This is a genomic window from Pseudooceanicola sp. DL12, from assembly GCF_056270665.1.
Genome location: NZ_CM149884.1, coordinates 3867190 through 4092318, shown reverse-complemented (window position 1 = coordinate 4092318; position 225129 = coordinate 3867190). Strand labels below are relative to the sequence as shown.

General features: G+C 66.7%; 199 protein-coding genes, 1 tRNA gene, 1 pseudogene and 1 riboswitch (1 of these 202 only partly in view). Of the genes and pseudogenes, 109 read left to right on the top strand and 92 right to left on the bottom strand.

Annotated features, from left to right (window positions below):
• Positions 1-147: 147 nt before the first annotated feature.
• On the top strand, positions 148-1407 hold the full coding sequence (locus AC0WR5_RS19160; RefSeq protein WP_475865404.1) for a glycosyltransferase: 1260 nt from the start codon (positions 148-150) through the stop codon (positions 1405-1407).
• A gap of 104 nt (positions 1408-1511) precedes the next feature.
• Here the strand turns inward: AC0WR5_RS19160 and AC0WR5_RS19155 are convergent, their stop codons facing one another.
• A complete protein-coding gene (locus AC0WR5_RS19155) occupies positions 1512-1994 on the bottom strand; it encodes a DUF3576 domain-containing protein (RefSeq protein ID WP_475865403.1) in 483 nt (160 codons plus the stop codon).
• A 541-nt stretch (positions 1995-2535) separates the two neighbouring features.
• Between AC0WR5_RS19155 and AC0WR5_RS19150 the strand changes: the two genes are divergently transcribed.
• A complete protein-coding gene (locus tag AC0WR5_RS19150) occupies positions 2536-3453 on the top strand; it encodes a porin (RefSeq protein WP_475865402.1) in 918 nt (305 codons plus the stop codon).
• Positions 3454-3664: 211 nt separating this feature from the next.
• Positions 3665-4318 (top strand): YggS family pyridoxal phosphate-dependent enzyme, encoded by a 654-nt coding sequence (locus AC0WR5_RS19145; RefSeq protein ID WP_475865401.1) that lies wholly within the window; start codon positions 3665-3667, stop codon positions 4316-4318.
• Between the two features lie 89 nt (positions 4319-4407).
• Here the strand turns inward: AC0WR5_RS19145 and AC0WR5_RS19140 are convergent, their stop codons facing one another.
• Complete coding sequence (locus tag AC0WR5_RS19140) at positions 4408-4890, bottom strand: L,D-transpeptidase family protein (RefSeq protein WP_475865400.1); 483 nt, start codon at positions 4888-4890, stop codon at positions 4408-4410.
• The gene (ribA, locus tag AC0WR5_RS19135; protein ID WP_475865399.1) at positions 4887-5978 is read right to left on the bottom strand and encodes a GTP cyclohydrolase II; all 1092 of its coding nucleotides are present in this window, start codon (positions 5976-5978) and stop codon (positions 4887-4889) included. The genes AC0WR5_RS19140 and ribA overlap by 4 nt, the downstream gene beginning before the upstream one ends.
• A gap of 179 nt (positions 5979-6157) precedes the next feature.
• On the opposite strand from ribA, the gene AC0WR5_RS19130 reads away from it, so the two are divergent.
• Positions 6158-6844 (top strand): response regulator transcription factor, encoded by a 687-nt coding sequence (locus AC0WR5_RS19130; protein WP_475865398.1) that lies wholly within the window; start codon positions 6158-6160, stop codon positions 6842-6844.
• Positions 6845-7033: 189 nt separating this feature from the next.
• On the opposite strand, the gene AC0WR5_RS19125 is transcribed toward AC0WR5_RS19130, so the two are convergent.
• Positions 7034-8668, bottom strand: a complete 1635-nt coding sequence (locus AC0WR5_RS19125) for a methyl-accepting chemotaxis protein (RefSeq protein ID WP_475865397.1) — start codon at positions 8666-8668, stop codon at positions 7034-7036.
• Positions 8665-8964: a hypothetical protein gene (locus AC0WR5_RS19120; RefSeq protein WP_475865396.1), complete on the bottom strand. Its 300-nt coding sequence runs from the start codon at positions 8962-8964 to the stop codon at positions 8665-8667. The genes AC0WR5_RS19125 and AC0WR5_RS19120 overlap by 4 nt, the downstream gene beginning before the upstream one ends.
• A gap of 199 nt (positions 8965-9163) precedes the next feature.
• Between AC0WR5_RS19120 and AC0WR5_RS19115 the strand changes: the two genes are divergently transcribed.
• Positions 9164-9952, top strand: a complete 789-nt coding sequence (locus AC0WR5_RS19115) for an exodeoxyribonuclease III (RefSeq protein WP_475865395.1) — start codon at positions 9164-9166, stop codon at positions 9950-9952.
• 9 nt (positions 9953-9961) lie between these two features.
• Here AC0WR5_RS19115 and AC0WR5_RS19110 read toward each other — a convergent pair whose 3' ends face one another.
• Complete coding sequence (locus AC0WR5_RS19110; protein WP_475865394.1) at positions 9962-10888, bottom strand: DMT family transporter; 927 nt, start codon at positions 10886-10888, stop codon at positions 9962-9964.
• Positions 10889-11012: 124 nt separating this feature from the next.
• On the opposite strand from AC0WR5_RS19110, the gene AC0WR5_RS19105 reads away from it, so the two are divergent.
• Positions 11013-11516, top strand: a complete 504-nt coding sequence (locus AC0WR5_RS19105; RefSeq protein WP_475865393.1) for an Lrp/AsnC family transcriptional regulator — start codon at positions 11013-11015, stop codon at positions 11514-11516.
• Positions 11517-11540: 24 nt separating this feature from the next.
• On the opposite strand, the gene AC0WR5_RS19100 is transcribed toward AC0WR5_RS19105, so the two are convergent.
• Both AC0WR5_RS19100 and AC0WR5_RS19095 read right to left on the bottom strand, forming a co-directional pair.
• Positions 11541-13172: an AMP-binding protein gene (locus AC0WR5_RS19100; RefSeq protein WP_475865392.1), complete on the bottom strand. Its 1632-nt coding sequence runs from the start codon at positions 13170-13172 to the stop codon at positions 11541-11543.
• 101 nt (positions 13173-13273) lie between these two features.
• Positions 13274-14695 (bottom strand): hypothetical protein, encoded by a 1422-nt coding sequence (locus AC0WR5_RS19095; RefSeq protein WP_475865391.1) that lies wholly within the window; start codon positions 14693-14695, stop codon positions 13274-13276.
• Between the two features lie 249 nt (positions 14696-14944).
• On the opposite strand from AC0WR5_RS19095, the gene trxA reads away from it, so the two are divergent.
• From trxA to AC0WR5_RS19080, 3 genes are read left to right on the top strand one after another with little or no spacing between them, the layout of a single operon-like run.
• Positions 14945-15859, top strand: coding sequence for a thioredoxin (gene trxA, locus AC0WR5_RS19090; protein ID WP_475865390.1), 915 nt, complete (start codon positions 14945-14947; stop codon positions 15857-15859).
• A gap of 43 nt (positions 15860-15902) precedes the next feature.
• Entirely contained in the window at positions 15903-16547 is a 645-nt protein-coding gene (locus AC0WR5_RS19085; RefSeq protein WP_475865389.1) for an LON peptidase substrate-binding domain-containing protein, read from the top strand.
• Positions 16548-16576: 29 nt separating this feature from the next.
• Positions 16577-16774, top strand: a complete 198-nt coding sequence (locus AC0WR5_RS19080) for a Trm112 family protein (RefSeq protein WP_475869068.1) — start codon at positions 16577-16579, stop codon at positions 16772-16774.
• Positions 16775-16911: 137 nt separating this feature from the next.
• On the opposite strand, the gene AC0WR5_RS19075 is transcribed toward AC0WR5_RS19080, so the two are convergent.
• A complete protein-coding gene (locus tag AC0WR5_RS19075) occupies positions 16912-18126 on the bottom strand; it encodes an FAD-dependent monooxygenase (protein WP_475865388.1) in 1215 nt (404 codons plus the stop codon).
• Positions 18127-18273: 147 nt separating this feature from the next.
• On the opposite strand from AC0WR5_RS19075, the gene AC0WR5_RS19070 reads away from it, so the two are divergent.
• The 4 genes from AC0WR5_RS19070 to AC0WR5_RS19055 all read left to right on the top strand — a co-directional run bounded on the left by AC0WR5_RS19070 (position 18274) and on the right by AC0WR5_RS19055 (position 25337).
• Positions 18274-19617, top strand: coding sequence for an amidase (locus tag AC0WR5_RS19070; protein ID WP_475865387.1), 1344 nt, complete (start codon positions 18274-18276; stop codon positions 19615-19617).
• A gap of 148 nt (positions 19618-19765) precedes the next feature.
• Positions 19766-20944 carry an aminotransferase class I/II-fold pyridoxal phosphate-dependent enzyme gene (locus tag AC0WR5_RS19065; protein WP_475865386.1) on the top strand — a complete coding sequence of 393 codons (1179 nt, stop codon included), beginning with the start codon at positions 19766-19768 and terminating at the stop codon, positions 20942-20944.
• Between the two features lie 12 nt (positions 20945-20956).
• Positions 20957-24514 (top strand): DNA translocase FtsK, encoded by a 3558-nt coding sequence (locus AC0WR5_RS19060; RefSeq protein WP_475865385.1) that lies wholly within the window; start codon positions 20957-20959, stop codon positions 24512-24514.
• Between the two features lie 208 nt (positions 24515-24722).
• Positions 24723-25337: a LolA family protein gene (locus AC0WR5_RS19055; protein ID WP_475869067.1), complete on the top strand. Its 615-nt coding sequence runs from the start codon at positions 24723-24725 to the stop codon at positions 25335-25337.
• Positions 25338-25414: 77 nt separating this feature from the next.
• Here the strand turns inward: AC0WR5_RS19055 and AC0WR5_RS19050 are convergent, their stop codons facing one another.
• Both AC0WR5_RS19050 and AC0WR5_RS19045 read right to left on the bottom strand, forming a co-directional pair.
• Positions 25415-25993 carry a transglycosylase SLT domain-containing protein gene (locus AC0WR5_RS19050; RefSeq protein ID WP_475865384.1) on the bottom strand — a complete coding sequence of 193 codons (579 nt, stop codon included), beginning with the start codon at positions 25991-25993 and terminating at the stop codon, positions 25415-25417.
• Positions 25994-26078: 85 nt separating this feature from the next.
• Positions 26079-26960 (bottom strand): AEC family transporter, encoded by an 882-nt coding sequence (locus AC0WR5_RS19045; RefSeq protein WP_475865383.1) that lies wholly within the window; start codon positions 26958-26960, stop codon positions 26079-26081.
• 84 nt (positions 26961-27044) lie between these two features.
• On the opposite strand from AC0WR5_RS19045, the gene hspQ reads away from it, so the two are divergent.
• Positions 27045-27371, top strand: coding sequence for a heat shock protein HspQ (gene hspQ / locus AC0WR5_RS19040; RefSeq protein WP_475865382.1), 327 nt, complete (start codon positions 27045-27047; stop codon positions 27369-27371).
• Positions 27372-27418: 47 nt separating this feature from the next.
• On the opposite strand, the gene AC0WR5_RS19035 is transcribed toward hspQ, so the two are convergent.
• The 3 genes from AC0WR5_RS19035 to AC0WR5_RS19025 all read right to left on the bottom strand — a co-directional run bounded on the left by AC0WR5_RS19035 (position 27419) and on the right by AC0WR5_RS19025 (position 30229).
• A complete protein-coding gene (locus AC0WR5_RS19035; RefSeq protein WP_475865381.1) occupies positions 27419-28993 on the bottom strand; it encodes a gamma-glutamyltransferase family protein in 1575 nt (524 codons plus the stop codon).
• A gap of 416 nt (positions 28994-29409) precedes the next feature.
• On the bottom strand, positions 29410-29901 hold the full coding sequence (locus AC0WR5_RS19030) for an ATP-binding protein (RefSeq protein ID WP_475865380.1): 492 nt from the start codon (positions 29899-29901) through the stop codon (positions 29410-29412).
• Complete coding sequence (locus tag AC0WR5_RS19025; protein WP_475865379.1) at positions 29891-30229, bottom strand: STAS domain-containing protein; 339 nt, start codon at positions 30227-30229, stop codon at positions 29891-29893. Before AC0WR5_RS19025 ends, AC0WR5_RS19030 begins: the two co-directional genes overlap by 11 nt.
• A 143-nt stretch (positions 30230-30372) precedes the next feature.
• Here AC0WR5_RS19025 and AC0WR5_RS19020 point away from each other — a divergent pair, with 143 nt between their 5' ends.
• The 3 genes from AC0WR5_RS19020 (at position 30373) to AC0WR5_RS19010 (ending at position 33025) form a co-directional block, all read left to right on the top strand.
• Entirely contained in the window at positions 30373-30825 is a 453-nt protein-coding gene (locus tag AC0WR5_RS19020) for a GAF domain-containing protein (protein WP_475865378.1), read from the top strand.
• A 52-nt stretch (positions 30826-30877) separates the two neighbouring features.
• Positions 30878-31528 (top strand): RluA family pseudouridine synthase, encoded by a 651-nt coding sequence (locus AC0WR5_RS19015; protein ID WP_475865377.1) that lies wholly within the window; start codon positions 30878-30880, stop codon positions 31526-31528.
• Positions 31529-32005: 477 nt separating this feature from the next.
• Positions 32006-33025 carry an LLM class flavin-dependent oxidoreductase gene (locus AC0WR5_RS19010; protein WP_475865376.1) on the top strand — a complete coding sequence of 340 codons (1020 nt, stop codon included), beginning with the start codon at positions 32006-32008 and terminating at the stop codon, positions 33023-33025.
• A gap of 62 nt (positions 33026-33087) precedes the next feature.
• On the opposite strand, the gene AC0WR5_RS19005 is transcribed toward AC0WR5_RS19010, so the two are convergent.
• Both AC0WR5_RS19005 and AC0WR5_RS19000 read right to left on the bottom strand, forming a co-directional pair.
• Positions 33088-34128 carry a serine/threonine protein kinase gene (locus AC0WR5_RS19005; RefSeq protein WP_475865375.1) on the bottom strand — a complete coding sequence of 347 codons (1041 nt, stop codon included), beginning with the start codon at positions 34126-34128 and terminating at the stop codon, positions 33088-33090.
• 111 nt (positions 34129-34239) lie between these two features.
• On the bottom strand, positions 34240-34899 hold the full coding sequence (locus AC0WR5_RS19000) for a hypothetical protein (RefSeq protein WP_475865374.1): 660 nt from the start codon (positions 34897-34899) through the stop codon (positions 34240-34242).
• A gap of 300 nt (positions 34900-35199) precedes the next feature.
• Here AC0WR5_RS19000 and AC0WR5_RS18995 point away from each other — a divergent pair, with 300 nt between their 5' ends.
• The 3 genes from AC0WR5_RS18995 to AC0WR5_RS18985 all read left to right on the top strand — a co-directional run bounded on the left by AC0WR5_RS18995 (position 35200) and on the right by AC0WR5_RS18985 (position 37400).
• On the top strand, positions 35200-35595 hold the full coding sequence (locus AC0WR5_RS18995; protein WP_475865373.1) for a VOC family protein: 396 nt from the start codon (positions 35200-35202) through the stop codon (positions 35593-35595).
• 263 nt (positions 35596-35858) lie between these two features.
• On the top strand, positions 35859-37106 hold the full coding sequence (gene zigA / locus AC0WR5_RS18990) for a zinc metallochaperone GTPase ZigA (protein ID WP_475865372.1): 1248 nt from the start codon (positions 35859-35861) through the stop codon (positions 37104-37106).
• Positions 37107-37109: 3 nt separating this feature from the next.
• Positions 37110-37400 carry a DUF6525 family protein gene (locus AC0WR5_RS18985; RefSeq protein WP_475865371.1) on the top strand — a complete coding sequence of 97 codons (291 nt, stop codon included), beginning with the start codon at positions 37110-37112 and terminating at the stop codon, positions 37398-37400.
• A 187-nt stretch (positions 37401-37587) separates the two neighbouring features.
• Here AC0WR5_RS18985 and AC0WR5_RS18980 read toward each other — a convergent pair whose 3' ends face one another.
• Positions 37588-39033, bottom strand: coding sequence for an aldehyde dehydrogenase family protein (locus tag AC0WR5_RS18980; RefSeq protein WP_475865370.1), 1446 nt, complete (start codon positions 39031-39033; stop codon positions 37588-37590).
• A gap of 326 nt (positions 39034-39359) precedes the next feature.
• On the opposite strand from AC0WR5_RS18980, the gene AC0WR5_RS18975 reads away from it, so the two are divergent.
• Positions 39360-40013 (top strand): peroxiredoxin, encoded by a 654-nt coding sequence (locus tag AC0WR5_RS18975; protein ID WP_475865369.1) that lies wholly within the window; start codon positions 39360-39362, stop codon positions 40011-40013.
• 337 nt (positions 40014-40350) lie between these two features.
• Here AC0WR5_RS18975 and AC0WR5_RS18970 read toward each other — a convergent pair whose 3' ends face one another.
• A complete protein-coding gene (locus AC0WR5_RS18970; RefSeq protein WP_475865368.1) occupies positions 40351-41508 on the bottom strand; it encodes a hypothetical protein in 1158 nt (385 codons plus the stop codon).
• Positions 41509-43935: 2427 nt separating this feature from the next.
• Here AC0WR5_RS18970 and AC0WR5_RS18965 point away from each other — a divergent pair.
• A complete protein-coding gene (locus AC0WR5_RS18965) occupies positions 43936-44397 on the top strand; it encodes a hypothetical protein (protein WP_475865367.1) in 462 nt (153 codons plus the stop codon).
• A gap of 60 nt (positions 44398-44457) precedes the next feature.
• Here AC0WR5_RS18965 and AC0WR5_RS18960 read toward each other — a convergent pair.
• The 3 genes and pseudogenes from AC0WR5_RS18960 to dapB form a co-directional block, all read right to left on the bottom strand.
• Positions 44458-45611 (bottom strand): annotated as a pseudogene (locus AC0WR5_RS18960) (IS3 family transposase).
• A 49-nt stretch (positions 45612-45660) separates the two neighbouring features.
• Positions 45661-46413, bottom strand: coding sequence for a glycosyltransferase family 25 protein (locus AC0WR5_RS18955; protein WP_475865366.1), 753 nt, complete (start codon positions 46411-46413; stop codon positions 45661-45663).
• Between the two features lie 169 nt (positions 46414-46582).
• Complete coding sequence (dapB, locus tag AC0WR5_RS18950; RefSeq protein WP_475865365.1) at positions 46583-47398, bottom strand: 4-hydroxy-tetrahydrodipicolinate reductase; 816 nt, start codon at positions 47396-47398, stop codon at positions 46583-46585.
• A 194-nt stretch (positions 47399-47592) separates the two neighbouring features.
• On the opposite strand from dapB, the gene rbfA reads away from it, so the two are divergent.
• Together rbfA and AC0WR5_RS18940 are read left to right on the top strand one after the other, a co-directional pair.
• On the top strand, positions 47593-48018 hold the full coding sequence (rbfA, locus tag AC0WR5_RS18945) for a 30S ribosome-binding factor RbfA (RefSeq protein ID WP_475865364.1): 426 nt from the start codon (positions 47593-47595) through the stop codon (positions 48016-48018).
• Between the two features lie 155 nt (positions 48019-48173).
• The gene (locus AC0WR5_RS18940; protein ID WP_475865363.1) at positions 48174-48977 is read left to right on the top strand and encodes a phosphodiester glycosidase family protein; all 804 of its coding nucleotides are present in this window, start codon (positions 48174-48176) and stop codon (positions 48975-48977) included.
• Here AC0WR5_RS18940 and AC0WR5_RS18935 read toward each other — a convergent pair.
• The 3 genes from AC0WR5_RS18935 to AC0WR5_RS18925 form a co-directional block, all read right to left on the bottom strand.
• Positions 48974-49915 (bottom strand): FUSC family protein, encoded by a 942-nt coding sequence (locus AC0WR5_RS18935; protein WP_475865362.1) that lies wholly within the window; start codon positions 49913-49915, stop codon positions 48974-48976. The genes AC0WR5_RS18940 and AC0WR5_RS18935 overlap by 4 nt on opposite strands.
• A 109-nt stretch (positions 49916-50024) precedes the next feature.
• Positions 50025-51047 (bottom strand): cytochrome d ubiquinol oxidase subunit II, encoded by a 1023-nt coding sequence (gene cydB / locus AC0WR5_RS18930; protein ID WP_475865361.1) that lies wholly within the window; start codon positions 51045-51047, stop codon positions 50025-50027.
• 2 nt (positions 51048-51049) lie between these two features.
• The gene (locus AC0WR5_RS18925; protein WP_475865360.1) at positions 51050-52474 is read right to left on the bottom strand and encodes a cytochrome ubiquinol oxidase subunit I; all 1425 of its coding nucleotides are present in this window, start codon (positions 52472-52474) and stop codon (positions 51050-51052) included.
• Positions 52475-52888: 414 nt separating this feature from the next.
• Between AC0WR5_RS18925 and map the strand changes: the two genes are divergently transcribed.
• From map to AC0WR5_RS18900, 5 genes are all read left to right on the top strand, one after another.
• The gene (map, locus tag AC0WR5_RS18920; protein ID WP_475865359.1) at positions 52889-53641 is read left to right on the top strand and encodes a type I methionyl aminopeptidase; all 753 of its coding nucleotides are present in this window, start codon (positions 52889-52891) and stop codon (positions 53639-53641) included.
• A 108-nt stretch (positions 53642-53749) separates the two neighbouring features.
• Positions 53750-54655: a tRNA pseudouridine(55) synthase TruB gene (gene truB, locus AC0WR5_RS18915; RefSeq protein ID WP_475865358.1), complete on the top strand. Its 906-nt coding sequence runs from the start codon at positions 53750-53752 to the stop codon at positions 54653-54655.
• Between the two features lie 13 nt (positions 54656-54668).
• The gene (locus tag AC0WR5_RS18910; RefSeq protein WP_475865357.1) at positions 54669-55187 is read left to right on the top strand and encodes a DUF1643 domain-containing protein; all 519 of its coding nucleotides are present in this window, start codon (positions 54669-54671) and stop codon (positions 55185-55187) included.
• A 333-nt stretch (positions 55188-55520) separates the two neighbouring features.
• Positions 55521-55790: a 30S ribosomal protein S15 gene (rpsO, locus tag AC0WR5_RS18905; RefSeq protein WP_475865356.1), complete on the top strand. Its 270-nt coding sequence runs from the start codon at positions 55521-55523 to the stop codon at positions 55788-55790.
• A gap of 227 nt (positions 55791-56017) precedes the next feature.
• The gene (locus AC0WR5_RS18900; RefSeq protein ID WP_475865355.1) at positions 56018-56773 is read left to right on the top strand and encodes a phytochelatin synthase family protein; all 756 of its coding nucleotides are present in this window, start codon (positions 56018-56020) and stop codon (positions 56771-56773) included.
• A 36-nt stretch (positions 56774-56809) separates the two neighbouring features.
• Here AC0WR5_RS18900 and AC0WR5_RS18895 read toward each other — a convergent pair whose 3' ends face one another.
• Complete coding sequence (locus tag AC0WR5_RS18895) at positions 56810-58168, bottom strand: serine hydrolase (RefSeq protein WP_475865354.1); 1359 nt, start codon at positions 58166-58168, stop codon at positions 56810-56812.
• A 547-nt stretch (positions 58169-58715) separates the two neighbouring features.
• On the opposite strand from AC0WR5_RS18895, the gene pnp reads away from it, so the two are divergent.
• Positions 58716-60848 (top strand): polyribonucleotide nucleotidyltransferase, encoded by a 2133-nt coding sequence (pnp, locus tag AC0WR5_RS18890; protein ID WP_475865353.1) that lies wholly within the window; start codon positions 58716-58718, stop codon positions 60846-60848.
• A 307-nt stretch (positions 60849-61155) separates the two neighbouring features.
• Here the strand turns inward: pnp and AC0WR5_RS18885 are convergent, their stop codons facing one another.
• Positions 61156-61374 (bottom strand): DUF1674 domain-containing protein, encoded by a 219-nt coding sequence (locus AC0WR5_RS18885; RefSeq protein ID WP_475865352.1) that lies wholly within the window; start codon positions 61372-61374, stop codon positions 61156-61158.
• A 66-nt stretch (positions 61375-61440) separates the two neighbouring features.
• Here AC0WR5_RS18885 and AC0WR5_RS18880 point away from each other — a divergent pair, with 66 nt between their 5' ends.
• The 7 genes from AC0WR5_RS18880 to AC0WR5_RS18850 all read left to right on the top strand — a co-directional run bounded on the left by AC0WR5_RS18880 (position 61441) and on the right by AC0WR5_RS18850 (position 70544).
• Complete coding sequence (locus AC0WR5_RS18880; RefSeq protein ID WP_475865351.1) at positions 61441-62874, top strand: RsmB/NOP family class I SAM-dependent RNA methyltransferase; 1434 nt, start codon at positions 61441-61443, stop codon at positions 62872-62874.
• Positions 62875-63181: 307 nt separating this feature from the next.
• Positions 63182-64930, top strand: a complete 1749-nt coding sequence (locus tag AC0WR5_RS18875; protein ID WP_475865350.1) for a heparinase II/III family protein — start codon at positions 63182-63184, stop codon at positions 64928-64930.
• A gap of 25 nt (positions 64931-64955) precedes the next feature.
• Complete coding sequence (gene purH / locus AC0WR5_RS18870) at positions 64956-66554, top strand: bifunctional phosphoribosylaminoimidazolecarboxamide formyltransferase/IMP cyclohydrolase (RefSeq protein WP_475865349.1); 1599 nt, start codon at positions 64956-64958, stop codon at positions 66552-66554.
• A 10-nt stretch (positions 66555-66564) separates the two neighbouring features.
• Complete coding sequence (gene lspA, locus AC0WR5_RS18865) at positions 66565-67032, top strand: signal peptidase II (protein WP_475865348.1); 468 nt, start codon at positions 66565-66567, stop codon at positions 67030-67032.
• A 121-nt stretch (positions 67033-67153) separates the two neighbouring features.
• A complete protein-coding gene (locus AC0WR5_RS18860; protein ID WP_475865347.1) occupies positions 67154-67597 on the top strand; it encodes a DUF3035 domain-containing protein in 444 nt (147 codons plus the stop codon).
• Between the two features lie 233 nt (positions 67598-67830).
• A complete protein-coding gene (locus tag AC0WR5_RS18855; protein WP_475865346.1) occupies positions 67831-69237 on the top strand; it encodes a M16 family metallopeptidase in 1407 nt (468 codons plus the stop codon).
• Entirely contained in the window at positions 69234-70544 is a 1311-nt protein-coding gene (locus AC0WR5_RS18850; RefSeq protein ID WP_475865345.1) for a M16 family metallopeptidase, read from the top strand. Before AC0WR5_RS18855 ends, AC0WR5_RS18850 begins: the two co-directional genes overlap by 4 nt.
• A gap of 72 nt (positions 70545-70616) precedes the next feature.
• Here the strand turns inward: AC0WR5_RS18850 and AC0WR5_RS18845 are convergent, their stop codons facing one another.
• Positions 70617-71615 (bottom strand): asparaginase, encoded by a 999-nt coding sequence (locus AC0WR5_RS18845; RefSeq protein ID WP_475865344.1) that lies wholly within the window; start codon positions 71613-71615, stop codon positions 70617-70619.
• A 162-nt stretch (positions 71616-71777) separates the two neighbouring features.
• Here AC0WR5_RS18845 and AC0WR5_RS18840 point away from each other — a divergent pair, with 162 nt between their 5' ends.
• On the top strand, positions 71778-72305 hold the full coding sequence (locus AC0WR5_RS18840; RefSeq protein ID WP_475865343.1) for an invasion associated locus B family protein: 528 nt from the start codon (positions 71778-71780) through the stop codon (positions 72303-72305).
• A gap of 177 nt (positions 72306-72482) precedes the next feature.
• Positions 72483-73685, top strand: coding sequence for a dual-specificity RNA methyltransferase RlmN (gene rlmN, locus AC0WR5_RS18835; protein WP_475865342.1), 1203 nt, complete (start codon positions 72483-72485; stop codon positions 73683-73685).
• A gap of 68 nt (positions 73686-73753) precedes the next feature.
• Here rlmN and arsB read toward each other — a convergent pair whose 3' ends face one another.
• The 6 genes from arsB to AC0WR5_RS18805 form a co-directional block, all read right to left on the bottom strand.
• A complete protein-coding gene (gene arsB, locus AC0WR5_RS18830) occupies positions 73754-74761 on the bottom strand; it encodes an ACR3 family arsenite efflux transporter (protein ID WP_475865341.1) in 1008 nt (335 codons plus the stop codon).
• A complete protein-coding gene (arsJ, locus tag AC0WR5_RS18825; protein WP_475865340.1) occupies positions 74758-76026 on the bottom strand; it encodes an organoarsenical effux MFS transporter ArsJ in 1269 nt (422 codons plus the stop codon). The genes arsB and arsJ overlap by 4 nt, the downstream gene beginning before the upstream one ends.
• The gene (locus AC0WR5_RS18820) at positions 76023-77021 is read right to left on the bottom strand and encodes an ArsJ-associated glyceraldehyde-3-phosphate dehydrogenase (RefSeq protein ID WP_475865339.1); all 999 of its coding nucleotides are present in this window, start codon (positions 77019-77021) and stop codon (positions 76023-76025) included. The genes arsJ and AC0WR5_RS18820 overlap by 4 nt, the downstream gene beginning before the upstream one ends.
• Positions 77018-77830, bottom strand: coding sequence for an arsenate reductase/protein-tyrosine-phosphatase family protein (locus AC0WR5_RS18815; RefSeq protein ID WP_475865338.1), 813 nt, complete (start codon positions 77828-77830; stop codon positions 77018-77020). The genes AC0WR5_RS18820 and AC0WR5_RS18815 overlap by 4 nt, the downstream gene beginning before the upstream one ends.
• Positions 77831-77905: 75 nt before the next feature.
• Entirely contained in the window at positions 77906-78553 is a 648-nt protein-coding gene (locus AC0WR5_RS18810) for a ChrR family anti-sigma-E factor (protein WP_475865337.1), read from the bottom strand.
• On the bottom strand, positions 78550-79116 hold the full coding sequence (locus tag AC0WR5_RS18805) for a sigma-70 family RNA polymerase sigma factor (RefSeq protein ID WP_475865336.1): 567 nt from the start codon (positions 79114-79116) through the stop codon (positions 78550-78552). Before AC0WR5_RS18805 ends, AC0WR5_RS18810 begins: the two co-directional genes overlap by 4 nt.
• A gap of 222 nt (positions 79117-79338) precedes the next feature.
• Between AC0WR5_RS18805 and AC0WR5_RS18800 the strand changes: the two genes are divergently transcribed.
• The 4 genes from AC0WR5_RS18800 (at position 79339) to AC0WR5_RS18785 (ending at position 83768) form a co-directional block, all read left to right on the top strand.
• A complete protein-coding gene (locus AC0WR5_RS18800) occupies positions 79339-80619 on the top strand; it encodes an NAD(P)/FAD-dependent oxidoreductase (RefSeq protein WP_475865335.1) in 1281 nt (426 codons plus the stop codon).
• On the top strand, positions 80616-81371 hold the full coding sequence (locus tag AC0WR5_RS18795) for a DUF1365 domain-containing protein (RefSeq protein WP_475865334.1): 756 nt from the start codon (positions 80616-80618) through the stop codon (positions 81369-81371). The genes AC0WR5_RS18800 and AC0WR5_RS18795 overlap by 4 nt, the downstream gene beginning before the upstream one ends.
• Complete coding sequence (locus tag AC0WR5_RS18790; RefSeq protein WP_475865333.1) at positions 81371-82531, top strand: class I SAM-dependent methyltransferase; 1161 nt, start codon at positions 81371-81373, stop codon at positions 82529-82531. Before AC0WR5_RS18795 ends, AC0WR5_RS18790 begins: the two co-directional genes overlap by 1 nt.
• Positions 82532-83024: 493 nt before the next feature.
• A complete protein-coding gene (locus AC0WR5_RS18785) occupies positions 83025-83768 on the top strand; it encodes an SDR family NAD(P)-dependent oxidoreductase (protein WP_475865332.1) in 744 nt (247 codons plus the stop codon).
• A 67-nt stretch (positions 83769-83835) separates the two neighbouring features.
• Here AC0WR5_RS18785 and AC0WR5_RS18780 read toward each other — a convergent pair whose 3' ends face one another.
• The gene (locus AC0WR5_RS18780) at positions 83836-85143 is read right to left on the bottom strand and encodes an aspartate aminotransferase family protein (RefSeq protein WP_475865331.1); all 1308 of its coding nucleotides are present in this window, start codon (positions 85141-85143) and stop codon (positions 83836-83838) included.
• A 146-nt stretch (positions 85144-85289) separates the two neighbouring features.
• Here AC0WR5_RS18780 and AC0WR5_RS18775 point away from each other — a divergent pair, with 146 nt between their 5' ends.
• Positions 85290-86027 (top strand): tyrosine-protein phosphatase, encoded by a 738-nt coding sequence (locus AC0WR5_RS18775; RefSeq protein WP_475865330.1) that lies wholly within the window; start codon positions 85290-85292, stop codon positions 86025-86027.
• 39 nt (positions 86028-86066) lie between these two features.
• Here the strand turns inward: AC0WR5_RS18775 and ald are convergent, their stop codons facing one another.
• The 3 genes from ald to AC0WR5_RS18760 form a co-directional block, all read right to left on the bottom strand.
• Entirely contained in the window at positions 86067-87185 is a 1119-nt protein-coding gene (gene ald / locus AC0WR5_RS18770) for an alanine dehydrogenase (RefSeq protein ID WP_475865329.1), read from the bottom strand.
• A 237-nt stretch (positions 87186-87422) separates the two neighbouring features.
• Positions 87423-88262: an S-formylglutathione hydrolase gene (fghA, locus tag AC0WR5_RS18765; protein WP_475865328.1), complete on the bottom strand. Its 840-nt coding sequence runs from the start codon at positions 88260-88262 to the stop codon at positions 87423-87425.
• Complete coding sequence (locus AC0WR5_RS18760; RefSeq protein ID WP_475865327.1) at positions 88262-89371, bottom strand: S-(hydroxymethyl)glutathione dehydrogenase/class III alcohol dehydrogenase; 1110 nt, start codon at positions 89369-89371, stop codon at positions 88262-88264. The genes fghA and AC0WR5_RS18760 overlap by 1 nt, the downstream gene beginning before the upstream one ends.
• A 214-nt stretch (positions 89372-89585) precedes the next feature.
• Between AC0WR5_RS18760 and AC0WR5_RS18755 the strand changes: the two genes are divergently transcribed.
• Positions 89586-90374, top strand: coding sequence for an IclR family transcriptional regulator (locus AC0WR5_RS18755; protein WP_475865326.1), 789 nt, complete (start codon positions 89586-89588; stop codon positions 90372-90374).
• Here the strand turns inward: AC0WR5_RS18755 and AC0WR5_RS18750 are convergent.
• Entirely contained in the window at positions 90371-90775 is a 405-nt protein-coding gene (locus AC0WR5_RS18750; protein ID WP_475865325.1) for a rhodanese-like domain-containing protein, read from the bottom strand. The two genes, AC0WR5_RS18755 and AC0WR5_RS18750, sit on opposite strands and share 4 nt — an antisense overlap.
• Before the next feature lie 153 nt (positions 90776-90928).
• On the opposite strand from AC0WR5_RS18750, the gene AC0WR5_RS18745 reads away from it, so the two are divergent.
• From AC0WR5_RS18745 to AC0WR5_RS18730, 4 genes are read left to right on the top strand one after another with little or no spacing between them, the layout of a single operon-like run.
• Complete coding sequence (locus AC0WR5_RS18745) at positions 90929-92200, top strand: NAD(P)/FAD-dependent oxidoreductase (protein ID WP_475865324.1); 1272 nt, start codon at positions 90929-90931, stop codon at positions 92198-92200.
• A gap of 2 nt (positions 92201-92202) precedes the next feature.
• On the top strand, positions 92203-94281 hold the full coding sequence (locus tag AC0WR5_RS18740; protein ID WP_475865323.1) for a hydantoinase/oxoprolinase family protein: 2079 nt from the start codon (positions 92203-92205) through the stop codon (positions 94279-94281).
• A 2-nt stretch (positions 94282-94283) separates the two neighbouring features.
• The gene (locus tag AC0WR5_RS18735) at positions 94284-95945 is read left to right on the top strand and encodes a hydantoinase B/oxoprolinase family protein (RefSeq protein ID WP_475865322.1); all 1662 of its coding nucleotides are present in this window, start codon (positions 94284-94286) and stop codon (positions 95943-95945) included.
• A gap of 1 nt (position 95946) precedes the next feature.
• Complete coding sequence (locus AC0WR5_RS18730; protein WP_475865321.1) at positions 95947-96690, top strand: SDR family NAD(P)-dependent oxidoreductase; 744 nt, start codon at positions 95947-95949, stop codon at positions 96688-96690.
• Positions 96691-96779: 89 nt separating this feature from the next.
• Here the strand turns inward: AC0WR5_RS18730 and putA are convergent, their stop codons facing one another.
• On the bottom strand, positions 96780-100190 hold the full coding sequence (putA, locus tag AC0WR5_RS18725) for a bifunctional proline dehydrogenase/L-glutamate gamma-semialdehyde dehydrogenase PutA (RefSeq protein WP_475865320.1): 3411 nt from the start codon (positions 100188-100190) through the stop codon (positions 96780-96782).
• A gap of 111 nt (positions 100191-100301) precedes the next feature.
• Between putA and AC0WR5_RS18720 the strand changes: the two genes are divergently transcribed.
• A complete protein-coding gene (locus tag AC0WR5_RS18720; RefSeq protein WP_475865319.1) occupies positions 100302-100769 on the top strand; it encodes an Lrp/AsnC family transcriptional regulator in 468 nt (155 codons plus the stop codon).
• Between the two features lie 279 nt (positions 100770-101048).
• On the opposite strand, the gene AC0WR5_RS18715 is transcribed toward AC0WR5_RS18720, so the two are convergent.
• Positions 101049-101810 (bottom strand): IclR family transcriptional regulator domain-containing protein, encoded by a 762-nt coding sequence (locus AC0WR5_RS18715; protein WP_475865318.1) that lies wholly within the window; start codon positions 101808-101810, stop codon positions 101049-101051.
• A 203-nt stretch (positions 101811-102013) separates the two neighbouring features.
• On the opposite strand from AC0WR5_RS18715, the gene AC0WR5_RS18710 reads away from it, so the two are divergent.
• The 3 genes from AC0WR5_RS18710 (at position 102014) to pcaF (ending at position 104711) form a co-directional block, all read left to right on the top strand.
• Entirely contained in the window at positions 102014-102727 is a 714-nt protein-coding gene (locus AC0WR5_RS18710; RefSeq protein WP_475865317.1) for a 3-oxoacid CoA-transferase subunit A, read from the top strand.
• On the top strand, positions 102714-103388 hold the full coding sequence (locus AC0WR5_RS18705; RefSeq protein WP_475865316.1) for a 3-oxoacid CoA-transferase subunit B: 675 nt from the start codon (positions 102714-102716) through the stop codon (positions 103386-103388). The genes AC0WR5_RS18710 and AC0WR5_RS18705 overlap by 14 nt, the downstream gene beginning before the upstream one ends.
• 120 nt (positions 103389-103508) lie before the next feature.
• Positions 103509-104711, top strand: a complete 1203-nt coding sequence (gene pcaF, locus AC0WR5_RS18700) for a 3-oxoadipyl-CoA thiolase (protein WP_475865315.1) — start codon at positions 103509-103511, stop codon at positions 104709-104711.
• A 93-nt stretch (positions 104712-104804) separates the two neighbouring features.
• On the opposite strand, the gene AC0WR5_RS18695 is transcribed toward pcaF, so the two are convergent.
• Positions 104805-105611 carry a GntR family transcriptional regulator gene (locus AC0WR5_RS18695; RefSeq protein WP_475865314.1) on the bottom strand — a complete coding sequence of 269 codons (807 nt, stop codon included), beginning with the start codon at positions 105609-105611 and terminating at the stop codon, positions 104805-104807.
• Positions 105612-105795: 184 nt separating this feature from the next.
• Between AC0WR5_RS18695 and AC0WR5_RS18690 the strand changes: the two genes are divergently transcribed.
• Entirely contained in the window at positions 105796-106656 is an 861-nt protein-coding gene (locus AC0WR5_RS18690; protein ID WP_475865313.1) for an isocitrate lyase/PEP mutase family protein, read from the top strand.
• Between the two features lie 39 nt (positions 106657-106695).
• Positions 106696-107349, top strand: a complete 654-nt coding sequence (locus AC0WR5_RS18685) for an isochorismatase family protein (RefSeq protein ID WP_475865312.1) — start codon at positions 106696-106698, stop codon at positions 107347-107349.
• Between the two features lie 86 nt (positions 107350-107435).
• Here the strand turns inward: AC0WR5_RS18685 and AC0WR5_RS18680 are convergent, their stop codons facing one another.
• The 3 genes from AC0WR5_RS18680 to AC0WR5_RS18670 all read right to left on the bottom strand — a co-directional run bounded on the left by AC0WR5_RS18680 (position 107436) and on the right by AC0WR5_RS18670 (position 110376).
• Complete coding sequence (locus AC0WR5_RS18680) at positions 107436-107954, bottom strand: flavin reductase (RefSeq protein WP_475865311.1); 519 nt, start codon at positions 107952-107954, stop codon at positions 107436-107438.
• 93 nt (positions 107955-108047) lie between these two features.
• Positions 108048-109340: an amidase gene (locus AC0WR5_RS18675; protein ID WP_475865310.1), complete on the bottom strand. Its 1293-nt coding sequence runs from the start codon at positions 109338-109340 to the stop codon at positions 108048-108050.
• Positions 109341-109431: 91 nt separating this feature from the next.
• Entirely contained in the window at positions 109432-110376 is a 945-nt protein-coding gene (locus AC0WR5_RS18670) for a LysR substrate-binding domain-containing protein (RefSeq protein ID WP_475865309.1), read from the bottom strand.
• Positions 110377-110665: 289 nt separating this feature from the next.
• Here AC0WR5_RS18670 and rutA point away from each other — a divergent pair, with 289 nt between their 5' ends.
• Together rutA and AC0WR5_RS18660 are read left to right on the top strand one after the other, a co-directional pair.
• On the top strand, positions 110666-111748 hold the full coding sequence (rutA, locus tag AC0WR5_RS18665; protein WP_475865308.1) for a pyrimidine utilization protein A: 1083 nt from the start codon (positions 110666-110668) through the stop codon (positions 111746-111748).
• Positions 111749-111828: 80 nt separating this feature from the next.
• The gene (locus AC0WR5_RS18660; protein ID WP_475865307.1) at positions 111829-113076 is read left to right on the top strand and encodes an amidase; all 1248 of its coding nucleotides are present in this window, start codon (positions 111829-111831) and stop codon (positions 113074-113076) included.
• A gap of 4 nt (positions 113077-113080) precedes the next feature.
• On the opposite strand, the gene AC0WR5_RS18655 is transcribed toward AC0WR5_RS18660, so the two are convergent.
• The 4 genes from AC0WR5_RS18655 to AC0WR5_RS18640 all read right to left on the bottom strand — a co-directional run bounded on the left by AC0WR5_RS18655 (position 113081) and on the right by AC0WR5_RS18640 (position 117387).
• The gene (locus AC0WR5_RS18655) at positions 113081-113572 is read right to left on the bottom strand and encodes a flavin reductase family protein (RefSeq protein ID WP_475865306.1); all 492 of its coding nucleotides are present in this window, start codon (positions 113570-113572) and stop codon (positions 113081-113083) included.
• A gap of 76 nt (positions 113573-113648) precedes the next feature.
• The gene (locus tag AC0WR5_RS18650; protein WP_475865305.1) at positions 113649-114647 is read right to left on the bottom strand and encodes an ABC transporter permease; all 999 of its coding nucleotides are present in this window, start codon (positions 114645-114647) and stop codon (positions 113649-113651) included.
• Positions 114644-116263: a sugar ABC transporter ATP-binding protein gene (locus AC0WR5_RS18645; protein WP_475865304.1), complete on the bottom strand. Its 1620-nt coding sequence runs from the start codon at positions 116261-116263 to the stop codon at positions 114644-114646. The genes AC0WR5_RS18650 and AC0WR5_RS18645 overlap by 4 nt, the downstream gene beginning before the upstream one ends.
• A complete protein-coding gene (locus AC0WR5_RS18640) occupies positions 116263-117387 on the bottom strand; it encodes a sugar ABC transporter substrate-binding protein (protein ID WP_475865303.1) in 1125 nt (374 codons plus the stop codon). Before AC0WR5_RS18640 ends, AC0WR5_RS18645 begins: the two co-directional genes overlap by 1 nt.
• 328 nt (positions 117388-117715) lie before the next feature.
• On the opposite strand from AC0WR5_RS18640, the gene AC0WR5_RS18635 reads away from it, so the two are divergent.
• Positions 117716-118951 carry an MFS transporter gene (locus AC0WR5_RS18635; protein ID WP_475865302.1) on the top strand — a complete coding sequence of 412 codons (1236 nt, stop codon included), beginning with the start codon at positions 117716-117718 and terminating at the stop codon, positions 118949-118951.
• Positions 118952-119077: 126 nt separating this feature from the next.
• Here the strand turns inward: AC0WR5_RS18635 and AC0WR5_RS18630 are convergent, their stop codons facing one another.
• Positions 119078-120370 (bottom strand): Nramp family divalent metal transporter, encoded by a 1293-nt coding sequence (locus AC0WR5_RS18630; protein ID WP_475865301.1) that lies wholly within the window; start codon positions 120368-120370, stop codon positions 119078-119080.
• 217 nt (positions 120371-120587) lie between these two features.
• Between AC0WR5_RS18630 and mntR the strand changes: the two genes are divergently transcribed.
• Together mntR and AC0WR5_RS18620 are read left to right on the top strand one after the other, a co-directional pair.
• Positions 120588-121031, top strand: a complete 444-nt coding sequence (gene mntR, locus AC0WR5_RS18625) for a manganese-binding transcriptional regulator MntR (protein ID WP_475865300.1) — start codon at positions 120588-120590, stop codon at positions 121029-121031.
• A 102-nt stretch (positions 121032-121133) separates the two neighbouring features.
• Positions 121134-121322, top strand: a riboswitch (cobalamin riboswitch).
• Between the two features lie 253 nt (positions 121323-121575).
• Complete coding sequence (locus AC0WR5_RS18620) at positions 121576-122709, top strand: 5-methyltetrahydropteroyltriglutamate--homocysteine S-methyltransferase (RefSeq protein WP_475865299.1); 1134 nt, start codon at positions 121576-121578, stop codon at positions 122707-122709.
• Here the strand turns inward: AC0WR5_RS18620 and AC0WR5_RS18615 are convergent.
• Entirely contained in the window at positions 122706-123689 is a 984-nt protein-coding gene (locus AC0WR5_RS18615; protein ID WP_475865298.1) for a GlxA family transcriptional regulator, read from the bottom strand. The two genes, AC0WR5_RS18620 and AC0WR5_RS18615, sit on opposite strands and share 4 nt — an antisense overlap.
• A gap of 93 nt (positions 123690-123782) precedes the next feature.
• Here AC0WR5_RS18615 and AC0WR5_RS18610 point away from each other — a divergent pair, with 93 nt between their 5' ends.
• From AC0WR5_RS18610 to glnT, 9 genes are all read left to right on the top strand, one after another.
• Entirely contained in the window at positions 123783-125048 is a 1266-nt protein-coding gene (locus AC0WR5_RS18610) for a sarcosine oxidase subunit beta family protein (RefSeq protein WP_475865297.1), read from the top strand.
• A gap of 9 nt (positions 125049-125057) precedes the next feature.
• Positions 125058-125342 carry a sarcosine oxidase subunit delta gene (locus tag AC0WR5_RS18605; protein WP_475865296.1) on the top strand — a complete coding sequence of 95 codons (285 nt, stop codon included), beginning with the start codon at positions 125058-125060 and terminating at the stop codon, positions 125340-125342.
• On the top strand, positions 125339-128287 hold the full coding sequence (locus AC0WR5_RS18600; protein ID WP_475865295.1) for a sarcosine oxidase subunit alpha family protein: 2949 nt from the start codon (positions 125339-125341) through the stop codon (positions 128285-128287). The genes AC0WR5_RS18605 and AC0WR5_RS18600 overlap by 4 nt, the downstream gene beginning before the upstream one ends.
• Entirely contained in the window at positions 128280-128849 is a 570-nt protein-coding gene (locus AC0WR5_RS18595; protein WP_475865294.1) for a sarcosine oxidase subunit gamma, read from the top strand. Before AC0WR5_RS18600 ends, AC0WR5_RS18595 begins: the two co-directional genes overlap by 8 nt.
• A 76-nt stretch (positions 128850-128925) precedes the next feature.
• Entirely contained in the window at positions 128926-129567 is a 642-nt protein-coding gene (locus AC0WR5_RS18590) for a helix-turn-helix domain-containing protein (protein WP_475865293.1), read from the top strand.
• A 158-nt stretch (positions 129568-129725) separates the two neighbouring features.
• Positions 129726-130613, top strand: a complete 888-nt coding sequence (locus AC0WR5_RS18585; protein WP_475865292.1) for a class II glutamine amidotransferase — start codon at positions 129726-129728, stop codon at positions 130611-130613.
• 3 nt (positions 130614-130616) lie between these two features.
• Entirely contained in the window at positions 130617-131300 is a 684-nt protein-coding gene (locus AC0WR5_RS18580; RefSeq protein ID WP_475865291.1) for a protein GlxC, read from the top strand.
• Between the two features lie 10 nt (positions 131301-131310).
• A complete protein-coding gene (locus AC0WR5_RS18575) occupies positions 131311-132636 on the top strand; it encodes an FMN-binding glutamate synthase family protein (protein ID WP_475865290.1) in 1326 nt (441 codons plus the stop codon).
• Positions 132637-132835: 199 nt separating this feature from the next.
• Complete coding sequence (gene glnT, locus AC0WR5_RS18570) at positions 132836-134152, top strand: type III glutamate--ammonia ligase (RefSeq protein WP_475865289.1); 1317 nt, start codon at positions 132836-132838, stop codon at positions 134150-134152.
• Positions 134153-134296: 144 nt separating this feature from the next.
• Here the strand turns inward: glnT and AC0WR5_RS18565 are convergent, their stop codons facing one another.
• Together AC0WR5_RS18565 and AC0WR5_RS18560 are read right to left on the bottom strand one after the other, a co-directional pair.
• Positions 134297-137419: an efflux RND transporter permease subunit gene (locus tag AC0WR5_RS18565; protein ID WP_475865288.1), complete on the bottom strand. Its 3123-nt coding sequence runs from the start codon at positions 137417-137419 to the stop codon at positions 134297-134299.
• A gap of 20 nt (positions 137420-137439) precedes the next feature.
• The gene (locus AC0WR5_RS18560; RefSeq protein ID WP_475865287.1) at positions 137440-138585 is read right to left on the bottom strand and encodes an efflux RND transporter periplasmic adaptor subunit; all 1146 of its coding nucleotides are present in this window, start codon (positions 138583-138585) and stop codon (positions 137440-137442) included.
• 264 nt (positions 138586-138849) lie between these two features.
• Here AC0WR5_RS18560 and AC0WR5_RS18555 point away from each other — a divergent pair, with 264 nt between their 5' ends.
• The gene (locus AC0WR5_RS18555; RefSeq protein ID WP_475865286.1) at positions 138850-139452 is read left to right on the top strand and encodes a TetR/AcrR family transcriptional regulator; all 603 of its coding nucleotides are present in this window, start codon (positions 138850-138852) and stop codon (positions 139450-139452) included.
• Between the two features lie 83 nt (positions 139453-139535).
• On the opposite strand, the gene AC0WR5_RS18550 is transcribed toward AC0WR5_RS18555, so the two are convergent.
• Positions 139536-139612: transfer RNA gene (locus tag AC0WR5_RS18550), tRNA-Met, on the bottom strand.
• A gap of 132 nt (positions 139613-139744) precedes the next feature.
• On the opposite strand from AC0WR5_RS18550, the gene AC0WR5_RS18545 reads away from it, so the two are divergent.
• From AC0WR5_RS18545 to AC0WR5_RS18530, 4 genes are all read left to right on the top strand, one after another.
• Positions 139745-141151: an FAD-binding oxidoreductase gene (locus AC0WR5_RS18545; protein WP_475865285.1), complete on the top strand. Its 1407-nt coding sequence runs from the start codon at positions 139745-139747 to the stop codon at positions 141149-141151.
• Between the two features lie 495 nt (positions 141152-141646).
• Complete coding sequence (locus AC0WR5_RS18540) at positions 141647-142690, top strand: AI-2E family transporter (RefSeq protein ID WP_475865284.1); 1044 nt, start codon at positions 141647-141649, stop codon at positions 142688-142690.
• Between the two features lie 99 nt (positions 142691-142789).
• On the top strand, positions 142790-145690 hold the full coding sequence (locus tag AC0WR5_RS18535) for an error-prone DNA polymerase (RefSeq protein ID WP_475865283.1): 2901 nt from the start codon (positions 142790-142792) through the stop codon (positions 145688-145690).
• Positions 145691-145772: 82 nt separating this feature from the next.
• Positions 145773-146837, top strand: a complete 1065-nt coding sequence (locus AC0WR5_RS18530; protein WP_475865282.1) for a patatin-like phospholipase family protein — start codon at positions 145773-145775, stop codon at positions 146835-146837.
• Positions 146838-146893: 56 nt separating this feature from the next.
• Here the strand turns inward: AC0WR5_RS18530 and AC0WR5_RS18525 are convergent, their stop codons facing one another.
• From AC0WR5_RS18525 to AC0WR5_RS18465, 13 genes are all read right to left on the bottom strand, one after another.
• Complete coding sequence (locus AC0WR5_RS18525; RefSeq protein ID WP_475865281.1) at positions 146894-147784, bottom strand: hypothetical protein; 891 nt, start codon at positions 147782-147784, stop codon at positions 146894-146896.
• Between the two features lie 111 nt (positions 147785-147895).
• Positions 147896-148771, bottom strand: a complete 876-nt coding sequence (locus tag AC0WR5_RS18520; protein ID WP_475865280.1) for a hypothetical protein — start codon at positions 148769-148771, stop codon at positions 147896-147898.
• 191 nt (positions 148772-148962) lie between these two features.
• Positions 148963-149955 carry a lysozyme family protein gene (locus AC0WR5_RS18515; RefSeq protein ID WP_475865279.1) on the bottom strand — a complete coding sequence of 331 codons (993 nt, stop codon included), beginning with the start codon at positions 149953-149955 and terminating at the stop codon, positions 148963-148965.
• A gap of 141 nt (positions 149956-150096) precedes the next feature.
• Entirely contained in the window at positions 150097-150729 is a 633-nt protein-coding gene (locus AC0WR5_RS18510) for a PqiC family protein (protein WP_475865278.1), read from the bottom strand.
• Positions 150730-150737: 8 nt separating this feature from the next.
• Complete coding sequence (locus tag AC0WR5_RS18505) at positions 150738-152885, bottom strand: PqiB family protein (RefSeq protein ID WP_475865277.1); 2148 nt, start codon at positions 152883-152885, stop codon at positions 150738-150740.
• Positions 152882-153592 (bottom strand): paraquat-inducible protein A, encoded by a 711-nt coding sequence (locus AC0WR5_RS18500; RefSeq protein ID WP_475865276.1) that lies wholly within the window; start codon positions 153590-153592, stop codon positions 152882-152884. Before AC0WR5_RS18500 ends, AC0WR5_RS18505 begins: the two co-directional genes overlap by 4 nt.
• Positions 153589-154284, bottom strand: coding sequence for a paraquat-inducible protein A (locus tag AC0WR5_RS18495; protein ID WP_475865275.1), 696 nt, complete (start codon positions 154282-154284; stop codon positions 153589-153591). The genes AC0WR5_RS18500 and AC0WR5_RS18495 overlap by 4 nt, the downstream gene beginning before the upstream one ends.
• 241 nt (positions 154285-154525) lie before the next feature.
• Positions 154526-156025 carry a lytic murein transglycosylase gene (locus AC0WR5_RS18490; protein WP_475865274.1) on the bottom strand — a complete coding sequence of 500 codons (1500 nt, stop codon included), beginning with the start codon at positions 156023-156025 and terminating at the stop codon, positions 154526-154528.
• A 155-nt stretch (positions 156026-156180) separates the two neighbouring features.
• On the bottom strand, positions 156181-156444 hold the full coding sequence (locus AC0WR5_RS18485; protein WP_475865273.1) for a YjhX family toxin: 264 nt from the start codon (positions 156442-156444) through the stop codon (positions 156181-156183).
• A 247-nt stretch (positions 156445-156691) separates the two neighbouring features.
• Positions 156692-158989, bottom strand: a complete 2298-nt coding sequence (gene rnr, locus AC0WR5_RS18480) for a ribonuclease R (RefSeq protein WP_475865272.1) — start codon at positions 158987-158989, stop codon at positions 156692-156694.
• A 188-nt stretch (positions 158990-159177) separates the two neighbouring features.
• Entirely contained in the window at positions 159178-159603 is a 426-nt protein-coding gene (locus tag AC0WR5_RS18475; protein ID WP_475865271.1) for a GNAT family N-acetyltransferase, read from the bottom strand.
• Positions 159600-160763 carry a succinyl-diaminopimelate desuccinylase gene (dapE, locus tag AC0WR5_RS18470; protein ID WP_475865270.1) on the bottom strand — a complete coding sequence of 388 codons (1164 nt, stop codon included), beginning with the start codon at positions 160761-160763 and terminating at the stop codon, positions 159600-159602. Before dapE ends, AC0WR5_RS18475 begins: the two co-directional genes overlap by 4 nt.
• 116 nt (positions 160764-160879) lie before the next feature.
• A complete protein-coding gene (locus tag AC0WR5_RS18465) occupies positions 160880-161278 on the bottom strand; it encodes a hypothetical protein (RefSeq protein ID WP_475865269.1) in 399 nt (132 codons plus the stop codon).
• A 166-nt stretch (positions 161279-161444) separates the two neighbouring features.
• Between AC0WR5_RS18465 and AC0WR5_RS18460 the strand changes: the two genes are divergently transcribed.
• Positions 161445-162689 carry a T6SS phospholipase effector Tle1-like catalytic domain-containing protein gene (locus AC0WR5_RS18460; protein ID WP_475865268.1) on the top strand — a complete coding sequence of 415 codons (1245 nt, stop codon included), beginning with the start codon at positions 161445-161447 and terminating at the stop codon, positions 162687-162689.
• A gap of 5 nt (positions 162690-162694) precedes the next feature.
• Here AC0WR5_RS18460 and AC0WR5_RS18455 read toward each other — a convergent pair whose 3' ends face one another.
• The 3 genes from AC0WR5_RS18455 to dapD form a co-directional block, all read right to left on the bottom strand.
• Positions 162695-163840, bottom strand: coding sequence for an ETX/MTX2 family pore-forming toxin (locus AC0WR5_RS18455; protein ID WP_475865267.1), 1146 nt, complete (start codon positions 163838-163840; stop codon positions 162695-162697).
• Positions 163841-164110: 270 nt separating this feature from the next.
• The gene (locus AC0WR5_RS18450; protein ID WP_475865266.1) at positions 164111-164356 is read right to left on the bottom strand and encodes a GlsB/YeaQ/YmgE family stress response membrane protein; all 246 of its coding nucleotides are present in this window, start codon (positions 164354-164356) and stop codon (positions 164111-164113) included.
• A gap of 121 nt (positions 164357-164477) precedes the next feature.
• Complete coding sequence (gene dapD, locus AC0WR5_RS18445; protein WP_475865265.1) at positions 164478-165305, bottom strand: 2,3,4,5-tetrahydropyridine-2,6-dicarboxylate N-succinyltransferase; 828 nt, start codon at positions 165303-165305, stop codon at positions 164478-164480.
• A gap of 191 nt (positions 165306-165496) precedes the next feature.
• On the opposite strand from dapD, the gene AC0WR5_RS18440 reads away from it, so the two are divergent.
• Together AC0WR5_RS18440 and AC0WR5_RS18435 are read left to right on the top strand one after the other, a co-directional pair.
• Positions 165497-166342, top strand: a complete 846-nt coding sequence (locus AC0WR5_RS18440; protein WP_475865264.1) for an LOG family protein — start codon at positions 165497-165499, stop codon at positions 166340-166342.
• Positions 166339-167559: an MFS transporter gene (locus AC0WR5_RS18435; RefSeq protein ID WP_475865263.1), complete on the top strand. Its 1221-nt coding sequence runs from the start codon at positions 166339-166341 to the stop codon at positions 167557-167559. The genes AC0WR5_RS18440 and AC0WR5_RS18435 overlap by 4 nt, the downstream gene beginning before the upstream one ends.
• 25 nt (positions 167560-167584) lie before the next feature.
• Here AC0WR5_RS18435 and AC0WR5_RS18430 read toward each other — a convergent pair whose 3' ends face one another.
• The 3 genes from AC0WR5_RS18430 to AC0WR5_RS18420 all read right to left on the bottom strand — a co-directional run bounded on the left by AC0WR5_RS18430 (position 167585) and on the right by AC0WR5_RS18420 (position 171655).
• On the bottom strand, positions 167585-168793 hold the full coding sequence (locus tag AC0WR5_RS18430; RefSeq protein ID WP_475865262.1) for a Hint domain-containing protein: 1209 nt from the start codon (positions 168791-168793) through the stop codon (positions 167585-167587).
• Between the two features lie 258 nt (positions 168794-169051).
• Complete coding sequence (locus AC0WR5_RS18425; protein ID WP_475865261.1) at positions 169052-170527, bottom strand: NAD-dependent succinate-semialdehyde dehydrogenase; 1476 nt, start codon at positions 170525-170527, stop codon at positions 169052-169054.
• Positions 170528-170629: 102 nt separating this feature from the next.
• Complete coding sequence (locus tag AC0WR5_RS18420; RefSeq protein ID WP_475865260.1) at positions 170630-171655, bottom strand: P1 family peptidase; 1026 nt, start codon at positions 171653-171655, stop codon at positions 170630-170632.
• Positions 171656-171860: 205 nt separating this feature from the next.
• Here AC0WR5_RS18420 and AC0WR5_RS18415 point away from each other — a divergent pair, with 205 nt between their 5' ends.
• Complete coding sequence (locus tag AC0WR5_RS18415) at positions 171861-173066, top strand: aminopeptidase P family protein (RefSeq protein WP_475865259.1); 1206 nt, start codon at positions 171861-171863, stop codon at positions 173064-173066.
• Positions 173067-173239: 173 nt separating this feature from the next.
• Here AC0WR5_RS18415 and AC0WR5_RS18410 read toward each other — a convergent pair whose 3' ends face one another.
• Complete coding sequence (locus AC0WR5_RS18410) at positions 173240-173839, bottom strand: hypothetical protein (RefSeq protein ID WP_475865258.1); 600 nt, start codon at positions 173837-173839, stop codon at positions 173240-173242.
• Positions 173840-174036: 197 nt separating this feature from the next.
• Between AC0WR5_RS18410 and AC0WR5_RS18405 the strand changes: the two genes are divergently transcribed.
• The 4 genes from AC0WR5_RS18405 to AC0WR5_RS18390 all read left to right on the top strand — a co-directional run bounded on the left by AC0WR5_RS18405 (position 174037) and on the right by AC0WR5_RS18390 (position 177114).
• Positions 174037-174303, top strand: coding sequence for a hypothetical protein (locus AC0WR5_RS18405; RefSeq protein WP_475865257.1), 267 nt, complete (start codon positions 174037-174039; stop codon positions 174301-174303).
• A 13-nt stretch (positions 174304-174316) separates the two neighbouring features.
• Positions 174317-174934, top strand: coding sequence for a DUF1523 family protein (locus AC0WR5_RS18400; RefSeq protein WP_475865256.1), 618 nt, complete (start codon positions 174317-174319; stop codon positions 174932-174934).
• A 141-nt stretch (positions 174935-175075) separates the two neighbouring features.
• Complete coding sequence (locus AC0WR5_RS18395; protein WP_475865255.1) at positions 175076-176170, top strand: diacylglycerol/lipid kinase family protein; 1095 nt, start codon at positions 175076-175078, stop codon at positions 176168-176170.
• The gene (locus AC0WR5_RS18390) at positions 176167-177114 is read left to right on the top strand and encodes a metallophosphoesterase family protein (RefSeq protein WP_475865254.1); all 948 of its coding nucleotides are present in this window, start codon (positions 176167-176169) and stop codon (positions 177112-177114) included. Before AC0WR5_RS18395 ends, AC0WR5_RS18390 begins: the two co-directional genes overlap by 4 nt.
• Positions 177115-177362: 248 nt before the next feature.
• Here AC0WR5_RS18390 and AC0WR5_RS18385 read toward each other — a convergent pair whose 3' ends face one another.
• The 4 genes from AC0WR5_RS18385 to AC0WR5_RS18370 form a co-directional block, all read right to left on the bottom strand.
• The gene (locus AC0WR5_RS18385) at positions 177363-178184 is read right to left on the bottom strand and encodes an IclR family transcriptional regulator (protein ID WP_475865253.1); all 822 of its coding nucleotides are present in this window, start codon (positions 178182-178184) and stop codon (positions 177363-177365) included.
• Between the two features lie 68 nt (positions 178185-178252).
• Positions 178253-179938: a long-chain-fatty-acid--CoA ligase gene (locus AC0WR5_RS18380; RefSeq protein ID WP_475865252.1), complete on the bottom strand. Its 1686-nt coding sequence runs from the start codon at positions 179936-179938 to the stop codon at positions 178253-178255.
• The gene (locus AC0WR5_RS18375; protein ID WP_475865251.1) at positions 179938-180711 is read right to left on the bottom strand and encodes an SDR family NAD(P)-dependent oxidoreductase; all 774 of its coding nucleotides are present in this window, start codon (positions 180709-180711) and stop codon (positions 179938-179940) included. The genes AC0WR5_RS18380 and AC0WR5_RS18375 overlap by 1 nt, the downstream gene beginning before the upstream one ends.
• A 1-nt stretch (position 180712) precedes the next feature.
• The gene (locus AC0WR5_RS18370) at positions 180713-182251 is read right to left on the bottom strand and encodes a class I adenylate-forming enzyme family protein (RefSeq protein WP_475865250.1); all 1539 of its coding nucleotides are present in this window, start codon (positions 182249-182251) and stop codon (positions 180713-180715) included.
• 154 nt (positions 182252-182405) lie between these two features.
• Between AC0WR5_RS18370 and AC0WR5_RS18365 the strand changes: the two genes are divergently transcribed.
• From AC0WR5_RS18365 to rpe, 3 genes are all read left to right on the top strand, one after another.
• Positions 182406-183626: an acyl-CoA dehydrogenase family protein gene (locus AC0WR5_RS18365; RefSeq protein ID WP_475865249.1), complete on the top strand. Its 1221-nt coding sequence runs from the start codon at positions 182406-182408 to the stop codon at positions 183624-183626.
• A gap of 295 nt (positions 183627-183921) precedes the next feature.
• Positions 183922-184863 (top strand): class 1 fructose-bisphosphatase, encoded by a 942-nt coding sequence (locus tag AC0WR5_RS18360; protein WP_475865248.1) that lies wholly within the window; start codon positions 183922-183924, stop codon positions 184861-184863.
• A gap of 153 nt (positions 184864-185016) precedes the next feature.
• Positions 185017-185706 carry a ribulose-phosphate 3-epimerase gene (gene rpe / locus AC0WR5_RS18355; protein ID WP_475865247.1) on the top strand — a complete coding sequence of 230 codons (690 nt, stop codon included), beginning with the start codon at positions 185017-185019 and terminating at the stop codon, positions 185704-185706.
• A 76-nt stretch (positions 185707-185782) separates the two neighbouring features.
• Here the strand turns inward: rpe and AC0WR5_RS18350 are convergent, their stop codons facing one another.
• Positions 185783-186922 (bottom strand): sensor histidine kinase, encoded by a 1140-nt coding sequence (locus tag AC0WR5_RS18350; protein ID WP_475865246.1) that lies wholly within the window; start codon positions 186920-186922, stop codon positions 185783-185785.
• Between the two features lie 162 nt (positions 186923-187084).
• Positions 187085-187627, bottom strand: a complete 543-nt coding sequence (locus tag AC0WR5_RS18345; RefSeq protein ID WP_475865245.1) for a helix-turn-helix transcriptional regulator — start codon at positions 187625-187627, stop codon at positions 187085-187087.
• A 65-nt stretch (positions 187628-187692) separates the two neighbouring features.
• On the opposite strand from AC0WR5_RS18345, the gene AC0WR5_RS18340 reads away from it, so the two are divergent.
• From AC0WR5_RS18340 to AC0WR5_RS18285, 12 genes are all read left to right on the top strand, one after another.
• Entirely contained in the window at positions 187693-188985 is a 1293-nt protein-coding gene (locus tag AC0WR5_RS18340) for an acetylornithine deacetylase/succinyl-diaminopimelate desuccinylase family protein (RefSeq protein WP_475865244.1), read from the top strand.
• Between the two features lie 283 nt (positions 188986-189268).
• Positions 189269-190762, top strand: a complete 1494-nt coding sequence (locus tag AC0WR5_RS18335; RefSeq protein ID WP_475865243.1) for an ABC transporter substrate-binding protein — start codon at positions 189269-189271, stop codon at positions 190760-190762.
• A 193-nt stretch (positions 190763-190955) separates the two neighbouring features.
• On the top strand, positions 190956-191900 hold the full coding sequence (locus AC0WR5_RS18330; protein ID WP_475865242.1) for an ABC transporter permease: 945 nt from the start codon (positions 190956-190958) through the stop codon (positions 191898-191900).
• Position 191901: 1 nt separating this feature from the next.
• A complete protein-coding gene (locus tag AC0WR5_RS18325; RefSeq protein ID WP_475865241.1) occupies positions 191902-192777 on the top strand; it encodes an ABC transporter permease in 876 nt (291 codons plus the stop codon).
• A complete protein-coding gene (locus AC0WR5_RS18320; protein ID WP_475865240.1) occupies positions 192774-194363 on the top strand; it encodes an ABC transporter ATP-binding protein in 1590 nt (529 codons plus the stop codon). Before AC0WR5_RS18325 ends, AC0WR5_RS18320 begins: the two co-directional genes overlap by 4 nt.
• 34 nt (positions 194364-194397) lie before the next feature.
• Positions 194398-195852 (top strand): aldehyde dehydrogenase family protein, encoded by a 1455-nt coding sequence (locus AC0WR5_RS18315; RefSeq protein WP_475865239.1) that lies wholly within the window; start codon positions 194398-194400, stop codon positions 195850-195852.
• An 8-nt stretch (positions 195853-195860) separates the two neighbouring features.
• A complete protein-coding gene (locus AC0WR5_RS18310) occupies positions 195861-196097 on the top strand; it encodes a DUF2798 domain-containing protein (RefSeq protein ID WP_475865238.1) in 237 nt (78 codons plus the stop codon).
• 25 nt (positions 196098-196122) lie between these two features.
• Entirely contained in the window at positions 196123-196863 is a 741-nt protein-coding gene (locus AC0WR5_RS18305; protein WP_475865237.1) for a glucose 1-dehydrogenase, read from the top strand.
• A 113-nt stretch (positions 196864-196976) separates the two neighbouring features.
• Positions 196977-197636, top strand: a complete 660-nt coding sequence (locus tag AC0WR5_RS18300; RefSeq protein ID WP_475865236.1) for a TetR/AcrR family transcriptional regulator — start codon at positions 196977-196979, stop codon at positions 197634-197636.
• 111 nt (positions 197637-197747) lie between these two features.
• Complete coding sequence (locus AC0WR5_RS18295; protein WP_475865235.1) at positions 197748-198770, top strand: aspartate-semialdehyde dehydrogenase; 1023 nt, start codon at positions 197748-197750, stop codon at positions 198768-198770.
• Between the two features lie 206 nt (positions 198771-198976).
• Complete coding sequence (locus tag AC0WR5_RS18290) at positions 198977-200596, top strand: DUF4139 domain-containing protein (protein WP_475865234.1); 1620 nt, start codon at positions 198977-198979, stop codon at positions 200594-200596.
• Between the two features lie 193 nt (positions 200597-200789).
• Positions 200790-201899 carry an AI-2E family transporter gene (locus AC0WR5_RS18285; RefSeq protein WP_475865233.1) on the top strand — a complete coding sequence of 370 codons (1110 nt, stop codon included), beginning with the start codon at positions 200790-200792 and terminating at the stop codon, positions 201897-201899.
• A 260-nt stretch (positions 201900-202159) separates the two neighbouring features.
• Here the strand turns inward: AC0WR5_RS18285 and AC0WR5_RS18280 are convergent, their stop codons facing one another.
• Positions 202160-202705, bottom strand: coding sequence for a hypothetical protein (locus AC0WR5_RS18280; protein WP_475865232.1), 546 nt, complete (start codon positions 202703-202705; stop codon positions 202160-202162).
• A gap of 224 nt (positions 202706-202929) precedes the next feature.
• Positions 202930-203580, bottom strand: a complete 651-nt coding sequence (locus AC0WR5_RS18275; protein WP_475865231.1) for a carbonic anhydrase — start codon at positions 203578-203580, stop codon at positions 202930-202932.
• A gap of 208 nt (positions 203581-203788) precedes the next feature.
• Between AC0WR5_RS18275 and AC0WR5_RS18270 the strand changes: the two genes are divergently transcribed.
• The 3 genes from AC0WR5_RS18270 to AC0WR5_RS18260 all read left to right on the top strand — a co-directional run bounded on the left by AC0WR5_RS18270 (position 203789) and on the right by AC0WR5_RS18260 (position 206553).
• Positions 203789-204169, top strand: coding sequence for a hypothetical protein (locus tag AC0WR5_RS18270; protein ID WP_475865230.1), 381 nt, complete (start codon positions 203789-203791; stop codon positions 204167-204169).
• A 117-nt stretch (positions 204170-204286) separates the two neighbouring features.
• Positions 204287-205687, top strand: a complete 1401-nt coding sequence (locus AC0WR5_RS18265; RefSeq protein ID WP_475865229.1) for a leucyl aminopeptidase family protein — start codon at positions 204287-204289, stop codon at positions 205685-205687.
• Between the two features lie 14 nt (positions 205688-205701).
• A complete protein-coding gene (locus AC0WR5_RS18260) occupies positions 205702-206553 on the top strand; it encodes a C40 family peptidase (RefSeq protein ID WP_475865228.1) in 852 nt (283 codons plus the stop codon).
• Positions 206554-206658: 105 nt separating this feature from the next.
• Here the strand turns inward: AC0WR5_RS18260 and AC0WR5_RS18255 are convergent, their stop codons facing one another.
• Entirely contained in the window at positions 206659-207000 is a 342-nt protein-coding gene (locus AC0WR5_RS18255; RefSeq protein WP_475865227.1) for a DUF2794 domain-containing protein, read from the bottom strand.
• Positions 207001-207330: 330 nt separating this feature from the next.
• Entirely contained in the window at positions 207331-208989 is a 1659-nt protein-coding gene (locus AC0WR5_RS18250) for a Y-family DNA polymerase (protein WP_475869066.1), read from the bottom strand.
• A gap of 219 nt (positions 208990-209208) precedes the next feature.
• Here AC0WR5_RS18250 and AC0WR5_RS18245 point away from each other — a divergent pair, with 219 nt between their 5' ends.
• Positions 209209-209646, top strand: coding sequence for a c-type cytochrome (locus tag AC0WR5_RS18245; protein ID WP_475865226.1), 438 nt, complete (start codon positions 209209-209211; stop codon positions 209644-209646).
• A 60-nt stretch (positions 209647-209706) separates the two neighbouring features.
• Here the strand turns inward: AC0WR5_RS18245 and AC0WR5_RS18240 are convergent, their stop codons facing one another.
• The gene (locus tag AC0WR5_RS18240; protein WP_475869065.1) at positions 209707-210336 is read right to left on the bottom strand and encodes a TetR/AcrR family transcriptional regulator; all 630 of its coding nucleotides are present in this window, start codon (positions 210334-210336) and stop codon (positions 209707-209709) included.
• Positions 210337-210590: 254 nt separating this feature from the next.
• Between AC0WR5_RS18240 and AC0WR5_RS18235 the strand changes: the two genes are divergently transcribed.
• Genes AC0WR5_RS18235 through AC0WR5_RS18225 form a run of 3 tightly spaced genes read left to right on the top strand, consistent with a single transcriptional unit; the run spans position 210591 to position 212610 of the window.
• Positions 210591-211046: a YaiI/YqxD family protein gene (locus AC0WR5_RS18235; protein WP_475865225.1), complete on the top strand. Its 456-nt coding sequence runs from the start codon at positions 210591-210593 to the stop codon at positions 211044-211046.
• Positions 211047-211054: 8 nt separating this feature from the next.
• Complete coding sequence (locus AC0WR5_RS18230) at positions 211055-211684, top strand: HAD-IA family hydrolase (RefSeq protein ID WP_475865224.1); 630 nt, start codon at positions 211055-211057, stop codon at positions 211682-211684.
• Positions 211681-212610 carry an ornithine cyclodeaminase family protein gene (locus tag AC0WR5_RS18225; protein ID WP_475865223.1) on the top strand — a complete coding sequence of 310 codons (930 nt, stop codon included), beginning with the start codon at positions 211681-211683 and terminating at the stop codon, positions 212608-212610. The genes AC0WR5_RS18230 and AC0WR5_RS18225 overlap by 4 nt, the downstream gene beginning before the upstream one ends.
• A 2-nt stretch (positions 212611-212612) precedes the next feature.
• Here AC0WR5_RS18225 and AC0WR5_RS18220 read toward each other — a convergent pair whose 3' ends face one another.
• Positions 212613-213857: an MFS transporter gene (locus tag AC0WR5_RS18220; RefSeq protein ID WP_475865222.1), complete on the bottom strand. Its 1245-nt coding sequence runs from the start codon at positions 213855-213857 to the stop codon at positions 212613-212615.
• 128 nt (positions 213858-213985) lie between these two features.
• Here AC0WR5_RS18220 and zapE point away from each other — a divergent pair, with 128 nt between their 5' ends.
• Positions 213986-215068, top strand: a complete 1083-nt coding sequence (gene zapE, locus AC0WR5_RS18215; protein ID WP_475865221.1) for a cell division protein ZapE — start codon at positions 213986-213988, stop codon at positions 215066-215068.
• 309 nt (positions 215069-215377) lie between these two features.
• Here the strand turns inward: zapE and AC0WR5_RS18210 are convergent, their stop codons facing one another.
• The 3 genes from AC0WR5_RS18210 to AC0WR5_RS18200 form a co-directional block, all read right to left on the bottom strand.
• A complete protein-coding gene (locus tag AC0WR5_RS18210) occupies positions 215378-216652 on the bottom strand; it encodes a bifunctional folylpolyglutamate synthase/dihydrofolate synthase (RefSeq protein WP_475865220.1) in 1275 nt (424 codons plus the stop codon).
• Positions 216649-217713 (bottom strand): acetyl-CoA carboxylase, carboxyltransferase subunit beta, encoded by a 1065-nt coding sequence (accD, locus tag AC0WR5_RS18205; protein ID WP_475865219.1) that lies wholly within the window; start codon positions 217711-217713, stop codon positions 216649-216651. The genes AC0WR5_RS18210 and accD overlap by 4 nt, the downstream gene beginning before the upstream one ends.
• 63 nt (positions 217714-217776) lie before the next feature.
• Positions 217777-218703, bottom strand: a complete 927-nt coding sequence (locus AC0WR5_RS18200) for a CPBP family intramembrane glutamic endopeptidase (RefSeq protein ID WP_475865218.1) — start codon at positions 218701-218703, stop codon at positions 217777-217779.
• A 289-nt stretch (positions 218704-218992) separates the two neighbouring features.
• Here AC0WR5_RS18200 and AC0WR5_RS18195 point away from each other — a divergent pair, with 289 nt between their 5' ends.
• The 4 genes from AC0WR5_RS18195 to AC0WR5_RS18180 all read left to right on the top strand — a co-directional run bounded on the left by AC0WR5_RS18195 (position 218993) and on the right by AC0WR5_RS18180 (position 222036).
• Positions 218993-219622, top strand: a complete 630-nt coding sequence (locus AC0WR5_RS18195; protein ID WP_475865217.1) for a hypothetical protein — start codon at positions 218993-218995, stop codon at positions 219620-219622.
• A gap of 98 nt (positions 219623-219720) precedes the next feature.
• Positions 219721-220494, top strand: a complete 774-nt coding sequence (locus AC0WR5_RS18190) for a DUF6478 family protein (RefSeq protein ID WP_475865216.1) — start codon at positions 219721-219723, stop codon at positions 220492-220494.
• A gap of 36 nt (positions 220495-220530) precedes the next feature.
• Entirely contained in the window at positions 220531-220908 is a 378-nt protein-coding gene (locus AC0WR5_RS18185) for a hypothetical protein (protein WP_475865215.1), read from the top strand.
• Positions 220909-221145: 237 nt separating this feature from the next.
• Positions 221146-222036 (top strand): LysR family transcriptional regulator, encoded by an 891-nt coding sequence (locus AC0WR5_RS18180; protein WP_475865214.1) that lies wholly within the window; start codon positions 221146-221148, stop codon positions 222034-222036.
• Positions 222037-222049: 13 nt separating this feature from the next.
• On the opposite strand, the gene AC0WR5_RS18175 is transcribed toward AC0WR5_RS18180, so the two are convergent.
• The 4 genes in view from AC0WR5_RS18175 to AC0WR5_RS18160 are tightly spaced (at most 60 nt apart) and all read right to left on the bottom strand, a layout consistent with a single transcriptional unit that may run on beyond the window.
• Entirely contained in the window at positions 222050-223066 is a 1017-nt protein-coding gene (locus AC0WR5_RS18175; RefSeq protein ID WP_475865213.1) for an OmpA family protein, read from the bottom strand.
• Positions 223067-223126: 60 nt separating this feature from the next.
• Entirely contained in the window at positions 223127-223693 is a 567-nt protein-coding gene (locus AC0WR5_RS18170) for a peroxidase-related enzyme (RefSeq protein WP_475865212.1), read from the bottom strand.
• A 17-nt stretch (positions 223694-223710) separates the two neighbouring features.
• Complete coding sequence (locus AC0WR5_RS18165) at positions 223711-224448, bottom strand: GNAT family N-acetyltransferase (RefSeq protein ID WP_475865211.1); 738 nt, start codon at positions 224446-224448, stop codon at positions 223711-223713.
• A protein-coding gene (locus AC0WR5_RS18160) for a competence/damage-inducible protein A (RefSeq protein WP_475865210.1) crosses the window boundary here: on the bottom strand, positions 224445-225129 show its 3' portion. It continues 38 nt past the right edge of the window; 685 of the gene's 723 nt are visible here — the last part of the coding sequence; its start codon lies beyond the right edge, outside the window; its stop codon occupies positions 224445-224447. The genes AC0WR5_RS18165 and AC0WR5_RS18160 overlap by 4 nt, the downstream gene beginning before the upstream one ends.

The following is a 225129-nucleotide window of genomic DNA, read 5'->3' as shown; positions in this document are numbered from 1 at the left end:
TTGCGATCTTGGTACGGGGTCTACGGGGCGGGTTGATAGGGCGGCGCGCGGCGAGGGTCCAGCGTTTTAAGCGGATGGTGGCTTTCAAGCGGTGCGGGGCGCAGCTAGTCTGGCACCCGCAGGCGAGGGGGCCAGGGAGGGCGCGCGTTGAAAATCCTGTTCATTCACCAGAATTTCCCCGGCCAGTTCAAGCACCTGGCGGTGGCTCTGGCACGGCGCGGCGATGACGTGCGGGCCCTGACCTTGAGGGTGAAGGAAGAGGGGATCTGGCAGGGGGTGCAGATGTACCCCTATGCCCTGGGCCGCGCGCGCAAACAGGCGGTGCATCCCTGGCTGCTGGACATGGACAGCAAGGTGACCCGCGCCGAGGCCTGCTACCGCGCGGCGGTGAAGATGCGCGAGGCGGGCTGGTCGCCGGAGGTGATCATCGCGCATCCCGGCTGGGGCGAATCGATGTTCCTGCGCGATGTCTGGCCCGCGGCGCGGCTGGGCATCTATTGCGAGCTCTACCACAGGCCGGGCTATCCGCAGGCAGGCTTCGACCCGGAGTTCGAGAAGCCCGACGACGGCACCGATCCGCTGCGGCTGCGGATGAAGAACCTGCACAACCAGGTGCATTTCGACCTGGCCCAGGCCGGTATCAGCCCGACGCGGTTCCAGGCCGATACCTTTCCGGCACGGTTCCGCGACCGCATCGAGGTGGTGCACGACGGCATCGACACCGGCGCGGTGCGGCCCGACCCGGCCGCCCGGTTCCAGGTGCCGGAGGGGCCCGAGCTTGGCGCGGATGACGAGGTGATCACCTTCGTGAACCGCAACCTGGAGCCCTATCGCGGCTACCACGTCTTCATGCGGGCGCTGCCGGCGCTGCTGCGGGCGCGGCCCAGGGCGCGGGTGCTGATCACCGGGGGCGAGGGCGTATCCTATGGGGCGGCGCCACCGACGGGCACGACCTGGAAGCAGATTTTCAAGGACGAGGTCTGGGACGGGATCCCCGAGGCGGACCGGGCGCGGGTGCATTTCCTGGGCAAGATCCCCTATCCGCAGTTCCTGAAGATGCTGCAGGTCAGCACCGTGCATGTCTACCTGACCTATCCCTTCGTGCTCAGCTGGTCGCTGCTGGAGGCCATGGCGAGTGGCGCGGCGGTGGTTGCCTCGGACACCGCGCCGGTGCGCGAGGTGATCCGGCACGGCGAGACCGGGCGGTTGGTGGATTTCTTTGATCGCGAGGCGCTGGTGCGCGAGGTGGCGGCGCTGGCCGGTGATCCGGTTCTGCGCGAACGCCTGGGCGCCGCGGCGCGGGCCAGTGTGGTGGCCGAGTACGACCTGAAGACGATCTGCCTGCCGCGGCAGCTCGACTGGGTCGCGCGGCTGGCCACGGCGGAGGCGGGGCCGCTTCCGGAGTGAGCCGGGCCCGGCAGGACATTGCCGGACATGGCGGGACATTGCCGGACATGAAAAAGGGGCCGCGCGGGCCCCTTCCTTTTGACGTGACGCGGTGAAACCCGCTGTCAGTACTTGCCGGCCTGCACGCGCAGCTGCCGTGCGCGGGTCAGGATGGCATCCTCGACCGCCCGCTGGGTGCCGGCATCCACGGCGCCGCCGTTTGCCGTCTGCAGGGCGACGTTCAGCGAACGGGCCTCGAGCGCGGGGTCGGTGATGTAGACGGTGGCCTGATAGGCGCGGCCGCCGCCCGGGGGCACGCCGGGGCCGAAGACGATGACGCCCGAGAAGGGGTCGACCGATTTGACCGGCATGAAATCGAGCACGTCGAGGGACGCGTTCCAGAGATAGCGGTTCACGTCGACCTGGCGGCCCTCGTCGGTGATCTTGAAGATATCGAAGACCGAGCTCTTGCTCTCGGGCGCCGCGTTGCGGCCGCCGGTGCCGGAGTAGCTCTCGGTGTCGCCGGGAATGCCGCCGGAATTGCCACAGGCCGAGAGTGCCAGAAGTGCTGCACCGGCGATCATCCCGATTCCGCGCGAAATTTTCATGTCGTGCCCCGTTCCAGTGGTTCACCCCGATCTAACGAAGCGGGCGGAGCGGAGCAAGGCCCTTAGAAGGATCGGCGTGGCAACCGGCGAAGATGCCGCGAGAATCGGAAAACTTTCGCCTGATGGCCGTGCGTTGCGGGCGCGCTCATCCGGGAGCTGCGGGGCGACCACGAGACGGTCGGGGCTCCGGGGGAGAATGGGACGGGTGCCGGGACGGCCAAGTGGCGCGATGGCCTGGCGACTCTTTGAGGCCCGCACGGGCCACGGCGGGCAAAAGGGCCGCAGACCCTTAGGAACAGGCCCGAAATCCCCCCGGAACGGGCTGTGGCATAAATGACACCGTGGGGGGCGGACGCCTGAGCAAAGGCCGGAAACATGGGGCTGTGGGGGCTGAGTGTGGCAGAGTTGCACCAATCCCCGATGTGCTTTCCCCCGCTTTGTCGGGTGTGCTTGCCAAGAAGGGGGGAAACAAGAGAAAGACCACTCATGCCCAATTCGGATTCTCCGGCTTGGGGCAGACTGAGAAACCGAGGGAAACATCATGAAAAAGATTCTCTTTGCAACCACCGCGCTGGTCATGACCGCCGGTGCTGCTGCAGCAGACGTCTCCGTGTCCGGCTTCGGCCGTTTTGGTATCGCCGACTCCGGCGTTGACGGCACCGGCACCTACATCGAGCAACGCTTCCAGTTCGACTTCGTCGGCGAAGTTGAAACCGACACCGGCCTGACCGTCGGCGGCAAAATGCGCGCTCGTTCGCAAGAGTCCAAGACCTTCTCGGACACCGACGGCGACACCTTCACCACCGAAGACGCAACTTTCAGCGGCGCCCAAATGTACGTTGAAGGCGGCGGCCTGAAGCTGGAAGTCGGCAACATCGACTACGCTCTGGACAACATGCCGGGCCTGGGCCAAACGATCGGCCTCGCCAACTGGCAGTCCGCTCTGAAGAACGCTCCCGGCTACTCGTCGCGCGGCTCGAGCAGCACCGGCGCAGCCCTGATCTACTCGATGGACGGCTTCACCGGTCACCTGTCCTATGACATGACCGCAGAAACCACCGACGTCTACGTTTCGTACGACTACGCCGGCTACACCTTCGCTCTGGGCTACATGGACACCTACGACGTCCTGGCCACTGAATGGGCAGCATCGGTCTCCGGTTCGCTCTCCATGTTCGACTTCAACATCGGCTACACCGACAACCAAGACGGTGGCGGTGTCTGGACTGCCGGTGCATCGTACGACGTGAACTCCGCAATGGATCTCGGCCTGTACGTCATGTACTACGACAAGCTGGCAGCTGGCTCGACCGACGAAGTCGCAGCTAACGGCACCTCCGAAACCGGTGTTGGCGTTGACGCCGGCTACGACCTCGGCAACGGTGTTGGCCTGCACGGCGGTGTCTACAACATCAACGACACCACCGCATACGACTTCGGCATCTCCTTCAGCTTCTGATAGGCGATACGTATCGTAAGGTACGAGAGGGCAGATCTTCGGATCTGCCCTTTTCCTTTTGCGGGCGCTCCGGTCGGGGCGCCTGCTTTCGTCTGGGCAATTGAAACTTTGCCGCAGTTGATGTTCCTTGGCCCCGGAGACGCCCCCGCGGGGGGCCTGGGTGACCGCGCCGCCGGACGGCGGGACGCGGGGCGGAAGAAGAGGAAGAACCATGTCGCTGAGCGAAATCCGGAGCCGTATCGAGAAGGCCTGTAGCGAGGCCGGGCGCGATCCCGCGGAGGTGACGCTGATCGCCGTGTCCAAGACCCAGCCCGACGAGAAGGTGCGTGCTGTCCTGGAAGAGGGGCAGCGGGTTTTCGGCGAGAACCGGGTGCAGGAGGCCGCCGGCAAATGGCCCGGGTTCCGCGAGGAATTCGAGGGCATAGAGCTGCATATCATCGGGCCGCTGCAGTCGAACAAGGTGCGCCAGGCGATGGAACTGTCGCAGTACATCCATTCGGTGGATCGCCCCAAGATCGCCCATGCCATCGCGCGGATTGCCGACGAGACCGGCGCCTGCCCGAAGCTGTTCCTGCAGATCAACACCGGAGAGGAGCCGCAGAAGGCGGGCGTGTTGCCTAGCGAGGCGGATGCATTCGTGGCCGAATGCCGGGGGCTGTCGCTGCCGGTCGAGGGGCTGATGTGCATCCCGCCGGTGGAGGAAGAGGCCAGCCTGCATTTCGCCCTGCTGAAGAAGATCGCCGAGCGCAACGGGTTGACCGGGCTGTCGATGGGGATGTCGGGCGATTTCGAGAAGGCGATCAGCTTTGGTGCCACCCATGTGCGGGTGGGATCGGCGCTGTTCGGAGCGCGCGATTACGGCTGAAGCGGCGGGCATGTGGCGCAGGGGCGCCGATCCGTATTTATGGAAAGATGAAGGGGCGCCGTTGAGCGCCCTTTTTCATCCCGTGGGGGCTAGGGGACGAGGATCCGGGTGCCGGGCGGAAGCTCCGGCGCCAGGCGATGCAGGTGGTCGCGGCGGAGCGCGATGCAGCCTGCCGTGGGATAGCCGGGGCGGCGGAACTGATGCAGGAAGATCGCCGAGCCGCGGCCGGGCACCGCGTGCGGCCAGTTCCAGTCGAGCACGAAGAAGAGATCGTAGAGCGGATCGGCGCGGCGCAGATCCTCGTGGCTGGCCGGGAAGGGCGCGGTGACGTGGTGGTTGTAGGCCGGGTGATCCGGCGCGTCGCACCACAGATCGCGGGGGCCGATGGATCGCGCCCAGGGGGCCGGGCGGGCGATGCGGTCGGCCCGGTACCAGAGCTGCTCCACCGTGAGCAGGCCGCGCGGCGTTGCGCCGTCGCCCTCGCGCTTGTCGGCGGTGAGGCCGCCGCGCCCGAGGGTGCAGGGATAGGTGACATGGCCGATGCGCAGGCCCATGGGGGTGAGGCGGATCATAGCAGGTGTCCCGACTTGGCGGCCTTGGTCGCGAGATAGGCGCGGTTATGGGCGTTTTCGCCGACCTTCAGCGGCACCCGTTCGGTTACCGCGATGCCGTTCTGCTCCATCATCGCGATCTTGCGCGGATTGTTGGTGAGCAGGCGGACCTGCGCGAAGCCCAGCCGTTGCAGCAGTTCGGCGCCGAGGCGGAAATCACGCTCGTCGTCCTCGAAGCCCAGGCGGTGGTTGGCCTCGACCGTGTCGAAGCCCTGATTTTGCAGGGCATAGGCGCGCATCTTGTTGGCGAGCCCGATGCCGCGGCCCTCCTGATTGAGATAGAGGAGCACGCCGGCGCCCTCCTGGCCCATCTGGGTGAGGGCGGCGTGAAGCTGCGGTCCGCAATCGCATTTCAGGCTGCCGAGGACGTCGCCGGTGAAACAGGCGGAATGCAGGCGCGCGAGCACGGGCAGGTCTCGGGGCGGCTTGCCGATCTCGACGGCGTAATGCTCCTCGCCGCCATCCTCGGGCCGGAAGACATGCAGGCGGCTGGCCTCGGAGAAGACCGTTGGCAGGCGGGCGGAGACGACGGGCTGCATCGGACTTGCCGGGTCGAGATGCGCGGCGGCGCTGTCGGGGAGGAGCGTGAGGGTATTGGCGCGGGCGACCTCCTCGGGGTGCGCGATGTCGAGGAGCAGGGCCGCGGGCAGCAGGCGCGCGGATTTCACCAGGCGGATCGCCAGGCGGTGCAGGTCTGCGGGGCCCTCTCGCAGGGCGGTGAGCGGGCCCTTCATCGGCACGGCGAGGTCATCCGCCGGGTCGGCCAGGGCGCAGATCCAGCTGCGCGCGGCATCCGCGGGCATCGGCAGCCGGGCAAGATCCCCGTCATAGGCGCGGGTGCGCAGGGTTTCCGCCCGGCGGGCCGTGATGGCGAGAACGGGGCGCCCCGGCAGGGCCTGGAGCGCGCGCAGGCGCGGGGTGGTCAGGGTCTCGGCCGCGAGAACGAGGGCGCCGGCGCCGTCGGGGCCGGCCAGCACCACGGGCAGGCCCATCCGCAGATCGGCCCGGGCCCGGGCGAGGCGTTCGGTGATATCGGGGGCGAGGCTCATGCAACTGTCCTGTTCGGGGCGCCGGAGAGGCGGCTCTGGGGCGCCTTGTTAGCGCGGAACGCTACAGGTTTGAAACATTTCCCGTGATCGCAACACGAGCGCGTGAGGCTTTTGCAGCAAAACTTGCCGGAACACGAGAGGCTCCTCATGTCGTGATCAGAGAAACGGAGGGCCTTGAAATGGCACAATTGAAACGGATCCTGCTGGTCGATGATGAAGACGATCTGCGCGAAGCCCTGAGCGAACAGCTTGTGATGACCGAGGATTTCGACGTCTTCGAGGCCGATAGCGGTGCCGGGGCGATGCAAAAGGTCAAGGAAGGCCTGTTCGACCTGATCATCCTCGATGTGGGTCTGCCGGACACGGACGGGCGCGAGCTTTGCAGGCTGATGCGCAAACAGGGCGTGAAGAGCCCCATCCTGATGCTGACCGGGCATGATTCGGATGCCGACACGATCCTTGGTCTCGACTCGGGGGCCAACGACTACGTGACCAAGCCGTTCAAGTTCCCGGTGCTGCTGGCCCGGATCCGGGCGCAGCTGCGACAGCACGAGCAGAGCGAGGATGCGGTTTTCCAGCTCGGGCCGTACAGCTTCCGCCCGTCGATGAAGATGCTGGTGACCGAGGACGAGAAGAAGATCCGCCTGACCGAGAAGGAAACCAACATCCTGAAGTACCTCTATCGTTCGACCGAGAGCGTCGTGCCGCGCGATGTGCTGCTGCACGAGGTCTGGGGGTACAACGCGGGCGTCACGACGCACACGCTGGAAACCCACATCTATCGTCTGCGTCAGAAGATCGAGCCAGATCCCTCGAACGCCCGGCTGCTGGTGACCGAGAGCGGCGGATATCGGCTGGTCGCGTAAGGTTTTCCTGACTTTCAGGGACAGTAGAAGAAATGTATGTTAATCGCATGTTCCGGTGGAACTATCCCGAGCATATCCGGGTTTGATATGCACCTCCCTGTTGGACTGACCCGGGCCTCTGGCCCGGGTTTTTTTCTGTCCGGCGCCGGAAAACACCAGGATAGAAGGGCTTTTCGCATCCTTGGGGGGTCAGAATTCGTCCCAGCCGTCGTCCGAGCCGGTGACCGCCGGCCCGTTGACCACCTTTTTCGCGGCGGGGGCGGGAGGAGGGGGCGCAACCGGGGCAGCCATGGCGGGGCGCCGGCCCTGGGACGGGTCGCCGGTGCGGAAACGTTTCATCAACAGACTCAGCTCCTCGGCCTCGCGGTTCAGGGCAGTGGAGGCGGCGTTGGTTTCCTCGAACATGGCGGCGTTCTGCTGGGTGACCTGATCCAGTTCCTTCATGGTCTGGTCGATCAGCGAGATCGAGCTGGACTGCTCGTTGGCGGAACTGGCGATCTGGGACACGAGGCTGGCGACATTGGCGACCGAGGCGGCAATGCGGCGCAGCGCCTCGCCCGCCTCATTGACGAGGGTCACGCCGGTTTTCACCTGCTCGGTCGAGGTGGCGATCAGCTGGCTGATCTCTCGGGCGGAGGTGGAGGAGCGCGCGGCAAGGGCGCGGACCTCGGTGGCGACCACGGAGAAGCCACGGCCGGCCTCGCCGGCACGGGCGGCCTCGACCCCGGCATTGAGCGCCAGGAGGTTGGTCTGGAAGGCGATGTCCTCGATCACCAGGATGATCTTGGAGATTTCCGAGGAGCTCTGCTCGATGGCGGCCATGGCCGCGATGGTGCGTTGCACCACGGCATCCGATTCCTCGGACTGGCCCCGGGCATCGTCGGCCACGGTGCTGGCGCTACGGGCGGCATCGGCCGTGGCCCGGACGTTCGAACTGATTTCCTGGATCGCGGTGGCGGTGTCCTGCAGAGAGGCGGCCTGACGCTCGGTGCGTTGCGCGAGGTTGTTCGAGGCATTGGCAATGCTGTCGGCATCCTCGGAAACAGCGGCGGCGTTGCGGATGACCTGCTGCAACGTCGCGCGCAGCTCGGCCACGGCGGAATTGAAGTTCTGCCGCACCGAATCATGCTCGGGGTCGAACGGCGTGTCGATCTCGATCGAAAGGTCCCGCTGGGCAAGCCGCTGGAGGGCCGAGCCAAGGCCTTCGACCACCGCCTCCTGAATGCGGGCGGCGGCCTCGCTGTCGGCCTGGGCGCGGCTGGCTGCATCGCGGGCCTCCTGATCGGCCGCGGCTACCTGGGCGTCCAGAGCATGCCGCTGGCGGATCGAGAGGAAGAGAACCGCGGCCTCGACCACGACGATCGCGCCGTGCATGGCGGTCCGTTCAATGTTGGAGAGCAGGTCGCCCGAGGGATAGATCAGCGAGGGCATCAGCACGGAGAGCGCCAGGTGGTGCACGGCGATGACGGCGGCGCAGACCACGATCACCCGGGCGTCGGACATCGACATGGTGATGGCGAGCAGGGCGAAGAAGAGCATGTGGCTGTCGATCTGCCAGGCGGTTCCGGCGAGCGCGGCGGTGAAGGCCATGGCCTGGCCGATCAGGCCGAGCCCGACGAGCAGGCGCCCGGTGGCGTGCCCCATCTGATTGCCGGCAAAAGCGACGCCCGCCATCATCAGCGAAAAGATCAGGGACGGCAGCAGTGCATTTCCGGAGAGCAGCGCGGCAACCGGGGCCAGTGGCACAAGGGCCAGGGCCATCTGCATGTTGCGTTTCATCGCCCGGTAACGGGCCTGCCGGAAATTGTTCTGGCTAACGTTCATGTCTGTACTCCGCACAGGGACGCGACGGCCTGTCCGTCCACGACGAGAAAGGGACCGGCGGCGCGCAGCCTGTCCCCGAATTCGGGATCATCGGATTGCGCCAGGGAGGCCAGATGCGCGGCCACGGGGCCGACACCGTTGCCGCCGGCGCGCGCAATGGCGGCCTCGCGATCAATCCATGGCGGGGCCATGACGAGGACCAGCCCGTGGCTGGCAGGCGGCAGTGACAACAGCGTCACCACCGGCCCCATGACCGCCATCAGGAAGATCGTCAGAAGGATTGCTGCCGTATTCAATGCGGCCTCTCCACAGGTCCCTTACCGACATCGGCATAGGGCCAATCCATTTCCGCGCGGTTAAAGATAGAAATTTCACGGCAGGCTTCGCGGGCCCTCTCGGGGAGGGCCCATTCGGCCGGGCGGTGCTTCCCTCGCCGGGCGGCGGATGCTAGGCACGGCGGGCCGATCCCGGAGCGCCCGTCAGAAGGAGGACGTCATGGCCTTTACCCTTGCCACCTGGAACATCAACTCGGTCCGCCTGCGGGAGCCGATCGTCTGCAAGCTGATGGAGGAGGGCGCGCCGGACGTGCTGTGCCTGCAGGAGTGCAAGAGCCCGGTCGACAAGATCCCGCTGGAGCGCTTTCACGAGCTGGGCTACGTGCACATGGTTGCGCGCGGCCAGAAGGGGTACAACGGCGTGGCGATCCTGTCGAAGCTGCCGATCGAGGACATGGGCGACAAGGATTTCGCCGGCCTCGGCCATGCGCGGCACGTGGCCGGGCGGCTGGAAAACGGTGTGACCATCCACAATTTCTATGTGCCCGCGGGCGGCGACAAGCCAGACCGGACGATCAACGAGAAATTCGGCCAGAAGCTCGACTACCTGACGGAGATGCGCGACTGGTTCCGCAGCGAGGTGCCGGAAAAGGCGATCCTGGTGGGGGATCTGAACATCGCGCCCCGCGAGGACGACGTCTGGGATCACAAGAAGCTGCTGAAGGTGGTCAGTCACACGCCCATCGAGGTGGAGCAGCTTGCCGAGACGCAGGCGGCGGGGAAATGGGTGGACATCACCCGGCAGGACATCCCGGAGGGGAACCTCTATTCCTGGTGGTCCTATCGCAGCCCCGACTGGGACGCCGCCGACAAGGGGCGGCGGCTGGACCATGTCTGGGCGACGCCGGACATTTCGAACGCGGCGCATTCCAGCCGGATCCTGCGCGAGGTGCGCGGCTGGGAACAGCCCAGCGACCACGCCCCGGTTTTCGCGAGTTTCGACCTGTAGCGGGGGCGCCTAGCGCCGCTGGGCGGAGCGGGCGGCGACCCCGGCAAGGATCATGCCGCCCATCACCAGCGCAAGGCCCAGCAGGAAGACCGGCGACAGGCGGTTGCCCAGAAGGACGACCGCCGAGATCACCCCGATCAGCGGTACGCCGAGGGTGAAGTTGGACATGGCGAAGGTGCTGATGCGGCGCCCGTGTTCCGCCGAGATCACGAAGCAGGCCGAGGTGGCGACGGGGCCGATGAAGATCAGCAGCTCGACCAGGTGCCGGTTCCAGGCGATGCCGGTGGGCGCGCCCTCGAGCGTGGCGGCGATCAGCGAGAGCGGGATCGTGGCGAGCAGCATCTGCCAGGGCGCGAGGCTGAGCGGGGTCGCGCCCCAGCGGTGACGACGCACGTGCAGGATCACCAGCGACCAGCAGATCGCCCCGGTGAGAAGAAAGCCCGCCCCCATGAAGGCGCCGGGCTGCGACCAGTCGGTTTCCAGCGGTGAACAGACGAGCGCGACGCCGGCAATGCCGGTGAGCACGGCGAGAAGCTGGGCCCGGCCGGGGCGTTCGCGCAGGAGCGCCCAGCCGAGCAGCACCGTCCAGAGCGGCGTGGTATAGGCCAGAAGCACCGAGTGGCTGGTGTCGGTCTTTGTCATGGCGATCATGCCGAGGCCGGTGAAGGTCATCATCTGCAGCAGGCCGATGGAGAGCACGATGGGCATGTCCTGGCGGGTCGGCAGGCGCAGCTCTCCGCGGGCGGTGACGAAGGCGAAGAGGCAGAGCGCTGCAGAGCCGAAGCGGAAGGCGGCGAGCCAGAGCGGCGGGATGGTGACCAGCGCCAGCTGCGTGGCGGGCCAGCTGAGCCCCCAGAGCACCACCATCATCACCAGCCAGAGCCGGGTTGCGGGGGCGGCGATCGGGCGGGCGGCGGAGACTTCGGCGAGGGACATTCTTCTTCCTGACAATTGGCAGGGGAAAAATGACGGGCGTTCGGAGAAATGTCCGACCTATGAAACCGGGTGATTGCGATATATCGGTGAATTTGACCAGAATTTGCCAAACGAAAGGTGAAATATGCCCAAGGCCCGCGCCAAGCTGGATGATGCCAGCCTGAGGATTCTGGACGCGCTGCAGCAGGACGCAGAGCTGAGCAATGCCGAGCTGGCCGAGCGGGTGAACCTCTCGGCCTCGCCCTGCTGGCGACGGGTGGCGGAGATGCGGGAGCGAGGGGTGATCCGGGGATCCGTGGCCCTGGCCGACCCGGTGCAGCTGGGACTGCTGGTGAACGTCTTTGTCCACGTGACGCTGATGCAGCAGGACAAGGCCACGCTGAAGACCTTTACCGATGCGGTGGAGGGGCGGCCGGAGGTGATGGAATGCTACCTGATGACCGGCGAGGCGGATTTCATGCTGCGCGTCGTGGTCGAGGATCTGCTGCGCTACCAGGAGCTTGTACTGGACTGGCTGACGCAGATCCCCGGCGTGTCGAACATCCGCTCGAGCTTTGCCCTGAACCAGGTCAAGTACACCACGGCGCTGCCGACGGGGCACCTGACGGGCGGAGAGGGGCGCCGGTAAGGGCGCCCCATCAGGCCCGCGGGTTCACGCGGCGTTGCGCAGGGCGCGGCGGAGCTCGAACTTCTGGATCTTGCCGGTGGGCGTCTTGGGCAGCTCGCGGAAGCGCACGGCCTTTGGGGTCTTGAAACCGGCGAGGTGATCGCGGGCAAAGGCGATCAGCTCGTCCTCCGAGACGTTCTTGCCGTCCTTCAGCTCGACGAAGGCGCAGGGCACCTCGCCCCATTTCTCGTCCGGTTGCGCCACGACGGCACAGAGCATCACCGCGGGATGGGACATCAGCACACCCTCGACCTCGACGGAGGAGATGTTCTCTCCGCCCGAAATGATGATGTCTTTCGCCCGGTCGGAGATCTGCAGGTAGTTGTCGGGGTGCTGCACGCCGATGTCGCCGGTGTGGAACCAGCCGCCGGCAAAGGCGCGTTCGGTGGCACGCGGGTTCTTCAGGTAGCCCTTCATCACCGAGTTGCCGCGAATGACGACCTCGCCCTGGGTCTCGCCGTCGCGGGGCAGCACGTTGCCTTCGCCGTCGATGATGGCGGTGTCGTCGACCGAAGGCAGGGGGAAACCCTGCCGGGCCTTGAGCGCGGCGCGTTCGGCCTGTGGCCGGTCGCCGTCGCGTGCCTCGTCCCAGATGCACATGGAAATCGCGCCGTAGGTTTCGGTCAGGCCGAAGACCTGGGTGACGTTGAAGCCCATGGGTTCCAGCGCGCCGAGTACCGAAGGGGCAGGGGGGGCGCCTGCGGTCATCACCTCGACCTTGTGATCGAGGGGGCGGCGGGCCTCCTCCGGGGCGTTGACCAGCAGCGAGAGCACGATGGGCGCACCGCCGAAATGGGTGACGCCCTCGTCGGCCAGCGCATCGAAGATGGTGCCGGCGTTGATGTCGCGGATGCAGACCATGCAGCCGCCCAGCTGTGGCAGCAGCCAGGGTTTCGACCAGCCGTTGCAGTGAAAGAAGGGCACCACGCCGAGATAGCGGGTGTAGAGCGGGATGCCCCAGCCGGTGGCATAGCCGAGCGCGTTCATGTGGGCGCCGCGGTGCGAATAGACCACGCCCTTGGGCCGGCCGGTGGTGCCGGAGGTGTAGTTGAGCGCGATGCTCTCCCATTCGTCCGAGGGCATCAGCCAGCCGAAATCGGGATCGCCGGTGGCCAGGAAATCCTCGTATTCCATGTAGTCGCCGAAGGGGCGCACGCCGGCCTGCCGGTCGGCCACCTCGATCACAAGGGGCGGCTCGCCCTCCATGTCGTCAATGGCATCGGAGAGCACGGGGATCAGCTGGGGGTCGCAGAGCACCACCTTGGCGCCACCGTGTTCGAGGATGTAGCTGATCGTCTGGCTTTCCAGCCGGGTGTTGATCGTGTTCAGCACGCCGCCACAGGCCGGCACGCCGAAATGCGCCTCGGCATGGGCAGGAACGTTGGGCAGGAGCGTCGAGACGACGTCGCCGGGCTGGACGCCGGCCCCTGCCAATGCCGAGGCCAGCCGCGTGGCCCGTTCGAGATATTCGGAGAAGGTCTTGCGGAAGCTGCCGTAGACGAGACCCTCGCGGTCTGGCCAGATCTTGGCGGCGCGTTTGAGATTGTTCAGCGGTGTCAGGGGCGCGAAATTCGCCTCGCAGCGCCCAAGTCCGGTTTCATCGGCCATCCAGCCCATGTCTTGTACCTCTGTCTGTTGCTGCAGGGGCAAAGGGTACAGATCAGGGGCCGGGGGTCAAACGGATGTCCGGATGAGGCGCGCCGGGCGCGCTGTCGTGATCAGAACGCCGCCAAGAGAAGCACCCAGCCCGAGAGGACCACGGCGCAGATCAGGCAGAAGACGCCGTTCCAGCGGATCGCGACATCGGCCGGGGTGGCATCGCCCAGCCGTGCCGAGAGCATGACCGAGGCGGTGAAGGGCGATGTGAGCCCCGAGAGCGCCCAGCCTGCCGTCAGGGCGAGCACCATCGGCACCGGCGAGATCCCGAGCACCTCGGGGGCCGGCAGAAGCGGACCGAAGAGCGAGACGAAGAGGATCGGGTTCATGCCGATCTGCCCGCCCAGCGGGATCAGCACGATCGGCAGGATCAGCAGGAGCCAGACGGGAATCACCGTGAGATCGAGGCCGGTCTGGGCCACCAGCGGGGCCAGCAGGGCGCCCGCGGCACTGCCGATGAAACCGGCCATGGAGAGCAGCACCATCTCGCTTCGGAAGGAGGGCAGCTCGGAGAAGACGAACTGCGAGACGTGGCCGGTGAGATGCAGCCCGGCGGTGCCACTGGGCGCCATGCGCAGCAGCCACAGGCCCGAAACCGCCGGCACGATCAGCAGGACGACGCGCGAAGCGGGCAGGCCCAGTACCACGTGGACCACGACCACCGGCACGGCGATGAGCAGCAGCAGGTAGAGCACAGGCAGCAGGGCGTGGACGGTGTCCGGCTCGCCCTCCGGGCGGGCCGGGGCCTGGCCGGGGCGGAGCCTGGGCTTGAAGATGCTGTCCATCTGCCAGCCGATCCCGGTCATCAGCGCGGCCGAGCCGAGCGCGGGCAGCACGATGGCCCCCCAGGTGGCGCCGGGAATCACGGTTGTGGAAATGACGACGGAGAAGGCCAGCGGCGACCAGAACAGGCTGCTGGCAAAGCCGCGATGCACCGCGGTGACCATGCGGCGCTTGCGGATCTGGCGGATTTCGGGGTCGGGTTCGCGCTCGGCCGAGTTGCGCGCCATGGTGCCCAGCAGGGAAATCGCGCCGTAGTTCAGCACGAGGGCAAAGATCTGCCCGCCGATGGCCAGCGCGGAATAGCGCCGGCCGGGGGGCTGGCTGGCGAGGTAGACGGCGGCGCGGGTGATCGCAGCGGAGAGCTCTGCCGCGTGGCGCAGGGTGGCCAGGGCGCAGAAGAAGGCGAGGATGAAGGCGGATTGGCCGAGGGCCTTGCCGAGCACCGCGGCCCAGTCTGGGCTGGTCAGCAGGGCATAGACCGCCAGCGCCAGGCTGAGCCCCACGAAGACCTGCCGCGACGGGCGGACGCGGGGGGTCAGCAGGGCGATCGAGGCGATGGTGGAGAAGCCCGCCACCCAGCGGGCCGGGGTGGAATCGAACCAGCTGCCGATGATCACCGAGAGGACGACGAGACTGAGGGTGATGCCGACCAGCCGGTCGGGAAGAGATGGGGTGGTGTCGCCGGGCAGAGAGAAGCGCATGCCTTGCCTTTCGCGGCCCGCTTGCGGTCATGTCGGCAGGGGAGCAGCCGGCACGGCGGGCCCTTGGGGGCCGAGGGCCCCGTTCAGCCAGTGTTTCCAGCCAGATAGCCTCGCCCTGCGCGGGAAGGCAAGCGATGGCAGCCATGTGTGCCGCGAATGGCGGCCCCTTGCGACGGCTGCGGACCGCTTGGAAAACCTGACGTTAGGGTCCATATAGAGCGCAAGAAACAGGGATAGGGAGCTCTCACCATGATCGAGCTTGGAACCGGAAATGCCAATGCTGCCCCCGCGGGTGGCTACGTGAAGGATGTATCCGAGGCGGATTTCATGACCGAAGTGGTCGACGCCTCGCAGGAAGTGCCAGTGATTGTCGACTTCTGGGCGCCCTGGTGCGGCCCGTGCAAGACGCTGGGCCCGGCGCTGGAAGAGGCGGTGAACGCCGCCGGCGGCAAGGTCAGGATGGCCAAGGTCAACGTCGACGAGAACCAGATGATCGCCGGACAGATGCGGATCCAGTCGATCCCGACCGTTTATGCCTTTTTCCAGGGACAGCCCGTGGATGGCTTCCAGGGCGCGCTGCCGCCCTCGGAGGTGAAGGCCTTCGTCGACAAGCTGGCCGGGATGGCCGGTGACGACGGCGGTCTGGAAGAGGCCGTGGCCGCGGCCGAGGAAATGCTGGCCGAAGGGGCTGCTGCCGATGCGGCGCAGACCTTTGCCGCGATCCTGCAGGAAGACGAGAAGAACGCCGCCGCCTATGGCGGGCTGGTGCGCGCCCATCTCGCGATGGACGATCTGGACCAGGCCGAGGCGGTACTGAACGGCGCGCCGGCGGAGATTTCCACCGCGCCGGAACTCGAAGCGGCCCACGCCCAGCTGGAACTCGCCCGGCAGGCCGCCGACGCCGGCCCGGTCGCCGAGCTGACCGCCAAGGTCGAGGCGGATCCTTCCGACCTGCAGGCCCGGTTCGACCTGGCCCAGGCGCTCTATGCCAATGGCGCCGTGCAGGAGGCCGTGGACCAGCTTCTGGACCTGTTCCGCCGTGACCGGGAATGGAACGAAGGCGCCGCCAAGCAGCAGCTTTTCACAATCTTCGAGGCTCTCAAACCGCAGGATCCGATCGCCCTCAACGGTCGCAGAAAACTCAGCTCGATGATTTTCGCGTGATCGGGGCCTTTCCCGATCCGCGTTGCGTCCTAGAGTTGTTCTCATGATGAAGCGCGTAGACCTCCCCGATGTCATCCCGGTTTTCCCCTTGCCCGGCGCGCTCCTGCTGCCCCGGGCACGGCTGCCGCTGCACCTTTTCGAGCCGCGGTACCTGGCGATGTTCGACGATTGCCTGAAGACACCCGGCCGGATCATCGGAATGATCCAGCCGAACGAGGTGCCGGGCCGTGATGACAACGGCCTCTACCAGATCGGCTGTGCCGGCCGGCTGACCCAGTTCTCCGAGACCGAGGACGGACGGTACATGGTCACGCTGACGGGGATCTCGCGGTTCCGTGTCGGCGAGGAGGTCGAGGGCTTTACCCCCTACCGCCGGTTCGAGGTCGACTGGGAAGGGTTCGATGCGGACATGGGGCCCACCGAGCATGACCCGGGCTTCTCCCGTGAGAGCTTCCTGAGGCTGCTGTCGCGCTACTTCGAGGACCAGGGGCTGTCGACCGACTGGGACACGATGAAGGACGCCGATGACGAGCTGCTGATCAATTCGCTGTCGATGCTGCTGAACTTCGACCCCGAGGAAAAACAGGCGCTGCTCGAGGCGCCCTCATTGCAAACCCGCCGCGAGACGCTTGTCACCCTGCTGGAATATGCCCTGCGTGGCGGCGACGGACAGGAGATGATCCAGTGACCGATACCGCTTCCGAGACCCCGAAGGACATGCCGCAGGCCGAAGAGAGCCTCTTTGACCGCCGCATGCTCGAGGCGCTGGTCTGCCCCGAGACCCACGCGACTCTCAGCTACGATGCCGCCAGGCAAGAGCTGGTCTCCGAGGCCGCGGGCCTGGCCTTTCCGATCCGCAACGGCATCCCGATCATGCTGGTCGACGAGGCGCGCCCGCTTTCCGAAGACGCGTGAGCCGATGCCGGGTGAATGAAACCTGAAGAGCCGCCCATGGATCCTTGTTGGATCCTCGGGCGGCTCTTTTCATCTGGCCGGAAATATCCCGGGGGAGGCTCCCGGCACGGGAGGCGGGGGTAGAGCCCCCCATGTCTTCAGCGCATCAGTGCCGGCAGGTCGCCGGTCAGCCCGGCGGCCTCGCGGATGAAGCTGCGGCGCAGCCGGGGCATTCGGGCCACGGCGCCGAGGCCCAGGTCGCGGCCCAGCCGCAGCAGCGGGTTGTCGTTGGAAAACAGCTTGTTCGTCAGGTCGGTGGCCATGGCCAGCGTCGAGGTGTCGAAGCGGCGCCATTCCTGGTAGCGCAGCAGCACGTCGATGGCGCCGATGTCCTCGCCGCGGTGCTGGGCCTCGTCGAGCACCTGCGCCAGGGCGCCCACGTCGCGCAGCCCGGCGTTCAGGCCCTGCCCGGCGATCGGGTGCATGCCATGGGCGGCATCGCCGATCAGCGCCAGCCGCCAGTCGGCGAAACGCTCGCAGACCGAGAGGCCCAGCGGGTAGGTGAAGCGTTTGCCGGCGAGCGAGATCTCTCCGAGGAAATTCCCGAAACGGGGCCGCAGGGCGGCGAGATACCCCTCGTCGTCGAGCGCCTGGATGGCCTCGGCGGTGGCGTCCTTCTCGCTCCAGACGATGGAGGAGACATTGCCGGGCAGCGGAAGGATGGCGAGGGGGCCGGGGGGCATGAAGAACTGGTGCGCGACGCCCTCGTGCGGCAGCTCGTGGGCAATGGCGCAGACCAGCGCCGTCTGCCCATAGCCCCAGCCGCGGCGCTTGATGCCGGCGCGCAGCGCGGTGCCGGAGCGCTTGCCGTCGCTGCCGACCAGGACCCGGCCGGAGAGCATGCGCCCTGAGGCGAGGGTGACAGTGGCCGCGGTGGGGGTGATCTCCTGCGACAGGACCGTTTCGCCGTTAAGGGGCGTGATCAGCGGTTCCTCGGCCATGGCGTCCTGGAAGGCGCGGCGCAGGTAGCGGTCTTCGAGCATGTGGCCCATGGGGCCTTCCTCGATCTCGGCGTGGTCGAAATGCAGGAAGAAGGGGCTGGCCCCTTCGCCGGCATGGCCGTCCGAGACCTTGATGTCGAGCATCGGCTGGGAATGGTCCGCCACCCGGTGCCAGATGCCGATCGCCTTGAGCAGCCGCACCGAGGCAAGGGCCAGGGCATAGGAGCGGCCGTCGAAATCGTCGCCGGCGAAGGCCGCGGCGGGCAGGGCGTCGATGACGGTGGAGGAAAGCCCGGCGCGGGCCGCGGCAAGGGCCAGGGCGGGCCCGTTGAGGCCGCCGCCGACGATCAGGATATCGCTGTCATGTTCCATGGGGCCAATATGCGCGCGTCGAAAGGAATGTCCACGGGATTGTCCCCGCCGCGCACCATGGGTACCGTCGCCGCGACGACGCGCCGCGGAAAACCGCCCCAGGGGGGCGGTGCCTCCGGCGGGGATATTTGGAACAGGGAAATGAACATGGGCGAGGCGAGCTGGCTGCGGATGGGCGCGGTGGAACTGGGCAGGGCTATCGGGGCGGGAGAGATCGATCCGGCGGAGCTCTGCGAGACCTACCTTGCGGCCATCGACGCCCATCCACACCGCGACCGGATCTATACCGTGGTCACCCACGAGCGTGCCCGGGCCGAGGCGGCGGCGGCCAGCCAAAGGGCGAAGAACGGCACGCGGGTTCATGCGCTGGACGGGGTGCCGGTGAGCTGGAAGGACCTTTTCGACAGTGCCGGCATCGTCACCGAGGCGGGAACTGCCCTGATGAAGGGGCGGGTGCCCGAGGAGGATGCGCGGGTGCTGCGCAACGGGTCCGCGGCGGGGCTGGTCTGCCTTGGCAAGACGCACATGAGCGAGCTGGCCTTCTCCGGCATCGGGCTGAACCCGGTGGCTGCCACGCCGCCGAACGTGAACGGCGAGGACCTGGTGCCGGGGGGCTCATCCTCCGGGGCGGCGGCCTCGCTGGCCTTCGATCTGGCGGCAGGGGCCATCGGTTCGGATACCGGGGGCTCGGTGCGGGCGCCGGCGGCCTGGAACAACCTGGTGGGTTTCAAGACCACTCACGGGCGGGTCAGCCTCGATGGCGTCGTGCTGCTGGCACGGCGGTTCGATACGGTGGGACCGCTGGCGAAGAGCCTGGGCGATGCGGTGCAGCTGCTGTCCGCGATCGAGGGCAAACCCGCGCCGGACCTGCGGGGCGCCAGCCTGAAGGGCATGCGCATCGGGGTGCTGCAGAGCGTGGTCTTCGACGAGATCCGGCAGGCGCCGCTGGAGGCCTACATGGAGGCCGAGGCCCGGCTGGCGGCCGCCGGTGCGGTGATCGAGAAGGTGCGTTCGCCCGAGCTTGAACTGGCGGCGCCTCTCTCTGCACTGCTGTTCGCGCCCGAGGCCTATGGTCTGAGCCGGGACCTGATCGAGAGCAACCCGGGCCTGATGTGGCCGCCGATCCTGGAACGGTTCCGGGCCGGGGCCGCGGTTTCGGCCCCCGATTACGTCGAGGCCTGGGAAAAGCTGCAGATGGAACGCGAGCGCTGGCACCTGCGTATGGCGCAATACGACGCGGTGATCTGCCCGACCATGCCGACGCTGCCGCCGAATGCCCGGCGGATGCTGGAGGATGCTGAGTATTACGCCACCGAGAACCTCTTTGCGCTGCGCAACACGCGGGTGGCAAACATGATGGGACTGCCGGCGATCACCCTGCCCACGGGGCGTGCCGCCTGCGGGCTGATGCTGATGGGCAAGCCGATGCAGGACGAGGCCCTGGCGCGGGTTGCCGCGGCGGCTGAGGCGGCGCTGTCCGGCGCAACGTAGGGTGGCGGCGAAATCGCGCCGCCCGAAGGTTGTGTGATTGGGCAACATCAACGTTGCAAATCGGCCATGATGCTGGACGGGCTGGGCATTTCTGCGTTACGGTAAGCGCAAACGGGGCGCAACGATCCCGTATCAGAGGCAGTTCCATATGTTTCCAGAGCGGTTTTCGAACCTTCCGGAATATGCATTCCCGCGTCTGCGGGCGCTACTCGACCACCATCAGCCGGGTGGCGAGGTGATGCATATGACCATCGGCGAACCCAAGCACCCGTTTCCGGACTGGGTGCCGCAGGTCGTTGCGGATCATGCCCATGAATTTGCACGCTATCCCCTGAACGACGGCACGCCGGAGCTCAAGGACGCGATTGCCGGCTGGGTGGCGCGCCGCTATGGCGTGCGCATCGACGGCGACACCCAGGTGATGGCGCTGAACGGCTCGCGCGAGGGGCTCTACAACCTCGGGATGGCGCTGGTGCCGGAGGAGAAGGGCGGCAAACGGCCCGCGGTGCTGATGCCGAACCCCTTCTACCAGGTCTACATGATCGCCACGATCTCGACCGGGGCCGAGCCCGTCTTTGTGCCGGCGACGCGGCAGGGCGGCTATCTGCCCGATTACGGGGCGCTGCCCGAAGAGGTGCTGAACCGGACCGCGGCGGCCTATATCTGTTCGCCGGCGAACCCGCAGGGCGCCGTGGCCAGTGAAGGCTACTGGCGTGACCTGCTCGCCCTGGCGGAAAAGTATGATTTCAAGGTCTTCGCCGACGAGTGCTATTCCGAGATCTACCGTGACACGCCGCCCGTGGGCGCGCTGGAGGTGGCGCGTGACATGGGCGCCGACCCGGAGCGCGTGGTGGTTCTGAATTCGCTGTCGAAGCGGTCGAACCTGCCGGGGCTGCGCTCGGGCTTTGCCGTGGGCGGTCCGGAGAGCCTGCGTCGCATGAAGCAGCTGCGGGCCTATTCCGGGGCGCCGGTGCCGATGCCGCTGCAGCGGGTCAGCGAGCGGGCCTGGGCGGACGAGGCGCATGTGGTCGAGAACCGCCGCCTCTATCACGAGAAATACGAGGCCGCCGACGCGGTGATGGCCGGCGTGCCGGGCTATCAGGGACCCGAGGCCGGGTTCTTCCTGTGGCTGCCGGTGGAAGACGGCGAGCAGGCGGCACTGAAATTGTGGACCGAGACGGGGGTGCGGGTTCTGCCCGGCGCCTACCTCAGCCGCGACACGGGGGGCGACAACCCCGGCGCGGGCTATATCCGGGTCGCCATGGTGGCCCCAAAAGACGAGATGGTGACGGGGCTGACGCGCCTGCGTGACTGTCTTTTCAGGTAAGGAGCAGGCGTAATGGCATTTCAGACGAAAGGGCGGGATCCGCTTTTCGACAGCTCCGTGCAGGAAGCTATCGAGAAACGCAGCAAGGAACTGATCGGGCTGGCATTGATCGTGCTGGGGCTCGGGATTTCCGCGATGCTGCTGAGCTATTCGCCTAATGATCCCTCCTGGATGTCTGCCAGCGATGCCCCGGTCCGGAACTGGCTCGGGCGGTTCGGGGCCTCTGTCGCCGCGCCCATCGTGATGGTGATTGGTATCGGCGGTTGGGCGATTGCCCTGCTGGCGCTGGTCTGGGGCGGGCGGTTTGCCCTGCACAGGGTCGACGAGGGGCGCCTGGGCCGGCTGATGTTCGCGCCGGTCTTCGTGGCGCTGGTCTCTGTCTATGGGGGTACCCTGACTCCGGCCTCCGACTGGCCCCATGCCTTCGGGCTGGGCGGGCTCTTTGGCGACACGGTGCTGGGCGCCTTCCTGGGCCTGCTGCCCATGAGCCTGAGCGCGGGTGTAAAGTTGATGTCGCTGGTGCTGGGGGTCGGTTCGGTCGTCATGGGTCTCTTCGTGATGGGCTTTACCATGGCCGAGCTGCGCCGTGCCTTCCGGCTGGTGCTGGTGGGCATCGTTCTGGCCTATGATTTCGTGCTGAAGCTGCTGGGCCGTGGGGCCCACAGCACCATGCGGGCCGCCGGCAGCGCCGCGAGCCGCGCCCAGGAACGGGGCCGTGCCCGCATCGAACGCCACCGCAGCCGTCAGGCCGCCCGGGCCGATACCGTGGCCTATGCCGCCGAGGACTGGGACCACGGCGACTGGGAGCAGCAGGAACTCTGGGACGATCAGCCCTATGACGAACGCCTGGTGGATGACGACGATTATGACGACGCGGCCTATCACCAGGGCTACCAGGAGGATCGCCGCGATCACGGCCGGGGCCGCATCGTGGCGCCGGCCCACCGCAGCTATGCCCAGGAGGCCTATGCCGAGGATCACTATGCGGCGGAAGAGCCGGTTTATGAGGAACCCGAGTTCGAGCCTGCGCCGGAACCCAAGCCGCGCCTGCTGGGCCGTCTGATCCGCCGCCCGGAGCCGCAGCTGCCGCCCGAGGAGCTGGTCGAGCCGGAGCCCGTTGCCCATATGGATGAGATCGACGGCGGCGAGGATGACCGGATCAAGGCCAAGATTGCCAGTGCGGTGCGCTCGCGTGCCCGCAAGACGCCGATGGGGCGCAGCACCGCCGAGCCCACCGGCACCGCGCTGCAGCGCCAGGGCCTGCGCGCCCGCGGCCCGAAGCCGCTGATCTTCAATCCGACCCCGGCGCCCGCGCCCGCGGCCCGTCCGGCAGAGCCGCCGCTGACCGCCGCCCAGGCCCATGCGCAGCTGCCGCCTGAACCGCCACTGACCGCCAGCCGGGCACCGCAGCCTGCGGCCTATCGCCCGGTGCCGGCCGCCGAGCACGCCGCTCCGGCCCACGAAGCGCGGTACGAAGAGAGCTATGACGACGGCTACGAGGATGGCTATGACACGGCTGCCCTCTCGCCCGAGGCCCCTGTCGAGGCGGACGAGGAGGCCTTTGCCGATCACGCGTTTGCCGCCGAGCATTTCGCCGAGCACTACGACGCCGACTATGCCGGGGAGTTCGGTACCGAGAGCTGGCAGCGCAGTGAAGAGCCGCCTGCTCCGGCGCCGCGCCCGCTGTCTGCTGCCCGCGCGGCAGAGCCCAAGGTGCGCGCGCCCGAACGCCGCAGCCTGGCCGAGGCCACGGCCACCCGGGTGATCCAGCGCGACGCTGGCCCGTTTGGCGGCCATGACGACCTGAACGACGACTACGATGAGGACGACTATGACGACGAGAGCCCGTTTGGTGCCGATTACGGTGCCCCGGCGCCCGGCGTCGCGGATCATCCGCACACCCTGCCCTTTGCCGGCGGAGAGGGGGCGGAGATGCGCCTGCCCGCGGCAGAGCAGAAGAAGGTCGTGCAGCATGGCGAACGCAAGGCGGTGCAGCCCTCGAGCCGCGCCCGTGCCGAGGCGCAGCCGGTTCTGGGGTTCGACCCGGAAGAGGCGAAATACGAGCTGCCACCGCTGAGCCTGCTGACCAACCCCGAAAATATCCAGCGTCATGTCCTGTCGGACGAGGCACTGGAGGAAAATGCCCGGATGCTGGAAAGCGTTCTCGACGATTACGGCGTAAAGGGCGAGATCGTCAGCGTGCGCCCCGGCCCCGTGGTGACCATGTACGAGCTTGAACCGGCGCCGGGCCTCAAGGCCAGCCGGGTGATCGGCCTGTCCGACGACATCGCGCGCTCGATGTCCGCGCTCTCGGCGCGTGTGTCCACCGTGCCGGGCCGCTCGGTGATCGGCATCGAACTGCCCAACGACAACCGCGAGATGGTGGTGCTGCGCGAGATCCTCTCGGCACGCGATTTCGGCGACAGCCACATGAAGCTTCCGCTGGCGCTCGGCAAGGACATCGGCGGCGAGCCCATGGTGGCCAACCTGGCCAAGATGCCCCACCTGCTGATCGCCGGGACGACCGGTTCGGGCAAGTCGGTGGCGATCAACACGATGATCCTGTCGCTTCTCTATCGCCTGACGCCGGAGGAATGCCGGCTGATCATGATCGACCCGAAGATGCTGGAACTGTCGGTCTATGATGGCATCCCGCACCTGCTGAGCCCGGTGGTGACCGATCCGAAGAAGGCCGTGGTGGCGCTGAAATGGGTCGTGGCGGAGATGGAAGACCGCTATCGCAAGATGTCGAAGATGGGCGTGCGCAACATCGACGGCTACAATGGCCGGGTGCAGGACACGCTGAACAAGGGCGAGATGTTCTCGCGCACGGTTCAGACGGGGTTCGACGACGAGACCGGAGAGCCGGTCTTCGAGACCGAGGAGATCCAGCCCGAGAAGATGCCCTATATCGTCGTCATCGTCGACGAGATGGCCGACCTGATGATGGTCGCGGGCAAGGAAATCGAAGCCTGCATCCAGCGTCTGGCCCAGATGGCGCGGGCCTCTGGTATCCACCTGATCATGGCCACGCAGCGCCCCTCGGTGGACGTGATCACCGGTACCATCAAGGCCAACTTCCCGACCCGGATCTCCTTCCAGGTGACGTCGAAGATCGACAGCCGCACGATCCTTGGCGAGATGGGCGCCGAGCAACTGCTGGGCATGGGCGACATGCTCTACATGGCAGGTGGCGCAAAGATCACCCGCTGCCACGGCCCCTTCGTCAGCGACGAGGAGGTCGAGGAGATCGTGAACTACCTCAAGGCCTACGGTCCGCCCGACTATATCGGCGGCGTGGTGGAAGGCCCGGATGACGAGCGCGCCGAGGATATCGACGCGGTGCTGGGCCTGAACACCGGCGGCAATACCAACGGCGAGGATGCGCTCTATGATCAGGCCGTGGCCATCGTGATCAAGGACCGCAAGTGCTCTACCTCCTACATCCAGCGCAAGCTGGCCATCGGCTACAACAAGGCCGCGCGCCTGGTGGAGCAGATGGAGGAAGAAGGCGTGGTGAGCCCGGCGAACCACGTGGGCAAGCGCGAGATCCTGGTGCCCGAGCAATAGGGCCGGGCGGAGACGTGACGAAGGGGAGAGGGGGCCATCGGCCCCCTCTTTCGCTTTCAGCGAAATTCACCCCGGAGGATATTTCCGACAGGGAAACCTGTCGGCGCGGGGTAGGGGCACTGGCGAAAGGGCGCCGGTCGGCGGAACCGTGAGCGCCCGTGATCGTTCCTTACTGGATTGAAGCGCCGACGGAGATTACATCTTGGCCATGAACATGCTTACACGCCTCCTGGCGCCCGCCGCCGCGATTGTCGCCCTTGCCACTCCGGCACTGGCCGAGAAGATCCCGCTGTCGGATCTCTCCGCCTACCTGAACTCGCTTCAGACGGCACAGGCGAAATTCACCCAGATCAACGATGACGGGTCGGTCTCGACCGGGAACCTCTATATCAAGCGACCCGGGCGGATGCGGTTCGACTATGACCCGCCCGAGGAGGCCATGGTGCTGGCCAGCCAGGGGGCGGTCGCGGTCTTCGATCCCAAGTCGCACGGCGGCCCGGCGACCTATCCGCTGAGCAAGACTCCCCTGGGCATCATCCTGCAGAAGGACGTGGACCTGGCGCGTACCAACATGGTGACGGCCCACGCCGAGGAGGGGCCCGGTACGGTGGTGCGGGCGCAGGACCCGGAGCACCCCGAGTACGGCTATATCGAGCTGGTCTTTACCGACAACCCGGTGCAGCTGCGCCAGTGGGTGGTGCATGACGACAGCGGCAGCACGACGACCGTGTCGCTGGGTGACATGAAGACCGGCGTTTCACTGAACAACAGCCTGTTCGACATCGATGCGGCCACGCCGGTGGATCCCAACAACGAGCGCTGAGACGGATCACCGGGCGGACATGAAAGCGGGGGCGGCGCGGATGCGCGGCCCCCGTTTCGCATTTCAGGTCCGACCGGTCAGCGGCAGTAGGGCAGCTGCCGGCCGTAGAGATCGGCGCGCACGTCCACCCTCTGGGCCACGGACAGCAGCCAGGATTTCTTGTTGTAGCTGCCGCGGGAATAGCCGCCGCGCCCCTCGTGATAGGCGAGGTACTGGTTGCGGGCATCGTTGAGCGGAATGCCCAGTTGCATCGTGGTGCCGGCCATGTACCAGCCCATGAAATCGGCGGCATCGTTGATGTCGTCGCGGTCGGCGCCGCGGTTGCCGGTTGACTCGCGGTAGTCGTCCCAGGTGCCATCGAGCGCCTGGCTGTAGCCGTAGGCCGAGCTCTGGCGGCCGAGCGGGATGATCCCCAGCGCGAAGCGATGTGGAGTCTTTGCGTTGCCGATGAACTTGCTCTCCTGGTGCATCACGGCCATCTGCACGTTGATCGGCACGCCATAGCGGCGTTCGGTCTTGCGGAAGGCGCGCAGCAGGTGCGGGCGTTCATCCAGGATTGCACAGGCGTCATCGAGGTTTGCCGGCGCGGTCTTGTCGCGGGCCCCGCAGGACGCGACAAGGAGCACGATCAGAATCGCGGTAAGCTTTCTGCCCATCTGCCTCTCGTTTTTTTCTGCTCAATATTTTTTTGCGATTCTACACGACTTTGTGTGAAAGCCCAACAGACAAAGCCGTGAGCTGTCAGAGGAGAACCACCAGCAGCAGCGGCATTGCCGCGACGGAAAGTAGCGTCGAGACCACAACCAGGCCGGCCACTGCCTGGGCATCTGCGCCATATTTCACAGCCAGCAGGTAGGAGGTGACGGCCACCGGGGTCGCAAGCTGCAGGACCAGCACGGCAAAGGCCTCTGGTGCGAGGTGGAAGGCGCGGCCGATTCCCCAGGCAACGGCCACGCAGAGAACCAGTTTCAGGGCCGAGAGCGAGACCGCCAGCAGGATCCGCCCGGGGGTCAGGCGCGCCACGGCCACGCCCAGGGTGACCAGCATCAGCGGGATCGCCATCTGCCCGATCAGGTCGAGCGTGTTGGTGAGAAAGATCGGGGTGTGCCAGCCCTGCCAGAGGAAGATGCCGCCGAGAAGCGTGGCCCAGAGCAGCGGCTCCTTGAGCGCGCGGACGACCGAGCCGCCGCCGGAGGTGACCCAGACTCCGAAGGTGAAGCTCCAGACCGCCATGATCGCAAAGACCACGACCGCATAGGACAGGCCGGTTTCCCCGAAGGCGAAGAGCGCCACCGGCAGGCCGAGGTTGCCGGTATTGCCGAAGATCATCGGGGCGAGGTAGCTGCGCATCTCGAGGCGCATCACCCGCAGCACCACGAAGGTGACCACCGTCAGCACCGCATAGACCGAGACGGCGGCGAGCGAGAGCGCGGAGAGCGCGGCCGGGTCGATCTCGGTCTGCATCAGCGCGACGAAGATCAGGCAGGGTACCGAGAGGGTCATCGTCAGCCGGGTGACGAAATCGATGTTGTAATCGATGCCCAGGCGGACCCAGGTAAAGCCGATGGCGGCGAGAAGGAAGACGGGGGCGACGATCTCCAGGACTGTCAGGATGATGCTCACGCGATGGTTCCCCGAAATTCACTCTGCCTATTGGACAATTGCCGGGGTTTGACGGTAGTAGTGGGCGAAACGAGCTGCAAGACGATGCTGACGACAAAAGCGAAATATCACCTTGGACAGGTTGTCCGTCACCGCAAGCACCCCTTTCGAGGGGTGATTTTCGACGTGGACGCCGAGTTCAGCAATACCGAGGAATGGTATGCCTCGATCCCCGAGGACAGCCGTCCCATGCGGGAACAGCCCTTCTATCACCTGCTGGCCGAGAATGATCAGAGCTACTACGTGGCCTATGTCTCGGAGCAGAACCTGGAAGAGGATTACTCGGGCGAACCGGTGGATCACCCTGATATTCCGGATCTTTTCGGCCCGTTCGAGGACGGCGCCTATCCCCTGCACTTCCAACTGAACTGAACCCGGGCGGCCCCGCGCGGGGCCTTTGCCAGGGCCCCTGCCTGTGCTCAGTAGCCCAGGGCGCAACCATCCTTGCGCGGGTCCGATGCCCCCTCGAGCATGCCCGAGGCATGGATCCGGATCGCCTGTGCCCCGCCGATGGGGGGCTCGGGGATCGTGATCGAATGGCCGCGCGCGGCCAGCTCGGCTGCGACGGAATCGGGATAGCCGCGTTCGAGCTGCAGCCTGCCCTGGTCGGGGAAGCTGCGCGGCGCGTCGATGGCGTGCTGCAGCTCCATGCCGTAATCGCGCAGGTTCGTGACAAGCCGCGCATGGCCGGCGGCCTGGTACTGGCCGCCCATGACGCCGAAGGGCAGGTCGGGGCCGGTTCCCTCGGCCAGCATGCCGGGGATGATCGTGTGCATCGGCCGCTTGCCCGGTGCGTAGGCGTTGGGGTGGCCCCGGTCCAGGGTGAAACCGGTGCCGCGGTTGTGGAAGACGATGCCGAACTTCTCGGTGCCGATGCCAGAGCCGAAGGCCGAAAAGATCGAGTAGATCAGCGAGACCGCCATGCGGTCACGGTCGACCACGGTGATATAGACCGTGTCGCGATGGGGCTGACCGCCGGGTGGCGGGCCGGCGGGGCGGGCATGGGCCATGTCGATCCGGGCGGCGAGCGCGGCGGCGAACTCCAGGTCGAACATGTCGCCGGCCATGGCATGATCGGGGTCGGCGATCAGCCGGTTGCGGACGCCATAGGCCAGCTTGGTCGCCTCGGCCTCGAGGTGGGTGCGGTCGGCGCCGAAGGGATCCATCGCGGACAGGTCGAAATGCGACAGGATGTTCAGCAACAGGATCGCCGTGGCGCCCTGGCCGTTGGGCGGATGCTCGAACAGCCGCGCCTCGCGGTAGCTGCCGGTGACGGGATCGGTCTGTCGGCCGCGGGTGGCGGCCAGGTCCGCGGCGGTATGGACACCGCCGAGCGCCTGCAGCGCCGAGAGCATGTCCTCGGCCACTTCGCCCTGGTAAAAGGCATCGGCGCCCTTGCTGGCGATGCGGCGCAGCACCGCGGCCTGGCCGGGCATGGCAAAGAGGGCGCCGGTGAGCGGGGCGTGGCCCCATGGCAGGAAATGCTTTCGTGCCTGAGGGTTGAGGCGTCCGGAGTTGCGATGCCAGTCATAGGCGGCCCGGGCGTGCACGGGTACGCCGGCCTCGAAGTAGCGGATGGCGGGCGCGAGGCTGTCGGCCAGCCCGCTGCGGCCCCAGAGGCGCGACATCTCCTCGAAGGCGCGAACCGCGCCGGGCAGGGTGACGCAGGCGGGATCATGGTCCGGGACCTGGGTGTGCCCGGCGGCATGGAGGACCTCGATATCGGCCCGCGCCGGCGCCGCGCCCGAGCCGTTGTAGCCTGCCACGACGGTGCTGTCCGCGGGTTTCACCAGGGCAAAGCAATCGCCGCCCAGCCCGCACATCGCCGGTTCGCAGACCCCGAGGGTGACAGCCCCCGCGATGGCTGCGTCCATGGCGTTGCCGCCCTGTTTCAACAGGTCCAGGGCGACCTGGGCCGCCAAGGGGTGGGATGTGGCGCAGAGCCCGTTTTCCGCCCAGACGGCGGAACGGCCCGGCAAGTGAAAGTCGCGCATGTATTTTCCTCCGTCCTTGGACGGAGGGTGCGCGGCGGGGCGCGGCAGGTCAAGCACCCCGGCGCCGCGGAAGGTGGGGCTGAAACGCGCGGCGCCGGGGGACAGCCATGGGGCCGTGAGGAGGGTATCGGTGTACCGGGCGGCGCGAATGCGGAACAACAGCGGCCAAATAAGGGCGAATGGGACGGTTTTTAGGAAAAGGGAGCCTGAGCAGAGTGCGCGGGCCGCGTCCGGCGGCCAGCAGGACGGGGCGCACCCTCTGCCCCTTCCCGAGCCGAATTGGCGGCGGCGCGTTTCAGGTTGGGGGGAACGCACGGCCGTATGGGAGGCGCGAATTTTTCGGGCTTCGATGACTTTGGCACCATCACGCAGCGCAAAGCCCCGCCACAAAGGGCGGTTTTCCTAACGGACCGACCCTAGTGTTTGATTTCCTGAAAGGCGACCTTCACGCGGAAGGTCAGCTCGTTCATGCCATCGACGCGGTGATAGGCCACGTCATGGGAGAGGTCGCGGATCAGGAACCAGCCAAAGCCGCCTTCGGGCAGGGCATCGAGCTCTTCCGGGAGGGGGATGCGGGCGCCGAGCGGCGCGCGTCCTTCCGGCATCTCCCGGCCCTCGTCACGGATCAGGAAATGCAGTCCGTCGGACTTGTGGCTGCATTCGAGCGTGATCCAGCCCTCGTCGTCGTCGGCATAGGCATGTTCGGAGACGTTGTTCAGCGCCTCGGCCAGGACGAGCTCGACCGTGCCGGCCTCCTCGGGTTCCAGGTTCAACGGTTCCAGGGCGACCATCAGCGTCTCGAGCGCGCGCCGCACGGACAGCGCCGACCCGGGAAAGGTCAGCCGGATGTCGTTGGGCAGGGTCCCATGACGATGTCCGCCGCTTTCCTTGTTCGAATCAACCCGCATGAGAGGCCACGCCCTCGCCAGCGCTCTGGTGAATGGTAAAGATCGTATCCATCCGCGTCAGGCGAAAGACCTTGTCCACGTTGGGCCCCAGTGCGGCCAGTTCGAGCTTTTGCCCCTCGGTCATCTGCTTCATCGAGGCGACGATCGCCCCGAGACCGCTGGAATCAATGAAATCCACCTTGCCGAGGTCGAGGATTACCCGACCCTCGCAGCCTTCGGTGGCGGCGCGCATCCTGTCCTTGAACTGAATCGCCACCGCGGCATCGATGCGCGCGGCGTTTACCGAAACGATTGTGACACCGTCCCGCTGTTCCGTCGAAAGATCCATCACGTCTGTCCCCTGGTCCTCAGATCGGGGAAAACCTAGGCCGCAATCCTTACCATTCCGTGTGCTTGCGCCCCCTTTTCCTTTCATCTTTCCGCAAATACGGTGGCGCGACCCCGCAACAGGACCTGCGCGAAAGACCGAGAATGCCCGATTACGATTTCCTCGATGCCACGATCGCCTCGCTGACCGAGGGCGAGGAGGACGCGGTGGCGCTGATGGCGACGCTCGCCTGCGAGATCCACCACAGCGACGACCGCTTCGACTGGACCGGATTCTACCGGGTCACCGCGCCCGGCCTGCTGAAGGTCGGGCCCTACCAGGGTGGCCATGGTTGCCTGAAAATCCCTTTCGAGAAAGGGGTTTGCGGGGCCGCGGCGCGCACGGGAGAGACCCAGCTCGTGCCCGATGTCGAGGCCTTTCCGGGCCATATCGCCTGTGCCAGCTCGACCCGCTCGGAGCTGGTGATCCCGGTGCGGAACGGCGCCGGAGAGGTGATCGCGGTGCTGGACATCGACAGCGACCGGCCCGATGCCTTCACCGCCGAGGATGCCACGCGGCTGGAGGCGATCCTGCAGCGGGTCTTCGGAAGGCTCTGAGGGACGTTTCCCTCGGTTCCCCTTGCCGGACGAACATTGTAAGCAGGGCGCCATGAGCGCAGAATACAGCCCCCCGGACGAGCCGCTGAACGTGATCCACGAGGACCACGAACTGCTGATCGTGGACAAGCCCAGCGGGCTTTTATCCGTGCCCGGCAAGGGCTTGCACCTGGCCGACTGCCTGCTGAGCCGGGTCCAGGCGGCCTTTCCCATGGCGCTGCTCGTGCATCGGCTCGACCGCGACACCAGCGGCGTGATGGTCTTTGCCCTGACGCCCCATGCCCAGCGGCACCTGGGGCTGCAGTTCGAACACCGGCGGGTGAAGAAGACCTATGTGGCGCGAGTGGCCGGCAGGCTCGAGCCGAAGACCGGCACGGTGGACCTGCCGCTGATCGTCGACTGGCCCAACCGGCCCCGGCAGATGGTGGATCACGAGAACGGCAAGCCCGCGGTGACCGAGTACAAGGTGCTGAAATCAAACGACAAGGAAAGCCGCGTGCGGCTGTTCCCGCAGACCGGGCGGTCGCATCAGCTGCGGGTGCACATGCTGGCGCTGGGGCATCCGATCCTGGGCGATCCCTTCTATGCGGAAGGCCCCGATCGCGACGATCATCCCCGGCTGATGCTGCATTCCGAGGAGCTGCGCCTGCTGCATCCCGACGGCGGGCAGGGCCTGAAATTCCGGGCGAAGGCGCCGTTCTGAGGCGCGAATCCGGCGGGAATTTTAACCAAGGTTAACCTGCTGAATTTCCACGATTCCAACGTCGGTATTACGTCGGTATCGCGTCGGTAACACGTCGGTGCGTTAACGGCGGGGGGCCGGGTTAACGGCACTGACTGCGGGGGGGCTCTGCCCCCCATCGCGCCCCGGGCGGGGCGCAATCCCCCCGGGATATTTCCGGCCAGATGAGAAGAGCCGGGGGAGAGGGCGGGCGGCGCGGGACGGGTGCCCCCGTGGACGGGCCCCCGGGCGCAGACCGAGGGCGCAGGCCACGGGCGAGGCGGCGCAGGGGCGGGAGCATTGTGCGGATTTGCAATTATACCCCTGCGTATTCGGATGATTGTTGCGCCCCCGCGCATCGCCATATTGTGGAGCAAAGGCACCGGGGCCGGCGTGCGGCCCGATCCGGTGCGGAATTCCGGCCGTCCCGCGGGGCGGCTGCTGAAAGGAAGGTCTGACATGAAGAACATTGGCTTCCTGTCCTTCGGACATTGGTCGCCGCAGCGCGGCTCGGGCACCCAGAGTGCCGGCGACGCCTTGCTGCAGAGCATCGACCTGGCCGTGGCGGCGGAAGAGCTGGGCGCGGATGGCGCCTATTTCCGGGTGCACCACTTCGCCCGGCAGCTTGCCTCGCCCTTCCCGCTGCTGGCGGCGGTCGGCGCCAAGACCTCGAAGATCGAGATCGGCACCGGCGTCATCGACATGCGCTATGAAAACCCGCTCTACATGGCCGAGGATGCCGGCGCCGCCGACCTGATCTCGGGCGGGCGGCTGCAGCTGGGCATCAGCCGGGGCAGCCCGGAACAGGTGATCGAGGGCTGGCGCTATTTCGGCTATGAGCCCGCCGAGGGCGAGAGCGATGCCGACCTGGGCCGTCGCCACGCCGAGGTGCTGCTCGAGGTGCTGAAGGGCAAGGGCTTTGCCGAGCCGAACCCGCAGCCGATGTTCCCCAACCCGCCGGGGCTGCTGCGGCTGGAGCCGCATTCCGAAGGTCTGCGCGACCGGATCTGGTGGGGCAGCGGATCGGATGCCACGGCGAAATGGGCCGCCAGGCTGGGCATGAACCTGCAGAGCTCGACCCTGAAGGACGACGAGACGGGCGAGCCCTTCCACGTGCAGCAGGCCAAGCAGATCCGGGTCTATCGCGAGGCCTGGAAAGAGGCGGGCCACAAGCGCACCCCGCGCGTTTCGGTCAGCCGCAGCATCTTTGCCCTGACCAACGACATGGACCGGGCCTATTTCGGGCGCGGCCAGAGCCAGGACAGCATCGGCTATATCGACGCGCAGACGCGGGCGATCTTTGGCCGCTCCTATGCCGCCGAGCCGGAGCAACTGGTGAAGCAGCTGAAGGAAGACGAGGCCATCGCCGAGGCGGATACCCTGCTGCTGACGGTGCCGAACCAGCTGGGCGTCGATTACAACGCCCATGTGATCGAGGCGATCCTGAAACATGTGGCGCCGGAGCTCGGCTGGCGCTGACGAAGTGGTTGACGAGTGACGTGGTCGGGCCTGCTCCCCCTGGGGGCAGGCCCTTTTTCATGTCATTTCCGCAGGATGCGATCGGTCAGGTTCTGCCGGCCGGGCAGGATGGCATCGAGATCGGGGGCCAGCGCCGGCTCGGCCTTGCGCAGCTCCTCGAGCTCGTCCAGGCGGTTGGCGGCGACCAGTTGCAGCACATCGAGGCGGGGCGCGCCACCGGCGCCGCGGGGCAGGCGGGCCAGCGGCTGGACCTTTTCGGAGAGATCCTCGGGCAGCAGGGCGCGCAGCTCGTCCTGGCTCATCCCGGTCTCGGCGAAGGTATAGAGGCCCACGCCCTTGCCCGGCAGGGCGTAGGTGGTCAGCACGTGATCGCTGATGCGGGGATCGGCGGCGAGCCGGCGGGCCACCTCGGCGCCGTCACGCTCGATCCGGTCCTCGGTGCCCTCGCCGTCGGACCAGTTGAAGAGGGTGCGGGTGACGAAATTGTAGACCGGCTTGGCCGTGGCCATCCAGATCCGCGCCGGCAGGGCCTTGCGGTTGAGCATGGCGTGCTCGGCGGGGGTGAGCAGATCGGGGGCATAGGCGCGCTTCTGTTTCAGCAGGTGGCGCAGGTCCTCGCGCGCCATGGTGCGGAAGAGCGGGCCGCGGAAACGGTGCACCGAGGCGAGCTGGAAGTCGATCACCGCGGCGCCGCCATCGGGGCGCTGCAGCCAGTTCTGCGGCTTGGCGATGTCGTTGTGGGTGACGCCGCGGCGGCGCATCTCGCGCAGCAGGCGTTTCGCATCGCGGTAGAAGGCGGCATCGGCGGGCTGCGCCAGCTGCAGCGGCGTGCCCTCGGACCATTCCCGCAGGATGCCGACCCGGTCGTAGCGGATCAGCTCGGGGCAGCCGGTGATGCCCTGCACGGCGGCCAGGCCGCGGACCTCGCGCCGGGCCAGCAGCCGGGCGATGGGGCGGGACCAGAGGGGCAGTTCGTCGAGCTTGCGCAGGGCCAGGCGCCGGTCGGGCGCCGAGGCGAGATGCCCCGAGACGGTCTCGGAGAAGGCGTCGCGCTTGAGCACCGTGACGGGGATGAAATCTGTCTGATCAGCTGGCGTGGTCACGGGCGGCCCAGGGTTGCGGCGTTTTGCGGACGCGGTTTCAGGCATCTAGCAGGGCCGCAGCCCGGATGACAAGGCAAGGGGGCCGGGAGGGCGCCGGCAGGGGTGCGGTGTTCAGGAGCCGGGCAGGGCGCTGGTGTCGTCACCCCGTGCTCCTGGCCGGACCTCTGGCGCGGGGCCCGCGGCGGCGAGGATGGCGCCGAAGAACAGCGAGAAGGTCAGGGCGGTGGGCAGAGAGAGCCCGGGCAGACCCGGCACCTGTGAGAGCAGGTAGCTGCCCGAGACCTGTGCCGCCATCAGGGTGAGGAAGCTGGAGAGGCCGAAGATCGACAGGAAGAGGCGCAGCTCGCGTGCGGCGAGGCGGTCGTCCTGGAAGGCGCGGGCGCAGATCGTGGCCAGAACCACGCCGATGGCGGTGGCCGGGGACATGCGGTCCGAGGGGCTGGAGGTGAGGCCGGCGAGATAGTCGAGGCCCGCATGGGCGAGGCCGAGGGTGATCGTGGCCAGCGCCGCGATCAGCAGGGCGATCCGCGCCATCCAGCGGGCCGCGGTGCAGCGCCCGGAGAGCTGCATCAGCAGGGCGCCGTTCAGCAGCACGAGGCAGAGCGCGGTGCTGGGCACCATGGCGCCGTCGGCGGGGCCGCGACCGGGGCCGCGGAGCAGGACGTCGAGGCCGAGGAGCCAGCCCGGGAAGAGGGCAGCCAGGGCCACCAGCAGGCCGAGGCCGGCGAGAAGAGCGCTTGGGGCAGAAGGAGGCAGTTTGCGGAGCGTCATGGGGAATACGGTGCCGTAGGTTGCAATGAGGCGGATGAAGTACGTATGGCCGCGCGCATCGGATCAAAAAATGCAGGGTCCGGCCGGAGCGGGGAAACGGCACGGAGGGGGGCTTTGAAATTCGGGGGGAGAATGCCCCAGGACCGGGGCCGTGAAAAGCGGAAAATAAGGCGATTGCCCCCGTGATGGGCAGGGGCGGGAGCCTGCGCGCCGAAGGCGGCGATCGCGGGCGCGGAGGGGCTTTCGCGCCGGCGCCGGGCATCCTAGACCGGCGTCGGACAGCAGATGCAGGAGAGACGCATGGCCAAGATGATTCACAGCATGATCCGGGTTCTTGACGAGGCGAAATCGGTGGATTTCTACGCCCGCGCCTTTGGCCTCGAGATTGCCGACCGGCTGGAGTTCGACGACTTCATCCTGATCTACATGAGCAACGACGAGACCGGCTTCGAGCTTGAGCTGACGGTGAACAAGGGCACGGAAGAGCCCTATGCGCTGGGCAATGGCTATGGCCACCTGGCGGTGACGGTCGAGGACCTGGCCGCGGAACATGCACGTTTCGAGGCGGCAGGATTTCAGCCGCGCAAGATGGTGGAGTTTTCGCCGGGCGGGTCGCTGCTTGCGAAGTTCTTCTTTGTGGCTGATCCCGACGGCTATCAGATCGAGGTGATCGAGCGCGGCGGGCGGTTCAAGTGACCGCCTGAGGGGCTGCCCGTAACTGGCTGCCCGTGACTGGCTGCCCGTGGCTGGTTCAAGGAATGGCGGTGACGTGCTCCGGACGCCATTCCGCCTCGGGCGGGAGTATTTTCGGAAAGATGAAGGGCCGGCGGCCTGGGGACAGGCCGGGCGGGGCCGTGATGGAGGGGCCGTGATGGAGGGGCCGTGGGAAAGGGGATTGAAACGCCCTCTTGGGTCAGGGTATGGATACGTTATAACGTAACATTATCAGGACAAGCGAAATGGGTGAAGCTGCAAGTTGGACCCGAAACGATGGCCAAAATGATGCCCGGAACGATGGTCGTCTGCCGGTGACGGTGCTGTCGGGGTTCCTGGGGGCGGGCAAGACGACCATGCTGAACAACGTGCTGAACAACCGCGAGGGCCGGCGGGTGGCGGTGATCGTCAACGACATGTCCGAGGTCAACATCGATGCCGACCTGGTGCGGGAAGGCGGGGCCGAGCTGTCGCAGGCCGAGGAAAAGCTGGTGGAGATGACCAACGGCTGCATCTGCTGCACCCTGCGCGACGACCTGCTGAGCGAGGTGCGGCGCCTGGCCGAAGAGAAGCGGTTCGACTACCTGCTGATCGAATCGACCGGCATCGCCGAGCCGCTGCCGGTGGCGGCGACCTTTGATTTTCGCGACGACATGGGGCGCAGCCTGTCGGACGTGGCGCGGCTCGACACGATGGTGACCGTGGTGGACGCGGTGAACCTGCTGAAGGATTACTCCAGCCATGATTTCCTGAAAGACCGGGGCGAGAGCCTGGGCGAGGAGGACGCGCGCACCATCGTCGACCTGCTGGTGGACCAGGTGGAATTTGCCGACGTGGTGGTGCTGAACAAGGTGAGCGACGCCAGCCCGGAGCAGCGCGAGGCCGCGAAGGCGATCATCCGGGCGCTGAACGCCGATGCCCGGATCATCGAGGCGGATTATTCCGAGGTGCCCGCCGCGCGGATCCTGGACACCGGGCTCTTCGATTTCGAGAAGGCCCATGAGCATCCGCTCTGGGCCAAGGAACTGTTCGGCTTTGCCGACCACGTGCCGGAGACCGAGGAATATGGCGTGTCGAGCTTCGTCTATCGCGCGCGGCGGCCGTTCGACCCGGCGAAGATCCATGCGGTGCTGAACGGCGACCTGCCCGGGGTGATCCGGGCCAAGGGGCATTTCTGGCTGGCGACGCGGCCCGAGTGGCTGGCCGAATTCTCGCTCGCCGGGGCGATGTCGACCGTCAAGCCGCTGGGGCAATGGTGGGCCACCGTGCCCGAGAGCCGGCGCCCTGATCACCCGCAGGCGAAGGCCTACCTGGCACAGCACTGGCAGGCGCCCTGGGGCGACCGCCGGCAGGAGCTGGTCTTTATCGGCGCGGGGATGGACCGGGCGGGGATCACCGCGGCGCTGGATGCGGCGCTGGTGCCGGGCGAGGATTTTGATCCGAAGGCCTGGGCCAACATGGACGATCCCTTCCCCGGCTGGCGTCGGGGCTGAGCCTTGGCGCCGCGGCCTGCAGTCCGGGAGGCCGGACAACCGGGGACTGGGAGGCGAGGGCACAACGGCACCCGCGGTGCCACGCGGCGGCGGTACGAGGACCCGATGGCGGCCTATGACCGGCTGCCACGGGAGCTGCGCGCCTGGCTGGCGGAGGCCGTGCTGCCCTGGTCGCCCCGGTCTGCCCGGCGGGTCTGGGAGAAGGCGCTGGCGCGCGCCGGAGGGAATACGGTGCGCGCCAGTGAAGTGCTGAGCGAGATCGAGGCGCGGCAGCTCGGGCGGATGGGGTTGTGACGCCTCCGGCGCCCGTATCTGTGGAAAGCCGTATTTGGGGAAAGATGAAAAGGGGCGCGAGGGAGGCGGGCCGGGTGTGGGCCGAGCGCGGGTCGGGAGGGCCGGGCGGAAATCGACCGGGCATGAAAAAGCCCCGCCGTCGGGCGGGGCTTTCGATTGTCTCAGGTGGCGTTCCGCGGGGCGGAGATCAGGCCATCTTGGCGTCCCAGCCGGAGACGGCCTTCACCTCCATGAAGTCCTCCAGGCCCCAGACGCCGGCCTCGCGGCCGTTGCCCGATTGCTTCATGCCGCCGAAGGGGGCGCCGGCGCCGCGCGACTGGCCGTTCATCTCGACCATGCCGGAGCGCAGCGAGAGGGCCATGCGGTTGGCGCGCTCGGGGTCCTGGGTCTGGACATAGTTGGTGAGGCCGTAGACGGTGTCGTTGGCGATCTCGATCGCCTCTTCCTCGGTGTCGAAGGGCATGATCGTGAGCACCGGGCCGAAGATTTCCTCGCGGGCGATGGTCATCTGGTTGTTGGCATCGGCAAAGACCGTGGGGCGCACGAAGAAGCCGCGGTTGAAGCCCTCGGGGCGGCCGGGGCCGCCGGCGACCAGGCGGGCGCCCTCGTCGATGCCCTTCTGGATCAGGGCCTGGATCTTGTTGAACTGCACCTCGTTGACCACCGGGCCGATGTGGTCGCCGTCCTCGGAGGCGGGGCCGACCTTGATCGCGGCGGCCACTTCGCCGGCGGTCTGCACGGCGGCGTCGTAGATCTCGCGCTGCACCAGCATCCGCGAGGGCGCGTTGCAGGACTGGCCGGAGTTCTCCATCATCTCGGTCACGCCGCGTTCCACCGCCTTGTCATCGGCATCGGCGAAGATCACGTTGGCGCCCTTGCCGCCGAGCTCGAGGTGCACGCGCTTCAGCGTGTTGGCGGCATTCTGCGAGATGGCGATGCCGGCGCGGGTGGAGCCGGTGAAGGAGACCATGTCGACGTCCTGGTGCCCCGAGAGCCGGGTGCCGGCGCCCGTGCCATTGCCGTTGACCAGGTTGAAGACGCCCGCGGGCACGCCGGCCTCGTCCATCATCTCGGCGAAGAGGATGGCGTTGAGGGGGCTTTCCTCGGAGGGCTTCAGCACCATGGTGCAGCCGGCGATCATGGCGGCCACGACCTTGAGCGTGACCTGGTTCATCGGCCAGTTCCAGGGGGTGATCAGCGCGCAGACGCCCGCCGCCTCGTAGACGATGCGGGTGTTCGGCGCCTGGGGGCCGAGCGGGCGGATGAACTCGAACTCCTTGGCGGCGCGGATGAAATTCTTGGTGTGGAAGTAGCCGGCCCCCCATTGCGCCGAGCGCGACAGGTCCATCGGGGCGCCCATTTCCATCGACATGGCCCGGGCCATCTCTTCCTGGCGGGCCTTGTAGATCTCGAGCAGCTTCTCGGCATAGGCGATGCGCTCGGCGGGGGGCGTCTTCATCCAGGCGGGGAAGGCGGCCTTGGCGGCGGCGACGGCGGCGTCGACATCCGCGTCGCCGGCCAGCGAGATCACCGCGCAGGGTTCCTCGGTCGAGGGGTCGATGACCTGGAGGTCATTCGGCTCGGAGGGGTCGACCCACTCTCCGTTGATGTAGAACTGGCGTTTCTCGATCATGGTGCTCTCCCAGGCGGCAGGCGGGTTTCAGGCATTGAAATTCCGCACTGCGGGCAGTGATTTTGCAGAAATTTGATCATACTCTGTCACCGGATCGCGCCACGTTCAAGGGGGCAGGCAGGGCGGGCCGGAACGCCGGCCGTGCGCCAGCGCAGGGGCGTGGGAAAACGATCCACCGGGGCGCCCAGGGCAGGGGAAAACATGCCCGCGAGCCGGCGATCAGGCGGAAGAATGCGCCAAGTTGCGACGAAGCGCGCCTGGGGGGATGAAATGCGCCCGGCGGGGCGTTAAGTATGTCGCAACACATATCAGAACCGGAGGAAGACATGTCTCTTCGCATCAACGATACCGTGCCCGATTTCACCGCCGAAACCGACCAGGGGACGATCTCGTTCCACGACTGGATCGGCGACAGCTGGGCGATCCTGTTCAGCCACCCCAAGGATTTCACGCCGGTCTGCACCACCGAGTTCGGCGCCGTGGCGCAGCTGGCCGATGAATGGGCCAAGCGCAACACCAAGGTGATCGGCATCTCTGTCGACGGCGTGGAAGAGCACAAGAAGTGGAAGGGCGACATCGAGAGCTTTGCCGGCACGCCCGCGAGCTTTCCGATCATCGACGGCACCGACCTGAGCGTGGCCAAGCTCTTCGACATGCTGCCCGCCGATGCCTACCTGCCCGATGGCCGCACCCCGGCGCATTCCGCCACCGTGCGTTCGGTCTTCATCATCAGCCCGGACAAGAAGCTGCAGCTGTCGATGACCTATCCGATGTCGGTCGGCCGCAACTTTGCCGAGGTGCTGCGCGCCCTCGACGGGCTGCAGAAGACCTATGGCGCGCCGCTGGCAACGCCCGCCAACTGGGAAGTGGGCCAGGACGTGATCGTGGCGCTGTCGCTCGACGACGCCGCGGCGGAAGAGAAGTTCGGCACGCTGGACAAGAAGCTGCCCTACCTGCGCATGGCCAAGGACCCGGCCTGAGCCAGGCCCGCCGGGCGCCCGCGGGGGCCCGGCCAGGAGCGGACAGAACGAAGGGCGGCCCGGAAGGGTCGCCCTTTTGCCTTGGCGGGCTTTGATGTCCGGGGCGGCGTGAGGTCATGTGATGGCAGGAAGGGGGGCGGGCGAAGGGTGGATATGCGCAGGAGTGGGCGGTCATGGCGCCTCACCTGGCCGACGGGACGGGGCGGGGAAGTGGGCTTTCGCTGCTCACCGCTCCAACGACTGCTCTGCACAAGTGTCCAACCGTTCTAACCTTGCGAGAAAAGTCCAATACCAAGACACCGACATCCATCTCGGAACCTGAAAAATCGGAGAACGATCAGACAAACCCGTAGCTTCTGAGTAGAGTGAAGCAGAGCGCGGGATCTGGGGCAAAACACTGTCTTGAGACGAGCGCGCCGTCAGGATGCGCTGGAATATGGGCCGCTGTCTCGGTGTCGAAGTAATTGAGCGCGACCTCTTCGGGCCATGGAAAATTTTGATCAAAGGGCACTTCCGCGTATGGATTGAAATAGACCTGAAGCCCGTCCAGATGAGTTTCGCGATGAAGTGACGAGTGCTGGATATGAACATCCGCGCCCCAGATCTGATCCGACCCCTCTTCGCGATGCCTGAGTAAATAGTTCAGCCCGGAGAATTTAATCCGCTGCGTCCCGATTTTCCAGTCATGCGAGGCGGGCCCAACATTATTCTTGTCGATTACTCGATAGCGGGTCGAGCGGATAAGTCGGTCAATTCGACTCTCAGCGACAGCCTTTCCGAAAGTTCCGGTCGTGGAAAAGAATACGGCACTTATCTCTTTGTGTGAATCGTTCGTAAAGATACCCATTTCAACTTTCGCCCCAGAAGGCTTCAGGATCGACTTTATCTTGTCTTGCTTTCCTCGATCAGGCCCTTCCAGCACCGGTGGCGCCAAGCCAAACAGGACCATATTGATGAGCTCATTGTTCTGTGTCAGTGAGAGCTCGTTGTCGAAGGGCGCGATTGCAATTACGAACGGGCGATCGCGCACATGGCTCATTGAGGAGTATGGGTACTTCTTTCCATTCGCTCCTCGATAAAGCTGCAACTTGTCCCTGATTTTTCCGGCAAGTTTGAGCGCACCACGGCTCCTGAAAATCGCATGATCGAATGGTTCCTGCTGCTTTTCTTGCTTAGGATCGTCAGAAACTACAGCTTCTACATTGAATTCATAGTTTCCGGGCCCTTGAACGAAGAAATCCGGTGAAGACTTGGTGAAATCAACTTCACAGCCCATTTCGAGGAACGCCCTATTTAGATAAAGCTCCCACATCGACGAGTTGAATGTGGACTGAAACTCTTTAAGGAACTTTTTACCCTCGCCCCGGCGCTCCAGAAGGCCAACTCCCCAGCTTTGTATGATAGGCTTGACCTTTGTGTAGGCCGGATCTGAAGAGATAATGCGAAAGTTTGGATGGAGCTTTTTTTCAGGTAGCTGCGGAACAAACAGATCCAAAATTCTTCAACCTTTATGGGCCAAGCTATCAATGCTGTTCTGACTGGCTACCGTGAAACCTTTTCCTCGACAACGCCATTCCGAGAAGCGCCAGCAACTGAGGGTCGGCGGACAGCGCACTGTGGGCATGCCTCGCCTGGCTGGTGGCCTATACTTGCATGGCCATTGGCCGACACGGCGAGGGACCACTGTGGGTTTAGACCGGTCATCTAACCCGCTGCCCTTGAATGTCCGGTGTGGGCCGGACTCGCTCATCCGCTGGCCCGGCAAGAACGCCGCAACCGGATCGTGATTATGTTCTGCAGTCTCAAAGACTAGCCACGAATGGCGGCTAGATATGACAGATTCTCAAAATCTCGTTTTTGTACAGTCTCTCAAGCCGCGACCGTCAGGCATTGGCCATCAGTCCTGCATGTCTTTGGTGCATCACCATGTAATGTCGACAATCCGCCCGTCACTATGACGACACACGCCGACGCCACCCGCAGTCGTGAAACCACTGCTGTCCGCATACTGGAGGTCACAGTTTAGGCTGGAGCCACGCGAGCCAAGCAGGACGGCGACAAAGCTACCGGTGGTCGTGGAGCCAACAATAGTTGTCGACATGTAGGCCGAATCTCCGCCTACGTAGGCGCTCCCGATGCCAGTTCCCATCGTTGTGCTCGCGCCCCGCATGACAGCTTTGCCTTTGAAGGTTTCACCATCAATGACAGTACTAAGTTGGTCACTACTCATGCCTTGCTCGTAGGCGATCTGGACGGGCTGCCCAGTGCCCCGAACTGACCCTTGCATGGTTCCCCCACAGCTAGCCAATGCCACGATCGCTGCTAGCGCTAAAAACTGTTTTGTAATCCGCAATACTGCCTCCATCCCCGTTGGGCGAAACAATACAGCCGCCCTGGTGACCTGCAACCCTCGAAAGAGACGCGGATTTCTTACGGCCGGCGGGATTGAGCGCATATGCTCATTCTCCACAACAGCGCCAGCGATGGTCCCAGGTCGCAGGTCGCAGGTCGCAGGTCGAACAGACTGTCTACTGCTGTTATGGTGCAAGGTATTGCTGTCCGTTTCGCCTAAAGACGGCGGCTGGTTCCGTAGTTCATTGCGAAGGGCCTCTTTGGGGCTGGAAGCGGACATGCCCCGCACATAGCTCGAATGTCAGCAAAGGGCCGCGACCAGGCATCCACGACGCCTGGCGTGAAGGTCCAGTCAGGGCCGGGGAGCCGCTAGTCGGGCTGAGCTCTCTTAGCTCCTGCCCTTTGCGTCGGGCCACTTTTCAGATGCGCCATCTCAGATGCGCCTCATGGCAGCCGACACCTATTTTTTGCATTGCCTTTCCAGTGAATTGAGCACAACTTGTCCCTCGCGCTGGAATGACGGCATCTCCTGATATACATCCTAGGTAGGCCTTCACAGCATGGCGACGCTCCTCCCTCCCCAAAAAAAAGAAAAGAACGAAAGTGAAGAATTGCCACCGACTTCTTGAGGGGATGTACATAGCTATTTATAAACTAAGAGCGCAAGTTGAGAGAAAGTAGTATTGAAATGTCTCGCACTTCATCTGAGAGGCTCTTTAATGCAGCAAGAGCTGCATCTAAGTACTGCAAGCAGGTTGAGGCAGTCGGTATTTTGATTGTGCTTCTCGCCGCCTTCTTTCAGTTTCGCGTGGATAGTATGTTCAGGGAGAATATGCGTTGGTCCATTTATGATACTAGGTACGAAGTGCAATTTACTAGAGAGAAACTTTTTAACCTAGAGAGATGCATGTCCGAAGATGCCTGTGATGTTGTCGATACGTACCCTAACATGATCGAGGCGCATCGTTTTATCCCCCCCGCGCCCAGACTTGGTGAGGACTTTTGGCGCGGGGTCAGGAAGGTGTTTTTTATCATTGGCACCATTATGATCGCGCTCTCTAAATTTATTGACTTCCCAAAGTCCCAGAAGAGGGGTTAGCTTTTGAAGTGAATGGGATCGCTGAAATCCGACGAATACCTGTGTAGCGCTGCAATTTCAGCATCTAAAGCTGATTGCTGGGGCAAGAAGCCCAAGTTTCCCGAAGGTTCAAAATAGATCATCCTCTGTGCTGTTCCGTGGTCAGCTAGGCTGGGGCTAGAATGGTCGTGTCGCGTATCAGACGCGAATGTCCGCTAATGGGATGAACCGACCATCTGCTGCGCCTGGCTCGAATGTCCGCAGAGGGCCGAAAGCGCCCGACGACATGGGGAGCAGGCTTCCAGGTGCCATGTCCGCCTCTTGCCTATCGAGGAGGTCCAGGGGCGTGTCGGTTTGGGGGCCCTTGCTGGGCGGGGCGGGCGTTGGCGGCAGGGCGTGCAGGGTGATTTTTCGGTTCCAGGGACGGGAAAAACCGGCCAGATTGCCGGGGGGGCGGTGTGACGGGCCTGCCCGTTGGCGATGGGGAGCCGGATGCTGAACCACCTGTTTCGCAACAATCCACGCCGAAAGGTGCCGCAGGACTGGCGGGTGCTGCCGATCAGCGATGCCCGGCGGCCCGGGGCCTCGGGGGCGGGGGAGATGCGCATCAACCTGGCCCTGCAGGAGAGCGCCAACCGCTTCGACTGTGGCGTGCTGCTGCGGGTCTCCATGCCGCTGGGCGGCGGGGACGAAGGGCCGGAGGGCGAGGATCCGCGGCCGGCGCTGGCACGGGCGCTGGAAGAGGCGGTGACGCGGCAGCTGGCGGGGCGCGGGATCCTGGCGGTGGTGCTGACGCGGCCCGACAGCGTGGCGCTGCTGAGCTATGTCACCAGCCTGCGCGAGGGCGAGAAGGTGCGCCGCGCCCTGGAGCGCGGCTTTGGCGGCCGCGGCGTGACGGTGATGCAGGAAAACGACTATTTCTGGCAGGTCTACCGCGAGCTGCTGCCGATCTGACGGCGACGGGCGCCTCAGCTCCCGGATCCTGTGACGTGCTCCCCGTAGTGTCCGCGTTTTTCAGTTCGCTCTGTTCAGGGTTTGGTCCTCTACTGACCGTTGGTGATACTCCCACGGGGTGAGCCCGTCGAGGCTCGTGTGGGGGCGGTGGTGATTGTAATCGGTGCGCCAAGCCGAGATCAGTTCTCTGGCATGGCGCAGGTTGGCGAATAGGTGCTCGTTTAGACACTCGTCGCGCAGGCGGCCATTGAAGCTTTCTACAAAGCCGTTCTGCATCGGCTTTCCTAGAGCAATATAGTGCCACTCGACCTTGCGATCCTCCTGCCATTTCAGAATGGCGTTCGAGGTCAGCTCCGTCCCATTATCGCTGACCACCATGCAGGGATAGCCACGCGTTCGGGCGATGTTATCGAGTTCCCGCCCTACGCGCTGCCCAGACAGCGAGGTGTCGACCACACAGGCCAGGCATTCCCTGCTGAAGTCATCGATGACGCACAGGACGCGGAACCGGCGCCCATCCGACAGGCTGTCTGAGACAAAGTCCAATGACCATCGTTGGTGCGGCCCTTGCGGGATCGCCATGGGCGCGCGCGTTCCAATCGCTCGCTTGCGACCGCCACGCTTACGCACTGTCAGGCCTTCTTCTCGGTAGATCCGGTAGAGCGCTACGCCCTACAAACGATCCCCCGGATCGTTTGCTTCACGGGCTTCGATCCAGTTCACCTGCCAGCCCTCTCGGCCCAGCAGGAGGTGCAGCCTTCGATAGCCGAAGCGCCGTCGTTCGCTGGACAGTTCCTTCAGCCTCTCTCGTAGCTTGGTATCCGCAGGTCTGGTTGATCGCCGCCTGTAGACGCGCGGATCAATCCCGGCCAAGGCACAGGCCCGACGCTGGTTGTAGCTCTTCTCTTTCATGGCCCAGTCCACAGCTCGTCGCTTTGCACCGGGCTTCAGAAGTTTTTTCCCAGCATCTCCTTGAGCGTGGCCACGTCGAGCATGTGTTCCGCCAGCATCTTCTTCAGCTTCGCGTTCTCGACTTCGAGCGCCTTCAGCCGTTTGGCCTCTGACACCTCCATGCCGCTATACTTCGAGCGCCACTTGTAAAACGTGCCATCGCTGACACCGTGCTTCCGGCACAGCTCCTTGGCGCCTATCCCAGCCTGGTGCTCCTTCAGGATGCCAATGATCTGCTCTTCACTGAAACGGCTCTTCCGCATTGTCTGTCTCCTCGTTTGGAGAACAGGCTAACTTCAAACTGCGGACTTTTCAGGGGAGCACGTCAACGGCCTTGAGCTGGCGGCGGCGGTGGCGCTCGGAGAGCAGGGCGATGGCGCTGCGATAGCGGGCGCGACTGATGGTGCGGGTGATCTCGCCGCGGATGCCGCGGCTGGCCTGGATCGTCGAGCCGCCGGTGGCGGGCGCCGCGCTCTCGATATGGGCGGGCCAGAGGGTGAGGCTGTCGACGCCGGTTTCCCAGGACATCTGCAGCCAGGTATCCACCGGCCGGTCGAAGCGGTTCGAGCGCAGCAGCAGCTGATGCGCGGCCCGGCGGCCGAGCAGGTAGAGCGTGGCGGTCAGCCCGATGACCTTGGGGCGGAAGAGGCGGATGCCCTCTGCCTCGTCGATCAGGCCCACGGGGACCTCGCGGTCTCGCATGGGAAAGCGGATCAGGCTGTCCTCGGTGCCGTGTTTCAGCGCCAGGGCAAGGGCGGCGGAGAAGCCCTCGGTGACGGCCAGGTCATCCTCGGCCACCAGGCCGAAGGGGGCCGCGCCGCCGGCAATGCGCATCCAGGCGCTGCGGTGCGACAGGAAGCAGCCGATCTCCGACGGCATCAGCCCGAAGGGATAGCGCGGGCTGAGCATGTCGCGTTCGGTCACCGCGGCGCGTTCGCCGGGGGTCATGGCGCGGCCGTCGGTGGCGCGGATCAGCTGGACGTCGGGCAGGTGGTCGCGAAGCGCCTCGATCAGCGGTTCGCGGGCCGTGCTGCCGGCCAGGTGGATGACATGGGTGCTGGTCATGAGGCGGGTGTAGGCGGGAAGCGCGCGCCGGTCCAGTGCGCTGTTGCGGCGGGGGCGGAAAGGGGCGGCGGAATGGGGGCGCTGCCCCCGCCGGCCTGCGGCCGCCTCCCCCGGGATATTTCTGGCCAGATGAGGGGAGCCGGGCGGGGCCAGGCGGGCCGGGCGGCGATCAGTCGTTGAGGCCGAGCACGTCGAGCATGTCGTATTCGCCCGGGCCTTTGTCCTGGCCCCAGAGCGCGGCCTTGAGCGCACCCTTGGCAAAGACGGTGCGGTCCTCGGCGACATGGCGCAGCACGATGCGTTCGCTTTCCGAGGCGAAGATCACGTCGTGTTCGCCGACGATGCCGCCGGCGCGCACGGCGGCAAAACCGATATGGCCGCGCTCGCGGGCCCCGGTGATACCGTCACGACCGCGGTCGGAGACCTCTTTCAGATCCACCTGGCGGCCCTCGGCGGCGGCCTCGCCCAGCATCAGCGCGGTGCCGGAGGGGGCATCGACCTTGCGGCGGTGATGGTATTCCACCACCTCGATGTCGAAATCCTCGTCCAGCGCGGCGGCGACCTTTTTCGTGAGCTGCATCAGCAGGTTGACGCCGAGGCTCATGTTGCCGGCGCGGACCACCACGGCATGGCGGGCGGCGGCGGCGATCTTCTCGAGGTGTGTCTCGTCCATGCCGGTGGTGCCGATCACGTGCACGCAGCGGGCCTGGGCGGCGAGGGCGGCGAATTCCACCGTGGCGGCGGGGGCGGTGAAGTCGATCACGGCCTGGGCCTTCGAGAAGGCCTCGAGCGGGTCGTCGGTGACGGTGACGCCGAGCGGGGCGCCGCCCATGCAGTCGCCCAGGTCGCGGCCGATCCAGGCGTGGCCCGTGCGCTCGACCGCGCCGACGAGGCGGGCGGCGTCGCTCTCGGCGACGGTGCGGATCAGCATCTGGCCCATGCGGCCCGAGGCCCCGGTGATCACGATTCCTGGAAGCTCCGACATGCTCTGTTCCCTGTCTTTCGGCGGTCTGACGTTGCGCGCCTGCTTAGCGCGCCGGGGCCGCCTTGGCAAAGGCGGATCTGTGGGCGGACCGGGAGGAGGGGCCGCCCGGGCGCACGGGCGCGATCACGCAGAGATGCGCGGGCGGGCGTCACGCTCTGCTTGGCAAAGCGCGCGCAACCGACTAGATGCAGGACATGAGCAAGAACAAGTTCCATGACGGGCCCGGGCCCTCGCAGCGCCAGCTTCGCGTCGGCGAAACCATTCGCCGTGCGCTCTCGGAAGTGCTGCAGCGGGGCGATATCCACGATCCCGACCTGAACCGCCTGTCGATCACCGTGGGCGAGGTGCAGGTGAGCCCCGACCTGAAGATCGCCAAGGCCTATGTCATGCCGCTGGGCGGCGGGCACGTGGACGATGCGATCGAGCTGCTGGCCCGCAACCGCGGCGAGCTGCGCCGCATCATCGGCCGCAAGCTGAACCTGAAGTACACGCCCGACCTGCGCTTTCGTCCCGACGAGACCTTTGACCAGCTCGACAATACCCGTCGGCTGTTCTCGGACGAGACGGTGCAGCGCGACATTGCCGCGCGCGACGATGAGGACGGCGAGGAAGAAGAGTAGGCCCGGTGTCGCTGCGCGCCCTGCTCCCCGGCCGGTTCTCCCGCCCGTTTTTCTCCCTGATTTCGGCCCTGTTTTCGGCCCCGTTTCCCGCCTCGTTTGGCGCCCTTTCGCGGGGCCGCGGGGGCAGTCCGAAATCCTGTGGGAAGGCCCGTCCGATGGCGGGTCTGATGCGCTGCCTGCCGTTCTGCCTGCCGGTATTTGCGGCGCTGCCGCTGCTGGCTACCGCCCGTCCCGCCGAGGCCGTCGAATGCCGCAACGAGACCTGGGAGGCGAACCGCTATTCCGTCTGCGAGGTGGATGCCGCGCAGGAGGACCTGCGGCTGTTCCTCTATGATCCGGGCGGTGCGCCCTATGGCGATTTCGAGGCGCTGAAGGCGCGGCTGGCCGGGCAGGGCAAGACCCTGGCCTTTGCCATGAACGCCGGCATGTACCATGAAAACCGCGCCCCCGTCGGCCAGTATGTCGAGGAGGGCGAGGAGCTGATGCACCTGGTGCCCAACGCGGGGCCGGGCAACTTCGGCCTGCTGCCCAATGGCGTGCTCTGCATCGCCGGGGGCCGTGCCGACGTGATCGAGACCCTGCGCTTCGAGAAGAGCGGGCAGAGCTGCCGCTTTGCCACCCAGTCGGGGCCGATGCTGGTGATCGACGGCAAGCTGCACCCGCGGTTCCTGCCCGACAGTACCTCGCGCTATATCCGCAATGGCGTGGGCACCTCGGCCGACGGCAGCCGGGTGGTCTTCGTGATCTCGCGCAATGCGGTGACCTTCTGGGAATTCGCCAGCTTCTTCCGCGACGGGCTGCACCTGCCGCAGGCGCTCTATCTCGACGGCAATGTCTCGCGCCTCTATGCGCCGGAGCTGGGCCGCGACGACTGGGGCCGGCAGATGGGCCCGATCGTGGCCGTGGTGGCGCCAGAGCCGGGGGCCGAACAGGACGAGGCCTCCGCCGGGGCGGACTAGGCCGGGGGCGCCTTGATCCGGGCGCCGAGCCAGGCCAGCCCGACATAGAGCCCCGAGGCCACCAGCACCGATGCCACTCCGAGCGCCTCGGCCAGGAGCCGGTGTTCGGCGGCACTGTGATTGCCGGGCCGCGTCAGCAACAGCACGATCGCCCCGGTCATCAGCGCCCGGGAGAGGATCGGCCAGGCCGGCAGCACCCGCAGCCCGAAGACGACACAGGCCGCCACCGCCACGAGCTGCAGCCCCGCGAGGTTGAGCCGGTCGGCCACCAGCCCGGCGAGGAAGATGCCGATCACCGCGCCGGATATCCGCTGCATTGCCGCCACCGGGTGCCGGGGATCCGCCGCCAGGGCCACCTGCAGGAAGACGAAGGGGATCCAGTACCCCTCGGGCAGGGCCAGCGCCCGCGCCGCCCAGATCGAGAAGAGAAAGCCCGAGCCGAAGCACAGGATCTGCGCCGCCAGGGGCATCATGCCGGCGGTCACGGGTGGCGGGCGGCGAAAGCTCTCCATGTTCAGCCAGAGCGCGGTGGCGGTGCCGATGACGCCGCCTGCGATCAGGCTGCCGGCGGTCCAGAGATCAAGTGTCATCCCCGGCACCATGGCGAGGAAGACCCAGCCGAAGGCGGCCTGGCCGAAGGCCATGGCGCCGCCGATGCGCAGCCCCCAGGCGATCAGCGCGACCAGCGCCAGCGCCACGAGGTAGAGCGGCATCGCGCCCGGCAGGGGCAGCATCAGCATCATGGCATAGGCGGCCAGGGCGATCAGCGGCGTGCCATAGGCCCAGCGGCGGTCGGCGGAGAGGCAGGCCAGAAGGCCGATGATGAAGCCGATCAGCGGCGGCGCCGGGCTGATGCCGAGGAGCAGCGCCAGTACCGGCAGCGGCAGGGCCGCGAGGGCGAGGCGCCCGATGATGGTCCACGGCAGGTAGGTCGGCATGGCGGTACTCACTGCGGTTGCGAGGGCAGGGTGCTGTGGAAGGGGGAGCTATGTCTAGGGGGAGGGGGCAGCGCGGCGGTCATTCCCGTTGCAGGGCTGCCCCCCGCCCTCAGTGATAGCTCTCGCCGGGCGCCACCGGTTTGCGGAAGGTCCAGTAGATGAAGCCGGTGTAGATCAGCACGATCGGCACCATCGGGATGGCGCCGAGGAGCAGGAAAAGCTGGCTCTCGGGGGCGGCGGAGGCCTGCCAGAGCGTCATCGAGAAGGGCACCAGGTAGGGGTAGACCGAGATCGCCAGCCCGATGAAGCAGAGCAGGAAGAGCGCAACCGTCGAGACGAAGACCATGAAGCCGCGGCCGTCGCGCACGCCCCTGGCCGCGATCAGCGCGAGGAGCGCCGTCAGCACCGGCACCGGCAGCAGCCAGAAGAAATCCGGCATGGTGAACCAGCGGGCGCGGATCTCGGGGCTGGCGAGCGGGGTCCAGGCCGAGACCACGACGATGAAGAGCAGCAGCGCCCCGAGGAGCGGCGGCGCCCAGTCGGCGGCCTTGTCCCGCAGCGGGCCGGTGACGCGCATCATCAGCCAGCCGGAGCCCAGCAGCGCATAGCCCGCCACCACGCCCAGCCCGCAGATCAGCGCGAAGGGGTGCAGCCAGACGAAGGAGCCGCCGGCGAACTGGCCGTTCGCCACCGGGATGCCGTGCACGATGGTGCCGAGGATCACCCCCTGGAAGAAGGCCGCGACGGTGGAGCCGAGCCAGAAGGCGGTGTCCCACCAGCGGTGATCGGGTTTCGAGACCTCGCGGAACTCGAAGGCCACGCCGCGGAAGGCCAGCGCCAGCAGCATCCCGATGACCGGCAGGTAGAGCGCCGGCATGATGATGCCGTAGGCGCCGGGAAAGGCAATCCAGAGGCCGCCGCCGCCGAGCACCAGCCAGGTCTCGTTACCGTCCCAGAAGGGCGCGATGGAGCTCATCATCTGGTCGCGCTCGCGTTCGTCGCGGGAGAGGGGGAAGAGGATGCCCATGCCAAGGTCGAAGCCGTCGAGCAGCACGTAGAGCGCCACGGCGACCGCGATCAGCACCGCCCAGATCACCGGCACCCATTCTGTCAGGAACAGCGAATTGTCCATGGTCACTCTCCCGGTGCGGTGGTTGCGGAGGCGGGTGCATCGGCGGCGCCTGCCAGCGGCCTCAGCCCGCTGGTCTCGGGATGCGGGCCGCTCTCGCTGCCGTCATCCTCTCCGGGGCCGGCCCGCAGGATGCGCGCGATATAGGTGACGCCGGCGGCAAAGATGATGCCGTAGACCACCGCGAAGGCCAGCAGCGTGAAGGCCACCGCCCCGCCCGAGACGGGCGAGACCGCATCGGCGGTGCGCAGGATGCCGGTGGCGACCCAGGGCTGCCGCCCGGTCTCGGTGGTGTACCAGCCGGCGATGACGGTGACGAAGCCGATGGGCCAGAGGTAATGGGCATATTTCAGGTAGCCGGTGGCGGTGAAGAGCCGCCCGCGCGCCCAGAGATAGCCGCCGGCGATCACGCTGAGGAACATAACGCCCCAGAGCGCCACCATGATGCGGAAGCCGAAGAAGGGCAGCGGCGCATAGGGCAGGTCGTCGGCGGGGAAATCCTTCATCCCCTGCACCGTGCCGTCGAGCGAGCGGGTGAAGAGGATCGAGCCCAGGTAGGGAATCGAGATCTCGAACTTGTTGGTCTGGGTCTCCATGTCGGGCCAGGCGAAGGCCACCCAGGGCACCGGGGTGCTCTCCTCGCTCTCGGGGCCCCAGATCGCCTCCATCGCGGCCAGCTTGGCGGGCTGATGCGCCACCGTCGACAGGCCCGAGCTGTCGCCGAACCAGCCCTGCAGCGGCACCAGCACGATCAGCAGGCCGAGGCCCATGCGCACCGATGTCCTGGCCTTTTCCAGGGACTTGCCCTGCAGCAGCCAGCGGCAGCCCGAGGCGAAGACCACGAAGGCGGTGGTGATGTAGGCCGCCGTCACCATGTGCGCGAGGCGGGTGGGGAAGGTGGGGTTGAAGATGATCTTCATCCAGTCGACGGGATAGGCCTTGCCGTCGATCACCTCGTGCCCGGTGGGCATCTGCATCCAGGAGTTGGCCGAGAGGATCCAGAAGGCCGAGAGCGTGGTGCCAAGCGCCACGCAGAGGCAGGCCGTGAAATGCAGCCAGGGCGGCACCCGGCCCCAGCCCAGCAGCATCAGCCCGAGGAAGGTGGCCTCGAGGAAGAAGGCCGTCAGCACCTCGTAGCCGATCAGCGGGCCGATGACGTTGCCGATGCCCTCGGCATAGGCGCTCCAGTTTGTTCCGAATTGGTAGGACATGACGATGCCGGAAACGACGCCCATGCCGAAGGAGACTGCAAAGACCTTGGTCCAGAAGCGGGCGAGCTGATTGTAATGGTCGCGCCCGGTCTTCAGCCAGAGGCCCTGGAGCACGGTGATCCAGGCCGCGAGGCCGATGGTGAAGGAGGGGAAGATCACGTGGAAGGTGACGGTGAAGGCGAACTGAAGCCGTGACATCAGGACGGGATCAAACTCCATGGTGATGCCTCCGGCCCGGTGTCCGCGTGATCCTCTGCATGGTCTGTGCCCCCTTGCCTGGCCGCGGCGATGCTGCGGCGGCCTGCCCGGGCGAATCCTAGGCAAGGGCGCACGATTCCATCAAGACGACAATCTGACTGCGAGGTAAGTTGATCGGACATGTGGTCCGGTTGCACGGCGCGGGCGGCGCCGGCGGCGGGAACTGCTCTTTTGCGTGGCGGGACGGGGGATTATCTGTCAGCGGTTGGCGCAAACAGGATGGCCGTGCGGGGCCTTTCCGGCACCATGTCGGAGGATCCCTGGGCGCCCGCGAGGGGCCATCCACGGGGCTGTGTACGGGGCTGTGCAGGGGCTTGTGCAGGGGCCATCTACGGGGCCCGCAACGGAACAGGGACCATTGGGAACGACGGACAGATGACGATCACGCAGGAAGACGAGCTGGAAGCGCTGAAGGAAATCGGGCGCATCGTGGCCAATGTGCTGCGCGACATGATGGCGGCGACAGAGCCCGGCATGACCACCGCCGAGCTCGACGGGATCGGGGCCAGGCTGCTGGAACGCGAGGGCGCCGTCTCGGCGCCGCAACAGGCCTATGACTTCCCCGGGGTCACCTGCATCAGCGTCAACGAGGAGATCGCCCATGGCATCCCCGGCACCCGGGTGATCGCGGCGGGCGACCTGGTGAACATCGACGTCTCGGCCAGCAAGAATGGCTTTTTCGCCGATACCGGCGCCAGCTTCCAGGTCGGGCCGGCGGCGCATCCGCTGCTGACGCAGCTCTGCCGCGACGGGCGCCGCGCCATGGAGATCGGCATCGACCAGGTGGGCAGCAACCGCCCCCTCGCCGGCATCGGCCAGGCCATCGGGCGCTTTGCCCGGGCGGGCGGCTATACGCTGATCCGCAACCTGGCCAGCCACGGCGTGGGCCGGTCGCTGCATGAATACCCCGGAGAGATCGCCACCTGGCCCACCCGCAACGACCGCCGACAGATGACCCGCGGGCTGGTGCTGACGGTCGAGCCCTTCCTGTCGACCGGCGGGCGCTGGGCGAACGAGGGCGAGGACGGCTGGACCCTCTATGCCGACCCCTCGGCGCCGGTGGTGCAATACGAACATACCGTGGTGGCCACCGACCGCGGCGCGATGATCATGACGCTTCCGGGCTGAGGCGCCGGGCGGGGGAGGAGCGGCGGCAGTGCTGGATGCTTGACGCAGGGCCGGGCGGGCTGTACCTGCCGGCCTTCGATTGATCTCAGGTGACGGACGAGGGGCAGAATGGCACGCAGACGCAAGGGGCGCGACATTTCCGGCTGGCTGGTGGTGGACAAGCCTGCGGGGCTGACCTCCAACGCCGTCGTGAACAAGGTGCGCTGGGCCTTCAATGCCAACAAGGCGGGCCATGCGGGCACGCTCGACCCGGAGGCGACCGGCGTTCTGGCCGTGGCGCTGGGCGAGGCGACCAAGACCGTGCCCTTCGTCACCGACGCGATGAAGGCCTATGTCTTTACCGTGCGCCTGGGCCAGGCGACCAACACCGACGATGCCGAGGGCGAGGTGATCGCCGAGAGCGTCTCGCGCCCCGGCGACGAGGAGATCAAGGAAGCGCTGCATACCTTCGTGGGCGACATCATGCAGGTGCCGCCGAAGTTTTCCGCGGTGAAGATCGACGGCGAACGGGCCTACAAGCGCGCCCGCGACGACGAGGACTTCGAGATCGCCGCGCGGCCGCTCTTTGTCGAGAGCCTGATCCTGCTGGACCGCCCCGACGAGAACCACGTGATGCTCGAGATGGTCTGCGGCAAGGGCGGCTATGTGCGTGCCATTGCCCGCGACCTGGGCGAGGCGCTGGGCTGCTATGGCCACGTGAAATGGCTGCGCCGGGTCTGGTCCGGGCCGTTCGAGGCCGGCCAGGGCATCAAGATGGACGAGATCGAGGCCCTGGCGCGCACGCCGGAGCTCGACGGGAAGCTGCTGCCGCTGGAGCTGGGCCTGGCCGATCTGCCGGAGGTCAAGGCCACGGCCGAGGGCGCGGTGCGCCTGCGCCACGGCAACCCCGGCATGGTGATCGCCAGCGGCGTCGACTATGGCGAGGACTGCTGGGCCAGCTTCGACGGCCAGCCGGTGGCCGTGGGCACCCTGCGCGGCGGCGAGCTGCACCCGAGCCGGGTGTTCAACCTGTGAGGCCCGGGATCCGGTGATCGAACGGCGGTTCCTGAAGGGCGACGCCGAGAGCACGGCGCTCTACTCTCCCTGCGAGCGCTATCGCTATGCGCTGACCCGGGAATGGGGCGGCGGGCCGCGGCTGCTCTACGTGATGCTGAACCCCTCCAAGGCCACCGAGGTGCAGAACGACCCCACCATCGAGCGCTGCGAGCGCCGGGCGCGGGCGCTGGGATACGGCGGATTTCGCGCCTGCAACCTCTTTGCCTGGCGCGAGACCTCTCCGGCGCTGCTGAAGAAGGCGGAAGAGCCGATGGGGGCGGAGAACGATGCCGCGCTCGCCGATGCGGCCGCCTGGGTGGGCGGTGAGGGGCTGATCCTCTGCGGATGGGGCGTGCATGGTGCCTTCCGGGGCCGTGGCGCCGCGGTCGAGGCGCTGCTGCGCGGCACGGGCCGGCGGCTGGGCCACCTGGGCCTGACGAAGGAGGGCCACCCGCGCCATCCGCTCTACGTGGCCTATGCGACGCAGCCGGCGGAGTGGCGGGAGGGCTGACAGCGGGGCGCCCGGGACGCGGTTCCGCCTCCGGCGGCCGTATTTCGGGAAAGATGAAGGGGGGACGTGGTGCCCTTTGTCATCTGGTCGGCCATGCGGCTTTGACAGGGGGGCGCCCGGGAGGCGGCATCTGCCGGGGAGGCGGCGGGATGTCCGTATTTGGGGAAAGATGAAAGGCCTGTGCCCGGGAGGCTGAGACGCGCAGGGGCTTCCCAAGCGGGGGGAAATGCTCTATCAGCCCGAACTTCACCCGGGGAACCGGGCGAATCCTCCATGGACCCTGCTGGACGACATCCCGGCTTGTGCCCTCACCCTTCAACCTAGGAGATCCCGATGTCGATTACCGCTGAAGAAAAAGCACGCCTGATGAAGGAATACGCGACCAAGGAAGGCGACACCGGTTCGCCCGAAGTCCAGGTCGCCATCCTGTCCTCGCGCATCGCAACGCTCACCGAGCACTTCAAGATCCACAAGAAAGACAACCACGGCCGCCGTGGTCTGCTGATGATGGTTGCCCAGCGCCGCAAGCTGCTGGACTACCTCAAAGGCAAGGATGAGGCCCGTTACCAGGACCTGATCAAACGTCTGGGTCTGCGTCGCTGAGCCACGCAATCGTCCCTGCGGCCCGCTCCGGCAGGCCGTGACACGGATGATCCCAATGCAACGCCCGTTCCGAAAGGAGCGGGCGTTCTGCATTTGATCATATCTTTTGCGCCGGGATCGGGGCGGATGACGCGACGTCCGCCGGGCCGGGCTGTCTGCGCCGGATTGACCGGCGGGGCAAGGCGGCCCTCTGCTGGAGCGTTATCTCTTTCGAGGAGTTCCCGCAGATGACGAAACGCCTTTTTCCGGCCCTCGCGGCCACGCTGATGCTGGCCGCGCTTCCGGCCCTGGCCCAGGAGGGTGCCGAGGCGCCGCTGCCCAAGCTGGGCCCCGATGCCGTGCCGATCACCGCCGATGCCGCCTATGTGCGCAGCCACGAGGCGCCCGATTTCTGGGCCTTTGCGCCCTTCATCAAGCCGCAGTTCACCACCTCGGCCTGTTCCATCGCCGCGGTCACCGGGGCGCTGAACGGGCTGCGCGGCCTGCCCGCCAATGCCGAGGACACGGTGACGACCCAGGAGCAGATGCTGGAGCTGACCGGCGATCCGAAATGGGCCGAGGTTTCGGCCGAGGGCGGCGACGGCGTGACCTTCGACCAGCTGGTGACCTTTACCGGAGAGGCGCTGGCTGCCAATGACATGCCCGCCACGGTGACCAGCTTTCACCCGGCCGAGGCCAGTGCAGAGACCCTGGCCACCCTGCGCGGCATGTTGAGCGAGAACGAGACATCCGCCGCCGATGCCCTGCTGGTCTATTTCAACCAGGGTGTCGTGACCGGCGACTGGGACGGGCCGCATGTCTCGGTGATCGGGGCCTATGACGCCGAGGCGGACCGGGTGCTGATCCTCGAGGTCGACCAGGAATGGTACGTGCCCTACTGGACGCCGACGTCGGTTCTGCTCGACGCGATGGTCAAGCCGACCGGGCCCGAGCACGGCGTGCTCGAGGGGCAGACCGGCGGCCTTGTCCGCATCGCGATGTGAGGAGCGGGCGCGCGAGAGAGAGAGCGGCGCGCGCCTTCAGTCCTGCGTCTTCAGCGCCTGCAACAGGGTGCGATAGGCCTGCACCGCGTCCTCCTCGCGGCCCAGCTCGTCGGTGTTCATGGTGAAGGCCACGCAGTAGCGGTCGCCGTCGGTATCGAGCTGGCTCGTCAGGTTCAGCACCCCCGGCTCGGAGCCGCCCTTGTAGGCCACCCGTGACCAGCCCTGGCCGGCGGCGGGGCCGGGGTTGATCGTCATCAGCGGCAGGTCGGCCACGTCTGCCATCAGCGTGCAGAGCTGCGTCGCCGGCAGGTACCATTCCACCCCGTGCAGCGCCGGGCCGGTGATCGCCGTCACCGGCGGCAGCGGGTCGTCGGCGATGTCCTGCAGGATGTCGAGCCGCATGGCCGGATCCGAGGCATCATAGAGCCGCGCCAGCACCGGATCGGCGCGCAGGGTGAAAAATTCGCGCGTGGTCAGCGGTTGCGGCGCGCCGAGCGCCTCGGCCACGGCCTCGCGGCCCAGCACGTCGATCAGCACGTCGGTGGCGGTATTGTCGCTCTGCGAGATCATCAGCGCGGCCAGGCTCTCCAGCGTCATCGTGGTGCCGGCGGGCCAGTCCTGAAGCATGCCCGTGGGCAGCGAGCGGTGGCGCGCCTCCAGGGTGACGGTGTCGTCCCAGTGCCGGGTGCCGGCCTCGACCTGCCGCTTCAGCGCCGCCAGCACGCCCAGCTTGAAGGCCGAGCCCACCGCCAGCGGCATGTCGGTGCTGTCGCCGATCTGCACCGCGCCGTCGCGGATCACCATCAGCGACATCCGCCCCGGCAGCGCCCGCAGGGCGGCCAGCGCGGCATCGAGCGCGGGGGCGATCGCCTCGGCGCCGCCGAACCACAGGCCGGCCACGCGGTCTTCGGCATCCAGCGCGATGCGCGCCGGCACCTGCATGCTGCCGTCGCTGATGGCATAGCCTTCGCCGGCGGGGATCACGGTGATCTCCTCGCCGTCGAGCGCGGCCGAGACCTGGGCCAGCACCGCGCGCAGCTGCGGCAGCGGCACCTGCAGCAGGAATTCCGGGGTAAAGTCGCGCTCCTCGACCGGGGCCTTCAGCAGGGCCTTCAGGCGCAGCGTCTCGGGGGTGTCGGCGGCGGGCGACAGCACGGTGGCGGTTTCGCTGGTGGCACCCGTGGTCGACCCCGTGGTCGCGGGCGCGGATCCGGCTGCAGGGGCGGGCCCCGTCGGGGCCTGCTGGGCTTGGGCGGCCGGGGGCGCCAGCAGGGGCGGCAGCAGGGCAAGCGACAGCCAGAGGGCGGTGCCGAAGCGCAGCGCCGCGCGCAGGCTCCGCGGGGGGGCGCGCCGGATGGCCGATGGACGGGCCTGGGGGAAAAACGCGTTGGTCATGCAACCACTTCTACGCATTGGCCGAAGCCGAGGAAAGGGGATAGCCGCGCCCGCGGCGGCCGGCCGCCGGGGCATTTCCGGGCGATGTTCGGAGTGAGGTCGGACGTGACCTCAGGGGCGATCTCGGGGGCGATCTCGGAGGGCTTCGACCCCGCCGCTGTGGGTGCCGTTGCGGCAACCTCGCCCGGAGGCCCTGTGGATCCCTCCTGTAGAGACCCCGTGCGGCTTCCGGAGGGGGCACCTCGGCGGGTCTCGCGGGGGCCGCTGACGCTCGCGCCGGCCCCCCGTCAATGCGGTGATTCCCGGCAGTGCGCGGCAAAGGGCCGAGACTGTCCGCAAAACCGCCGGCTCCGCACGTGTGCAGAGTGGTTTTTTGCCGCGGGATGTTTCCAAATTCGTGAAATGCGTGTATGGCCCGCCCATCTGAGACGTGGCGCGCAGACCCCCGCGCCGTGAAGCAAAGGATGATGGGGTCGGTGGCAATGGGGCCACCATGCAAACGGAAGACCCGGGAGGGCCCGGGAGAGCTTCCAGACAGGATACGCTGATGTTCAACGTAACAACCAAATCCATGCAATGGGGTGAAGAGACCCTGACCCTCGAGACGGGCAAGGTCGCCCGTCAGGCCGACGGGTCCGTCATTGCAACGCTCGGCGAAACCTCGGTCATGGCCAACGTGACCTTCGCCAAGGAGCCCAAGCCCGGCCAGGATTTCTTTCCGCTGACCGTGCACTACCAAGAGAAGTATTACGCTGCCGGCAAGGTGCCCGGCGGCTTCTTCAAGCGCGAAGCCCGTCCGACCGAGAAGGAAACGCTGACCGCGCGCCTGATCGACCGTCCCGTGCGCCCGCTCTTCGCCCCCGGCTTCAAGAACGAAGTCCTGGTGATGTGCACGGTGCTGAGCCACGACCTGGTCAACGATCCCGACATCGTCGCCATGATCGCCGCCTCGGCCGCGCTGACCATCTCCGGCGCGCCCTTCATGGGCCCGATCGCCGGCTGCCGCGTCGGTTTCACCGACGGTGAGTACGTGCTGAACCCCTCCGTCGACGACATGCAGGGCCTGCGCAACAATCCCGAGCAGCGTCTCGACCTGGTTGTCGCCGGCACCAAGGATGCCGTGATGATGGTGGAATCCGAAGCCTACGAGCTGACGGAAGACGAGATGCTGGGCGCCGTGACCTTTGCGCACGAGCAGATCCAGCCGGTCATCGACCTGATCATCGACCTGGCCGAATCCGCCGCCAAGGAGCCCTTCGACTTCCAGTCGCCGGATTACTCCGAGCTCTACGCCGTGGTGAAGGCCGCCGGCGAGGAGAAGATGCGCGCCGCCTACGCGATCCTGGACAAGCAGGAGCGCACCGCTGCCGTTTCCGCCGTCAAGGAAGAGATCAAGTCCGGCCTCACCGAGGAACAGCTCGAAGATGCCAACCTCGGCTCTGCCCTGAAGAAGCTGGAATCCGCCGTGCTGCGCGGCGATGTCGTGAAGAACGGCAAGCGCATCGACGGCCGTGCCACCAACCAGGTGCGCCCGATCGTGGCCGAAACCGGCATCCTGCCCCGTACGCACGGCTCCGCGCTGTTCACGCGTGGCGAGACCCAGGGCCTCGTGGTCACCACGCTGGGCACCGGCGATGACGAACAGTTCATCGACGCGCTGCACGGCAACTTCAAGTCGAACTTCATGCTGCACTACAACTTCCCGCCCTACTCGGTCGGTGAAGTGGGCCGCGTTGGTTCCCCGGGCCGTCGTGAAATCGGCCACGGCAAGCTGGCATGGCGCGCCCTTCAGGCCGTTCTGCCCGCCGCCACCGATTTCCCCTACACGATCCGCATCGTGTCGGAGATCACCGAATCGAACGGCTCCTCCTCGATGGCTTCCGTCTGCGGCGGTTCGCTCTCGATGATGGATGCAGGCGTGCCGCTCAAGGCCGCCGTGGCCGGCGTGGCCATGGGCCTGGTGCTGGAAGACGACGGTGAATACGCCATCCTGACCGACATCCTGGGCGACGAGGATCACCTCGGCGACATGGACTTCAAGGTGGCCGGTACCGAAGCGGGCATCACCTCGCTGCAGATGGACATCAAGGTCCAGGGCATCACGCCCGAGATCATGAAGACCGCCCTGGCCCAGGCCAAGGAAGGCCGTCTGCACATCCTGGGCGAAATGAACAAGGCACTCTCCGGCGCGGCCGAGTTCTCTGCCCATGCGCCCCGCATCGAGACGATGCAGATCCCGACCGACAAGATCCGTGAAGTGATCGGCTCGGGCGGCAAGGTCATCCGCGAGATCGTGGAAACCTCCGGTGCCAAGGTCGACATCAACGACGACGGCATCATCAAGATCGCCTCGTCCGACGGTGAAGCCATCCAGAAGGCACACGACATGATCTACTCCATCGTCGCCGAGCCGGAAGAAGGCGCCATCTACAAGGGCAAGGTCGTGAAGATCGTCGATTTCGGCGCCTTCGTGAACTTCTTCGGCAAGCGCGACGGCCTGGTGCATGTCTCGCAGATCGAGAACCGTCGCCTGAATCACCCCTCCGATGTCCTGAAAGAAGGCCAGGATGTCTGGGTCAAGCTGGTGGGCTTCGACGATCGCGGAAAGGTGCGCCTGTCGATGAAGATGGTCGACCAGGAAACCGGCGAAGAAGTGAAGAAGGAAGAAGAGGCCGAATAAGCCTCCTTCCTCCGGAAACAGGAAAGGCCCCGCCATGGTGCGGGGCCTTTTTCTTTGGTCAGGGATATCTGCGGGCGGGGCAGGGGGGCTCTGCCCCCGCCGGCCTGCGGCCGCCTCCCCCGGGATATTTCCTGCCAGATGACAGGGGAGCGGTGGCGCTCTTTCATCTGGCCATAAATATCCCCATGCCGGCGTTCAGCTGGTGCAGCAGCTGCCGGTGGGGTGACTGTTCGCTTTGCGGACGCAGCCGCCCGGCCCCCTCGCGGGGGCGGGCAGCTGCAGCCCTCATGCGGATCGGCATCGGTGGTCAGAAATCGACCGCGATTCCCTTTTTCTCGTAATCGCCGTAACGCACCGGCTCGGGGCCGTCGCGGCCGCCGTATTCCTTGGGCAGGGGTTTTGCCTCGGCCTCGGCCCGGGCGCGGCGTTCGGCCGCTTCGGCCAGGGCGCGGAGCGCGGCGGGGGGCAGGTCGCGCGGTGCGGTCTGCTGCAGATCCTGCGGCGTGTCGTCAGTTGTCTCGGACATGGGCATTCCTTTCGGTCTCTTCCATGATATACGCGCTCACCGACCCGTCGCAAGAAGGCCAGGCCCATGCAACCGCCCAGATCCCCGAAACCCCGCTCCGGAAAGCCGGCCGGAAAGTCCCTTGGCAAGCCGGGGGGCAAGCCCGGTGGCAAGACCCGTGGCAAGCCTGGTGACAAAGGCCGTGCCCCCCAGAAGGGCGTGCAGAAGGATCAGCCGCAGGAGCGTGCGCCCAAGGCACCGCCTTCGGCCCGCGCGGCTGCCGTCCGGATGCTGAACGATGTGCTGGGCGAGGCGCCGCGGCTGCTGTCGGAGCTGCGCGAGGCCCCCTGGACCGCTGCCATGGCCGCGCCCGAGCGCGCCCGCGCCCTGCGGCTGGCCACCGAGACCTTGCGCAACCTCGAGCGCTGCGACCGCATGCTGGCGAAGCCGCTGCAGAAGCAGCCGCCGCTGCCGGTGCTGAACGTGCTGCGCCTGGGCACCTTTGAGCTCTGCACCGGGGGCGCCGCCCATGGCGTGGTCAACGACCTGGTGCAGATCACCGGACGGATCCCGAAGCAGGGCCACATGAAGGGCCTGGTGAACGCGGTGCTGCGCAAGATCGCCGCCAATGCCGAGGAATGGCAGAAGCTGCGCGCCCCGCGTCTCGCGGACTGGCTGCGCGAGCCGCTGGCCGAGGCCTATGGCCGCGAGCGCATCCTTGGCTTCGAGACCGCCCATGCCGCCGGCGCGCCGCTCGACCTGACGCCGCGCAGCCCGGAAAAGGCCGCCGAGTTGGCCGAGGCCACCGGTGGCGTGCTGCTGCCCACCTGCTCGGTGCGCGTCGATGCCGGCCAGCAGGTCTCGGCCCTGCCGGGGTACGAGGAGGGCGCCTTCTGGGTGCAGGATGCCGCCGCCGCCCTGCCGGCGCGGATCCTGGCGCCGAAGCCGGGCGAGGTGGTGCTCGATCTCTGTGCCGCGCCGGGCGGCAAGACGCTGCAGCTCGCCGCTGCCGGCGCCGAGGTCACCGCCGTCGATCTTTCCGAGGCGCGGCTGAAGCGCCTGCATCAGAACCTTGCCCGTACCGGGCTCAAGGCGCGGGTGCTGGCCGAGGATGGCCTCGCCCACAAGGGCGCCTATGACGCCGTGCTGCTCGATGCGCCCTGCTCGGCCACCGGCACCATCCGCCGCCACCCCGACCTGCCGCTGGCCCGTGACGGCGCCGAGATCGGCGAGCTGATCGCGCTGCAATCGGCCATGCTCGACCATGCGCTCTCGCTGCTGAAGCCGGGCGGGCGGCTGGTGTTCTGCACCTGTTCGCTGCTGCCGGACGAGGGCGAATGCCAGGTCGAGGAGGCGCTGGAGCGGCATCCCGATCTTTCCGTCGACCGCGCCGCGCTGGATCTGCCCGGTGTCGATCCGGCCTGGCGGACCGAGGAGGGCGGGCTGCGCCTGACCCCGGATCTCTGGCCCGACCTCGGCGGGATGGACGGCTTCTACATGGCGATGCTGCGGCGCAGCTGACGCCGCCGGGGCGCCGGAGGGGATCGGGAGGGGACCGGGAGGGGATCGGGACCGCCTGCGGGCAGAAAAGGACCGATGCCCCGAAACGGGGCCATTTCGGGGCCGTATTGGGGGTAGGGCATCGGGCCCGTTTGGCGGGCGTTTTGTCCCGAAGCCCCCCCCGGGCCGGCCGAGCCGGCGCGGCCTTTGTTGCATTGCGGCATGACAGGTCGGCGGCGGCGCGCTAGGGTGGGGCAGAGCCGCATCTGACGACGGCTGACGAGCGACCACAGGCGGCCCGCAGGGGCTGCCCATACAAGGCAGGCACATGTCCCTATCCGAGCGCCACGCGACCCGCGGCGGACGGGCCGCAAACCGTCTGGCCGCCCTGCGTGCGGCCATGGCCAGGCCTGCGACCGGCCTGACCTGGCAGCCCGAGCCGCGGTCCATCGGCAGCGTGGCGCGGGGGCGGCAACTGCTTGCAGGCAATTACTTTTTCGCTGGCTCCCTGGTGACGAAACGTGATGCCTCTCCCTGGCGGATCGAGGTGCCGGACGGCGATTTCCTCGATGCGCTGCACGGGTTCGAATGGCTCGATGACCTGGCGGCGGTGGGGGACCTGGCGGCGCGGAAGACGGCCCAGGCCTGGGTGGCGGAGTGGATCGCGCTCTATGGGCGCGGCAAGGGGGCGGGCTGGGTGCCCGACCTGGCCGGGCGCCGCTTGATCCGCTGGATCAGCCACGCGCTCTTCCTGCTCCGCGCGTTGGAGGCCGGGGCGGCAGCCGACTATTATCTAAGCCTCAGTCGTCAAACGATTTTCCTGTCACGAAGGTGGAAGGCTGCGCGGCCCGGGTTGCCGCGGTTCGAGGCGTTGACCGGGCTGATCTATGCTGGGCTGTCGCTGAACGGGATGGAGGGGCACCTGGCCCCGGCGCTGGCTGCGCTGGAGCGCGAGGCGCCGCAGCAGATTGACGGCACCGGCGGAATCGTCACCCGCAACCCCGAGGAATTGCTGGAAATTTTCACCCTGCTGACTTGGGCCGCAGAGGCGCTGGAGGATGCCGGCCATGCGGTCGGGCATCAGCACCGCGCGGCCATCGTGCGGATCGCGCCCACCCTGCGCACCTTGCGCCATGCCGATGGCGCCCTGGCCCGGTTTCACGGCGGCGGGCCGGGCGGCGAGGGGCGGCTTGATCAGGCGCTGGCGGCCTCAGGGATCTCGGCCCCGAAGGATGACGGACTTTCAATGGGTTACGCGCGCCTTTCCACGGGCCGGACCAGCGTGATCGTGGATGCGGCCCCGCCGCCCAAGGGCCGTGTCAGCATCCGGGCTCATGCCTCGACCCTGGCGTTCGAGCTGACCTCGGGGCGGCGCCCGGTGGTGGTGAACTGCGGCGCGGGCGAGAGTTTCGGCCATGATTTCCGCCGCGCCGGTCGCGCCACGCCCAGCCATTCCACGCTGGAGCTTGACGGGCTGTCCTCCTCGCGGCTGTCGTCGGGCCGTGGACTGCGCGGCGAAGAGTTTGAAACCGTTCCGAAAAACGTGCCGGTCGAGCTGACGCGGGGCATCGATGGCATGGTTCTCGAGGTGGGGCACGACGGCTATGTGCGCAGCCATGGCCTGACCCATGCGCGACGGATCGAGCTCTCGCCGGATGGGCGGGGGCTGGGCGGTGAGGACATGCTGCTCTGCCTGACCGATGCCGAAAAGCGCCGTTTTGACAAGGCGATGGACAAGCGCAAGCTGATGGGAATCCCCTTTCGGATCCATTTCCACCTGCATCCCGACGTGCAGGCAGGCCTCGACATGGGCGGCGCCGCGGTGTCGCTGGCGCTGAAGAGCGGCGAGGTCTGGGTGTTCCGTCACGACGGCAAGCAGGGGATGGCGCTGTCGGCCTCGGTCTATCTGGAACGTGACCGGATCAAGCCCCGGGCGAGCAAACAAATAGTTCTATCCGGACGCGCGATGCAGTATGCGACCCGCATCCGCTGGTCTTTTGCCAAGGCACAGGATACTCCGCTTACCACGCGGGACCTGTTCCGGGAAGAGGATCCGCTGACGAGTGACCTGACCTGACAGCTTCTGGATTGGCAATATCACCATGACCGACATCATCGCACTGCACCCCGTGCGCCGCGCCCTCATTTCCGTTTCCGACAAGACCGGCCTTGTGGATCTGGCCAAGGGGCTGAAGGCCCACGGCATCGAGCTCCTCTCGACCGGCGGCAGTGCAAAGGCCCTGCGCGACGCGGGCTTCGAGGTGAAGGACGTGGCCGAGGTGACCGGCTTTCCCGAGATGATGGACGGCCGCGTGAAGACGCTGCACCCGATGGTGCATGGCGGCCTGCTGGCGCTGCGCGACGACGAGGGCCATGTGGCCGCGATGCAGGAGCATGGCATCGGCGCCATCGACCTGCTGGTGGTCAACCTCTATCCCTTCGAGGAGACCGTTGCGAAGGGCGCCGATTACGACACCTGCATCGAGAACATCGACATCGGCGGCCCCGCGATGATCCGCGCCGCGGCGAAAAACCATAAGTTTGTCAACGTGGTGGTGGATGTCGAGGATTATGCCGAGCTGCTGGGCGAGCTGGATGCCAACGGTGGCCAGACGTCCTATGCCTTCCGGCAGAAGCTGGCCCTGCGGGCCTATTCCCGCACCGGCGCCTATGACGCCGCGGTGTCGAAATGGATGGCCGATGCGCTCGACTATGCCGCGCCGCGCCGCCGTGTCTTTGCCGGGACCCTGGCGCAGACCCTGCGTTATGGCGAGAACCCGCATCAGGCTGCGGCCTTCTATACCGACGGCAGCGACCGCCCGGGCGTGGCCACGGCCACCCAGCTGCAGGGCAAGGAACTGTCCTACAACAACATCAACGACACCGATGCGGCCTTTGAGCTGGTGTCGGAATTCCTGCCGGCGAACGGCCCGGCCTGTGCCATCATCAAGCATGCCAACCCCTGTGGCGTGGCCCGTGGCGAGACTCTGCGCGAGGCCTATCAGAGGGCCTTCGACTGCGACCGCACCTCGGCCTTCGGCGGCATCATCGCGCTGAACTCGACCCTCGACGAGGCCACCGCCGAGGAGATCAGCCAGATCTTCACCGAGGTGATCATCGCGCCCGGCGCCGTGGATGCGGCCCGCGAGATCCTGTCGAAGAAGAAGAACGTGCGTCTGCTGATCACCCCCGGCCTGGCCGATCCGATCAAGGCGGGCCTGGCAATCAAGCAGGTCTCGGGCGGCTTCCTGGTGCAGGACAAGGACAACGGCCACATCGACATGGACGACCTGAAGGTGGTGACCAAGCGCACCCCGTCCGACAAGGAAATGGCCGATCTGCTGTTTGCCTGGAAGGTCGCCAAGCACGTGAAATCCAACGCGATCGTCTATGTCAAGGATGGGGCCACAGTGGGTGTGGGCGCCGGTCAGATGAGCCGCGTCGACAGCTGCCGCATCGCCGCGCGCAAGGCTCAGGACATGGCCGAGGCGCTCGGCCTGACCGCGCCGCTGACCCAGGGCTCCGTGGTGGCTTCCGATGCCTTCTTCCCCTTCGCCGATGGCCTGCTGACCGCCGCCGAGGCCGGGGCGACGGCCGTCATCCAGCCCGGTGGCTCGATGCGCGACCAGGAGGTCATCGATGCCGCGGACGAGGCCGGCCTCGCCATGGTGATGACCGGCATGCGCCACTTCCGGCACTGAGGCCCGGGACATGCGCACGGTATTCTGGTCCGCCTTCTGGGTGTTCCTTGTCGACCAGCTGAGCAAGTACCTGGTGGTGCACCAGATGAACCTGCCGCAGCTGGGCGAGACCACCATCGTTCCGGGCCTGCTGAAATTCAGCATGGCCTGGAACTATGGCATCAACTTCGGTCTCTTCGCGCAGGGTTCGCCCTGGACCCGCTGGGTGCTGATCGGCGTGGCCTTTGCGATCGCGGCCGGTGTGCTCTTCTGGGTGCACCGCGAACAGCCGCGCTGGATCGGCCGGGTGGCCGCTGGATTCGTCGTCGGCGGTGCCCTGGGCAATGTCGTGGACCGGCTGCTCTACGGTGCCGTGGCGGATTTCGTGAACGTCAGCTGCTGCGGCATCCGCAATCCCTATGCCTTCAACGTGGCCGATGTGGCGATCTTTCTGGGCGTGGTGATGCTTGTCTTCATTCCGGCCGAGAAAGAGGCGTGACCTCGGCCCGCTGATGCGATAATCGTCAGCCAAATCAAGGAGTGTCTCCATGGCCATGGCTCGCGGTCTGATGTTGTTGTCGATTTGCGCCCTGCTGTCTGCCTGCAGCGGGAGCGGCACTTTGCGCAGCCAAACCACCACGGGTGACGGGCCCGAGGAATTCAACATCGTGCCCACCAAGCCGCTGCAGATGCCGCCGAACTATAATTCGCTGCCGGTACCGCTGCCCGAGACAGCGAATCTGGTGGATCAGCAGCCCAAGGCGGACGCGATAGCGGCGCTCGGCGGCAATCCCAAGGCGCTGGCCTCGACCGGGGTGCCGAGCAGCGATGGCGCTCTGGTCAGCTATGCAGGGCGCAATGGCGTGGATCCGGCGATCCGCCTGACCCTGCGCCAGGAAGACGCGGCCTTCCGCCAGCGCGAGGCCCGCTGGTCGAGCCTGAAGTTCCCCAATGTCGACCGGTATTCCGAGGCTTACAGCGGCCAGGCCCTGGATGCGGCGAGCGTGGCGGAATGGTGGCGGCAGCGTGGGATCACCACCCCTTCCTATCCTCCCGAAGGCTGATCCGCGCCGACGCGGACAAGAGGCAGACGGATTTCACGGGCGCCACGGCGCCCGTTTTGCTTTTCGAGGCCGGTTCGGGTTAACTTCACGTTAGCTACGATGGGCGCAGTGTCGCGGCATTCCTTCCGCTTGGTCGGGCCCGACACAATGCGGTGAGAACCATGTCATCCGCTTGAAGACACGGGGGCCGGCCTTATGGTCGCACCATGATCGAGCTGCCGAGAGGAAAGCCCATGCTGACACGCCTGGCCGCCGGGGCCCTGACCCTGGCCAGTCTGAGCGCCCCCGTGGTCGCCCAGGAATCCACCTCCGATATCGTCTCCGACTTCACGCTGGACAACGGCATGCAGGTTGTGGTGATCGAGGATCACCGGGCGCCCGTCGTCGTGCAGATGGTCTGGTACAAGATCGGCTCTGCCGACGAGGTGCCGGGCACCTCGGGGATCGCGCATTTCCTGGAACACCTGATGTTCAAGGGCACCGACACGCTGGCCTCGGGCGAGTTTTCGGCCACGGTTGCGGAGAATGGTGGCACCGACAACGCCTTTACCAGCTATGATTATACGGCCTATTTCCAGCGCGTCGCGGCGGACCGCCTGCCGCTGATGATGGAGATGGAATCGAACCGGATGACGCATCTGGCGCTGGGGCCGGATGACATCGCGACCGAGCGCGACGTGATTCTGGAAGAGCGCAGCATGCGCACCGACAGCGACCCGCAGGCACTCTTCGGCGAGCAGACGCGCGCGGCGCAATTCATGAACAGCGGCTACGGCGTGCCGGTGATCGGCTGGCGCCAGGAGATGGAACAGCTCGATCTCGATGACGCGGTGAACTGGTACAAGACCTATTACGCGCCCAACAATGCGACCCTCGTGGTGGCCGGGGACGTGACCCCCGACGAGGTCAAGGCGCTGGCCGAGCAATATTATGGCGTGATCCCCGCCAACCCCGACCTGCCCGAGCGTGTCCGCCCGACCGAACCTGAGCAGCTGGCCGAGCGTCGGGTGATCTTCCGCGATGCGCGGGTGGCGCAACCCTATGTGAACCGCAGCTACCTGGCGCCGGTACGGATGCACGATGATCAGAAGGAGGCCGCGGCACTGGTGATGCTGGCGCAGCTGCTGGGTGGCGGTCAGACCGGCTATCTGAACGAGAAGCTGGTCTTCGAGGACAAGCTGGCGACCTATACCTCGGCCTATTACAATGGCGGTGGCATCGGAGTGACGACCTTCGGTGCCTATGCCGTGCCGGCCCCCGGCGTGTCGCTGGAAGAGGTCGAGGCGGGTCTCGACAAGGCGCTTGCCGGCTTCATCGAGGATGGCGTGGACCAGGAGGCCCTGGACCGCATCAAGATGCAGGTGCGCGCCAGCCAGATCTATGATCGCGATGACGTGGGCGACATGGCGCGGATGTACGGCGCGGGCCTGAGCACCGGGCTGACGGTCGAGGATATCCAGGCCTGGCCGGATGCGCTCCAGGCGGTCACCTCGGAAGAGATCATTGCCGCCGCAAAGCAGGTGCTGAACCGCGATCACGCAGTGACCGGCTGGCTGATGACCGAGGACGAGACGGGCGACAGCCCGGTGGAAGAGAGCCGGCCGATGCCGGTGTCGGCCGATGAGGAGGTGTCGCAATGAAGCGCCTGATCCTGCCCGTGGTGCTGAGCCTGTTCGCAGCGCCCCTGCACGCGGAAATCGCCATCCAGGACGTCACGAGCCCCGGCGGCATCGAGGCTTGGCTGGTCGAGGAGCATTCCATCCCGTTCACCGCGCTGCAGCTGCGCTTTGACGGTGGCGCAGCGCTGGATGCGCCGGGCAAGCGTGGGGCGACCTACCTGATGACCGGCCTTCTGGAAGAGGGCTCCGGCGACATGGACTCGCGCGATTTCGCCCGCGCGGAAGAGGAGCTGGCCGCCGGCTTCGGCTATGATGTCAATTCCGACAGTCTGACGATCTCGGCCCGGTTCCTGAGCGAGAACCGTGACGAGGCGGTGGCCCTGCTGCGGCAGAGCCTGGTGGATCCGACCTTCTCGGAAGAGGCGATCGGCCGCGTGAAGGACCAGGTCGCCTCGATCATCAGCAGCGACCTGCAGGATCCGCAAACCATCGCGGCGACGGAGTTCAACCAGCTGGCCTATGGCGATCACCCCTATGGCAGTGCGATCGAGGGCAGTATCGACAGCGTGCGCGCCCTGACCCGCGACGATATCGTCGAGGCCAAGAACAACGTGCTGGTGAAGGACCGCGTCAGCGTGGCGGCGGTGGGCGATATCACCCCCGAGGAGCTGGGCAAGCTGCTCGATGACCTGCTGGGCGACCTGCCGACGGGCGGTGCGGCCCTGCCGCAGCATGTCGACCTGTCGCTGACCCCGGGCGTGACCATCGTGCCCTATGATACGCCGCAGGCCCAGGTGATCTGGGGACAGGAGGGAATCGACATGCAGGATCCCGATTTCTTCCCGGCCTATATCCTGAACACGATCCTCGGCGGCGGCGGCTTCGAGAGTCGGCTGATGCAGGAGGTGCGCGAGAAGCGCGGGCTGACCTATGGGGTCTATTCCTGGCTGGCCGATCGCGATTATGCCGACGTCTGGCAGGGTTCTGTCGCCTCCGGCAACGACCGCGTGGCAGTTGCCATCCAGGTGATCCGCGACGAATGGGCCCGGATTGCCGAGAATGGCGTGACCGAGGAAGAGCTGGATCGGGCCAAGAAGTACATGACCGGGGCCTATCCGCTGCGGTTTGACGGCAATGGCACCATCGCCAACATCCTGGTCGGAATGCAGCACGACGAGATGTCGATCGATTATCCCAAGACCCGCAACGACAAGATCAACGCGGTGACGCTCGACGAGATCAACCGCGTCGCGCGGGAGCGGCTGCACCCCGATCAGCTACGCTTCGTCGTGGTGGGGCATCCGCAGGGGCTTGACGAGGTCAATTGAACCCGGGGCGATCTTCGCCCGGATATCCAACGGCATGATCAAGGGCGGGCGCTGCGGCGGCCGCCCTTTTCGTCAGGCGGGGAAACCGGGCGCCGGGCGGATCACGCCGCAGTCTATGCCCCGGCGGTTCAGCAGCGGCACGTTCATGCGCTTGCGGGTGGCGGGATGCGCCGGGTCGAGCACGCCAAGGTCGCAGAGCAGGGCCGCGATCGCGCATTCGCTGGCGCGGGTGGCGCCATCGGTGATCTTGAGCGCGACCCCCAGGCCCTGTTCCGGCAGGATCGCCACGAAGACGGCCTCGGCTCCGGTCTTGATTGCCACCCTGCCGTCCATGGCCCGCATCAGCTCGGTGCAGGCGCGGGTCTCGCCGGCGACCATCTCGGGGTAGGTGGCCATGGCCGCCGTCAGTCGGGCGGCGGCGCGGTGGCGGGTGCTGTCCCCCTTGCCGGCATTGGCGAAAAACGCCATCGCCCGGGCAAGCCCGGTGACCGAGGTGGCGAAATTCGGCGCCGAGCACCCGTCGATGCCATAGCCTGGGCTGTCCATGCCAGTGACGCTCTCGAAGGCCTCGCGCACGGCCTTTTGAACCGGGTGCTCCGGCGCGACGTAGTCCGGGCCGCCGCCGATGTGGCGATTGAGCGTGAGGAAACCCGAGTGCTTGCCGGAGCAATTGTTGTGGATCTGGCAGGGCGAGCTGTCGGTCTTGATCAGCCCGTGCATGGCGGCTTCGTCCGCCGGCATCTGCGGGCCGCAGCGCAGGTCGTTCTCGCCCAGGTCGAGGGCCGAGAGCCATTCCGTGACCGCCTCGGTGTGGATCGCGGCCCCGTTGTGAGAGGCACAGGAGAGCGCCAGCTGCCGGTCGGTCAGGCCCGCAGCATCGGCCGCGCCGCTCTCGATCAGGGGCAGGGCCTGGATCATCTTGCAGGAGGACCGCGGGTAGATCAGCGCCTCTGCGTCGCCCCAGCTGCGGATGACCTCTCCGGAGGCGTCGACAATCGCAGCGTGTCCGTAGTGGACGGACTCGCACATGTCGCCGCGCCAGACCTCCACGAGCTTCTCTGCGCCTGCCATGGTAATATCCTCTTGAGCTGTGCGATTTCTTGCCAATCGGCCTTTCGCATGTGGCAGATTTCCGGCTAATATTGCAATGTCGAGTTCGAAATTCGCCCCCGTCAAGACGCCGCAAAGGCCGCCGGGGCACATAGAGGCAAGGACAGCTTGGAGGCTGGACAGATGACATCTCGTATTTTGGGGGCTGCCACGATCGCGCTTGCGCTGATGGCTGCAGGGAGCGCTGTCGCACAGGACGTCAGCGAAAACCAGGTCGCGGCGGAAACCGACTGGAGCGTTTTCGAGGATTCCGATCCCAAGGAATGCTGGGCGGTTTCAGAGCCCAAGTCCACGGTAAACACAAGGAACGGTCAGCCGGTCTCGGTTCGGCGGTCGGCGATTCAGCTGATGGCCTTCTTCCGGCCCGGCGCGGATCTCTCGGGTCAGGTCGCCTTTACCGGCGGCTATCCCTTTGCGGACGGATCGACGGTGAACCTGAACGTCGACGGCAACCAGTTCGAGCTCTACACTCAGGGTGAATGGGCTTGGCCCGCGAATTCGCAGGACGACGCCAAGATCCTCACCGCGCTCAAGAGCGGATCCGAGGCCGTGCTCACCGCGCGGTCCAGCCGCGGCACGGTGACCAAGGACACCTTCTCGCTGATGGGCTTTACCGCGGCGGTGGCTGATTCCGAGCGGCGCTGCAAGTAAGCCTGACCTGCCCGCGATAGGCCCATGATGGGGCTGCCTGGGCGTTGAGGGCGGCGAAAAAGGCCGAAGATTTGACAGGAAACGGGCGTGCGAGCTTCGCGCGCCCTGTTTCCATGTCGTAAAGAATCCCATATAGGGGCAAGCTTCCAGCAGGAGCCCGACCACAGGAGCCCGAAGATGAGCCAGATGCAAGAGACCCCGAAGCCGCAGGCGCCGATCACGCAGGACGTGCTGACGATCCCCCGGAAGATGCCGGAGGGGCCGGTGAACCTTGTCGGACTGACGCGGGTGCAGCTGCGCGATGCGTTGATCGCGGCGGGCACGCCGGAGAAGCAGGCCAAGATGCGGGTCAACCAGCTCTGGCAGTGGATCTATCACTGGGGCGTGCGGGATTTCTCGCAGATGACGAACCTGGCCAAGGACTACCGCGCGAAGCTGGCCGAGAATTTCGTGATCCAGCTGCCCGAGATCGTCACCAAGAACGTCTCGGAGGACGGCACGCGGAAGTACCTCGTCCGGATCGCCGGTGGGCACGAGGTCGAGGTGGTCTATATCCCCGAGACCGACCGCGGCACTCTGTGCATTTCCTCGCAGGTGGGCTGCACGCTGACCTGTTCTTTCTGTCACACCGGCACGCAGAAGCTGGTGCGCAACCTGACCGCCGGCGAGATCGTCGGGCAGGTCATGCTGGCGCGCGATGACCTCGGCGAATGGCCCGCACCGGGCATCGGCACCGGCGACAACGGCCCGCGCCTGCTGTCGAACATCGTGCTGATGGGCATGGGCGAGCCGCTCTACAATTTCGACAACGTGCGCGACGCGATGAAGATCGCCATGGACGGCGAGGGCATCGCCCTGTCGCGCCGCCGCATCACGCTGTCGACCTCTGGTGTCGTGCCCGAGATCGCCCGCGCGGCCGAGGAGATCGGCTGTCTTCTGGCGGTCTCGTTCCATGCCACCACCGACGAGACCCGCGACAAGCTGGTGCCGATCAACAAGCGCTGGAACATCGAGGAGCTGCTGGGGGCGCTGAAGGAATATCCGCGCCTGTCGAACTCCGAGCGCATCACCTTCGAATACGTGATGCTGAAGGACGTGAACGATACTGACGCCGATGCTCGCCGCCTGGTCAAGCTGATCAGCGGCATCCCGGCCAAGATCAACCTGATCCCCTTCAACGAATGGCCCGGATCGCCTTACCAGCGCTCCGACTGGGACCGGATCCAGGCCTTTGCCGACATCGTGCACAAGGCTGGCTATGCCAGCCCGATCCGCACCCCGCGCGGCGAGGACATCATGGCGGCCTGCGGCCAGCTCAAGTCAGCCACCGAGCGCGCCCGTAAATCCCGCCGGCAGATCGAGCAGGAAGCGGGTCTCTGAACGTCCCTTCCGTTTCCCTGTTTCAAATATCCTCGCCGAAGGCGTCGGGGCCCGGCAGGGCCCCGGAATCAGGCGAAGCGTGCCCGCGTCCGGTTGGCAAAGGCCACCAGTGACAGCATCACCGGCACCTCGACCAGCACCCCCACGACCGTGGCCAGTGCCGCGCCGGAATGTAGCCCGAAGAGGCTGATCGCCACGGCAACGGCGAGTTCGAAGAAGTTCGACGTGCCGATCAGGGCGCAGGGCGCAGCCACGCGGTGAGGCACCTTGAGCGCAAAGGCCGCGGCATAGCCGATGGCAAAGATCCCGTAGCTCTGTATCAGGATCGGCACGGCGATCATGGCGATGACCAGCGGATCGGCCAGGATCACGTTGCCCTGCAGCCCGAAGAGAATCACCACGGTCGCGATCAGCCCGATCACCGAGAAGGGCTTTACCCGGGCTTTGAACGCATCGATGGCGCGTGCGCTGCCGAGGCTGCGGCGGGTGATCAGGCCGGCGGCCAGCGGCGCCACCACGAAAAGCAGCACCGAGGTCACGAGGGTGCTCCAGGGCACGGCGATGTCGGTGACCCCGAGCAGGAAGGCCACGATGGGCGCAAAGGCCACCACCATGATCAGGTCGTTCACCGTCACCTGCACCAGGGTATAGGCCTCGTCGCCCTTGGCAAGTTGCGACCAGACAAAGACCATGGCGGTACAGGGCGCGGCACCGAGCAGGATCAGCCCGGCGGTATATTGCGCGGCGTCCTCCGGCTGGATCCATGGTGCAAAGACATGGTCGAAGAAGAGCACCGCCAGCAGGGCCATGCTGAAGGGCTTGATCAGCCAGTTGACCACAAGCGTGATGATCAGTCCGCGCGGTTGCTTCATCACCTGCGGCAGGGTCGAGGGATCGACGCCCACCATCATCGGATAGACCATGGCCCAGATCAGCACCGCGACGACGAGGTTCACCCGCGCGACCTCGGCGCCCGCAACCGCGGTAAAGAGGCCGGGGAACCAGACGCCGAGCGCGATGCCGCCGACAATCGCGAAGGCGACCCAGAGGGTCAGAAAGCGTTCAAAGATGCTCATGCCGGTACCTCCTGTCGTTGCGAAAGCCTGCCTGCGCCATAGCGGCTGATCAGCAGCAGGACTGCGGCCGTACCCAGGCAAGCCGGCAGCCCGCCGAGCTGGTAGCTGACGCCGGAGAGCAGTGTGCCGAGCAGGCGCCCGGTGGCATTGGCCATGTAATAGAAGCCGACGTCCATCGTCACCCTGTCTCCGCTGGTGAAGGCCAGGATCAGGTAGGAATGGAGCGAGGAGTTGACGGCGAAGAGTGCGCCGAAGATCAGTAGGCCGATCACCAGGGTGATCGTCAGCCAGGGCGCGGGCGTGCCCGCCAGCAGCGCCAGCACGGCCAGTACCGCCGGGCAGGCGGCCAGCCAGCCGACCCAGCCGCGCGCTGCGTGGACAAGATCGGTGCGGGTGCGTGCTCCGGCGTTCAGCAGCCGCGGAGCCCAGGCCTGGATCGCGCCATAGAGGATCGTCCAGACGGCCATGAAACTGCCGATGGCGAAAAAGGCTGCGCGGTTGCCGGCCTCTGTCCCGTCGGAGAGCACGGCGTAGAAATAGATCGGGATGCCGACAACGAACCAGACGTCCCGCGCGCCGAACAGGAAGACCCTGGCAAAGGATAGCCAGTTCACGTCGGGGTTCTTGGAAAGGACCTCGGAGAACTTTGCGCTCTTCTTGCCGCGGGGCAGCCCCGGTGGCATCCGCAGCGCCACCGCCAGCAGGATCAGGGCAAGGATCACGGCCATCCCCAGGACGGCGGCCGTGAACCCGGTGAGAGCCAAGAGCACTGCGCCGAGGAGAAAGCCGAGGCCCTTTACCGCGTTTTTCGATCCGGTCAGGATTGCGACCCAGCGGAACAGGCCTGCCTCTCCGCTGGGCGCCAGCAGCTTGACCGCCGATTTCGACGACATTTTCGCCAGGTCCTTTGCCACGCCCGACGCGCCCTGAACGGCCATCACGTAGATGACGGACGTGGTGATAGACCAGGCCGGGTTCAGGCCGGTCAACGCCAGCAGGGCAAGTACCTGGATGCCCAGCCCGGCATAGAGCGTGCGCGTCAGGCCGAAGCGCGCGGCGATCCAGCCCGCCGAGAGATTCGTGACGATGCCCGCGACCTCGTAGAGCAGGAAGAGATAGGCGAGCTGTACCGGCGAGAAGCCCAGCATGTGGAACTGCAACAGGACCAGCATGCGCAGGGCGCCATCGGTCAGCATGAAGGCCCAGTAGGCCGCCGTGACGGCGATATAGGCCGACAGCCCCTCGGGCCGGTCCCTTGCGGTCACAGCTGGTCTCCGACCATGCGGGCCACATCGACCAGGCGGTGGGCATAGCCCCATTCGTTGTCGTACCAGGCGTAAACCTTCACCTGCGTGCCGCCCACGACCATGGTCGAGAGGGCATCGACGATCGCGCTGCGCGGATCGTTGACATAGTCGGTGGAGACAAGCGGCCGCTCCTCGTAGCCGAGGATGCCGCAAAGCGGCCCGCTGGCGGCGGCCTTGAAGAGCGCGTTGACCTCTTCTGCGGTGGTCTCGCGTTCCACCTCGAAGACGCAATCGGTCAAAGACGCGTTCAGCACTGGCACGCGCACGGCATGGCCGTTCAGCTTGCCCTCCAGTTCGGGAAATATCAGGCCGACGGTCTTGGCCGAGCCAGTAGTGGTGGGGATCAGCGCGTTCAGCGCGGATCGGGCACGGCGCAGATCCTTGTGTGGGCGGTCGACGATGGTCTGGGTGTTGGTCACGTCGTGGATGGTGGTCATCGAGCCATGGCGGATGCCGAGCCCCTCGTGGATCACCTTTACCACCGGCGCGAGGCAGTTGGTGGTGCAGCTTGCCGCGGTGACGATGCTGTGCCGTGCCGGATCATAGGCGTCGTCGTTGACGCCAATCACGATATTCGCCGTAGGACCGTCCTTGACCGGGGCCGAAACGATTACCTTTTTCACGCCGGCTTTGAAATAGGGGGCGAGCCTGGCCTCGGTCTTGAAGACGCCGGTACAGTCGATCACCACGTCGACACCATGGAGCGGCAAGTCGGCGATATTGGCGCTGCCGATGAAGGGGATGCGGGTGCCGTCGATGGTCACGCTCTCCGCGTCATGGGTGATCTCGGCATCCCATCGCCCATGGACCGTGTCGAACTCCAGCAGGTGCGCATGCATCGTGGCATCGCCCGAGGCGTCGTTGATCCAGGCGATCTGCGAGCCACGTTCGAGGAGCGGGCGCAGGGCGAGCTTGCCGATGCGGCCAAGGCCGTTGAGGGCATAGGTGGTCATTGGGCATCTCTTTCAAGGGCGATGGTGTCGAGGTGTGACTGTAACGAGGTGCGATCGAGGGCCGGCAGGGCGACCAGGGCTTCGATGCGGCGTTTCAGGAGCCTGTAGGCATAGGTGAAGGCGCGCATCCGGTCCTCTTCGGTGCCTCGGGCCTGGGCCGGATCGGGTGTGCTCCAATGCGCGGTGATCGGCAGGCCGGGCCAGGCGGGGCATTCCTCGTTCGCGGCCGTGTCACAGACCGTGACCACCATATCGAGCTCTGGGATCTTGCCATTTCGAAAGCTGTCGAGGGCTTTCGTTTCCAGGCTGGTGGTCTCGAAACCCTCGGCGCTCAGCAGGCGCAGCGTGAGGGGATGCGGAGCCGCTGCAGGCGCGACGCCGGCGGAGAAGGCGCGAAAACGGTCTCTGCCCAGCCGGTTCAGAAGTGCCTCGGCCATCAGGGACCGGGCGGAATTGCCGGTACAGAGGAACAGCACGTTGGTGTGAGGTCTTCGGGGAAGCGGTCCGGGCGTCACGCAGAGCTCGGGGCGCCCCCGGCAGCAATCGGCAAAGAGATAGTCGAGCAGTTCCGTCGCAGCCCCGATCCGGGCGCGGTACTGCAGCGACGTGCCCTGTCGCAGCTGCTCCGTAAGACCGGCCTGGCGGAGGGTGGCGAGATGAACCGAAAGCGTCGAATTCTTCAGCCCCGTTGCCCCGGCGATTTCTCCCGCCGGTACGGCATCGGGATAGCGCCGCATGAGCAGCCGCCAAACCTGAAGGCGGTGCGGATGGCCCAGTGTGGAGAGAAGGGAGGCGTGTTCAATTTCCATATTTCATGAAATATGGAAATGTGATGAGGCGCGCAAAGGAAAGTTTTGTGACACCCGCGCGGGTGTCACGATTGTTCAGATCCTGAGGAAGGGCTGTGCCAGGCGGGGCAGGATGGATTTGAAACGTAGGCGTGCATCGGTCGCGGCCAGGCAGATGCAGGGTGTCCCCTCCATCGCGATCGGCGTGTGCTCAAGCGATTCATCGGCAACCTCGACATCGCCGATGCCGAATTCGCCGGTCTCGTCGTGGAACGCGCCCTGAAGGACCATGGTCAGCTCGGTGCCGCGGTGGCCATGATCGGGCACGGCCATGCCCCCCGGAATATAGAGCAGGCGCACCGAACCCTTGCCATCCTCGAAGAGAATCTGCTGTCGCACACCGCCGCCAGCGGCCCGCCAGCGCGGCGGTTGATGTTTCAGCGCCTGCGCAACGGGCCCGGGATAGATGTCGAAACGATCATTGCGCAGGGAGGGCTCGGCCGGTGCAGGCGCGTCCAGCTGAAGCAGGACCTTGTCCAGCAGGCCTTCGGACAGCATGTCGGGCGCGGCGCAATCCTCGAGGAGAGCGCCGCCGAGGGTCTCGTGCGCTTCAAGAGCGGCCCGGCAGGCGTCGCACATGGACACATGCGCCGCGACGATCATATCGAAGGCGGGCGGCAGTCGACCTGCGGCATAGGCTGCCAGCATGGTCTCGGGGATATGATGCTCGATCCGGTCAGTCACGGACGAAGATCCTTCAATTCATGTCTCAGCCGTTCCAGGCCCAGGCGGATACGCGATTTGATCGTGCCCATGGGCAGGCCGGTTTCGGCCTGTATTTCCGTATGGGTCAGGTCGCCGAGATAGGCTCGGGCGATCACGTCGCGCTGATCCGGCTTCAGCCGGGAGAGGGCCTCCCGAAGTTGTCCTGCCTCTTGGGCGAGCGACAGCAATTGGCCGGGATCGGCCTCGGGCGGGGTTTCGGTTTCGACGTCTTCGGGCAGGGGGCGCTGTGCCTTTCGGGCGATGTCCACCTGGCGATTGCGGGCGATCCGGTAGATCCAGCCGGAAACCTGGGCACGCGCCGGGTCGAACTGACCCGCCTTGTGCCATACAGACAGCATGACGTCCTGGACGACGTCCTCGGCCTGGGCGGCACCCATGCCGTTGCGCATCAGCATGCCCTTCAGGCGCGGCGCGTAAAATGCGAAGAGCTTGCCGAAGGCCACCCTGTCGCGATTGTCACGAACGGCCAGCATCCATTCTGTCTGCTCCGTCTTGCCCTGTTCTGGCTGTACTGCTGCCACGGTCGACTGGATCCTTTCTCCGGCAACCACGCCACGCACCCGGGCAGGCTGTCGCCTTCGGGGCAGTGTTGCAGTCATCGGGTCCGGGTTCAACATGCGAGAAATACGCGGGCAGCCCGGACCCGGATCAAAAATAAAATCGTCGGGGAAAATAATCGGCGAGGAGTGAACTGTTCGAAGGTTTGTATCGTATCTGAATGGACAACCCATTGAGGAGCCGACATGTCTTTCGACGCCCTATCCATGCGACCGCAGCGCATTGCCATCATCGGGGGTGGCATATCGGGGCTTGCCGCGGCCTATCTGCTTGCGCCGCAGCACAACGTCACGCTCTTCGAGGCCGAGCCGAGACTGGGCGGTCATGCGCGCACCGTCACGGCAGGGCTTCGCGGTGATCAGCCGGTGGATACCGGGTTCATCGTCTTCAATTATGCCAATTATCCGCATCTCACCTCGATGTTCCGCGACCTCGACGTGCCGGTCGAGAAGAGCGACATGAGCTTTGGCGCCACAATCGACGGCGGACGGATCGAGTATGGCTTGAAAAACCTCCGGGCCCTTGCCGCGCAACGGCGCAACCTGCTCCGGCTAGGGTTCGCGGCTATGGTGCGTGACATCCTGCGCTTCAACGCGCGAGCCGAGGACGTGGCGCGCGATGACGAGATGACGGTTGGGGACTTGATGGGCGAGCTGCGGCTCGGGCCCTGGTTCCGCGACTATTACCTGAAGCCGATCTGTGGCGCGATCTGGTCGACCCCTCCGGAAGGTATCACCGCCTTTCCGGCCCGCTCGCTGGTGCAGTTCTTCCGCAATCATGCTCTCCTGTCGGCTTCGGGCCAGCACCAATGGTGGACCGTCAGTGGCGGATCTGTGGAATACGTGCGCCGGCTCGAGATGCGCCTGCGGACGGTCGGGGTGCAGATCCGGACCTCTGCGGGGGTCACGGGCGTGACACGGCGTGGTGCCGTGCCCCAGGTGCTCTGTCAGGGGGCCGAGCCCGAGAGTTTCGACCAGGTGATCCTGGCCTGTCATTCGGACCAGGCGCTTCGGCTGCTGTGCGACCCCACGGCGGAGGAGCAGGCCGCCCTCTCGGCTGTGGGCTATCAGGACAACCACATGATCCTGCATCGCGATACCTCCCAGATGCCCAGGCGACGTGCGGCCTGGTCGTCCTGGGTCTACAAGGCGGAGAGCGGGCGGGAACAATCACAGATCGGCGTGACCTACTGGATGAACCGGTTGCAGAACATCGACGAGAACGATCCGCTCTTCGTTTCGCTGAACCCCAGCCGAGAGATCGACGAGGCCCTGATCTATGATCAGAAGACATTCCGCCATCCGGTCTTTGACCGGGGTGCGCTCAAGGCACAGCAGCAGATACGACAGATACAGGGGCAGAACGGGACCTGGTTTGCCGGTGCCTGGCTGCGCCACGGTTTCCACGAGGATGGGTTTGCCAGCGCCGTGCGCGTTGCGCGGCAGCTGGACCTGCAACCGGTATGACATTCGTGGCCGAGCATATTGCCGGGCGCACGGTTCACGCCCGCAGGGGAGCGATCAGCCATCGTTTTTCGTACACGGTGGACTACGTCCTGATCGATCCGGAACAGGGGCGGGGGCCGATCCTGCTGTCCCGGAACGCCCGCAACCTGGCATCGGTGCGGGACCGCGATCATGGCGGCGAGCGCGGCAAGGGGCGCGGCGCGGCCTGGGTGCGGGAGGTCCTGCAGGAACGGGGCCTGCCGGGCTTGCGTATTTCCCGGATACTGCTTCTGACGCAGCCTGGCTTCTTTGGCGTGGTTTTCAATCCGGTCAGCTTCTGGTTGATCTTCGAGGGGGAGGACCTGGTGGCCGTGATCGCGGAGGTGAACAACACCTTCGGCGACCGGCACAGCTACCTCTGTGCGCATCCTGGCTTTGCGCCGGTTGTGCCGGCCGATCGTCTGCAGGCGCAGAAGGTCTTTCATGTTTCGCCATTCCAGGAAGTCGCTGGGCAGTACAGCTTTCGCTTCAATATCGGCGAGGAGCGGATCGCGATCCTGATCGATCATGGCAACGGCGAGGAGGGGCTCTATGCCACGCTTGTCGGGCCGCGCCGCCGGCTGACGAACCGTCGGCTGCTGACGGCAGCTCTGAGACGCCCGACCGGTGCCATGCGCACCGTTGCCCTGATCTACTGGCAGGCGTTGAAACTGAAGCTGAAAGGCGCTCGCTATCGCCCCCGGCCGGTGCCGCCCAAGGAAGAGATTAGCTGATGTTGACTGCCCGAGTGCGCAAGGAATTCCTGAGCGCCTGCGAAGAGATACGATCCGGAAAACTGACCGTGATAACGCCGGAGGGCGAGCGGCACAGTTTCGGAACCTGGGGCCGGGAAGCGGAAATCGAGATCCGCGACTGGTCCGCGATTTCCGCAGCCTTGGCCCGGGGTGATGTGGGCCTTGGAGAGGCCTATGTCGAAGGGCTCTGGGAATCGCCGTCGGTCGAGGACCTGATCGCTGTGGCCCTGTCGAATCTCGATGTCTTTGATCGGTTCGCCTATGCCGGCGCGTTTCAGGGCGTGCGTCTTCGCATCGTGGACCGGATCCTGCGTGCCAATTCCCGTCGTGGGGCAGCTCGCAACATCCGGGCGCATTATGATGTCGGCAACGAGTTCTTTCAGCTCTGGCTCGATCCGTCCATGACCTATTCCGCCGGGCTGTTCGTGCCGGGCGACAATGATCTGCAACAGGCCCAGATGCGGAAATACGACCGGATACTGGACCGGCTTGGCCAGGCAGAGCGGATCCTGGAACTCGGATGTGGCTGGGGCGGGTTTGCTGAACGGGCTGCGGGGCAAGGGCGCCACGTGACGGGCCTGACGATTTCGCCGGCGCAGAAGGGCTATGCAGATGCGCGACTGGACGGCGCGGCGGATATCAGGCTGTGCGACTACCGCGATGCCGAGGGGAAATTCGACGGCATCGTCTCGATCGAGATGATCGAGGCGGTGGGCCAGCGCTACTGGCCGGTCTTCTTCGGCGGCCTTGCCTCTCACCTGGCGGAGGGCGGGCGTGCCATGCTGCAGGTCATCACCGTGCCTGACCGCTATTTCCCGACCTACCGCAACAGTTCCGACTACATCCGTCAGCACGCCTTTCCCGGCGGCATGCTGCTTTGCGACAGCGAGATTGCCCGAGCGGCCGCCGGGGCGGGGCTGCGGGTCGAGAACAGTTATGCCTTCGGCGACGATTACGCCCTGACCTGCAGGACCTGGCTGCAGCGGCTGGAAGCAGAGCAGTCGCGGATCCTCCGAATGGGATATTCCGAGGCCTTTCTCAGAAGCTGGCGCTACTATCTCGCGATCTGCGCGGCCTCTTTCAGTGTCGGCCAGACGGATGTCGTTCAGGTCGAATTGCGCCGGCCTGAAGCTGCGTGAGGCATCCGCGACACATTCCATTACGTTTACGTAAAGGCAAAAGCGGGTATGCCCCTGTGGCCCTCGGGATCTCCTGTGAAATTGGCAACTAATTCGCACTGTACGCGTGATTAGCCAAAAGCGGGAGCTATATGCAGACGCATCAACCGCTATGGATGCGGCAAAGCGAATGTCTGCCGTGCCCGTGAATGACTTGCAGAGGGTAGAGATATCGAGACGTTGGATTTGAAAACAGTGGCCGCGCTGCCCACATTTTCGCGCGCGGCCGGCAAGGATCGCCATTCCTTCACGCTATTGCGGTGGTTCGTTCCGGCGAGAGTGGCCGATCATGCGTACCGGCGCAGCCGATGCAACGGCAGTGCTCCGTTTCAGCTTGGGTTAGGGTTGTCCGTCGTATCCTCTTTTTCTTCCTGCGCAAGCATCGCGGGCGTCCTGCGTTTCGGCAGGGCTACGAACCTCATGGATCTCGATCCAATTCTTGAAGGAAATCCGAATGCCCACGCGTAGTCTCGAAGGGAAGACCTATTGGATCGTCGGGGCCAGCGAAGGGCTGGGGCGGGTCATCGCGCGCGAGATGTCGCGCCTTGGGGCGAGCGTCATCCTGTCTGCCCGCAATGCGGAACGCCTCGAGCAGCTGGCAGCCGAGCTACCGCATGCGCGTTCCCTGCCGCTCGACGTCACCGACAAGTCGGCTGTCGAAGGGGCGGTGGCGCAGGCGGGGGACGCGGATGGCATCATCTACTGCGTGGGCCTGTACGAGCCCATCGATGCGGCGGAATGGGATGCCGAGGCGGTAGAGCGGATCGTCGATGCAAACTTCGGTGGTGCGCTGCGCATCCTTGGCCGCATCGTGCCGCAATGGGTGCGGCGCGGGCATGGGCACGTGGTACTGGTGGGCTCGCTCGCCGCTTATCGCGGCTTGCCCGGTTCCATTGGCTATGGCGCCAGCAAAGCCGCGCTGCGTCACCTGGGCGAGGACATGTATATCGACCTCAAGGGCACCGGGGTGGACGTTCAGATCGCCAATCCGGGCTTTATCCGCACGCGCCTCACCGAAAAGAACGACTTCTCAATGCCGCAGATCATGTCGGACAGGCAGGCTGCCTATCACGTCATGGGGCTGATCCGAAATCCGGCCCTGCGTGAGGTTGCCTTTCCTCGGCCTTTCTCCTGGGTCTTCTCGGTGCTGGGCAGGGTTCTGCCCTTCCGTCTGTTCGCGCGCATCGTCGCGGGTTGACACAGGGGCGACGGGCGCGCGGGCGCCCGTCGCTTGTGATGACTGTTACCGGGGCGGACGGGACGTGTCAGCCGGCCAGCGCGGCCGCGATCGAGGCGTCGATGATCGAGAGTCCCTGATCGATTTCCGCATCGCTGGCCGTCAGCGGGGGCGCGATTCGAAAGACGCTGCCCATGCCCGGCAATTTCGCGATGTTCATCGACAGGCCGCGGGCCATGGTCTCTTCGCCGATGCGGCCACCGAGATCGAAAGCGGGTGTCTTGCTCTGGCGGTCGGTCACGATCTCCAGGCCGATCAGCAGGCCGCGGCCACGGACGTCGCCGATGCAATCGTATTTCTGCTGAAGTCCGGTGAGGCCGTCTCTCAGGCGCTGCCCTGACTGGCCGGCCCGCGCGACAAGCCGCTCTTCGGCGATCACGTCCAGAACGGTCAGGCCGATGGCGGCCGGCAGGGGATCGGACACGTGGGTTGTATAGAACAGGAAACCGGCCTCATGGGCTTTCTGCTCGATCTCGGCACTGGTCATCATCGCCGCCAGCGGCATGCCTGCGCCAAGGGTTTTTGACAGGGTCAGGATGTCGGGGGTGATCCCGTCGCGCTGGAAGGCAAAGAGGTTGCCGGTGCGCCCGAGGCCGGTCTGGGCCTCGTCCAGGATCAGCAGCATGCCGCGCTCTTCGCACTTGTGCTTCAACGCGCCAAGGTAACCCTTCGGCAGGTCGATGATGCCACCGGCCGAAAGGATCGGTTCGGCGATGAAGGCGGCAAGGCTGCCGCTGGACTGGACGTCGACCTGGGCGAAGGCATCGTCGAGCTCGGTCTGCCAATCGAGGCTGCCGTCCGGATGGGTGAATCGCGGCCGATAGGCATTCGGCGCGGGTATGGCCAGCGAACCGATGGCCGCCGGTCCCCACCCGCGGCGGCCCGAGGAGAATGTTGCAGAGGCCGCGGTGCCGGTCATGCCGTGCCAGCTCTTGGAAAAGGCGACGATTTCGTACTTGCCGGTCACCAGCTTGGCCATGCGGATTGCGGCTTCGTTCGATTCCGCCCCGGTCGAGAGCAGCAGCACCTTGTCGAGGCCCGGCGCGAGCGCGGCCAACCGTTCGGCAAGGTCGACCACTGGGCGAGAGAGCATGCCGCTGAAGAGGTGGTCGAGATGCCCGACCTGTTGCCTTACAGTCTCCACGATACGCGGGTGGCAATGACCGAGCACGGCGCTCATCTGCCCGGAGGTGAAATCCAGGATCGCCTTTCCATCGGCGTCATAGACGTAGCTGCCCGCGGCACGTTCGATGATGTTGCGTTCGAAGGTGCCGCCATAGCGCACCAGGTGGCGCTTTGCCGCGCTCCAGAACTTTGCGTCGTCGTTACCGGACATCTCGGCCTCCGCTTGATGGATCGCGGTCAGCCTAGGACCGGGATCGCGTGACGCCAATCGCCGATCATCGGAAAAACGTCATGAGCCGGGCAATTGCCTTCCCGGGGCGAAGAATGCGAGGTTTCGACAGGCAAGGGAGGATGAAAATGAGCGAGCGGCAACGTCACCTGTCTCTCGAGGGAGAGCACAACGTGCGGGATCTCGGTGGCTATCCGCGCAGGTCGGGCGGCGAGACCGCCTGGGGGCAGGTCTACAGGGCCTGTGGCATGGCGCGGCTGACCCCCGAGGGGCAGCGACAATTGCGGGCTCTCGGGATCCGGACGGTCATAGACCTGAGGTCAGCCGCGGAATGCAGCCTTGCCCCCGGACCATTTGCGACCCACCCCGGACGGCGGCGTATCGGCCTGTTTGACGGGCTGGATCCCCTGACCATGGTCTTTTCGGAAGATGCGACAGCGGATTTCTCGACGCGCTACATCTCGGGCCTGGAGACGCGCAGCGCGGCCGTGGCCGAGGTGATGACCTGCATTGCCGAGGCGCCAAAGGGGCCCGTGCTCTTTCACTGCTCCGTGGGCAAGGACCGTACCGGGCTGATCGCGGCGCTGCTCTTGCTGCTTGCCGGGGTGCCCGAGAGGATGATCATCCAGGACTATGCCCTGACTGGTCGATGTGCGGCGGGAATGCTGGAGGACATGCGGGGGGAGATACTGGAACGCGGTGCCGATCCTGCCATGGCCGCGCGGATCCTGTCGGTAAAGCCGGCCTACATGGCGCGCACGCTCGAAGAGATGAACCGGCGCCACGGCGGCGCGCGCGGCTACCTCTCGGATGCGGGCTGCCCGGCGTCCGTACTCGACGCCGTTGCAGCCCGTTTGGACGCCTGAGCCAAGGCCGGCTGTTGTCCGGGGCGCCCATGACAGTCCTCAGAGCGTCGCCGCCACCTGCGCTGCGGGCGACCACGGCAGGTCCTGCGCCAGAGCGACAGCTTCGTAGGTCAGCGTGCCTCGGGCCACGTTGAGGCCCGCGAGCAGATGCGGGTCCGCCAGTAGGGCCTCTCTCACCCCGAGATCCGCCAGGCGCAGAAGGTGCGGCAGGGTGGCGTTGTTGAGCGCATAGGTCGAGGTGCGCGCGACGGCACCGGGCATGTTGGCGACGCAGTAATGCACGATCCCCTCCTCGACATAGGTGGGTTCGGCGTGGGTGGTGGCATGCGAGGTCTCGAAGCAACCGCCCTGGTCGATCGCCACATCGACCAGCACCGATCCGGGCTGCATCGTCCCGAGCATCTGGCGGGACACCAGCTTGGGCGCAGCCGCGCCGGGGATCAGCACCGCACCGATGACCAGGTCGGCTGTCCTGACGGCCTCGGCCAGAGCGACGGAGCTGGAGTAGAGCGTCTTTACCCGACCGGCGAATTGCGCGTCCACCGCCTCGAGCACCTCGTGCGAACGGTCGAGAAGCGTGACCTCGGCCCCCAGGCCGACGGCCATGGCGGCGGCATTGCGGCCAACGACCCCGCCGCCGATGATCATCACGCGGCCGGGTGCCACGCCGGCCACGCCTCCTAGCAACACGCCGCGCCCGCCCTGCGCCTTTTCGAGCACATGGGCGCCGGCCTGAACGGACATGCGGCCGGCGACCTGGCTCATCGGCTTCAGAAGCGGCAACCCGCCATGGGCAGAGGTGACCGTCTCGTAGGCAATGCAGGTCGCGCCGGAGGCAATCAGGTCGGCGGTCTGTGCCGGATCGGGCGCCAGATGCAGGTAGGTATAGAGCGTCTGGCCCTCTTTCAGGCGGCTGCGTTCGTTAGCTTGCGGCTCCTTCACCTTCACGATGATATCGGCCGTGTCAAAGACGTCACCGACATCGCCGATCTCGGCCCCGGCGGCGCGATAGGCGTCATCGACGGCTCCGATACCATCGCCGGCGCCGGCCTGAATGATCACCTCATGGCCATGCGCCACCAGCTCGGCGGCGCTCTCGGGCGTCAGGCCGACGCGGTATTCGTGGTTCTTGATTTCCGTGGGGCATCCGATGCGCATGAGAGCCTCCCTTGATGCGTCATGCCTTCAGAAGAACACGAGTCGGATGCAATTTTCTTGATTTGTCCAATATTTTTCCAGGCTCGTACGCAAGGATCTGCGACAGCTTCCGGCTTTGGAAACGCCTTCTTGCGCAGGCTGCACGGTCAGGCGGCATTTCTGCGGTGCGGCGGCCGCGCCGCCCGCCATTCTCAGGCGAATGTTTGCCCCGGCGGATTGTGACGCCGGGGCGGGGCGTCAGCCCAGTCGTTCGGCGTGCCACTCCAGGTGCTCGGCCATGAAGGTCGAGATGAAGTAGTAGGAGTGATCATAGCCCTCCTGCATGCGCACGGTCATTGCCTGACCGGTCGACCGGCATGCGATCTCAAGCAGCACCGTCTTCAGCTGGTCATCGAGGAAACCATCGGCGGTACCCTGATCGATCAGCAGCCCGGCAGGATGGCGGGCGCCGTCCTCGATCAGCGCGCAGGCATCGTACTCGCGCCAGGAGGCCCGGTCTTCGCCGATGTATCCGGTCAGCGCCTTCTCGCCCCAGGCGCAGTTCAGCGGAGACACGATGGGGGCAAAGGCCGAGATCGCCTTGTAGACCCGCGGGTTGCGAAGGCCGATGGTCAGCGCACCGTGACCGCCCATGGAGTGGCCCATGATCGACTGGCGCGACATGTCCGCAGGGAACTCGGATTCGATCAGGGCGGGCAGTTCCTGCTCGATGTAGTCGCGCATGCGGTAATGCTTGGCAAAGGGCTCTTCGGTGGCGTTCACGTAGAATCCCGCGCCGAGACCGAAATCATAGGCGCCCTCGGGGTCGTCTGCGACGCCCTCGCCACGGGGCGAGGTGTCGGGAGCGACGAAGATCAGGCCGAGGCGGGCACAGGCCTCTCGAAACTCGCCCTTTTCCGTAACATTCGCATGCGTACAGGTCAGGCCCGACAGGTACCAGACAACCGGCAGCAGTTTGCCCGGCTCATGCGGTGGGACATAGACGGAGAAGGTCATCTCTGTGCCCGTTGCATTGCTGACGTGCTTGTAGACGCCCTGGGTGCCGCCAAAGGCCTTGTTCGTGCTGATCGTCTCCATCAGTAGACCACCACTGAACGGATCGACTCGCCGGCATGCATCAGCTCGAAGCCCTTGTTGATCTCCTCGAGCGAGAGCACGTGAGTGATCATCGGGTCGATCTCGATCTTGCCGTTCATGTACCAGTCCACGATCTTCGGCACGTCGGTGCGGCCCTTGGCGCCGCCGAAGGCCGAACCCTGCCAGACGCGGCCGGTGACCAGCTGGAACGGACGGGTGGAGATCTCCTTGCCCGCTTCCGCCACGCCGATCACGGTCGAGACACCCCAGCCGCGGTGGCAGGCTTCCAGGGCCTGGCGCATCACGGTGGTGTTGCCCGTGCAGTCGAAGGTGTAATCCGCGCCGCCGTCGGTCAGGGCGACGAGATGCTGCACAATGTCACCGTCGATCTTGGTGGGGTTGACGAAATGCGTCATGCCAAACTTGCGGCCCCATTCTTCCTTGCCGTCGTTGATGTCGACGCCGACGATCTTGTCGGCGCCCACCATGCGGGCCGCCTGGATCACGTTCAGGCCGATGCCCCCAAGGCCGAAGACGATGACGTTCGCGCCCGGTTCTACCTTGGCCGTGTTGACCACGGCGCCGACGCCGGTGGTCACGCCACAGCCGATGTAGCAGGAGGTGTTGAACGGGGCGTCTTCGCGGATCTTGGCCACCGCGATTTCCGGCAGGACAGTGAAGTTAGAGAAGGTCGAACAGCCCATGTAGTGATAGAGCGTCTCACCCTTGTAGCTGAAGCGAGAGGTGCCGTCGGGCATCAGGCCCTGGCCCTGGGTCGCGCGGATGGCCGTGCAGAGGTTGGTCTTGCCCGAGAGGCAGGATTTGCACTGGCGGCATTCGGGGGTGTAGAGCGGGATCACGTGGTCATCCTGCTTGACGCTGGTCACGCCGGGGCCCACCGCACGCACGATGCCTGCACCTTCGTGACCGAGGATCGAAGGGAAGATCCCCTCGCTGTCGAACCCGTCCAGCGTATAGGCGTCGGTGTGGCAGATGCCGGTGGCCATGATTTCGACCAGGACCTCGCCCTCCTTTGGGCCTTCCAGGTCAACCTCGACGATTTCCAGTGGTTTTTTCGCCTCGAAGGCGACGGCGGCACGGGTTTTCATGCGTAGCTTCCTTTTCGAAAAGTGGCGCAAGGCGCTCCTCTTGTCCTCGGGATAACGTCTGATCTGCCACTTGTCGCCCCGGAAACGGCAGATTTTTTCCGCCAGCGTCATCTGCCGGCTGTGCACCGCGGCAGGTGCACAATTGCCCTTGGGGCATGTTGCCGCTGTGGGCATACCCACCCTATAACGGTCGAAATCCGCGAGGGGGCAACAGGTGACGGAAAGCATCGAAACAGGGGCCGGCAGCAAGCCCGGGGTCAAGCTCGATTCCACCCTTTCGAAGGGGTTGCTGCTGCTGGATGCGCTGACCCGGGCCGAGGGGGGCAAGGGGGTGACCGAGCTGTCGCGGGAGCTGGATCTGACCAAGTCCAATGTCTTTCGGCTGTTGCAGACGCTCTGTGCCCTTGGGTTCGCGACCCAGTCCGGGGACAAGCAGTATCGTGCCACGCTGAAGACCTGGCAGATGGGGCGCCGTGTCGTCGAGGGGCTGAACCTGCGGGCGATCGCCTCTGAGGCGATGCAGTATCTCTCGCGCGAGACCGGAGAGGCCATCTATCTTGCGGTCGCCGAGGGGCTTCAGGTTGTCTACATCGACAAGATCGAGAGCCGCCAGCCGATCCGTACCTGGAACCCGGTGGGAGGCACGGCGCCGATCCATGCCGTCGGAACCGGAAAGGCGATCCTGTCGGCGAATTATCCGCGAATGCGCAACCTGCTGAACGGCAGCCTGACGCGCTATACCGATCTCACGCTGACCAGCATCGAGGCGCTGGATGCCGACATCGCGCTGACGCAGCGGCGAGGCTACGGGGTGGACCGAGGGGAATTCCGGGAGAACATCTGGTCCTTCGGGGCGCCGATAAACCTTCCCGGCGGGGAAGGTCTGGCCTCCATCGGGATCTCTGCGCCGGAAATGAACCTGCTGCCGGAACCAGAGGCCCACTACGGCGCGCTGGTGCGCGAGGCCGCGAAACGGGTCAGTGAGGCGCTGGCTGAGGTCTAGCCCTTCGGCGCCGGCATCTCGACCGGCCCACCCAGTTCCACCCAGTCGGTAAATCCGTCCCGCAGGTGTGCTGCGGGAAAGCCCATGTCGGCCAGCATCGCGACTGTCAGCGCAGAGCGCCAGCCCGAGGCGCAGTGAAAGACATAGCGCTTGTCCTCCTGGGCGAAGACCTCCTTGTGATAAGGGCTGTCGGGGTCCACCCAGAATTCGATCATGCCCCGGGGCGCATGGACGCTGCCGGGTATGAAGCCCGTGCGCTGGCGTTCGCGCACATCGCGCAGGTCGACGATGATCAGGTCCGGGTCATTCACCTGCGCAATCAGCTCTTGCGCGGAGATCTCTTCGATACGGGCGCGGGCCTCGGCCACCATGTCGGCGGCGGTTCGTGTCAGTGCGGGCATGGGGGCTCCTCCCTGCTGCAATTTTGGCCTGCCTTGTGCCGTTATATGGCACGGATATTCCAAATGTTGACACGATTGCATGGCCCATGCAACGTCGCCTCCATGTTGCCCCGGACCGCCGAAAAGGCAAGCGGGGCAAGGTGGAGACGCGCCATGGGTGTGACAGACAGTATTTCGCTTTGGGATGAGACGGCGGCAGAGCCCGGTTTTTCGGCGCCGCTGACGGGAGACAGGCAGGTGGCCCTGGCCATTGTCGGCGGTGGATTTACCGGCCTGTCGACGGCGCTGCACGCGGCACAGGCGGGCATCGATTGCCTCGTGCTGGAGGCAGAAGCGATCGGTCACGGCGGTTCGGGGCGCAATGTCGGCCTGGTGAATGCCGGGGTCTGGCTGCCGCCGCGCGAGGTGGGGCAGGTCATGGGCGAGGGCCCGGGCCGTCGTTTCGTGGAATACCTCGGCCGGGCGCCGGCCTATGTCTTTGACCTGATCGAACAGCATCAGATCCGCTGCGAACCTCAGCGCAACGGTACGATCCACGCGGCGCATTCGGCCGCCGGGTTCCGCGACCTGCAGGTCCGGTCCGAGGATTGGGCGGCGCTGAAGGCGCCGGTCAGCCTGCTGGGGCCGGACGAGGCGGCTGATCGGATCGGCACGAAGGGGTTCCATGGCGGGCTGCTGGACATGCGGGCGGGTACGATCAACCCGATGGGGTATGTGCGCGGCCTGGCCAGGGCGGCGCGTGGCGCCGGCGCCGAGATCGCCACCGGCGTGACCGTCAGCGGCCTGCGCCGCGACGACGCGACATGGGTGCTGGAGACGACCGGGGGCACCGTGCGGGCGCAGAATGTCGTGCTCGGTACCAATGCCTATACCGATCAGCTCTGGCCTGGGCTGAGAGAGTGCTTCCATACCATCCACTTCTTCCAGTTTGCCACGGCCCCTCTTGGCGAGGCCGCGGCTCATATCCTGCCGGGGGGGCAGGGCCTGTGGGATACCGCGCCGATCATGCTGTCGCTGCGCCGCGATGCCTTTGGACGGGTGATCATCGGCTCGATGGGCAGCGTCATCGGGGGCCGTGAGGGGCTGTCGAAACGCTGGGCCGCCGCGCGGTTGGGCAAGCTGTTTCCCGAACTGGGCAGTCTGTCATTCGAGAGTGCATGGCACGGCCAGATCGCCATGACGCCGGATCATCTGCCGCGCATCATGAAGCTGGACGAGGGGCTCTTTACACCCATCGGCTATAACGGGCGCGGCATCACCACCGGGACCGTTTTCGGCAAGGCAATGGCCGAACTGCTGTCGGGAGCGCCGGAGGAGAGCCTTCCACTGGCCCTGACCTCTCCGCGGAAGGTTGCCCTCCGCGGGTTGAAGTCGGGCTTCTACCGGGCGAGTTTCGCCATGAACCAGGTGATCAGGAGTATCTGACGTTGGCTGATCCGTTCCGCGTGGGTGTCGATATCGGCGGCACCTTTACCGATGTGGCTCTGATGCATCCCGGGGGCCTGGCCTCCTGCAAGGTGCTGACAAATTATGCCAACCCCGAGCAGGCGATCCTTGACGGGATCGCAAAGGCCTGTGCGCAGGCCGGCGTGGACCCGGCAGGGATCGGGCAGGTGATCCATGGTACGACCCTGGTGACCAACGCGCTGATCCAGCGGCAGGGGGCGAAGCTGGCCTTTGTCACCACAGAAGGGTTCCGCGACGTCGTGGAGATGCGTTCCGAGAACCGGTTCGAACAATATGACCTGAACCTGCAGCTGCCGCAGCCGCTGGTAGCGCGCAAGGACCGCCATACCCTGCGTGAACGGCTGGATGCGGACGGCAACGTGCTCTTGCCGCTTGATCCGGCCGAGGTGGCGGCCCTGGTCGAGACCATCCGTGCGGGTGGCTACGAGGCCGTGGCGGTAGGTTTCATGCATGCCTATGCCAACCCCGTACACGAGCGGATGGTGGGCGAGGCCCTGAAGGCGGCGCTGCCCGGGGTGGCGGTCTCGCTGTCCTCCGTGATCTCGCCGCTGATGCGCGAGTTCGAGCGGTTCAACACGGTGATCGCGAATGCCTATGTCCAGCCGCAGGTCGCCGATTATCTCGGGCGCCTCGTGGCGCGGCTGAGGGCGGAAGACGTTCAGGCGCCGGTCTACATGCTTCATTCCGGTGGCGGGCTGATCAGCGTCGAAACGGCGGCGGAACAGCCTGTGCGCCTGCTGGAATCCGGCCCGGCCGGAGGCGCGATCTATGCCGCCGATTTCGCCCGGGCCCACGGGATCGACAAGGTGCTCTCCTTCGACATGGGGGGCACCACGGCCAAGATCTGCCTGATCGAGGAGGGTCAACCCAAGACCGCGAATACCTTCGAGGTCGCCCGCACCTATCGCTTCAAGAAGGGATCCGGAATGCCGGTTTCCACCCCGGTGGTGGAGATGGTCGAGATCGGGGCCGGTGGCGGCTCGATCGCCTCGATCGACAGCATGGGCCGGGTACAGGTGGGGCCTCGCAGTGCAGGCAGCGAGCCTGGCCCGGCCTGCTATCAACGCGGTGGCACCGCCCCCACGGTGACCGATGCGAACCTGATGCTGGGCCGGCTCGACCCCGAGAATTTCGCCGGCGGGGCCATTCCGCTTTCGGCAGGGGCCAGTGCAGACGCCATGCAAGCGGCGCTCTGTGACGTGGCGGGGCTCTCGCCCGAAGAGGCCGCCTTTGGCGTCACCGAGATGGTCGACGAGAACATGGCCAATGCCGCGCGGGTTCACACGGTGGAGAATGGCCGGGATATCGAGGCCTTCACGATGATCGCCTTCGGGGGCGGCGCACCGCTTCATGCCTGCCGCCAGTGCGAGAAGCTGGGCATCGAAGCGCTGATCATCCCGCCGGGTGCCGGCGTGGGCAGCGCCATCGGGTTCCTCAAGGCACCTTTCAGCTATGAGGCGACGCGGGGTTTGTTCCAGCGGCTGAACGCCTTTGATGCGGAGGCGGTCAATGCCACGCTGGCCGAGATGGAGGCGGAGGCGCGCGGCTTCGTCGTGGAGGGGGCTGGGGCGGCAGAAACGACAAGCAGGCTGACCGCCTTCATGCGCTATGCCGGGCAGGGCTGGGAAATCCCCGTACCGCTGGACTACCGAGACTTTGCCGACAGTGACGTGCCGATGCTGAAGGCAGCCTTCGAGGCGGCCTATCACGCGCTCTTCGGCCGGATCATCGAGGATCTGACGCCGGAGGTCACGAACTGGTCTCTGGTCATCTCAACGCCGCTGCCGGAGGCGCAGCCGGTCGACCGGCTGTTTGGGGATCCTGGTGCGCCCGTAGGGCGGATCAGGTCGATCTATGACGCGGCGTTGCGGAAAGCCGTCGAGGCGCAGGAGATTCTGCGGGCCGACATGGCGCCGGGCGTGCGCGTCGAGGGGCCGGCCGTGGTGGTCGAGGACGAGACGACCACGATCGTGACCAGCGGATATTCCGTGATCGGGCAGGCCGATGGCAGTCTGCTCCTGCTGAGAAAGGAGGGCTGATCATGGGCGATACCGTCAGTGCGATCGACTATCAGATCATGTGGAACCGGCTGATTGCCGTGGTCGAGGAACAGGCCATGACGTTGGTGCGGACAGCCTTTTCGACCTCTGTCCGCGAGGCGGGGGATCTTTCTGCCGGGCTGTTCGACATGCAGGGGCGGATGATGGCCCAGGCGGTGACCGGCACACCGGGTCACGTGAACGCCATGGCCGAGAGCGTGGGGCATTTCATCGAGCAGATCGGGGCGCAGAACATCTTCGAAGGGGATGTCTACCTGACGAACGATCCCTGGTTCGGCACCGGGCACCTGCATGATTTCACGGTCACCACGCCGGTGTTTCGTGCCGGCCGGCACATCGGGTTCTTTGCCTGCACGGCGCATGTGGTGGACGTGGGCGGACGCGGGTTCGGGCCGGACGGCAACGAGGTTTACGAGGAAGGCCTGCTGATCCCGATCATGAAATTCGCCGAGCGCGGCCAGGTACAGCAGCCGCTGTTGCAGATCGTGCGCTGGAACACCCGCGAGCCTGACCAGGTGATCGGCGATCTCTACTCGCTGGCGGCCTGCAACGAAGCGGGCAACCGGCGGCTGCAGGACATGATGGACGAGTTCCGCATCGATGACCTGCAGGGGCTGGCCGATTTCATAATGGAGGCAAGCCGCAAGGCCACCCTGGCCGCCATCGCGAAGCTGCCGGAGGGCGAATACTGTAACCTGATGACGGTGGACGGCTACGACGAGCCGGTGGACCTGGCCGTGACGCTGAGGGTAGGGGGCGGGGATCTCGTGGCGGATTTCACCGGCACCGGACCGATGAGCCGGTTCGGCGTGAACGTGCCCGAAGTCTACACCCGGGCCTATGCCTGCTATGGGCTGAAATGCGCGATTGCGCCGGAGGTGCCGAACAACTCCGGCTCGCTTGAACCTTTCCGGATCACCGCGCCCGAGGGGTGCATCCTTGCGGCGCGCCGGCCTGCGCCGGTGTCGGTGCGGCACGTGATCGGACACCTGGTGCCGGACGTGGTGCTGGGGGCGCTACACAAGGCACTGCCGGGCACGGTGCCGGCCGAAGGGGCTTCGGCGCTCTGGAATGTCCAGATCTCGGCACGCGCCAGCGACCCCGAGAGCGGTTTGCCGGGGCGTGAGGTGCTTATGTTCAACTCTGGCGGCACGGGGGCGCGGCCTGCGCTCGACGGGCTGTCGGCCACGGCGTTTCCCAGCGGGGTCAAGACGATGAGCGTGGAGGTGACCGAGCACGTCGGGCCGATCGTGCTCTGGCGCAAGGATCTGCGCGAGGGATCGGGCGGTGCCGGTGCGCAGCGCGGAGGCCTGGGCCAGGTGATCGAGATCGAGGCGCGCGAGGGATATGATTTCTGGTTCAACGCGATGTTCGACCGGATCGACCACCCGGCCCGCGGCCGGGAGGGCGGTGGGTGCGGGGCGCCCGGTGCCGTGGAACTGGCCGATGGCACGGCACTGCGCGGCAAGGGCCGGCAATTCGTGGCCAATGGGCAGCGTCTGCGGTTGAGCCTGCCCGGCGGCGGCGGCTATGGCGACCCCATGACACGCCCACGGGCGGCCGTGCAGGCCGACCTGGGTGCGGGATATATTTCGGATGAGCAGGCCCGGAACGATTACGGCCTGACAGAGGATGGAGAGTGAAATGAGCGACAAACCGATTGCGATCGTGACGGGAGCGGCACAGGGAATCGGCTATGCCTGCGCGGAAGTTCTGCAGGAACAGGGCTTTGCGCCGGTGCTGGTGGATATCCAGGACGGTGTCATGGCCTCGGCCGAGAAGCTGGGCGCAAAGGGCTATGTCTGCGACATGTCGGATGCCGAAGCCGTCAAGGCGACCTTCGAGAAGATCGGCGCCGAGGTGGGGGCGCCCACGGCTCTGGCCCATTGCGCGGGCATCGCGGTGTCGGGCGACTTCCTGGAATGTTCGCTCGAGGACTTCAAGCGGGTGATCGATCTGAACCTGGTGGGCACCTTCGTGGCGGATCAGGCGGCGGCCAGGCTGATGGTCGCGGCGGGGATTGAGGGCTCGATCGTGAACATGGCCTCGATCGCGGCGCTGCTGGCGAACCCGGCAATCAGCTCCTACGTGGCGTCGAAGGCCGGTGTCGTGGGCTTTACCAAGGCGGCGGCGCTGGCGCTGGCGCCGCACAACATCCGCGTCAACGCCGTGGGGCCCGGTTCTATCGACACGGCGATGATGGCGGCGGTGAATTCCAACCCGGCGGCCATGGATACGGCCATGTCGCGCACCCCGCTGAAACGCATGGGCACGGCGCGCGAAGTGGCCGAGACGGTGGCCTTCCTGGCTGGCTCGAAGTCGAGCTACATCACCGGCGAGACGATCTATATCGACGGCGGGCGTCAGGGGCTGAACTACACCTGCTGATCGGGGCTCTGCCTGCTTCGTCTGCGGAGTATTTGCGGAAAGATGAAAGGGGCGGGCCGGTAGAGGTCCGCTCCTTTGGCTTTGCGGCCTTATTCGCTGCCGGCAAGCAGCGCGGCGTTGCCGCCTGCGGCGGTGGTATCGACGCAGAGGTGCCGCTCATGGACCACGTGGCCCTTGTCGGGCAAGGCGGTGATCAGCGGCAGCAGCGGGCCGTCGCGCTGCGCCAGGGCGGCATTGAGGCTGCCGGCGGTTTTCGGGTCGCCCCACCAGAGCACGCCGGAGAATCCGGTGAGCGCTGCAAGGTCGTCAGCCGAGAGCATGCCATCAGCGGTGACCGCGCGCCCGCCGAGCTTTTGCACCGCACGCAGCTGGGCATCCTGCGCGGCCTGGCCGGGGCCGAGGCAGAGCAGTGCCTCGCGCGGGGCAAGGGCCAGGCGGTTCAGCTCGCCCGTCGGTCCGGGCATCAGGATCTCTTCCATGGGCGCGCTGTCGCTGACGGTCAGGCGGGATTGGATCACCTTGGTGTCTGCGGTACCGGGCCAGGCGGCAGGCTCCACCACAGGTGCCTCCGGTGCTTGGAAACGGGTCAGGTAGTTCGGCCCGCCGGCCTTTGGGCCAGTGCCGGAGAGCCCCTCGCCGCCAAAGGGTTGCGAGCCGACGATGGCGCCGATCTGGTTGCGGTTGACGTAGATGTTGCCGGCGTGGATCGCATCGGTGATGTCCTGGACGCGGGTGTCGATCCGCGTGTGAAGCCCGAAGGTGAGGCCATATCCGGTGGCGTTGATCGCCTCGATGACCTTGGGCAGGTCCCGCCCCTTGAAGGTGGCGACATGGAGCACCGGGCCGAAGATCTCGCGCTCCAGATCCGCGATGCCGGCCACCTGCAGCAGGGTCGGCGGCACAAAGGTGCCTTCCGAGGGGATCGCGACCTGATGCAGGATCTTTCCTTTTTTCGCAGCGAGATAATCGGCGATACCGGAGCGTGCCTCTTCGTCGATGACCGGGCCGACGTCTGTGGCAAGGTCCCAGGGGTTGCCTACGGTCAGCTCATCCATGGCGCCCTTGATCATCTCGATCAGGTGGGGGGCCACGTCTTCCTGCACGTAGAGGCAGCGCAGGGCTGAACAGCGCTGGCCGGCGGACTGGAAGGCAGAGGCGACGATGTCGCGCACGGCCTGCTCCGGCAGGGCGGTGGAATCGACGATCATGGCGTTAAGGCCGCCGGTTTCCGCGATCAGCGGAGCGCCGGGCTCCATGGCCCCGGCCATGGACTTGCGGATCAGCCGTGCCGTGTCGGTCGAACCGGTGAAGGCCACGCCATTGACCTTTGCACTGCCGGTGAGGGCGGCGCCGACGCGACCGTCGCCCGGCAGAAGCTGCAATGCGGTGACGGGCACGCCGGCCTGATGCAACAGACGCACTGCCATGGCCGCGACCAGGCAGGTCTGTTCGGCGGGTTTGGCCAGCACGCCGTTGCCGGCAGCCAAGGCTGCCGAGATCTGACCGGTGAAGATCGCCAGCGGGAAGTTCCAGGGGCTGATGGCGGTGAAGATGCCGCGCGGCGCATCGGCGCGCGCCTCGCCCTGAGCGGCGTAATAACGCAGGAAATCAACAGCTTCGCGCAGCTCGCCCACGGCATCGTTCAGGCTCTTGCCGGCTTCCCGGGCGAGGGCGGCAAAGAGCGGGCCGAAGTTCGCCTCGTAGAGATCGGCGGCATGGCGCAGCACCTCGGCGCGTTCGGCAGGGCTGGCATCCCAGGGGGCGGCGGCCTCGATGGCCGCACCTACGCAGGCCTCGTCGGCATCGGTGACCTCGGCCACAGTCTCGCCGGTGGCGGGGTTCAGTACGGCGCGCGGCACGCCGCTGGCCGGGCCGGCCACGATCGGGCCGGCATCGGGTACGGTCACGTCGCGGGCGGCGTCGATGGCGGCCAGCACCTCTTCGTCGGTGAGGTCGAAACCGCGCGAGTTCACGCGGCCCTCGCCGAAAATGTCGGAGGGTTTGGACAGACCGGCCGGTGCATGGGCGGTGGCCAGCGCCTCGAAGGGATCGCGAGCGATCTCCTCGGGCGGCACGGCCTCGTCGACGATCTGGTTGACGAAGGAGGAATTGGCACCGTTTTCCAGCAGCCGTCGCACGAGATAGGCGAGCAGATCACGGTGAGCGCCGACCGGCGCATAGATCCGGCAGCGGGTGCCGTTTTCCTTCAGGACAATGTCGTGCAAGCGCTCGCCCATGCCGTGAAGACGCTGGAATTCATAGGAAACATTGCCAACCATCTCGAGGATCGCGGCCACGGTATGGGCATTGTGGGTGGCGAATTGCGGATAAATCCGGTCGCCATAGCCGATCAGCTTGCGGGCATTGGCGATATAGCTGACGTCGGTCGCGGTCTTCGACGTGAAAAGGCTGAAATCGGGCAGCCCCTCGACCTGCGCGTGCTTCATCTCGGTGTCCCAGTAGGCGCCTTTCACCAGGCGCACCATGATGCGGCGGTCGAGATCCGAGGCGATCTGGTAGAGCCAGTCGATGACGGCGCCGGCGCGCTTGCCATAGGCCTGCACCACCACGCCGAAACCATCCCAGCCGGCAAGGCTCTCGTCGGAGAGCACGGCCTCGATGACCTTGAGCGAGAGCACCAGGCGGTCCTGCTCCTCGGCGTCGATGTTCAGCCCCATGCCGGCGGCCTTGGCCTGCTGCGCCAGTTTCAGCACCACCGGCACCAGTTCGGCCATGACGCGGGCCTCGTTGGCGACCTCGTAACGGGGGTGCAGGGCGGAAAGCTTGATCGAGATGCCGGGGTTGGCCTCGACCGATCCCCTGGTGCAGCTGCGGGCGATGGCGGCGATGGCCTGCTCGTAATCCTGCTCGTAGCGCTTGGCGTCGCGCCGGGTCATCGCGGCCTCGCCCAGCATGTCGTAGCTGTAGGTAAACCCTTGCGCTTCGCGGGTTTTCGCCCGTTCGAGCGCCTTCTCGATGGTCTCGCCCAGCACGAACTGCCGGCCCATTTCCTTCATCGCGCGGCCGACGGCGGTGCGGATCACCGGCTCGCCCAGGCGCTTGACGGCGCCGCGCAGGGTGGCGGCCATGCCGGGCTTGGGATCCTCCAGCACGCGGCCGGTCAGCATCAGCGCCCAGGTCGAGGCATTGACCAGCGGAGAGGAGGCCTCGCCCACGTGGCTGGACCAGTCCGAGGGCGCGATCTTGTCCTCGATCAGGGCGTCGATGGTCAGCTTGTCGGGCACGCGCAGCATCGCCTCGGCCAGGCACATCAGGGCCACGCCCTCGCGGGTGGAGAGACCGTATTCGCCCAGGAAATGCTCCATAAGTGTCGGTTTTTGCGAGGAACGTATCTTGCGGACGAGATCGGCCGCGCGGTGGCTGATCATGCCGCGGGCCCCCTCGCTGAGGGCGGCCTGCTTCACCAGGCGGTCGAGGACATCGCCCTCGGGGGCATATTTCGAGGGGCCTTGAAGGGGGGCGAATTTCGGCTGGAACATTGCGGTCTCCCGGTTGTATGGGCCTTGAGTACTGCATTTGGATTGGTCCGTTCGCCCAAAGGTGCCATCATGCATGGGCGTAAGGACCAAAATTTCGGGAATTTTTAGATCATGGTCGCAGAGAGCCTCGATTCCATAGACAGAAAGATCATCGCAGAGCTTGTCGCCAATGCCCGCATCCCGATCGCGGAGCTGGCAAGAAAGGTCGGACTGTCGAAAACGCCAGTGGCGGCGCGGGTCAAACAGCTTGAAGATCAAGGGCTTATCACCGGATACCGCGCGATGCTCTCGCCGATACAGCTGGGGCTGACCCATGTGACCTTCGTCGAGGTCCGGCTGACCGACACGCGGCAGGCGGCGCTGGCAAAGTTCAACCAGGCAGTGCGCCAGATCCCCGAAGTAGAAGAATGTTACATGATTGCAGGGGGATTCGACTACCTGCTCAAGGTCCGGTCGCGGGATATCACCGATTATCGCCGGCTTCTGGGCGAAAGTCTCTCGGCGCTGCCCAATGTCAGTGCAACTTCGACCTATGTTGCCATGGAAGCCGTCGTCGACAAGGCCGGGCCGGAGCTCTGACGGCCCGGAAACAAACCGTACGGTCAAAAAGTTAACTCGTTGAAATCGCTTGCTTCCAACGTCGGTATTACGTCGGTATCGTGTCGGTATCACGTCGGTGCGAAATCGGGGGATCTGCACGGGTTAACGTGGATGCGGGCGTTAACTCTTCGGCACGCGGCGGAGCCTCCGGCGGGGATATTTCGAAACAGGGAAACAGGCAGCGGTCCTGTTGTTTCCCTGTTTCGAAATATCCCGGGGGAGTCGCGCAGCGACGGGGGCAGAGCCCCCACCTGTTCCCTACCGAAGCACCTTGCGCATCTCGCCCTGCAGCGCGCGGAGCGGGGGCAGGTAACGGGGGGCGATCTCTTCCACGCCCTCGCCGCGCACCGGCAGGCCGATGTTGAGCGCGGCGATGGTGCGGTGATGGGCATCCAGCAGCGGCACGGCGATGGAGCGCAGGCCCATCTCGACCTCCTGGTCGATGACGGCATAGCCCTCGCTGCGGATCGCGGCGAGGCGAGCCATGATCTGGTCCGGGTCGGTGAGCGTCATCGGGGTGCGGGGGGCGAGGTCCATGGCGGCGAGGCGGGCCCGCGCCTCGGCTTCGGGCAGGGCGGCGAGCAGGACCCGGCCCATCGAGGTGCAATAGGCCGGCAGCCGCGAGCCGGGCATCAGCGCGATCGACATCACCCGGCGCTGTGCCGCGCGGGCGACATAGACCACCTCTCCGCCATCGAGGATCGAGACCGAAGAGCTCTCCTCCAGTTCCTCGGACATGGCGTCGAGCCAGGGTTGCACCATCTGCGCCAGCGGCATGGTGGCCAGGCAGGCGGTGCCGAGGCGCAGCACCCGCGGCGTGAGGGTGAAGAACTTGCCGTCGTAGGCGGCATAGCCCAGCTCGGTGAGGGTCAGCAGGCAGCGGCGCGCGGTGGCGCGGTCGAGGCCGGTGGCCTCCGACACCTGGGTGATCGACTGCCGCGGCACCTCGGCCGAGAAGGTCTCGATCACCGAGAGCCCCTTTGAGAGGCCGGAGATCATGTCGCGCGGGTTGATGGCCATTGTGGTGCCGCCTGTGCTGGAAAGGGTTTGTGCGATATCCGGACAAAATGAGCATAACGCACAAACCCCGTTGCCGTCGAGGGGGCGCGGGCCTATGACTCCGGCCATGGAGTGAGAAAGGTGGGACGCGGCCTTGGCATGTTCTGTGCGTGAGGGGCCCGGCGCCCCGCCCGACACAGGACGACACATAGGAGGCGCATCGCATGGACAAGACCTGTCCCTCACTGGCCGAGGCCGTGGCGGGTATCGGTGACGGCGCAACGGTGATGATCGGCGGATTCGGGGGCTCTGGTGCCCCGATCGAGCTGATCCACGCGCTGATCGACGCCGGCCCCAAGGACCTGACCGTCATCAACAACAACGCCGGCAACGGCAAGATCGGCATTGCCGCCATGATCGACGCCGGGATGGTGCGGAAGATGATCTGCTCCTTCCCCAAGAGCAGCGATCCCCGCGCCTTTACCGACCGCTACCTGGCAGGCGAGATCGAGCTCGAGCTGGTGCCGCAGGGCACCCTGGCCGAGCGCATCCGCGCCGGCGGTGCCGGCATCCCGGCCTTCTACACCCCCACCGCCTATGGCACCGAGCTGGCCGAGGGCAAGGTGATCGCCGAGTTCGACGGCCGCCCCTATGTGCAGGAGCGCTGGCTGAAGGCGGATTTCGCCCTGCTGAAGGCCGAGCTGGCCGATCCGATGGGCAACCTGACCTATCGCCTGGCGGCGCGGAACTTCAACCCGCTGATGGCCACCGCCGCGGCCAGGACCATCGTGCAGGCGCACAAGGTGGTGCCCGCCGGCGAGATCGACCCGCAGGTGATCGTGACCCCCGGCATCTTCGTGGATACCGTGGTGGAAGTGCCCGATGCCCAGCAGGAAGAGGCCCTTATCCGAGCAGGAGCTGTCTATGAGCGAGCTTAAGCTTTCCAACGCCCAGATCGCCTGGCGCGCGGCGCAGGACATCGAGGACGGCGCCTATGTGAACCTTGGCATCGGTTTCCCCGAGATGGTGGCGCAATACACCGTCGAGGGCCGCGAGGCGATTTTCCACACCGAGAACGGCGTGCTGAACTTTGGCGAGGCGCCCGAGCCCGGCCAGGAAGACTGGGACCTGATCAACGCCGGCAAGAAGGCGATCACGCTGAAGCCCGGCGCGGCCTTCTTCCACCATGCCGACAGCTTTGCCATGGTGCGTGGCGGCCACCTGGATGTGGCCATCCTGGGCGCGCTGCAGGTGGCGCAGAACGGCGACCTGGCCAACTGGCGCGTGGGCAACAAGGGCGTGCCCGCCGTGGGTGGCGCGATGGACCTGGTGCATGGGGCCAAGCGCGTGGCGGTGATCACCGACCACGTCACCAAGAAGGGCGATCCCAAGCTGGTGGAGAGCTGCAGCTTTCCGCTGACCGGCGTGGGCTGTGTGACGCGAGTGTACACCTCGCTGGCCGTGGTCGACATCGAGGACGGGCATTTCGTGCTGCGCGAGAAGCTGCCGCAGATCTCGATGGACGAGCTGCAGGCGCTGACCGGCGCGCCGCTGCACGTGGATGGCGACGTGGGCGAGCTGATCGTTCCCGAGCTGTGATCTGAAAGAGCGGGCGCCCTCCCCCGCGAGGGGGCAGGACGCCCGCGGCCCGGACGGGGTCCGGGCGGGCCCCAGGCGGGCATCAGGCGGCCCCGGCTATTCCCGAGGAGGAAACCAACCATGACCGAAGTCTATATCTGCGATTACATCCGCACCCCCATCGGCCGTTTCGGCGGCACGCTCGCCACGATCCGCGCCGATGACCTGGGCGCGCTGCCGATGAAGGCGCTGATGGAGCGCAACCCGAACGTCGACTGGGAAGCCGTCGACGACGTGATCTACGGCTCGGCCAACCAGGCCGGCGAGGACAACCGCAACGTGGCGCGCATGTCGCTGCTGCTGGCGGGACTGCCGGTGAATGTGCCGGGCACCACGATCAACCGGCTCTGCGGCTCGGGCATGGATGCGATCATCACCGCCGCCCGCGCCATCAAGGCCGGCGAGGCCGACCTGATGATCGCCGGCGGTGTCGAGAGCATGAGCCGCGCGCCCTTCGTGATGCCCAAGGCCGAGAGCGCCTTTTCCCGCAAGGCCGAGATCTATGACACCACGATCGGCTGGCGCTTCGTCAACCCGCTGATGAAGAAGCAGTACGGCGTGGATTCCATGCCCGAGACGGGCGAGAACGTGGCCGAGGATTTCAACATCTCGCGCGAGGACCAGGACCTCTTCGCCCTGAACTCCCAGACCAAGGCCGCCGAGGCGATTGCCAATGGCCGGCTGGCCAGGGAGATCGTGCCGGTCTCGGTGCCGCGCCGCAAGCAGGACCCGCTGATCTTCGACACCGACGAACACCCCCGCGCCTCGACGCTGGAAAAGCTCGCCAAGCTGCCGACGCCCTTCCGCGAGGGCGGTTCGGTGACGGCGGGCAATGCCTCGGGCGTCAATGATGGTGCCGCGGCGCTGATCATCGCGAGTGCCGAGGCCGCGAAGAAATACGGCCTGACCCCGATCGCCCGGGTGCTGGGCGGGGCCGCCGCCGGCGTGCCGCCGCGGATCATGGGCTTTGGCCCCGCACCCGCGTCGAAGAAGCTGATGGCGCGCCTTGGCATGACCCAGGACCAGTTCGACGTGATCGAGCTGAACGAGGCCTTCGCCTCGCAGGGGCTGGCCACGCTGCGCGACCTGGGCATCGCCGATGACGACCCGCGGGTGAACCCCAACGGCGGCGCCATCGCGCTGGGCCACCCGCTCGGCATGTCGGGCGCCCGGATCACCGGCACCGCCGCTGTCGAGCTGGCCGAGAAGGGCGGCAAATATGCCCTCTCGACCATGTGCATCGGCGTGGGCCAGGGCATCGCCATCGCGCTCGAACGCGTCTGATCCAAACCGCACCGACCCGAACATCAAGGGCCGCCCGATCCACCGGGCGGCCCTTTTGCGTGTCTTTCCCTTCAGGTGGGCGGGCTCTCGGCGTCAGCCCGGTTCGCCGGCCTGAAGGGTACGGCGGATTTCCATCGAATAGGTCATCTGATCCGCCGGGTGCCAGTTGAACGAGGCAATCAGCGTGCCCGAGCGGGTCACGTAGCTGCGCAGGATCTGCAGCGCCCAGCCGTCGGGGCGCTGGCCCAGGTGGCGCGAGAAAGCCGCCGGCATCGGCACGGCGCGGATCTCCTGCCGGGTGACCTCGATGGTCTCGCCGGACTGCCGCTCCAGCAGGTCGAAGAAGGGGCCCTGAAGGTCGGCGAACTGCGGCAGCAGGGCCTCGAACCGGGCGGGGATGAAACTCTCGATGAAACAGATCGGCCGGCCCCCCGGCTCGGTCCAGCGCACGCCGTCGAGGCGGATCCAGCGCTCGCCGGTACGGGCGCCGATACGCGCGGCCAGCGCCTCGTCCAGGGTTACCATCTCGTGGCCCATCAGCACGTACCAGGTCTCGACCGCGACCTGGAACAGCTCCTGCAGCGAGCCGAAGCTCTGCTGGTACTGGATGCGCGGCTGGTCCGAGATCACCTCGGTGCCCACCCCCTGCCGGCGGCGGACATAGCCCGTCTCGGTCAGGGTGCGCAGGGCCTCGCGCACGGTGAAGCGGCTGGTGGAGAACTCGGCGGCAAGCTCGACCTCGGTGGGGATGCGCGAGCCCACCGGATAGGTGCCGTCGACGATGCGGTCGGTCAGGATGCGCTGCAGCCGGGAATAGCGCGGCTCCTCGCCGCGGCGCGTGCCGTCTTCGGGGGGCTCCGGAAGGGGCGCGGTGGTGTCGGAACTGGCGTTTTCGGTCATGGCACCCCTGGAACTGGCGTCACTGGTCCGGACGGCTGCCGGTGGATCGCGGCAAAGGTCTGGACAAGTGTGGCTGTCTTTCATTTAATGGTAGGTATGAATACGCTGGGGGAGGCCGATCTGGCAACCCCGTCGGGGCTGCGGCCCCGGCCCCCGGTGCACAGGACAAATCCGAAAGGCCCCCATGGCGGACCCGAGACTGAGACAGGACATCGCGGAGGGGCGCTTCGTGCTGGCCCCCGGCGTCTTTGAAATGATTTCCGCCCTGCTGGCGGACGAGATGGGCTTTCCCGCGCTCTACGTCACCGGATACGGCACCGTGGCCTCGCACCTGGGCCTGCCGGATGCCGGGTTGGCGAGCTATTCCGACATGCTGGAACCCATCGCGCGGATCGCGGGCCGGGCGAAAACCCCGGTGATCGCCGATGCCGATACCGGCTATGGCGGGCTCTTGAACGTGCGCCATACGGTGCAGGGCTACGAGGCCGCCGGCGTGACGGCCATCCAGCTGGAAGATCAGGAATTTCCCAAGAAATGTGGCCATACTCCCGGCCGCCGCGTGACGCCCGCGCGCGACATGCAGCGCAAGATCGAAGTGGCGGTGGAGGCCCGGCGGAGCGAGGATTTCCTGATCATTGCCCGCACTGATGCCCGCACCAGCCTGGGCCTCGACGAGGCGATCGCCCGGGGGCGCGCCTATGCCGAGGCAGGCGCCGACATCATCTTTGTCGAGAGCCCGGAGACGGAAGAGGAAATGCGCCGCATCGGCGGCGAGATCGAGGCGCCGCTGGTCGCCAACATGGTGAACGGCGGGCGCACGCCGCTGCTGTCCGCCGCGACCCTGCAGGAGATGGGCTTTGCCATGGCGATCCACCCGGCGCTGGGGTTCCTGGCCATGGGGGAGGCCCTGCGCACTGCCTATGCCGACCTGCGCGACAATGGCGTGACAGGTCCGGATATTCCGCTGCATGATTTCGGCGATTTCAGCCGCATGATGGGATTCCAGGAGGTCTGGGATTTCGAGAAACGCCACGCCGAGGCCTGAGGACAACCTGACGCCCGGCGCCACAACGAGAGATTTCCGATGCCCGAAGATGTTTCAGAGAACTATGCCCGCGCCTTTGGCAACAAGGCCGGCTTCGGCACCCGCCCGGCGCTGGTGCTGATCGATTTCGCCCATGCCTATTACGATCCCGACTGCCCGCTCTATGCGATGCGCGACGGCTATACCGGGGTTCAGGATGCGCTGGAAAGTGCGCTTCGGCTGCGGGCGCTGGCCCATGAGGTGGGGGTGCCGGTGGTGCTGACCGAGGTGAGCTATGGCGAGAGCGGCATCGAGGGCGGGCGTTTCTGGCAGAAGTCGAAGCCGCTGGCCAGTTTCGTGCGCGGCCGCAAGACGGCGGAATTCGCCGAGGGGCTTGTGCCGCGCGAGGACGAGGTGATCATCACCAAGCAATACCCCAGCGCGTTCTTCGGCACCTCGCTGGCGCCGATGCTGACGACCATGGGCGTGGACAACGTGATCCTGACCGGGCTGTCGACATCCGGTTGCGTACGGGCGAGCTGTGTCGATTCGATGTCGCACGGGTTCATCACCACGGTGGTGGCCGATGCCTGCGGAGACCGGCATCCGGACCCGCACAACAACAACCTCTTCGACATGAACGCGAAATATGCCGACGTGGTGAGCGAGGCGGAAGTTGCGGAATTCCTTCAGGGATTCGCCGTGACCGCCTGAGCGCCGGGAAGGCATCGCAGAGCTGAAGAAGAGACGAGGGCGGCCGCGAGGGGCCGCCCTTTCTCACGTGCATGGCACCCCGGGGATCAGGGGTGCAGCGCGTGAAAGCGGCGGCCGAAATAGGCCGAGGCGGGGGCCTCTGCGTCATGGGAGACGGCGACGACCTCGCAGAAAAGCACCTCGTGGGTGCCGACGGTCTGACGTTCGGTGATGTGGCAGTCGAAGGAGACGACGGCATCGGTGAGGATCGGCGCGCCGGAGGGGCCGGGCGTCCATTCGGCATTGGCGAAGCGCTCCGCCATCGGGGTCTTGCCCCCGAAGAGCATGGCGGCGGTCTCGTGGCGCGGGCCGGTGGTGTTCACGCAGAGCACGCCGTTTTCCAGCACCGCCTTGGCGGCGGAGGAGCCGCGGTTGAGGCAGACCAGCAGGGTGGGCGGCGTATCGGTGACGGAACAGACGGCGGTGGCGGTAAAGCCGGCGCGGCCCGCGGGCCCGTCGGTGGTGACGATGTTCACGGCGCCCGCAAGGCAGGCCATGCCCTGTTTGAACACCTCTGGCGCGACATGGGCGAGGGCAGGTTTCGCGGCGGTTGCACAATCGGTCATGGGCAGTTTCCTGTGTCTTTTCTGTGGATTAGACCCGGTGGTCGGGAGATTGAACCCGAAAGGGGAAATTCGGGCGACCTGAGGCGGAGGCGATCAGGCAAAGGCGCTTTCATAGGCAAAGACCTCTCCGGCGAGCCGCGCGATGGCGAGGGCGCTGCGGTCGGTGTAGCGCCGGGTGACGAAGGAGATGCCGAGCGGCATGCCCGAGGGCCCGGTGAGGCCGGGGGCGGAGACGACCGGCACCTGAAGCAGCGTCCACATCGAGTTCATCGAGGGATCGCCGGTGCTGTCGAGGCCATGGGGCGCCTCGCCGGTGGCGGAGGGGGTCATCACCGCGTCGAGGCCCGACATGACCTCGTCGAAACCGGCACGGCAACTGTCGGCGAGGCCATAGGCGGCGCGCATCTGCGGCGGGGTGATCTGAGTGTGGTTGTCGACCATGGCGGTGAACTCGGGGTGGATGGTGTCCGGGGTGGCGCGGACTTCGTTGAGGAAGGCGGCGCGGCCCTCGCGGGCGAGGATCCTGGCGTGGGCGTCTTCCAACCCGTTGAAGCTGGGCGGCAGGGTGATGTCGATGATCTCGGCGCCCTCGACCCGCAGCCGGGTGGCGGCCTCGAGCAGGGCGGTCTGCATCGCGGGATCGGCGCGGTTCCACATCGGCGTGCGGCAGAGGCCGATGCGCAGCCCGCGCAGGCTCTCGGGCTGTGGTGCCGGATCGAGGTCGAAGACATCGGCCAGCAGCTGCAGATCCTCGGCGGCCCGGGCATAGAGGCCGAGGGTGTCGCAGGTGAGCGAATAGAGCTTGAGCCCCTCGCGGGAGATCACGCCCCAGGTGGGCTTCCAGCCCCAGATGCCGTTGTAGGAGGCGGGCCGGATGGTGGAGCCGCCGGTCTGGGTGCCGAGACCGATGGCGCAGACACCGGCGGCAACGGCCGCGGCGGAGCCGGAGGAGGAGCCGCCCGGCGTGCGCGAGGGATCATGGGGATTGCGGGTCTTGCCGCCGCGCTGGGTGGCGGCGAATTCGGTGGTGACGGTCTTGCCCGCGATCAGCGCCCCGGCCAGGCGCAGGGTATCGACGCAGGCGGCATCGACGCCGGGGATCACGCCCTCGTAGCGCGGCGTGTTGTGGGCGGTGGGCATGTCGCGGGTGGCGATCACGTCCTTGACGCCGACGGTGACGCCGGCGAGCGGGCCCTTGTCCGGACAAGCATCCAGCGCCTCGGCCTGCTCCAGCAGGGCCTCGGGCGAGAAATGGGCAAAGGCGGCGATCTGCGGCTCGGTCTGCCGGTAGCGGGCGATGGTCTCTTCGGCGATCTGCGTGGCGCGCGCCTCGCCGGAGAGGACGGCCCCGGCGATGCGGCAGGCGGTGAGGGGATCTGTGGTCATTCTGGCCTCCTGGTGTCGGGGGCAGTGAACCACGGAAGGGGGGCGGGCCCCTCTCGAATCTTTCTTCAGCCGCGGGGTGAGAAATCCTCAATCACGCGTGCAGGGGCGCGGGGGCGCCGCGGCCCGGCAGGTTGGCCGGCACGGTGGCGATCAGCCAGTCGCGGAACTCCTGCAGGGTGCCGCGGTCATTGGCGCGGCGGGCGCTGAGCATGTAGTAGGGGGTGCGCACCGGATAGCTCTCGGCCACGGCGACGAGCTCTCCCTTTTCCAGCGCATCGCCGATCAGCATCGAGCGCCCGAGGATCATGCCGACGCCGGAGCGGGCGGCATCAATGGCGGTGCCGGCCTGGTTGAAGCGCGGCCCATGGGCCATGTCATCACGCGTAACGCCGTATTCCGGCAGGTAGCGCGCCCAGTCGGGATAGGAGGTGTCAAAGCCCTGCTGTTGCCGGTCGACATGGATAAGGGGCGCATTTTTCAGGATAATTTCCGCGTCGTTGTCATAGCGCGCGGCCATCTCGGGGGTGCAGACGGGGATGCTCTCTTCCTCGACCAGCGGCTCGATCAGGCAATCCTCCTGAACATTCTTCCAGTTGCAGATGCGGATGTCGCTCTCCTGGGCCTCGGCCTCCTTCCGGGTGAGGAAGGTGTGCAGCGAGAAGTCGACCTCGGGCGAGACGGCGAGGAAACGGCCGATGCGCGGCATCAGCCAGAAGGAGGCGACCGAGGTGGAGGCGGCCACCGAGAGCCGGCGGTGGGTTTCCTCTCGGACATGGCCGAGGGCCAGAACGGATTCGTCGATCAGGTCGAGCGCCCGGGTGATCCGCGCCAGGTTGGCGGTGCTCTCGGGGGTCAGGTAGATGCGGGAATTCTTGCGCAGGAAGAGCTCGACCTGCAGGAAATCCTCGAGCAGGCGGATCTGGTGGCTGACGGCGGTGGGGGTGACGCAGAGCTCTTCTGCGGCCTTGGCGACGGATTCATTGCGGGCCACCGCCTCGAAGGCGCGGATGGCGTTCAGGGGGACTCTCTTGCGCATGGGGAACCTCTCCGACTCTCTGCAATCAGCAAGACCGGTTTAATTTGTACGGACAACTGAAGACCGGTTTTTGTGCACAATGATCAGCAGCACCGGCCCTAAAATTAGGCTGACTGCGGAGAATTGACCAAGAATCGGCCTCAAACAGGGGTGTTTCGCATGCAATCGCCCGGAGTGCCGTCACGGCCCTGAGAAAATTTGGAGGCGCGCATGTAGTTAATTGCCTTAGCTCTTCCCGATTTATCCTGACAAAGTTTCGGGAAACAGATGATGCCAACAGGAGAACCCCATGGATATCGGTGTATTCATCCCGATCAACAACAACGGCTGGCTGATTTCGAAGACCTCGCCGCAGTACAAGCCGAGCTTTGAGCTGAACAAGGAGATCGTGCTGAAGGCCGAGCACTACGGCTTCGACTTCGCGCTCTCCATGGTCAAGCTGCGCGGCTTTGGCGGCGAGTCGGAATTCTGGGACTACGGGCTGGAAAGCTTTACCCTGATGTCGGCGCTGGCCGCCTCGACCAGCAAGATCAAGCTCTTTGCCTCTTCCGCCATCCTGACGCTGCCGCCGGCGCTGGTGGCGCGCATGGCCACCACCATCGACAGCGTGGCCCCGGGCCGCTTCGGCATCAACATCGTGACCGGCTGGGCGCCCAACGAATACACCCAGATGGGCATCTGGCCGGGCAACGAATATTTCGGCTATCGCTATGATTACGCGACCGAATACGTGACGGTGATGAAGGACCTGTGGGAAACCGGCAAGTCGGATTTCAAGGGCGAGCACTTCCAGATGGACGATTGCCACATGCTGCCCAAGCCCGAACACAACATCGAGATCGTGGCCGCCGGCCAGTCCGAGCGCGGCATGGAATTCTCCTCGAACTTCACCAACTACTCCTTTGTCAACGGGCTGGGCGTGAACACCCCGGCGGCCTTTGCACCGACCTGCGAGCGGCTGCTGGAAGCCGCCGAGAAGACCGGGCGCGACGTGGGCGCATATGTTCTGATGATGGTGATCGCCGACGAGACCGACGAGGCCGCCATGGCCAAGTGGAACCTCTATCGCGAGGGCGCCGACATCGAGGCCCTGGCCTACATGGGCGTGCAGGGCGCACAGGACGCCCAGGCCGGCGAAAACTCGACCGCGGCGCATATCAACCTGCCCGAGGGCGCGGTGAACTTCAACATGGGCACCATCGTGGGCAGCTACGAGACCTGCGCGAAGCTGCTGGACGAGGCCGCGGCCGTGCCCGGCGTGAAGGGCCTGATGCTGACCTTCGACGACTTCCTGCAGGGGGTCGAGAACTTCGGCGAGAAGATCCAGCCGCTGATGGCCTGTCGGGAAGACGTGAAAATCGCTGCCGAGTGAGGCCGATGCTGTAAGGTTGACGGGGCGCGCGGGGAGACCTGCGCGCCCCATTGCTGTTTGCGGAAGATACGGGAAAGACCATGGAAGAGATGCTGTCTGCCACCGAGGCGCGGGCGCGCCTGATGGCCGGGGAGATCACGGCGCCGGAGCTGGTGCGGCGGGCGTTGCGGCGGATCGCGGCGCGCGACAAGTACCTGCGCGCCTGGGTGACGGTGAACCCCGGCGCCCTGGCCGAGGCCGAGGCGATCACCGCCGGCGATGCCAGGGTGCTGGCCGGCATCCCGGTGGCCGTGAAGGACATGATCGATACGAAGGACATGCCGACGACGCATAATTCACCGCTCTACGGCATGAACCGGCCGGCGAATGATGCGCCTTGTGTCGAGCTGTTGCGTGCGGCGGGGGCGGTGGTGCTGGGCAAGACCGACACCACGGAATTTGCCGCCTGCGGGCGCGACGCGATCACCGGCAACCCCCATGACATGACGCGCACGCCCGGCGGCAGTTCCGCCGGGACGGCGGCGGCGGTGGCCGATGGGCACGTGGCGCTGGGGATCGGGACGCAGACCGGGGGCTCGACGATACGGCCGGCGTCGTTCTGCGGGGTCTATGCGCTGAAGCCGAGCTGGGGGCTGATCTCGACCGAGGGGGTGAAGCGCTATGCGGTGAGTTTCGACACGGTGGGGCTGTTCGCGCGCGAGGTCGAGGACCTGTCGCTGCTGGCGGATGTGTATGAATTGCCGGAGGCCCCGGCGCTGCCGGAGGGCAAGCTGCGGCTGGGCGTCTGCCGGACACCCTATTTCGACCGCGCCGCACCCGAGACCGTGGCGCTGATGGCGGGGCTGGAGAAGCGGCTGGCGCGGGAGGCGGAGCTGGTGGAGTTCGAGCTGCCGCCGGAGTTCGACGAGATCGACGAGCTGCACCGCTGCGTGCAGCATTGCGAGGGGGCGGCGGCCTTCCTGAACCTGGCGCGGACGCGGGGCGAGTTGCTGCACCGGGATTTCCACGACCGGGTGGATCTGATCGAGGGCTTTACCCAGCGCGAGCATTACGAGGCCTATGACCGGCTGGCGCTGCTGCGGATCAGGGTGGAACAGATGATGGAGGGGCTCGACGGGGTGCTGGCGCCCTCGGCGGCGGGATTTGCACCCAAGGGGCGGGGGCCGGGCGATCCGGTGTTCAACGCGCTCTGGACGGCGCTGCAACTGCCGGTGATGAACCTGCCCGCCTCGGGCTTCGAGCTGCCGCTGGGCGTGTCGCTGATCGGGCGGCGGGCCATGGACCGGCAGCTGCTGGAGCTGGGCGCGCGGATCGCGCCCAGCCTCTAAGGGGTCATTCGGAGAGGAACTTGCCGCGGAAGAAGGTGAGGGGGGCGCCTTCGCCCGCCGCCTTCACGCCCTTGACCGCGCCAATGACGATCGAGATGTCGCCGTGTTCCACGACCTTCTCGACCTCGCAGTCGAAGACGCCGAGCGCGTCGTTCAGCACCGGGGCGCCGGTGGCCAGCGTGCCCCATTTCTCGGGATCGAAGACCTTGTCGCCCTTGCCGCCGAAGGTGTTGGCGAGCTCGGCATAGCCCTCGGGCAGGAAGTTCACCGCGAAATGGCCGCGGTCCAGCACGCCCTTGAGCGCGGAGGTCTTCTTGTCGATGGAGACGAGCATGGTGGGCGGGTTGGCGGTGACATGGGCGGCGGAGAGGCCGAGAAAGCCCTGCGGGCCGGTCTCGCTGTCGGTGGTGACGAGGGTGGCGCCGATGGGGCGCTCGCCCAGGGTCTTCCAGAACTTGCCGATATCGACCTCGTCTCCGGTGGCCGTGATTGCCATGGTATTTCCTTTCATTTCAAATGGGTTGCCGGACAGCGCCTGGCTGTCCGGCGGGCCCTCCGGGGGAGGGGAGGGATCAGCTGAAGTCCATCGGCTCGCGCTTGCGGACAAGCTGCGACAGGGCCACGGCAAGCACAAGGGCCCCGCCGTAGAAGAGGTTCTGCACGAAGGACTGGATGCCCAGCATCGTCAGCCCGGTGATGCCGATGACGAGAAAGTAGACGGCGACCAGCGACCCGATCGGGTTGAACCGGCCCGGCGTGATCGCGGTGGCGCCGAGGAAGGCCGCGGCAAAGGCGGGCAGCAGGAAGGTATTGCCGGAGTTCGGGTCGGCGGCGCCGATGGTGCCGGCATAGAGGATGCCCGCCAGCGCAGAGATCAGCCCCGAGCACATCAGCGCGCCGAAGCGTACCCGGTCGACCCGGATGCCGGAGAGCCGCGCCACGTCGCGGCCCCGGCCCACGAAGAGCAGGCGCCGGCCCAGCGTGGTGAAGCCGAAGGCGTACCAGATCAGCAGGCACATCGCGAGCGCGTAGTAGAAGGCCAGCGGAATGCCGAAGAGGCGGGTGCCCACCACCGCCATGACCAGCGCGAAATCGATGCCGCCGATGGTGTTGGATTTCGAGATCCAGAGCACGAGGCCGTTGATGAAGGTGCCGGTGCCCAGCGTGACGATCAGCGAGGGGATGCGGAAGTAGAGGATGAAGACGGCGTTGACCGCCCCGGCGATGGCGCCCACGGCGAGCGCCGCGCCCATGGCGACCGGCAGGGGCAGGCCCATGCGGGCGTTGAGCACCGCGACCGTCATGGTGGACATGGTCAGCACGGCGGCCGCCGACATGTCGAAATCACCCGCGGTCAGCGGGATGATCAGCGCCAGGGTGAGAAAGACCAGGATCGCCTGGGAGCCGAGCATGGTGGAGACATTGGCCCAGGTGAAGAAGGTATTGGGCAGCAGCGCCCCGAAGATCAGGAAGAGCGCCACGAGGGCCGCGACGAGGGCGTATTTCTCGGCGAACTGGGCGAGGTTGAAGCCGCGCGCGGCGGCGGGCTGGGCATTGGTGATGTCGGTCATGCGACCTCCTCCTGCGGCACGGGGGTGGCCGGATCGGACGCGGGCGCATGGGCCCGCAGGGTTTCATGGGAGATGGCGTCCTTTGTGATCGCCTCGCCCGAGAGCTCGGTGGCGACGCGGCCGCGGGCAAAGATCAGCACCCGGTGACAGATCTGGGCAAGCTGCTCGGCATCGGTGGAGGCCACCAGCACCGCCATGCCGCCCTGCGCCGCCTGGTCGAGCGCCTGGAAGATCATCTGACGGGCGCCGACGTCGATGCCCTGGGTGGGTTCATCCAGCATCAGCAGGCGCGGGCTGGTCTGCATCCACTTGGCCAGCAGGACCTTTTGCGCATTGCCGCCGGAAAAGGCGCCGAGCATCTGCTCGGGGCGGTTGGGCCGCACGTCGAAACGCTGGCCCAGCTCGAAGCAGCGCTGGCGGATGGCGGGCCAGTCGATGCCGAAGAGGTTGCGGAATTCGCCCAGCACCGGCAGCGACATGTTGTCGGTCATCGAGAGCGAGCCGACGCCGCCCTTGCCCAGCCGGTCGGCGGGCAGGAAGGCGATGCCCTGTTCCATGGCCGTGCCGGGGGTGATCCCGGCGAGCGGCAGCGCGGTGCGGGTGGTGAGGGTGCCGGCGGTGGCGCGGCGGGCGCCGAAGATCGCCTCTGGCACGGCATCGAAGCCCGAGCCGATCAGGCCGGTGAGGCCGAGGATCTCGCCCTCGTGGATGTCGAAGGAGACATCGGTGGCCTGGTTGGTGGTGAGGTGTTCCACCCGGGCCACGGCGGGGGCGGCAGGGCGCGCGGCGCGGCTGGTCTGGAAGAGGTCGACGCTCTCGCCGACGATCAGGCGGATGAAGCCGTCGTGGTCGGTCTCGGCAGAGTTGACGGTGCCGGCCAGGCGGCCGTCGCGCAGGATGGTCGCGCGGTCGGTGATCTCGCGGATCTCGTCGATGTCATGGGCCACGAAGATGACCGAGGCGCCATCTGCCACGATGGCGCGCACCAGCGAGAAGAGCTGATCGACGCCGGATTTCGGCAGGAAGGGGGTGGGCTCGTCGAGGATGAGGATGCCGCGGCCGCCCTCGGCATGGGTCTGCACCTCGTCGAAGGCGCGGGTGATGGCGATCAGGGCGCGGTCGGCCTGGGGCAGGTCGGCGACGCGGGCCATCGGGTCGATGGCGAGGTCGAAACGCTCGAAGATCGCGGCGACGCGGCGCTGTTCCGCGGCCCAGTTGAGCCGCCAGCGGGTCTCGACCGAAAGGTCGTTGAGCATCATGTTTTCCAGCACCGTCAGCGAGGGCAGCAGGGCAAGATGCTGATGGACAAAGGAAATGCCGTGCCGCCGGGCGCCACCGGGCGGCATGGGAAAGGGCGCGCCATTGCCGTAGAGCACCAGCTCGCCGCCGGGTTCGGGGGCGTGCAGGCCGGCGATCACCTTGATCAGCGTGGATTTGCCCGAGCCATTGGCGCCGAGCAGCCCGTGCACCTCGCCGGGCATGACCTCGAGCGAGACGTCATCGAGCACCTTGGTGGTGCCGAAGACCTTGGACACATGGCGACAGTAGAGGGCGGGCGCCTCGCCGGGGTAGCGCCGCGCGGGCGGCGCTACCTGAGGATTTGCCGATGGGCTCATCAGTTGAGGCCCCAGAGCGCTTCGAAGCCGGGGACATAGGCATCGCCATAGCCCTTGTCGAACTCGGCCGGGTCGCCGGCAGAGGCGACGTTGCTCTCGTCGAAGATGTAGAAGGGCACGTAGAGCTCGTCGGGCACGTCATCCATGCCGCAGAGGTCGCGCATCTCGGCGTCGATGGCGGAGCGGGCGATCCAGCCGAGGCTCTCGCCGATGTTCATCTGCACGTCGCCATTCCGCACCATGTCGAGAACGAAGGGCGTGCCGTTGAAGGTGGCGATGGGGATCTGCCCCTTCTTGCCGGTGATGGTGAGGGCCGGGATGACGAACTGCGACATGGAATCGTAGATCGGCACAATGAAGTTGATGCCGGGGTTCTGCAGCAGGTTCGACTGGGTCTGGCTCTGGATCTTGGTGGCCCATTCGGTGGTGGGCACGTTGAGGTATTTCGCCGTGGCCTCGGGGGCGAGTTCCTTCAGCTTGGCCTCGAAGGCCTTCCAGTAGGGCTGCGAGGGGGGCACGTCATCCGAGCCGATAACCAGCACGTTGGCATCGCCGCCGGTCTGGGTCACGACCCAGGCGGCCAGGATTTCCCCCACGCGGGAGAAGGACAGCGGCAGGGCGACATCGAGGCTCTCTGCGCGGGGCAGGGTGACGTCGGTGTAGTGGCTGGCATAGACGCGCATGCCGGCCTCCTTGGCGGCGGCGATCTGCGGCGCCAGCGCCTCGGGCGGGATGCCCCCCATCAGGTCGATGGCGTCGTAGCCGTTGGTGATGGCGTATTCCATGCCCTGCACCCATTGCGTGGGCTGGCCCTGGTTTTCCCAGGCCATGAACTCCAGCCCGACCTGCTTGGCGGCGGATTCCATCTGTTCCGAGATGCCGTTGATGAAGGGGTTGGAGTTGCTGAGCGGGATCGAGAAGAGCTTCTTGCCCTCGACGCAGGCGGTGGCGTCGAAGGGCGCACCGGGGGGCGAGAACTCGGGCAGCTGCGAGTATTCGTCGACGATGGCCTGGGCCGCGGCGACATCGGCGGCCTGGGCCGCGGGGGCGAGGGCGGCGGCCAGCAGGCCGGAGGCGACCGTGAGGCGCAGCCCGGCGCGCAGGCCGGTGGTGAGGTTGGTCATGGCATGTTTCCCTGTTGCGAGCATTTTGCTTTGGTCCCGGTGGCGCTCTGCGGCGCCTGGGGGCGAGGGCGGCGGGGAAGGCCGGGGAGGGGTCCGGGCCCGCCGTTCGCCCGTGGAACAGGTCAAATCTGAGCCGTGCATGCCCCTTTCCGTCAATTTCAAGATTGTGCATATCCCGGGTGAGAATTTCTAAGCTGGCCCTGAATTGACAGTACGCCCGAGGAATGGTGAGGGTCTGAGGGCCGGGCAGTTCCCTGCCAGCTCCCCGCGTGACAAGCCCGGCGATAAGTCGCGAGAAATCGCGTAGATCACTGTAAAGATTGACAATATGACAGAAGCCTCACTTCCGCACGTACCTGCGGGACATAGAGAGCCGCGCCTCGGGCCCGCCCTCGCGCTGACCACCGCCTCGCAGATTGCGGCCACTGCCTCGGTTCTGGCGCTGACCACGATCCCGACGCTGGTTGCCGAAACGCTCGGTCTTGCGCCGCAGGACCTCGGATATCAGGTCAGCCTGATCTACGCCTCGGGGATCGTGCTCTCGATGCTCTCGAGCACCATGGTCAAGCGCTGGGGCGCGGGGCGCGTGGGGCAGCTGGCGCTTCTGGCGGCGGGGATCGGCTTCCTCGGCCTCTCGACGGGTGTGGCGGCAGGCGTGGCGCTGGCCTCGATGCTGATCGGGGTGGGCTATGCGCTCAACAACCCGTCATCCTCGCATATCCTGTCGCGGCTGGCGGCGCCGGAGCGGCGCAACCTGATCTTCTCGGTGAAGCAGGCGGGCGTGCCGCTGGGCGGCATGCTGGCGGCGCTGGTGATCCCGCCGCTGGCGCACCGGATCGGCTGGCAGCAGACGTTGATGATCTTCGCGGTTCTGCCGCTTGGGCTGGCGGCGCTCTATTTCACCGTGATCCGCAGCTGGGACACCGACCGCCGCCCCGAAACCGCCATCGGCCGCGGCATCTGGAAGGGCCAGGCGCTCGTCTGGCGCAACCCCGACCTCAGGGCGCTTGCGGTGCTGGGCTTTCTCTATTCCGGGGTACAGCTCTCGATCTCGACCTTCATGGTGGCCATGCTGATCGAGCAGTTCGGCTGGGACCCGCTGCGCGCGGCCGGCGTCGCGGCGGTGCTGCAGGCGGCGGGGGCCGTGGGGCGGCTGCTCTCGGGCATCCTGGCAGATGCTCTGCGCAGCGGCTTCCTGGTGCTGGGGCTGATCGGGGTGCTGACGGGGCTGAGCTGCCTCGCCTTCGCCTTCATCGGCAGCCTGCCCCTGCTGGGCCTCGGTGCCGTGGTGCTGAGCGGGCTGACCGGCCTCGGCTGGAACGGGGTTCTGCTGGCGGAAACCGCCCGGGCCAGCCCCGGCCATGGCACGCTCACGGGCGAGGTGCTGACCTATACCTTCCTCGGTGTCACCGTGGGCCCGGCCGGCTTCTCGCTGGCCTTTGCCGGCCTCGGCAGCTTCACCGCCACCTTTGCCGCCTTCTCCGTCCTCGCCTTGGCTGGCGGGACCCTGGCCCTGCAGCGCCACATGCGCCACCGCCGCGAGATGATCCTGCCGCCACGCTGACGGAGAGGGCGGAAGCCTCCGGCGGGGATATTTGGCACAGGGAAACGACAGGTTCTTTTGCCTGTTTCCCTGTTTCGAAATATCCCGGGGGAATCTCCGCAGGAGATGGGGGCAGAGCCCCCTGCCTTACACCGCGAGGAAGGGCAGCGGCAGGCCGAAGACCGCCGCCAGCAGGATGAAGTTCAGGCCCAGAACGATGACCGCGCAGAGCGTGGCCAGGATGCGGGTGAGCCGGGAGGGCAGGAATTCTCCCATCAGGTCGCGGCGCGAGATGAAGGTGATCAGCGCGATCATCGGGACCGGCAGGGCGATGGAGAGCACCACCTGGCTGAGCACCAGCGCGCGGGTGGGATCGACGCCCATGGCCACCACCACGAAGGCCGGGACCATGGTGATCAGGCGGCGCAGCCAGATCGGGATGCGGATGCGCAGGAAGCCCTGCATGATCATCTGACCCGCCATTGTTCCCACCACCGAGCTGGAGATGCCCGAGGCGATCAGCGACGCCAGGAACATGCCCGCGGCGGCCGCGCCCAGCAGCGGCGTGAGCGTATGCCAGGCGGTCTCGATCGAGGCGATCTCGGAATGGTCGGGATGGAAGGTGGCGGCGGCCATCATGACCATGGCCATGTTGACCATGCCGGCGATGGCCAGGGCCACCACCACCTCGGTGTTGGAGAAGCTGAGCAGGCGGCGGCGCTCGCCGCTGTTGCGCACGGCGGCGCGGTTCTGCGTCAGGCCGGAGTGCAGGTAGATGGCATGGGGCATGACCGTGGCGCCGATGATGCCCACGGCGATGGTGAGCGCCTGGGCATCGGGCAGCGCGGGGCGGGTCAGCCCGGTGAAGGCGGGGCCCCAGGCGATGGGCGCGATCACCACCTCGGCCAGGTAGGCCAGGCCGATGACGCCGACGAGGGCGCCGATGATCAGCTCCATCGGGCGGAAGCCCTGACGTTCGAAGAGCAGGATGGCATAGGTGACGATGGCAGTGATCACCATCCCCACCATCAGCGGCAGGTCGAAGAGCAGCGACAGGCCGATGGCGCCGCCGAGGAATTCCGCCAGGTCGGTGGCCATGGCCGCGACCTCGGAGACCGCCCACATCACCCAGACCAGCGGTTTCGGCAGGTTGTCGCGGCTGAGCTCGGCCAGGTTCTTGCCGGTGACGATGCCGACCCGCGCCGAGAGGGCCTGGAACAGCATGGCGATCAGGTTGGCCAGCAGCACCACCCAGAGCAGCGCATAGCCATAGCCCGCGCCGGCCTGGATGTTCGTCGCGTAGTTGCCCGGGTCCATGTAGGCCACCGAGGCGATCACCGCCGGCCCCGCGAAGAGCAGCCGTGCGCGCAGGCCGCCCCCGCCATTGGCCAGGACGGCGGACATGCGGCTTCGGGTGCGGTCTGTGAGGTTCGAGGACATGATGACGGGTATCTGGCAATATAGCTGACGGACGGATAGATAGCCTTTGCTATACCTTTGGCAAGAGCTTTCCATGGAAAGCCGGATGCGGGGCCGCGGCCGGGCGGATATCCCGGCGGGGATGCGACAAAAACGGGCAGGCGGTACTGGTGATGATGTGATACGCTGGGTATAGGGTATTCCCGGCATATCGAACCGCCCAAGGAAAGGCGCTGCCATGGCAGAGGACACCGACAGCACGGCGCATCCGCATGACAGCGCCCAGGCCACGCGATTCACCCGGGCGCGGGAGAAGCAGGCCAATGCGCTGCTGGAGGATTACGTCGAGATGATCGGCGACCTGATCGAGGAGGTCGGCGAGGCGCGGGTGGCCGATATCGCCTGTCGCATGGGCGTGGCCCAGCCGACCGCCACCAAGGCGGTGGCGCGGCTGAAGCGCGAGGGGCTGGCGACCGCGCGGCCCTATCGCGGCGTCTTCCTGACCGATGAGGGGGCCGAGCTGGCCTGTCGGGTGCGGACACGGCACCGCACGGTGGTGGCCCTGCTGATGGCGATCGGGGTGCCCGAGGAGACCGCCGAGATCGACGCCGAAGGCATCGAGCACCATGTTTCCGACAGGACGCTGGCGGTCTTTGAACGCTTTCTGCAGCGGCAGGGGTAAGCCGGCCGGCGCCGGACGGGCGCTGTCATTCATAATCAATATGCCGATTTTTCCAATGTTGCGCAGGGCTTGACCCGTGGACAGAAGGGCCGCCGGGACCTACCTATGAGGCAGCTTCAGGTGGCAGGCTGGGATGCCTGCCCGAGAGGGAAGCCGGTGCGATGCCGGCGCTGCCCCCGCAACTGTAAGCGGCGAGCCCCGATTCGGGATGCCACTGGCCGAGATGGCCGGGAAGGCGGACCGGGGCGCCGAGCCGCGAGCCAGGAGACCTGCCTGAGAGCTGAAATGTCCACGGGCGGAGGGCCCGGGGGGCCGAAGTGCAGGAGCGCGGCTGCGCGCCCGGTGCCTTGTGTCGCCCGTTTCCCTGCCCATAGCTTCGGGGTTGAAAGCAGATGACGCAGACTTTCCGCATCTTGCTGGCGGTGCCCTGACCGGCGCGGCCGGGCGGATCACCATCACAGATTTTCCAGGACGATGACCCGCGGCCGGTTCACCGGCGGCGCGGGAGAGAATGTGCCGGGCCGGACCCGGCGAAAGGACCGAGATGAAAGATACAGAAACCACGAACCAGGGCGGGGCGGCCAACCGTGCGCTGCCGCCGTTCCGTGCCGACCATGTGGGCAGCCTGCTGCGGCCCAAGACCGTGGCCGAGGCGAAATTCCTGCCCGCCGAAGAGCGGCGGGCGGTGGAGGATGCCGCGATCCGCGGCCTGGTGAAGATGCAGGAGGACGTGGGCCTGAAGGTGGTGACCGACGGCGAGGCGCGCCGCGACTACTGGCATTTCGATTTCTTCCGTGCGCTGAAGGGGGTGGAATTCACCTCTGGCGACAATCCGAAATTCGCCAACGGCAATGCGCCGGAGGACACGCCGGCGATCACCGGGGCGCTGGATTTCCCCGCCGATCACCCGATGCTGGATCACTATCGCTTCCTGGCTGAAACCACGAAGGTCTGTCCCAAGATCTCGATCCCCGGGCCCTCGGTGCTGCACATCGGGATCACGGACGAGCTGAACCATCACGCGCCCTACCGCAAGGATCGCGAGGCGCTGCTGGAGGCCATGGCCGCGACCTGGAAGAAGGCGGTGCAGGGGTTCTATGACGCCGGCTGCCGGTACCTGCAGATCGACGACATCATCTTTGCCTTCCTGGGCGACCCGGCGCACCAGACGCGCCTGAAGGAGACGCGGGGCCTCGATGCGGAATGGCTGGTGGACAGCTATGCCTGGATGCTGAACGAGGCGATCAAGGACCGCCCCGAGGACATGGTGATCGGCATGCACATGTGCCGCGGCAACTTCCAGTCGAGTCACGCGGCAGAGGGCGGGTATGACATCTCGGCCGATGCGATCTTCAACAGGACGGACGTGGATGTCTACTTCATGGAGTACGACACCGAACGGGCCGGGGGGCTGGAGCCGCTGCGGCTGCTGCCGAAGGGCAAAAAACGCGTGATGGCCGGGTTCATCACCACCAAGACGCCCGAACTCGAGAAGGACGATGACCTGTGGCGCAAGTTCGACGAGGCGTCGAAATTCGTCGACATGGACCAGCTGGGCATCGCACCGCAATGCGGCTTTGCTTCGACCCACCACGGCAACCACGTGACCGAGGACGACCAGCGCCGCAAGCTGGAGCTGGTGGTGCGCACGGCCGAGAAGATCTGGGGCGAGGCCTAGGCCCCGCGCGGGTGGCGCCCCTCGCGGGGGGCGCTGCCGAAATGGCGGCGATAGGCCGCGGCGAAATGGGCGGGCGTGGCAAAGCCCGTCATCGCCGCCACCTCGCCCACCGGCAGGGCGGTTTCCACCAGCAGCGCACGCGCGGTGTCGAGACGGAGCTGACGGTAGAGATCCATCACGGAGAGGCCCGTGGCGGCCTGCACCCGGCGCTGAAGTTGTCGCGGGCTGAGGCCCGAAAGCGCCGCGACCTGATCGAGAGAGAGCGGATCGGCGATATGGCTCTCCATCAGGTCGATGGCGGCCTGCACGGGCGCGGGCAGAGGGCCGAAGGGCGCGGGCGCGGCGGATTGCTGTTCGGCCTCGGGCGGGCGCACCTCGGCCTGCAGGAACCAGTCTGAAATGCGGGTGGCAAAGACCGAGCCGTGATCGCGCGAGATGATCGTGTGCATCATGTCGAGCGGCGAGGTGCCGCCGGCGCAGGTATAGCGCGCGCGGTCGATCACGAAGAGGCGCCGTTCGAGGATGGCGGTTTCGGTGAGCGCGGGCATGTCGTCGAAATGGTGCCAGTGGACGGTATAGCGGAAGCCCTCGAGCAGGCCGGCGCGGGCGAGGATGACCGCGCCGCCGGAGATCGCGCCGAGCGCGACGCCCGCGCGGTCGCAGCGGCGCAGCCAGGCAAAGAGCACGGGATCCTGGATCAGCGCCGGATCGCCCCCGGCCACCACGAAGACCAGGTCGAAGGTCACCCCGGCGCGGGAGAAGGGCAGTGCCTCGAAGCTGCTGCCCGAGGAGGCGCGGACGGTCGGCTTGCCGAGCGAGAGAACGGTGACCTCGTAGAGCGGTTCGGCCGAGAAGAGATTGGCCGCGCGCAGCGGTTCCATCGCCGAGGCGGTGGACATCATGGCGTAGCCGTCGACCAGCAGGAAGGCGATGCGGCGGAGCGGCGGGCGCGGAGGCGCGGGCGGGATGATCTCTGACATCATGGCATTTAGAGAAAAGTATATGTCCTTTTCAAGACAGATCCTGGGGCGCGGCATGGCTAGACAGGGGCCGATTGCAAAGGGAGCATCTGCATGGGTTTGTTTCGGGGATTCTCCGGTCTGAGGGTGGCGGTGGACACGCTGCGCGGCCACAAGGGGCTTAAGCCGCTGTGGCGCAATCCCGACCCGAAGGCCGAATATGACATCGTGATCGTGGGCGGCGGGGGCCATGGCCTCTCGACCGCCTTCTACCTGGCGAGCGAGTTCAGGGAGCTGAAGGTGGCCGTGCTGGAGCGCGGCTGGCTGGGCTCGGGCAACATCGGGCGCAACACGACGATCATCCGCTCGAACTACCTGCTGCCCGGCAACGAACCCTTCTACGAGATGTCGATGAAACTCTGGGAGGGGCTGGAGCAGAGCTTCAACTTCAACGCCATGGTCAGCCAGCGCGGAATCATCAACCTGATCCATACGGATGCGCAGCGTGACGCCTATCGCCGGCGTGGCAATGCGATGCTGCTGGCGGGTGCCGATGCCGAGCTGCTGACCCGCGAGCGGGTCGAGCACATGTATCCCTGGCTGAACTTCGAGAACGCGCGGTTTCCGATCAAGGGGGCGCTGATGCAGCGGCGGGCGGGCACGGCGCGGCACGACGGCGTGGCCTGGGGCTATGCCCGCGGTGCCGACATGCGCGGCGTCGACATCATCCAGAACTGCGAGGTCACCGGGTTCGACATCCGCGAGGGGCGGGTGCACGGGGTGGAGACCACGCGCGGCCCGATCCGGGCCAAGAAGGTGGGCGTGGCCGTGGCCGGATCGTCGAGCCGGGTGATGGCGCTGGCGGGCATGAACCGCCTGCCGATCGAGAGCCATGTTCTGCAGGCTTTCGTCTCGGAGGGGCTGAAGCCGACGATCGGCGGGGTGATCACCTTTGGCGCCGGGCATTTCTACATCAGCCAGTCGGACAAGGGCGGCCTTGTCTTTGGCGGCGACATCGACGGCTACAATTCCTATGCGCAACGCGGCAACCTGCCGGTGGTCGAGGACGTGCTGGAAGGCGGCATGGCCCTGATGCCGGCCATCGGGCGTGCGCGTCTGCTGCGCAACTGGGGCGGCATGATGGACATGTCGATGGACGGTTCCCCGATCATCGACAAGACCGGGATCGAGGGCCTCTATTTCAACGGCGGCTGGTGCTACGGCGGCTTCAAGGCGACGCCGGCGAGCGGCTTTGCCTTTGCCCATCTGATTTCCACCGACCGGCCCCACGAGACCGCCGCCGCCATGCGGCTGGACCGTTTCGCGCGCGGCTACCTGATCGACGAACGCGGCGCCGGTGCGCAGCCGAACCTGCACTGAGGTTTTTCCATGCTGATCCCACATCCCCTTCTCGGGCTGCGCGACGCGCAGGAATTCACCTATCTCGGCGACGTCAGCCTGCTGAACCGTCCCGACGGCATGGCGCCGGACGCCGAGGCCGCATTTGCCGCCTATGTCTATGAGCGCGAGAACCCCGCGGGCCTGCACCGCGAGCTGTGGTTCCACGAACAGGGCGACCGGTCCTGGCTGGTGGTGACGCGCAACACGCTGACCCACGAGATCCTGGGCGCCGAACTGGCGAGCGACTACAAGAAACGGGAGGGCGGCCAATGACGCGTCTTGCGCAGGGTGGTCTGATCGACCGCGACAGGGTTCTGACCTTCACCTTCAACGGCAAGCGCTACCCGGCGCATCCGGGCGACACGCTGGCCTCGGCGTTGCTGTCCAACGGCGTGCGCATGGTCGGCCGGAGCTTCAAGTACCACCGGCCGCGCGGCGTGGTGAGCGCCGGTAGCGAGGAGCCCAATGCGCTGGTGACCCTGCGCAGCGGCGCCCGGGCCGAGCCCAACACCCGCGCCACCATGGTGGAGATGTTTGCCGGGCTGGAGGCCCGCAGCCAGAACCACATGGGCCCGCTGGGGGCCGACCTGCTGGCGGTGAACGACCTGATGTCGCCCTTCCTGGCGGCGGGGTTCTACTACAAGACCTTCATGTGGCCCAAGGCCTTCTGGGAAAAGCTCTACGAGCCGGCGATCCGGCGCGCGGCGGGCCTTGGCAAGCTGTCGATGGAGGCGGATCCCGACCGCTATGACAAGGGCTTCCTGCATTGCGACCTGCTGGTGATCGGCGCGGGCGCGGCAGGCCTGTCGGCGGCGCTGACGGCGGGGCGTGCAGGTGCCCGCGTGGTGCTGGCCGACGAGGATTTCCGCATGGGCGGGCGGCTGCTGTCGGAAAGCCATACGCTTGCGGATGCGCCGGCCACCGACTGGGTGGCGGAGGTACTGGCCGAGCTGGCGAGCCTGCCCAACGTGCGGCTGATGCCGCGCACGACGGTCTTCGGCGCCTATGACCACGGGATCTTTGGCGGGGTGGAGCGGGTGGCCGACCACCTGCCCGAGCCGGGCGATCACGTGCGCCAGAGCCTCTGGCGGATCACGGCGAAGCGCGCGGTGCTGGCCGCCGGCGCCACCGAGCGGCACATCCCCTTTGCCGACAACGACCGGCCGGGGATCATGCTCTCCGGTGCGCTCAGGGCCTATGCCAACCGATGGGGCGTGTCGCCGACGGTGAACCACAGCGACCGGGTGGCGATCTTTACCAACAATGACGACGGCCACCGCACCGCGCTCGACCTGATGGCGAAGGGCGTGACGCTGACCGGCGTGATCGACGTGCGCGAGGATGCGCCGCGGTTCGGCAAGTACAACCTGATGCGCGGCGCGGTTGTGCGCGGCACCAAGGGATGGCACGGGTTGTCCTCGATCGAGGTCTGGCAGGACGACCGTCCGCAGTGGCTGGAATGCAGCGCGCTTGGCGTGGCGGGCGGCTGGAACCCGAACGTGCACCTGGCCTCGCATCACCGGGGCAAGCCGGTCTGGAGCGAGGACCTGCTGGCCTTCCTGCCGGGGCCGAACGGGCCGGTGGGGCTGAACGTGGCAGGTGCCGCTCGGGGCCGGGGCACCACCCATGCGGCGCTGGCCGACGGGGCCGCGGTGGCGCAGGCGGCGCTGGCCGACATCGGGATCAGTGCCACGCTGCCGGATCTGCCTGCGGCCGAGGATGCACCGCTGAACCAGGTGCCCTATTGGCATGTGCCGGGCAGGCGTCGCGCCTGGGTCGATTTCCAGAACGACGTGACGGTCAAGGACATCGCGCTGGCGGAAAAGGAAAACATGACGCCGGTCGAGCACCTGAAGCGCTGGACCACGCTGGGCATGGCGACCGATCAGGGCAAGACCGCGAACGTGAGCGCCATCGCGGTGATGGCCGAGCTGACCGGCAAGCCGATTGCCGAGACCGGCACGACGATCTTCCGCCCGCCCTATACCGGCGTGTCCCTCTCGGTACTGGGCGGTGGCGACACCGGGCAGCATTTCCGCCCGAAGCGGCTGACGCCCACGCACCATTGGGCCGAGGCGCAGGGTGCGGTCTTTGTCGAGGCCGGGCAATGGATGCGGGCGCAGTATTTCCCGCGGCCCGGCGAGACGACCTGGCGCCAGACGGTGGACCGGGAGGTGCTGGCCGTGCGCGCGGGCGTGGGCCTGTGCGACGTGACGACGCTGGGCAAGGTGGACGTGCAGGGCACCGATGCGGCGGAGTTCCTGAACCGGATCTATGCCAACATGATGGCGACGCTGAAGGTGGGGCGGGTCCGCTATGGGCTGATGCTGCGCGAGGACGGCTTTGCCTATGACGATGGCACCTGTGCGCGGCTGGCCGAGGATCACTTCGTGGTCACCACGACCACGGCGAACGCGGGGCTGTGCTATCGACAGATGGAGTTTGCGCGGCAGTGCCTCTGGCCGGAGCTGGACGTGCAGCTGATCTCGACCACGGATGCCTGGGCGCAGATTGCGGTGGCGGGGCCGAACGCGCGGAAATTGCTTAGCCGGGTGGTGGATGACCTCGACATCTCGAACGAGGCCTTCCCCTTCATGGCCTGCAGCGCGCTGACGATCTGCAACGGGCTGCGGGCGCGGCTGTTCCGGATCAGCTTCTCGGGCGAGCTGGCCTATGAGATCGCGGTGCCGGCGCGCTATGGCGCGGCGCTGATGGCACGGCTGATGGAAGAGGGTGTCGACCTGGGTGTCACGCCCTATGGCACCGAGGCGCTCTCGGTGCTGCGCATCGAGAAGGGCCATGCGGCGGGCGCCGAGCTGAACGGCCAGACCACGGCCGCCATGCTGGGCCTGGGGCGGATGGTGTCGCAGAAGAAGGACAGCATCGGCGCGGTGATGTCGCGGCGTGAGGGCCTTGCCGGCGAAAAGCGCAGCCTGGTGGGCCTTGTCGCGGTGGACGGAAAGACGCGGATCGTGCCCGGATCGCACCTGTTTGCCCTGGGTGATCTGCGCGCAACTGCACATGACCAGGGCTGGATCACATCTGCCTGCTGGTCACCGCACATGAATTGCTATATAGCTCTTGGGTTCCTGGAGGACGGGGCTGCGCGCGCGGGCGAAGAGATCGTCGCGGCCAACCCGCTGGAAGGAGAAACGACGCCGCTGCGCGTCGTCAGCCCACATTTCTTTGATCCTGAAGGAGGACGGCTCCGTGCCTGACCTTTCCCCCACGACTGCGCTTGGCGCATCGACCCCCCGGACGGCCCGCATCGGCGCGCTGACCCTGACCGAAAACACCGGCCTTGCCCTGGCATCGCTGACCCTGCGCCGCGAAGGCGGACAGCCCGTGCCCATGGGGCTGCGCCTGCCGGGGCCCGGCGGCTGGACCGGCGGCAACGGCGTCTCGGCCTTCTGGACCGGGCCGGGGCAGTGGTTCATCGAGGCCGAGGGCCGCGCCGAGGAAGATTTCGCCGGTGAGCTGAGCCGGGTGGTCAAGGGCTGTTCGGTCACCGAACAGACCGACGGCTGGGTGGCCTACGAGATCGCCAGCGCCGAGGGCGCGGCGCCGATCCTGGCGCTGATGGAGAAGACGGTGAACATCGACACCGCGGGCTTTGGCCCCGGCCGTGCCACGCGCACCGCGCTGGAGCACCTGGGCGTGTTCATCGTGCGCCGGGCCGATGATCGCCTGGCCGTCTTTGGCATGCGCAGCGCCGCCGAGAGCCTGTGGCACGCACTGGAAACCGCCGCGCGCGACATCGCGACCCCCGTCTGCGCGTGAGCTGTCGGCCGCTTGCTCCCCTGCGGTGGATCGGTCAGATTGAGCCGACCACGACCAATCCGGACGGACCCCGCAGATGAGCAACGGGCAGGAGCGCGTGAAGCCGAACCTGACGCAGAACCCCCACAAGGCCGACCGCCCGCGCGAGAAGAACCTCGAGCTGGCCATCGGGCGGGAGATCCGCGAGCTGCGCAAGCGGCAGCGGATGACCGGTGCCGAGCTGGCCCAACAGGCGGGCCTGTCCGTGGGGGCGCTGTCGAAGATCGAGAACGGCGTGGTCTCGCCCTCTCTTGCCACGCTGACGACCCTTGCCGCGGCGCTGCGGGTGCCGATCACCCAGCTGTTCCGCGGCTATGACCAGCCGCGCGGTGCCATGCACGTGAAGGCGGGCGAGGGCGTGGAGATCCAGCGCGAGGGCACCCGTGCCGGCCATCAGTACAACCTGCTGGGCCATATCGGATCGACCGAGAGCGGCGTGGTGATGGAGCCCTACCTGCTGACGCTGACCGAGGACGCGGATACCTTTCCGGTGTTCCAGCACGAGGGGATCGAGCTGCTCTACATGCTGGAGGGCGAGCTTGAATACCGTCACGGCGACAAGCTCTATCTGCTGGAGCCGGGCGACTCGCTGCTCTTTGATGCCGACGCCCCGCATGGGCCTGAGCGGCACATGAAGCGCCCGATCCGCTATCTCTCGATCATCTGCTATCCACAGTAACGGCCCTTGTGCCGAAAAATCATGCGCGTGCCGCCCCCGGGCGGGGCATTTTCGCGCGGGTAAATCATGCCTCTGAAATGTTTCTTGATAGGAATAAAATATTCCCATAGCAACAATGCCGAGACGCGGCACAGCCGCTGTGACAGGAGAGTAGAACCATGTGTGGCATCGTTGGCCTGTTCCTGAAGAAGGACGAGTTGCGCCCCCAGCTGGGCGATATGCTGACCGATATGCTGATCACCATGACCGACCGCGGCCCCGACAGCGCGGGCATCGCGATCTATGGTGACGAGGCGGACGGGGTGAAGATCACCGTGCAGTCGGATACGCCGGAGGAGGCCTTCGAGGGGCTGGACAATGCGCTGTCGGCGGCAATCGAGACGCCGGTGGCGATGAAGGTGGTGGATACCCACGCCGTTCTGACCCTGGCGAAAGAGGCCGAAGAGGCCGCGATCACCTGGCTGGAAGAGCAGGGGCTGCGCATCATGGCCTCGGGCGAATCCATGGAGATCTACAAGGAAACCGGCCTGCCCCGCGACGTGGCGGCCCGGTTCGGCATCCGCGCCATGGGCGGCAGCCACGGCATTGGCCACACCCGCATGGCCACGGAGAGCGCGGTGACGACGCTTGGTGCGCACCCGTTCTCGACGGCCGATGACCAGTGCCTGGTGCACAACGGCAGCCTGTCGAACCACAACGACATGCGCCGCAAGCTGGCCAAGAAGGGCGTGATGACCCGCACCGAGAACGACACGGAAGTGGGCGCGGCCTATATCAGCTCGCGCATTGCAGAAGGCGCCAGCCTGGGCGAGGCGCTGGAAGGCACGCTGAAGGATCTCGACGGGTTCTTCACCTTTGTCACCGGCACCAAGAACGGCTTTGGCGTGGTGCGCGACCCGATCGCCTGCAAGCCCGCCGTCATGGCCGAGACCGACGACTACGTCGCCTTTGCCAGCGAATACCGCGCCTTTGCCGATCTGCCGGGGATCGAGGCCGCCCGCGTCTGGGAGCCCGAACCCGCAACTGTCTATTTCTGGGAGCGCTGAGCGATGCATGTGATCGACCTGTCCAAGACCGAGCTGCGCGAGGTCAATGCCGCCCTGCAGGCCGCCGCGAAAGCGCAGGCCAACGAGCAATACGTGATCGAGAACCCGCGCGGATCCCACGCCATGGCGGTGGGCCTCGACGGCCCGCTGGACGTGACGGTGAAGGGCTCGACCGGCTATTACACCGCCGGGATGAACAAGGAAGCCCATGTGACCGTGGAAGGCAGCGCCGGACCGGGCGTGGCCGAGAACATGATGTCGGGCGTCGTCACCATCGAGGGGGACGCCAGCCAGTACGCCGGGGCCACGGGCCATGGCGGCCTGCTGAACATCAAGGGCAATGCCTCGAGCCGCTGCGGCATCTCGATGAAGGGCATCGACATCGTGGTGCACGGCAACATCGGCCACATGTCCGCCTTCATGGCGCAGAAGGGCAACCTGGTCGTGCTGGGCGATGCCGGCGATGCGCTCGGCGACAGCCTCTATGAAGCGCGCCTTTTCGTGCGCGGCAGCGTCAAATCCCTCGGCGCGGACTGCGTCGAGAAGGAGATGCGCCCCGAGCACATCGAGATCCTGAAGGATCTGCTGAGCCGGGCCGGGGCTGACGCCAAGCCGGAAGAATTCAAGCGCTACGGCTCGTCCCGCAAGCTCTACAATTTCAACATCGACCACGCCGACGAATACTGAGGAGCAGGACATGGACAAGACACCCCGTACCGAACCGCGCCAGTCCTGGACCTTTTCCAAGGAGGTGAACTCGGAAATCCGCCGTGCGGCAGCCACCGGCATCTACGACATCCGCGGTGGCGGTGCGAAGCGGCGCGTGCCGCATTTCGACGACCTGCTGTTCCTCGGCGCCTCGATGAGCCGCTACCCGCTGGAGGGCTATCGCGAGAAGTGCGACACCTCGGTTACGCTGGGCACGCGCTTTGCCAAGAAGCCGATCGAGCTGAAGATCCCGATCACCATCGCGGGCATGTCCTTTGGCGCGCTCTCGGGCAATGCCAAGGAAGCGCTCGGCCGTGGCGCCACGCTGGCCGGGACCTCGACGACCACCGGCGATGGCGGCATGACCGAGGAAGAGCGCGGGCATTCCGAGAAGCTGGTCTATCAGTACCTGCCCTCGCGCTATGGCATGAACCCCGATGACCTGCGCCGTGCGGACGCCATCGAGGTGGTCGTGGGCCAGGGCGCCAAGCCGGGCGGCGGCGGCATGCTGCTGGGCCAGAAGATCACCGAGCGCGTCGCCGGCATGCGCGACCTGCCGGTGGGCATCGACCAGCGTTCGGCCTGCCGTCACCCCGACTGGACCGGGCCCGATGACCTCGAGATCAAGATCCTCGAACTGCGCGAGATCACCAACTGGGAAAAGCCGATCTACATCAAGGTGGGTGGTGCGCGCCCCTATTACGACACTGCCCTGGCCGTGAAGGCGGGCGCCGACGTGGTGGTGCTGGACGGCATGCAGGGCGGTACGGCCGCCACGCAGGATGTCTTCATCGAGCACGTCGGCCAGCCGACGCTGGCCTGCATCCGCCCTGCCGTTCAGGCGCTGCAGGACCTGGGGATGCACCGCGAGGTGCAGCTGGTCGTCTCGGGCGGGATCCGCAACGGCGCGGATGTGGCCAAGGCGCTGGCACTGGGGGCCGACGCGGTTTCCATCGGGACGGCGGCGCTGATCGCGCTCGGCGACAATGACCCGAAATGGGAAGAGGAATACCAGAAGCTGGGCAGCACGACGGGCGCCTATGACGACTGGCACGAGGGCCGCGACCCGGCGGGTATCACCACGCAGGATCCGGAGCTGGCCGCGCGGCTGGACCCGATCGCGGCGGGCCGCCGGCTGCGCAACTACCTCAACGTGATGACGCTGGAATGCCAGACGCTGGCGCGGGCCTGCGGCAAGAGCCACGTACACAACCTGGAGCCGGAAGACCTCTGTGCGCTGACGATGGAGGCCGCGGCCATGGCCCAGGTGCCCCTTGCGGGGACCAACTGGTGGCCGGGCAAGCCGGGTTTCTGAGGCCGGAAGACACGACGATGGGCCGGCCCGCAAAGGGCCGGCCTTTCGCGCAAGCTGCGTGAAGATCGCGCAGCCCGGCCGCCCGGAGGCATGTCGCAGGGGCAGGGTGCTTGCCCCCGGCGCGCGGGGGCGGTTGCAATGACGAGAACAGCGGGGCGGGCAAGGCCACCGCGACAGGAACGACAGGGAAAGGACGAAAATGACCGATCTAGTGGCCTTCGCCAAGGAGAAGGGCGTCAAGTATTTCATGATCTCCTACACCGATCTCTTCGGTGGTCAGCGCGCCAAGCTGGTGCCGGCACAGGCGATCGCGGACATGGTGGAAGACGGCGCAGGTTTCGCCGGGTTCGCCACCTACCTGGACATGACGCCCGCGCACCCCGACATGCTGGCCGTGCCGGACACCGACACGGTGATCCAGCTGCCCTGGAAGCCCGAGGTGGCCTGGGTGGCGGCCAACTGCGTGATGGAAGGCGAGGAAGTGGCCCAGGCGCCGCGCAACGTGCTGCGCCGCCTGATCAAGGACGCCGAGGCCGAGCGCCTGCGGGTAAAGACGGGCATCGAGGCCGAGTTCTTCCTGCTGACGCCGGAAGGCACCGAGATTTCCGACGCCGCCGATACCGCCGCCAAGCCTTGTTATGACCAGCAGGCGGTGATGCGCCGCTACGATGTGATCAGCGAGATCTGCGATTACATGCTCGACCTGGGCTGGGGGCCGTACCAGAACGACCACGAGGACGCCAACGGCCAGTTCGAGATGAACTGGGAGTTCGACGACGCGCTGGTGACGGCGGACCGGCACAGCTTCTTCAAGTTCATGGTGAAATCCGTGGCCGAGAAGCACGGGCTGCGCGCGACTTTCATGCCGAAGCCCATCGAGGGGCTGACCGGCAACGGCTGTCACGCGCATATCTCGGTCTGGGACCTGGACGGCAAGACCAACGCCTTTGCCGGCGATGCCGGGGGGCAGATCGGTGAGGTCGGCCTGTCGGAACAGGGCGGCTACTTCCTCGGCGGGATCATGAAGCACGCCACGGCGCTGGCCTCGATCACCAACCCGACGGTGAACAGCTACAAGCGGATCAACGCGCCGCGCACCCTGTCGGGGGCCACCTGGGCACCGAACACCGTGACCTGGACGGGCAACAACCGCACGCACATGGTGCGCGTGCCGGGGCCGGGCCGCTTCGAGCTGCGCCTGCCCGATGGCGCCGTGAACCCCTACCTGCTGCAGGCGGTGATCATTGCGGCGGGCCTCTCGGGCATCCGCTCCAAGGCCGATCCGGGCCCGCGCTATGACATCGACATGTACGCCGAGGGTCACAAGGTGGAGGGCGCGCCGAAGCTGCCGCTGAACATGCTGGATGCGATCCGCGCGCTGGACGAGGACGCCGAGCTGAAGGCGATGCTGGGCGATGAATTCTCCTCTGCCTTCATCAACATGAAGCGCCGCGAATGGGACAGTTTCGTCTCGCATTTCTCGAAATGGGAAATGGAGAACACGCTCGACATCTGATCCTGCCAAGGGATCCCGGGTTACCTCCCCGACTGGCCGGGTCTTCCGCAAGGAGGCCCGGTTTTTTCATGCGCGGAGAGCGGCCACGAAAAAGGCCCCGGAGCGGCAAGCTCCGGGGCCTTCCTTCGTTGGTCGGTGAGGCGCCTACTTGGAGGCCTTCTTGCCCTCGCGGATCGCACGGCCGCCGAAGAGGCGCATGACGACCACGAAGAAGAGCGGCACCAGGAGCACGCCCAGCACGGTCGAGGCGAGCGTACCGCCCAGCACACCGGCACCGATGGCATTGCGCCCGCCGGCGCCCGCGCCGGTGGACAGCAGCAGCGGCAGGACACCCAGCGAGAAGGCCATAGAGGTCATGATGATCGGGCGGAAGCGCAGGCGCGCGGCCTGCACTGTCGCCGGGATCAGCGCCTCTCCGGCATCGAGCCTTGCCCGGGCGAATTCCACGATCAGGATCGCGTTTTTCCCGGTCAGGCCGATGACGGTGAGCAGGCCCACCTGGAAGAAGACGCCGTTTTCATAGCCGCCCAGCCAGGCCCCGATCAGCGCGCCGAGCACGCCGATGGGCATGGCCAGCATGACCGCGAAGGGGATCGTCCAGCTCTCGTAGAGGGCCGCCAGCGAGAGGAAGACCGCCGCGAGGGAGAGCGCGTAGAGCATTGGTGCCTGGTTGCCCGACTCACGTTCTTCCAGTGACAGGCCGGTCCATTGCAGCTCGAAGCCTTCGGGCAGCTGGGCTGCCAGACGCTCCATCTCGGCCATGGCCTCGCCCGAGCTGACGCCGGGTGCGCCCGAGCCCTGGATCTCCATCGCGGGCACGCCGTTGTAGCGGTAGACGCCCTGCGGGCCCATGGTCCAGTTGCCGGTGGCGAAGTTCGACAGCGGCACAAGCCCGCCGGAGTCGTTGCGCACCCGCCAGCGGTCGATGTCGGAAGGGGTGGACCGGCTATCGGCCTGACCCTGGACATAGACCTTCTTGATGCGGCCCTGGTCGATGAAGTCATTCACGTAGGAGCCAGCCCAGGCGACGGAGAGCAGGTCGCTGACATCCGTGGCAGAGACCCCCATCGCCCCGGCCTTGCGCCAGTCGATGTCGAGGTTGAACTGCGAGGCGTCCTCGAGCCCGTTGGGACGCGCCGAAGCGATCAGCGGGCTCTGTGCCGCCATGCCGAGGAGCTGGTTGCGGGCCTCCAGGAGCTGCTCGTGCGTCTGGCCGCCGCGGGCCTGCAGGTAGGCATCGAAGCCGGCGACGTTGCCCAGTTCGGGCACCGCGGGCGGCACCACCGGGAAGACGAAGGCATCCTGGATGCCCATCATCGGCATGAAGGCCCGGTCGGCGATGGCCTGGGCGCTGAGCGAGGGATCGAGACGCTCGGACCAGTCCTTGAGGCGGATGAAGGCCAGCGCCATGTTCTGCCCCTGGCCGGCAAAGCCGAAGCCCACCACGCCGAAGACCGATTCCACCGCTTCGCTCTCGTTGTTGAGGAAATAGTCCTCGACCTTCTCGAGCGTTGCCTCGGTGCGTTCGACCGTGGAGCCGGTGGGGGCCTGGATCATCACGAACATCATGCCCTGGTCCTCGTCCGGCAGGAAGCCGGTGGGGGTGCGCATGAACATCAGGATCATCACCACGACGAGACCGGCATAGAGGATCGCGAGACGCACGGGGCGTTTCACGATGCCGCCCACGGTGCGGGCATAGCCGCCGGTCAGCCGGTTGAAGCCGCGGTTGAACAGGCCGAAGGGCCCGCGCTTGGCGGCATGGCCGTTGTTGCGCAGCAGCGTGGCGCAGAGCGCCGGCGTCAGCGTCAGGGCGACGACGACGGAGAGCGCCATGGCCGAGACGATGGTGACCGAGAACTGCTGGTAGATCACGCCTGTGGAGCCGCCGAAGAAGGCCATGGGCACGAAGACCGCCGAGAGCACCATGGCGATCCCGATCAGGGCGCCGGTGATCTGACCCATCGACTTGCGCGTGGCCTCGATGGGCGAGAGCCCCTCTTCCTCCATCACGCGTTCGACGTTCTCCACCACCACGATGGCGTCATCGACCAACAGGCCGATCGCCAGCACCATGGCCAGCATGGTGAGCGTGTTGATGGTGAAGCCCAGCATCGCCATGATGCCGAAGGTGCCCAGCAGGACCACCGGGACCGCCAGCGTCGGAATGATCGTGGCGCGGAAGTTCTGCAGGAAGAGGTACATCACCAGGAAGACGAGCACGATGGCTTCGAAGAGGGTGTGTACCACGGATTCGATCGAGATCTCGACGAAGGGCGTGGTGTCGAAGGGCACGACGTATTCCACGCCTTCCGGCAGGAACTGGGCGAATTCCTCCATCCGGTGGCGCACGGCCTCGGAGGTGTTGAGCGCGTTTGCGCCCGGCGCCAGGCTGATCGCCATGCCGGTGGAGGGCTGACCGTTGTAGCGCGAGACGAAGTTGTAGCCCTCGGAGCCGATTTCGACCGTCGCGACATCATCGAGCAGCACCAGGCCGCCGTCGGTATTGGCGCGCAGCACGATCTGCCGGAAGTCCTCCGGAGTGCGCAGAAGCGACTGCGCGGTGATCGTGGCGTTCAGCATCTGGCCGTCCTCGGTGGGACGGTCGCCGAAGGCCCCGGCGGAGATCTGGGCGTTTTCCTCGGAGACCGCGGAGACCACGTCGGAGGGTGTCATCTCGAAGGCGGCGAGCTTGGCCGGGTCGAGCCAGATGCGCATGGCGTATTGCGCGCCGAAGACCTGAACCGACCCGACACCGTCGACCCGGCTCATCTCGTCGACGATGTTGGTCTGCAGATAGTCGCTGAGGTCGGTGCCGTCGAGGCGGCCATCGGTGGAGATCAGCGAGATCACCATCAGGAAGCCGGCCGAGGATTTCTGGACCGTCACCCCCTGCTTCTGAACGCTTTCCGGCAGCAGGGAGGACGCCTGGGACAGCTTGTTCTGCACCTGCACCTGGGCGATGTCCGGGTCGGTGCCGGTCTCGAAGGTGAGCGTGATCGTCGCCGTGCCGGCCGCGGAGGAGTTCGACGAGATGTAGCGCAGCCCGTCGAGGCCGGTCATCTGTTGTTCGATGACCTGGGTGACGGTATTGCCGACGGTTTCGGCCGAGGCGCCGGGATAGGTGGCACGGACCGTCACCGTGGGCGGCGCGATCTGAGGGTACTGGGCGACCGGCAGCGTCATGATAGACAGCAGGCCGACCCCCATGATGATGATCGAGATGACCCATGCAAAGATGGGCCTTTCAATGAAAAAGCGGGCCATTTAGGTGTCGCGCCTTTCGTTCAGTCTTGTTCGGCCGGAGCCGCAGCGGCGGGCGCGGCCCGCTCGGTGGGGGCGACGGTTGCTCCCGGCTGCGTCTTCTGCAGGCCCTCGACGATGATGCGGTCACCGGGGTTCAGCCCGTCGCTGACGACCCAGTCGGCCCCGTGATCCTGCAGCACCGTGAGGGTGCGGACCTCCACGACGTTGTCGGCATTGACGACCCAGGCGGTCGGGTTGCCGCGACGGTCGCGGCTGACCCCCTCCATCGGCGCCAGATAGACGTTGTCGACGGTGGCGGTGGGCATCTCGACCTGCACGTACATGCCGGGCAGCAGCATCTGGTCGGGGTTGTCGAATTCCATGCGCAGCAGCACCACGCCGGTTTCCTCGTCCACGTGGGGTTCGGCCGCGGTCAGCTGGCCGGTGTGGTCGAAGGTCGAGCCGTCGGCCAGGGTCAGCGAGACTTCGAGGCCCTGCCGGTCGGCCTCGCCGTCACCGCGGCGCCAGGCCAGAAGCTCTGCGGCGGACTGGGTGACGTCGACGTCGATCGGGTCGAGCTGGCGGATGGTGGTCAGCGCGGTGGTCTGGCTGGCGGTGACCAGCGCGCCCTGGCTGACGTCGGACAGGCCGATGCGCCCGGACAGGCGCGCCTTGATGTCGGTGCGGTCGAGCTCGATCTCGGCGGATTTCAGGGCCGCCTCGGCGACTTCGACCGCTGCCTGGGCCGAATCGCGCGACGAGATCGCATCGTCCAGGGTCTGCTGGCTCGACACGCCGCGATCCCGCAGGGTGTTGACCCGGTCGTACTCGCGCTGTGCGGCGCCGAGCTCGGCCTGGGCCTGGCTGAGCGAGGCCCGGGCCTGGGCCACGGCGGCCTCGTAGGTCGTCGGGTCGATGCGGTAGAGCACATCGCCTTCCTCGACATGGGTGCCCTCGGTGAAGAGGCGCTCGGTGATGATTCCGTTCACCTGGGGCCGAACTTCGGCCGAGGCCGATGCCCGGACGCGGCCGGGCAGGGTGGTGGTGAGGACCAGGGATTGCGGCTGCATGGTCTCGACCGTGACCGGGGTCGGGGGCATGCCCTGCTGGGCTAGGGCGGGGCCGGAAGCAGCCGCCAGCAGGAAGCACGCAGCAGCTGCTGCGCGGGTAAAGGTCGATCGGGCCATTTGCGGCTCCTTTTTTCCCAGAGATGCAGCGGATAGGGTGAGCAGGCTTGTCACCGGGAGGGGGCTGCATTTATAAAACTAAGCGGTTTCATAATTCGGAGCCGAACCGGATTGCAAGCGTTTGCTGCAATGCGGCAGCTGGAAAGGCGGGCGCTCATGTCTGGTGATGACAAAAACGACACAGCGGCAGGTACGGCGGCGGATGGTCCAGTGGCCGGGCGCCGAAGGGCCTGTTGCAGGGCCGGTCCGGGCCGCCCTGTCGCCATGTCGACGGACGAACGCCGGCGCATTGTCCTCGATGCCCTCGACGAGCTTTTTGGCGAGGGGGGCATCGAAGGAATGACCATGGCCGCCATTGCCCGCCGCGCCGGGATGTCGAAGAGGACGCTCTATTCCATCTTCGAGGATCGCGACACGCTGCTGCTGGCCTATCTCGACCACCTGACGGAACGCTGTTTCCGCCCGGTTACGGACGCCCAGAAGGGCCTGCCACTCGATGATCGCCTGCGCCAGCTGCTGGTGATCGAGGAGAAGGCCGGCGCCTGGGACCTGCCGCTTGCCATCCTGAGGCTGGCCGTGGCCACGGCCCCCGAGGCGCCAGAGGTGGGCCGCAACTGCCTGTCGCGGGGGCCCGCCATCCTTGTAAGGCTGATCGAGATCGAGCTGGAGCGCTCGGTGGCGCGCGGCGAGATCGGCCCGGTGGATACTGCCGCCTGCGCGCAGATGCTGAAGGACATGATCTATTTCCCGGTGATCGACGCGCTGCTCGACAATTCCTTCCGGCCCAGCATCGACGATGCCCGCAAGCGTTGCGACCTGGCGCTGACGATCTTCATGAACGGAATCAGCTCGGTCCCGCCTGCCTGAGGCGGCCACCTGCGGGGGGCAGGACAGGGGAAGGCGCAAAGAAAAAGGCTCATCTCCTGGAAGGGGATGAGCCTTGGAATTCTTGGTAGCGGAGGAGGGACTTGAACCCCCGACACGCGGATTATGATTCCGCTGCTCTAACCAACTGAGCTACTCCGCCAGAACGTGGCGCTTACTATGGCAGGTCCGGAGAGTGGTCAAGCAGAAAATCCCGGCTTTCTGCAATTGCCTGTCACCCTTGTTCCTCCTGCCTCTCCGGCGCTAGAAGGGGGCGTTGAAAAAAGGGAAGATCATGCTCGACCGTCTGATTGCACTGCTTGGCCAAGCCCATGTTCTGACAGGGAAAGATGCCGAGGCTTACGGCTGGGACTGGGGGCATGCCCATTTCGGGATGCCGCTGGCCGTGGTGCGGCCCGGTTCCACCGAGGAGGTTTCGGAGGTGATGAAGATCGCCCATGAGACCGCAACGCCGGTGGTGCCGCTGAGCGGTCGCACGGGGCTGGCCGGTGGCGGCAAGGCCGCGGGGGCGCTGATCGTTTCCCTCGAACGGATGAACGAGATCCGCGAGATCCGGCCGCGGGCGCGCAGCGCCGTGGTACAGGCCGGGGTGATCCTGGGCCACCTGCACGAGGCGGTCGAGGCCCATGACCTGATCTTTCCGCTGTTCTTCGGCGCCCGCGGCTCGGCGATGATCGGCGGGGCCCTCTCGACCAATGCCGGCGGCTCGAACGTGCTGCGCTATGGCAATACCCGCGATCTGGTGCTTGGCATCGAGGCGGTGCTGCCCGACGGCGAGATCGTCGACCTGATGCACGACCTGCGCAAGAACAACTCGGGATACGACCTGCGGCACCTGATGATCGGCGCCGAGGGGACGCTGGGCATCATCACCGCCGCGGTGGTGCGGCTGCACCCGAAACCGGGGGCCTATGCCACCGCCATGGTGGGCATGAAGAGCCTCGATCCGGCGCTCGATCTGCTGAACCGGATCCAGACCGAAACGGCAGGCTCGGTCGAGGCCTTCGAATACATGCCCGGCAGCTATATCGATGATTTCCTTGAGCTTCATCCCGATGCCCGCTCGCCCTTCGAGGGCAGGCACCCGGTCAACATCCTGCTCGAGATCGGTGCCCTGGCGCCGCGTGACTGCGCGGTGCAGCCCGATGGCACGGTGCCGGTGGTGACTCTGCTGGAAGAGGCGCTGGGCGAGATGCTGGAGCAGGGACAGATCGACGACGCGGTGATAGCAAGCTCGCAGGCGCAGCGCCGGGAAATGTGGGCGATCCGCGAGGCCGCCAGCGAGATCGCGGCGACAAGGGCGCCCCATGTCATCATGGACGTGGCGGTGCCCGTGGACCAGGTGGCGGGCTTCCTGACCCGCGCCGACGCGGCCCTGGCAGGGCTCGATCCGGAGGCGGGGACCTCCGTCGTGGCGCATCTGGGCGATGGCAACATCCACTACACGATCTTCCCGACCTCGGTCGAAGCCACCCACAAGGATCACCTGGTGGAGGCCGTCGAGGACGTGGTGGCAGAGATGCATGGTTCCTTCTCGGCAGAGCACGGGATCGGGACGCACAAGCTCTCGACCATGGCGCGGCGCAAGGATCGCGCGGCACTGGCGGCGATGCGGGCGATCAAGGACGCGCTGGATCCCAAGCATATCATGAACCCCGGGAAGCTGCTGCCGGGGGACTGAAGGCGCGAAAGTGGACCGTACGGTCAAAAAGTTAACCTGTTGAAATCGCTTGATTCCGACGTCGGTATTACGTCGGTATCGTGTCGGTAACCCGTCGGTGCCAAATCGGCAGATCTGCACGGGTTAACGCGCCATGGCGCCGCCAGCGCCTCGGCAGGGACAGGAGCCTCCGCAGGCGGCGGGGGGCAGAGCCCCCCTGCGCCTTTCAATTGCCGCCATCCGGCGGCGGGGGCAGAGCCCCCCTGTGACCTTTCGATTGCCGCCATCCGGCGGCGGGGGCAGAGCCCCCTGTGACCTTTCGATTGCCGCCATCCGGCGGCAGGGGCAGCGGCCTGCGACGTTCGGACGCTGGGCGTTCCTGCACCACCTGGCCCGGGACGGGGCGCTTCACGGCTTCTTGCTCTGGACGGGGCGGCGGGTTTGGGGAATGATCGGATCTGCCCCCAGTCCCCGGGATCTGCCCGGGGCTTCCTCCGGACGACCTAGCGAGGGTTGATGACCTCCCGACTGCGTGACTTCACCTATCTGATCGCCCTCATGCTGATGGTCGGATGGCTCTTCCGGATGGGCAAGTCCCTGCTGTTGCCGGTCATGATCGCCATGATCGCCCTCTACGTGCTCAGCTCGCTGACGCGCCACGTGCGGCGGGTGCCGTTGCTGGGGCGGTTGCCGCTGACGGTGCAGCGGACGCTGGTGATCACCGTCTTCACCGTTCTGCTGGTGCTGTTCTTCACCAAGCTGATCGACACCTTTGCCGCGGTGGTGGCGGCGCTTCCGAAATACGAGGACAACCTCAACCTGCTGATCACCCAGGGCGCCCAGCTCGTCGGGGTGGACGACGAGCCCACATGGGCCTCGGTGCGCAGCCTGACCATCGACCAGGTCAATATCCAGGCGGTCGTGTCCCCGGTGCTCTATTCGCTGCGCGGGATCGGCGGCACGCTGTTCCTGGTGGTGCTCTATGCCGCCTTCTTCCTGGCCGAGCGCGACAACTGGGAGCACAAGCTGGCGCTGGCGATTTCCGATGCCGACCAGCGCGAGCGGACCATGGCGCTGTTGACGCGGGTCAACGAGCGGGTGGGCGAATACCTCTCGGTCAAGACGGTGGTGAACGTCATCCTCGGCCTGATCTCCTTTGCCATCATGAAGCTGATGGGGGTGGAGTTCGCCTTTTTCTGGGCGGTGCTGATCGGGCTGTTCAACTACATCCCCTATATCGGCTCCTGGATCGGGGTGATCTTTCCGGTGCTGCTGAGCCTGGCGCAGTTCGGCTCGATCCCCAAGACCATCGCGGTGGCGCTGGCGCTCTCCGTCGCGCAGCTCTTCGTGGGCTACGTGCTGGAGCCGCGGATGATGAGCCGGGCCTTCAACCTGAGCCCCTTCGTGGTGCTCTTTGCCCTGGCTTTCTGGAGCACGATCTGGGGCATTTCGGGGGCCGTGCTGGCCGTGCCGCTGACCGCCAGCCTGATCATCGTGCTGGCCGAGATCGCGGTGACGCGGCCGGTGGCGATCATGCTGTCGAACGCCGGCGACGTCTGAGCCCTTTCCTTTCCGCAGGTGAGTTCCGCGGCGTCCCCAAGGGACCCGTTCAAAAGGACTCCAAATGAGAACAAAAGGTGAATATAGTGCCGAGTCACCATGTTTGCCGAATTGTCCGTCACCAGCAATTTCACCTTTCTCGTCGGGGGCTCGCACCCGGAGGAGTTCATGCGCCGCGCGGCGGGCATGGGCATGGCCGGCGTGGCCATTGCCGACGAGAACTCGGTGGCGGGCATCGTGCGGGCCCATGCCGCGGCGCGCGAGATCGCCCGCGAGCAGGCCGAGCGCGATGCCTTTGACGCCGCCCAAGGGCTGATCGGCCCGCCGAAGCCTGCCCATCTGCCCGATCCGCCGCGGCTGTCCTGCCCGCGGCTGATCCCGGCGGCGCGGCTGGTGCTGACCGACGGGATGGAGATCACCGCCCTGCCGGAAAACCGCGACGGCTGGGGGCGGCTCTGCCGGGTGCTGTCGCGCGGGCGGCTGCGGGCGCCCAAGGGCGGCGCGGCGATCCGGCCCGACGACCTGCTGGAGCCCGGCGCCATGGCGGGCATCCGGCTGATCCTGCACACGCCGCTGCGCCAGCGCCCCTGGGATGCGGGCGAGGCGGAATGGTGGCGCGCGGCGCGGCGGATGATCCGGGCGCTGGGGCCGCAGATGTACCTGGGCATGTCGCCGCTCTATGACGGGCGCGACGTGGAGCGCCATGCCCGCGCCGCGCGCTGGGCGGCGGAGTGCGGGCTGAAGCTGGTGGCGAGCTGCCGGCCGCTGATGCACCACGGCCATCGCCGCCGGGTGGTCGACACGCTCTGCGCCATCCGCAAGGGCGTGACGGTGGACCGGCTGGGCTATGACGCGCAGATCAACGCCGAGCGGCGCATCCGCTCGGAATACGAGACGCGGCGGGTGTTCCGGGACTATCCGGAGGCGGTGGACAATGCCTGTGCCCTGGAAGAGGAGCTGCGGTTCTCGCTCGACGAGCTGAAATACGAATATCCCAGCGAGGGGACCGCGGGCGAGACCGCCACGCAGCGGCTGGCGCGGCTGGCCGAGGACGGGCTGCGCTGGCGCTATCCCGAGAACACCGCGCCGGAGAAGGTGCGGCGGCAGATGGCCCATGAGCTGCAGCTGATCGCCAAGCTGAAATACGAGCCCTATTTCCTGACCGTGCACGACATCGTGCAGTTCGCCCGCTCGCGCGGGATCCTGTGCCAGGGGCGGGGCAGTGCCGCGAACTCGGTGGTCTGCTACTGCCTGGGGGTGACGAGCGTCAGCCCGGAGGTGGGCACGATGGTCTTCGAGCGGTTCGTCAGCGAGGCGCGGGACGAGCCCCCCGACATCGACGTGGATTTCGAGCACGAGCGGCGCGAGGAGGTGATCCAGTGGATCTATGACCGCTATGGCCGGCACCGTGCGGGCCTCTGCGCCACGGTGATCCATTACCGCGGCAAGCGCGCCATCCGCGAGGTGGGCATGGCGCTGGGCTTGAGCCTGGACACGGTGACGGTGATGGCCGGGCAGCTCTGGGGCTATAGCGCGCGCGAGGGGCTGACGGCGGAGCGGCTGGCCGAGATCGGCCTCGACATTCGCGATCACCGGCTGGGCCTGGTGGTGAAGCTGGTGCAGGAGATCGAGGGCTTTCCGCGCCACCTGAGCCAGCACGTGGGCGGCTTCGTGATCACCGAGGGGCGGCTGGACGAGCTGGTGCCGATCGAGAATGCCACCATGGAGGACCGTACGGTCATCTGCTGGGACAAGGACGACATCGACACCCTGGGCATCCTGAAGGTCGACGTGCTGGCGCTGGGCATGCTGACCTGCCTGCGCAAGGCCTTTGACCTGCTGCGCGATTACGAGGGGCGCAGCCTGACGCTGGCGACGATCCCGCAGGAGGATCCGGCGGTCTACCAGATGCTGAGCCGGGCCGATTCCGTCGGGGTGTTCCAGGTGGAGAGCCGGGCGCAGATGAATTTCCTGCCGCGGATGCAGCCGCGCACCTTCTACGACCTGGTGATCGAGGTGGCGATCATCCGGCCGGGGCCGATCCAGGGCGACATGGTGCATCCCTACATCCGGCGGCGGAACCGCGAGGAGGAGGTGACATTCCCCTCCGATGCGCTGGGCGAGGTGTTGAGAAAGACCCTGGGCGTGCCGCTGTTCCAGGAGCAGGCGATGCAGATCGCCATCATCGGGGCGGGATTCTCGCCGACCGAGGCGGACCGGCTGCGGCGCAGCCTGGCGACCTTCAAGAAGCATGGCAACGTCAGCGAGTTTCGCGGCCGCTTCCTGCGCGGGATGGCGAAGAACGGCTATGACATGGAGTTTGCCGAGCGCTGCTTCAGCCAGATCGAGGGCTTCGGCAGCTACGGCTTTCCCGAGAGCCACGCGGCGAGTTTCGCGCTGCTGGTCTATGCCAGCGCCTGGATCAAGTGCCATTACCCGGCGATCTATGCCTGTGCGCTGCTGAATTCGCAGCCCATGGGGTTCTATGCCCCGGCGCAGATCATCCGCGATGCCCGCGAGCACGGGGTGAACATATTGCCGATCGACGTGAACGAGAGCTACTGGGACAACGTGCTGGAGCGCGACCGCCGCGGCGACCGGGCGATCCGGCTTGGGTTCCGGCAGATCCGCCGGCTGCGCGAGGAGGAGGCGGTCTGGATCGCGGGGGCGCGGGGCAACGGATTCCTGAGCGTCGAGGAGGTCTGGCGGCGGGCGGGCACGCCGGTGCACATGATCGAGCGCCTGGCCGAGGCGGATGCCTTTGCCTCCATGGGCCTCAGCCGCCGCGAGGCGCTCTGGGAGGCCAAGGCGCTGCGGCCGGGCGCGCAGCTGCCGCTGTTTTCCGGCGAGATCGAGGGCGAGGGCATCGTGGAGCCTGCCGCCCTGCTGCCCGAGATGACCCAGGGAGAGCACGTGGTGGAGGATTACGTCTCGACCAGATTCTCCCTGAAGATGCATCCGGTGGCCCTGCTGCGACACATCCTGACCCCGGGGTGGTAGAAGTGTTTTCCCGGTCGACACCCATGGCGCGAGGGGCCTAGTCTTGCCGCAGCGCAGCACGCGCATTGCAGGGAGATGCCAGATGCCGAAGACCGCCGCTCGTGACGCCGCCGCAGGGCCGCTGAAACTCGATCTGGCGCTGCAGGGCGGAGGGGCCCATGGCGCCTTTACCTGGGGCGTGCTCGACTGCCTGCTCGGGGACGAGCGGATCATCCCCGCCTCGATCAGCGGCGCCAGTGCCGGGGCGATGAACGCCGTGGTCGCGGCCTCGGGGCTGGCCACCGGCGGGCGCGAACATGCCCAGCATCAGCTCTGGGCGTTCTGGAAGGGCGTCAACCGCACCGCGCGGCGGCTGAACCCGGCGCTCGACGTGATGGAGGCCTTTCCCGGCATGGTCTCGGCCAGCAAGGCCTGGTGGACGCTGATGTCGGGCGGCAACGTCAGCTTCAACCTCTCGCCGGAAACCGGCAAGCCGGCGCTGGACGGGCTGCGCGAGCTGATCGTGGAACACGTGGATTTCGAGGCGCTGCGGGCGCCCGACGCGCCGCGGCTCTTCATCTCGGCCACCGATGTCTCTACCGGGGCGGCGCGGATATTCCGCAACGAGGACCTGAGCGCGGATGCGGTGCTGGCCTCGGCCTGCCTGCCGCTGGCCTTTCCGCCGGTGGTCATTGACGGGCAGGAATACTGGGACGGCGGCTACAGCTCGAACCCGCCGCTGATGCCGCTGGTGGCGGAGAGCCCGAGCGACGACCTGCTGCTGGTCACCATCAACCCGCGCCAGAGGACCCAGCCGCCGAAGAACCGCGACGAGATTTCCGACCGGGTGAGCGAGATCACCTTCAACCTGGGTCTGATCAAGGAGGTGCGGGGGCTGGTGACGCTGCAGAGCGCGCTGAACGAGGCGAAGCTGCCGAAGAAGACCGCCGAGGTGGTCCGCGCGGTGCAGCGGCTCCGGATCCACGAGATCCACGACCAGGAGACCTTCCTGGACATCCCGCTGAAGTCGAAGATGCTGCCGGGCTGGCGGCTGCTGACGCGGCTGCACGGGGTGGGCCAGCGGGTGACCGCGGAATGGCTGGAGGCGCATTTCGACGACCTGGGCCAGCGCAGCACCGCGGACCTGCAACAGCGCTACATGGAGTGAAGGGCCCGAAATTGGGCCCGAAATTAGGGTCTGAAATGGGGCCGGGCGGCGGCGCCCTAGTCGGGCGCCATGCCGTCGGGATAGGCGGGCATGCCCATGGCCATGCGCATCTCGACGATGGTGGCGGTGAGCACGCTGTCGTCTTCCTGGACAAAGCCGGACTGTCCGCGCTGGGTGTCCATGATGGTGGAGATCACCACCCAGAGCATCAGCGCGAAGACGAAGGTGCGCCAGGTCAGCGGGTGGTCATTCGCGCCGTCGCGATAGGCCAGCAGGAAGAGCGCCAGCAGCACCAGCGCCAGGGTCATCATCTGGCTGACGACGGAAACCGGCGTGGCAAAGGACTGCATCCGCGCCAGGTGGGCGTCGAAGATGCTGGTGACCGTGGCGGCCAGCAGCGACTGCAGCGGTGCGGGCACGGCGGCACTGCCATCGGGCAGTTTCGCGTTCATCGCGGCCAGGGTATCGGGCCAGAGATTGCCCTGGGCGGCCAGCGAGACGCTGAGGAAATCCTTCACCTCCTCCATGCTGTAGCCGACGCCGCTGTCGGGGATCACCCGGGTTTCGGCATAGGCGAGCAGGTCGTGCTGAAGGGTGCTGCGCTCGGGCTCGGGGGCGAAATCGGCGTGCTGGAAGGCGCCGGCGATGGCGCTGGCCTCGCCCAGCAGGGCGGCCTTTTGCGTCTGGAAGATGCCGAGCGAATTGCTGAAGGTGAAGGCTAGGATCAGGCCGAGCAGCGCCAGGATCGCCCCCAGGGTGGTATCGCCGACGCTGACATCGAGCAGCTGGCCGCGGCGCGCGACCTGGCCGTGGCGGATGCGCCCGGCCCGGTGCCCGAGCAGCGTCGCGGCCGGCAGGATCACCAGCAGCAGCAGTTCGACCGTCAGCAGCGGCAGCATCGGCTGGTTGATGCTGCGGTACATGGCGGCGGTCAGTGTGGGATCCATCGGCGGCTACTTTGTCTTGTGAGGCAATGAGGTACGGCCGAAATCGCGGGGCCGCGCGGACCGTAGCCCAGCCCGCGGCGCACCGCAAATGCCCAGCGGCGCAGAGGGCGATTATTGTGTGGCGGGTGGTGTGGCCAGGGCCTGTTCCATGCCGCTGATCGTGGCCCGCAGCACGCCGTCGTCCTCCTGGACAAAGCCGGACTGGCCGCGCTGGGTGTCGAGGATGGTGACCATCACCACCCAGAGCATGGTGGCAAAGACGAAGGTGCGCCAGGTGATCGCATTGCCGTTGATCGCCTCGCGGAAGGCCAGCAGGTAGAGCGCCAGCAGCGCGATCGAGAGGGTCATCAGCAGGCTGACCTCGGAGACCGGCACCGAGAAGGTCTGGATCCGGGCGAGATGGGCATCGAGCACGGCGTTGACCGCCCCGGCGGCAAAGGTCTGAACCGGGGGCGGCACCAGTTCGGCGCCGTCAGGCCCGGTGACACGGGTGGCGGCGAGCGTGTCGGGCCAGAGCCTGTCCTGGGCCGCCATGGTGGTGGCGAGGAAGGCGTTCAGTTCCGCGCGGGAATGGCCCACGCCGCCATCGGGGATGACGCGGGTCTTCGCATAGGCGAGCAGGTCGGCCTGAAGCGTGGTGCGGCCCGGTTCCGGCAGGTAGTCGGCGCGCTGGAAGGCGGTGCCCAGGGCCGAGGATTCCGCCAGAAGCGCCTGTTTCTGCACCTGGAAGGTCGAGAGCGCATTGCCGAAGGTGAAGGCGAGGATCAGCCCGAGCAGTGCCAGGATCGCGCCGAGGGAGGTATCGCCGATGCTGATGTCGACATCGGCGCCGCGGGCCAGGCGGCGACGGCGCTGCCAGCGCCCGGTGTAGAAACCCGCGGTGACCGCCAGCGGCAGCACGATCATCAGCCCGATGCTGAGCTGAAGCAGCGAGAGCGCCGAGACGGTGATGCCGGCATAGAGCGAATCGGGCGCCGTGGTTTCCATGTCGGACCTCTGGAAAAAGGGCAGGATGTCAGGTGGTTGCGCCGCAGGCCGGCGCTCTGTCCGGAGTAGAGCACCGGGCCGGGTTTCGCGCAAATGGCGAGAGCGGCGGCGCAGGCAATGCCCGGGCGGCGGTGCAGTTTCGACACGGGGGGCCTGAGAAATTGCGCGGGGAAGGGGGGCGCGGCGCGGGATCAGGCGCGGAAGATGCGCGCCATCTCGGCGTCGTAGCGGGCCCAGGTGAGCACGGCGGAATTGCCGGCATAGCCCTCGTAGTAGGAGCGCCCGGAGGAGGTGGGCAGGCCGGCCCAGATCCGGGCGAGGTTGTTCATGAAGCCGTGGCGGGTGATCTGGCCGGCGCGGAAGGCGGAATAGCCGGCCTCCTCGAAGAGGAGATCGGCGAAACGGTCCTGAAGCTCGGGGGTGAAACGGGCGCGGGGGCCGGCGCCGAGCTGTCCGGCCAGGCGTTTCAGGGTCGAGGGAATGAACTGGTAGCGGCCGATGGCATGGTGCTGGCCCGGGGTGGCGGCGATCCAGTCGTAGATCTCGCCCAGGGTCATGTCGGTGGGGCGTTTCGCCGGGCGGCGGGTGGCGGCGAGGACCACCGCATCATAGCCGGCGGCGCCGGCCTCGGCCCGGGCGATCAGGTGGCGCAGCATCTCGGCCTCGGGACCGAGGGGGATGTAGAAGGCCGCGCCGCCCGCGGTGCTGCCGCCCGGTGCGGGGCGCAGCCGCGGCGGCAGCGGCGCGAAGAAGCCGCTGCGGGCACGGTCGGCGAAGAGGCTGGCGATGCCGGCCTCCATCCGCTGCTCCAGCGTGGCGGTGGGCGGCAGGATCTGCAGTGCGGTGACGAAGGGCAGGAAGGGGCCGGGGGCGGCCTGGCCGCCGGGGGCCTCGGGCATGACGGGCAGGGCGGCGGGCAGGGCGGTGCCGTCGGGCGGCACCAGCACCGAGGCGCCGGGCCGGATCAGCGCGCCGCTGGCGCTGTTCATGATGATGCGGGCGGGCTGGCCTGCAAAGAGCGGCTGTGGCCCGGGCCCGTCGAAGAGGCTGCGGGGCCCGTTCGCGGCGGGGGCATCAGGGGCAGTGTCGAATGCAGTGTCGGGCGCAGTGTCGGGGATCACCGGCAGCGGCTCGGACGCCGGCGCGGGGCCGGGTGCCAGCGGCAGCCAGAGCAGGAACAGCACGGTGAGGGCCCGTTCAGGCCGGAGAAAACACCCGGATCGCATCGCAACCTTCGTTTCACGAAAGGAGGCCGCATCCTGCGACCCGGGGGTTTATATTTCGTTGTGGCCCGTCAGGTGACCGTCAGGCGACCGCGAGGCGCCTCAGCGCAGGCCCTTCGACGCGATCAGGCGCGACAGCTGCAGGGTGGCGGCGCTGCGGGCCGCGGCCACGCCCGTCGGCCCCTTGGAGATGTCCATCGGCACCGAGATGTCGAAGAGCTCGCTGCGGCCGGTGCCGGTCTCGGGGGCCACGAAATACTGGCCGGACATGCGGAAGGTATCGTTCGATTCCGCCAGCATCTGTTCCAGCCGCACCTCGACGGTGGCATCGGGCAGGTCGAGGAAGGGCCAGGGCTCGGAGGCGACCTTGGCACCGGTGATCTGGGTCAGGTAGCGCGCCATCTCGAGGGTCATCGCCCGCGGCGGCTGATCGGCCCAGAGCAGGTCGCGCGAGGCCTTAACGCTGCCGTCGGGCTGCCGCATCGCCATGGCCTCGTCCGAGGCGTAATCGGGCATGTCGATCTGGTTCACCTCGATGGTGGCATAGCGCGAGGCAACGCGCTGGGCCCCGGCATCGGGCAGGCTGGGCACGGTGAAGAGCTGTTCGTTGCTGGAACAGCCCGCCAGCGCCAGCCCGCCCAGCAGGGCCAGGGTGGCGGCGCGCCCGGCGCTGCGCAGGCCGGCGCGCTTGCCGGAGGGCCGGAGACGGGTGCGGGGGTCTGTGCGGTGCATCATGGGGCGTCTCATCTTCCGAATAGCAGCGAATTGGGGTGGCGTTGGATCTCGCGGGCGAGGGCGGCCACCGCGGCGGCGGCCGACTGGACCTCGTTCATGGTGCGGGTCAGGTCACGCCCGATCCCGGACCGCGCGTCGTAGCCCGCGAGGGTTTCCGAGGCCTGCGCCATGAGGGCATTGGCCTGATCCACCAGGTCCGGCAGATCCTGCGCGGCGGCGTTGATGCTGTCGGCGGCGGCGGCCGCAGAGGCGAGGGCATCGTTGGCATTGGCCACAAGCCCGCCGTCCTGCAGCTGTTTCAGCACGTCGCGCAGCTGTGTCAGGGCGCCGCCAAGTTCCTTGGGCAGGTCGCGGGCGCCGGCGGTGTCGACGATGCCGTTGATCGACTTGATCAGCGAATCGAGGTTCTGCGACAGCTGCTTGAACTCGATGCTCTCGGCACCCTGGGCCACGGTGTCGATGCGGTTGACCAGCTGCGGCACGTCGGCCACGGCGGCGGTCACCGCATTGGCGGCGGCAGAGACGTCGTCGATCGCGGTCAGAACGCTTGTGGCGGCGTCCTTCTCGTTGAGCGCGGTCACCAGAGTGTCGAGGGACGCGACGAAGTTGGAGAGCTCGCCCGGCAGGGCCTGCACGGAGTCGGAACCGATCAGGTTCCGGGTATCGGCCAGGATCTGGTTGACCTCGCCCGGGATCGCCTGGGTCTCGGAATTGCCGAGCAGCGAGGAGACCGAGTCCATCGTGTTGATGGCGCTCTGCATCAGCTCCTCGATGGGCAGGCTGTTGATCCGCTCGAAGACACCTTCGACATTGGCACTGACGTCCGAGATATTGGCCTCGGTCGTCGGGAAGACGGGATCCGGCTGGGCGTCTTCCTCGATGGTGGCGGCAGGGGCATCGGGCACGTCGACCAGGTTGATCTTGAGCCCGCCGGTGAAGATCGAGGCGGTGGCCAGCTGGGCGCGCAGTCCCTCCTCGGTCACTTGTTCCTGCAGGAAGGCCATGGCGGCCTCGCCGTCCTCGTCAGGCTCGCCGCTCTCTGGGTTCTCGATGCCGAGGCGCGCGGGCTGGATGGTGAAGGAGGTGGCCAGGTGCAGGTCGTCGTCGCCGAAGCGCTCCTGGCTGACGATGCCGTTGAGCGAGGTGACCTGACCCACCTGCAGCCCGCCGTAGGTGACAGGCGCGCCCACCTGCAGCCCGGGCAGGTTCTGCTCGAAGAAGGCGGTGAAGATCAGCGCATCGCCGGCTTCCTCGGAATAGAGGCTGGCGCGGGCGGTGTTCTCGTCGGAGTAGACGGTGAAGGCATCGCCGGGCTTGGCCTGGGCATCGCCCGAGGTGATCGTGGAGAAGGTGATGCCGCCCGAGACGAGGGTGGCAAGGGAATCGAAATCGAGCTTGGCCCCGCCCGGCCCGAGCGAGAAGCTGAAACCGGAGCTGTCCCAGAAGCGGGTGCCGGAGGTGATCAGCTTGTCATGGGGGGCATAGATGATGGCATCGGCGGCCACGGTGGTGCCGTCGGCGGAAATCTCGGCCTCGCCGAGCTGACCGACCTCGATGCCGCGGTATTCGATCATCGTGTCGCTGGTCAGGCTGCCGTCGGGGGCGGCGCGCAGGCGGATGGTGGTGCCGGGGCGGCCCTGCTGGTTCAGCGGCGGGCGCGACATGCCCTCGAACTCGGTCTGCGGATCGCCGGGTTCCTCGTCCCACATGCCCTGGATGTAGACGCCGGTGAGCACGGTGCCGAGCCCGGTGATGCCGCGGGTGCTGACCTCGGGGCGGACGACCCAGAAATTCGCGGTGGAATCGACATAGTCGACGATGTCGCGATGCAGCCGGACCGCGACCTTGACCTCGCGCAGGTTGTTGGAGAAGGAGACATCCTCGACCATGCCCACGACCACGTCGCGATAGCGCAGCTCGGTCTTGCCGGCCTCGATCCCCTCGGCGGTGGTGAAGGTGATGGTGATCAGCGGCCCGCGCTCGTTGAAGTTTTCCCAGGCGACGCCGACGGCGATGGCAAGCGCCAGCAGCGGGATCACCCAGACGATGGAGACCCGTTCCCAGAACGAGCGCCGCCTGGGTTCGACCGTGACCTTCGGCGGCTGGCCGTCGGGGGTGTTTTCGGGCTGGGTGTCGGGAGTCTTGTCGTCGCTCACGTAGAGGCGTCCTTGTGCAGAATCTCCTGCTGCGAAGCGGCAGTGGAATGGCGGTGAGGCAGGTGCGGATGTGGCAGGTGCGGCAATTGCGGCGGCGGTTGCAGCGACTCCGTCGGGTTTTCGTCCCAGATCAGGCGGCTGTCAAAGCATTTGGCCGAGATCATCGTGGTGATCACGGTCAGTGCAAAGAAGAGCGCCGCGCGCCCCGGGGTGATCGACAGGATCGCGCCCAGGTGCACCAGCGAGGACAGGATCGCCACCACGAAGACGTCGACCATGGACCAGCGCCCGATGAATTCGACCACCTCGTAGAGCATCTGCCGGTGGTGCTGGGACAGGCGGCTGCGCCCGGTCACGGAGAAGGCCAGGGCGGCAATGGCGATGAACTTGGCCGTGGGAATGAAGACCGAGGCCAGCAGGATGACACCGGAGACCGCATAGCTGCCCTCGTGCCAGAGCTCGAGCGCGCCACCGACGATGGTCTGGTTGTAGGTGGTGACGAAGACCTCGGTGCGCAGCATCGGATAGACGTTGGCGGGGAAGTAGCAGATCAGCCCGACCAGCCACCAGGCCCAGACCTTCTGCAGGGCCAGCGGATCGCGCGAGCGCAGGTGCTGGCCGCAGCGGCCGCAGGTGGGCGTGCCCATGGGCCAGACCCGGTTGCATTCCCGGCAGGCCACGAGGCCCATTTCGCGCGCGGTCTTCATGAGGCGTACCGGTCCAGTTCCGTCCAGACGGAATAGCGGCACATCAGCGTGTCCTGGATCACCACCAGCACCACCAGAACCGCGAACATCCAGAAGGCCGGGCCGAGCACCACCGAGACCATGGCGCCGATCTTGACCAGCGCCACGGCGCAGCCGATGGCAAAGATCTCGGCCATGGACCAGGGGCGCAGCCGTTCGGCCAGGCGGAAGGCGGCGGCGGCATGGGGCCAGGGCGGGCGGTCCCAGGTGAGCGGCAGGATGACGTAGACCGCCAGCAGGGCGCGGGCGGCGGGGATCAGAACGATCATCAGCACCAGCGCCAGCGACAGCACGGTGAGCATGCCCGAGTCGGTAAAGCTCATCGCGGCCTGCATGATCGAGGTGGTATTGGCGAGGCCGGCCTCGGAAATCGACAGGAAGGGATAGAAGGCCGCCGAGAGCACCAGCACCACGACGGCCAGCGAGACGGCGATGATGCGCTTGCCCGCCCCCTTGCGCGGCGCGATCAGCACGTGCCCGCAGCGGGTGCAGCAGGCGCGTTCGCCGTTTTCCGGCATGACGGCGGTATAGACGGCATCGCAGGCGGGGCAGGCGATCAGCCCGGCGATCCGGGCCGCCGAGAGGCCATGGCCGTGGCCCTGCGGGAGGGACCCCGGTGCGTCCTGCGTGGTGATGCCTGCGGTCTGTGTCATCCGGCCCGGTTGCTCCTGCCGCGCGGCGGCGGCGGTGATCGCTATCCGCGGCGCGGTGGCCCCCGGCGCTGCCGGAGGATTTCCCTGTCGCGGTCACGGCTTAACCTGTGCACGGATGGGCGCAAATGGCAAGCGCGGCGCCCTGTCCCGGCGCCGTCAGGGCGGGTTTTTGGCCCGCTTTTCGTCGTCGGGACGGCGGCGGCGGCCTGGCCTCCCCGGAACCGGGGAGGCTGCCCCGGGGTCATCTCAGGCGTTGCAGGAGGGCCGGCGTGGCATAGCCGTCGGGGATCATCCCCTGGCTGCGCTGATAGGCGCGGATCGCGGTCACGCTGTTGCTGCCGAGGATGCCGTCTGCGCCGCCGGTCGAGAATCCGCGCCGCGTCAGCAGCTCCTGAAGCTCGATCCGCTCGGCCTTTTTCAGCCCGCGCTCGCCCGTGGGCCAGGCGGTGTGCAGCGGCCCGTGGCCGGCGATCCGGTCGCCCAGCAGGCCCACGGCAAGGGCATAGCTGTCGGCGTTGTTGTAGCGCTTGATGACGTCGAAGTTCTTGAAGACCATGAAGGCCGGGCCCTGCGCCCCGGTCAGCAGCAGGATCCGTGCCGAGCCGTAATCGCGCATCTGGCCCTGGGTGGCCCGCACGCCCATCCGCGCCCAGTCGGAGGGCATCTTCTTGGTGGTGCCGACGAGGTTGTAATCGAAGCCGCGCGGCAGGGTTACCTCCATCCCCCAGGGCATGCCGTCGATCCAGCCGAATTTCGACAGGTAGGCCGCCGAGGAGGCCAGGGCATCGGTGGGATCGTCCGACCAGATGTCGCGCCGGCCGTCGCCGGTGAAATCCACCGCGTATTCCTCGTAGCTGGTGGGCATGAACTGGGTGTGGCCCATGGCCCCGGCCCAGCTGCCCACCATGCGCTCGGGGGTGGTGTCGCCGTGCTGCACCGTGCGCAGCAGCGAGACGAGCTGGGTCTCGTAGAACTCTCTCCGGCGGCCCTCGTAGGCAAGCGTCGCCATGGCCGAGATCAGCGGCGTGTTGCCGCGATAGCTACCATAATTGGTCTCCATGCCCCAGATGGCCGCAACATATTGTGGCTGCACGCCATAGTGACGCCCGATGGCATTGAAGGTGCTGCGGTATTCCGAGAACTTCTGCCGGCCATTGCTGACCCGCGTGTCCGAAACCGCGGAGGACATGTAATCGCCCAGGCCCTTGGTGAACTCGGCCTGGTTCTGATCCTTCTTGATGATCTCGGGCAGCAGCGTGGCATTCAGGAAGGCGCGGTCGAAGGTGGCGGGGGTGATGCCCTGGGCCAGGGCCCGGCCGCGGAAGCCCGCGAGCCAGTTCCTGAAGCCGGGATCGACGATCGCCACGGCGGGGGCCGCGGGGACCGGCGCGCTGGTCGCGCTGGTGATCAGCCCGCTGGGCCGGCGCACGGGGCGCAGGCTGAACGAGACGCTGGCGCGGCTCACCTCGTCCTCGGCGGCGCTCTCCACCGCGGCGGTTTCGGCCAGGTTCGGCGGCGGCGCCACCGGTTCGAGCGAGGCCAGCACGGTGATCGCATCCGCCGCGACATCGGCGGCGGAATAGCGCGCCGCGGTGGCGGGGGCGGCCTGTCGGATGCTGTCGGGCCGCGCATGGGGGCGCAGCGCGTGATCGGGGGCCGTGGCCAGGGCCGGGAACGCCGGCAGGGCCAGGGCAACGGCCATGGTGATCGCCTGTGGGGCTACCTGAGAGAAAACTCGCATGTCATAAGGGTTCCAGCTGCTCGATTTTTATATGTTTCGACCATGCTACCCCGGAATCACGAAAATCCAAAGCCTGCAGAAGGGGATGCCCCGGGATTGCCCGGAACCTGCCGCGCGAATGCGACAGGCTCCGGGCGTGGCGCCGGGGGCGGGGTCTACCCGGTACGGTTGTCGGGCTGGGCCCGGACGGCGCGCCGCCCGGCCTCGGAGATCCGGTAGGGCGCGGAGGCCTGCGACCGGATCAGCTGCCTGCGCCGCAGCCGGCCGACGACCTCGAGGGTGCAATCGCTCAGGATCGCGCCGTCATGGGTCACGCACCAGACCTCGGTCAGGCGCCCGTTGGGGCCCCGGGTAAAGCGGATGCAACCGCCCTGGGCCAGCACGTGCAGCACGCGCTGTTCCCGTTTCGAGATGTTCATGGGATTGAAACCTGTATCTGAACCAGAGACAGGGAGACCGGCGGAGGCATCCCCCGCAGTCGCCCGCTGTGTGTTCCGAGGTCTTCGGAACCTTCAGGTTCTGGTCACAAGCTCCAGCATCGACAATTCCCTCACGAGTCCATCGTCGAGCCCGCAGGATTGCGGGTCTGACTGCAATCTGGGGATGCGGCGCGCACCGGTCAATGGCCCGTGAGGGCGCGCGCGGCAACCGACGCTGCGTCAGGGATCAGCTGCGGGTGCGCTTGACCTTCTTGGCGGTCGCGGCCTTCTTCCGGCCGGCGCGCACCAGCTTGCGTTTCGACGGGCCGGAGCCCTTGCGCGGCTTGCCGCCCGATTTCGAACGCTTGTGATAGCGCGGGCCCTGCGGCACCTCGGCGTCTTCCAGCGCCAGCAGCTCCAGCGCGATGCCGCCCGTGACCGGCACGGCCTCGGCCAGCTTCACGGTCACATGCTGGCCGGGCTGGATCGTCATCCCGGTTTCCGAGCCCATCAGCGTCATGGCCTCGCGGTCGAAATGGAAATACTCGCGGCCCAGCGAGCGGATCGGGATCAGCCCGTCGGCGCCGGTCTCGTCCAGGCGCACGAAGGCGCCGAAACGTGCCACGCCGCTGATCCGCCCGGTCATCTCGCTGCCCACGCGTTCGCTGAGATAGGCGGCCAGGTAGCGGTCGGTGGTGTCGCGTTCGGCCATCATCGAGCGCCGCTCGGTCATCGAGATATGGGTGGCGGTTTCCTCCAGCCCCTCGATTTCGAGCGCCGTCAGCCCGTCATCGGGGCGCGCGCCGCCCCAGTGATGCGCCGAGATCAGCGCGCGGTGCACGATCAGGTCGGAATAGCGCCGGATCGGCGAGGTGAAATGCGCGTAATGCTGCAGCGCCAGGCCGAAGTGGCCGAAGTTCTGCGGGCTGTAATAGGCCTGGTTCATCGAGCGCAGGGTCGACATGTTGATCAGCTCGGCATGTTCGGTGCCGGCGGCATCGTTCAGCAGGCGGTTCAGATGCGCCGTCTTCAGCACCTGCCCCTTGGCCAGGTTGAAGCCCGCCGATTGCGCGGTTTCGCGCAGCGATTCGAGCTTGCTCTGCTCGGGCTCCTCGTGGACGCGGAAGAGCAGGGGAGAGTTCTTCTTGATCAGGGTCTCGGCGGCGGCGACATTGGCCAGCACCATGAATTCCTCGATCAGCTTGTGGGCATCGAGACGGTCGCGGAAGTTGACCGAGGCCACCTTGCCGTCCTCGCCCAGAACGATGCGGCGCTCGGGCAGGTCGAGATCGAGCGGCTGACGCTCGTGCCGCGCGGCGCGCAGCGCGTGATAGGCGCCGTAGAGCGGCTTGATCACCTCTTCCAGCAGCGGCCCGGTCTTGTCGTTGGGGGTGCCGTCATAGGCCTCCTGCACCTCGCCGTAATGCAGCGAGGCGGCCGAACGCATCAGCCCGCGGTGGAAGCTGTGGTCGATCTTGTGGCCCTGGGCACTGATCCGCATGCGCACCGCGATGCAGGCGCGCGGCACGCCCTCGTGCAGGCTGCAGAGATCGCCCGAGAGCCGGTCGGGCAGCATCGGCACGACACGGTCGGGGAAATAGCTGGAATTGCCGCGCTTGCGCGCCTCGCGGTCGAGCGCGGTGCCCGGCTTGACGTAATGGGCGACGTCCGCGATGGCGACCCAGATGATGAAGCCGCCCTCGTTCTTCGGGTCCTCGTCCAGCTCGACATAGCAGGCGTCGTCGTGGTCGCGGGCATCGGCGGGGTCGATGGTGACCAGGGGCATGTCACGCATGTCCTCGCGGCCCGAAAGGCCCGCGGGCTTCATCCGGTCGGCTTCCTCGATCACCTTGTCGGGGAAGGCGTCGGGAATGCCGTGCTGGTGAATGGCGATCAGGCTGACGGCGCGCGGCGCGCTGGGATCGCCCAGGCGCTCGACGATGCGGGCCTTGGGCAGGCCCATGCGGGATTTCGGCCCGGCCTGCTCGGCCTCGACCAGCTCGCCGTCCCTGGCGCCGTGGGTGGCGCCCATGGGCACGATCCACTCGCGGTCCTGGCCCTTGTCCACGGGCAGGATGCGCCCGCCCTCGGCCCCGGCGCGGAAAACGCCGAGAATGCGCACCGGGTTCGAGCCGATCTTGCGGATCAGCCGCGCCTCGTAGGCGTTCTCGTTGCCGATGCGCGACAGCTTGCCCAGGATACGGTCACCGGCACCCAGCGCCGGGTCGCTCTGGCGCAGCACCATGCGGATCACGGGCTCGGGGCCCTCGCCCTGCCACTCCAGCGGACGCGCCGTCAGGTCGCCGTCCTCGTCGGGGCCTGTCACCTGCAGCACCGAGACCGGCGGCAGGCTGTCTGCATCGCGATAGGTCTTCTTGCGCTTTTCCAGGTGGCCCTCGTCCTCGAGCTCCTTCAGCAGGCGCTTGAGGTCGATCCGGGCCGCGCCCTTGATGCCGAAGGCCTTGGCGATGTCGCGTTTGGCCGATTGGGTGGGATTCGCAGCGATCCAGTCGAGGATCTCCTGCTTGGAGGGGAGCTGTGCCATATCCGCGATGTATCACGGGCCGCCTGCGCCGTCATCGCGAAATCGGCAGCGTGGTTGCGCGTCACGGTCGCATGCCTCCGGCGGGGATATTTGGGGCCAGATGAGAGAGCCGGCGTGCTCCCCTGTCATCTGGCCGTAAATATCCCGGGGAAGGGGCCGAAGGCACCGGGGGCAGGGCCCCCGCCCGCTCAGATCTGCAATGCCATTTCCTGGTGGGGTACGCCCTCGTCGTCATAGACCGGGCCGGAAGGGACGAAGCCGAGACGCGCATAGAAGCCCGCCGCGCGCAGCTGGGCGCCCAGCAGGATGCGGTTTCGGCCCAGGGCCTGCAGGCGGGCGATGCCCTCCTGCACGATCGCCGCGCCGAGGCCGGTGCCGCGGGCCTCGCGCACCACGCAGATGCGCCCGATGCGGCCGGTCGCCACGTCCTCGAGGATCAGCCGCGCGGTGCCGAGCGCGACGCCGCCCTGGCTGGCCAGCAGGTGGATCGCGCCATCGTCCAGCGCGTCGTATTCCTCGGCCTCGGAAAATCCCTGTTCCTCGACGAAGACCTCGTGGCGGAGCGCGAAGCAGGTCGAGGGATCGGCGACCGCCTCGATGATCCAGTCGCTCACGCGAAGTAGTCCGCGAGCACCCGGGCATAGATCGCCTTGAGCTGGGTGATCTGTTCCACCGGTACGCATTCGTCGACCTGGTGCATGGTCTTGCCCACCAGGCCCAGTTCCACCACCGGGCAGATGTCCTTGACGAAGCGTGCATCCGAGGTGCCGCCCGAGGTGGACATCTCGGGTGTCACGCCGGTTTCGGCCTCGACCGCGCGGACGATCATGGCAGAGAAGTCGCCCGGCGGGGTCAGGAAACTCTCGCCGCTGATCTTCACCTCGGTCTCGATCACCACGTCGAACATCCGGCTGACGTCCTGTGCCTCGCGTTTCAGCCAGGTCGAGAGCTCGGCGCCGGTATGGGCATCGTTGAAGCGGATGTTCACCGCCGCGCGGCACTGGGCCGGGATCACGTTGGTGGCGGTATTGCCGGTGTCGAACTGCACCACGGCCAGCGTCGAGGCATCGAAATGGTCGGTGCCGGTGTCGAGCTCGGCGCTGGCCAGCCGGTCGATCAGCCGTGCCATGGCGGGCAGCGGATTTTTCGCGCGATGCGGATAGGCGGAATGCCCCTGCACCCCGGTCGCCGTGAACCAGGCCGTCATAGAGCCGCGCCGGCCGATCTTGATCATTTCGCCCATGGTGTCGGGGCAGGTGGGTTCGCCCACGATGCAGGCGCTCATGGTTTCGCCCTCTGCCGCCATCCAGTCGAGCAGGGCCACGGTGCCGTCGGTGGCATCGCCCTCCTCGTCGCCGGTCAGCGCCAGCACCAGCGCGCCCTCGGGCGGGGTGGTCCGGACGAAGTCGATGGCCGCCGCGACAAAGGCCGCCACGCCGGATTTCATGTCGGTGGCGCCACGGCCCCAGAGGATGCCGTCCTTCACCGCGCCGCCGAAGGGATCGACCGTCCAGGCCGCGGTATCGCCCACGGGCACCACATCGGTATGGCCGTTGAAGCCGAAGCTTTTCGCGGCGCCCTTTTCGCCCCAGCGGGCAAAGAGGTTGCTGATCCCGCCACGCTCGACGCGGGTGCAGGTGAAGCCCGCGGCGCTCAGCCGGTCCTCCAGCAGGGTGAGCGCGCCGCCTTCCTCGGGGGTCACCGAGGGGCAGCGGATCAGCTCTGCGGTCAGTTCGACGGGATCGACGGGCGCATGGGGGGCGGAGGCGGGCATGGGGAGACATCCTGCGGCAGAAGGTTTGCCGCATGGCTAGCCTGTTTCGCCGCCAGTGCAAAGGGGGGAGCCAAGGGGGCGCTGAAGGGGGCAGGCACGCCCGCGCCTGCGGTGGGTCAGTTGGGGCGGCGCTTCTCGGCCTCGGCGCGGCCCTCGGGGGCATCGAAGAAGGGCGTCATCTGCGCCACGATCACCGAGTTCTCGTCGAGCGCCCGGGCCATCAGGCCGCGCTCCTCGTCCGAGATGTCGTGGCCCTCGGCCAGGCGCTCGTCGAGGGTGCCGTAGCCCGAGACATCCAGCGGCGCCAGGTCGGCCTGCTTCAGGATCGCCACCGTCTCGCGCACGGCCTCGGCCTCGTCCACGCCGGAGGCATAGCACATCAGCGCCGCGCCGGTGCTGCCCTCGGGCAGGCCATCGCCGGATTTGCGGCCCACCTCGACCAGCAGGGTAAAGACCTGCTGACGCTTGGGCTTCTTTTCCTTTTTCACGGGCTTTTCCGGGCTGTCGGCGGACATCTGGCAATCCTTTCGGCTTTGCGCGGGGCTTCTCAGAATTGCGGCGCCAAGTAAAGCTTTCCTGCGTATTCCTGACGGGAAAATGCTGATAGCCTTCCCGTCAAAGGGGAATGGCCGCCGGAGAGCGGCGTTTCGGAAAATGGGTCGGAAAATGGGGGAGGGCCAGATGGCCAAGGACATCGTCATCCTGCTCGATGGCACGTCGAACCAGATCTCACGGAAACGCTCGAACGTGCTGCGGCTCTACGGCACGCTGGAGAAGGGACCGCACCAGGTGGTCTTCTACGATCCGGGCGTGGGCACATTCGGCACCGATGACCCATGGTCGCGGTTCCGCAGCTGGCGCAAGGAGAAGTGGGGCCAGGCCACGGGGGTCGGCCTCGACGAGAACGTGCTCGAGGCCTATCAGTTCCTCTGCACCCATTACGATCACGGCCGGAAGGGCGAGGACGGCACCCGCGACTGCGACCGCATCTGGCTCTTCGGGTTCAGCCGCGGGGCCTATTCGGCCCGCATGCTGGCGGGGTTCCTGCGGGCCTTCGGGCTGATCGCGCCGGAACAGATGAATCTGCTGAAATATGCCTGGCGCGCCTACAAGAGCATCGGCGAACCGGCCAGCGAGGGCGTCTGGGACGAGGGCGGCGAGGCCTTTGCGGAGATCCGCCTGCACGAGCGGGTGATGCAGCCGCTGAAGCCGCATATCCATTGCATGGCGATGTTCGATACCGTGGCCTCGGTGATCGAACCGGGGCGGCGCTGGTTCATGCCGCAGCTGCGCTCGCATGCCTTCACCAGCAACAATACCGCCGTGCGCCACCTGCGCCACGCGGTGTCGCTCGATGAACGGCGGCGGATGTTCCGGCCGCGGCTCTGGGGGCCCGAGCGCAAGTTCTGCCCCAACCTGTGGGACAGGCAGAGCGCCGTGGATCAGGACGTGCGCGAGGTCTGGTTTGCCGGGGTGCACGGGGATATCGGCGGCGGCTACCCGGAATCGGGCAGTGGCCTGGGCAAGCTGCCGCTCGACTGGATCATCGAGGAGACAAGGGCGCTGGGCCTGCGCTATCGCACCGCGACGGTGAACAAGCTGGTGAAGGGCGAGCGTGACGACGGCAAGCACGTGGCACCGGATCCGCTGGCCGCGATGCATGTCTCGCTGAAGGGGGCCTGGTGGGTGCTGGAATACCTGCCGAGCCGCAAGGTGAGGGGGCGCGAGTTCTGCGGCATCAACTTTCCGCTCGGCGCGCCGAGGGTGGTGCCCGAGGGGGCCGAGATCTCGCCCCATGTCTGGACGCGCCATGATGCCGACGAGAGCTATCGCCCGCCGAACCTGCCGCCCCGTCCCGCTGCTGCGCCTTCTGCCGCGCCTGCTGCGGGACCGGTGCCGGAAGAGACGCGCTCCACCGGCACCTGAGGGGCCTATTCGGCGGGCTCTGCCTGCCGCTCGATGAGCAGGTCCGCCGGGTCGGCATCCTGCCAGTCGAGGTCCTCCATGGCCGGCGCCGCGCCTGCAAGGCCGCCGGTCGCCGTGCCGCCCGCGATGGCTGTCCCGGCGTCGACCTCGGCCCATTGCATCTTCATGTCGTGCGATTGCAGGCCGGAATAGCTGCCGGCGGTATAGAGCAGAACCGGCTCGGACAGCCCCTCGAAACGCCCGAGCAGGTAGGCGCCATAGGGGATGGACAGGGTGCTGTCGGTCCACAGCAGCCGCCCGACGATCCGCTTGCCCGGAGGGGTGACCACGGGCAGCGTGACCGAGACGGCCTCGGTGGTGCTGCTGCCATCGCTCCAGGTCATGTCGGTCGAGACGCTGGTGCTGAGCGACACCTTTCCTTCTGCCACGAAGGGCACGCCGGCCTTGCCCGAGACAGTGCCGGTGATCGAGATCCCGAGCTTGAAGGTGAAGGAATGGGTGATGGTCTTTGAATAGGTCAGCGTCATGCTCGACTGCTGCCGGACCGAGGTCTCGTTGTCCGCCGTCTGAGAGGCTGCGTACTTCGGCGTGCCTGTCATCTGGAAATGGCCCGGCTTCAGGTCGTAGTCGAGCGCAAGCACGTCCTCCGAGGCGAACTTGCCGGTTTTGCTGAGCGGTGTCAGCAGCTTGTCGGTTATTTTGCTGTCGAAGAGCGTTGCGCCATGGCCGCCCCCGGGGTGTTCCACCACGAGGCGGCCGTCATCGCAGATCCGGGCCTGCGCCGGCGCATCCTGGGCCCCCGGCGCCTTGTAGCTGCGCGCCGACCAGACGGGATGGCCGCCCTGGGCATAGATGACGAAGTTCCTGTCGTCCTGCATCACCGCTTCGTAGACGCCAAGGGGCGGGTTTTCCTTGTCGTCCCGCTTGGCATTTATGATCCAGGACCAAAGGTGGGTGTTGGTCTGATCGAAATCGAGATCCGCGGCCTTCTTGGTGCCGCAGGCCATCACGCCGTTCATGAAGGCCCCCCGGTAGACGACGAAATTGCCGTCTGATTGCATTGTCGCGTAGAACCCGCCGTTGGGAGAGACGAGGAATTCGCCGACCTGCAGCTTTTCGTTCTCTCTCAGAACATCTTCCCCATGTGCCATGTTCACCTCCTGTTGCCGTGTGGATGGGCCCGGATCCCCTCCGGTTCTCTGCCGGGGGGCGGGCTGGCAGAGGCCTGACCGCAGAGTCTTTGCGAAATGTTAGAAAACGGTACTTTTCAGGCGGGAATGCAATCTAAGGTTTATTTTTGTGCTGGAGTTGCGCTGGGTTTGAACGGGCCGCGTGCTGCCCCGGCGCGAAGGAAAACGCCCGCGGCACGGGGCCACGGGCGTCTGTCTCTTGTCTGCTGTCGGCCCTCGGGCCCTGGGGGGCTACCGGAACAATCGGCTCAGCGCGATCAGCAGGCAGGCGCCGAGGATGCCCACGGCGAGCTGTCCGAAGGTGCCGATCAGCGTGCTGCCCACGATGGCCACGGCGATGAAATTGCCCAGGACGGCGCCCAGGATGCCGATGATGATGTTCAGGATCAGGCCGTTGTTCGCCTTCATGATCATCCCGGCGATCCAGCCGGCGAATCCGCCGACGATGATGGCTCCAAGCCAGCTCAACCCGATCATGTCTCTCTTCCTTTCCGGATACGGCCCTGTCGCGGGCCCTGTTTGAAAGGTTAACAGAAAAGGGGCGCGACAGGTTCCATCCCCGTCGCGCCCCCGGCATTCTGTCGGTCGCTGTGGCGGATCAGTCGCGCAGCAGCTCGTTCACGCCGGTCTTGGAGCGGGTGCGCTCGTCCACGCGCTTCACGATGACCGCGCAGTAGAGGTTCACGCCGTTCTTCGAGGGCATGGTGCCCGCGACGACCACGGAGTAGGGCGGCACTTCGCCGTAGGACACCGTGCCGGTCTCGCGGTCGACGATCTTGGTCGACTGGCCCAGGAAGACGCCCATGCCCAGCACCGAGCCCTCGCGGACGATCACGCCCTCGGCCACCTCGGAACGGGCACCGATGAAGCAGTTGTCCTCGATGATGACGGGGCCGGCCTGCAGGGGCTCGAGCACGCCGCCGATGCCGGCGCCGCCCGAGATGTGGCAGTTCTTGCCGATCTGCGCGCAGGAGCCGACGGTGGCCCAGGTATCGACCATGGTGCCGCTGTCGACATAGGCGCCCAGGTTCACGAACGACGGCATCAGCACCGCACCGGGCGCGATATAGGCGCTCTTGCGGACAACGCAGTTCGGCACGGCGCGGAAGCCCGCGGCCTTCCACTGCTCGTCGCCCCAGCCCTTGAACTTGCTGTCGACCTTGTCCCACCAGCCGGCGCCCTGCGGGCCGCCTTCGTGCTGTTCCATGTCCTTGATGCGGAAGCCCAGCAGAACGGCCTTCTTGGCCCACTGGTTGACCGTCCAGTTGCCATCCGCGCCCTTCTCGGCCACGCGCAGTTCGCCACTGTCCAGCGCGTTAAGCGTGGCCTCGATGGCGTCGCGGGTTTCACCGGTGGTGGCGGGGGTGATCGTGTCGCGCGCCTCCCAGGCGGCTTCGATGGCGGTTTCCAGTGCGGCGTTCGACATATGGGTCTCCTGAAATGGGGTCCTGACGGCAGGGTCTCTGGCCCTATAAAGCCTGTCGTGCCCTGCTGCAATCATGCCCGGCCGGGCCCGGCGGGGGGGCCGGACTGTCCGGCGCGCGACAGCCGGGTGCAAATCGCATGGCACCACCCTCCGCCGCGCGCTATCAAGGGCGCAAGCTCAAAGGACATTTCATGACAAGAGACACGCGCCATTCCGCCTTTCGCGACGCCCAGTCCGACATAGAGAGCACCCATCGCCTGCCCGATACGCCGCAGACGCGCTCGCCTTCCTACCGGCTCTCCTTCGTCGACGATGACTTCATGGGCCGCGACGAGCTGCGCCCGGTGCGGCTGCAGCTCGAGCTGCTGAAGCCGCAGCTGATGCTGGACGAGGCCGGGATCGAGAGCACGGTGGTGATCTTCGGCGGCGCGCGCATCCCCGAGCCCGGGCACGAGGAGCAGGCCAGCGGCATGGCGCACCTGGCGCATTTCTACACCGAGGCGCGCCATTTCGCCCGCATGGTGACCGAGAAGTCGCTGGCGCTGGGCGGCAATCAGTTCGTGGTCACCACGGGCGGGGGCCCCGGGGTGATGGAGGCCGGCAACCGCGGCGCCGCCGATGCCGGCGGGCGTTCGGTGGGCCTGTCGATCGTTCTGCCGCACGAGCAGGTGCCCAACCGCTATGTCACGCCCGAGCTCACCTTCAACTTCCACTACTTCGCCATCCGCAAGATGCATTTCCTCATGCGGGCCAAGGCGATCGTGGTCTTTCCCGGCGGCTTCGGCACCCTCGACGAGACCTTCGAGGCGATCACTCTGATCCAGACCGGCCGGATGGACCAGGTGCCGATCCTGCTCTTCGGGCGGGCCTTCTGGGAAAGCGTCATCAACTTCGACGCCCTGGTCGCCGCCGGCACGATCTCCGAGGAGGACCTGAAGCTCTTCCGCTTTGTCGAGACCGCCGCCGACGCGATGGAGGCGATGGAGAACTGGCCCGCGGCCGGTACGCGGCGGGGCAAGATCCCGGGGCGCAAGTGAGCACCCCGGCCGACATCCACGCGGCGCCGCAGTCCGAGCTGAAATCCTGGGCGCAGATCGTCGTGCTGTTTCTCACCGGCCTCGGCGGCGCGGCGCAGTTCGGCAAGATCTCCCTGCTGTTCCCGGCCTGGGCCGCGGCCTATCCGCAGGCCGGCGCCTCGCTCGGCTTCCTGCTCTCGGTGATCTCGCTCATGGGCGTGGTGCTGGGGCTGGTCGCGGGCATGATGGTGGCGCGGGTGGGCTTTCGTCGCATGCTGATCGCGGCGCTGATCCTGGGCGCCGGGCTCTCGGTGCTGGAATCGCTGCTGCCGCCGCTGCCCGTCATGCTCGGCCTGCGCGGGATCGAGGGGCTGTCGCACCTGGCTATCGTGGTGGCCGCGCCGACGCTGATGGCCGAGATCGCCAGCGACCGCTCGCGCCCCGTCGCCATGACCCTCTGGTCCACCTACTTCGGCATGGCCTTTGCCATCTACGCCCAGATCGGGCCGCCGCTGCTGGCCGCGGGCGGGCTGCCGCTGGTGCTGCTCAGCCACGCGGGCTACCTCGTGGTGATGGCGGCGCTGCTGCTGGCCCTGCTGCCCGACGACCGCCGGCTGCCGCATTTCGCCAGCGCGCGCGAGGGCGCCATGCCCGGCCTGCGCCTGATCCTGCGACAGCACCGCGCGGCCTATGCCTCGCCCTTCATCGCCGCGCCGGGCCTCGGCTTCTTCTGCTATGCGCTGACCTTCGTGGCGGTGCTCACCGTGATCCCGCCCTACCTGCCCGAGGAGAGCCGCGAGGCGTTGCTGACGCTGCTGCCGGTGGCGGGGATCCTGTCGTCGCTGGTGCTGGCCAGCCTGCTGCTGCGCTTCATCCCGGCGGTCTACGTGGTGGTCACGGGCTTTGCCTGCGGGCTGGTGGCGGCCGTCATCATGGCGGTCTTCCCGGGGGGCGCCTGGCCGCCGGTGCTGTTGCTGCTCTCGCTCGGGCTGGTGCAGGGGGGCAGCTTTGCCTCGGTGCCGCAGGTCAACCGCCTGCCGGGCGACCGGGCGCTGTCGAACGGCGTGCTGGCGCAGATGGGCAACCTTGGCAACCTTCTGGGCACGCCGGTGCTGCTGGCGATGACCGGGGCGATGGGGGGCACCGGCCTGGTGATCTTCGTGCTGGTGGCCTATGGCGCCGGCATTGCCATCCACCTGACCACGGCGCGGATGCGCGCGCGGCTGGGCCCGCAGTAAGGGGCCGCAGCAGGGCGCGCGCCGCTCAGGCGGCGGCGCTGTCGCGGCCCGCCTTGGTGCTGTTCTTGCCCGTGGGCTTGCTCGTGGCCTTGCTCGTGGCCTTGCCCGTCGGCTGTCCGCCGGCCGCCGCGGCGAAATCTTCCAGCAGCGGCTTGTCGTTGCGGGCGTGACGCTCGGCCAGCTTGCGGCCGACGCTGCCCTTGATCAGCATTCGTGCGGGGGCGAGCGGGTCGAGCCCGTTCATCAGCTCGGGAAAAAGCGCGGTGATCTCGGCCAGCTGCGCCGCGGGCATCATCTTGCGCGCCATCGGGCCGGGCAGCAGGGTTTCCACCGGCGCGCCCTCGGCCAGGATCACCTCGTGCTCTTCGCAGAGCAGGTGATAGTAATCCACCGCCGCACCCTCGTGGTCAACCGTGATGCCGGGCACGCCCACCAGGTGCTTGGCCGCCACCAGCGCCTCCGGGGCGTCACACATGCGTTCCACGATCCGCGACCGCACCAGCAGCCGGTGCTGGGGCGAAACCAGCAGGTCGCGCCGCGGCAAGCCGCCGCCAAGCGCTCCGGCCGCGATGCGGATCGGCACCAGCTTGGGGTTCGCCGAGAGCTGGCGCGGGGTCAGCACGCGGTGCCCGATCCAGCGGATGCCGGCGGTGCCTCCGCTGGCGGTCAGCACATGGTCGCCCTCTTCCAGCGCCTCGATCGGGCGGGGCCCGTCGGGGGTGTCGATCAGCGTGCCGGCGTTGATGCAGATCGTGTCGAGCTGCATGCTCTGATAGTCGCGGTTGCTGTGATTCACATAGGTCAGGTGGGTGCCGGGGGGCGGTGTCTCGCCATCGAAGGTATAGCCGATCACATGCGGCTGGCCGTCCACCCGCGCCGAGACGGCGACCATCGTGTAGATATGGCCCTGGTCATCGACCACCTGCACCTCGAACTCGTCCTCGAGGACGGTGCCGGGGGAATAGGTGGTGCCGTTGATCGTCAGGCTCTGGTCCAGGCGGGTCAGCGTGTTGTCGTCCGACATCGTGCCGTCGGTGGTGTTGGTCAGGTCGATCGTCGAGCTGCCGGTGTAGGTAAAGCTGGCGTTGTGGCCGGTCCATTCGGTGTAATCCTGCCAGGACTGCCCTGTCAGCGATCCGGCATTGCCATAGAGGACATATTCCTGGCTGCCGGAATCCACGTTGTGGAACTGGAAATCCTGTCCGTCGATCAGGGTCAGGGAATAGGAGGTCATCGCGCGCGCCGCATCCATCGTTGCCGGGGATCAATCGGCCATGAATGCGCTGTGAAGATGAACGCCATCTTTAATGCGGGCCATCTTGGCCCTTGCGGAGCGGGGGCGGGCAGGGGGCGGGCGTCCCGGACGGCCATGAAAAAGGGCGCCGCATCGCGGGATGCGGCGCCCTCCGGTGCGTGACACAGGGCCTCGCTGGTCAGGCCATGCCCGTCAGGCGGACAGGCATCAGGCGGACAGGCATCAGGCGGACAGGCATCAGACGGACATGCAGATGTACTTCAGCTCGAGGAAGTCCTCGATGCCGTGGTGGCTGCCCTCGCGACCCAGCCCCGATTGCTTGACCCCGCCGAAGGGCGCGACCTCGGTCGAGATGATGCCGGTGTTCACGCCGACGATGCCGTATTCCAGCGCCTCGGCCACCTTGTAGACCCGGCTCAGGTCGCGGGCATAGAAATAGGACGCCAGCCCGAAGATCGTGTCGTTGGCCAGCTCGATCACCTCGTCCTCGTCGACGAAGCGGAAGAGCGGCGCCACCGGTCCGAAGGTCTCCTCCTCGGCAAAGAGCATGTCGCGCGCGGCGCCGGTGATGATCGTCGGCTCGTAGAAGGTGCCGCCCAGGTCGTGCGGCGCACCGCCGAGGATCACCCGCGCGCCCTTTTCCGAGGCATCGACGATATGCTCCTTCACCTTCTCCACCGCCTTTTCCGAGATCAGCGGGCCGAAATCGGTGCCCGCCTCCAGGCCGTCGCCCACCTTCATCTCGGCCACCCGTTCCGCCAGGCGTGCGGCGAAACGGTCATAGATGCCGTCCTGCACGTAGATCCGGTTGGCGCAGACGCAGGTCTGGCCGTTGTTGCGGAACTTGCACAGGATCGCGCCCTCGACCGCATCTTCCAGGTTGGCGTCGTCAAAGACGATGAAGGGCGCATTGCCGCCCAGCTCCATCGAGCATTTCATCACCTGGTCGGCGGCCTGGGCCAGCAGGATGCGCCCCACGCCGGTCGAGCCGGTGAAGGTCAGCTTGCGCACCTTGGGGTTCTCGCAGAATTCCTTGCCGATGCCCGAGCTGTCCGAGGAGGGCACGATCGAGAAGACCCCCTTGGGGATGCCCGCGCGTTCCGCCAGCACGCCCATGACCAGCGCCGAGAGCGGTGTTTCCGAGGCCGGGCGCCCGACAAAGGCACAGCCCGCCGCCAGCGCCGGCGCGGCCTTGCGGGTGATCATCGCATTGGGGAAATTCCACGGCGTGATCGAGCCCACGACGCCAATGGGCTGCTTGATCACGGTGATCCGCTTGTCGCGCTGATGGCCGGGGATCGTCTCGCCGTAGACGCGCTTGGCCTCCTCGGCGAAGAACTCGATGAAGCTGGCGCCATAGGCGATCTCGCCCTTGGCCTCGGCCAGTGGCTTGCCCTGTTCGGCGGTCAGGATGGCGCCCAGGTCGTCCTGGTTCTCCATCATCAGGTCGAACCAGCGGCGCAGCACGGCGGCGCGCTCCTTGCCGGTCCACTTCGCCCATTCCTTCTGGGCGTCATGGGCCAGGTCGATGGCCCGGGCCACCTGGGCCCGGCTCAGGTCGGCCACGTTGGCGATCACGTCGCCGCGTGCCGGGTTCGTCACCTCGAAGGTGCCCTCGTCGCCCTCGACCCAGTCGCCGGCGACATAGGCGGCTTCGACCAGCAGGCTGGGATCCTTCAGGATCGATTTCAGGTTCGTCGTGCTGTCCAGCATCGTCTCACTCCCTTTCGTATGTGAGTCTCCGCGCAAAGGTAGCACGCGGAGGGCATGTCTCAATTTCGCGGTGACCACCGGCGCCTGCATCGCGCCCCCGCATCAGCTCCCGTACAGGTCCTGCCAGCAGGGGAAGGGGTCGTTGACGGCGGCGCTGGCCGCATGGACGCCGCGCGCGATGGCCCGCGCCATCACCACCGCCGCCACGTGACAGATCGTCACCATGTCCTCGGCCGGGGCGGCCAGCGGCCTTGCCCCGGTGGCCGCGGCAAAGATCAGGTCGCCGTCACCCGGCGTGTGGCTGGGCACCAGCGCCCGGGCAAAGCCGTCATGCGCCGTGGTCGCCATGCGGGTGCATTGCGACTGGTCCAGCGCGGCATCGGTGGCCACGATGCCGATGGTGGTATTGGCATTGGTCGCCATGCGCTCCATCACCGCCAGCTTGGTCAGCGGCACATGCGGATCGGGAAAGCGGTCGGGCAGGCCGGCGCCGCCGAACTCGCCGTCGACCTCGTAGGGCGCGGCCCAGAAGTGCCTGCCGCCATCCACCGTGGCCGTGCCCATGGCGTTGACCGCCACGATGGCCGCCACGGTATGCCCCGAGGGCAGCACCACCGAGGCGGTGCCGAGGCCGCCCTTCAGCCCGGCACAATTCGCGCCGGTGCCGGCGCCCGCGGTGCCGATCTCCACCTCTTCGCTCAGCGCCGCGTAGGCCTGCCGTCCCAGCGCCTTGTAGGGGTTCTCGGTCCAGCTCTTGTCGCCGCCGTTGATCAGGTCGAAGAGGATCGCGCCCGGCACGATGGGCACCCGCACCGGCCCGGCCTGAAACCCGCGACCCGCTTCGCGCAGGGCATCGGCCACGCCGCCCGCGGCATCGAGGCCAAAGGCCGAGCCGCCCGAGAGCACCAGCGCATCCACCTCCTGCACCGTCCGGTCCGGGGCGAGCAGGTCGGTCTCTCGCGTGCCGGGCCCGCCGCCCATCACCATGACGCCGGCGGTAAAGGGCTTGTCGGCGCTCAGCACCGTCACCCCGGTCTTGATCGCCGGATCGCTGGATTGCCCGACCAGCAGCCCCTCCACATCGGTGATCGCGTTACGGGGGCCGGGGCGCCAGGCTTGCTCTGTCATCGTCTGTCCTTTGCATTTCGCGCGCCCGGGCCCGCTTTCCGGGCCGGTCGCGCGGCGGCATCTTGCCAGAACGCGCCGGATCGGCAAGATGACAGGTGGCCCGGGCGATGGCGTCGCACCCCGGCTGCCTGCGCCGCTCTCCGGCACGCGCAGCGGGCGGGCCCTATCCAGTCCTGAACGCCGGGACCTCCTGATCGAGGTTCATATGACCGACAGACCTGCCTTTCACCCCGTCCACAATGGCGACAAGGTCGCGCTGCCCTTCTCCGCGGCCGAATACGACCAGCGCCTGAAACTGCTGCGCGAGGCGATGGATCACGCCAATTGCGCCGTGGTCGTGCTCACGTCGATGCAGAACATCGCCTATTATTCGGGCTTCCTCTACTGCAGCTTCGGGCGGCCCTATGCCCTTGTCGTCACCGACGAGGCTTGCGTCACCATCAGCGCCGGCATCGACGCCGGCCAGCCCTGGCGCCGCTGTCATGGCGACAGCCTCACCTATACCGACTGGGCGCGCGACAACTTCTGGCGCGCCGTGGCCCATGTGGCGGGCACGCAGCGCGTGGTGGGCTACGAGGGCGATCACCTGACCCTGCAACAACGCGACCGGATGGAGGAGCACCTCTCGCCGCTGGCCATGGTCGATATCGCCCCCGCCACCATGCGCCAGCGCATGTTCAAGTCGCCGGCCGAGATCGCCCTGATCCGTGCCGGCGCCGCCGTGGCCGACGTGGGCGGCTATGCCATCCGCGAGGCGATCCGCGAGGGCACGCGCGAGATCGACGTGGCCATGGCCGGGCGCGACGCCATGGAGCTGGAGATCGCGAAGCGCTTCCCCGATGCGGAATACCGCGACACCTGGGTCTGGTTCCAGTCTGGGCTGAACACCGACGGCGCCCACAACCCGGTGACATCGCGGGCATTGCAGCCGGGCGACATCCTCTCGCTCAACACCTTTCCGATGATCTCGGGCTATTACACCGCGCTGGAACGCACGCTGTTTCTCGGCGCGCCGGATGCGGCCTCGCTCGCCGTCTGGCAGGCCAATGTAGAGGCCCATGAATACGGCATGTCGCTGCTGAAGCCCGGCGCCTCCTGCGCCGAGATCACCAACAAGATCAACGCCTTCCTTGCCGAGCGGGACCTGCTGCAATACCGCACCTTCGGCTATGGCCACAGTTTCGGCGTGCTATCGCATTACTACGGGCGCGAGGCCGGGCTGGAGCTGCGCGAGGACATCGACACGGTGCTGGCGCCGGGCATGGTGATCTCGATGGAGCCGATGCTGACCCTGCCGCAGGGCACCCCCGGCGCCGGCGGCTACCGCGAGCACGACATCCTGCTGATCTCCGAGGAGGGCGCCGAGGACATCACCGGCTATCCCTACGGGCCGGCGCACAACATCCTGTGACAGCGCAAAGGGGCCGGATTTCTCCGGCCCCTCTCGATCCGACATGCCGGCTCCTCTTCGCCGGAGCGCCCCGCGCGGGGGACAGGAGAGCACGGTGCGCGCTCCGGCGGCCAGCCGCATGTCGGAAGCCCCGTCAGGTTGGGACACCCCCGGGGTTTTCCGTTCGTCCGGGGTTAGCGGCCGTAGTCGCCCAGGCCCTTCAGGTCCATGGATCGGATCATCCCGAGCATGGTCTCGACCTCGCCGCCCTCGGCCTGGATCAGCACGTGGTTGGCCACCACGCCCTGCACGCTGCCGCCCTCGTCATCGACCATGAACTTCTCGCGGCCGACCCGCTCGATCTTCTGGCCCAGCATCGCGGCACTGCCGACCATGGCGCCCAGGCTGCTGACCATCGGGTTGTCGGCGATCAGGGTGATCGTGATGTCATCCTCGGGGCCCTGATAGGTCGCCTCGGCCCCGGTGCCGCCGCCCATCATCATCATGCCGGCCGCCATCTCGGTGCTGACCGTGCGGGTCCAGCCCTCGGGCGCCTCGGGCAGCCAGGCCACCAGCGCGTCGGCCTGGGCCGCCATCATCTGCTGCCGTGCCATCTCCAGCTCGTCGAGCGCATAGCCCACATCGCCTTCCTCCCAGGCCGCGCGGGCGTTCTCCAGGGCATCGGTCACCTCGTCGGCCTGCGCCGGTGTCATCATCGTCAGGCCCGCCACGAGACCAAGGGCAAGGCCGGCTGCCGGAAAGGCGCCGAAAATGGGCAAATCATTCAATCGCATCGTCAATATCCCTGCATCTGTAATCTGAAACGCCGAAGCCGCCCGGCGCCTACGCGGCAGGGTGCGGTTTTTTCCCGGGCGGCCAAGTCAGGGAAACCTGACCTGCGCCCGCCGGCCCTGTTCACGCCCTGCCATCCGCGTTAGCCTGCCGCCGATACCGCCCCCGCCCACCACGGGGCCTACAGGACCAAACCCGCGTGACCGCCCTCATCCGCCTTGCCGCGCCGCTCTTCCTGGCGCTGATGTCGCTCTGGCTCGCCGCCAGTGCCTGGGCCCGGCGTCGGCGCCGCCAGGCGCTCGAGCAGCAGTGGCGCGACGAGGGGCAGGAGGGCGATCTCGACTATTACGTCGAGCGCGGATTGCAGGATTACGATGCCGCCCTGGGGCGAAAACTGAAAATTCTCACCTATATCCTGCCTGTGGCCATCGCGGCCTTTGTCCTCTACGCCGTGCTATACATGTAAGGAGACCCGGCGCATGCGCTATGTGAAATGGACCCTCTGGACGCTGCTTGCCGTCATCGCCGCGGGGTTCCTGTTCTACACCCTGCCAAGGCACGACATCGTGCGGATCACCGACACGCTGGAACGCCGCGTCGATTACACCGGTCGCAGCAACGACTGGTTCTGGGCCAACCCGCCCGCCAAGGACAGCCCGAACCAGACCCGCGACATCTACTTCATCCAGTCGATCGAGGACGACGGCGACGCGATGATGTACCGCAACGAGGACACCGGCTGGGGCTGGCCGCCCTATTTCAAGTTCGACAGCTCCACCATCCAGACCGAGGCCTCGGACCTGACGTCGAGCGCGCAGGATCCGCAATGGGTTCTGGTCACCCGCTACGGCATCCGCTCCGAGCTCTTCTCGATCTATCCCAACGTGCTCAAGCTGAAGCCGGTGGCCAGCCCCGACGTGCGGGTCATCCCCTGGGCCTCGATCATCATCCTGGTGGTTCTGGCGGCGATCTTCTGGGCGGTGCGGGTGCGCTGGATCCGCTTCCGCGCGAAAAAGCTCGATCCCGTCTTCGACGAGGTCGGCGACAGCCTCGACGAGGGCCGCAGCAAGGTCTCGGGCTGGTTCTCGAAGAAATAGGCGCGCCCCCGCAGCGCAACGCGGCGTGGCGGCATTCCGCCGCGCCCCGCCCCGCCGGCCTCTCCGGGGGAAACCTTCCGGCCCCCTGATGCGTTGTCTTCTCGTTCCACGCGACGGAGCCGCATCATCGGAGGGCCGGGAATGGCCAGGCTTGCAGCAAGTGACCAGACGACACAGACATCCGGCGCAGGGGGCATCGGCCCCGTCACCGTGATCGCCAACGAGAAATCCGGCACCAATGCCCGCGACAGCCAGGCGATCCGCCGCGCCATGGAGGTCTTCGAGGGCAGCGCCGAAGCGGTCACCCTCGTGCACTGGTCCCCCGAGGACGACCTGAACGCCCTGATCGACCGCGCCGAGGCCCAAGGCGCCCGCCTGATCATAGCCGCCGGCGGCGACGGCACCGTGATGGCGGTGGCCGGGGCCATGGTCGGCCGCGACAGTGCCATGGGCGTGCTGCCACTGGGCACCTTCAACTATTTCTCCCGCGGGCTGGGCCTCTCCGAGGATCCCGCCGAGGCCGCTCGCGCCCTGCTCGCGGGCCGGCCCCGCGCCATCGCCGTGGCCAGCGTCAACGGCCAGGTCTTTCTCAACAACGCCAGCCTCGGGATCTATCCCGCGATCCTGAAGATGCGGGAATCGATCTATGCCCGCTGGGGCCGCTACCGCCTGATGGCGCATTGGTCGGTGATCAAGACCTTTCTGCGCTTCCAGCGGCCCATGCACCTGCGGCTGACCACCGGCGGCGTGCCGATGGACCGGCGCACGCCGCTCCTCTTCGTGGCGCGCTCGGCCTATCAGCTCGACAGCTTCGGCCTGAAGGGCGAGCGCGCGATCGAGAACGACGAGCTCGCCGTGCTGGTGGGCAAGGGCGAGACCCGGGCCGAGCTCTTCAAGCTGGCCTGGCGCCTGGTCACCCGCACCATGCAGGAGGGCCGCGATTACGAACTGATCTCGACCCGCGCGCTGCAGGTCGAAACCGGCCCGGGCAGGACGCTGGTCGCCTTCGACGGCGAGAAGCGCCGCGAGAGGAGCCCCTTCGAGTTCACCATGGAGAGCCGGCCGCTGCGCATCCTGCTTCCGCCCGAGAGCGCCGAGGCCCATGCCGGCGAACGCGATGCCGAGGGGCGCCTGACGGGGGGGGAGGAAGAACCGGCCCTGGCGGCGCGCACCCCCGTTCCCGAGGGCGTTCCCGAGGGCGTTCCCGAGGGCGTGGCCGGGGAGCGCCCGGCATGAGCGCCGAGGCCACCCCCGACATGTCGCCCGAACGCCCCGATGGCGGCCCGCGCGGCAGCACCCGCCGCATCCTGCACCTCTCCGACCTGCACTTCGGCCGCGCCCGCCCCGAGCTCGAGGAGCCGCTGCTGGCGGCCATCGCCCGCATCCATCCGGATCTCGTGGTGATCTCCGGCGATTTCACCCAGCGCGCCCGCCGCGGCCAGTTTGCCCGCGCCCGCGATTTCATCGACCGGATCGAGACCCGAACCGGGGCGCCGACGCTCTCGGTGCCGGGCAATCACGATACCCCGCTCGACAACCTCTGGCTGCGCTTTGCGCGGCCCTTCTCACGCTATCGCCGCTACATCGACCGCCGGCTCGAGCCGACCTGGGAGGACGAGGCCGTCGTCGTGGTGGGGGTGAACACGGTGAACCCCTATGCATGGCAGCAGGGCAAGTTCTCCTCGCACACGCTGAAGCGCGTCTGTGCCGCCTTCGAGGAAAACCCCGGCAAGCTGCATGTGGCGGTGTTGCACCACCCGCTCGAACACGGGCCCGATGTCGACAAGCGGCTGATGCGCGGCGCGGGGCAGGCGCTCTCCACCCTGGCCGGCTGCGGCGCCGACGTGGTGCTCTCGGGGCACCTGCACCGGGCGGGCGCCATGCCCTTCACCGCCGCGCCGGGCCTGCTCTTCGTGCAGGCCGGCACCGGCCTGTCGACCCGGATGCGCGGCGAGCAGAACAACTTCAACCTGATCGAGGGCTCGGTGGAACAGCTGCGCATCACCACCTGGCAGGCGGCATGCGACAAGCAGGGCGCGGAACGGTTCTCGCCGGTCTCGGCGGCCTTCTACCGCCGTGGCGGCCAGGACTGGGAACGCCCCGTGCCCAGCGGCCAGCCGCTGACCGAGGATCGCCCGCTCGCCCGCGCCGTCGACTGGCACCGGATGGAGAACGGGTAGGGGGCTCTGCCCCCGTCTCCTGCAGAGACTCCCCCGGGATATTTACGGCCAGATGACAAGGGAGCCCGGCGCTCTATCATCTGGCCATAAATATCCCCGCCGGAGGCTTCGGGACGCGCATGTGCGTCCCGAAATCGCACCGTCGCAATACCGACGCGATACCGACGTTGGAAACGGGCGTTTTCAACGGGTTACAGATATGCGGTTTCTGGAATTTCTGAGCCGGTTTCGCAGCCGGAAGAAAGGGCTCAGTACCCCACCCGGCTGACCATCCGCGACAGGTCTACGAGCTTCGGTCCAAGCTCCTCTTCCAGCCGTTCCTTCGGCAGCGAAAAGGCATAGCCGCCGAGGTTGAAGGCCAGCATCGGCGTGTCGGGCTGCTGGCTGCGATAGGGCACCGAAACCGCGTGGACGTCGCGCTGCCAGCCGCCGAAGTTGGCGTAAAAGCCTTTCTTCGCAATCTGTTCGCGGGCGTCCTCGATGCCTTCCAGCACCTCGTTCAGGCGCGGGCTGTCGGCATAGCGTTCGCGGATCCGCTCCATGATCTCGGCGCGTTCCCTGTCGGTGGTGCCGGCGATATAGGCGCGGCCCATGGCCGAGCGGGCCAGCGAGATGCGCGAGCCGACGTTGAGCTGCAGCGAGAGGATCCCCTCCGAGCGCGCGGCGGCGATGTAGGTCACCGCCATGTCGTCACGGCCGCCGAGCGCCACCAGCACCCCGTCGCCGCAATCGTCGGCCAGCTTCTGCATGTAAACCTGAGCGGTTTCACGCACTTGCATCCCGGCAAGGCAGGCATAGCCCAGCGAGAGCACGGGCACCCCCATGCGATAGCGCCCGGTGCCGTCGTCATAGACGAGGTAGCCGGCCTTGAGCAGCGTGAAGGTCAGGCGCGAGACGGTGGAATTGGGCAGGCCGGTGCGTTCGGCAAGCTCGGAATTGCCCAGGCCGGCCTTGTCCGAGGGGCGAAAGGCCCGCAGGATTTCAAGGCCGCGATACAGTGCCGTGACGAACTGGCGGTCGTTGTCGCCGCGTTCGGGCTCGAGGCCCATGTCCGTTGCTCTCTTCCGCACCTGTCTTCCCCCTGCTAGCGCCTCCGGCAGCTAACGACTGCTGCCGCAAGGGTCAAGCTGACCCGATGTCAGCCATCCTGCAATGCCTTCTCGGCGGCGCGCTTCGCCTCTTTTTCCGCCAAGGCCCGCCACATCACCTTGCCAGCTCCCGATTTCGGCAGGCTGTCGACGAATTCCACGGATTTCGGGCACTTATAGGCCGCCATCTCCCTGCGGCACCAGGCGATCACCTCGTCTTCGGTCACCTGCGCGCCGGGGCGGGGGACGGCCACGGCCTTGACGCTCTCGCCGCGGCGCGGGTCGGAGGTGCCGATGATGCAGACCTCCGACAGGGCCGGGTGGCGGTGCATCAGCGCCTCCACCTCGGCCGGCCAGACCTTGAAGCCGCTGGCGTTGATCATGCGCTTTACCCGGTCGACCATGAAGAAATAGCCGTCTTCGTCGTATTGCGCGATGTCCCCGGTGCGAAAGAAGGGCCGGCCGTCGATCTCGACAAAGGCCTCCTCGGTGGCCTGAGGGTTGCGCCAGTATCCACGAAAGACCTGCGGTGCATTCACCACGATCTCTCCCGGCTGATCCGGGCCAAGCTCGTCGCCGGTCTGCAGGTCGATCACCCGTGCATCGACGCCCATCACCGGGATGCCCAGGCATTGCGCCCGGGGCCGGTGCACCGGGTTGATATGGGTGCCGGCCATGGTCTCCGACAGGCCGTAGCCCTCGATATAATCGAGCCCGGTCAAGTCCTTGAGGCGTTCGGCCACCGCCTCGGGCATGGCGGCACCCCCGCCGCCGATGCCCTGCAGGCTGCTCAGGTCATAGCCCTCGAGGTCCGGCGTGTTCAGCAGGTCGATCGCCATGGTCGAGATCGATCGCCAGCGCGTGACACCGTGCCGTTCGATCAGACGGCAGGCGGCCTGCCGGTCCCAGCGGGTGAGGATCACCATCTCCTGGCCCAGCAGGATCGGGATCGCCATGGAGCTCTGCATGCCGGTCACGTGGAACAGCGGCAGCGACACCAGGTGCACCGCGTCCTCCTCCATCGAGGGGTTCCAGGCCGCGCCGCCGTGGATCGTGGCCTGCACGCTGGCATGGGTGTGCACACAGCCCTTTGGGTTGCCCGTGGTGCCCGAGGAATAGGGAATAACGGCCAGGTCCTCTGCGTCGGCCATGATCTCTCCGGGGCGGTGGCCCTCGGCCAGGGCCGCGCGGAAGGGTGTGACGCCCGGCCCCTCGGCCAGAACGTCGCTCAGGCCCTGCAGGCTCTCGGGCAGGGCGATCTCGTCCTCCGGATCGGCCATGTCGGCATAGGCGGCCACGACGATCTCGTCGAGCAGGCCCTCGCCCACCAGCGGCTGGATCAGGTGCAGCAGTTCCGACCCGCAGATCGCAACCCGTGCGCCGGTGTCCCGGGCTAGGTGCTGCAGCTCGGCGTGGCGGTTCATCGGGTTCACCGGGATCACCGCCGCATCGGCACGCAGGATGCCGTAGAAGGCGATCATGTATTGCGGCGCGTTCTGCATGTAGAGCAGCACGCGGTCGCCACGCGCCACCCCGCGGGCCTGCAGCCAGCCGGCGAGACGCTCCACCTGGTCGGCCATCTCGCCATAGCTCAGGGTGCGCCCGTGATAGCGGATCGCCACCTGCTCCGGCACGCGGGCGGCGGTGTCGATCAGGTTTCGCGCCACGGAATATGTCGGCAGGTCAATCTCTTGCGGCAGGCCCGGCGGCCAGTGTTTCAGGTGCAGATCGGGCATCACCACTTCATCCCAGGCATGTTTAGAGAGGCGGTGTTGCCGCCGTCCACCGGCAGCGCCTGCCCGGTGACATAGCTGGCGTCGTCGCTGGCCAGAAAGGCTATGGCGGCAGCGATCTCCTCCGGCCGCCCATAGCGGCGCAGCTCGCAGCGAGAGCCCAGCTTGTCCTCCTTGCCCTTGTCGCGGGCATAGTCGAAGACGGTCTTCGTCATGCCCGTTTCGATCAACCCGGGGCAGACGGCATTCACCCGCACGCCGGCCGCGCCCAGGTCGCAGGCCGCCGTCATGGTCAGGTTGATCACCCCGGCCTTCGAGGCGGAATAGGCATTGCCGCCCGCGCCCGATCGGATCCCCGCGACCGAGGCGGTATTGACCACCGCGCCGCTGCCCTGGCCCGCCATTACCCGGCCCACATGCTTCAGCACCTGTGCCAGGCCCATCAGGTTGACCCCCAGCACCCGCTGCCACTGTGCCATGTCCGTCTCGATGATCGAGGAGCGGTCGCAGATCACGCCGGCATTGTTGGCCAGCACGTCGATGCGGCCATAACGCGCGACAACCTCGCCCACCGCGGCCTCCACCTGTGCCTCGTCCGAGACGTCGCAGACCCGGATCATGTGATCGCCCTCGGGGCAGGCCGCGCGCAGCGCCTCCTCGCCCATGTCCATCAGGCAGACGCGCGCGCCCTCGGCGGCCAGACGGTGCGCGGTGGCCCGGCCGATGCCGCTGGCTGCGCCGGTGACAATGGCCACCTTTCCTTCGAATCTCTTCATGTCAGGCGGGCTCCCTGTCCCAGTAGGGCGCGCGCAGCTCGCGCTTCAGGATCTTGCCGATCTCGCTGCGGGGCAGGTCGTCGCGGAATTCCACCGCGCTGATCCGCTGCATCCGGCCAAGGCGCGCATTGGCCCAGTCCCGGATCTCCAGCGGGTCGGCGGCGCCATGGGGCACCACCAGTGCCAGCGGCGTCTCGCCCCAGTCGTCGCTTGGCACGGCGATCACCGCCACGTCGGCCACCTGCGGATGATGGCGCAGGGCATGTTCGAGGTCGGCGGCATAGATGTTGAACCCGCCCGAGATGATCATGTCCTTCTTGCGGTCGAGCAGGTGCAGGAAGCCCTCCGCGTCCAGCCGGCCCATGTCGCCGGTGCGGATGAAATCCTGGCCGTTTTCATCCTGCCAGATGACCTCGGCGGTTTTGTCGGGCTGGTTCAGATAGCCCGGCATCATCGAACCCGACCGCCCGACGATCTCGCCATAGCTGCCGGCGGGCAGTTCGCGGCCCGCCTCGTCGATCACCTTCAGCTGGCTGCCCTCGGGCACGATGCCGGCGCTGTCCCATTTGTCGGGATGGGCGGCACAGTCGAGCACGGTGGTCACGCCGCCCTCGGTCATGCCGTAGAATTCCACCAGGTTGCCGGGCCAGCGCTCCATCACCTGCGCAATCAGGATGCCGGGCAGCGGCGCAGAGGTGGAGAACTTGCAGCGATAGGGCGACAGGTCATAGCCGTCGAACTCCGGCGCCTTCATCAGCCGCATGTATTGCACCGGCACCAGCATGGCATGGGTCACCCGGTGCTGCTGCGACAGTTCCAGGAAGCGCGTGGTGTCGAATTTCGCCATGGAAACAACGCTGCTGCCATGGGCCAGGCCCGTCAGCGCGGCCACCAGCGTGGTGTTGGAATAGAGCGGTGTCGACATCAGCAGCGTCGCCGTCTCGTCGAGGCCGAAGACCGCGAAGCGCTCGAACTGGCGCGAGCGGAAACGGTGCTCGTGCACGATCCCCTTGGGCGTGCCCGTGGTGCCGGAGCTGTAGATGATGTCGAAGAGATCATCGGGGATCACGGCCACCGGCGGCGCCTCGGGCCCCGCTGCCCAGTCCTCCAGCCTCTCCAGCGCGATCACCTCCCCGGCGCCCAGGGTCTCGGCCACCGTCGCCTGTCGCGCGCTGGTGAACAGCAGCGCAGCACCGCAGTCCGCACGCATGCCGCGCAGGGCCTCGGGCGTCGCCGACCAGGGCAGCGGCACCATGCAGGCCCCCGCCCGCAGCACGCCGGCATAGAGCGCGACATGCAGGGCCGAGTTCTCGGCCAGCGAGGCCACGCGGGCGCCCGGGCCAATGCCCAGTTCCTTCAGCCGCCCGGCGATGCGGCCGGACAGTGCATCGAAGTCAGCCCAGGTCATCGCCCCGGTCTCGTCGATCACGGCCGGCTTGTCCGGGTGCAGTCTCGCCGCCCGGGCAAACATCTCGCCAATGTTGTGAAATACTTCATCCGCCACCTGCGGCGCGCGCAGGCGTGGTTCTCCTCCCGTCATGCCGGGCCCTCCTCCCAAAGGGTGTTCCGTGAAGGGAGCCTGCCACGAAGACCGGCGGGAGGTCAATATTCCGTCTGCCGGAAAAGTTTTCCGCACGTATTGACGGTATGTTTCTGCCGGGGCATCAAATGGGGCAGGTGAGGAGGAGTTACCTATGTACGATCATTTCCCGATCTCGGACCGGGCAAGAAAGATGCGCGAGCATCTGATGGCCTTCATGGACGATCACGTCTTTCCCAACGAGGCGACCTTTGCCGAACAGCACGCGGCGGGCGAACGCTGGGAAAGCCCGCCCATCATGCAGGAGCTGAAGGCGAAGGCGCGCGAGGCAGGCCTGTGGAACCTCTTCCTGCCGCATTCGAAGGACGGCTACGAAGGCAACGGCCTGACCAACGTGGAATATGCCACCATGTGCGAGCTGATGGGCCGGTCCTCGATCGGGTCGGAGCCCTTCAACTGCTCGGCGCCCGATACCGGCAACATGGAGACACTGTTTCTCTATGGCAATGAGGCGCAAAAGGCCGAGTGGCTGCGGCCGCTGATGGACGGCAAGATCCGCTCCTGCTTCTCGATGACCGAGCCTTCGGTGGCCTCCTCGGATGCCACCAACATCCAGACGGAGATTCGCCGCGAGGGCGACGAATACGTGGTGAACGGGGTGAAGTGGTGGTCCTCGGGCGCCATGGACAAGGCCTGCAAGATCGCCATCGTCATGGGCAAGACGGATCCCGCGGCGGAAAAGCACCGCCAGCAGAGCATGATCCTCGTCCCGCTCGACACGCCGGGGGTCAAGGTGATCCGGCCGCTGCACGTGATCGGCTATGACCACGCGCCGCACGGCCACGCGGAGATCCACTACGACAACGTCCGGGTCCCCGCGGGCAACATCCTGCTGGGCGAGGGGCGCGGCTTCGAGATCGCCCAGGGGCGCCTCGGGCCGGGGCGGATCCACCACTGCATGCGCTCCATCGGCCAGGCCGAGCGTGCCCTGCAGGAGATGTGCACCCGCGCCATGTCCCGCGATGCCTTCGGCAAGAAGATCGCCGACATGGGGGTGACCAAGCACTGGATCGCCGAGAGCCGCTGCGAGATCGAGCAGGCCCGCCTGCTGACCATGCATGCCGCCTACATGATGGATACCGTGGGCAACAAGGCGGCGCGCAAGGAGATCGCCATGATCAAGGTCGTGGGCGCCAACATGGTGCAGCGGGTGATCGACCGCGCGATCCAGATCCACGGCGCCATGGGCGTCTGCCAGGATACCTTCCTCGGCGCGGCCTTTGCCAACGCCCGCACCATGCGCCTGGTTGACGGGCCGGACGAGGTGCACCGCGAGACCATCGCCAAGCTGGAACTGAAACCCTATCGCAACTGAGACCGGGCCGGGGGCTCTGCCCCCGCGCCTGCGGCGCTCCCCCGGGATATTTGTGGCCAGATGAGGAGAGCCGGTCGCGCCAGGAGCGGGGCCGGTTCTTTCTCGAAACGCTCCTGGTTTCGCCTTTCAGGAAATACTCCGGGTGGATTGCGTCCGGCACGGGCGCAAGAGGGGAGAGCCTTCATTCCGACCGCTTCGGCATCGTTAACGCTCACAGTCACGCGCCTGACCGGAAAAGGATTTTTATGCGCGGCGTCCTGTGGAATAACACCCACGAAGCGCCAAGGAGATTTTGATGCCCGCTATTGATCCCGCTCTCATTCCCGCCCCCCTGCAGCCCGTGATCGAGGCGCTCTGCGCCACCGGCGCCGACCTGTCGAAGGTGATTGCCCGCGGTCCGCTGGGCCAGTCCCTCGGCGCCGGGGTGGGGGAAAACTCCGACGGCGACCAGCAGAAGGCGCTCGACGTCATGGCCGACGAGATGTTCGAGGCCGCGCTGAAGCCCGCCGGGGTGAAATACTATGCCTCCGAGGAGCAGGAGACCGTTCTGACACTGGACGAGGGCGGTGCCTATGCCCTGGCGATCGACCCGCTCGACGGCTCCTCCAACATCGACGTGAATGTCACCATCGGCACGATCTTCTCGATCTTCGAGGCGGCGGGAGGGGCGGATGCAAGCTTCCTGCGCCCTGCCTCCGAGCAGATTGCCGCCGGCTATATCGCCTATGGCCCGCAGACGCTGATGGCCGTGACCTTTGGCGCCGGCACGCTCCTTTACGTGCTCGATCCCGAGACCGGGGCCTTTGCCCTGGCCGAGGAGAAGATGAGCCTGCCCTCGGCCGCGAAGGAGTTTTCGATCAACAGCTCGAACCGCCGTCACTGGACCGCGCCGGTGCTGGCCTATGTCGAGGAGAACGAGGCCGGCGAGACCGGGCCGAAGGGCAAGAACATGAACTTTCGCTGGGTTGGCAGCCTGGTGGCCGAGACGCACCGGATCCTGACCCGGGGCGGCACGTTCCTCTACCCCTCCGATGCCCGCAAGGGCTATGAGAAGGGTCGGCTGCGCATGGTCTACGAAGTGGCGCCCATGGCGTTTCTCGTGGAGCAGGCCGGCGGCCTTGCCACCGACGGCAAGACGCCGATCCTGTCGCTGCAGGCGGGCGCGCTGCACGAGCGCTGCCCGCTGGTCTTCGGTTCTTCAGAGGAAGTGACCCGCATCGCCGAGCTGCACGGCTGAGCCATTCTCCCGGCCTTTTCCGGCCGGGAGGCCTGCGGCGGGCATATTTTCGGCCAGGTGACCGGGCGACGGCGCGTCCCGCCGCGCGCTCGGTGCTTTCCCGGCGGGCCAATGCCGCCTATATGGGCGGCACGCAACGCCCGGAGGCCCGCCATGACTTTCACCCGTGACCTGAAGATCGCCCCGTCGATCCTCTCTGCCGATTTCGCCAATTTCGGCGCCGAGATCGAGGCCGTCGAGGCCCAGGGCGCCGACTGGATCCACGTCGACGTGATGGACGGGCATTTCGTCCCGAATCTCACCTTCGGCCCGCCGCTCTGCAAGGCGATCCGCAAGCACATCCATACCGTCATGGACGTGCACCTGATGATCGCGCCGGTCGATCCCTATATCGAGGCCTTTGCCGATGCCGGCGCCGACGTGCTGACCGCCCATGTCGAGGCCGGGCCGCATATCCACCGCACCCTGCAGGCGATTCGCGGCGCAGGCTGCAAGGCCGGCGTGGCCCTGAACCCGGGCACCCCTGCCGAGAGCGTCGATTACCTGCTCGACCTGGTCGACCTGGTCTGCGTGATGACGGTGAACCCCGGCTTTGGCGGGCAGAAGTTCATCCACAGCCAGATCGACAAGGTGAAACGCCTGCGTGCCATGATCGGTGATCGCCCCGTGCACATCGAGATCGACGGCGGCATCACGCCCGAGACCGCACCGCTGATGCGGGCGGCGGGGGCCGATGTGCTGGTGGCGGGCTCTGCGGTCTTCAAGGGCGGTTCGGTCGCGGATCCCGCGCCCTATGGCACGAACATCCGTGCCATCCGGACCTCCTGCGACACACTGGTCTAGGCGCCGCCCGGCTTGGTCCGGACACTGGGCCGGTTGGTTCCGGCCCAGTTAACGAGGCCCAGTCAACGGGGCCCAGCTACATCCGGGCGAGGGCGCCCTGTGGGTCCGGCCCTTCCTGGGAGGCATCCTGCAGCGGGAAATCCAGCGTGATGCGGGTGCCTTGCGGCCCCGATTCCAGCGCAAAGGATCCCCCCAGCTGACGGGCCGAGGCCTCGATCACCTGCATGCCCAGCCCGTGATGGCTGGTCACGCCGCCGGGCAGGCCCACGCCGTCGTCCTGCATCACCAGCTCGCAACGGCCGGTGCTTGCCACCGGTGTCACGTGACAGCCCACGGCCCCGTCGCGACCGTCCGGGAAGGCGTGCTTGAAGGCGTTGGAGGCGAATTCGTTCAGGATCACGCCCAGGGCAGCGGCCACGTTCGCATCCACTTCCATGTCGGGCCAGCTGGCCTGGATCCGCACGTTGGGCGGGGCCGAGGCGCCGATCAGGCGGCAGACGCTTGTGCCGAAGTGGCGCAGGTTGATCGTGTCGCTCTGCTCTGCGCGATAGAGCTGTTCGTGCAGCGCGGCGACGGTCTCGATCCGCCGGCGCACGTGCTCCAGGGCCGCGCGGGCCTCTTCGCCCTTCACGTCGCGGGCCTGCATCCGGGTCAGGGCGCTGACCGACTGCAGCGAGTTCTTGACCCGGTGGTCCACCTCACGCCGCATCAGCTCGGCCTGCTGCAGGCTGCGTTTCAGTTCCATCTGCACGATCACCTGCCGCGCCAGCACCTTCAGCGTGTCGCGCTGCAGCGGCGTCAGCCGGTTGGGGCGGGTGTCGAGCACGCAGAGCGAGCCGATCGGCAGCCCCTCGTCGCTGCGCAGCACCGCGCCGGCGTAATAGCGCAGACCCATCTCGCCGGTGACCAGTGGATTGTCGGCAGTGCGGGGATCGCGGGTGGTGTCCTCGACCTCCAGGAAGCCGTCTTCCTGCAGGATCGCATGGGCACAGATCGATTCCTCAAGCGTCGTTTCGGTGGCAGCGAGGCCGGTGCGCGCCTTGAACCACTGCCGGTCCTCGTCGACCAGGCTGATCAAAGACACCGGCATGCCGCAGAGCGCGGAGGCCAGCTTTACGACATCGTCGAACGGCTCTTCGGGGTCGGTGTCGAGAATCTCGAAGGACCGCAGCAGCGCCAGGCGGGCCGTTTCGTTGGGGTGCTTCTCGGGGATCATGACGCAATACTCAAAACCTCGGGCGAATTAGCCCGATAAATGGCTATAGGCGCCGTCCCGGAGCCTGACAATCTTAAATTGACGTTAACGACAACCGGTCCACCGGCATATGACGTGGGGGCAATATTCCCGTGCGATTTCATTTATTTGCTGACGCGGCGGTCAAAGACCTGGGCCCGCCAGTCTGCGGATCAGCTCGGCGGCATTGCGCACGCCATGCTTGCGCAGCAGTCGGGCGCGCACGTCCTCGATGCTGCGTGGCGACAGGCCCAGGCCGCGGGCGATCTCCTTGCTGGTCAGCCCGCGCGCAAGCCCGGCCACCACGTCGCGTTCGCGCGGTGTCAGCCGGCTGCCTTCGGCGCGGGCCAATGGCGCGAAACTCATCACCAGGCGGCTCAGCGGGGCCTCGGGCACCAGCGTCCGGGCCCGGAACCGCACCCAGATCGTGCCACCGCCGCGGCGGTGCATCATCCGCTCGTCGCTGTAGATCCCGGTGTCATGCAGGGCCGTCATGCCGATGTCGCGGATCGTCTCGAATTCCTGGTCGCTGGCGTACAAGACCCTGAAACTCTTGCCGATAACTTCTTTTCGGGGGCGCTCGACCAGGGCCAGGAACGGCGCGTTGCAGGCCCGGATCACCCGTTCCTCTGCCAGCACCAGCCCCACCGGCGCATGGTCCCAGGCCAGCATCTCGTAGTCGTCCATTTCGCCCCCATACCGTAGTCATACGGTATTGAGACCGTAGGGGGTTCGGGCGCAGCGTTTCAACCATGAAAGACATCGCCCCCCTCAAAGCCGCCCTGCACGCCGAGCTCCTCGACCGGCGTGACGATCTCGTTGCCCTGACGCAGGACCTGCTGCGGATTCCCACGCTGAATCCGCCGGGCGACTGCTACCTTGAGATCTGCGAATATCTCGACCGCCGGCTCAAGGCCTCCGGCTTCGAGACCCAGCTGATCCGCGCCCATGGCGCCCCGGGGGACACCGACCGTTATCCGCGCTGGAACATCGTTGCCCGCCGCGAAGGCCCCCGCCCCGGCGACTGCGTGCATTTCAACAGCCATACCGACGTGGTCGAAGTGGGCCGCGGCTGGACCAAGGATCCCTTCGGCGGAGAGGTCGAGGACGGCAAGGTCTACGGCCGTGGCGCCTGCGACATGAAGGGCGGCCTCGCGGCCTCCATCGTCGCCGCCGAGGCCTTCATCGCCGTGGTCCCCGACTGGGCCGGCGCGATCGAGATTTCCGGCACGGTCGACGAGGAATCCGGCGGCTATGCCGGTGTTGCCTACCTGGCCGAGAAAGGCGTCTTCGAGAAGGTCCAGCACGTCATCATCCCCGAGCCGCTGAACCCCGACCGCATCTGCCTCGGGCACCGCGGCGTCTGGTGGGCCGAGATCGAGACCTTCGGCGAGATTGCCCATGGCTCGATGCCCTTCCTCGGCGATTGTGCCGTGCGCCACATGGGCGCCGTGATCTCCGAGATGGAAGAGACGCTCTTTCCCGCGCTTTATGCCAAGACCACCGAGATGCCGGTGGTGCCCGAGGGCGCGCGTCATTCCACGATGAACATCAATTCGCTGCACGGCGGCCTGCCGGAACCCGGCGAGGACGAGACCGGCTTCCCCTCCGCATGCGTGCCCGACAGCGCCCGCATGATCATCGACCGGCGCTACCTGATCGAGGAGGATCCCGAGCAGGTCCAGGCCGAGATCCGCGCCGTGCTGGAACGGGTGAAGGCCCGGCGCGAGAAATTCTCCTACGAGCTGCGCGAGATGTGGGGCGTCACCCCGACGATGACGGAAAAGGACGCCCCCGTGGTGCAATCGGTCACCCGCGCCATCCGCGAGACATACGGCCGCGACCCGGAATATGTGGTCTCGCCCGGCACCTACGATCAGAAGCACATCGCCCGCATCGGCAAGCTGCACAATTGCATCGCCTACGGGCCGGGCATTCTCGACCTGGCGCACAAGCCCGACGAATACGTCGGCATCGACGACATGCTGCAGTCGGCAGAGGTCATGGCGCTTGCCCTGGCAGAGCTGCTGGCCGCGCCGGAATAACAGCGGTCCCCAACCCGACACCGACCCGTTTCGCGGTGTCGAAACTGTGATGCTCCCCCGCCCTCGGGTGGGGGGCTCTCTTGCAGTCGAATGCCGGCTAAGTATATGATGTGATATGATAAAATGTGGAAGTTGTGCCGCAAAGAACAGCGCCCGCAGGGCCCCGGCCGCGCTGGGCCCCCTGCCGCGTCCATAACCGCTTGACCGGCTGCATGCTTCCGGCGAGGGTCTTGCAGCAAAGGTGGACATCTCAAAAGTTCGCCAGATGACAGGGAGACACGACATGCGTTCCAAATGGAAGACCTCTGCCCTCATGGGCGCGGCCGCGCTGGCCCTTACCGCCGGCATGGCCGCGGCCCAGACCGGCAACAGCCTGACCCTTGGCCTTCAGCTCGAGCCGCCGAATCTCGACCCCACGGCCTCGGCCGCCGGGGCCATCGACCAGGTCGTCTATTCGAACATTTTCGAGGGCCTCACCCGCTTCGGGCCCGACGGCTCCGTGAACCCCGGTCTCGCCTCGTCCTGGGACATCTCCGACGATGGCACCGTCTATACCTTCCACCTGCATGACGGCGTGAAATTCCACGACGGAACCACCTTCGATGCAGAGGACGTGAAATTCACCCTCGACCGCGCCCGCGCCGACGACAGCACCAACGCCCAGAAGGGCCTCTTTGCCGGCATCGCCGATGTCGAGGTGGTCGATCCGCTGACCGTCAAGGTCACCCTGTCCTCTCCCGACGGCGCCTTTCCCTTCAAGATGGCCTGGGGCGATGCCGTGATCGTCGCGCCCGAGAGCATCGACGAGGCCGCCACCCATCCCGTCGGCACCGGCGCCTTCGAATTCTCCAACTGGGTGCAGGGCGATTCCATCACCCTGACGAAAAACCCCGATTACTGGGGTACGCCCGCGCTGCTCGACCAGGCGACCTTCAAGTACATCTCCGACCCCACCGCCGCCTTCGCCGCGATGATGGCCGGCGACATCGACGCCTTCGCCGGCTTCCCGGCACCGGAAAACCTGCCGATGTTCGATGCCGATCCCCGCTTCAAGGTGATCGTCGGTTCCACCGAGGGCGAGACCATCCTGGCGATGAACAACGCCCGCCCGCCCTTCGACGACATCAAGGTGCGCGAGGCCGTGGCCCATGCCATCAACCGGCAGGACATCATCGACGGCGCCATGTTCGGCTACGGCACGCCCATCGGCACCTTCTTCGCGCCGCACAACCCCGACTACGTCGATCTGACCGACCTGTCGGATTACGACCCCGAGAAATCCAAGGCGCTGCTGGAAGAGGCCGGGGTCACCCTGCCGCTCAAGGTCAAGATGACCCTGCCGCCGCCCTCCTACGCCCGCCGCGGCGGCGAGATCATCGCCGCACAGCTCCGGGCCGTGGGCATCGAGCCCGAGATCCAGAACGTCGAATGGGCGCAATGGCTCGAGAGCACCTTCGGCGGCGCGCATGACTACGATCTCACCATTGTCTCGCATACCGAACCGATGGACATCGGGGCCTATGCCAACCCGGATTACTACTTCGGCTACGACAACCCCGACTTCCAGAAGCTGATGGCCGATCTCACGGTCACCACGGATACCGGGAAGCGTTCCGAGATCCTGAAGGAGGCCCAGACCATCCTCGCGCAGGATTACGTCTCCGGCTACCTTTTCGAGTTCCCGCTGCAGACCGTCGCCAAGGTCGACCTCGAGGGGCTCTGGGCCGATGCGCCCACCCAGGCCGCCGACCTAACCTCGGTCTACTGGGACAAGTGATATCCCGCATTGCGGTCCCGCCGGCGCCACCGGCGGGGCCCGCCTCGTGCAGGCTCCCTCATCTGGCGAAAAATATCCCGGGGGAGCCGCGCGTCAGCGCGGTGGGGGCAGAGCCCCCTTCCTCTTTCCCCGCCCGCTTTTTCGCCGTCCAGAGAATACAGAATGCCATGACCCCGACGCAGGATTTCAGCTGATGCTCCGCTACACGCTGACCCGTCTCGCCTCCCTTTTCCTCAGCCTCGTGGCCGCCTCCGTCGTGATCTTCGCGGCGACAGAGGTGCTGCCCGGCGACCCCGCGCGCATCATGCTGGGCATCAACGCCCAGGAAGACACGCTCGCCGCCCTGAGAGAGGAACTGGGGCTGAACGCCCCCCCGCTGGAGCGCTATTTCCATTGGGTCACCGCCATGCTGCATGGCGATTTCGGCATTTCCTACACCTATCGCACGCCGGTCTCTCAGATGATCACCGACCGGCTGCATGTCTCGCTGCCGCTGGCACTCTACGCCCTGGCACTGACCATCCTCGTCGCCTTCCCGGTGGGCATCTGGGCCGCCTCGCGCCGCGGCTCCGTTGCCGATGTCTCGATCATGGGCGTGACGCAGCTCGGCATCGCCATCCCGAACTTCTGGTTCGCCATGCTCATGGTACTGGTCTTCGCCATCAACCTGCACTGGTTCTCCGCCGGTGGTTTCCCGGGCTGGGACGCTGGCTTCTTCACCGCGATGAAGGCGCTCACCCTGCCGGCCATATCCCTGGCGCTGCCACAGGCCTCGATCCTGGCGCGGGTCATGCGATCGGCGCTCCTCGATACCCTGTCCGAGGATTTCATCCGTACCGCCCGGGCCAAGGGGCTCTCGCGGCGGCAGGCGCTCTGGCGCCATGCCCTGCGCAATGCCCTGATCCCCGTGCTCACGATCATCGGGCTGCAGTTCTCCTTCCTGCTCGCCGGTGGCATCATCATCGAAAATGTCTTCTACCTGCCGGGCCTCGGCCGGCTGATCTTCCAGGCCATCTCGGCCCGCGACATGATCGTGGTGGAAAGTGTCGTGATGCTGCTGGTCTTCGCCGTGATCGTGGTGAATTTCCTGGTCGAGCTGGCCTATGCCATCGTCGATCCCCGCCTGAGGGCCCGCTGAGATGACAGATCAGGCCACCACCGTTCCTGCCGCCGCGCCCTCCACGCTGCGCCTGGCGCTGGGCAACCGCAGCTTCGTCATCGGCGCGCTGCTCACGCTCTTCTTCTTCGGCTGCGCCCTCGTCAGCTTCGTCTGGGTGCCCTACGACATCGAGACCCTCGACATCGCGAACAAGATCAAGCCGCCCAGCCTCGCGCATCTCCTCGGCACCGATCATTACGGCCGCGACATCCTCTCGATGCTCATGCTCGGCGCCCGTACCTCGCTGGCCGTGGGCTTCCTCGCCGTCGGCATCGGCATGGTGATCGGCGTGCCCCTGGGCCTCTGGGCCGCCGCCCGCCGCGGCTCGCTGCTGGACGAGGTGATCATGCGCACCAACGACCTGATCTTCGCCTTTCCCTCGCTCTTGATCGCGGTGATGATCACCGCTGCGCTGGGGCCCTCGGCCACCAATGCGATCATCGCCATCGGCATCTTCAACATCCCGGTCTTCGCCCGCGTCACCCGTTCCGGCGCAATTTCGCTGTGGGGGCGGGATTTCATCCTCGCGGCCCGCGTCGCCGGCAAGGGCTCGGCCCGGATCTCCTTCGAACATATCCTGCCCAACGTCACCAACCTGCTGATCGTTCAGGGCACGATCCAGTTCTCCCTCGGCATCCTGGCCGAGGCGGGCCTGTCCTACGTGGGCCTGGGCGCACAGCCGCCCACGCCCTCCTGGGGGCGCATGCTGGCCGAGAGCCAGACCTTCATCTCCATGGCCCCCTTCATGGCGCTCTTCCCCGGGCTCGCCATCCTGCTGACGGTGCTGGGCCTCAACCTGCTGGGCGACGGTCTGCGCGACCTGATGGACCCGAAACTCCGGAGGGGCCGCACATGAGCCTGCTCTCCATCGAGAATCTCTCGCTCTCCATCCACGGCACGCCGATCCTGCACGAGGTCTCCCTCGACCTCGCGCCGGGCCATATCCTCGGTGTCATCGGCGAGAGTGGCTCGGGCAAGTCGATGGCCGCCTTCGCCACCATGCAGCTCTTGCCCGAGGGCGCCGAGTCCACGGGGAGCATCACGCTCAATGGCCATGACATCCTCTCGCGCTCCGAGGCGCAGATGTGCAAGCTGCGCGGCCGCGAGGTGGGCATGGTCTTCCAGGAACCGATGACCGCGCTGAACCCGCTGAAATCCATCGGCGACCAGGTGGCCGAGACCATCCTGATCCACGAGAAGGTCTCCCGTGCCGAGGCCCGAAAGCGCGCCCGCGACGCCCTCGACCGGGTGGAACTTCCCGCCGACCGTTTCCCGCTGTCACATTTCCCGCATCAGCTCTCCGGCGGCCAGCGCCAGCGCGTGGTCATCGCCATGGCCATCGCTCTCCGCCCATCGCTGCTGATCGCGGACGAGCCCACCACCGCCCTCGACGTCACCACCCAGGCCCAGATCCTGGTGCTGCTGAAGCGGCTTGTGCGCGAGGACGGCATGGGCCTGCTGATGATCTCCCACGACCTCGCCGTGGTGGCCGACATGGCCGACGAGATCGCCATCATGCAAAAGGGCAGGGTGGTCGAACGCGGCCCCGCCGCCACCCTCTTCGAGACGATGAGCCACCCCTACTCCAGGGCCCTGCTCGCCGCCTCTACCCATGCGCCGGAGCGGTCCCCGAACCCGCAGGACGTGCCGCTGCTGCAGGTCCGCGATGTCCACCGCTATTATGCGCTGCCCCGCCGCAAGCTCTTCGAGGAGCCCCGCCGCCTGCACGCGGTCAAGGGAGTCTCTCTCGAGATCCGCCGCGGTGAGAGCCTCGGCCTCGTGGGCGAGAGCGGCTGCGGCAAGTCCACGCTCACCCGCGCCATCCTCGGGCTGGAGGAGGTGCAGCAGGGCGAGATCCTGCTCGACGGTGCGCCCGTCTTCACCGGGCACCGGCCAAACGACGATGTCCGCCGCCGCATGCAGGTGGTCTTCCAGGATCCCTACGGCAGCTTCAATCCCCGTCACCGGGTGGCCCGCCTCGTGGCCGAACCCTTTCACCTGTCCCCGCCCTCGTCCCGCGCGGAGCGCGATGCCGCCATCGCCGAGGCGCTCACCGCCGTGGGCATGCAGCCCTCCGATGCCAACAAGTACATCCACGAATTCTCCGGCGGCCAGCGCCAGCGCATCGCCATTGCGCGCGCACTGATCACCCGCCCCGAGCTCATCATGCTCGACGAGGCCGTCTCGGCCCTCGACGTGCAGGTGCGCGCCCAGATCCTCGACCTTCTGGCGGATCTCTCCGAGCGCTTCGGCCTCACCTATCTCTTCATTTCCCATGACCTCTCGGTGGTGCGTTCCATCACCGACCGGGTGCTGGTGATGAAATCCGGCGAGATCGTCGAACAGGGCAAGACCGAGGAGGTCTTCATGAACCCGCAACACCCCTACACCCGTCAGCTTCTCGCCGCAGCGCCCCAGCTGCCCGAGGCTGCCCCGGCCTGATCGCCGGCTGAAAACGTCTTTGGGAGGAGACCACATGACCACCATTCCCGAGCTCTGGTTCGACCCGTCGCGCTGCCTGATCGGCGGCACCTGGGTGGCCCCCGTGCAGGGCGGCACCCTGCCGCTTCAGGATCCCTCGACCGGCGACCGGATCGGCACGATCGCCCGCGGCACCGCCGGTGACATCGACGCCGCCGTCGCGGCGGCGCAGGCCGCCTTCGACGGCGCCTGGGGCCACACCCCCGCGGCCGAGCGGGGCCGCATCCTCGCGCGCCTGGGCCGGCTCGTCACCGAACGTGTCGATGCCCTTGCCGCGATCGAGGCCCGCGATGTCGGCAAGCCGCTGAAACAGGCCCGCGCCGATGCCGTGGCCCTTGCCCGCTACCTGGAATTCTACGGCGGCGCCGCCGACAAGCTGCATGGCGAGACCATTCCCTATCTCGACGGCTACACCGTCTATACCCTGCGCGAACCGCACGGGGTGACCGGCCATATCGTGCCCTGGAACTACCCGATGCAGATCATCGGCCGCTCCGTCGGCGCGGCGCTGGCCACCGGCAACGCCTGCGTGCTGAAACCGGCCGAGGACGCCTGCCTCACCGCGCTGGCCTTTGCCGACCTGGCGAAGGAGGCCGGCCTGCCCGACGGCGCGCTCAACGTCGTGCCGGGGCTGGGGGCAGAGGCCGGCGCCGCGCTCTCGGCCCATCCCGGCATCCACCACATCTCCTTCACCGGCTCCGTCGCGACCGGCCAGGCGGTGCAGGCCGCCGCCGCCGCCAACGTGATCCCCGTCACGCTGGAACTCGGCGGCAAGTCGCCCCAGATCCTCTTCGAGGATGCAGATCTCGACGCCGCGCTGCCTTTCCTCGTCAATGCCGGGATCCAGAACGCCGGTCAGACCTGTTCGGCCTCCTCGCGGATCCTCGTGCACCGCTCGCGCCATGACGAGCTGCTCGCCGCCATGGCCACCCGCTATGCCGCCCTGCGCGTGGGGCCGGCCAGCGACGATCTCGACGTCGGGCCGCTGATCTCGGCGAAACAGAAGGCGATCGTCGAGGGCTTCCTCGCCATGGGCGCCGATCTCACCGTGGCGGGCCGCCCGGCGCTGGGCGAGCTGCCTGCGGGCGGCCACTACGTTGCGCCCACGCTCTTTTCCGGTGTCACCCCTGATCATCCCCTCGCCCAGAGCGAGATCTTCGGCCCGGTCCAGGTGGTGATCCCCTTCGAAACCGAGGCCGAGGCCATTGCCATCGCAAACGGCACACAATACGGTCTCGTAGCATCTGTCTGGACCCAGAACGGCGCCCGCCAGATGCGCCTCGCCCGTGCCCTGCGCGCCGGGCAGGTCTTTCTCAACAATTACGGCGCCGGTGGCGGGGTCGAGCTGCCCTTCGGCGGCATCGGCAAATCCGGACACGGGCGCGAAAAAGGTTTTGAGGCCCTCTACGGCTTCACCACCCTGAAAACGGTGGCTGCCTTCCACGGATAGGAGTTCGAATGTCCCAGCAGCGCAAGATCGCGGTTCTCGCGGCGATCATGATGTCAGGTATCATGTCCTTCGTGCTTTCGGGCCTTCTGGCGTTTCTGGCCAATGGTCCGCATCTCACCTGGTTCCATGCCTGGTGGCACAGCTGGGTGATCGCATGGCCCGTGGCCTGCCTTCTGGTGGTGGTCCTGGGGCCGGTTGTCGCCGGTCGCGCGGCGCGTATCGTGGGGCGGTTCAGCGAGGGCTGACCGCCGCACAGAGGGAGGAGACAGAATGAGACTACAGGGAAAGACCGCCATCGTGACAGGGGCGGCCCAGGGCTTTGGTTCCGGCATCGCCCGCCGCTTCGCCGAGGAGGGCGCGCGGGTCATGGTGGCCGACCTCAAGGGCGACCTGGCCGAGCAGGTGGCCACTGAAATCGGCGGCATCGCACAGGTGGTGAACGTCGCCGACGGCGACAGCCTGCTGCAGATGTGCGACCGCGCCGCAGAGGTGCTCGGTCCCGTCGACATCCTGGTGAACAACGCCGGCGTCACCCATCTGCCCGAGCGGATGGAGGAGGTGAGCGAGGCGGATTTCGACCGCATCACCGCCGTCAACATGAAGGCGATCTACCTCGCCGCGAAAATCCTCGTGCCACGGATGAAGGCGCAGGGCGCCGGGGCGATCTGCAACATCTCCTCCACCGCCGGCATCAGTCCGCGGCCGAACCTGACCTGGTACAATGCCTCCAAGGGCTGGGTGAACACCGCCACCCGCTCCATGGCGGTAGAGCTCGCGCCCTTCGGCATCCGCGTCAACGCGGTGAACCCGGTGGCCGGAGAGACCCCGCTCCTGCAGAGCTTCATGGGCGAGGACACCCCCGAGATGCGGGCCAAGTTCCTCTCGACCATTCCGATCGGGCGCTTCACCACGCCCCGCGACATCGCCGATGCCGTGCTCTTCCTCTGCTCCGAGGAGGCGGCGATGATTACCGGCCTTTGCATGACGGTCGACGGCGGGCGCTGCATCTGAGGCGCCGAGGGCAGGGGCCGCGGGTTGCACCCGGCCGGCTGCTGCCCGACAACAGAATCGACCTCGCCCGTCGCCGGCCCGGCGACGTCCAGACAGTGGAGGACAGACCGCCCATGCCCCGTGCGACGCCCGCGCCCGGAAAAAAACATCGCCCCGCCGGTGCCGTGCCCGAAGAGGCCCATCCCGGGCGCCCACGGGATGCCGCGGCGGGCCCCGCGCTGATGGCGGCGGCGCTCGACCTAGTGCGCAGCGACGGCTACGAGGCGGTCACCATCACCCGGATCATCGCGCGGGCCGGGGTCTCGCGTCAGTCGCTCTATCGCCGCTGGCCGACCAAGGCCGATCTCGTGCTCGATGCGCTGCTGGCCTCGGCGGGCTCTGCGCCGCGCCCGGGCGATGCCCCGGTGCGACAGGCAACGCGCGATTTCCTCTCTGCGATTTTCCTTCATCTTCAAGAGGATGCACAGGTCCTTCGCAACCTGATCGCCGCCGCGCAAAAGGACGAGGCCTTTCGCGCCACCCTGAATGCACGCTTCGTCGCGCCCCGGGCCGCGATGATGACCGCGCTCTTCGAGGATGCCGTCGAACGCGGTGCCCTGCCGGCGGATTTCGACAGCGCCGTGGTGGCCGACATGCTGCATGGCGCCTTCTGGTACCGGCTGCTGAACGGTCAGCCCCTCGATGATGCCCTGGCGGCCCGGCTGGTGCGGGCCGCGCTCGGCCCCGACCCGGCCGGCGGGGATGCCCCGCCGGGCCGGCCTCCGGGGGCATGACCGCACGTTTCTCATCACCGCGCTTGATGCGCGCCATCATCGCGCTACCCCTTTCAACCCAAAGAAACATGGGGTATGCACCCCCGTCCCAGTTGAGAGGAGAATTCCATTATGGGCTATAAAGTCGTCGTCGCAGGCGCCACTGGCAACGTGGGCCGCGAAATGCTGAACATCCTGGCCGAGCGCCACTTCCCGGTGGACGAGATTGCCGTGCTCGCATCCCGGAAGTCGCTTGGAACCGAAGTCAGCTTTGGCGACAAGACCCTGAAAACCCAGGACCTGGCGACCTTCGATTTCGCCGGCTGGGACATCGCGCTCTTCGCGGTGGGGTCGGGCCCGACCAAGGAATTCGCGCCCAAGGCGGCCGCTGCCGGCTGTGTCGTCATCGACAACAGCTCGCTCTACCGCTACGACCCCGACGTGCCGCTGGTGGTTCCGGAAGTGAACCCCGAGGCCGTGATGGGCTATGCCAAGAAGAACATCATCGCCAACCCCAACTGCTCGACCGCGCAGATGGTCGTGGCGCTGAAGCCGCTGCATGACCGCGCCAAGATCAAGCGCGTCGTCGTCTCGACCTACCAGTCGGTCTCCGGCGCCGGCAAGGAAGGCATGGACGAGCTCTGGGATCAGACCAAGTCGATCTACAACCCGACCTCCGAGGTGCCGCCCTCGAAGTTCACCAAGCAGATTGCCTTCAACGTGATTCCGCATATCGACGTCTTCATGGACGACGGCTCGACCAAGGAAGAATGGAAGATGGTCGCCGAGACCAAGAAGATCATCGACCCCTCGATCAAGCTCACCGCCACCTGCGTGCGCGTGCCGGTCTTCGTCGGTCACTCCGAGGCGATCAACATCGAGTTCGAGGAATTCCTCGACGAGGACGAGGCCCGCGACATCCTGCGCGAGGCCCCCGGCATCATGGTGATCGACAAGCGCGAGGACGGCGGCTACGTCACCCCCGTCGAATGCGTCGGCGATTTCGCCACCTTCATCAGCCGCATCCGTCAGGACAGCACCATCGACAACGGCCTGAACATCTGGTGCGTCTCGGACAACCTGCGCAAGGGTGCCGCCCTGAACGCCGTCCAGATCGCCGAGACCCTGGGCAACCGCGTTCTCAAGAAGGGCTGATCGCGCGTCTTTGAACGCGGCCAGCGGAGGGTTCTTGAAACCCGGGTTTTACAGGGCGGTGCCGATCTGGCATCGCCCTGTTTTCGTTTGGATATCCTCTTTCGGTTGTGCCGGTTTTCGCCGCTGCACTCGCCCCACGCAAACGTCACTTGGACGGGGCTGGCGCGCATCGCATCCTGCAGCAGACCAGACCCGAGAGGATTCGCATGCGTACCGCACTCACGCTCTTTGCCATGGCCCTGCCGCTGCCCGCGCTGGCCGATGATTTTGTCATCTCCAGCCGCGTCAGCGATGTCACCGTCTATCCCACCGCCGCCGCGATCACCCGCGACAGCAGCTTCTCGGTGCCCGCGGGCAGTCACAGGCTGATCCTCACCGACATGCCCTTTATCGATCCGTCCAGCCTGCGCCTCACGGCCTCCGGGCTGGCCATCGGTGCGGTCTCCTACCGAGAGGATTTCGTGCCGCCCCGCAGCGCCCAGGACAATGCCGCCATCACCGCCGCCCGGGACCGCATCGACGGCATCGAGGACCAGATCGCCGAGGTGGACCGCCGCACGGCCGAGGTCGAAGCCGAGGTGGCCACCGCCAATGCACAGGTCTCCTTCCTCGACGGTCTCGGCACCACCGATGCCGCCGCCGATCCCGCCCGCCTGCAGGACCTGCTCTCCCTCGTCGGCTCCGAGGGCCTTGCCGCCCGCCAGCGCGCGCTGGAGGCCGAACAGCGTGCCGAGGCCGTCCGCAAGGAGCGCAAGCCGCTGGAGGAGGATCTCGAAGAGGCGCAGGCCGCCTTGGCCGCCCTGCAGAACGAACAGCAGGACCGCGCCTATCTCGTGGTCGAGGTCGAGGCCGATGCCCCCACCGAGGGCACGCTGGCGCTGGACTACGTCACCATGGATGCCGGCTGGACGCCGTCCTACGACGTCTCCCTGACCACCACCGGCGAGGCGCCCGATCTCACCATAGACCGGCTCGCCTATGTCAGCCAGCGCACCGGCGAGAACTGGCAGGGGGTCAACCTGCGCCTCTCCACCGCCCGCCCGGGCGGTCAGACCGTCCCGCGCGAGGTCACGCCGCTGCCGCTGCGCATCGGCGATCCGCGCCCGGTCCAGCCGCTGGCCGCCGACATGTCGGCCAAGTTCTCCGAGGCGCCGGTGATGGAGCTGGCGCGCACCGCCAATATCGTGGTCGACCGCGGCAGCAGCGACGGCGTCAATGTCGACTACAGCTATCCCCGCCCGGTCGACGTGGCCACCGATGCCGATGACCTGCGTCTCGATCTCGGCAGCCAGAGCTTTGCCCCCGAGGTCTATGCCGAGGCCGTGCCGCTCTATGACAGTGAGGCCTACCTGATGGCCGGCTTCACCAACGACAGTGGCGATCCGCTGCTTTCCAGCGGGGCCGCGCAATTCTACCTCGACGGCACCTACATCGGCCAACGCGGCTTCAGCTTCCTGCCTGCCGGCGAGGAAGAGGCGATTTCCTTCGGGCCCATCGACGGGCTGCGCCTCTCCCGCGTCGTCGACGACCGGACGGAGGGCGACCGCGGGCTGATCCGCAAGTCGAACGAACAGAGCGAGGCGGTCAGGATCGCCGTGCGCAACCTGACCGACCGCGACTGGACGATCCACGTCACCGACCGGGTGCCCTATTCCGAGCAGGAGGATCTGAAGATCGCCTGGCAGGCCAACCCGATGCCGACCGAGCAGGACTACGACGACATGCCCGGCGTGCTGCAATGGCGCTTCCCCATCGACGCGGGCGCCGAGAAGACGATCGAACTGTCGCATACCGTCACCTGGCCCGAGGGCAAGGTCCTGCAATAGGTCCATATCCACCGCAGAGGTTCGGTTCTCCGGCCCGTCCCGCGTGATCCGCGGGGCGGGCTTGTCCGTCCGGGCAACCGTTGCATTCCGGCGTCATCCGGCCCGGCACGCGGCCCCGGGGCCACTCTCGCCGGGCATCGGCCCCCGTCCTGGTATAGGCTGGCCGCAGGTGGACAAGCCGAGGGGGGCCGCAATGCCCGACAGCGACAGGAACCGGATCATCGCACCGGACTGGTTCAAGATCATCGTCGGCCTGCCGATGATCCTGGCGGTGCTCTGGTTCGGCCGCGGCCTGCTGGAGCTGCTCTCGGTCGCCTTCCTCATCTTCGTGCTCTCCACCGCCTTCATGGACAGGCTCTCTGCCATTACCGTCTCGGGGCGGGTCATCCCCACCTGGGCGGCCCGGGTGCTGGCGGCGGTGATCTTCGTCTCCGTCCTCTGGCTCTTCAGCGTCGTCTCCTCGGTCGCGGCCCAGGAGATCATCGAGGCCGTCCCCCGCTACCAGGAGCGCCTCTCCGCGCTTGTCGTCGAGGCCCAGGCCTTTCTCGGGGCCCCCACGGTCGAGGCGATCAACCAGGCCCTGGCGCGGGTCGATCTCGGCGGGCTGGTGGTCTTCCTGGCCGGCGGTCTGATCGGCAGCATCGCCCAGGTCTCGCTGCTCACGCTCTACCTGCTCTTCCTGATCACCGAGCGCTCCGACTGGCAGGCCAAGATCCGCATCGTCTCGGCCAAGGTGCCGGGCCGCGATCCCGACAACGCCGATTTCGAGATGATCGTCCATCGCGCCGCCCAGGGCATCAAGGACTACATGTGGGTCAACGCCGTGACCAGCGCCATGAGCGGCACCGTCGCCTATGTCATCTTCAGCCTGATCGACCTAGATTTCGCCGCCTTCCTGGCGATGATCGTCTTCTTCGTCGGCTTCATCCCCAATATCGGCGCCTTCATCGGCATCGCCCTGCCAGCGCTCGTCGCCCTGGTGCAGTTCGACAGCCTCTGGCCCTTCCTGGCAGTGGTGCTCGGCTATGGTCTCGCCGATCAGTTCATCAGCAACGTCATCACCCCGATGATGCAGGGCCGCTCGCTCAACATCAGCACCTTCATGGTCATGGTGGCGCTGGTCTTCTGGTCCATCCTCTGGGGCGGCCTCGGCGCCTTTCTCGCCGTGCCGCTCACCGTGATCATCATGGTCATCGCGGCCGAGGTGCCCAGCCTGCGCTGGCTCGCGGTGCTCCTGTCCCGCGATGGCGACCTTGCCGCCCTGCGCGGCCGCCCCGAGGCACGGGAGAGCAGCGCCGGCTGAGCGCTCAGGCCGCCAGCGGCGTGGTCAGCACCTCGACCAGCGGCCGCCAGCGAGGGCACCGTCAGCGAGAGCACCGGCAGGCTCGGACATCCGGCTTGCCGGGGCAGGGCGAGGGCCGCCTGTCGAAAGTCGATCCCTGACCCCGTGGCCCTGAAAATCAACAGGCCCGCCCCGATCCACGCCGAAACGCGGGTCGGGACGGGCCTGCCCTGCGCGCCTTCACGGCGTCTGCTCGATATTCCTGCGACGGGGGGCTGTGCTCAGCGGCCCGTCATTTCAATCATCAGCCCGGAGCGGTCGTTGGTCTGGCCGCTGGGCGCATCCGCCCATTGCACCATCACGCTGCCAAGGTCCATATCCCCCAGCGTCATATCCTCGACCGTGCCGTCATCGTAGGCGCTCTTGTCGGTCCAGATCTCACCGCGATAGGTCACGCCGGTGACCGCTCCGTCATAGCTCGTGCCTTCGCCGAAGACCTCGCGCAGCGGATCGTGGATGTCGGCGTAATCCTCTTCGGTGCCGCCCGGGTACCAGACCTCGCAGAGCGTCGCGCCGAACTTCTCGCCCATGCTCACCACCACCGCGCCGCTGTCCAGCCGCCCCGAATAGGCCATGGTGCCAAAGGGATTGGGAGAGCCGTTGCCGTCGGGCGACAGACCCTCGACGCCGCTCAGCGCCCCTGTCATCGCCGCCTGGCACAGCGTACCCACCTCCTCTGACAGGGGCGTGCCCGCCATGGCGGGGGCACCCGCGCCGATCAGCAGGGTCGCGGTGGCAAGGGCGGTCAGTGGTTTGCAAAAAATCATTGGGTACAATCCTTCCTGGGGCCTCGGCAGAGGCTGATGCCCTATTCAGGATCGTGCACCGGGGCGCAACGGGCGGGGCGCATGGCACCGCCCGCTGGCCGTTTCCCGCCCATCTGCCGCCCGATGTGCCACCGGCAGGGGCCGTCCCGAAAACGATGCCCCGGCGGACGCAGGCGCGCCGCCGGGGCAAAACTCGTTCGGTGTTCCAAGGCGCCGTCGCCGGCTCAGATCGGGCGAAAGGCCTTTTCGCTCGGCACGTATTGCTCGACCGAGCCGTTGCCGATGTCGTGCCACAGCCCGTGCAGCGACACCGTCTCGGCCTCCACCGCGCTCTGCACGAAGGGGAAGGTCATCAGGTTCTCGAGACTGACCAGCACCGCTTCCTTTTCCAGCGCCGAACGCTGGGCGTCGTAGCCGTCCAGGTCCTTCACCCGTTCATAGCCGGGGCGCAGCAGGTCCATCCACCGGCCCACGAAGGAGCTCTTCTCCTCCAGTTCCGGCGCATGTCCCGAGCACATGTCCAGGCAGCCCTGGACGCCGCCGCATTTCGAATGGCCCATGACCACCACATGCGCGACCTTCAGCGCCGTCACCGCGTATTCCACCGCGGCCGAGGTCCCGTGCTGCTGCCCGTCGGGCTCGTGGGGCGGCACCAGGTTGGCGATGTTGCGGTGGATGAAGAACTCTCCCTGGTCGGCCCCGAAGATGCCGGTGACATGCACGCGGCTGTCACAGCAGGAAATGATCATCGTCTTGGGACGCTGGCCTTCGTCGGCCAGTCGTCGGTACCAGGCCTTGTTCTCGGTAAAGGTGGTGGCCTTCCATCCGTGGTAACGTTGCACCAGCAGGCTGGGCAGGGGCTTGGCGTGATCCATCGGCTTCTCCGCACGATTGTTGTTGTGTCACTGGGTTATAGACCTGCTCTCCCGGTGGTAAAACGGAATCGCCCGGATTTATCCGAAAAACTGACGCAAATGCGGGATTGAAGGGATCGGGAATGCGGGTCGGGCTCAACTTTTTGGGAACCTCGTCGCGTCATGGTCACCTCTGCCGTGGGGGCAAGGGTAGAAGAAGGTGTGTCCAGTGGAGCATGTGTCGGTTCTCCGTCAGGAAGAGCGGGTTCGTCTCGATCCCGATCGACTGCAGCAATTGTATGAACAGCTCGGCGAGGCCGAGGCCGAAGACGTGGTCTGCCGCGCGATGGAGGAGGTGGCCGTCCGCCTCAGCCACACCGAGCGGCTCTACCGCCAGGAACGGATGCGCGACATGCGCAAATCCGCCAGCAGCCTGATCGCGATTTCCGAACAGATCGGCATGAATGCCCTGGCCACCGTCGCCCGCGATGTGACCCGCTGCATCGACAATGGCGACATCGTGGCCCTCGGCGCCACGCTCGCCCGGCTGCTGCGCGTCGGCGAACGCTCTCTCACCGCCATCTGGGACCTGCAGGACGTCACCGTCTGAGGCGCGCAGCGCCTCGCCTCTGCCGGGCCTGACAATGGGCCCCCGCACGACGGGGCTTGCGGCTCTCCCGCGTCGGACTAGGCTGTCTCCCAGCAACCGAATGCAAGAGAGTCCCCGATGACCGACCAGAACGCCCTCACCTTCGCCCCGGACAGCCCCGAGGCGCTGCCCCTGCACATCATCGAGACGGAGGCATTCGAGGGCTTCCTCGCCGAGCACCCCGAGGCCGCCGCCTGGGCCAGCGCCACGGGCTTTGCCGCCGGTCTCGGCCAGGCCTGCCTGATCCCCGGGGCCGGGGGCACTCCCGCGATGGCACTTGCCGGCTATGGCGATGCCGCCGCCCGCGCCCGGGGCCGCTTCTGGCTGGCCGCCGCCGCCGCGAAACTGCCCGCCGGCAGCTACCGCATCGCCACCCCGCTGCCCGCCGAACAGCTCGAGGCGGAATGCCTCGGCTGGCTCTTCTCCGGCTACAGCTTCGATCGCTACCACCCCCAGCACGCCCCCGAGGCGCGCCTCGTCGCCCCCGAAGGCATCCACGCCCCCCGGCTCGAGGCCATCGCCGCCGGCGAGGCACTCACCCGCGATCTGATCAACACCCCTTCCTCCGACATGGGGCCGGCCGAGCTCGAGGCCGCCGCCCGCAGCCTCGCAGACAGCTTCGGTGCCAGCATCGAAGTCACCGAGGGCGAGGCCCTGCTGGAGCGGAACTTCCCGATGATCCACGCGGTCGGCCGCGCCGCCGCCCCGCATCGTCAGCCCCGGCTGATCGACATGCGCTGGGGCGAGAGCGGCCCGACGCTCACCCTCGTGGGCAAGGGTGTTTGCTTCGACACCGGCGGGCTCAACCTCAAGCCGGGCGCCTCCATGGGGCTGATGAAAAAGGACATGGGCGGCGCCGCCACCGTGCTGGGCCTTGCCCGCATGATCATGGCCCGTGACCTGCCGTTGCGCCTGCGGGTGCTGATTCCGGCGGTGGAAAACGCCGTCTCCGGCGACAGTTTCCGCCCGCAGGATATCCTCACCGCCCGCAACGGCCTCACGGTCGAGATCAACAATACCGATGCCGAGGGGCGCCTCGTGCTCGCCGATGCCCTGGCGCTGGGCGCCGAGGAAAAGCCCGACCTGATGATCTCCATGGCCACGCTCACCGGTGCCGCCCGGGTCGCCGTCGGCCCCGACATCGCGCCCTATTTCACCGACGACGCCGATATCGCCTCGGCGCTGCAATCCACCTGCGGCCTCGTCGCGGATCCTGTCTGGCGCCTGCCCTTCTGGGAGCCCTACGAGCCGATGATCGAGCCCGGCATCGCCGATCTCGACAATGCGCCCAAGGGCGGCTTCGCCGGTTCCATCACCGCCGCGCTCTTCCTGCGCCGCTTCGCCGGCACCCAGAGCCGCTACACCCATTTCGACATCTACGGCTGGGCGCCCACCGCCGCACCGGGCCGCACCAAGGGGGGCACGGGGCAGGGTGCGCGGGCGCTCTACGCCGCGCTGCCCGGCCTGCTGGGGCTCTGATGCCGGACCCTCTGATGCCCGCCCCTCTGATGCCAGACCGTCGCCGCTGGCCCGCCAATGCCCGCGTTGCCGCCGAAGAGTTGCGCGGGCAGGTCGAGGCCCCAGCCTTCACCGAAGGGGCCTGGCATCATGTGGCGGTCCCCGCGGCCGACCTGCTCGATGGCCCGCAGGGCGCCCGCGACCGTCAGCTGCTGCGCGGCGAGCGCCTGCGGGTGCTCGAGGTGCACGCCGGCATGGCCTTCGTCCAGGCGGCAAAGGATCTCTACACCGGCTATGTCGCCGCCGCGGCGCTCTCGGCGTCTCTCGCCGCACCCGATGCCCGTGTCGCCTGCCGCCACACGCTGATGTGGCAGGCGGACAGCGCCCGTTCCATGGCCCGGGATCGGCTCGCCTTCGGCGCCCGCGTCCATGTGATCGAGGCGCAGGAGAACGGCTGGTCGCGCACCGATGCCGGCTTCATTCCCAGCCATCACCTCGCGCCCCTCGACCGGCCAGAGACGGATCCGGTCGAGGTCGCCGCCCGCCTGCTCGGCCTGCCCTATCTCTGGGGCGCCAACGGCCATGACGGCATCGATTGTTCCGGGCTGGTGCAGGCCGCCTGCCTGGCCTGCGGCATTCCCTGTCCCGGCGACAGCGACATGCAGGCCGCCGAGCTCGGCACGCCCCTGCCCGAAGACGCCGCCCTGCGCCGCGGCGACCTGCTCTTCTGGAAGGGCCACGTGGCCCTGGTCGCCGATCCCGAAACCATTCTGCATGCCAACGGCCATGCCATGGCGGTGGCCTTCGAAGGTCGGCAGCAGGCCGTGGCCCGCATCGCCGCCAGTGACGGCCCGGTCACCGCGCGCCGCCGCCTGCCGTTGGCATGATGCCGCTGGCATTTCTCCCGTTGTTTCCCTGTTCGAAATATCCTCGGGGGTGAATTTCGCCGCAGGCGAAAGAGGGGGCAGACAGCCCCCTGAGCCCGGGCTCCCCTAGTCCACTGGCCGGATCAGCTTGCGTTCCAGCACCCGCATCACCGTCTTCAGGTCATGGCCCCGGCGCAGGATCTGCCCGTCCATGCCCACGATCGTGTACATGCCCTGCTTGTTGCGCAGCTTGGGGCGTTTCTCGATGCGATAGATCGGATGCTCGGCGGTACGGCGGAAGATGGAAAAGATGGCCACGTCCGAGAGGCTCGAAATCCCGTAGTCCCGCCATTCGCCGGCGGCCACCATGCGCCCGTAGAGCGACAGGATCACGTTCAGTTCGGTTCGGTGAAAGGCCACCTGGGCGGTCGGCGTCCCCGGCACGGGGGGAGTTCCCTGTAACGTCATGACGTTCAGCCTGCGCCTGCGGCGCGGCAAAATCAAGCGGCTTTGCCCGGGGGGCAGGAGGGGCCCTGCCCCTCCCGGCCCTGCGGGCCTCCCTCCCCGCCGTATTTTCGGAAAGATGAAGCCTTCGGCGGGCGAGCCCGGGATCGGGGTGCGCACGCTGTGTTAAGAGGGGGCTTTTGCCGTATCCGCACCGACGCGATACCGACGCTATACCGACGTGATACCTACAGGGCATTTCCGGGGTCCGGGGCCCTGTTAACCATGGTGTTTCCGGGGTGATTCGCGCGGCGCGCGCGCTGTCGCCGTCACGCGCCCTTAGGATCCCGTTCATCAGGCAAAACGCCCGTGACAGAACCACCCGCCCGAAATGGCATCGCCATGGGCATGGAACAGCCAGAGCTGTTCGCCCCGGTCGGTGGTCACCCGCCAGTAGTCCCGCGTGCCGCTGCGCCATTCCTCGCCGGTGAACCACCATTCCGGGGCAACCCGCTCCGGCGCGTCGTGATGCAGCATCCGGATCTCGCGGCCGCGCCAGCGAAAGCGCTGCGGCGGGGCCTCGGGCGCCCGGGGCGAGGGGGGCTCCGGCGTCAGGGCGGTGACGATTTCCGGCGGCCAGAGCATCAGCGGCCGCGGCGTATGGGGCCGGTGCCACTGGGCCACGGGCTCTGCCCAGGCCGCCGCCAGCGTCAGCGTGTCCCGCCCCGGCAGGTGCGAGGTGGCCGGCGCCCGCCGGGTGATCTCGGTCATGCCCACCCGGGTGCCAAGGCGCGCCATCAGGTCCTCCCGCGCCGTGGCCAGGTCGGTACGGGGCGGAGAAGGGCGTTTGGTTTCAGGGGGGTGTCCCTCTGCAGGGGCCGGGGCCGGGGCTTCGCGGGGCAGGGTGTCGAGGCGGCCATGGGCGCGATCGGCGGGTCGGGCCTCGGTCTGGATAGCGATCAGGCGCAGCATGTCAAAGCCGAACCCGGCATCGAGCTGCGGCAGCTTCATCGCCAGCAGGGGCCTGATCCGCGCCGCATCCGCCGTCGGCCGGGCCAGCCCCACGGCGACCCATTGCATGGTCTGGTCGGTGCGCCAGGCCTCCAGCCGGATCAGGCGTGCCATCTGGCCTTCGGCCTCCAGCGCGGTGCAGAGTGGCGGCAGGAGGCGGTCGACCGCCGCCTGCACGTCCTCCTCGAGCCAGATCGGCTCGGGCAGGGTCAGCCGGGTGGAAAAGGCCGGGGCTTCTTCCTTGGGCGACAGCGGCTCGGGGGCACGGTTCAGCGCCTGGTCGAGGCGCAGCACCAGGCCCGCACCGAAGCGGCGCGCCAGGGGCGCGCGGGGTTGTCCGAAAAGATCGCCGATCTGCCGCAGGCCCAGGCGGTTCAGCTGGTCCAGCACCTCGGGTTCCAGCCGCAGTGCCGCCACCGGCAGGGGGGAAAGCGCCATGTGCAGCCGCCCCTCCGGCGCGATCCGCGCGCTGGCGCGATCCCCCGTCCGGTTTCCCGGCGCGCGCACCGGCGGCGGGGTGCCGCCCCGCTCCCAATTGCGCCGTTTCGCGGCTCGCGACCGGGTGGCCGGGGCCTCCTGGTCGATGTCGTCACCGCTGCGCCCGGCCCCCGGGGGGGCTCCTGCAAAGCGCGCCAGGGCCCAGGCCGCGCCCAGACAATCAGCGATTCCGGCCCGTGCCGCGAGGCCCATCCGCGCTGCCTCGTCCTCGATCCGAAGCAGCATGGCCTCCTCGCCGCCGAAAAGATGGGCGCATCCCGTGATGTCCAGGACCAGCCCGTCCTCGCCGTTCTCTGCGACCCAGGGCGAAAATCGCCTGGCCCAGCGGTGCAGCAGGGCCAGGAATTCAGCCTCGGCCTCGGGGTTGCGCAGGCTGGTTCGCAACCCGGGGTAGAGCGCCCGCGCATCCCGAAGGGACTGGCCGCGGCGGACTCCTTCGGCCTGCGCCGCGGCGCTGACAGAGCTGACAACCTGGGTGTTTCCCACGTCGGCCACCACGACCATGGGCACGGCCGGGTCCCCCCCGCTTCGGCGCAGGACGTGGTCGGCGCCCAGGCGGCAGAACCACAGGGACAGGATGCGGCGGGCAGCAGGCATCGTTCACGGCAGCAATTTGTTCCCTTTATGTTCTATCTCTAATCTTTTCGTGAGAATGAGTCGAGTCGACTTGGCGGATGCAGAGATCCCGTTAAGGTGGTGTTATAGAAAAACAGGGAGTTTCAGATGAAACGTACTTTCAGGACGACCGTCGTGATTGCCGCCCTCGCTGCCGGGGCCGCCTATGCCCATGCCGAGGTCAGCAATGCGGACGTCAAGGCACGCATGGATCTGATGGGGGATATCCGCAAGAATTTTGCGACCCTCGGCGGCATGGTGCAGGGCAAGATCGATTTCGATGCGGACGCGGCCAATGCGGCGGCCAATGCGCTGGTGACCGACGCGGAGACGATCCCCACCGCCTTCGAGGAGCCGGCCATGGATCCGGAATCCGAGGCTTCGCCGGCGATCTGGGAAAACTGGGATGATTTCGTGGCAAAGGCGCGCAACCTCGAGATGGCCGCGGACAACCTCGACACCAGCTCGCTCGACGCGCTCAAGGCCAGCTTCGGGCCGGCCGGCGCGGCCTGCGGTTCCTGCCACAAGGCTTACCGGGTCGATTGATCCGCAAGGCGTGCCGGAACGGATCGGGTGGCCTCGCAGGGCTGCCTGTTCCGCATCAGGTCAATTTCCTGCGTCGGTCCCGTAGCGCGCCATGAAGGTCTCGACCGCCTCGTGAGAGACGATCTTTGCCCGTTCGGGCGAGATGCGGGGATCGATTCCGAACAGGCGCCGGGTAAAGACATCGGCGCGGCAGAGTTGGATGAACTGCTCGGCAGCCAGCTCCGGGTCGGTCACCTTCAGCTCGCCCCGTTCGGTGGCGTCGCGCATGTAGCCGGCCAGCAGCGTCTGCGCCAGTTGCGGCCCGTTCTGATAGAATTCCTGCGCCAGCTCGGGAAACCGCTCGGCCTCCGAGGCGCAGACGCGGAAGATCGACAGCGACAGCGAAGAGCAGGAGGCCGAGACGATCCGCAGGGCGGCCTGTTCCAGAACCTCGCGCACGGGCAGGTCAGGCGGCACGATCGAACGCGAGTCCTCGGCCTGGCGCAGGCATTCCTGGCGGGCGATCTCGACGAAGAGCAGGCGCTTGTCGGGGAAATAACTGTAGAGTGTGGCCTTGGAAACACCGGCCTCTCGGGCGATGTCATCGACGCTCGCCCCGTCATAGCCATCCTGGAGAAAGACCTTCCGGGCGCCTTCGACGACCTGAGAGTACTTTCGCCCCTTGCGGCGTGTCGGTGTCAAATTGTTCATCATTCCCCCGTCGGTGCACGGCGATATTGCCCCTGTGGCCGCCATCGGGCAACCCCGCACCATGGGGAAACCGGTCACTTGTGTCTGGCTTCTGCCCCCAAACGGGGCCTTTGTGCAACGACCATGGCACCTTGCGGCCTTTTGCCGGGCATAGGCAATGGACGAATGCAAATCTGCCGGGCACTCAGAAGGCCTTTTGGAAGGGGGCTGATGACAGTCCGTCCCCCGTGTCGCCACCTGCTGGAGTGAGTTTGATGACAATGATCTACGTGGATGCGGATGCCTGTCCGGTCAAGGACGAGGCCGAAAGGGTTGCCACGCGGCACAAGATCAAGGTTGTCATGGTCTCGAACGGCGGGCTGCGCCCCTCGCCGAACCCCTATGTGGAACATGTCATCGTGGCGGCGGGTCCGGACGAGGCAGACCGCTGGATTGCCGAGCGCGCGGGCCCTGCCGACGTGGTGATCACCGGTGACATTCCCCTTGCGGCGAAATGCGTGGCAGCCGGGGCCGAAACCCTGCGCCATAACGGCGAGCGCTTCACCGCCGCAAACATCGGACAGCAGCTTGCCATGCGTGACCTGATGGCCGATCTGCGCGCCGCCGATCCCTTCCGGCAGGGCGGTGGCAAGGGCTTTACAAAGGCGGACCGCTCTCGTTTTCTGGATGCGCTGGAACGGGCCGTGCGGACGGCCGCGAGCAGGACATAGGCAGGCAAATGCAGAATACTCAGGCGAAGGCCGTGGTCTTCGACATCGGCAACGTGTTGATAGAGTGGAACCCCGAACGACACTATGATCGGGTGATCGGAGAGGCGCGGCGGCGCGCCTTCCTCGAGGCGGTGGACATGTTCGCCATGAACGACGAGCTGGATCGGGGCGGTGACCTGGCCACTCTGGCGGCCGAAACCGCCGAGGCAAATCCCGATTGGCGGGACGAGGTGCTGATGTGGCACAGCGATTGGCTTCAGATGGCCTCTCCGGCGATTCCGCATTCGGCGCGGCTCTTGCGCGCGCTCCGGGCCAAGGGCGTGCCGGTCTTCGCGCTGACGAACTTCGGCATCGGAACCTTCGAGATGGCGCAGGCGGAATACGACGTGCTGAACGAGTTCGACCGGGCCTATGTCTCTGGGCACATGCGGGAAATCAAGCCCGACGCGCGCATCTATGAAATGCTGGAGGAGGACAGCGGCCTGGCCGGGGCCGATCTGATCTTTACCGATGACCGTGCCGACAATATCGCCGCTGCTGCCGCGCGCGGCTGGCAGACACATCTTTTCACCGGTCCCGAGGGCTGGGCCGCGCGGCTCGTCGCCGATGGCTTCCTGACTGCAGAGGAGGCCGCGTGACAGGGTCCGCCGGCGTTCCCCAGATCGGTTTCGACGAGGGTGAGGCGGTTCTCGACTGGCTTGCACTCACGGATGCGCTTGCCGCCGCCCATGCCCTGCCCAGGGCCGAGATCGGCGACATTTTCCTTTACCGCGATGCAGATACCCTTCTGACCCGTTCGGCCTGGATCGACGGGCTTGGTGTCGCCGTCAAGGCGGCCACGATCTATCCGGGCAACAAGGCCGCGGGAAAGCCCTCGGTCAACGGTGTGCTCAACCTGATGTCGGACGCGGACGGTACGCTGGAAGCGCTCGTCGATTTTCACCTGGTGACAAAGTGGAAGACCGCGGGCGACAGCCTGCTGGCGGCCCGCCACCTGGCGCGTCCCGATAGTCGCGTGATCCTGATCGTCGGCGCCGGTACGGTCGCCGGCACCCTGCGCGAGGCCTATGGCGCCGCTTTTCCTCTGGTCCGCTTCCTTGTCTGGAACCGCACCACCGCCGGGGCCGAGGCCCTTGCCGCGCGCTATGATCGTACCACCGTGGCAACGGATCTCGCCGCGGCCGTGGCCGAGGCTGACATCATCACCTCGGCCACCATGGCGACTGATCCCTTCCTGCAGGGCGACTGGTTCCGCCCCGGTCAGCACATCGACCTGATCGGCGCCTACCGTCCCGACATGCGGGAGGCGCAGGATGGGGTGCTGCAGCGGGCCCGGATTTTCGTCGACAGCTTCGATACGACGCTCGGCCATATCGGCGAGATCCAGACGCCGCTCGACACCGGTGCGATCAGGCGCTCTGATATCCTGGCGGATTTTTACGACCTTTCGGCCTTCCGCCGACAGGATGCGAACGAAATCACGCTCTTCAAGAACGGCGGCGGTGCACATCTCGACCTGATGACGGCCCGGTTCATTTTCGAGGCCTGGTCGGCGGCGCGTTGAGCTTAGGCGGGCAACCCGGCGGTGCCGCGGTTTTCCTTGACCGGCAGGTTCACCAGTGCGCTGAACGCGCCCACGCCCACGCCGATCCACCAGACCAGCGTGTAATCCCCCGTGACGTCATAGAGCCGCCCGCCCAGCCAGACGCCCATGAAGCCGCCGATCTGGTGGCTGAGGAAGACGATGCCATAGAGCGTTCCCATGTAGCGGATGCCGTAGATATGCGCGATCAGGCCACTGGTCAGTGGCACGGTCGCCAGCCAGAGCGCGCCCATCAGCGCCGAGAAGAGCAGCACCGTGGCCGGGGTTATCGGCATCAGGATGAAGACGGCGGCGATTACCGTGCGCAGGGCGTAAATACCTGCAAGCAGGTATTTCTTGGTGTATCGCTTGCCCAGCCAGCCGGCGGTCAGCGTGCCCATGATGTTGAAGATCCCGATCAGCGAGATCGAGATTGCCCCGAGCGCCGAGGTCGTGGTGATCCCCATGCTCGCCAGCAATCCGCCGCTGGCGATCGGGCCGCAGAGCTCGGTCACGAAGGCCGGGAAATGCGCGGTGATGAAGGCCAGCTGATAACCACAGCTGAAAAAGCCCAGGAAGATCAGGGTAAAGCTCGGATCCTTGGCTGCGCGAACCAGGATCTGGCCCATGGTTTCCTCCAGCTCGGCCTTGCTGGCCATCGGCTGTGGTGAGCGCAGGAAGGGCAGCAGGAAGAGCGTCGACAGGATGGCCAAGGCAAAGACAATAAAGACCTGTTGCCAGGGCATGCTGCCCAGCAGCCATTCCGCAACCGGCGCGCCAAAGACCTGCCCGGCACTGCCCGCGGCGGTCACGATAGCCAGCGCCATGGAGCGGTTCTCCGGCGAAGCGGCGCGGCCCACGACGGCCAGGATCACGCCAAAGCCGGTGCCCGCGATGCCGAAGCCCACCAGAACCTCGAGCGCCCAGTGCGCATGCGGGGTGGTGGCAAAGGACGACAGCACCAGGCCCGCCGCATAGAGCAGAGCCCCCAGGATCAATGCGGCGCGGTCGCCGGTCTTCTCGGCAAAGGCGCCGAAGAGCGGCTGCCCGATGCCCCAGGCAAGGTTCTGGATCGCGATGGCCATGGAGAAGGAGGCGCGATCCCAGCCGAACTCCTGCGCAATGGGAATCTGGAACACCCCGAAGGACGCTCGGATGGCGAAATTCACCATGATGATCACGCATCCGGCGATCAGGATCGGCGTTACGAGGCGGGGTGAGGGTGTCATCGGCGTTCCCGGGCAAGGTTGCGCCGAGATTAAAGGTGAATCTCAATACGTCAATTCAGCGTTTGTGACGGGGGGCATTCGCGAAAGTGACCTTTCGCAGCCGCGCGGCGCAGGCTATCAGATCGGACATGACCGAGAGCATGACCGACCTCTACCGGGCCCGCGTGGCCGACGGCAGCATCCATCCCGATCCCGCGCAGGAAGCCGTCCTGCCGGAGTTCGACCGCATTCGCGCCGGCCTGAAGGCCGCCGAGCCCGTCAAGCGTGGCTTCTTCCGCAAGGCCAAGCCGGCAGAGCCGCCCAAGGGGCTGTACCTGTGGGGCGGTGTCGGACGGGGCAAGTCGATGCTGATGGACCTCTTCGTCGAGAGCCTCGACGTGCCGGTGCGCCGCGTGCACTTCCATGCCTTCATGCAGGAGATCCAGGAGGGGCTGAACGAGGCGCGCAAGGCCAACACCCAGGACAGCCTTGCCCCCGTGGCGGCGCGTATCGCCCAATCGGTCAAGGTCCTGGCCTTCGACGAGATGCAGATCACCGACATCACCGACGCGATGATCGTAGGGCGCCTGTTCGAGGCGCTCTTTGCCGCCGGGGTCGTGATCGTGACCACGTCAAACCGGGTGCCGGACGATCTCTACAAGGACGGACTGAACAGACAGCTCTTCCTGCCGTTCATCGACCTGATCAAGCAGCGCCTCGTCGTGCACGAGCTGGTCAGCCCGAATGATTATCGGCAGAACCGCCTCTCGGGCGGGCAGGTCTATTTCTCGCCCGCCGACAAGTCGGCCCGGGCCGCGATCGAGGAGATCTGGCAGGAGCTGACCGGAGGCGATGCCGAGCCGCTGAAGCTAACCGTCAAGGGCCGCGAAGTGGTGATCCCGGCCTATCGCAACGGTGTCGGGCGCGCCCGTTTCCACGATCTCTGCGGCGCCATGCTCGGGCCGGGGGATTACCTCGCCATCGCGAATGCGGTCAGGGTCCTCGTGCTCGAGGACATCCCCTGTCTCGGCCGTTCGAACTTCAACGAGGCAAAGCGTTTCGTGACCTTGATCGACGCTCTCTACGAGGCGCATGTGCGCCTGATCTGCTCGGCGGCCGATGAGCCGGAGAGCCTTTATCTGGAAGGGGAGGGCGTGTTCGAATTCGAGCGGACCGCCAGCCGCCTGCGCGAGATGCAGGACAAGGACTGGGGGCAGCAGGACGAGGGCTGACAGGCGCCGGACAGAAAAAGGGGGCCGGCGAACCGACCCCCAGATTCTTGCCCGATGGGTCCCCAGCCCGGTGCATTGCGCGAATCGCGGTGATAGGCTGCTGTGCGATTTGCGAAATGCGAGAGAATTGCCTGTTTTCTAAGGAGATATTAGGCGAATCGATGCGAATCGGTCAATAGGTCACGAATCACTATCGCATTGATTTTCGTGGCGATTTTCCGAGCTGATTCGGAAAGCCGATTCGGAACAAACGCTTATGGCGGTCTCTTCACGTGAAAAAAGATCGGCCTGCCTGCCGGGAAAGCGGGCTCAGCCGTTCTCTCTAAGCACATATCCCGCGAAATAGAGCGATCCGCAGATCAGGATCCGTGCGCCAGGTGCCGTTTCGGCCAGCTTTGCCACGGCGTCTTCCACGGTCTCTGCCTCACGGGCGTCCATGCCGCAGGCACGGGCCGAAGCAGCCAGTTCCCCGGAGGGCAGCGCTGCAACCACGTCAGGAATGGTGATGGCCGTCAGGCTGTCGGCTTCGCCGGCGATCGGTTGCAGATAGCCGCTGGCATCCTTCGTATTCAGCATCCCGCAGATCAGGTGCGTGGGTTTCGGGGGCAGGGTCGGCAGGAACTTGGCCAGGGCTTGCCCGGCCGAAGGGTTGTGTCCGCCATCGAGCCAGAACTCGGCCCCGGGCGCGAGCTCCACGAGCGGGCCCTTGCGCAGGCGTTGCAGGCGGGCCTGCCAGCTTGCCTTGGTCACCGCCGCCTCGCAGGCGGCCTCGTCGAACCCGAGGAATCGCAGCCCCGCAATGGCTGCGCCGGCGTTCTCGATCTGGTGCGCCCCGGGCAGAATCGGCAGGGGCAGGTCCAGCAGGCCGTTCTCGTCCTGGAAGACCAGGCGGCCGCGCTCTTCCCAGACCTGCCATTGCTGGCCGTGGGCCAGCAGCGGTGCGCCGAGCCGTGCTGCGGTTTCCTCGATCACCTCCATCGCGGCCTCGGGCTGCGGCCCGACCACACAGGGCACGCCGCGCTTGATGATGCCGGCCTTGGACACCGCGATCTCGCCCACGGAATTACCCAGGAAGGCCTCGTGATCCATCGAGATGGGCGTGATCACCGTCAGGGCCGGCTTTTCCACTACGTTGGTGGCGTCGTAGAGGCCCCCGAGCCCGGTCTCGAGCAGCGTGTAATCCGCAGGCGTCCGGGCAAAGGCAAGGATCCCTGCGGCGGTGGTGATTTCGAAATAGGTGATCGGGTCCGGCCCGTTCGCCGCCAGGCATTCGTCCAGCAGTTCCGTCAGGGCCTCTTCGCTGATCAGCTCGCCGGCCAGGCGGATCCGCTCGTGAAAGCGCACCAGGTGCGGCGAGGTATAGGCATGGACAGCCTTGCCCGCGCCCTCGATGCCCGCACGCATCATGGCCTGGGTCGAGCCCTTGCCGTTCGTACCCGCCAGGTGGATCACCGGCGGCATTTTCCGTTCGGGGTGGTCGAGCGCCTCCAGCAGGCGGAAGATGCGGTCCAGATCAAGGTCGATGACCTTGGGGTGCAGCTGCATCATCCGTTCCAGCAGGGCATCGGAACCGGATTGGGTCACGATTTGTCTTTGGCTCCGTTCTTGCCGCCTTTCGCGGCGGTCTCGGGCTTGGATTTCGCGTCGGCCTTGGCAGCGGCGAAATCGGCATCGGTTGCGGCCTCGGGCGCGGCGGGCGTTTTGCCCTGCGCGGCCGGTGCGGCGGTTTTCTCGCCTGCCGCAGGCTCGGGCAGCGCCTTTGCCTCGGGAGGGGGCAGGTCGCCCTTCACCGCGGGCGGCAGACCCATCAGCATGCGCGTGATCTGGATCAGCTCATCTCGCATCTCGGTCCGCTTGGTGACGCGGTCCAGCATGCCGTGATCCAGCAGGTATTCGGCGCGCTGGAAACCTTCCGGCAGGGTCTCGCGGATCGTCTGCTCGATAACGCGCGGCCCGGCAAAGCAGATCAGGGCATTGGGTTCCGCGATCTGCACATCACCCAGCATCGCGTAGGAGGCGGTTACGCCGCCCGTGGTCGGGTGGGTCAGAACGACGATGTAGGGCAGGCCTGCTTCCTTGAGCATCTGCACGGCCACGGTGGTGCGCGGCATCTGCATCAGCGACAGGATCCCTTCCTGCATCCGCGCGCCACCGGCGGCAGAGAACAGGATCAGCGGGCATTTCTTCTGAACGGCACGTTCGGCAGCCGCGATGATCGCATTGCCGACATACATGCCCATCGAACCGCCCATGAAAGAGAAGTCCTGGCCTGCGGCCACGATCGGCGTACGGCCGATCTCGCCTTCGGCGACCAGCATGGCCTCTTCCTCGCCGGTCTTCTTCTGTGCGGCGCGCATGCGGTCGGGGTATTTCTTCTGGTCGCGGAATTGCAGCGGGTCATGCACCGGTTCCGGCACCTCGACCTCGGTAAAGACGCCACCGTCGAAAAGCGCTTCGAAGCGGGCGCGCGGCGTGATGGCCATGTGGTGGCCACAACTGGTGCAGACGTTCAGGTTGTCCTTCAGTTCGCGGTGGAACAGCATCGTGCCGCAGCTGTCGCATTTCGACCAGAGGTTCTCGGGCGTTTCCCGGCGCGAGAAGATCGAGTTGATCCGCGGTCTGACGTAGTTGCTGATCCAGTTCATCGGCGCTTTGCCCCTGCGTTTCCTTGTGACTGTCCAGATAAGCGGGTGTGACGCGGAATGCAATCAGCGCCGCAACGCGACCCTTGCTCCCAGCCATGTCAGGCCGAGAATGCCCAGCTCGGTGATCAGAGAGAGCGAGATCACCGGTCCGGGGTCGGCGTCCATCGGTGTCAAGGGAACGTATTCCGGCACGAGAAAGAGCGACAGTCCGGAATCAAGGCCCCCCGCGTCACCGAAGAGCATGAAGGCATAGACGTTGTTGGCAAGGTGCATGCCTACGGCCGGGCCTATGCTGCCGGAACGCGCGGTCAGGTCCGTCGCCGCAAGGCCGAAAAAGAAGGCCCATATGACATATTGCCAGCTTTCGACGGTGTTTGCGCCATTGGCCCAGTGGGCACTGGCAAAGAGCAGGTTGGGAAGGAGGATCCAGACCAGCGGGTTCCGGAACCGCGCCGCCAGCTGCTGCTGGATGTAGCCGCGATAGAGGAGTTCCTCCGATGCGGTCTGCACCAGGAGGGCTGCCAGGCCGAAGGGCAGGGCGAGGAGCCAGAACACCGGGTTGCGCATGTCCTCGGCCGCCCCGAAATCGTCCCAGGGAGGCAGGATTTGCAAGGCTGCAAACACGAGTATGCTGCCAGTGAAGGCGGCGAACAGCTGGTGCGCTGCCAGGGGCAGGGGGCCGGTCAGGGTGGCAAAGCCGCGTTCGTGCAGCAGGCGCGCCACTGCCACCACCCCCAACCCGAGAAAACCGAAGGCGGTCAGCTGCACGATCAGGCCGATGGTCGTGTCGCCATAGACCACGTGGTTCAGGAAGTCCGGCGCGAAACGCCCCATTTCGGTGTCGAAGACATAGAGGGCGAGGGCATAGAATACCTCGACAAGGATCATGCCTGCGATCAGCCGAGGCAATTGCGGTGACGCGGCCGCCGGCGCGGCATAGGCAAGATGCGGAGAATAGGCCCGTGGCAGTGCGGCACCCGTCAGGCGCATGGCTGGCCCGCGGGAAGCGCCGCGCGCGAAGTGGCGGCCTGTCCCCGCTCGGCAGGTCCCGAGGGGAAGGAGAGGGGCATCGGCAGGAAATCGCAGTGCGCTCGCATCATGCTGCGCAAGCTACCGCCGCCCCGGGCGGACCGCAATTGCCCATGTCGGAAACCGCGCTTGTCAGCCATTGGGGGGTCCTCTATCCCGGCGCCACCGTATTTTTCGGAGGGCTGCCGATATGGGGATATGTGAAAACCACGACCGGGCTGGCCGCCGTGATGGATGGTTTGCCTGGGGCATGCGCACGGTTCTGGGGCGTGTCAGGGCGCTGGTTCCGGCGGTTTTCGGTCTCCTGTTGCTTGCCGGTTGTGTCGACGGTACGGGCTCTGGCGGGCTGCTCACGGGGGCGGGCGGTGGCCCCGTCTACCGCTCGGCCAAGGTGGCGCAGGGCAGCGTCGTGATCCGGGGGCCGTCCGGCTATTGCGTCGAGGGGCGCAGCCTGCGCAGCACTGGCGACGATGGCTTCGGTCTTCTGGCGCGATGCGACATTCTCAGCCAGGGCAAGCTGGGCTCGAATGTCGCGCTGGCAATGCTCACGGTCACGGTCACGCCTTACCAGGGGGCGGATCTGCCCTCCGCCCGAGAGCTGGCCGGGGATTTCCCGAAAGGCGAGGTGATCGAGGCGGTTGAGGCAGGCTCTGTCCGCTTGCTGCACCTGCGCCATGGCGGTGATGTGATGGTGCAGGGGGCGGACCCGCGTCAATGGCGGGCCGTCTTCGTCCTGAACGGTCATCTCGTCTCGCTTGCCGCCTATGGCCCCCGTGACAGCCGCGTGGCAGATCAATCGGGCAAGTCGCTTGTCCTCTCGACCGTGCGCGCGATGCGCAGCGCAAGCCCGCGCGGCAAGGCGGTGGCCACTGCAGGTTGACCGGAAGTCACCACTTTTGCCTCCGCGGCAACTCCGGGCTGGAACCGCCTGCCGGCATTGGTCATAACTACGACCAGCATTCGGGACGGGACGTTTACATGCCATCTTCGGGAAAATCTCTCTGGAGCAGGATCCTCGCACAGCGAGAGGTTCGCCGCTGGCATGACCGTGCAGCCGCCGCCGAGACAGAGCATCTTTCCCTCCTACGTGCCCAGCGTGTGCAGGCCATGCGCCTGCGCGAGGAACTCGATCACCTGATCCATGTCGGCAACAGCCGCCTGATGCTGCCCATGATCGGCTTCGATGCCGTCAGCGTGCCGGCTGAATCGGACTGGGTCTGGCGGCCGGAACTCTGGCGCGGCCCGCTCGCGCAGATCGGCATCGCCGGGGTGCGTTCCGGCGCGGGACTCGGAGAGGAAGTGACCCTCTTTCATGACTGCATGAAGTCAGAGGTCACGCTTCGTCAGTTGCGCAACAGCCGAGAAAGCGACCTGGCGCCGTTCGGTCTGCGCATGGATATCCTCAATTTCGGCGGCAGTTTCCTCTCCATCGTCGTAGAGCTTCCCCAGGGCGCCGTGCGCGATCTGCGGCGGCGTCACGTGCTGCGCCTCGACCTGCAGGTCGAGATGGAGAAGCGGCGCGATGTCTATGTGCGGCTGAACATCCAGCACGGCCCCAACACCGAGCAGCTTACGGCCACGCTGCCGGTGGATGACGAGGAGCCGGCGGTGGAATTCGACCTAGCCTATTCCGCGATCAACGAGAAGCGGATCGAAAAGGCCTGGGTCGACGTGATTTTCGACAAGCCCGCCATGAACGAGGTCGTCCTGCGGGACATGACCTTCAGCCGGCGCGCGCGGGCTGATCTCTGACATGGCGCAGCCCGCCCAGCACGAGGACAAGAGGCGATGAGCGAGATGACTCTGACCAAGACATATCTGCGCGACGGCAAGTGGCATGGCGTGCTGGCTGTCGGGGCCGATCGGGGGCGCCCAGCCATCCAGGCGTTTTTCGATGACCGTCTGGTCGAGGGCGTGGAACTGGCCGAGACGGATGTCCCGGGCGAATGGGGCGTCATGGTCCCGGTGCCCGTCAACGCCATTTCCGATGGTGTGCAGACGGTCATCATCACGGATGCGATCTCCGGCAGCGTTCTGAACGCTTTCGGGATCATGGCAGGTGAGGTGCCGCGCGACATGATGCAGGCCGAGATGTCGCTGCTGCGGGCAGAGCTCGATCTGCTGAAGCAGGCCTTCCGCCGGCATTGTTCCGATGGGACCGATTGAATCACCTTTTTGGTGTATTTGTGACTTCGTGCACAATTTTGATGTATTGTAGTCCGGTTCTGCCACGGAAATGCCACAGACCTCCCGAATTCGGGGCGCTCTGCCCTCGGATCGCCCAAGTTGCTTCGTTTCCGCTTCTGCAACGATCCAGATAATACCGCTGAATTGTCCGTGAAGCGCCCATTTTGTGCCTGAATCCACGTGCCTACTCAAAGTCTGGAACGAGAGAGTGGTTGTATGGATCGGTTAACGGAAATGGAGGCCTTTGCGACCGTCGTGGATCAGGGTGGCTTCACCGACGCGGCGCGCAAGATGGGTATTTCCAAGTCAGCTGTTTCAAAGCATGTTTCGGCGCTCGAGGCGCGGCTTGGCGCTCGTCTGTTGAATCGTACGACCCGTCGTGTATCGCCGACAGAGATCGGGCTGGCCTATTACGACCGCGCGCGGCGTGTCCTGAACGACGCCGGAGAGGCCGACGCCCTGGTCTCTGCCATGACCTCGGAGCCAAGAGGTCGCCTCCGGATCGCCGCCGAGACGGATTTCGGCGCCGCGCTCCTGACGCCGATGATCGGCACCTTCCTGACCCGGCATTCAGAAATTTCCATCAGCATGGAGCTGACCAACGGCCACGTCGACCTGTCCGATGACGGATTTGACCTGGCGATCAGAAGGTCGGCGCAGGAAGAGCCCGGTATCAAATCACGCAAGCTGACCGAGACGTTTCTCCACATGGTGGCCAGTCCGGGCTACCTGCAGGACTTCGGGTATCCGGACCGTCTCGAGGATCTGAACAATCATCGCCTGCTGCACTATTCCAGAGACGACAGTGCCAACGTCTGGCAATTGCGGGCCCCCTCGGGCGAGCTGAGAGAGGTGCGCACGGCAGGGTGGCTTTCTGTCAATGACGGCCAGTCGCTGCTGGCTGCTACTCTTGCAGGCCTCGGGATCGCATACCTGCCGGGGTTTCTCTGCCGCGAGGCCCTGGGTGATGGTCGGATCGTCGACGTGATGCCCGATCTCCCGCGTGATCCGATCGGGATCTACGCGCTCTATCCCGCTGAAAACATCATGTCGCCGAAGGTACATACCTTCGTCGACTTCCTGGTCGAGAACCTCGGGCAGGACTGAGCCTCGCCGGCTGCTACTCCGGGGCTTGCGCCTCCATGTCCGGCGGTTCGGTCAGCGTCCCCGGATCAAGCAGAACGACCTCCACGCGGCGGTTTTCCTCGCGCCCTGCGGAATCCGTGTTGCTGGTCCTCGGAGCAAGAAACCCGATCCCCTGCGCCGAGAGCTGCGCCCTGTCCACGCCCATCTCCTCTGCCAGCCGGTCGACGACCGCCTGTGCGCGCTGGCGTGACAGGGCCATGTTGTTGTCCAGCGAGCCGACCGTGTCGCTGTGTCCGACCAGCACGACCTTGCGGTCGGGATCCGCGCGCAGGAAGGTTGCAAGTGCTTCGAGCGATGAACGGCCGCTGTCGCTCAGGGTGGCCGAGCCGGTGTCGAATTGCAGGTCCCGCAGTACCGCGTGCCCGCGGTTCAGCAGGGTTGCCTCCATGCCTGCGGCATCCACCGGCGCGAGCGGAGCCCCTTCGGGCGGCGCATCGCCGAGCAGGGTCGTCACCGCCTCGCCGGCGAGCGCGTCGATGGTCTCCGGCATGACGTGGATCAGCTGGACATAGCCAGATCCGCCGGCTCGGCTGACCAGCAGGAAGACGTAATCGGGCTGGTCCTCGCCCGGAGCGTCGCGGCGCGCGCTCAGGGCGCGAAAGTCAAAAAGATCCACGTACATGTCCGGGGCCTCGATGACATCGGTGTCGAAACGGAAATCAAAGCCCCCGCATTCGGCGCTGTCGCATTCCATCATCAGGTCAAAGCCCGCCTCCACAAGCTGTTCGCGCAGCGGCGCAAATAGCTGAAGCGTGGTGACGGAGGGCGCAGGCACCCGCCAGGCCTGCCGTGTGACGGCACCCTCAAGCGGCAGGAACGGCACATGGCCGTCCGCAAAGACACCCGTCGGCAGGTCATAGGAGGCCGCAGGCAGGGCCTCGTCATGTGATAGGGCGGAATTGGACGGCAGGGACAGCTCGAAGGGCGCGGCCAGCCCCGGACCGGCGGTCCAGACGACCGTCAGAATGGCCCAGAGGGCTTTCTGCCGCATTCCTGTCATTCGGTTGCCCGTCCCGTCAGTCTGGCGCGTCCTGTCAGCGTGCCCGTTCCATCAGCGTGCCTGTCCGTGGTATTCCGGGTTCGGCCGCATGTCGATGGCACTGGCCACCCTGTTGGACATGTTGAAGAAAGCGGCGACATTGGCAATGTCCCATATGTCGCGGTCGGTGAAACCCCGCGCACGCAGCGCCTCGCGGTCGATCTCCTCGATGCTCGCGCTGTCGGTGGTGACCTTCGCGGCGAAATCCAGCATGGCGCGCTGTTTCGCGCTCAGGTCGGCCGCGCGGTAGTTCATTACCAGCATCTCTCCCAGCACCGGATCACCGGACAGCTCGCGCACCGCAGCGCCATGGGCCGTCAGGCAATAGAAACAATGGTTGATCGAGCTGACGACGACCGCGATCATCTCGCGTTCCAGCTTGCTCAGCCCGCTTTCGCCCAGCATCAGGTCGTTGTAGAGCCCGCTGAAGGCCTCCAGTTTGCCGATGTCGAAGGCATGGGCCTTCAGCACGTTGGGCACCATGCCGAGTTTGTCCTGGCAGACGTCGAAATACTTCTGCGTCCGCTCCGGCAGCGGCGCCACCATTGGCAGATCGAGCGCCGTTATCTGGTCTGACATGTGGTCTCCTCCCTCCATCAGTCTCCCTGACGGTAATGGTAGTGACCGACCAGCTCCATTCCAAGCGCCCCGTAGAGGCCATTCGCGGCGACATTCCCCGTCGTACAGATTACCGAGATCTCCTCGGCGCCCTGCTCGGCGGCCCAGCGGGCGGCGTCGATCATCATCGCCCTGCCCATGCCGCGGCCGCGCATCGCCGCCAGCACCTCGAGCGCATGCAGCATCGCCACCGTGCCGTCGAGGGCGACAAAGGCGGTGGCTGCGGGGGAATTGTCGTGGCGTCCGATCAGCGCGGTTCTGGCGCCGCGGGCGCGCTCCATCACCGCGATCCGGGCAGGGCCGATGCCGCCGGCGGCCCAGATCTCGCGCTGGATGGCGAGTGGCTCCCACACGGCGAGGCTGAAGCATTGGGCCGGCTTCTTCTGCCCGGCCAGCGCCTCTGTCGCGCAGGCATAGATGTTCACCGGATCCACCACGCGGTACCCCCGTGCCGCAAGGGCGGAATCCAGCTGGTCCTGGCCCGGCCGCAGGCAGAAGAGCGGCCCCTGTCCCATCGCGCGCATCGCCGCGACCGCCGCGTCGATCTCTGCCCCGCTCACCGGCTGAGCAGTCGAGGCCGAGGAAACACGCTTGCCGCCGCCATCGCCGCGTCGCAACCGCCAGGGCCCCTCTTGCCGGATTTCGGCCGGGGGCCAGGTCGCGTCGACGGCGGCCATGTAGCGCGGCGTGCGGGTCTCGGCGTCTGGCGCGGTCATTCCGGGAAGATGGCGGCCAGTTCTGCCATGGCGGCGTCCACCTGGCTGCCCTCGCTGCCCCGGATCACGATGTTGGCGCCATAGACGCCGTCGCGCTGAAACGGATAGGAGCCGATGGACAGCTCCGGGTAGGCCTGCGCCAGCTTCGATAGCGGCCCGGCAATCTCGCCTTCACCGCGGTTGATGCGAAGCGACTGGCTGAGCAGTGGCTTGCCTCCGGTCAGCTTGGGCAGCACCGAGGCCACCATGGCCTCGAAGACGCTGGGCACACCGGCCATCACGTGCACGTTGCCGATGGTGAACCCCGGCGCGATCGACACCGGATTGTCGATCAGGGTGGCGCCCTCGGGGATGCGGGCCATGCGCAGGCGGGCCTCGTTTACCTCCACGCCCCGACTTTCCCAATGGGCCACGAGCAGGTCGCGGGCGTCCTCGCGCACGTCGATATGGCGGTCGAAGGCGGCGGCGACGCAATCGGCGGTGATGTCGTCGTGGGTCGGGCCGATCCCGCCCGAGGTAAAGACCGTGTCATGGGCCACCGACAACGCCTTCACGGCCTTGATGATCGCGCTGCGGTCATCGCTGACGACGCGGACTTCCTTCAGGTCGATCCCGATCTTGGTCAGCTCCCGCGCGAGGTGGTACATGTTGGCGTCGCGCGTCCGTCCAGAGAGAATTTCG

What these genes read in the sequence shown, in the direction of transcription:
- AC0WR5_RS19155 (WP_475865403.1), bottom strand. Translation starts at nt 1,994, where the DNA reads ATGAAAATTTCGCGCGGAATCGGGATGATCGCCGGTGCAGCACTTCTG.
- AC0WR5_RS19150 (WP_475865402.1), top strand. Translation starts at nt 2,536, where the DNA reads ATGAAAAAGATTCTCTTTGCAACCACCGCGCTGGTCATGACCGCCGGT.
- AC0WR5_RS19145 (WP_475865401.1), top strand. Translation starts at nt 3,665, where the DNA reads ATGTCGCTGAGCGAAATCCGGAGCCGTATCGAGAAGGCCTGTAGCGAG.
- AC0WR5_RS19140 (WP_475865400.1), bottom strand. Translation starts at nt 4,890, where the DNA reads ATGATCCGCCTCACCCCCATGGGCCTGCGCATCGGCCATGTCACCTAT.
- ribA (WP_475865399.1), bottom strand. Translation starts at nt 5,978, where the DNA reads ATGAGCCTCGCCCCCGATATCACCGAACGCCTCGCCCGGGCCCGGGCC.
- AC0WR5_RS19130 (WP_475865398.1), top strand. Translation starts at nt 6,158, where the DNA reads ATGGCACAATTGAAACGGATCCTGCTGGTCGATGATGAAGACGATCTG.
- AC0WR5_RS19125 (WP_475865397.1), bottom strand. Translation starts at nt 8,668, where the DNA reads ATGAACGTTAGCCAGAACAATTTCCGGCAGGCCCGTTACCGGGCGATG.
- AC0WR5_RS19115 (WP_475865395.1), top strand. Translation starts at nt 9,164, where the DNA reads ATGGCCTTTACCCTTGCCACCTGGAACATCAACTCGGTCCGCCTGCGG.
- AC0WR5_RS19110 (WP_475865394.1), bottom strand. Translation starts at nt 10,888, where the DNA reads ATGTCCCTCGCCGAAGTCTCCGCCGCCCGCCCGATCGCCGCCCCCGCA.
- AC0WR5_RS19105 (WP_475865393.1), top strand. Translation starts at nt 11,013, where the DNA reads ATGCCCAAGGCCCGCGCCAAGCTGGATGATGCCAGCCTGAGGATTCTG.
- AC0WR5_RS19100 (WP_475865392.1), bottom strand. Translation starts at nt 13,172, where the DNA reads ATGGGCTGGATGGCCGATGAAACCGGACTTGGGCGCTGCGAGGCGAAT.
- AC0WR5_RS19095 (WP_475865391.1), bottom strand. Translation starts at nt 14,695, where the DNA reads ATGCGCTTCTCTCTGCCCGGCGACACCACCCCATCTCTTCCCGACCGG.
- trxA (WP_475865390.1), top strand. Translation starts at nt 14,945, where the DNA reads ATGATCGAGCTTGGAACCGGAAATGCCAATGCTGCCCCCGCGGGTGGC.
- AC0WR5_RS19085 (WP_475865389.1), top strand. Translation starts at nt 15,903, where the DNA reads ATGATGAAGCGCGTAGACCTCCCCGATGTCATCCCGGTTTTCCCCTTG.
- AC0WR5_RS19080 (WP_475869068.1), top strand. Translation starts at nt 16,577, where the DNA reads ATGCCGCAGGCCGAAGAGAGCCTCTTTGACCGCCGCATGCTCGAGGCG.
- AC0WR5_RS19075 (WP_475865388.1), bottom strand. Translation starts at nt 18,126, where the DNA reads ATGGAACATGACAGCGATATCCTGATCGTCGGCGGCGGCCTCAACGGG.
- AC0WR5_RS19070 (WP_475865387.1), top strand. Translation starts at nt 18,274, where the DNA reads ATGGGCGAGGCGAGCTGGCTGCGGATGGGCGCGGTGGAACTGGGCAGG.
- AC0WR5_RS19065 (WP_475865386.1), top strand. Translation starts at nt 19,766, where the DNA reads ATGTTTCCAGAGCGGTTTTCGAACCTTCCGGAATATGCATTCCCGCGT.
- AC0WR5_RS19060 (WP_475865385.1), top strand. Translation starts at nt 20,957, where the DNA reads ATGGCATTTCAGACGAAAGGGCGGGATCCGCTTTTCGACAGCTCCGTG.
- AC0WR5_RS19055 (WP_475869067.1), top strand. Translation starts at nt 24,723, where the DNA reads ATGAACATGCTTACACGCCTCCTGGCGCCCGCCGCCGCGATTGTCGCC.
- AC0WR5_RS19050 (WP_475865384.1), bottom strand. Translation starts at nt 25,993, where the DNA reads ATGGGCAGAAAGCTTACCGCGATTCTGATCGTGCTCCTTGTCGCGTCC.
- hspQ (WP_475865382.1), top strand. Translation starts at nt 27,045, where the DNA reads ATGCTGACGACAAAAGCGAAATATCACCTTGGACAGGTTGTCCGTCAC.
- AC0WR5_RS19035 (WP_475865381.1), bottom strand. Translation starts at nt 28,993, where the DNA reads ATGCGCGACTTTCACTTGCCGGGCCGTTCCGCCGTCTGGGCGGAAAAC.
- AC0WR5_RS19030 (WP_475865380.1), bottom strand. Translation starts at nt 29,901, where the DNA reads ATGCGGGTTGATTCGAACAAGGAAAGCGGCGGACATCGTCATGGGACC.
- AC0WR5_RS19025 (WP_475865379.1), bottom strand. Translation starts at nt 30,229, where the DNA reads ATGGATCTTTCGACGGAACAGCGGGACGGTGTCACAATCGTTTCGGTA.
- AC0WR5_RS19020 (WP_475865378.1), top strand. Translation starts at nt 30,373, where the DNA reads ATGCCCGATTACGATTTCCTCGATGCCACGATCGCCTCGCTGACCGAG.
- AC0WR5_RS19015 (WP_475865377.1), top strand. Translation starts at nt 30,878, where the DNA reads ATGAGCGCAGAATACAGCCCCCCGGACGAGCCGCTGAACGTGATCCAC.
- AC0WR5_RS19010 (WP_475865376.1), top strand. Translation starts at nt 32,006, where the DNA reads ATGAAGAACATTGGCTTCCTGTCCTTCGGACATTGGTCGCCGCAGCGC.
- AC0WR5_RS19000 (WP_475865374.1), bottom strand. Translation starts at nt 34,899, where the DNA reads ATGACGCTCCGCAAACTGCCTCCTTCTGCCCCAAGCGCTCTTCTCGCC.
- AC0WR5_RS18995 (WP_475865373.1), top strand. Translation starts at nt 35,200, where the DNA reads ATGGCCAAGATGATTCACAGCATGATCCGGGTTCTTGACGAGGCGAAA.
- zigA (WP_475865372.1), top strand. Translation starts at nt 35,859, where the DNA reads ATGGGTGAAGCTGCAAGTTGGACCCGAAACGATGGCCAAAATGATGCC.
- AC0WR5_RS18980 (WP_475865370.1), bottom strand. Translation starts at nt 39,033, where the DNA reads ATGATCGAGAAACGCCAGTTCTACATCAACGGAGAGTGGGTCGACCCC.
- AC0WR5_RS18975 (WP_475865369.1), top strand. Translation starts at nt 39,360, where the DNA reads ATGTCTCTTCGCATCAACGATACCGTGCCCGATTTCACCGCCGAAACC.
- AC0WR5_RS18965 (WP_475865367.1), top strand. Translation starts at nt 43,936, where the DNA reads ATGCTGAACCACCTGTTTCGCAACAATCCACGCCGAAAGGTGCCGCAG.
- AC0WR5_RS18955 (WP_475865366.1), bottom strand. Translation starts at nt 46,413, where the DNA reads ATGACCAGCACCCATGTCATCCACCTGGCCGGCAGCACGGCCCGCGAA.
- dapB (WP_475865365.1), bottom strand. Translation starts at nt 47,398, where the DNA reads ATGTCGGAGCTTCCAGGAATCGTGATCACCGGGGCCTCGGGCCGCATG.
- rbfA (WP_475865364.1), top strand. Translation starts at nt 47,593, where the DNA reads ATGAGCAAGAACAAGTTCCATGACGGGCCCGGGCCCTCGCAGCGCCAG.
- AC0WR5_RS18940 (WP_475865363.1), top strand. Translation starts at nt 48,174, where the DNA reads ATGGCGGGTCTGATGCGCTGCCTGCCGTTCTGCCTGCCGGTATTTGCG.
- AC0WR5_RS18935 (WP_475865362.1), bottom strand. Translation starts at nt 49,915, where the DNA reads ATGCCGACCTACCTGCCGTGGACCATCATCGGGCGCCTCGCCCTCGCG.
- cydB (WP_475865361.1), bottom strand. Translation starts at nt 51,047, where the DNA reads ATGGACAATTCGCTGTTCCTGACAGAATGGGTGCCGGTGATCTGGGCG.
- AC0WR5_RS18925 (WP_475865360.1), bottom strand. Translation starts at nt 52,474, where the DNA reads ATGGAGTTTGATCCCGTCCTGATGTCACGGCTTCAGTTCGCCTTCACC.
- map (WP_475865359.1), top strand. Translation starts at nt 52,889, where the DNA reads ATGACGATCACGCAGGAAGACGAGCTGGAAGCGCTGAAGGAAATCGGG.
- truB (WP_475865358.1), top strand. Translation starts at nt 53,750, where the DNA reads ATGGCACGCAGACGCAAGGGGCGCGACATTTCCGGCTGGCTGGTGGTG.
- rpsO (WP_475865356.1), top strand. Translation starts at nt 55,521, where the DNA reads ATGTCGATTACCGCTGAAGAAAAAGCACGCCTGATGAAGGAATACGCG.
- AC0WR5_RS18900 (WP_475865355.1), top strand. Translation starts at nt 56,018, where the DNA reads ATGACGAAACGCCTTTTTCCGGCCCTCGCGGCCACGCTGATGCTGGCC.
- AC0WR5_RS18895 (WP_475865354.1), bottom strand. Translation starts at nt 58,168, where the DNA reads ATGACCAACGCGTTTTTCCCCCAGGCCCGTCCATCGGCCATCCGGCGC.
- pnp (WP_475865353.1), top strand. Translation starts at nt 58,716, where the DNA reads ATGTTCAACGTAACAACCAAATCCATGCAATGGGGTGAAGAGACCCTG.
- AC0WR5_RS18885 (WP_475865352.1), bottom strand. Translation starts at nt 61,374, where the DNA reads ATGTCCGAGACAACTGACGACACGCCGCAGGATCTGCAGCAGACCGCA.
- AC0WR5_RS18880 (WP_475865351.1), top strand. Translation starts at nt 61,441, where the DNA reads ATGCAACCGCCCAGATCCCCGAAACCCCGCTCCGGAAAGCCGGCCGGA.
- AC0WR5_RS18875 (WP_475865350.1), top strand. Translation starts at nt 63,182, where the DNA reads ATGTCCCTATCCGAGCGCCACGCGACCCGCGGCGGACGGGCCGCAAAC.
- purH (WP_475865349.1), top strand. Translation starts at nt 64,956, where the DNA reads ATGACCGACATCATCGCACTGCACCCCGTGCGCCGCGCCCTCATTTCC.
- lspA (WP_475865348.1), top strand. Translation starts at nt 66,565, where the DNA reads ATGCGCACGGTATTCTGGTCCGCCTTCTGGGTGTTCCTTGTCGACCAG.
- AC0WR5_RS18855 (WP_475865346.1), top strand. Translation starts at nt 67,831, where the DNA reads ATGCTGACACGCCTGGCCGCCGGGGCCCTGACCCTGGCCAGTCTGAGC.
- AC0WR5_RS18850 (WP_475865345.1), top strand. Translation starts at nt 69,234, where the DNA reads ATGAAGCGCCTGATCCTGCCCGTGGTGCTGAGCCTGTTCGCAGCGCCC.
- AC0WR5_RS18845 (WP_475865344.1), bottom strand. Translation starts at nt 71,615, where the DNA reads ATGGCAGGCGCAGAGAAGCTCGTGGAGGTCTGGCGCGGCGACATGTGC.
- AC0WR5_RS18840 (WP_475865343.1), top strand. Translation starts at nt 71,778, where the DNA reads ATGACATCTCGTATTTTGGGGGCTGCCACGATCGCGCTTGCGCTGATG.
- rlmN (WP_475865342.1), top strand. Translation starts at nt 72,483, where the DNA reads ATGAGCCAGATGCAAGAGACCCCGAAGCCGCAGGCGCCGATCACGCAG.
- arsB (WP_475865341.1), bottom strand. Translation starts at nt 74,761, where the DNA reads ATGAGCATCTTTGAACGCTTTCTGACCCTCTGGGTCGCCTTCGCGATT.
- AC0WR5_RS18820 (WP_475865339.1), bottom strand. Translation starts at nt 77,021, where the DNA reads ATGACCACCTATGCCCTCAACGGCCTTGGCCGCATCGGCAAGCTCGCC.
- AC0WR5_RS18815 (WP_475865338.1), bottom strand. Translation starts at nt 77,830, where the DNA reads ATGGAAATTGAACACGCCTCCCTTCTCTCCACACTGGGCCATCCGCAC.
- AC0WR5_RS18800 (WP_475865335.1), top strand. Translation starts at nt 79,339, where the DNA reads ATGTCTTTCGACGCCCTATCCATGCGACCGCAGCGCATTGCCATCATC.
- AC0WR5_RS18795 (WP_475865334.1), top strand. Translation starts at nt 80,616, where the DNA reads ATGACATTCGTGGCCGAGCATATTGCCGGGCGCACGGTTCACGCCCGC.
- AC0WR5_RS18790 (WP_475865333.1), top strand. Translation starts at nt 81,371, where the DNA reads ATGTTGACTGCCCGAGTGCGCAAGGAATTCCTGAGCGCCTGCGAAGAG.
- AC0WR5_RS18785 (WP_475865332.1), top strand. Translation starts at nt 83,025, where the DNA reads ATGCCCACGCGTAGTCTCGAAGGGAAGACCTATTGGATCGTCGGGGCC.
- AC0WR5_RS18780 (WP_475865331.1), bottom strand. Translation starts at nt 85,143, where the DNA reads ATGTCCGGTAACGACGACGCAAAGTTCTGGAGCGCGGCAAAGCGCCAC.
- AC0WR5_RS18775 (WP_475865330.1), top strand. Translation starts at nt 85,290, where the DNA reads ATGAGCGAGCGGCAACGTCACCTGTCTCTCGAGGGAGAGCACAACGTG.
- ald (WP_475865329.1), bottom strand. Translation starts at nt 87,185, where the DNA reads ATGCGCATCGGATGCCCCACGGAAATCAAGAACCACGAATACCGCGTC.
- fghA (WP_475865328.1), bottom strand. Translation starts at nt 88,262, where the DNA reads ATGGAGACGATCAGCACGAACAAGGCCTTTGGCGGCACCCAGGGCGTC.
- AC0WR5_RS18760 (WP_475865327.1), bottom strand. Translation starts at nt 89,371, where the DNA reads ATGAAAACCCGTGCCGCCGTCGCCTTCGAGGCGAAAAAACCACTGGAA.
- AC0WR5_RS18750 (WP_475865325.1), bottom strand. Translation starts at nt 90,775, where the DNA reads ATGCCCGCACTGACACGAACCGCCGCCGACATGGTGGCCGAGGCCCGC.
- AC0WR5_RS18745 (WP_475865324.1), top strand. Translation starts at nt 90,929, where the DNA reads ATGGGTGTGACAGACAGTATTTCGCTTTGGGATGAGACGGCGGCAGAG.
- AC0WR5_RS18735 (WP_475865322.1), top strand. Translation starts at nt 94,284, where the DNA reads ATGGGCGATACCGTCAGTGCGATCGACTATCAGATCATGTGGAACCGG.
- AC0WR5_RS18730 (WP_475865321.1), top strand. Translation starts at nt 95,947, where the DNA reads ATGAGCGACAAACCGATTGCGATCGTGACGGGAGCGGCACAGGGAATC.
- putA (WP_475865320.1), bottom strand. Translation starts at nt 100,190, where the DNA reads ATGTTCCAGCCGAAATTCGCCCCCCTTCAAGGCCCCTCGAAATATGCC.
- AC0WR5_RS18720 (WP_475865319.1), top strand. Translation starts at nt 100,302, where the DNA reads ATGGTCGCAGAGAGCCTCGATTCCATAGACAGAAAGATCATCGCAGAG.
- AC0WR5_RS18715 (WP_475865318.1), bottom strand. Translation starts at nt 101,810, where the DNA reads ATGGCCATCAACCCGCGCGACATGATCTCCGGCCTCTCAAAGGGGCTC.
- AC0WR5_RS18710 (WP_475865317.1), top strand. Translation starts at nt 102,014, where the DNA reads ATGGACAAGACCTGTCCCTCACTGGCCGAGGCCGTGGCGGGTATCGGT.
- AC0WR5_RS18705 (WP_475865316.1), top strand. Translation starts at nt 102,714, where the DNA reads ATGAGCGAGCTTAAGCTTTCCAACGCCCAGATCGCCTGGCGCGCGGCG.
- pcaF (WP_475865315.1), top strand. Translation starts at nt 103,509, where the DNA reads ATGACCGAAGTCTATATCTGCGATTACATCCGCACCCCCATCGGCCGT.
- AC0WR5_RS18695 (WP_475865314.1), bottom strand. Translation starts at nt 105,611, where the DNA reads ATGACCGAAAACGCCAGTTCCGACACCACCGCGCCCCTTCCGGAGCCC.
- AC0WR5_RS18690 (WP_475865313.1), top strand. Translation starts at nt 105,796, where the DNA reads ATGGCGGACCCGAGACTGAGACAGGACATCGCGGAGGGGCGCTTCGTG.
- AC0WR5_RS18685 (WP_475865312.1), top strand. Translation starts at nt 106,696, where the DNA reads ATGCCCGAAGATGTTTCAGAGAACTATGCCCGCGCCTTTGGCAACAAG.
- AC0WR5_RS18680 (WP_475865311.1), bottom strand. Translation starts at nt 107,954, where the DNA reads ATGACCGATTGTGCAACCGCCGCGAAACCTGCCCTCGCCCATGTCGCG.
- AC0WR5_RS18675 (WP_475865310.1), bottom strand. Translation starts at nt 109,340, where the DNA reads ATGACCACAGATCCCCTCACCGCCTGCCGCATCGCCGGGGCCGTCCTC.
- AC0WR5_RS18670 (WP_475865309.1), bottom strand. Translation starts at nt 110,376, where the DNA reads ATGCGCAAGAGAGTCCCCCTGAACGCCATCCGCGCCTTCGAGGCGGTG.
- rutA (WP_475865308.1), top strand. Translation starts at nt 110,666, where the DNA reads ATGGATATCGGTGTATTCATCCCGATCAACAACAACGGCTGGCTGATT.
- AC0WR5_RS18660 (WP_475865307.1), top strand. Translation starts at nt 111,829, where the DNA reads ATGGAAGAGATGCTGTCTGCCACCGAGGCGCGGGCGCGCCTGATGGCC.
- AC0WR5_RS18655 (WP_475865306.1), bottom strand. Translation starts at nt 113,572, where the DNA reads ATGGCAATCACGGCCACCGGAGACGAGGTCGATATCGGCAAGTTCTGG.
- AC0WR5_RS18650 (WP_475865305.1), bottom strand. Translation starts at nt 114,647, where the DNA reads ATGACCGACATCACCAATGCCCAGCCCGCCGCCGCGCGCGGCTTCAAC.
- AC0WR5_RS18645 (WP_475865304.1), bottom strand. Translation starts at nt 116,263, where the DNA reads ATGAGCCCATCGGCAAATCCTCAGGTAGCGCCGCCCGCGCGGCGCTAC.
- AC0WR5_RS18640 (WP_475865303.1), bottom strand. Translation starts at nt 117,387, where the DNA reads ATGACCAACCTCACCACCGGCCTGCGCGCCGGGCTGCGCCTCACGGTC.
- AC0WR5_RS18635 (WP_475865302.1), top strand. Translation starts at nt 117,716, where the DNA reads ATGACAGAAGCCTCACTTCCGCACGTACCTGCGGGACATAGAGAGCCG.
- AC0WR5_RS18630 (WP_475865301.1), bottom strand. Translation starts at nt 120,370, where the DNA reads ATGTCCTCGAACCTCACAGACCGCACCCGAAGCCGCATGTCCGCCGTC.
- mntR (WP_475865300.1), top strand. Translation starts at nt 120,588, where the DNA reads ATGGCAGAGGACACCGACAGCACGGCGCATCCGCATGACAGCGCCCAG.
- AC0WR5_RS18620 (WP_475865299.1), top strand. Translation starts at nt 121,576, where the DNA reads ATGAAAGATACAGAAACCACGAACCAGGGCGGGGCGGCCAACCGTGCG.
- AC0WR5_RS18615 (WP_475865298.1), bottom strand. Translation starts at nt 123,689, where the DNA reads ATGTCAGAGATCATCCCGCCCGCGCCTCCGCGCCCGCCGCTCCGCCGC.
- AC0WR5_RS18610 (WP_475865297.1), top strand. Translation starts at nt 123,783, where the DNA reads ATGGGTTTGTTTCGGGGATTCTCCGGTCTGAGGGTGGCGGTGGACACG.
- AC0WR5_RS18605 (WP_475865296.1), top strand. Translation starts at nt 125,058, where the DNA reads ATGCTGATCCCACATCCCCTTCTCGGGCTGCGCGACGCGCAGGAATTC.
- AC0WR5_RS18600 (WP_475865295.1), top strand. Translation starts at nt 125,339, where the DNA reads ATGACGCGTCTTGCGCAGGGTGGTCTGATCGACCGCGACAGGGTTCTG.
- AC0WR5_RS18590 (WP_475865293.1), top strand. Translation starts at nt 128,926, where the DNA reads ATGAGCAACGGGCAGGAGCGCGTGAAGCCGAACCTGACGCAGAACCCC.
- AC0WR5_RS18585 (WP_475865292.1), top strand. Translation starts at nt 129,726, where the DNA reads ATGTGTGGCATCGTTGGCCTGTTCCTGAAGAAGGACGAGTTGCGCCCC.
- AC0WR5_RS18580 (WP_475865291.1), top strand. Translation starts at nt 130,617, where the DNA reads ATGCATGTGATCGACCTGTCCAAGACCGAGCTGCGCGAGGTCAATGCC.
- AC0WR5_RS18575 (WP_475865290.1), top strand. Translation starts at nt 131,311, where the DNA reads ATGGACAAGACACCCCGTACCGAACCGCGCCAGTCCTGGACCTTTTCC.
- glnT (WP_475865289.1), top strand. Translation starts at nt 132,836, where the DNA reads ATGACCGATCTAGTGGCCTTCGCCAAGGAGAAGGGCGTCAAGTATTTC.
- AC0WR5_RS18565 (WP_475865288.1), bottom strand. Translation starts at nt 137,419, where the DNA reads ATGGCCCGCTTTTTCATTGAAAGGCCCATCTTTGCATGGGTCATCTCG.
- AC0WR5_RS18560 (WP_475865287.1), bottom strand. Translation starts at nt 138,585, where the DNA reads ATGGCCCGATCGACCTTTACCCGCGCAGCAGCTGCTGCGTGCTTCCTG.
- AC0WR5_RS18555 (WP_475865286.1), top strand. Translation starts at nt 138,850, where the DNA reads ATGTCGACGGACGAACGCCGGCGCATTGTCCTCGATGCCCTCGACGAG.
- AC0WR5_RS18545 (WP_475865285.1), top strand. Translation starts at nt 139,745, where the DNA reads ATGCTCGACCGTCTGATTGCACTGCTTGGCCAAGCCCATGTTCTGACA.
- AC0WR5_RS18540 (WP_475865284.1), top strand. Translation starts at nt 141,647, where the DNA reads ATGACCTCCCGACTGCGTGACTTCACCTATCTGATCGCCCTCATGCTG.
- AC0WR5_RS18535 (WP_475865283.1), top strand. Translation starts at nt 142,790, where the DNA reads ATGTTTGCCGAATTGTCCGTCACCAGCAATTTCACCTTTCTCGTCGGG.
- AC0WR5_RS18530 (WP_475865282.1), top strand. Translation starts at nt 145,773, where the DNA reads ATGCCGAAGACCGCCGCTCGTGACGCCGCCGCAGGGCCGCTGAAACTC.
- AC0WR5_RS18525 (WP_475865281.1), bottom strand. Translation starts at nt 147,784, where the DNA reads ATGGATCCCACACTGACCGCCGCCATGTACCGCAGCATCAACCAGCCG.
- AC0WR5_RS18520 (WP_475865280.1), bottom strand. Translation starts at nt 148,771, where the DNA reads ATGGAAACCACGGCGCCCGATTCGCTCTATGCCGGCATCACCGTCTCG.
- AC0WR5_RS18510 (WP_475865278.1), bottom strand. Translation starts at nt 150,729, where the DNA reads ATGATGCACCGCACAGACCCCCGCACCCGTCTCCGGCCCTCCGGCAAG.
- AC0WR5_RS18500 (WP_475865276.1), bottom strand. Translation starts at nt 153,592, where the DNA reads ATGAAGACCGCGCGCGAAATGGGCCTCGTGGCCTGCCGGGAATGCAAC.
- AC0WR5_RS18495 (WP_475865275.1), bottom strand. Translation starts at nt 154,284, where the DNA reads ATGACACAGACCGCAGGCATCACCACGCAGGACGCACCGGGGTCCCTC.
- AC0WR5_RS18490 (WP_475865274.1), bottom strand. Translation starts at nt 156,025, where the DNA reads ATGCGAGTTTTCTCTCAGGTAGCCCCACAGGCGATCACCATGGCCGTT.
- AC0WR5_RS18485 (WP_475865273.1), bottom strand. Translation starts at nt 156,444, where the DNA reads ATGAACATCTCGAAACGGGAACAGCGCGTGCTGCACGTGCTGGCCCAG.
- rnr (WP_475865272.1), bottom strand. Translation starts at nt 158,989, where the DNA reads ATGGCACAGCTCCCCTCCAAGCAGGAGATCCTCGACTGGATCGCTGCG.
- dapE (WP_475865270.1), bottom strand. Translation starts at nt 160,763, where the DNA reads ATGCCCGCCTCCGCCCCCCATGCGCCCGTCGATCCCGTCGAACTGACC.
- AC0WR5_RS18465 (WP_475865269.1), bottom strand. Translation starts at nt 161,278, where the DNA reads ATGTCCGCCGACAGCCCGGAAAAGCCCGTGAAAAAGGAAAAGAAGCCC.
- AC0WR5_RS18460 (WP_475865268.1), top strand. Translation starts at nt 161,445, where the DNA reads ATGGCCAAGGACATCGTCATCCTGCTCGATGGCACGTCGAACCAGATC.
- AC0WR5_RS18455 (WP_475865267.1), bottom strand. Translation starts at nt 163,840, where the DNA reads ATGGCACATGGGGAAGATGTTCTGAGAGAGAACGAAAAGCTGCAGGTC.
- AC0WR5_RS18450 (WP_475865266.1), bottom strand. Translation starts at nt 164,356, where the DNA reads ATGATCGGGTTGAGCTGGCTTGGAGCCATCATCGTCGGCGGATTCGCC.
- dapD (WP_475865265.1), bottom strand. Translation starts at nt 165,305, where the DNA reads ATGTCGAACGCCGCACTGGAAACCGCCATCGAAGCCGCCTGGGAGGCG.
- AC0WR5_RS18440 (WP_475865264.1), top strand. Translation starts at nt 165,497, where the DNA reads ATGACAAGAGACACGCGCCATTCCGCCTTTCGCGACGCCCAGTCCGAC.
- AC0WR5_RS18430 (WP_475865262.1), bottom strand. Translation starts at nt 168,793, where the DNA reads ATGACCTCCTATTCCCTGACCCTGATCGACGGACAGGATTTCCAGTTC.
- AC0WR5_RS18425 (WP_475865261.1), bottom strand. Translation starts at nt 170,527, where the DNA reads ATGCTGGACAGCACGACGAACCTGAAATCGATCCTGAAGGATCCCAGC.
- AC0WR5_RS18420 (WP_475865260.1), bottom strand. Translation starts at nt 171,655, where the DNA reads ATGACAGAGCAAGCCTGGCGCCCCGGCCCCCGTAACGCGATCACCGAT.
- AC0WR5_RS18415 (WP_475865259.1), top strand. Translation starts at nt 171,861, where the DNA reads ATGACCGACAGACCTGCCTTTCACCCCGTCCACAATGGCGACAAGGTC.
- AC0WR5_RS18410 (WP_475865258.1), bottom strand. Translation starts at nt 173,839, where the DNA reads ATGCGATTGAATGATTTGCCCATTTTCGGCGCCTTTCCGGCAGCCGGC.
- AC0WR5_RS18400 (WP_475865256.1), top strand. Translation starts at nt 174,317, where the DNA reads ATGCGCTATGTGAAATGGACCCTCTGGACGCTGCTTGCCGTCATCGCC.
- AC0WR5_RS18395 (WP_475865255.1), top strand. Translation starts at nt 175,076, where the DNA reads ATGGCCAGGCTTGCAGCAAGTGACCAGACGACACAGACATCCGGCGCA.
- AC0WR5_RS18390 (WP_475865254.1), top strand. Translation starts at nt 176,167, where the DNA reads ATGAGCGCCGAGGCCACCCCCGACATGTCGCCCGAACGCCCCGATGGC.
- AC0WR5_RS18380 (WP_475865252.1), bottom strand. Translation starts at nt 179,938, where the DNA reads ATGCCCGATCTGCACCTGAAACACTGGCCGCCGGGCCTGCCGCAAGAG.
- AC0WR5_RS18375 (WP_475865251.1), bottom strand. Translation starts at nt 180,711, where the DNA reads ATGAAGAGATTCGAAGGAAAGGTGGCCATTGTCACCGGCGCAGCCAGC.
- AC0WR5_RS18370 (WP_475865250.1), bottom strand. Translation starts at nt 182,251, where the DNA reads ATGACGGGAGGAGAACCACGCCTGCGCGCGCCGCAGGTGGCGGATGAA.
- AC0WR5_RS18365 (WP_475865249.1), top strand. Translation starts at nt 182,406, where the DNA reads ATGTACGATCATTTCCCGATCTCGGACCGGGCAAGAAAGATGCGCGAG.
- AC0WR5_RS18360 (WP_475865248.1), top strand. Translation starts at nt 183,922, where the DNA reads ATGCCCGCTATTGATCCCGCTCTCATTCCCGCCCCCCTGCAGCCCGTG.
- rpe (WP_475865247.1), top strand. Translation starts at nt 185,017, where the DNA reads ATGACTTTCACCCGTGACCTGAAGATCGCCCCGTCGATCCTCTCTGCC.
- AC0WR5_RS18350 (WP_475865246.1), bottom strand. Translation starts at nt 186,922, where the DNA reads ATGATCCCCGAGAAGCACCCCAACGAAACGGCCCGCCTGGCGCTGCTG.
- AC0WR5_RS18345 (WP_475865245.1), bottom strand. Translation starts at nt 187,627, where the DNA reads ATGGACGACTACGAGATGCTGGCCTGGGACCATGCGCCGGTGGGGCTG.
- AC0WR5_RS18340 (WP_475865244.1), top strand. Translation starts at nt 187,693, where the DNA reads ATGAAAGACATCGCCCCCCTCAAAGCCGCCCTGCACGCCGAGCTCCTC.
- AC0WR5_RS18335 (WP_475865243.1), top strand. Translation starts at nt 189,269, where the DNA reads ATGCGTTCCAAATGGAAGACCTCTGCCCTCATGGGCGCGGCCGCGCTG.
- AC0WR5_RS18330 (WP_475865242.1), top strand. Translation starts at nt 190,956, where the DNA reads ATGCTCCGCTACACGCTGACCCGTCTCGCCTCCCTTTTCCTCAGCCTC.
- AC0WR5_RS18325 (WP_475865241.1), top strand. Translation starts at nt 191,902, where the DNA reads ATGACAGATCAGGCCACCACCGTTCCTGCCGCCGCGCCCTCCACGCTG.
- AC0WR5_RS18320 (WP_475865240.1), top strand. Translation starts at nt 192,774, where the DNA reads ATGAGCCTGCTCTCCATCGAGAATCTCTCGCTCTCCATCCACGGCACG.
- AC0WR5_RS18315 (WP_475865239.1), top strand. Translation starts at nt 194,398, where the DNA reads ATGACCACCATTCCCGAGCTCTGGTTCGACCCGTCGCGCTGCCTGATC.
- AC0WR5_RS18310 (WP_475865238.1), top strand. Translation starts at nt 195,861, where the DNA reads ATGTCCCAGCAGCGCAAGATCGCGGTTCTCGCGGCGATCATGATGTCA.
- AC0WR5_RS18305 (WP_475865237.1), top strand. Translation starts at nt 196,123, where the DNA reads ATGAGACTACAGGGAAAGACCGCCATCGTGACAGGGGCGGCCCAGGGC.
- AC0WR5_RS18300 (WP_475865236.1), top strand. Translation starts at nt 196,977, where the DNA reads ATGCCCCGTGCGACGCCCGCGCCCGGAAAAAAACATCGCCCCGCCGGT.
- AC0WR5_RS18295 (WP_475865235.1), top strand. Translation starts at nt 197,748, where the DNA reads ATGGGCTATAAAGTCGTCGTCGCAGGCGCCACTGGCAACGTGGGCCGC.
- AC0WR5_RS18290 (WP_475865234.1), top strand. Translation starts at nt 198,977, where the DNA reads ATGCGTACCGCACTCACGCTCTTTGCCATGGCCCTGCCGCTGCCCGCG.
- AC0WR5_RS18285 (WP_475865233.1), top strand. Translation starts at nt 200,790, where the DNA reads ATGCCCGACAGCGACAGGAACCGGATCATCGCACCGGACTGGTTCAAG.
- AC0WR5_RS18280 (WP_475865232.1), bottom strand. Translation starts at nt 202,705, where the DNA reads ATGATTTTTTGCAAACCACTGACCGCCCTTGCCACCGCGACCCTGCTG.
- AC0WR5_RS18275 (WP_475865231.1), bottom strand. Translation starts at nt 203,580, where the DNA reads ATGGATCACGCCAAGCCCCTGCCCAGCCTGCTGGTGCAACGTTACCAC.
- AC0WR5_RS18265 (WP_475865229.1), top strand. Translation starts at nt 204,287, where the DNA reads ATGACCGACCAGAACGCCCTCACCTTCGCCCCGGACAGCCCCGAGGCG.
- AC0WR5_RS18260 (WP_475865228.1), top strand. Translation starts at nt 205,702, where the DNA reads ATGCCCGCCCCTCTGATGCCAGACCGTCGCCGCTGGCCCGCCAATGCC.
- AC0WR5_RS18255 (WP_475865227.1), bottom strand. Translation starts at nt 207,000, where the DNA reads ATGACGTTACAGGGAACTCCCCCCGTGCCGGGGACGCCGACCGCCCAG.
- AC0WR5_RS18250 (WP_475869066.1), bottom strand. Translation starts at nt 208,989, where the DNA reads ATGGTCGTGGTGGCCGACGTGGGAAACACCCAGGTTGTCAGCTCTGTC.
- AC0WR5_RS18245 (WP_475865226.1), top strand. Translation starts at nt 209,209, where the DNA reads ATGAAACGTACTTTCAGGACGACCGTCGTGATTGCCGCCCTCGCTGCC.
- AC0WR5_RS18240 (WP_475869065.1), bottom strand. Translation starts at nt 210,336, where the DNA reads ATGAACAATTTGACACCGACACGCCGCAAGGGGCGAAAGTACTCTCAG.
- AC0WR5_RS18235 (WP_475865225.1), top strand. Translation starts at nt 210,591, where the DNA reads ATGACAATGATCTACGTGGATGCGGATGCCTGTCCGGTCAAGGACGAG.
- AC0WR5_RS18230 (WP_475865224.1), top strand. Translation starts at nt 211,055, where the DNA reads ATGCAGAATACTCAGGCGAAGGCCGTGGTCTTCGACATCGGCAACGTG.
- AC0WR5_RS18220 (WP_475865222.1), bottom strand. Translation starts at nt 213,857, where the DNA reads ATGACACCCTCACCCCGCCTCGTAACGCCGATCCTGATCGCCGGATGC.
- zapE (WP_475865221.1), top strand. Translation starts at nt 213,986, where the DNA reads ATGACCGAGAGCATGACCGACCTCTACCGGGCCCGCGTGGCCGACGGC.
- accD (WP_475865219.1), bottom strand. Translation starts at nt 217,713, where the DNA reads ATGAACTGGATCAGCAACTACGTCAGACCGCGGATCAACTCGATCTTC.
- AC0WR5_RS18200 (WP_475865218.1), bottom strand. Translation starts at nt 218,703, where the DNA reads ATGCGCCTGACGGGTGCCGCACTGCCACGGGCCTATTCTCCGCATCTT.
- AC0WR5_RS18195 (WP_475865217.1), top strand. Translation starts at nt 218,993, where the DNA reads ATGCGCACGGTTCTGGGGCGTGTCAGGGCGCTGGTTCCGGCGGTTTTC.
- AC0WR5_RS18190 (WP_475865216.1), top strand. Translation starts at nt 219,721, where the DNA reads ATGCCATCTTCGGGAAAATCTCTCTGGAGCAGGATCCTCGCACAGCGA.
- AC0WR5_RS18185 (WP_475865215.1), top strand. Translation starts at nt 220,531, where the DNA reads ATGAGCGAGATGACTCTGACCAAGACATATCTGCGCGACGGCAAGTGG.
- AC0WR5_RS18180 (WP_475865214.1), top strand. Translation starts at nt 221,146, where the DNA reads ATGGATCGGTTAACGGAAATGGAGGCCTTTGCGACCGTCGTGGATCAG.
- AC0WR5_RS18175 (WP_475865213.1), bottom strand. Translation starts at nt 223,066, where the DNA reads ATGCGGCAGAAAGCCCTCTGGGCCATTCTGACGGTCGTCTGGACCGCC.
- AC0WR5_RS18170 (WP_475865212.1), bottom strand. Translation starts at nt 223,693, where the DNA reads ATGTCAGACCAGATAACGGCGCTCGATCTGCCAATGGTGGCGCCGCTG.
- AC0WR5_RS18165 (WP_475865211.1), bottom strand. Translation starts at nt 224,448, where the DNA reads ATGACCGCGCCAGACGCCGAGACCCGCACGCCGCGCTACATGGCCGCC.